This is a genomic window from Exiguobacterium sp. GL_137 (genome assembly GCF_057834585.1).
In genome coordinates this window covers 37,501-265,564 of record NZ_CM174406.1, presented here as the reverse complement: position 1 = coordinate 265,564, position 228,064 = coordinate 37,501, and the positions used below count along the sequence as shown (strand labels likewise).

Sequence of the window (228,064 nt, the reverse complement as noted above, 5' to 3'; positions counted from 1 at the left end):
TTAAACCGCAAGTTTCCAATCAATAACGCCAAGAGGTTTTTCCCGTTATCGGGAAGAACCTCTTGTTGTTTGCTTTGAATCGTTTTCCTGGAACAATCATCGCGCCGCTTCGCTTCGCTGCAGGGTCGCTCCTGCTTGTTTTTTTCCTAGGAAGCGATTTCGAGCAAACGAACACTTTTTCTTTGATGATTAGGCGACGGACACCAAATCCGTTGCCTTTTTCATTTGGTTTTTTTGAAAATCAATCTTTATACTAGTACCCCCTATACCTATATGATATACTCAATGTATCAACTAACCAAGAAAGAGGTGTTCCCCATGACGCACGATCATCCTCTTGTTCCCCGTTCCGCGGAAGAACAAGACGCCTTATTGAAACGTTTAAAACGAATTGAAGGCCAAGTCCGCGGCATTGCCAACATGGTCGCAGAAGACCGGTATTGTATCGATATCCTGACCCAGACCGCATCGATTCAAGCGGCGCTCCGCCAAGTCGAGTTGCAGGTCATCGAACGCCACGTCAAAATGTGTATGCACGATGCGGCGACCGGCAAACAGGATACAGATGTCTACGTTGATGAACTGATGGCCGTTATTGCCCGTCTTAAGAAGTAAGGAGGGATTTCAATGTCGAAAACGATGGAACTGAATATCGAAGGCATGACGTGTGCGGCCTGTTCGGCCCGGATAGAAAAGGTCTTGAACCGGATGGACGGAGTCGAAGCCACCGTCAACCTGCCGCTCGAAACAGCACGGATTGATGTTCCAGAAGAGATGGATGAACAACTGATTTTAGATAAGATTAAAAAAATCGGATATGGTGCCACGATTAAAACGACGCCACACGAACAGGTGCAAAACCGCCGGATGCTCTACCGTTTTTGGATTGCCGCTTTCTTGTCCCTGCCGTTACTGCTCAGTATGGTCTCCCACATTCCGAACAGTCCGATCCATCTGCTTTGGCTCATGAACCCCTGGCTGCAGTTCGCCCTGGCGACGCCGGTCCAGTTCATCATCGGTGCCCCCTTCTATGTCGGTGCCTATAAAAGTCTTCGGAGCGGGAGTGCCAACATGGACGTCCTGGTCGTACTTGGAACGTCCGCAGCCTATTTCTATTCCGTTGCCGAAATGATCATTCACCCGGTGATGCCGAATCTCTACTTTGAGACCAGTGCTGTTCTGATTACGCTCGTCCTGCTCGGAAAAGTCCTCGAGGATCGTGCCAAACAACAAACAACGGGTGCCATCAAAAGCCTCCTTTCCTTGCAGGCGACAGATGCTATCGTCCTGGAGCAAGGCGTCGAGCGGACGGTTTCACTCGATCAGGTTCAACCCGGCATGCAGTTGATCGTTAAACCCGGTCAAAAAATTCCGGTCGACGGTGTCATCACAGCCGGTGATGCTTATCTCGACGAATCGATGTTGACCGGAGAACCACTTCCGGCTCATAAAGGAATCGAGGATGTTGTAATCGGCGGGACCTTGAACACGAACGGTCACCTGACGATTCAAGCCACGAAAGTCGGTCAGGAGACGATGCTCGCAAGCATCATCCGTGTCGTCGAACAAGCGCAAACGGAAAAAGCCCCTATTCAGCGTCAGGCCGACCGGATTTCCGGTATCTTCGTCCCGATCGTCGTCGCCATAGCACTCGTGACGCTTGCCGTCTGGTGGTGGACGACCGGTTCATTCGCCGAAGCGATTCGTCCGGCAATTGCCGTTCTCGTTATTGCCTGTCCCTGTGCCCTCGGTCTTGCGACTCCGACATCGATCATGGTCGGGACGGGTAAAGGGGCAGAACACGGTGTTTTGTTTAAAGGAGGAGCACAACTCGAGTCGTTACAACACGTGGATGCTGTTGTCTTTGATAAGACCGGAACATTGACGATTGGCCGCCCGGTCGTGATCGAGACGTTCGGACAGGAACAGGCACTCGATTTTGCAGCGGCTCTTGAAAAAAAATCGGAACATCCACTGGCTCATGCCATTACCGAAGAGCGCGATGTCGTCTTTGACATCGAACACTTTACAGTCGATCCGGGACGCGGTGTCCGGGGATCGATTATGAATCAGGACATCATGGTCGGGTCGGCACGGATGATGGAGGAACACGGCTTCTCCCTGCCCGACTGGACATCTGTCGGCGCAACCGTTGTGTATGTCACGGTAAACGGAACGATTGAAGCGGGTTATGCGATCCGGGATGAGCTGAAACCGACTACCAAACAGGTCATTCAGGAGATTCAGCAGACAAAAGCGGTTTACCTGCTGACCGGAGACCGGCGCGAAGTCGCCCTACAACTCGCAACGGAACTTCAGATTCCACAGACCCATGTCTTTTCCGATGTCCTGCCGATTGAAAAAGCTGATCATATCAAAGCCCTTCAATCGAAAGGACAACGGGTCGCGATGGTCGGAGACGGGATCAATGATGCGCCGGCTCTTGCGACGGCAAATGTCGGGATTGCCCTCGGCAGCGGAACAGATGTCGCACTCGAAGCGGCAGATGTCACGTTACTTGGACATGACCTGCAGCAAGTCCTTACAGCCATCCGGCTCAGCGAACAAACGATGAAGAACATTCGGCAGAATCTGTTTTTCGCCCTCGGTTATAATGCAATCGGGATTCCGATTGCCTGCCTCGGCCTGCTTGCCCCTTGGGTCGCAGGTGCCGCGATGGCATTCAGCTCTGTCTCTGTCGTCACAAATGCGTTACGCTTAAAACGTATTCCACTATCCAAAGGAGGAAACCAATCATGAAAGAAACAACTTTAACTGTCGTCGGAATGACGTGCAATCACTGTAAAGCAAGCGTCGAATCGGCGTTAAACGAACTCAATGGTGTAACGAATGCAACCGTCTCACTTGCAGACAACAATGTTACGGTGACACATGAAGACGTCGCAACAGAACGTCTCGTCGAAGCGATTGAAGAAATTGGATACGATGTTCCGACTGCCTAATTTTTTAGTCAAACTGCGCGAAACATGCAGTTTGGCTTTTTTATTTTGAAAAAAACGGGAATGGTTCTACAAGGAGGGGTTCGTATGGTACCGAAAATCGAATTCGTAGAACACTTCGATGACAACAAAGGAAAACGATTTAAAATCGAACTTTGGAATCTCGGAACCTTCACATTCAGTGCTGAATCAGCCAAAGGACCTGTCACCCGGTTTACGTCCATCGACATTCAATTCGTCCAAACTTGTGTGAATCGGATGCGATCGATTGTCGATGCCAAAAAAGCCTTCCAAGAAGATCAACCGGTTTAAATCACCGTTTGACATATATAGCAGGTACCCTTCGTTTCAGAAGCGGTCATTCCACTCATGGTCCTTGATCATGAGTTTTTTGATTTCAGGTCAATACTTTATTCACATCCGACAAATTCTTCAGAAAACGATTATCAGAGTTCTTAAAACAGCCGATAACAAATAAGACATTAAAAATCTTAATTCCAAGAAAATCGGGGGCATATCGTGCGCAATCCATTTAAAGCTAAATCATCGATGTCGACCTATCAGGCGACAATCGGATTCCCAGACAAACGACTAATCACTAAAACCAGTGATCCGACCTTAACCGGACGCCTGGAATACATGGGCTATACGGAAGAACATCTGCAAACTTTGAAAGCCATGGCGCCTATCGTCAACAGCATTTTGGATGAAGTGCTCGAGCAAGTACTTGATCATTTACTTCTTCATCCTGAAATGGTTCAAATCGCTCAAAATTCATCCACACGCGAACGTCTGAAAAAAGTATTTGCCGACTACTTCGGTAGTTTATTGACAGGAAATATGGATGATAAATTTCTTGCGATGCGGACACGAATGGGGAAAACCCATAACCGTAACTTCGTCCCGGTGACCTGGTTCATCGCTTCTTATGCGGCGTTCAATACATTGTTGATTCCAAAAATCGTCGAACATTTCCAACATGATCCGGCACGATTGACGAATGCGATTCTGGCGCTGAATCATGCGATGAATCTTGATGCTCAAATCGTGACAAGCCAGTATGTTGATGCCCGCTTGCATGAAGTGAGTGCAGCCAACGAATCACGGAGCCGTCTGTTGCAGGACGTCGTCCGTGTCAGTCAAGAAGTCGCAAGCACCGTCGAACAGACGGAAGAAGCGATTTCCGAGACGAGCCGCCGGGCGACACAAATCTTATCCGAAACGGATCAAACGGAAAAAACAAGCCGTAATCTGGTCGGATTGACGTCAGAAAATGAGACGAAAATGGATAAAATGGAGCAGCAGTTTGTACAGGCAACAGAACAGGTCAGCACTTCATTGACAAGTATCCAGCAACTGAAAACGACATCAGACGAAATCGTCAAGATGACACAAGGCATCGAAGATATTGCCAATCAGACGAACTTACTTGCCTTGAATGCTTCCATTGAAGCGGCTCGTGCCGGTGAACACGGTAAAGGATTCTCTGTCGTCGCAATCGAAGTCCGTAACTTGGCGGAAAATGCGAAATTACTCAGCAGCAGTATCAATACGTTGATTCAAAAAAATAACGGGAACATCAATGAACTTGTTTCCCAAATGGATGATATCACCCGGTCAAATTCTGCTTCCCGTAACGAACTTCAACAAGTGAAGAGCGGTATCCATACCGTTAAACAGGAAATGGAAAACTATCTGGAGATGTTCGGTCGCAACAAAAACGACTTAAGCCAAATCGTTCAAACGATTCAAGGAATCAGTCAGACGACCCAAGGATTGTCTGCCTTAACGACAGATCTCGTTGCCGCTTCTGAAGTCAATGCTTGAGCAAACGAAACAAACGAAGGGACCTCTCCGTTAGCGGAAAGGTCCCTTCGTTTATTTTTCCTGTTCGGCGGTCACAACCAATCGCTGATCGTATCCTTTTGATTGGGTAAACGTTCCGACACAGGTGATTAACGTTAAACGTTGCGCAAGTGTCGCACCAAAAATTGATCCGACAGGTGCCTGGTCAACGGGATAAGACATTACGTTCGTCACCACGTATGAAACCTGTTCTCCCGTTTTAGAACTTACTTCAATCCGTTGTCCCCGTTTCACTTTTGCCAAGTCATAAAAGACAGCCGGACCATCCGTGTCATCTAAATGTCCTGCCAAAATGACATTGCCGGTCTGATTGGCTTTTGCCCCGTATTGGTACCAACCGACTTGATCCGTCTGCTTCGGAACATCCATCCGTCCCTTATCATCTTTTCCAACGACTTCAATCTTTGCATTCACATCGATCGCCGGGATTTTTAAACGGTTCGGTATGAATGTTTCGACGGCTTCTGCTTTTGAGTCAGACTTTGGTGCCGGTGATTCGACGACAGGTGGTGCCGGTTCCTCAGAGCGCGGCGGAGAAGCCTCTTCTGCTCCTCCACACCCTGCAAGCACCACGGTGAGAAATAATAAGAGATTACGCGTTTTGTTTACGACGGACGACATAAGCTGTCCCAACAAGTGCAGCTCCAGAAAGTGCTACGAGTGCCCAAGTTGTCGCCATCGAAGAATTTTCAGTTGTTCCGCCAAGACCAGTGTCCGGCATTGCTGCCATTTCACCGCCGTCCGGAATCAGGAGGACGTCAAAGGCCGGTTCGCCTTCAAGGAGTCCAATTGCGAGTGCTGTATAGTTTTTGCCACTGTCGAGTTTGATACCGTCGAGTGCTTTAACGACATCCGTTGCACCGGCTGGTCGTACTTCAAGGTCGTACGTACCGGCATCCAGTGTACCGTAGTCAGAGACTTTCGAGAACTCGAGGTCGCTGAAGAGCGGATCTCCACCTTTTGGTGCGACATCAACGGCTGGTGCATCCGGTGCAAAGTGAGCGACACGGACCATTGATTTTCCATCTTCGCCTTTGCCGTTATCTTCCATGACAGCAAGTTTGATATCTGCCAATTTACCGATTGCGGCTACAGAATAGAATTTTCCGGCTTCGATGTTGAGTGTTTGAGAAAGTACAGGATCTTTTGTTGTACCGGCTGCGAAGACTTCTATTTTATGTTCTCCGGCTGGGAGAGTGAGATAATCTGTAACGGCTTTAAATTCTGCTCCTGAGACTGCTTTTTTGCCATCGACGGCGATGTCCACTGCGGGAGCATCAGGTGAAGCGTGAATCACACGAACCATTGCATCGTCTGCTGCACCTACCGGGAGCACAAATAGTGCGAATAGCAGAGCAGCTGTGACGAAAGATAAGAGTTTCTTCATCTTTTTTTCCACCTCTCATGTCATGATGTATTTCGCTCTCAAACCAACATTTCGTTTTACATTCAGAATATTCTGTTTGTGGTGACATCTTAAACTTAAAGCAATTGTTCAAACCTGTAAATGTCTGAGTGTGCTTTCTTGTCAGGAAAAACACATTAAGTTTCCTGACGAAATGAGATGATTTCCGTCCGTATGATCACATTCATTTTACTGTGTACCCGCACTGTTGCTGTTCGGTTTTGGTAACTGCGGTTTGTATGAACTGTCTGTCTGACAACAAAAAGGTCAGATTCCGCAAAAACGGATCTGACCTTTTCTTTTACTTTATAAAACCAATCATCATTTCACGCAAGACTTTAGCAGCCGCAATTGCTGTCATGTCTGACTGATCATACGCCGGGCAAACCTCTACGAGATCAGCTCCGATGACGTCAACATCAGCCCGTGCAATCATATGGACGACTTCAAGTAATTCTTTTGTTGTCACACCGCCGATTTCCTGCGTACCGGTTCCGGGTGCCGCCGAAGGATCAAGGACATCGATATCAATTGTCACGTAGACCTTTTTACCGGCAAGTTTCGGTAAAACTGCTTTCAACGGTTCAACGATTTCGTATTTGAACAGGTTGTAACCGGATGTCTTCGCCCATTCAAACTCTTCTTTCATCCCTGAACGAATGCCGAACGAATAACAGTTTTCCGGTCCAATCAAGTTCGCGATTTTTTTGAGAGGTGTCGAGTGCGACAACGGTTCTCCTTCATACGAATCGCGTAAGTCCGTATGTGCATCAAAGTGCAGGACAACAAAATCTTCGTAATGTTTATCAAAAGCTTTGACGACCGGCCATGTAACGAGGTGTTCGCCGCCCATACCGAGCGGGAACTTACCTGCCGTCAATAACGAGTCTACGTATTCTTCAATCATATCAAGTGATTTTTGCGCATTACCGAATGGAAGCGGGATATCTCCAGCGTCAAACAGTTTCGCATCGGCGATATCGCCGTCAAGATACGGACTGTATTCTTCAAGTCCGAGTGAGACTTCACGGATCCGGGCCGGACCAAACCGTGAACCGGGGCGGAAACTGACCGTCCAGTCCATCGGCATACCGTACAACACACCTTTTGCATCTTCGTGAGACGGTTGACTCGCGATAAATACCTTACCTGAGTAAGCTTCATCAAATCGCATCATTATTCCTCCAGTCATAGAAAGGAGTGCCCCTGAAAACGGAACACTCCTGACGTTTAATTAAATCGTTAAGTCTTTGACGAACTTCGGTAGCGCGAATGCAGCTGTATGAAGTTCCGGTGTATAGTATTTCGTTTCGATATCGTGGAAACGCTCTGGTGCGACAGCGAGGGGATCATGTTTTTTCGATCCAATCGTAAATGTCCACAGACCGCTCGGATACGTCGGAACGTTGGCAATGTAGAGTTTTGTGATCGGGAAGATTTCTTTAACGTCGCGTTGCACATCACGGATTAAGTCCGGTGTGAACCACGGGTTATCCGACTGAGCGACGAAAATACCGTCTTCTTTTAATGCTTTTGAGATTCCTGAGTAGAATCCTTTTGTGAACAGGTTGACGGCCGGACCGACCGGTTCCGTTGAATCCACCATGATGACATCATATTCGTTGACTGCTTCTGCAATATGCATGAATCCGTCTCCGACGATGACTTCAACACGTGCGTCATCAAGACCACCTGCGATGTTTGGTAAATATTTTTTCGAGTATTCGATGACTTTTCCGTCGATTTCGACAAGAACCGCCTTCTCAACAGATGGATGCTTCAAGACTTCACGGATGACTCCGCCGTCTCCTCCACCAACGACCAAAACAGATTTTGGATTCGGGTGTGTGAAGAGTGGAACGTGTGCGACCATTTCGTGATAGACAAACTCATCACGATCTGTCGTCATGACCATTCCGTCAAGTAACAACATTGTACCGAACTCGTCCGTCTCAACCATCTCCAGGCGTTGAAACTCCGTTTGTTCGCTCTCATAAACGTGGTTGACACGGAATGTGATACCGTAATCTTCCGTTTGGTGTTCCGTGAACCATAACTTTAATTTTTGTTCCATTTGCGATAGAACCCCTTTCTTTCATCAAGACAAAAGTTGTTCGTATGCGAGTGGCGTTTACGGCGCTTCTTAATCATACAAATGCGAGTATACCGGACTTTGAAAGAAACTTCTATATAATTCGAAAAGATTCGACTGTTTTTTTAGTCGACGAACGTGACGATTTCATCCAGGCACCGACGCTGCTTCGCCCGTTTCGGTTCATCCGCCCGGTAGCCGAATGCGACCATGACCGGTACGGTGAAAACAGACCGGTCGAGCACACCGTGCCGTTCGAGAATCTGTTCCACTGCCTGCTGATCGAATCCTTCAATCGGACACGAGTCGATGCCGATTTGCGCTGCTGTCGACATCATGTTTCCAAGCGCGATATAAGCTTGTTTCGCCGACCAATCGGCCATCGCCTTTTCATTATCCCCAATCTTGAAATCTTCTTCGAGGAACAGACCGTACCGTTTTGTCCGACCGGCTTTTGCTTCATCCGACAGACCGAGTACATCCATCATATGTTTCACGTGCTCCCCGTCCCGTTGCATCTGTCCACCTGTCCGGGCCATAAAGATGACGTAGTGGCTCGCTGTCGGCAATTGACCTTGTGCTCCCCACGAGACGTCCCGAATCTCATTTCGAACGGCTTCGTTTTGAATGACAAGCAGATTCCATGGTTCGTATCCGAAAGAACTCGGTGAAAGACGCGCTGTCTCCAAAATAAATGAAAAATCTTCTTCTGTTATTTTTTTAGTCGGATCAAATGATTTGGTTGCATGACGGAACTGAAAAGCATCGATAATCTGTTGTTTTGTCTGATTGTGATTCATAACTGATTCCTCCTGATTAATACGATGACTACCTGATACGATATCAAACCCGTTTCACTCCGTCTGTTTTTTTGCTTCATCAATGTATCTGAAATGCATGTTACAAAACATCTGAAGCGGGAAATAATAAATAATTCGATCATTTCAACCTTTTCTATCCCCTTGATTCAGACCCGTCATTTCAGGCTTTATTTGAATTTCGTTAGTTTTTCTACTGTCCGTCCCCTTCCCATCATTACCCATTTCGGTTTGCCAGTCTGCTCCATCTTTGTTACGGTTAGAACTTGCGTGATAAGGTTTTGTTTTCAAATGACACGGGTATTACTAATGTCGTTGTCTAAAAGAGTTACAAAACTACATGTAAAATTCGAAAGAAGGTGTTGATCACGATGGAAAATAAACGAAAAAGTAAAATTACGAATGTCTTTATCATCTCTGTCATTTTCTGTGTGCTCTTTACCATATGGGGAATCTTACCTGAATCACTCATTGGTGCCGCAAATCTTGGCAATGTCACAGGCATCGCTCAAAACTTTGTTTCGAACGGCTTCGGCTGGCTTTATCTTTTTGGTATGAGTGCCTTTTTATTAATTGCCATCTTTTTAATTTTTTCACGTTTTGGTTCAATCCGACTCGGTAAGGACTCCGATCGTCCCGAGTACGGTCTTATCTCATGGTTCGCGATGTTATTCAGTGCCGGGATGGGGATTGGTTTAGTCTTTTGGGGTGTCTCAGAACCACTGACCCATTTTCATACCCCCCCGGTCGCAACAAATGATTTAACAGAAGCTGCTCCACTCGCCATGCGTTATTCCTTTTTCCACTGGGGTCTGCATCCGTGGGCACTCTACGCGGTCGTCGCCCTCGCCATCGCTTACTCGACGTTCCGTAAAGGACGTCCGGCCACAATCGGTGATACCGTTGCTTCCCTGATGAAACCGAAGTACGAAGCGGCCGGTAAAGGAACAGTTGAAGTACTTGCCATTGTAGCTACGGCATTTGGTGTTGCCACGTCACTCGGTCTCGGAGCCCAACAAATTTCAGGTGGACTTCACTTCCTTGTCGACGGCATCCCGAACTCCTTCATGACCCAATTAATCATCATTTTAGTCGTATCCGTCCTCTATATGATGAGTGCCGCTTCCGGTCTTGATAAAGGAATCGTCCGCTTGAGCAACGCCAATATTGTCTTGGCGATCCTCTTGATGGTTGGGGTTCTCTTCCTCGGACCGTTCAGCTTCATCATGGATCTGTTTGTTCAAACGACAGGTGCTTACTTGCAAAACCTACCGACAATGAGCTTCCGGGCGTCAGCCTTCAATCCCGATGAACGGGGATGGATCAATGACTGGACAATCTTCTACTGGGCATGGTGGATTTCCTGGTCGCCGTTCGTCGGAACGTTCATCGCCCGTGTCTCAAAAGGACGGACAATTCGTGAGTTCGTACTTGGCATCATGCTGGTACCGACAATTTTCGGTCTGCTCTGGTTCTCTGTTTTCGGTGGATCTGCGATTTGGAACGAACTGTTCAACAATGTTGATCTCATTTCAACGGTCAACGAAAAAGGAGTCGAAACCGGTATGTTCGCCTTGTTCGAAACATTCGGTGGTCTCGGAACATTCCTCAGTATCATTGCTGTCTTCTTGATCACGACGTTCTTCATCACGTCTGCCGACTCCGCGACGTACGTCCTCGGGATGTTATCTTCCGGCGGTAGTCTGTTGCCGAGTCTCCGCATCAAATTGACATGGGGAATCATCCAGTCGTCAATCGCAGCTGTTCTCTTGTACGCAGGCGGACTCAGCGCCTTGCAGGCCGCAGCTGTCCTTGCCGCCTTCCCGTTCATCTTCGTTGTCGGGATGATGGTGATTGCCCTGTTCATGGATCTGTCCAATGAACCGGATGCTGCGAAATCAGCCGACGAGTTGAAAAAAGAAGCCTAACTGCAGTCAGACCCTGTCTTCCGTCAGGCGGAAGTCAGGGTCTTTTTGGTATGCTGAATACAAGAAAAGGGGTGAGGACTTGCGCGTCAAGAAAAAATGGTTTATTCCCATCGGCATTCTCGCTCTCAGTAGCTGGTTTTTGTACCGGGAAAATAATCAAATCGACACGACGGCAGTAACGGTCCAATCGGATAAACTGCCTGCTGCGTTTAATGACTATAAGATTTTACAGATTGCCGATCTGCATGGTAAATCCTTTGGTTCCCGTCAAAAGGTTCTTTTGAAAAAAGTGAATAAACTGCAGCCGGATGTCATCTTAATGACCGGTGACTTGATTGATTCAAGACGTAATGGAGAAGAAGAAGCACTTCAGCTGATGAAACAGCTGATACCGGACTATCCGGTCTATTTCGTGACAGGCAATCATGAAGTCCGTCTGAATTTGACGATTTTACCGAAGCTTGAACGACTTGGCGTCACCGTCCTTCGAAATACGTCCGTTCCGCTTGAACGAGACGGTCAGTTCATTGAGTTGCTTGGAATTGACGATCCGACGACGACCCGTTGGAGTGAAGGGCTGCAGGAGCCGGATGGCATCCGGCAAAGTCTCGATCAAGCCCAGTCGACTGCTGATCCCCGTGCTTTTCAACTATTGATGGCGCACCGTCCGGAATATTTACCGTTGTACGCGGAACGGAAAGTCGATTTGGTGTTATCGGGTCATGCCCATGGCGGACAAATCCGGTTACCGTTCACGGACGGCATGTATGCTCCCGGTCAAGGCTTTTTCCCTGAACTGACAGCTGGACAGCATACGATGGAGAACACACGGTTGATCATCAGCCGTGGGCTCGGCAACAGCTTATTTCCGTTCCGAATCTTTAATCACCCTGAGTTAATTGTCGTGACGTTACGCAGATAATCAATCAAAAAAGTGCCAACTCTTTCACAGAGTCGGCACTTTTATTTTTAAGTGAGCGCTTCATGCAACTCAGGTTCAGCATTTTCCCACATCTCCGGTTTATGTGTTTGCAGGAAGTCACGCAACAAGTGTTTCGATGTATCGTCCATATGATCGACGACAATCCGTCCTTTTAACGATTTATCCATCTTATTGACATGATCTGCTAAAATCTTAAAGCCGCGTCGTGCTTCGACATCAACTAACAGGTCACACGCTGCGACGCCACCGTAATAAAATCCTTCCGGTTTCCGGCCAACCGTCACCCAAACGATCCAGTACAGCTTTCCGTTTGGTGAATCCGCCTTGTCCGTCGTGAATTTAATCCGTTTCTCGATAGCTGCTTTCGCATGCATCGCACCCATATCAATATAGGCTTCACCGTCTTCCGGCGAGATGATGACCGGTGACATGCTGTTCAGACTGAGTGTTCCGACACCAAATCCACCATGCCCGTCCGTTGAGTTATCTGAAATGATATTGAAGTTAATTTTCTTTTCCATCGTTTACTTGTCCCCTTTTACTACTGTTGCTTCTATCATACCGCATCCAACAGTCGGTGCAAGCCTTCGTTTACCGCTTGAGTGTCTCAAGCTGCTCCCGGGTGACACGACGGATCGTTGGTAACCGCAGACATTCGAGGGACGTGAGTTCTTCATGAGCAGGTGGATTCAACTCTTCCAGTTGCACCAATGCCCGGTCATACAACGTTTGCGAGGCACGACCGAACAGAACAATCCGCTCCAGTGATGAACATTTCGAACGAATCGCCCGTAATTGCTTGGCCAGTTCCCGAATCCGCTCTGCCAACTCGTCTTCAATATCAGGTGTCGGTTTACGATTTTGAAAAATCGGCTTGAAGCGGTCCTCATCCCGAAGCAACGTCAACATCCCGTAGCGTTTTGCTTCTTCATTTCCGACAAGCGCTGCCAATTCCTTATCCGTCACGAGCCGTCCAAACGGAATATTTTGATCAAATAAGACATCTGCGACTTCGAGACCTTTTGCGCCTGATAACGGGTATGTGTTGTCTTCTGGTAAAGCGCGGTCAAAAATCAGTAGCGTATGGATTTTTTTACGAATCACCGGTTCCATCTCCATGCCTTCACCTCATCCTCATCATTTATTAAGTACTACTTCTTGCTTCCGACAGACTATTCCTGTTCTATACCCATCTTTTTCAATTTCAATGTGCGGTTTGACGGAACCCGGGTGGCGTACGGTATACTGAGGGCGTATTGTACTTATGCTAAGAGGAGGAATCTGACATGCCTTACGTTACTGTTAAAATGTTATCCGGACGCACAGTGGAACAAAAACGTGCTTTGATCGAAAAAGTCACAGCAGCCGTTTCTGAATCCGTCGATGCGCCAAAAGAAAATATTACGGTTTTCATCGAAGAGATGGAGAAAACCGATTACGGTCAAGCCGGCGTCATGTTCGCCGACAAATAAACACTTTTCAGGAGGAACGATTTAACCCGTCGTTCCTCCTGTTCCATATACTTATCACAGGAAGGATGAATCATCATGGCAAAAGTCAGCTTACTTGGGGCAACCGGACGTACAGGACGGCCTTTACTGGATTTACTATTGGAGAAAGGACATGACGTCCGGGTCCTTGTCCGATCGGAGCAGCATGGACTACCTGACCATCCCCACTTGACGGTTATAAAAGGAGATGCGACGGATGCAGACGATCTCGAAAGGGTCATCGCTGGGACGACTGCCGTCTTCAGCTGTTTAGGAACCGATCAAAAACAAATTCTTTCTGTTGCGGTTCCCCACCTCATCATTAAAATGAAAGAACAGCAAATCGAACGAATCGTGTTCGTCGGAACGGCCGGCATCCTTGATGCTTCGGAAGAACCGGGAAAATATCGTTTCCAATCCAGTGAATCCCGTCGTCGCTCGACGATTGCAGCTGAAGATCATCTCAAAGCCTACTTGACGTTAAAAGACGCAGATGTCGACTATACCATCATTTGTCCGACACAACTCGTCGAAGAAGATGCGATCGAGGACGTCTTGATTGAATCCAATCGATTCACCCACGAAACCGGTCCAATCCCCCGCATCAATGTCGCCCGCTTCGCTTATGACGTTTACGATGAAGGGCTGTTCCATCGCGAACGGGTCGGAATTGCTTCACGCGGCTAAAAATAGTAGAAACCAAAAGCAGGACCCGATTTTCTAGTCGGGTCCTGCTTTGTTTTAAGAAATGACAGATCTGCCATTCGTATGCGATTTAGAGTAAGATACTGACGACGATTGCCGTCAAGACACTGACGAGTGTTGCTCCGTAAAGCAATTTCAGACCGAAGCTCGCTGCAACACTTCCTTGGCGGTCGTCCAGTCCTTTAACAGCACCTGCGATGATCCCGATTGACGAGAAGTTAGCGAATGAAATTAAGAAGACCGAAACGATTCCAAGTGTCCGTGCCGAGAATTCTTTTGCGTATTCAGGCAAGCTGAGCATCGCGACGAATTCGTTTGTAATCAACTTCGTTGCCATGATGCTACCGGCACTGACTGCTTCCGCCCATGGAATCCCCATGATGAAAGCGAATGGTGCAAAGATGTAGCCGAGAATATCCTGGAACGAGATGCCGAGAACCATCAAGAAGATATCATTGACCATGCCGATCAAAGCATTGTATCCGATCAACATCGCGCCGACGATGATTGCGACTTTGAATCCATCCATGATGTATTCGCCGAGCATTTCGAAGAACGTTTGTTTTTCTTCCACGATTTCCAAGATGTCTTCTTTTGGATCAACTGTATACGGATTGATGATTGAAACGATCATGAATCCACCAAACAGGTTCAAGACGATTGCTGTGACGACATATTTCGGTTCGACCATCGTCATGTATGCACCGACGATTGACATCGAAACTGTCGACATCGCAGACGCACATAATGTATACAGACGGTGAGGCGGTAATTTACCAATTTGCTTTTTAACCGTGATGAATACTTCTGATTGACCGATCGCTGCTGACGCTACGGCGTTATATGACTCAAGTCGTCCCATTCCGTTAATTTTCGAAAGGACGAACCCGACTCCGCGCATTAAGAGCGGCAGGATTTTCGTGAACTGCAAAATTCCGATTAAAGCCGAGATGAAAACGATTGGCAACAGGACGTTGATGAAGAATGGTTGCGCGCCTTCGTTCGCTAATCCACCGAAGACAAAGTTGATACCGATCGCGGCATAACTGAGCAATTTTTCGAAGACTTGAGCGATCCCTTTAATGACGATATAGCCGAATGACGTGTTCAACAGAATGTATCCCAGGACAAGCTGAAGCACTAGCATGACCGCAAGCGGTTTCAATTTGATGCTTTTACGATTACTGCTGACAAGGTATGCCAAACCAAACACGATGACAAGTCCCAGTATTGCGATTAAATATTTCACGAACTATCCCTCAATCCATAGTTTATTTTATCAGTTGTACATAAGTACGAGGTCTGACGTTCAATCTCTTTCCCAAGTACTACAATAATCAACATTCGGAAGAACTGCAAGGGGTAAAGTTCATTTAGTAACCGCTTTCGTCATTTTCATAAACTTTCAATACAATGTTTTCCATCCGTTCCCGAACATTGCCCTGACTGATGTTCGCCTTCCCATATGCTTTCCAACCGGGATAAACATCGAGGGTGTACGGTTCAAAATCAAAAACAGCGGTTAAATCCCATTTCCGATCGTACGAAAATCCACTGCAGGCAATATATTCAGCTAAAAATTGATCTGCTGCTTCGACCGATTCAAGCAATGCCAGATTTAATCGGCAATGGGCGACATCTGCTTCAATGGGTCCAACACAGGCACTAATCCAATCGACTACGTTATACTTTTCAGCTGATTCGTATAACACATTGACCGGATGAAAATCACGGTGGATGAATCGAACTTGTTGACTCGTTGCCGGCGGTTCTGCCACAGCCCGTTGCCACATCTCCTTTTGAACTGTCCAAAAAGGAACCGTTCGCTTTGTCACGTATGGTGCATACCGGTACAAGGCTTCTGGAACCGGCAGTTGATGAATCGCAACTAACGTTTTTGCCAATTGTTTGAGGTACGCTCGATTTAACGGTTCGAGTCGGACGTCTCCCGGTAAACACGTCATTTGAATCCATGGGGGAATCTCCCCCTCCCACGTCAATTGATAATTTTCGACATCCGGCCCTAATCTACCGGTCGCCCGTAACGCAAAGACCTCGTGCGCGACGAGGTCCGGTTCCTGTTTTAGCCAGGCAGGATTGGTATGAGTTCGAAAAACACTATTCCCCGCTCGAAACACGTACGAGGAAGTCGCTCCTTTTAAGGGGATAACCGCTTTCCCTTCCAAGCCGGCATACTTTAAGATGGTTGCGATGATATTGTTCATATTTCTTCTCCAAGTAACAATTGATCGATTTGCATCTTCTCGTTCGCAAATTCCCGTAAGTCATGCAGGATTTCCTGCGGGAAAAATAGCTTTTCATCCGTCTGACGTGAATTGGCAATCGCCTGAACGAGCGGCGAGACTTGCGAGATCTCTTTCATCTGACCATTTTTCATCTGCAGCATGATCGGTTGTTTACTGATTTCGCCATTATCTCCATATAAGTCGTACGGCAGGCGACTGAGCTTGTCTTCGAGCAGATAATAAGTGGGATCAAGCCCGATTTTTTCAAATAACGTACACAGTTTCTCATGGACACGCGCGCGCTTTTCTGCCGGATAATCCACATATTTAAATAATTTCCGGTCGACGAACCGGCGTGCCAAATCGCTTAATACGGCGTCCTCTTCCTCTGCCCACTGCTGGAAATAGAAGTAGACGATCGTCTCATCCAGTGCCAAATAATTCTTCAGCGACATCTGTTGTGTAAAAAGTGGACTTAAGTGGACCGGATCAATCGTGAAGGCATACCCGCCCGTATACAGTTCTTTTGCCCGCTCAAGAATCGCTTTTAATAAGTAATCGCTCGAACGCGTCACGGGATGGAGATAGACCTGCCAGTACATCTGATAACGCCGCATGATGTAATCTTCGATCGAATGCATCCCGGACTGCTTTACGACCATCTGATTCGGTGCCGGACGCAGGACACGCAACATCCGTTCGAGATCAAACTTTCCGTAACTGACACCGGCGAAATGTGCATCCCGCAACAAGTAATCCATCCGGTCGACATCGAGCTGGGAACTGATCATCGTCACAAGCAATTGATTAGGATGGGTTTTGTTGATGATTGACGCGACTTCTTCTGCAAATCCTTCCCCGACCTGATCGAGGACCTGTTTGATTTCTGTATCCCCAAGGATAATCCGTTCCGTCCATTCTTCATGATCAACACCAAAGACGTTTTCAAAGGCATGGGAAAACGGACCATGACCGACATCGTGCAAGAGTGCGGCGACGAGTGTCAATTCGCGGTACTGATCGTCCCAATCGGCGCGACCATTAAAGACATCAATCAATTGACGGGTAATCTCGTACACGCCAAGCGAGTGATGAAAACGGGTATGCTCGGCTCCATGGAACGTCAAAAATGATGTGCCGAGCTGTTTAATCCGGCGGAGACGTTGAAATTCTTTTGTTCCGATTAATTGCCAAATCAATTGGTCGCTGACATAGATGTAGCGATGAACGGGATCCTTGAATACTTTTGTTTCTTTTAGCTGTCCCAGTGACTGATACATACACTCTCTCCTTTAGTAGCTCGTTCTCGATCGGTATAGTTCATAGTTCGGTTTGAAACGGTCCGTTCCTGTTGCTTCACTGGCTTCTTATTAAAAAGTTTACACTGCCGTATGCTATAATAATGTCGCAAATCTAGAAAAAAAGGAACGAGCCTATGGGAATCGAACTCTTAAAACAAGAACATTATCGTATTTTTGATCAAACGTCACTCGGAAACACCTTTCATGCCACACAATCGTTTGCGATGGACGATACATTGTGCGCCTCCGTCGCTACAGAGGGTGCCGCCATCCGCTCCTGGGTCCACCATGAAACGGTTGTCCTTGGGATTCAAGATGCGCGTCTCCCTCATCTCGATGATGGAATCGACGTCTTACACGCCCATGGTTTTCAACCGGTCATCCGCAATTCCGGCGGGCTGGCCGTCGTGCTCGATGCCGGTGTCCTGAACATCTCGCTTGTCCTCCCGGAACGCGGTGGAATCGATATCGACAGCGGCTATGAAGCAATGCTCGCCCTTGTCCGGCAGATGTTCGCCGAAGAAACCGATGCCATCGTCGCCGGTGAGGTCGTCGGATCATATTGCCCCGGATCCTATGATTTATCGATTGCCGGCAAAAAGTTCGCCGGTATTTCACAGCGGCGTGTCCGCGGAGGCGTCGCGGTTCAAATTTACCTCTGCGTGAACGGCAGTGGCAGTGCCCGGGCGCAACTTGTCCGTGATTTTTATGCTGCCGCCCTACAAGGAGAAGCGACCAAGTTCGTGTATCCGACAGTCGTTCCCGAAACAATGGCCTCTTTGGAAGAGCTGTTGCAACTCCCCTTCACGGTCGAAGACTGCTTGGTACGTGTTTACCGCTCCTTGATGGAACTTGGCGCGACACTCACACCGTCCGTCTTGAGCGAGGTCGAGAACGAACGCTTCGGTGTAAACCTGGGTCGGATGTTGGATCGAAATGAAAAAGTCCTAGGTTGATAAAGGAGAGAACGAACATGGTACGTTTTATTACTGACAGCGGTGCTGATGCACCTAAAGAATTACTAGACGCTTACGGCTTCACCGTCATGCCGTTCGGCGTGTTGATTGACGAAGAGACATTTTTCGACGGCGAATCGATTTCACCGGTCGAATTATATGAAAAAATGCGGAACGGGGCGGCACCAAAGACGTTTCAAGTAGAAGTGTCACGGATGGTCGAAGTCTTTACAGAACACTTTAAACAAGGTGAATCGTTCATCTATCTGGCTTTCTCAAGCGAACTATCCGGTACGTATCAAACCGCAACGATGCTCGCAGCAGAACTTGCTGAAACGTATCCGGATGTCCCCTATGCCATCATCAACACGAAAACAGCCTCGACCGGTCAAGGACTGTTCGTGTTAGATGTCGCTGAATTTGCGAAAACCCATTCGTTTGAGGAAACAAAAGCGTATGCCGAACAAAAAATCAATACCGTCCGTCATTTGTTTACGGTCGAATCGCTCGAATACCTGATGCGGGGCGGCCGTGTTTCGCGGGCCAGTGCTTTCATCGGTGGTTTACTGTCGATTCTTCCACTTTTGACGGTCGAAGACGGGAAACTGATTCCAAAAGAAAAGATCCGCGGTCAGAAAAAAGTCATGAACCGGATTGTCGAATGGATGGAAGAAGCACGTCCGTCGATCGATGGACACCGCATCATCATCGGGCACGGCGACTCGATCGAACGCGCGGAACAACTGAAACAGTTGATTGAAACCCAGTTCGCACCAAGCGAAGTTTTAATTACGATTGCCGGCGCGGCGATCGGCTCGCACACCGGTCCCGGATTAATCGTCATCGGCTATGATTTACCGGCCTGATTCGTCATTTAAAAAATCCGAATGTCTCCACCTCTTCTTATGGATAGAGGGATGGGAGCATTCGGATTTTTTTAGTTATTTTATTAAAAATAACCTTTTACGAAGTCATTAAATTCGAGTTCGGTTTCATTCAGATTTGCCGGACACAACTGGTTCCCCTTGATTCAAGTTGACCGTCAATGGTTTCGCCGTTCCTTTACCCGAGAAGTTTTCAATCAAGTCTTTGACATCGATGCCGGATGACGCTTTCAGTGTCTCCTGCAATGACGCCATCAAGTCGGTTGCGTATCCGGTCACCCGGTTTGCTCCGCCGCCTTCGCCGCTCCCTGTATCGACGACTGTAATCTTGTCGATGTTGCCGAGTGGTGCTGCGACCTGTTTCGCATATTCCGGCATCATCCGGACGACCATGTCGAGAATCGCCGCTTGTCCGAACTGTTCGAATGCTTGCGCGATCTTTTCTTTCGCTTCCGCTTCCGCGAGACCTTTCAGACGGATGATATCCGCTTCCGTCTCCCCTTGCGCCCGTTCGGCTTCCGCTTTCGCCAGACCATCGAGACGAATCCGTTCGGCGTCGGCTTTCGCAGAGGCTTCAATCCGGTATTTCGTCGCATCGGCTTCCGCATATTGTTTCGCCCGGTCGGCCTGGGCCGCCTGCTCGATGGAGTAACGATCGGCGTCGGCCCGTTTTTTGACTTCCGCATCGTATTGTTTCTCGCGGCGGAGAATTTCACGTTCTTCGAGCTCGATTTGTTTCTGACGTTCGATGATTTTGATCTGCATTTGTTGTTCCGTGACTTCCTGCTGAGCGCGGGCATTTTCAAGGTCATACGCTTGGTCGGCTTTTGCTTTTGCGATATCCTGCTCGCGGCGGTAATCGGCCATCTTCAGTTGATTTTCTTTTTCCGCTTCCGCAATTTCCGTTGCCCGTTCAAGTTCCGCTTTTTTCGCATCTTTTGAAGCTTCCGCCCGCTTGATCCGTGTTTCTTTTTCTGCGTCGGCTGTTGCGATATCGGCATCGCGGCGGACCTGGGCAATCCGCGGTTTCCCGAGTGATTCCAAATAACCGTTTTTATCGCGGACGTCTTTGATCGTGAACGAGACGATGATCAGTCCCATTTTCGCTAAATCCTGTGACGCGACACGTTGCACTTCCTGTGAGAATTTATCACGGTTTTTGTAAATTTCTTCGACTGTCATCGAACCGAGGATTGACCGTAAGTGCCCTTCAAGGACTTCCCGTGCTTCGCCTTCCCGGTCTTCTTTTGATTTACCGAGGAATTGTTCGGCTGCCGTCGCGATTTCAGAAATCGAGCTGCCGATTTTGATGATTGCTGTCCCGTCTGCCATGACCGGAACACCCTGCTCTGTATAGACTTCCGGTGTCGTCACTTCGAGCTTGCTCGACAGCAGACTGAGCGGGGATGCTTGTTGAAAGACAGGTAAGATAAACGCTCCGCCGCCACGGATGATTTTGACCCGGTTGCCGGATTCATCAGTGTTGACGGTCGGACTGTTCCCGAGATAACTCCCGGACACGATCAACGCTTCTTCCGGTCCGACTGTGCGGTACTTTGTGACGAATAAGGCGATCAGCGCTAAAATCAGTGCGCCGGCTATGATTGCTACAATAATAATCGGATTCATGAAAACATCTCCTCTTTCCACTGCGTAGGATAGGTCATGACATGCGCCACACCTTGTTTAATTTCAATGATGATGACTTTTGTTCCTTGTGCCAGAGCCGGACCTTCAAAAAGAACGGCGGATTTGGCAATCCGTCCTGACACATCATCGACGAGAATTTCACCGTAGCCGTCCTCCGGAATCGGGAGGATGACGATGGCACTGCGTCCTTCAAGCGTCTGTTCCGAAAAACTGATGGATTGCTCCGCTTTCGCAAGCGGTACAAAAATGAATAAATGCAACAAAGACGTCAAGATGAGACTGATACCGGCACTGATCAGCAAAATAACGAGCGAACCAAGTGACGTCAGATGCTCGAGTCCAAATCCAAAAGCAGATGTCAAAATGACAAAGGACAGGATTAACGTCGGATGAAAAATTTGATCGATGCCCGGAATCAAATCGGAAAAGACGACAGACAATAAAACGCCGCAGGCAGCAGCGGCAAGGGCATACAGATAAAGCGTACTAACGTCCATCTTCGGTCACCTCGATAAACGGATTTGATCCGTACAGTTGCCGATAGGTTTGAAGATACGCATGTCGATTTTCTTCATATAACAATTCGGCTAATTCTTTTTCCCGTGGACTGTCTGCTTCCTGACATCTGCGGGCATACTTTTTTTGTGCCGCGTAATGCCGTGCGAGCAAACTTTCGAGTGTCCGGGAATTGTTTGATTCAGATACCGGCCGTGTATCTGAAAAAGATCGTTTTTTCATCCGCCTGCTCCTCTCTTCTGTGCTGAGCTCTTCTTTATTTACGGTTTATTTTTGGAAATAGTTTCAAAATGACTGGTTTTTTTACATTTTTCCTTCTGCGTCTGCGTTCCTCCACTGAAAAAGCCGATCCCTCAAAAAGGAATCGGCTTCATTGAATGCATCTTTTTATTGATTTCTTCGGACAATCAGTAAGGTATACACGAGCAATGCCAGACAATCAAGTGTCATGATGATCAAGCCCATCGGCAACGCCGACTCTTCCCCCATCACGCCAACGAGTGGCGAGACGAGTGAGCCGACAAGCATCGGCAACAGACCAAGCAAGGCCGAAGCACTTCCGGCCGTCGAACCGTAGTTTTGCATCGCCAAGGTAAAACCGAGCGTCGAAATCATCCCGACACTCGAAACGACGAAGAACAACGGAATCATAACGAGAATCAAGGAGTCGGATAACGTCAGCGCAAGAAACAGACAGATCCCGGCTAAGGCGACGACCGTCAAGGCGATCCGCATCATTTTCTCACTGTCGACGCGCCCGGCCAACCGTCCGGCCGTTTGGGCAGCCAGAATGATTCCGATCCCGTTCAGACCGAACAGAAAACTGAATTGTTGCGGACTCGCCCCGTAGATGTTTTGTAAAACGAACGGGGAACCGGAGATATACGCAAACATCGCACCCATCGCAAACGCTTGGGCAAAGGCATACCCGATGAAGGTCCGGTCTGACAGCAAGCGTCCAAACGTCCCGAAGGTCGTCTTCAAATTCCCTTCGACCCGGTGATGAACCGGCAGGGTTTCCGGCAACCGGAACGCGACTGCAATCAGCATCAACGTACTTAAGATGGCAAGCAGATAAAATACGACGCGCCAGTCGCCGAACCGCAAAATTTGGCCCCCGATGATCGGCGCCAAAATCGGTGCCGTTCCGTTGACCAGTGATAACGCCGCAAAAAACTTCGTCAATTCTGGCCCTTCGAACAAATCCCGGACGATCGCCCGCGAGATGACGATTCCGGATGCACCGGCTGCTCCTTGAACGAAACGTAAAGCAATCAAAATTTCAATCGTCGGCGCAAAGGCACAGGCGAGCGATGCCAGTAAATAGGCAAATAAGGCCAATATCAACGGACGTTTTCGTCCCCGGACATCACTGAGCGGACCGACGATGATCTGCCCGATTGCCATCCCGAGCATACAGGCGGTCAAGCTTAGTTGAATCGAGGAAGCACTGGCGCCAAATGAACGCGACATGTCCGGAAATGCCGGTAAATACATGTCAATCGAAAGTGGACCGAGTGCGGCGAGTGATCCTAAAATCAGGATTAGGGTCAATCGTTTGGTTTGAATCGGTGAAGTGTTCATCATGATTTTCCTCCTTCCTATTAAGATGTCACGTAGTCTAAATCGTGTAAGACATAAGCTAAAAAGAAGACGACGGATGGATTTTCATAGGCCGTTTGGACTTTCTTCAACTGGGCCCGGTAACCGGTCTCATATTCCACACCATTCAATTTTCGTTCCATGTTCATCTTGATCAACGCATCGAGCTTATCGACGACATCAACCATCTGTCCTTCGTACGTATCATCTTTTGCTTCGACGACGAACCGGTGAAATTCCTTTCGCATCGAGGACGGCAACAAATTGATCAACGCTTCGCCTTCCGTCCGTTCATACGCTTCAAAAGCTGCTGCCGTGACCGGGGTCGCATGTTTGACAGGTCCGAGGACATCGCCTGTTGTCCCTTCGACCAGGTCATGACACAACAGACGCGAAACGACTTCTGCCGTATTGATCTTCACACCGTATTTTTTGGACTCAATCAATCCGTTGAACAAACCGAGTGATGCCGCACGGAACGCATGTGTCGCATCATTGTCGTCAATCGTATTGAATCGTCCTTTCCAGCGCCGAATCGTATCCATCATCAAGACGTTGTCAATGAAACGTGACATGTCATCCTCTGCCCAAACTGACTCCGTCAACGTCCGAATTGAAAACAACGGATGAACCGATAGTGCCTCTTTGAGTTCATTCGCCTTGTCGAGGAAAAACGTCGATCCCGTCACTTCTGCTTCCCGTTTCGCAAACAGCATCGCATCAAACGTGTCGATTGCTTCGACCAGCTTTCCTTCTGTTGAGTCATCTTCTGCAAACACCAGATAATTCGTGAAATCCGGTTGAAGGGACTTCGACAGCAACGCAACGAGTTTTTCACTCGCCTGGCGCTCCATCGCCTGGATGTGGGCATGCAACGTCGGTTCTTTTTTTGTCCGGTGTTTAATCGGTCCCGTGATGACCTCGTTCATATCGTGGAACAAGGATTTTCCAAGCAACGTCAATCGATCGTATTTAGTATCTGCTACCTCTTCTTCAATATAACTCGCCATCAAACTGAATAAAGCGACACGAAAGCTGTGACTCGCCGCATTATCCGGAAAGCGAGGGGCATATTCGTCCCAACGCGGGACATTCTGCATCCGTGTCAACATGCGAATAAAATTACCGTTTTGCATCGTCATCTCTCCTCATAAAAAACGGACAGAGGAATGATGACCCTGTCCGTTTCTAATTATTATTCGTCTGTTTTCGTACCACTTCTAAACCAACCTAACACTAAAATCAAGACGAGTACAATCCAGAAAATCGATTGCCAAAGCGTGCTTTCCGGGAATTCATGCGGTAAGACATGAATCGACGGATGCGCCAGTGTCATGACGACAAGCTTGACCCCGACCCACGCAACAAGCCAAAAGGCAGCTTCTTCGATTCCCGGCCGTTTTTGTAATAAGACGACAAACCAGCTGGCGAAGTAACGCATGATGACAAGTCCAATGATTCCGCTGAAGAAGACAACCCAGAATTGTCCTGTGTTCAAGCCGCCGATTGTTCCGCCGATCATTGGTAACGTCGTCGCCATCGCAACAGCTGCGAGCGTCGAGTCGACCGCGAACGCTAAATCCGAGAACTCGACTTTGACAACCGTCCACCAAAAGTTCGGCGACGCTTTTTGTGACGCCATTGCATCGGGAACCTGATGTTTGTTTGAACGTGCTTCGATAATCCCTTTGAAGGCAACATAGAACAAATAAATGGCGCCGAGTGCCTGAAGCTCCCAAATCGTCGCTAGGTAAGACGCGAAGAAAATCGCAACGAAGCGTAAAACAAGTGCTCCGATCAATCCATAAAACAATGCCTTTTTTCGTTGATCGTCCGGCAACGGACGTACGAGAACAGCCATGACCATGGCGTTATCAGCTGACAGCAGACCTTGTAAAATGATTAAAACAAGCCCAACCGTCGCATACTGTGTAATTAATCCAATATCCATAAAAACGAATCCCCTTTTTGTTCAGTAAGTTTATTATAAGGCCGCTTACCTAAAAGCAAAAGACTCAAGACTTAAATCTGACGGTTCTTTTTATCTGCTCTTCCGGATTAGTAGACAAAAAAAGACTCCCCTTGAAGGAGAGCCTAATTGAAATTACAGATTTTTTTCGACTTTCTTTTCAGCATCCGGATTTGATTTCGTCTTCGGAGAAGAGAACCAACCCCAGAGTGCGAGACCGATCATGACTGTCCAGAAGAAGATTTGCCACGGTGTGCTGTGGGCGAATCCTTCCGGAAGTTTCCATGCTTCGAAAATCGTACCTTCGATTGATGCATGGTATTTAGGGTGTTCGAGTGCGAGGACCGCAAGTTTTACACCGACCCAGGCAACGATGGCGAATGCTGCTGTTTCAAGACCCGGACGTTCCCCCAGTAACTTAACGAAGACGCGGGCTGCAAAACGCATCAGGACGACACCCATCAGTCCACCTGTCAAAATGACGACGAAGTGACCGGTGTTCAAGCCACCAATTTCACCTGTTCCCCAGTTCGGGAGCGCAACGGCAAGTGCGACGGCTGCCAAAATTGAATCGACGGCAAACGCGAGGTCGGCGAATTCAATCTTCGCGACTGTTTTCCAGAACTCGGCTTTAGAAACCGGCTCATCTGATTTCGGTTCTGCGTCGAGTTCATTTTCCGCCCCATGATTCTCACCGATTCGCCGGGCTTTGATCGTCTTATAAATATGCCGGAGTCCCATGATTAACAGGTAGGCGGCACCAAGTGCTTGGATCTGCCAAATATCGACGAGGAATGAGATTGCGAACAATGCTGCAAATCGAAGAACGAATGCTCCTGCTAATCCATAAAATAAAGCCTTTTTCTGCTGCTCGCCCGGTAAATGTTTTACCATGACGGCCAAGACAAGTGCGTTATCTGCCGAAAGGAGTCCTTCTAACGCGATTAAGACGAGGACAACCCAGGCATATTGAAGTACTAACTGCCAATCCATCTACTTCATTCCTTCCTAAGTTATGATTTTAAATTGAAAATCAAGTTTTCATTAGACACATCGTTTATGCGTTCATATGAACATATACTATAGGATAATATACCCGATTGCAAGCAAGTTATACCTGAAAATAAGCAAACTGTTTCTTCCGAGCCTTGTAAGTTTTGTTTTTAGGAAGGTTCGTGATAAAATTCATAGCAACGATACGTCGCGACAACACATTCACGGAATCATCAGACTTGCTCGTCTCTAGCATTCCTGTCATGTTATTACTACTTGCATTACTACAAAAGGACAAAGGGGCCGATATGAATGTCTACCTACCCGGTTACACTGCCAACCAAAGAAGAGCGCCACAAGCTGTTTGGTTCTGTTCCTCCTATTAAAGGGACAAAGCCGACTGAAAAAGATAAAATGATCGACTTGCAAAATACACCGAAGAATTTCCTATTCGCACTCGATGCTGTAGGAATTTCAAACGTCAAACATCCTGTCGTCATCCAAGACGGCGAATCGACACAAGCAACTGTCGCGACATTCGAACTGTCTACTTCGCTTGTTCAAGACCGTAAAGGGATCAACATGAGCCGTTTGACGGAACAACTTGATCAGTACCATAACGAGGGGTGGGTCATCACGAATGAATCCCTCATCCAATTCGCACGTGAACTTGCTGAGCGGATGGAACAGACCGAAGGACAATTGACCATCCGTTACCCATGGTTCTTCACACGTAAAGCGCCTGCAACAGGACTCGGCGGATTGATGAATGCCGAAGTCTGGCAAACAGTCAGCGTCGACACAGAAACAAACGAAGCGACCTTGTCTGTCGGTCTGACGATTAACGTCACGACACTTTGCCCATGTTCAAAGGAAATCAGCGAATACAGCGCGCATAACCAACGTGGTTATGTGACAATGGAAGCTTCATTACGCGATGAAGCGGATGATTTTAACTGGAAACAAGAACTTCTTGATGCAGCAGAATCAAATGCATCGGCACCTCTGCACCCGGTCCTGAAACGTCCGGATGAAAAACGTGTCACAGAGATGGCCTATGAAAACCCACGTTTTGTCGAAGATATGGTGCGCCTAATCGCCGCTGATCTTTACGAAATGGATGCCATCGCGTCGTTCTTCGTTGAATGCCGCAACGAAGAAACGATTCACCAGCATGATGCGATTGCACGCATCACCTTTGATAAAGATGCACAGTAATCTATAAGGAAACTCCAACCAATCCTCGGATCGGTTGGAGTTTTTTTTCGTTGTCCTCCTTTTCGGTAACGTTTACACTTAGGACGAATGGAGGGATGTCATGTTTGAACTCATACCCTTTTTACTGGAACGACTCGGAATCATGATCATTTTAGCGTTCATCCTCGCCCAGTGGGGACCGACAAGGCGTTTACTGAAACAGCCTGAAGCCGGCTGGCAGTTCGGGTTGTTGATTCTGTTTTTCGCCACATACGGGATTTTGAGTAACTACACCGGTGTCAAAGTCGATTTGGCCAAGTTTTTACCGCACACCTGGCTCGAACAGGTCGATGGTACATCGGCTATTGCGAATACACGGACGATGATTGTCGTCATCAGTGGATTGCTCGCCGGTCCACTCGGCGGCACGATCACCGGTCTGCTCGTCGGTGTTCATCGTTATACACTCGGTGGTTTTACCGCCTTTGCTTGTGCTTTATCGACTGTCGTCGCAGGAGGTGTCAGTGGCTTACTCCGTCCTTACTGGCGCGATCGTCTCGGCAGCCAAGCGTTATTACCGATTTGTCTGACCGGCTTTTTAATGGTTTTCGAAATGTCTTTAATTCTTCTGTTGTCCGATCCGTTTCCAGCTGCCCTCGAACTGGTCCAGTTCATCTTTCTTCCGATGACCGTCGTCAATGTCCTTGGAGTATGGCTGTTCTTATCAATCATCCGTCTCGCAGCGCGGGAAGAAGAGCATGTCCGGGCCCGTGAAGCGGAACGCTCCCTGCATATTGCAGATTTGACCTTACCGTATTTGACACGCGGCTTAAATATCCAAACGGCTGAAGCCGTTGCCGATATCTTGTTACAACAAACACGCGCCGATGCCGTCTCCTTGACCGATCAATCGGTTATTTTGGCACATATCGGCGTCGGCAGTGACCACCATCGATCCGGCGGGCACTGGACGACCCGTCCGACGGAACATGTCCTGACAGACGGACAACTCCGCCTCGTCACTGATCAGGATGAGATTGGCTGTCCGAAAGCCGACTGCCCGTTACAAGCCGGAATCATCGCGCCGTTGACGATCGGTGAAACGACGATCGGGACATTGAATGTTTATTATCCTCACCCTGAATTACTCGATGCGGTCGAAGTCGAATTGATCGAAGGACTGGCGAAGCTCTTTTCGACCCAACTCGCTCTCGGCAAAGCGGAACGGCAAGCCGGTTTATTAAAGGATGCCGAAATCCGCGCACTCGAAGCGCAAATTCATCCGCACTTTTTGTTTAATGCCATCAATACGATTTATGCGTCGTGCCGGACAGATGTTGAACAGGCCCGGACATTACTGCTGGAACTGTCGACCTTTTTCCGCAGCAATCTGCAAGGCGCCCGCTCGACGAAAATTCCATTGCAAAAGGAACTGGAACATATCGAAGCCTACATCTCGCTTGAAGCTGCCCGTTTTCCCAGCCGTCCGTTCGTTGATATTGATTTAGAGGAAGGCACAGAACAACTACTCGTTCCTCCGTTTATTCTCCAACCGTTAATCGAAAACGCCTTCCAACATGCGTTCAGTCCCGGACAAACCGGATATGTCGGTGTCACTGCCTGGTTGACCGCCGATCAATTGGTATTGGAAGTCGTCGATAATGGACGCGGGATTGAAGCGGAGCAACTCACACGCCTCGGCCGGGAAGTCATCGAATCGCGTGGCACCGGGACCGCCCTGTTCAATACTGCGGAACGAATCAAAAGCCTGTATGCCGAAAACGGTTCTTTCCGATTGACCAGTCAACCTGGAGAAGGTACGACCATTACCATCCATCTGCCGATCGAAACAGGAAAGGAGGCGCCGCATGCGCACGATCTTAATTGAAGATGAACCACTTGCCCGCGATGAACTACGGTATCATGTCGTCCGGGCCGGACTCGAAGTCATCGCCGAGACAGGACACGTCGGTGAGGCTGAACAACTCGTTCGGACGTTGCAACCGGATCTCGTGTTTTTAGATATCGAACTGATTGACGGGAGCGGGCTTGACGTCGCCAAACGTTTGCAATCGATGCCGCATCCGCCGGCGATTTTATTTGTGACGGCTTATGATGCCCATGCCCTCGAAGCGTTCGAACTGAACGCTTACGATTACATCTTAAAACCGTATGATCCGTCACGGATTATTCGGGCGATTGAAAAAATCATGCGAAAACCGGCGCTGAAAACACCGCGGATCGAACGATTGGCCGTCGAATCCGGAGAGCAGTTAAAATTGCTTTCCCCGCAGGATGTCGACTATATCGTCGCTGAAAGCGGAAAAACAAAAATCGTGACCCGTTCCGAATCCTATCCGTCAAATGATACGTTACAGGAACTTGAACGAAAATTATCGGATCACCGTTTTCTGCGGGTCCACCGCTCCTATCTCGTCAACCTGGCTGCCATCGAAGCGATCGAACCCTGGTTCAATGGTGCCTATACGATCAAGATCCAACAGATTGATGTACCTGTCAGTCGGACGTATGTCAAAGTCTTGAAGGAAGCTCTCGGTATCTGAGGGTTTTCTTTTTTCCGTTCATCCTTCTTTTTCGACATGTCATCGGTCAAAACGAACGGTTCATCCGCTTAACGAAAGAAAGCGCTTCCAAATCAAGTACACTTTTCTCATACCAGTTTATGAGGAGGTTCATACATGAGTGCTACACCAATTGTTATTGCCGTCATTTGTATTTTATTGATCGTTTATCGTCTTTATGGCACATTCATGGCTGTCAAAGTCTTAAAAATCAAAGAGGACCGGGAAACACCGGCCCATAAGTTTGCGGATGGAAAAGATTATGTCCCGACCAACAAATGGGTGTCGTTCGGTCACCACTTCGCAGCAATCGCCGCTGCCGGTCCGCTCGTCGGTCCTGTACTTGCTGCCCAGTTCGGCTACTTACCGGGACTGTTATGGCTCTTGATTGGTGCCGTCATCGGTGGCGCCGTCCACGATATGGTCGTCTTGTTCGCTTCGATGCGTCAAGATGGACAGTCGTTATCGGAAGTCGCTAAAAAAGAGCTTGGACCTGTCGCCGGTTTTTGTGCCGGTCTTGCGATGCTATTCATCATCACAATCACGATGGCCGGCTTATCAATGGTCGTCCTGCATGCCCTTGAGCACAATCCATGGGGAACATTCGCTGTCTTCTCGACCATTCCGATTGCAATGGGTGTCGGCATCTACTTACGAAAAGGCGGCAACCTCGCCTTGGCTTCAGTCGTCGGTTTCCTATTAATTCTTGCTGCGATTGGTTTCGGTCCCCAGTTGACTGACACGTTCATCGGAACATGGTTCGACCTGTCGTCACGTCAACTCGCGATTGCGTTACCGATTTATGCCTTCTTCGCTGCAGCACTGCCGGTCTGGTTGTTGCTTGCACCGCGTGATTACTTATCCAGTTTTATGAAAATCGGTGTCTTCCTGGCCTTGATCGTCGGTGTCTTCATCATCAACCCGGACATCCGCTTCCCGGCTTTCACGAAATTTGTCAACGGTGGCGGTCCCATCATTGCCGGTCCGGTCTGGCCGTTCATCTCCATCACGATTGCCTGTGGTGCGATTTCCGGCTTCCACGCCTTCGTCGGTTCCGGAACGACACCAAAGATGATCAATCGGTGGAGCGATATCAAACCGGTCGCCTTCGGTGCGATGCTTGTTGAGTGTCTCGTCGCTGTCATGGCTTTGATTGCCGCGACTTCCCTTGAAGTCGGTGATTACTTCGCCATCAACTCAACACCGGAAGTCTTTGCAACACTCGGGATGAGTACGGTCTATCTCGATGAATTGTCACGGGAAATCGGTCTCGATCTCGCCGGGCGGACTGGTGGAGCTGTTTCGCTGGCCGTCGGTATGACGTTTATCTTCCGGGCCATTCCCTGGTTCCGTGAAATTGCCGGCTTCTTCTTCCAATTCGTCATTCTCTTCGAAGCAGTCTTCATCCTGACAGCGATCGATGCCGGAACACGTGTAGCCCGCTACCTGATTCAAGATTTCTTCGGTGAATTCTACAAACCATTGAAACGTGTTGACTGGATTCCGGGTGCCATTTTTGCCAGTGCGCTTGGAACGTTCTTCTGGGGGTACCTGCTCTTCTCCGGCGACATCGGTTCGATTTGGGCCTTATTCGGTGTCTCGAATCAGTTGATGGCTTCCATCGGCTTGATCATCGGAACAACGATTATCCTGAAAATTGCCGATAAAAAAGTCTATGCGTTAACGACATTCATTCCACTTGTCTACCTGCTCGTAACGGTCACGTTCGCTGACATCTGGATGGTCGCCAATGTCTATGCAAACCCGGCCTCTGCCGGCTTCAGTATTCTGAATACGATCCTGTCGGTCACGATGGGCGTTTTAGCGATCGTCATCACGATTTCAGCTGTGCGGAAATGGATTGAATTGCTCAATTCACCGCGTTGGGAAAAAGTGAAAAAATCAGCTTAATCAAAACCGCTTGGATTGTACACGGATTTCGTGTATCCATCCAAGCGGTTTTTTTATTTACGAACACCCAAATCAGTTGCCCGAAGCGTACCCCATGGCGAGACATCGGCTTTGACCACTAATTTTTTTTCATCTTCGTATCCTTTTCCTGTTCCCTGCTCCACATAATACTGGTTCAATTGGGGAATCGTGACGTATTTGTCATAATAATCTCCGGCAACTGAACCAAAAAAGCGTTCATTCGAGATACGGTCAATCTTGGCATAACCATCAGAATCCGTCGTAAACGTAACGTAGACCAATCCTTTTTTAACGGAATCCGCCGGCTTCAAGTCAGGATACTGCAACATGACATATTCACCGTAGACCGGGCTAAACGGATCATACGGTTCGGCCCGAAAACGATAGCTGTCACCGAACCAGGAAATGGAATAAAAACTGAGGATCACACCGAGGACAACGATAATTTGCAGGACTGGAAACAGATACCGTTTCATGACGGAACCCCTCCTTCATGACGTTTTCGAATCCACCACAAGACACCGGCAATCAGGAAGACGAGCAATGCACCGACAAGGAAGAATAACGACATATCGAGGCGATCCCAGGCATAGATGAAATAAATCGTCAGTTGGACGGCGATGAAGTAAACGAATGGAATCGTCAGGCGACGACCTTGGCGCTCCTGCACAATCAAATAGACAAAGGCAATGATTTCGACGAGCGCAGCAATCAAGATGGCTTGTTCGTCAAACCAAAGGAATCCGAACAAACCGAGCGGCAAAATCCAAAGAAGCGGACGGAATCTTTGATAAATCAAATAACCGACTGCGAGACCAAAAACGGCAAGTGCGATGGCTTCTCCTAAAGGAATGACAGAGTCCGTTGTTTCCGCACGGACTGTTAAATAGATCAGTGAATTGATTGCGGCGACGATTAAATAGAGGTTGTATAAAAAATGACGGTCCTCTTCCTGTTTGACGACGAGTAACAGCGGGACAAGCGCGAACAAGGTCCAAATCGGCCAAAGGACACCGTCGTAAGAGACAAGGGCAAACAACTCAAGTCCCGATACATAAAGAAATAACCAACTAAGAATGAGCGACGGGAAGGACTGGCTGAAATAAAACCAGGCAAGCGAAACGATCACGACGAAGACAATCGATGTCCAGTCGAGGAACGTGGCGTGCTCACTTCCGAATCCGCCAACTCCGGTAAATATATTCAAACCCGAGATGAATGCGAGAATGGCATAGGCCGGATGACGCCACGTAAAGAAATGAGCCAGTGCAGCGAGAAAGACGGCCCAACCAATAAAGGAACCTTGCATGGACATATGGAAGCTCTGAACGGTTACGATGAGTGCTCCGGCAAAGGCAATTAATCCAAGAATTCGAAAAGCGACCGGATTCCAAATGGTACGCCGTTCCGATACATCTGCCAGAACATAACAACTGACCATGATGATCAAAACTAAACCGATTTTAATGAGGACAGGAATCACTTGCCAGTTGGCGGCTAAAAAACTGAGTAGTGCTAAACCGACAAATGTCAATCCGACAATCAACAACAGCGGAACACGTTTCTTTTTTTGGCGGTGGGCTTCATACTCTTTAATCCGTTGAATCGTCTCTGCGTCAATCAAACCAGCCTGTTGCCATTCCATTAATTTCGTCTGTCGTGCCATCACCAACACCTCCCGATTACAAGCTGCCAGGCTATATAAGTATTTTCCCGTTTCTTATTCTATTCAAGCAACATTCATCAGTAATCAGGTCGAAGATAACGTCTTTTTCAAAAAAAACGACCGTTCCTGAAAGAGGACGGTCGTCTGCTGAATTAGACTTTGAATCGTGATACGAGGACTTGCAATTCTTCCGCCATATCGGACAAGGTTTTTGCCGATTGCGAAATATCTTCCATCGAGCCGAGCTGTTCTTCCGTCGTCGCTGCGACGCGCTCTGATGCTGCAGAATTTTCATCTGCGATATGGGCGATTTCCGTTGCCGATGCCGAGACTTCCTGGACGTTGGCAGCAATCTCTTCGACCGTTGCCGTGACATCTTCGATCCGCGGTGTCATTTCTTGGGTCCGCAACATGATTTGTTTGAATCGAACGGCTGAATCTTCTGTCGTTTCGAGTCCTGCTTTCGTATGATGCGACACTTCTTTCATCAGGAAGACCGAACGTTCCGTTTCCTGTTTGATGTTTTGAATCAGGTGGGAAATTTGTTTCGTCGATTCCTGCGATTGTTCCGCAAGTTTCCGGACTTCACTGGCAACGACAGCAAATCCTTTGCCGTTTTCCCCTGCCCGTGCCGCTTCAATTGCAGCATTTAAGGCCAGTAAATTCGTTTGGGTCGCAATGCCGTTGATGACATCAACAATCTTCCCAATTTCGTTCGAGCGATGGGCCAGCGACTGGATAACCTCACCAAAGTTCTCGACCGATGCATCGATTGCTTTCATCTGTTCGACGTTCTTCGTGACAGCTGCTGTCCCGTCTTCTGCTTCTGAAGCGGTTGCGCGCGACAGTTCCGAGACATTCGTTGAGCTCTCCGCAATCCGCATGACACCTGATGTGATAGCTTGCAGAGAAACGGCATTACCGTCGAGTTGACGTTTCGATTGACCTGCCCCTGCGGCCATTTCTTGAATCGAACCGGCAATTTGTTCTGAGGCTGCCGTCGTTTGCGCCGCATTCGCCATCAGTTCTTCGGAAGAAGCCGCGACTTGGCCGATGGATTGATCAAGATTTGAGATGATACCACGCAGTGACAGAATCATCGTATTAAAGCTCTTGGCGACTTGGCCGATCTCATCATCCGACTCGACGACGACTTCCTCCGTCAAATCTCCTTCCTGGATTCGTTCCGCACTTTTCGTCAATCGGTTCAAGGGGCTGATGATCGAACGTAGGATAAAGAATAACAGGAGTGCAGCCAGGATGAACGTACCGGCAATGACACCTAATGTCGTCCATAAAATACCTGCTGTTTCATCCGTGATTTCATGATCGTATAACGTACCGGCGACTTTCCAGCCGGTCAGACCGTTTGTCATGAAGTCCATCTGTTTGTCTTCATCTTCAAATAAGTAAGAGAAGCGTCCTTCTTTTCCGGCGTAAAGGGGTCCGACCCAACTGCCGGACGCTGTTTCACCCGGTTTCAGTGTCGGATGGGTGACAAACTTTTTATCACGATCTAGAATCGTAACGTATCCTTCCTTTCCAATTTTGATTTTCTTGGCGATTTCGGCAATCCGGTCAACATCGACGTCGATTGCGATGACACCACGTCCGTTTCCACCTGTTTGTGAAAGTGTCACCATCATCTTGCCCGACGCAGCATCGACGTATGGATCCGTGATGACGACTTTTCCGCTGGCGCCTTCTGCTGCTTTGTACCAGGGGCGTTCCCGCGGGTCATAATCTTCCGGCATCGACTGCTCCGGATAAATCGTCATCTCGCCGGATGTCGTCGCATAATAAATATTAGCGGCTTGCGGATGCGTATCTAAGTATTCGGTCATTTTTTCTTCTAAGTCGAGGTTCTGTTTGCCTGATTGATACAACGTCCCGTCAATCCGGTCCGCAAAAAAGGCGACATCACGTCGCATCGGATCGATGATATTCATGATTTCATCATTCATCCGGTCGACGCCGGCATGCGCCGACTGCAGAATTTCATTCGTGATTTTTTGTTTGGCCTGGCTGTAAGAAACAAAACCGATCAATAAAGAAGGAATCAATAATAAGAGCATCGATGTCAGGATCAACTTCTGTTTAATACTCAACGTGCGTTTTTTCTTCTGTTCCATATCCAACTCCCCTTCTCGCGCTACATAATCGCTGTTCTAGTTTCTTTATCGGTTAAAATGTATACTTTTTCACAGAAAATAAAAAAAAAGAAGCGGATCCGTTTAGGAATCCGCTTCCAATTTTCATGACTTACGCTTCTTGATCGCCTTTCCAGTTCATCATGCCGCCTTCGACGTTGACGATGTCATATCCGTACTGTTCGAGGAAGCGTCCGACGTTTTCACTTCGTCCGCCTGCTTTACAAATCAGATAGTACGTTTCGCCTTCCTGCAACTCTGTATACCGTTCACCGATTTCAGACATCGGCAGAAAACGGACATTCGGAATATGACCGGCATCGTATTCGTCCTGTTCCCGGACATCTACGACGTGTAAAGATTCACCCGCTTCAAGCTTTTCTTGCAGTTCATCGACATGAATCGTTTTCATGATTATTCCTCCTTTGACGTATCTGTGTCCAGTGTAGCAAAACTGACGTCGAAACAGAACAAAAGAGACCAGCCAAAGCTGATCTCCAGTTCTTATTCTCCGGATGCCTGATCCAGTGGTTGACGCTTTTGCTTATGCATTCCCCGTGCATAATACACAGCAATCAAAATCACGTACCAGAGCGGTCCGACAATCAGTGCAATCCGTGTTCCGGCATCAAATGCCATCAGGACGATGACACCCGCGAGTGCGGCTAACGCAAGATAGTTCGCAATCGGGAAGAACGGAACTGCGAATTCAGCTGATCCGTGCACTTTACGTGCCCGCATCTGAGCAATCAAAATCATCGCCCATGTCCAGACAGCTCCGAATGTCGCAATGCTTGTGACGATCGCAAAGACATCGTCCGGCAAGAAGTAATTGAGTGCGACACCGACTAGCAACGCAACGCCAGAAAGGATCGTTGCAAGTGCCGGCACACCGTTTTTAGAAATCTTCGCAAAACGCTTCGGTGCTTCCTGATTTTGTGACAAGTTCATCATCATCCGTGCTGTTGAGAAAATCCCTGAGTTACATGAGGATAAAGCCGCCGTCAGGACCACGAAGTTAATGATTCCGGCAGCGGCCGGAATGCCTAGTGAATCAAATAATAAAACGAATGGACTGCTGTTATTCTGTCCGACTTGATCCCATGGATAAATCGAAAGAATGACGAACAGAGCACCGATATAGAAGACTAAAATTCGTAAGAAGACATTGTTGACCGCTTTACGGATCGTTTTCTTCGGATTTTTTGCTTCTCCTGCTGTGACCCCGATCACTTCAATCCCTAAGAAGGCAAACATGACCATTTGCATCGCAAGTAGAACACCGCCGAACCCGTTCGGCAGGAATCCGCCATGCGACCAAAGATTTGAAATCCCGACCGGCGTACCGCCGTTCCCGAACCCGATGACGATCGTCAGCGTTCCGAGGATGATCATTGCGACGATGGCAACAATTTTGATCAATGCAAACCAGAATTCGAATTCCCCGTAAAACTTAACGGCAATGAAGTTGATGCTCGTCATCAAAATCAGTGCACCAAGCGCCCACATCCAAGTGGGCGAATTCGGGAACCATTCCTGCATATAAATCCCGACGGCCGTAATTTCGGCCATACATGTGAAAATCCAGAGCAACCAATAATTCCATCCTGTCAGGAAACCGGCGAGCGGGCTGACATATTTTCGGGCATACTCGGCAAAGCTGCCTGATACCGGTTCACGGACTGCGAGTTCCCCAAGAGCCCGCATGATAATGAAGATAATAAGACCACCGATTAAGTACCCGATCAGTATTCCTGGTCCAGCTAATTGAATCGCTTTTGCGGATCCCAAGAACAATCCGACACCGATTGCCGCCCCCAGCGACATCAGTGTAATGTGACGTTCCTCTAATCCCCGATTCAGTTCTGTCTGTTGTTTCATCTGTACGACGTCCTTCCCGTCTGTGTTTGATTCTTAGCAGTTCCCCTAACCGCTACGTTGTCAGTATAAAGAAATTGTGTCCGTTTTGTAAACGTTTTCAAGAGATATTTTCTCCGAATCCCACATACTCGAAATATTCTGATTTATGTAACGGTACATAAAAGGAGCAACCACCTATACCGAATAGTATACATGACTGCTCCTTTCATAAGGGTTACAAAACTTATTCAACCTTTGCCAAAGATGATTTTGTCATTGTGGTTTTCTTTTCCGTCAATCGGAATAAACCGTTTAAGAGCAACGCGGTTACTGATCCGGCAACGATCGGGCTGTCCGTCAAGACACGGACTTGATCCGGAAGTGACGCGACAATCGCCGGATTCATGCTGATACCGAGTCCGACACCAAGCGCAAGAGCCACCGTGATGACATGATCATTTTTGGAAAAATCGACGCGGGATAAAATCCGGATTCCGCTCGCTGCGACCGTTCCGAACATGACGAGCATCGCCCCGCCGAGAACCGGCTTTGGAATCAGCGTCGTGAAGGTTGCGACTTTCGGCAGGAAACCGAGCACAATCAAAAAGAATCCGGCAAAGATGATGACTTTTCGTGTTTTCACACCTGTCAATTGAACAAGACCGACATTCTGACTGTATGTCGTATACGGGAAACTGTTGAAAATTCCGCCGATGATGGTCGCTGCCCCTTCCGCGCGGTAGCCGCGGGCTAAATCCTGATCCGTCAACTTCTTGTCGGTGATTTCTCCAAGCGTCAAGAAGACTCCGGTCGACTCGACCATCGAAACGAGTCCGACCAGTGTCATCGTCAAAATCGCTGTTGCATTAAAGGTCGGGACACCAAAATAAAACGGTGTCACCATTTGGAACCACGACGCCTCGGCAACCGGGCTGAAATCAATCATCCCCATACCGAATGCAACGAGCGTTCCGATCAGGACGGCAATCAAGACCGCTGCCGCTTTCGAAAAGACCGTTCCGTAACGGTTAAAGACTAAAATCAAAACGATGGTCAGTCCGGCAAGTGCCAAGTACCGCATGTCACCAAAATCCTTTGCTCCTTGTCCGCCGCCGATATCGTTAATGGCAGCCGGAATCAACGAGATCCCGATGATCGTCACGACAGAACCGAGCACGACCGGTGGAAATAAAATCGCAATCCGGCTGAACCAACCGGAAATGACTAAGATGATTAATCCACTGGCGATCAGCGCTCCATAAATCGCGGTAATGCCTTGCAGACTGCCAATCGCAATCATTGGACCAACAGCTGTGAACGTACAGCCGAGGACGACAGGTAAACCGACACCCGTATACTTCGTCACGAAAACTTGCAGCAACGTCGCTACACCACACATGAACAAATCAATTGCAACGAGATAAGCCAGTTCTTCCCCTGATAAACCGATTGCGCTGCCGACAATCAACGGGACAATCGCGGCTCCCGTATACATGGCGAGGACATGTTGCAGACCAAGGCTCGCCGCTTTGGCGTTGGATAACGTCTTCATACCGTCACCGGGTCAACGAACGTCGCCTCTCCGGCTTCTAACTTTTTAATCCGGGCAAGCGATTCGACACGGAATCCGGCATCCAGCAGCTTTTGACGTCCCGGTTGGAATGATTTTTCAATGACGATGCCGAAACCTGCAACTTCTGCTCCTGCCTGTTCGACGAGTTTCGCTAAACCAAATGCCGCTTCCCCGTTCGCGAGGAAATCATCGATGATCAGAACGCGTTCTCCTGCCTGCAGATACTTTTCCGCGACCGTAATCGTACTCGTCTGCTGTTTCGTAAACGAGTAGACTTCTGCTGAAATCGTACCTTCGTTTAACGTCAACGACTTGGTTTTCCGGGCATAGACCATCGGAACCCCTAATCGGAGAGCGGTCATCATCGCCGGGGCGATTCCGCCCGCTTCAATCGTCAAGATCCGTGTGATTCCGGCATCCTTGAACCGATCCATGAATTCATAAGCAATTTCCCACATTAAGGTCGGATCGACCTGGTGGTTTAAAAAGGAATCGACTTTTAATACCTGATCCGATAAGACTAACCCTTCTTGTTGAATCATTTCTTCCAAACGTTTCATAACTGATTTCTCCTTTTTGAACGAAAAAAACGTACAGCCGCTACCCGGGGGCAGCCACTGTACGCTAAAAAGAGAGCAGTAACTCACCACCCGTAGTCGGATCGTTACGGCGATCCGGTAGAGACTCGTGGGCCAATTCCCACTATTATACGAGCGTTGCTATACGTTTATTCGTTGATGCGTGATGTGTTCCATTTTACGGAGTTCACTGAAAAAGTAAAGTCTTTTTCGAAAATGGATTACGCTTGGCGTTCTTCAACCGCTTGCGCTGCCGTGATGATCGCCAATTTGTAGACGTCTTCTTCGTTACATCCGCGTGACAGATCGTTGACCGGTTTGTTGAGTCCTTGCAGGATCGGTCCGATTGCTTCAAAACCACCAAGACGTTGTGCGATTTTGTAGCCGATGTTTCCAGACTCAAGGCTTGGGAAGATGAAGACGTTCGCTTGACCGGCAACGTCTGATTCTGGTGCTTTTGATTTCGCGACACTCGGGACGAACGCTGCATCAAATTGTAATTCTCCGTCGATTGCGAGTTCCGGTGCACGTTCTTTTGCAAGACGTGTTGCTTCGACGACACGCTCTGTTTCCGGTGATTTTGCAGAACCTTTTGTCGAGAAGCTGAGCAACGCAACTTTCGGCTCGATGCCGAATGTTTTTGCCGTTTTCGCAGAAGCAATCGCGTTTTCCGCTAAATCGTTTGCGTCCGGTGCAATGTTGATTGCACAGTCGGCGAATACGTACTGCTCATCGTCACGGACCATGATGAAGACACCTGATGTCTTTTTATAGCCTTCCTGCATTTTGATGATTTGCAGCGCCGGACGAACCGTGTCACCTGTTGCGTGCATCGCACCCGAAACAAGACCTTCTGCTTTTCCTGTGTGAACGAGCATCGTTCCGAACGTGTTGACGTCTTTCAGGATAAGCGCACGTGCCTGCTCTTCCGTCGCTTTTCCTTTACGGCGCTCAACGAATGACGCGACGAGTTCTTCGATTCCTTCATATGAAGCAGGATCAATCGTTTCGAGATCTGCAACGTCGATGTTGTTCGCTGCTGCCGTCTCTTCGATTTGACCGCGTGGTCCGATGACGATCGGTGTGACTAAACCGTCTTTTTTCAAACGTACAGCTGCACCAAGAACACGGGCATCGATTCCTTCAGGGAAAACAATCGTTGGTTGATGGGCTTTGACTTTTGTCTCAAGCATTTCGAATAATTGCATGATATTAGCTCCTTTTGTGGCGAATAAGTGTCGGTTTCTGTTGTTATTCCATTCCATTGTTCATTATACACAGTTCTGTTTCGTTGTTAAAACAATTTGCAAAAAAGTGTGTTTTTCATTCTGACGCCTGACTTTTCGAATACTATTACAGTATCTTTTTTAATATAGTACAGAAAAAAAGAGAGACTGTTTCTCACACCCTTTTACTTCATACCCTGCTTTCTGTTTTTCTATGTCGGTGACGCCTGAAGATCGAACCCGTTTTCTTACGGGAAAAACAAAAAGATATGGTAAGATTGAACATGGATTAACACGTTACTACTACAGATTCAGGAGGTTTTCTCATGCAACATCAATCATCCGAACCAACCGTTACACAACAAGCCGCCGAAACACTCGACGGCTGGTATACATTTCATGATTTCCGCCGGATTGACTGGGCCCGTCTAAAGCAGGTCGACGCTTCTGTCCGGATGAAGATGGTACAGGAGTTTCAGGCATTCCTAGGCGAACTCGCACAAGTCGAAGAACAAAAAGAAGGCAGTCACGCCCTCTATACGATCATCGGTCAAAAAGCGGATCTCGTTCTGATGGTCCTTCGTCCGACAATGGAAGACATTCAAGACGTCGAAGTGAAGATGCAAAAACTTGATTTATATGACTACCTGATTCCGACGTATTCGTACGTCTCTGTTGTCGAACTCGGCACATACCGCGGATCCGGAGAAGGTAACCCGTACGAAAATCCATACGTCCGCGACCGTCTCTATCCAATCCTGCCAAAATCGAAGCATATCTGTTTCTATCCGATGAGCAAGTCACGCCGCGACGGGGACAACTGGTATACGCTTTCGATGGAGAAACGAAAAGAACTGATGTACCGCCACGGGATGATCGGTCGGAGCTACGCCGGGAAGATCCAGCAAATCATCGGCGGATCAACCGGATTCGACGACTGGGAATGGGGCGTCACGCTGTTCGCAAACGATATTCTGCAGTTCAAGAAAATCGTCTACGAAATGCGTTTTGACGAAGTCAGTGCCAAATACGGTGAGTTCGGTGAGTTCTTTATCGGTAACCGCCTCGAAACAGCGGATATTGAAGCACATTTCGCACTTTAATCTGCTAAATCACGTTTCATAGGAAAACCCTGCGGGAATATACTCTTTGCGGCCACAAAAACTGTCAGATTTGTACCTGAAGGAGGAATTACCATGGGGAATGCTATGAACCGATCAACACGATCGCGTGAATTGCAATTCGCTGTGCTTTCAAAAGAGCTAAAGCCAGTCGCAGAACGCGTACTGGACCGCTATGAGCAAGCATTATCGAAGCTAAACAAAACACAACCTGCCAAGCGCTAAAGCATTTGCTTTTGTCGCTCTATCGTACCGGTGAACAGACAATTACTGTCTGTTCACCGGTTTTTTGTAGACATTCACATATCAAAAAAAGACCTATTCGCTTCATACGTTTCTCTGTGTGAGTCACGTGAAGCGAGTAGATCCTTATTGTCTTTACAATCCTTTATACGCCCCGATGGCAACGAAAATCCATGCTGCGATGAACAGGACTCCGCCGATCGGCGTCACAGCACCGAGTTTCGTCACACCTGTCAGCGCCATCACATACAGGCTTCCTGAGAAGAAAACGATTCCGGCAAGCATCAACCAACCGGCTAATGAGAACTGGGAAATTGATACTTTCAATAACATCCCGCCAAGTGCGAGGATTCCAAGCGAGTGAACCATTTGATATAACACACCCGTCTGCCAGTTCGCGAGCATCCGCTCCGATAACATATCTTTTAAGGCATGGGCACCGAACGCACCAAGTGCTACGGCGAGCATCATCGATAATGCTCCAATCATGATGAAAATCTTCATTCTTTGTCTCCCCCTAAACGTCGTGCTGGTAAATTCCATTCATAATAATAGGATAGCATACGTAAAATCGTAATCAGTCCGAGTAATGTGAACAAATGGAGTGGATTCGTCAGTTCGAACCGATCGATGACGAGTGCTGCCATGACGGCCCACATCGCATAGATTTCTTTATGCAGGACAAGCGGTTTACGTCCGGCGAGTAAATCGCGGATGACACCACCACCGACACCTGTCAAAACTGCTGCGGAGATGGTTGCCGATAACGGCAGACCTTTCGCAGAAGCCATCAAAGCTCCTTGAATCGCAAAGGCGGATAAACCGAGGGCATCAGCAAGCACGCCCCATCGCGTCCAGTGCGGTAAAAATAATTGCGGCAAAATGAAAATCAACAAAGCGACTAAAATCGCGATTAAAAACAATCCACCTTGCGACCAGAGCGCAGAAACCGGGACACCAATCAACAGGTTACGGATGGCACCACCACCGAAGGCCGTGATTAAAGCGAGCAGCCAAACACCAAACAAATCATACTTTTCTTCCATCGCGACAATCGCGCCACTCATCGCAAACGCAACCGTTCCAATGATATTTAATAAGTCCCAGGACATACGCACATTTCACCTTTCCCATTAGAAATTCCAATACTTACTATACGCTCTTTTTTGATTCCGGCAAGCTTATTTTTTCTGTCACCGATTCAACCGTTTGTAAGTGACGTTTTTAGGTAAAGTAACCTATACTGAAACAAACTGTACAGGAAGCTAGGTGAAGGCATGAAACGTTGGGCGCTTTATCGGATTTTCATCATCGTAACGATGTTCGCTCGTTACATTTGGACGATTTATCGATTCACCCGGAAGAACCGACCCGGTACGAATAATGAAGAATTTGAGCGCATCATGATTACGATTGCGCGTGACTATAAGAAAAAAGCCCTTCGTCTCGAAGGACTCCTCATTAAACTGGGGCAGTTCCTGTCGATTCGGGCCGACCTGTTTCCCCCGTCCGTCTTGATGGAGCTGACGGAACTCGTCGACAAAGTTCCATCCAGTAAACTCGGCGAATCCCGGAAAATCATCGAAGAAGACTGGGGAACGACGATCGAAGACATCGTCGATAACATCTCCCCCCGGCCGATTGCCTCTGCTTCAATCGGTGAAGTCTACAGCGCAACTCTTAAATCAAACGGCCGGAAAGTAGCGATCAAAGTTCAACGGCCGAACATTGATCAAATCATCAAAACCGATTTCCGGGCGATGCGGCTCGTCATTGCGATGCTCCGCCGGACGTCACTCAATAAATCAACCGATTTACAAAGTCTGTACCGTCAGATGGTGTTCGTCATCGGAGATGAGCTGAACTACCGGACTGAGCTGAAAAACGGTTTGTACTTCAAGAAAATGTACGAAACGAATCCTGTCATCTATATTCCCGATTATTTTGAAGAACACTGTACCAACCGCGTTCTTGTCATGGAATGGATCGAAGGCACACGCATCACGGATCTTGATTACTTAGCGGAACATAACATCGACCGCGATGAACTGGCCCAAAACCTGTTCCTGAATGCCGGAGAACAGTTATTGTTCGGAGGTAAATTCCATGCCGATCCCCATCCGGGTAATGTCCTTGTCCAAAGTGACGGTCGGATCGTCTTACTCGATTTCGGGATGATCGGTGCGACGACAGCCGACGATATGCGGGCCATTCAACGTATTCTCCAGTCCTTCGTGACGCTCGATTACGATGCCATTGTCGACGGACTCGAAGACTTACGCTTTTTATTACCAAACGCCAACAAACAAAACATCCGTCAAGCGATCGAAAAAGCCGTTACCTTCTATCTTGAGAGTGACATGGAGAACGTTGATACGAAGTTGATTGAAAAAGTATTATCCGATATTGAATTACTGGTCCGAAACGAACCAATCCAACTTCCGGCAGAATTTGCCTTTTTCGGTCGTGCGGCCTCGACGATTCTCGGTATCTTACAAATCTTATCACCGAAAATCAATTTACTCGATCTTGCTAAGCCGATGGTCCGGAGATGGCTCGACGAAGAAGGGAAAAACCAAAACCGTTACTTGCAAATCGCCGCTTCCTACGGCGCACGATTACTTGCCTTCCCTCGTCTCGTCAACGATGCCTTAAGTGAACCGACAAGATGGCGTCTGTTTGAACAACAGAAGTTTTCCCGTGTCGCTAACATGGAGTCGTTGAAAATCCGTCAGTGGACCAGTTCTCTTGTCGGAATCGTCAGCCTGCCGGTCAGCTACACCGGCTATTTTCTCGCCCACTACGATTTGATGGGAATTTCACTGACCATTGCCATCATTGCTTTATGGAACGGTCGACGCATCGGACGACAAATCGTCCGGATTGCTGATGAACCGTTTAAATAATCACCAAAACGTCCTTGTAAGAGGACGTTTTTTTATTTTAAAATAATGTTTCTTCATTCTTCTATGTTTTTCAGATCTGTTCCCGGGGTACATCTTCAAGTAGATAGAAAGAAATTTAGAAGAGGTGAAACACTTGATTGATATCTTAATCGCGCTCGTACCTGCCTTGATGTGGGGGACACTTCCATTAGTCGTCTCTAAAATCGGCGGTTCGACGGAACAACAAATTATCGGAACAACACTTGGGGCGTTAGCGTTTGCCATCATTACGTTCTTTTTCGTCAGTCCTGAACTTTCGACGACTGCCTGGGTGGCTGGATTCTTCTCCGGTGCTTTTTGGGCACTTGGTCAAATGAATCAGTTTGCTGCCTTTAAACAGATGGGTGTCTCAAAAACGATGCCGATTTCAACCGGGATGCAACTCGTCGGGACGTCATTGTTCGGTGTCCTCGCTTTTGGCGAATGGTCAAACCGAACCGCCTTGATCCTCGGTATCAGTGCACTCGTTTTGATCGTTGCCGGTGCCGCTTTCACTTCTTATAAAGAAGATAAAAGCAAACAGGATGAACATATCGGAAAAGGTTTACTGTTACTCCTGATCTCAACTGTCGGTTACGTCGGCTATGTCGTCATCGCCCGTTGGTTCAACATCAACGGTTGGGAAGCGGTCTTGCCGCAGGCCATCGGTATGGTCATCAGTGCCATCCTTTTATCTTTAAGAAAAGGAAACTTGTTTACGAAAAAAACAGCCGGTAATACAATTGGTGGTCTCATGTGGGCAGTCGGTAACATCGCCCTGTTGTTTGCAACTGCCAAGGTCGGTGTCGCCACCAGCTTTTCACTGTCACAAACCGGTGTCGTCATCTCGACAATCGGTGGTGTCGTCCTGCTAAAAGAAGCAAAAACAAAAAAAGAAATGACCTTCGTCGTTATCGGCTGTATCTTAGTCGTCGTCGGTGGGATCATGATTGGATTTACGAAGCAATAATAAGGAGGAATTCATGTTATGTATAACAGTCTAAAAGGTAAAGTCGCTATCGTCACAGGTGGATCAATGGGAATCGGTGAAGCCATCATTCGCCGTTATGCGGAAGAAGGCATGCGTGTCGTCATCAACTACCGGAGTCATCCGGAAGAAGCCAAGAAAATTGCCGATGACATCATCCAAGCCGGCGGTGAAGCCATCACCGTTCAAGGGGATGTATCAAAAGAGGAGGACATGATCAACCTCGTCAAAGAAACGGTCGATCACTTCGGACAGCTCGATGTTTTCGTCAACAATGCCGGTGTTGAAATGCCGTCACCCTCGCATGAAATGTCACTTGAAGACTGGCAAAAAGTCATCGATGTCAATTTAACCGGTGCCTTCCTCGGTGCCCGCGAAGCACTCAAATACTTTGTTGAGCATAACGTCAAAGGAAACATCATCAATATGTCGAGCGTCCACGAAATCATTCCATGGCCGACGTTCGTCCATTATGCAGCAAGTAAAGGTGGCGTCAAACTGATGACTCAGACGCTTGCAATGGAATATGCACCAAAAGGTATCCGCATCAATGCAATCGGACCGGGTGCAATCAATACACCCATCAATGCCGAGAAATTCGAGGATCCGAAACAACGTGCTGACGTCGAAAGCATGATTCCGATGGGTAATATCGGGAAGCCGGAAGAAATTTCTGCAGTCGCAGCATGGCTTGCTTCGGACGAAGCGAGTTATGTAACGGGGATTACTCTGTTTGCTGACGGCGGTATGACACTTTATCCATCATTCCAAGCTGGACGCGGGTAATTCCCGCGTTTCCGCTCTTTAAAGGGAGGAACCCTCATGTCGAATTTTTTTACTCTGCTCAGGCGCGGAAATAAATCCGCTCTCGCTGCTGCAATCGTCAATACCATTATCGCCATTATAAAATTCGTTGCTTACATCTTGACGGGTAATATCGCCATGTTTGCAGAAATGATGCATACCATCGGTGACGCAGCCAATCAGTTTTTTGTTTATATCGGATCAGCATTAAGTAAAAAAGCACCGACCAAACGGTTCCCGAACGGATTCGGTCGACTCGTCAACCTTGTTTTACTTGCCGCCATTCTTGTTGTCGCCATTCTTGCCTACGAAACGATTCGTGAAGGTATCCTGCACATCCTGCATGCACCGGGTGAGAAAACAAGCGGTCTTTGGATCATCCTGACTGCGCTTGGAATCGGTGTCGTACTTGAAATCGGTGTCTTTTACAAAGCAATGATTGAGATTGCCCATGAGACCGGATTAAAATCCCGTGGCCTGACGCTGGTCGGTCAAAGTTTTGCTAACTTATCGCAGGCAAAACCGGCGACACGGCTTGTCTTCATGGAAGATTTGGTCGCAACGCTCGGTGGTGTCATCGCCATTATCGCTGTCTTGATTTCACATTATACGTCGTTTTATCAGGCAGAAGGAATCGCTTCGATATTGATCGGTTTAATGATGTTCTATGTCGTCTATAATGTCTTCATTCAAAATGCTGCCGGTGCGCTCGGTGAGATTGATGAAGTCTTAACCGCAAAAATCGGGGAAATCCTGATGCGTGATCCGGACGTACGTGATATCGAAAAACTTGAAGTCATCAAAGAAGGAGATCACTTCCACGTCGAAATTGAGATTGAAGTGGATCCTGAACTGACGATTGCTCAAGCAGACGATATTAAAGACCGCCTTGAATTGCAGATTCGGATTCTAAAAGGGATCACGGATGTTACAATTTCTTTTGATGAAGATGATAAGATTCAACACTATCAGCCACCGACACAGCCCTAACACAAAAAAAGCAGGAACGTCCTTTTGTGGATGTTCCTGCTTTTTTAGTCAATTCGCCGCCCGGACGAATCCGGCCTCTTTTGCTTCCTGTTCACTGCAAAACATCTCTTCCGGGTTCACCTCATCATATGAACGTCCCCCTTGGATGTGGTAGATTTTTTTCCCTTGGCGGTTAATGTTGCCTTTGATGTCGGCACAGTCCGCTGACTCTTCCGATGTCCCATTCATGACCGAGGTATCAAATCCCCGATCAGTGGCATACCCTTTTGTCTGCCAGATGCCTGCCTGTTGCCCTTTTGTTTCCTGTTCAATTTCTTGAAAAGTCTCGACATACCGGGTATCCGGCTCATAGATATACGCGACCCGGGCCAAGCCTTTTCGCAACAGTTCCTGATTGATCATCTTGCCGTCTGACCAGACATAAGCGAGCAATCGCCCATAGCGGTCTGTCTTTGACTGATCCCGTTCAAGCAGGATGTCGCTCCCTACCGGTAATGCCTCTTTCGTAAAACGGGAGGCTTCCGGACCATACGGCTGAACCGGCTTTTCCGGATTTACGGTTTCCGGTGTATCGACCAATAAAAAACGGACATCTTCCGTTTGACCGTTTTGTAGCCGGACTTTCACCGTATCCCCGTCGATGACACGCTCGACGGTGGCTTCCGTCACTTTTGTTTCATCCGGTTGCTTGATGCCAATCTGTTCATCTGTCTCTGAATCCAGCGCACATCCGGTCAAACTGATGATGCTGACGATGAGAAGCAGTTGGGTGAACCATCGTTTCATATTCTCGTCCCCCTCGTTCATTCGATTCAAAAAAGCGTCGACATCAGCGTCGACGCTTGCCCATTCCCATCTTGCCTGAAGTTCATTTCATCCTATGCCGTTCTGCCGAGGCTGACGGCTGATCAGTCTGCTTCGAGCACTTTTTCGACATCGTTGCGATTCGTGTACAGCGTATAGAAGGCTTCGGCAACGTTTTTCGGATCAAGTGCCGTTCCACGTTTGACTTCTCCGGCAATCGTCACGGTTCCGACGTAGACATTGTCGTCTTTTAGCGTGTCGTGCAACATATGCGTCAGTTGACGGACACCGGCCTTCCCAATCGATAAACCCGGTAAGGATTTAATCGCATTCAGTGCTGCTCCGCCGCCGGTAATCAAGATGGCTCCGTCTTTTCGTGCCACCATATCCGGTGCAACGACTTGCGCGGCATGCAACGCTCCAAGGACATCAATTTCAAATTCTTTTGTAATCTGTTCAGCCGATACCTCGAGTACGGACGCTTGATGCAGGATTGAGGCATTATAGACAAGGACATCAATTTGTCCGTATTGGTCTTTTGTCCATTCGACGAGTGATTCGAGATCTGTGCGGCGTGAGGCATCACATTCAACCCCAACGGCTTCGATGCCTTGTTCTTTCAGTTCCGTGATGACGGCTGCCAATGTTTCCTGTGTCCGTGCGGCACAAACGACTTGAAAGCCTTCTTTACCGAACCGCTTGCTGATTTCGGCTCCGTTTCCTGGGCCGGCGCCAATGACGATGACTGTTTTCATGATCTGTTCCCCCTTATTTTTTCCTTTTACCCTATTCCCACAATTGATTTGATTTACTCAAAAATCGAGTAAGGAAGGTCCTTTTTCTTCTTTTTCCTGGGCAACTCCCATAAAACGGGCCAGCATCGGATCGACTTCCGGGTTTTGCTGTTCGGTTGCCGGAGTCATGACCGGGCGGATCGTCTGTTCTGTCGCCGGTTGTTCGAGCAGCAACTCACAATAGGCTTTCATGGCCGCGACGTATTCGATTTGCAACGAACCGTTCGATTGCTCAATTTTTGACATCATCTGTCGCATTTTTTCAATGACTTGTTGTTCTGTAATCATCTTGCTCACCTCATATGATAGATTGAATGTATTAACCGAAAAGGAAGTGTCCTCCATGATTCGTACTGCTTTAATTGGTTTTGGACTTGCCGGCGAACACCTGCATGCCCCATATCTTACACCACCTGATTATCAACTTGTTGCAGTTCAGTCCAGTCGTCCGGAAGCAGTCGCCGCCCGTTATCCGGATGTGCCGGTGTATTCTTCGCTTGAAGCGTTGTTAGCTGCTGAAACGATTGAACTGGTCGTCATCGCGACACCGAATGCTGAACATTATCCCCTCGCCAAGACAGCGTTACTTGCCGGCTGTCATGTCCTTGTCGAGAAGCCGTTTACCGTCACCTTGACGGAAGCCGAACAGCTGACGGATCTTGCGCGTCAGCAAAATCGATTACTGACAGTTTACCATAACCGCCGTTATACAAAAGACTTCCAAACGTTGCTCGGACTGGTGCAAGCCGACGAACTGGGCGTCGTTCAGACCTTCGAAGCCCACTATGACCGCTATCGTCCGACCGTCCGGGCACGCTGGCGGGAACAGGACGTCCCGGGTGCCGGTCTGCTTTATGATTTAGGCTCTCATTTAATTGATCAAGCCCTGATATTATTTGGCGAACGACCGGATCGTGTCTTTTGTGATCAGACGATTCAGCGGCCGGATGGTCCGGTCGAAGACTATACGCACCTGATTCTGGCTTTCGGAACACGACGCGCTGTTTTGCATATCGGCTCACTTGTTCCGGCTCCCGGTCCTTCGCTTGCCGTCCACGGGACGAAAGCGAGTTATTTCGTCGACAGTGTGGATACGAAACGCTCGACGTACACATGGGGAAGACCTGAACAGCCTCTCGAGGAACGTCCTTTCGTCGCTTCTGGTTTTGCCGACTACTATCATGATTTAGCGCAGGCCTTACGTCATGAGGCCCCTCTTGCCGTCACGACGGAACAAGCTCTGCTCGTCATGAAAATTATTGATTGTGCTCAAAAAAGTGTAAAAGAGGGTACATGGATAGAAGTAGAATAAAATAATCCACTTCAGACGAACAGGGGGAAAATGCATGTTTTCAAGTACGGAACGAACCGCATGGTTAGAAGAGATGGGACAGGAATTGCTCGATGTATTGGTCATTGGTGGCGGCATTACAGGTGCAGGGATTTTACTCGATGCTCAAAGCCGGGGTATGCGGACCGGATTGATTGAGATGCAGGATTTCGCAGAAGGCACATCAAGCCGCTCGACGAAACTTGTTCACGGAGGCTTACGTTATTTAAAGCAATTTGAAATCAAGTTAGTCGCAGAAGTCGGGAAAGAACGGGCGATTGTTTATGAAAATGCACCGCACGTCACGACACCTGAGTGGATGATGTTACCGCTTGTCGAAGGTGGGACATTCGGCAATTTTTCGACGTCGATCGGTCTGCGGGTTTACGATCAACTGGCAGGCGTCCGACGCCATGAACGACGGACGATGTTATCTAAAGAAGAAACGCTTCGCTACGAACCGCTTTTACGATCGGAACACCTTGTCGGAGGCGGACGTTATGTCGAATACAAAACGGATGACGCCCGCTTGACGGTCGAAGTATTAAAAGCGGCGGTCGGATACGGTGGACGTGCCGTCAACTATACGAAGGCTGAGTCACTGGTCTACCACAACGGAAAAGTCGTCGGTGTTGAAGTACAGGACGTCTTAACCGGCAAGACTTATACGATTCGTGCGAAAAAAATCATCAATGCGACCGGTCCGTGGGTTGATGAATTACGCGAAAAGGACGGCTCGAAATCAGGGAAGTCGCTTCATCTGACGAAAGGCATTCATCTCGTCATCGACCAAGCTCACTTCCCGTTGCAACAAGCCGTCTACTTTGATGTGGCGGACGGACGGATGATTTTCGCGATTCCGCGCGAAGGAAAAACTTATGTTGGCACGACGGACACGAATTATCAGGGTGACATTCTCGAACCTGGTGTGACAGAAGAAGACCGGGACTATATCTTGGATGCGACAAATCAGATGTTCAACGTTGATTTGCACCCTGACCACGTCGAATCGACATGGTCCGGCTTACGTCCGTTGATTCACGAAGACGGCAAAGATCCGAGTGAACTGTCGCGTAAAGATGAAATCTTCGTCTCGAAATCCGGCTTGATGTCGATTGCCGGCGGAAAATTGACGGGGTACCGGAAGATGGCAGAACGAATCATCGATATGGTCGCCGATCAGTTCAAGGAGGAGGAGAACCGGATTTATCTCGCGTCCCGGACACACGATATTTTACTCGGCGGCGGTCATCCTGACGGCAGTAAAGGATTTGCCCGTTACTTGAAAGAACAGCAACCTAAAGGTGAAGCCCTCGGATTGTCTCCGAAGGAAGCGACATGGCTGATTCAACGTTACGGAACGGATGTCGAACGTGTCTTTGAATTAATTCGCTCGCGCGGCAGTGAAGCGGAGCGTTATCAGCTTCCCCTTCACTGGTTCGGAGGACTGTTATACGGAATGGAAGCAGAACTCGTCATGCAACCGGGTGATTTCTTGAATCGACGCGCCTCTGCCGTCTTCTTCGATTTCCCAAATGCAGAAAAATATGCCGACGGTGTTCTCGCTTTAATGCGAAGCGAACTTGGATGGTCGGCAGAAGAAGAAGCTAAAGCCAATGCCAGCATCCAACGTGAGTTCGATGCGGTTCGGATCAAGACCTCTCTGCCTTCTTAATTCACTATACTTCTGACTTACAACAAAAAAATGCGACCCCTTCACGGGATCGCATTTTTTTATTTTTCGTCTGCAGCTGCGATTTCAGTAGCCGGCATGTTTCCTGGTTCCAGATTCGAGTTCTTCCGGGCAAAGGCGAAGTACAGGACAAGTCCAATCGCCAGCCAGATGAAGAAAGCAATCCATGTTTCGAGTTTCAAGTTGAACATTAAGAAGAGACAAGAAGCGATCGCTGCGATCGGCACATAAGGCATTCCCGGGCATTTGAATGCACGAGGAAGATCCGGTTGTGTTTTACGAAGGATCAAGACCGCAACAGAGATTAAGACGAATGCTGCGAGTGTCCCCATGTTAACGAGGTTTGCGATGACATCGAGTGGAACGAGTCCTGCGACTGTCGCACTACCAAGACCAATCATCCATGTTGCTTTGAACGGTGTTTTGTATTTTGGATGTACTTCCGAGAATACTTTCGGGAACATTCCGTCACGTGAGATGGCGAACGCTAAACGTACCATTCCGTATGTCATGACGAGGATAACGGTTGTGATCCCGAGGATGGCACCTAAATCGATGAAACCGGCGACCCAGTTTTGTCCTGCCATTTGAATGGCGAGTGAAACCGGGTGATCGACGCCCGCAAATTTTTGGTACGGGACGATTCCTGTCATGATAGCCGCTACGATGACGTAAAGGACTGTACAGACCGCAAGAGAACCGATGATACCACGTGGTAAGTTCTTTTGTGGCTCACGTACTTCTTCTGCTGCCGATGTGACGGCATCAAAACCGATGTAAGCAAAGAAGACGATGGCTGCTCCAGAGAAGACGCCGCCCCATCCGAAAGGTGTAAATGGTGCCCAGTTCGTTGGTTCAACATAGCCGACACCGACGACGATGAACAAGACAACAACTGCCAGTTTAATGACAACCATGATGTTGTTGACACGTTTTGTTTCTTTAATCCCCATCGATAACAGGGCTGTAATGGCAAGTAAAATCAGGAAAGCCGGTAAGTTGAAGAACGTTTTTGCGCCTTCTACCGCCCCGGGAGCTGCTGAGAGTGCTGTCGGGATATGAATGCCAAATCCACCGAGTAAGGACTGGAAGTAACCTGACCACCCTGCCGCAACGGCACTGGAGGCGAGTCCATATTCCAAAATCAAGTTCCACCCGATGATCCAGGCAAAGATTTCTCCCATCGTTGCATACGTGTACGTGTAGACGGAACCACTGACCGGAATCGTCGAAGCGAATTCCGCATAAGCGAGTGCCGCTAACCCACAGGCAATGGCAGATAAAATGAATGAGACGATAAGACCAGGTCCTGCTGTCAATGCTCCTGTTCCGGTTAGGACGAAAATTCCCGTACCAATGATGGCGCCAATTCCTAAAAACGTTAAATCCATTGCGCCAAGATTTCGAGCAAGTCCATTGTTACGCTGACTCGCAGCAATCATAGCGGAAACATCTTTTTTCCGCGTCAAACTCATGATGATACTCCCCCTGTTGTGTGTTTAGTTCGAATTACAAAAAATGTTTTGCAATTACTTAATCCAAAATTTACGAAGTTTTCAGATAAATTGATATAGGTCATTAGACCCATTTGTAAATTGTGTTTCGCTTACATGTTTTTAAATGCATGAAAAAATCCCTTCTCAGCCCAGTATGAACTGGTATTCAGAAGGAATCTTTGTCTAAAAAAAAGCTCTTCGAAAATAGTGTTTAACGAGTAGCTAACCAACTTAAAAACACTTGGAAATCAAGCGTTGTCCGTGCTGCATAGGCACTCGACCACCGTTGAATTTGACGGGTGAATTCTGTATCCGATACCCCAATCGATTCGATGATGACGACGTCCGCATGATGGTTTAAGACATCAATCTCAATTCCTGCATCCATGTCGGCCCGTGCATGGATTTTGGCGGTAATTTGACCTTGAATCGAAAGGACGTTTTCGAGGTCATCCTGGCTTTTAATGTGTTTTGCTTTCAACTTTTTTTTGTATGGAGAGCGTTCCCTTACATAATATTCTTTCTCTTGCATCGTCACATAACCGAGATACGGATCCTCATGTGCCTGCATGGCCTTTTGTGACGTGATAATCCGGCGACCTTGGTGAACCGTCTCAACCTCCTGCAAATACACCGGGACAAACAAGGACGGCACAGAAGACTGGGCTTGCTTCATCTCAAGAATCAAGTCTTCATGCTCTCCCCCTTTTCCTTCGACCAAAATATAATACCGCTCAAGACCGATCGAAGCCGTTCCGCTGTCGAGTTTATAGACGATATCCTTAATGTCATAGAATCCGTCCTCTTGCCGATCTTCAGGATCAATCGTTGCGATATATTCCGGCCAAACGGCTTCAATTGCTGCATAAGTCGAGGCATCCAGCCGCTTCATATCCGGTAAATCAGTGAACTGACGTTGTCCATCGACGACAGTCGTCCGTTCTCCCAGTAATTCCGCCTTCTTTTTCTCTGCTTTTTTAATCAGTTTACGGATCGGACCTTTCGTGTTGTCGATCGTAAAGCAGACCTTGCTTGGATTTTTCCCTTTGGCATATTGGCGTAAGTCATCTAAGTAATGTTGAATGTAGGCTGCAATGGCCGGCTCTGCATCATACCCCGCTTCTTCCGCAAACAATTGGACGGAGACCGCCATCCGAATCAAATCGTACAGATAAGAACCGAGATACCCTTCGTCAAAGTCATTGACGTCATAAATGATTTCACCCTTGGCATTACCATGAACCCCGAAGTTTTCAAAATGGAGATCACCTTGAATCCAGGTCGGTGTCTCAGGGGGCGTATCAAATCCGAGCGGAATCCGTGTCACATCATAATAAAACAAATGTGAACTGCCGCGGAAAAAGAGAAACGGGCTGGTACTCATCTTTTGATACTTCGTTTGCCGTGCTGCTTCATCCAGTCCACGGACTTCATGATCGTAAAAATCCAGTACTTTCGCGATGGTCAGCTGTCGAATTTCTTCATAGACTTGTGTAAACATACAAAACCCTCCTTTTTCTAGAAAAAAGACAGCAAAACGAATCCGCTTTGCTGCCTGCCTGTTGACTTCATTCGAAGTGTTTTTTATATTCCCCATATCCTGCCGAATCAAGCTCTTCTACCGGAATAAACCGGAGTGCTGCCGAATTGATGCAGTAGCGGAGACCACCAAGCTCGGTCGGACCGTCATCAAAGATGTGACCAAGATGACTGTCTGCATTCGCGGAACGGACTTCTGTCCGTGTCATGCCGTGTGTCGTATCGAGTTCCACTTCCATCTTGTCCTCGGAAATCGGTTTGGCGAAGCTCGGCCATCCGCAGTTCGAGTTAAACTTATCTTTTGACGTAAAGAGCGGTGTCCCGTCGACGATATCAACATAAAGTCCCGGTCGTTCCTCATCCCAATATTCATTACGGAAAGCCGGTTCCGTCCCGTTTTCCTGCGTAACTTTATACTGAATCGGCGTCAGACGTTGTTTCAGTTCCTGTTCTTTGCCCTGATCCTTCCAGGCTTCCTTCACGAACTTGGCACGTCCCGATCCGACACTGTACATCTGATAACGGAACGGATTTTTTTTGTAATAATCCTGATGGTATTCTTCTGCCGGCCAAAACGGGTTTGCCGGACGGATGTCGACTGCTACAGGACGTGAAAAACGTCTAGAGGCGTCCAGCGCCGCTTTCGAACGTTCTGCGGCTTGCTTTTGTTCTTCATCGACATAAAAAATTGCCGGTTCGTACGATTGACCACGGTCATTGAACTGTCCGCCGCCGTCCGTCGGATCGATTTGCCGCCAAAAAATTTCAAGTAACTCATCGTATGAAATGACAGACGGATCATACGTCACTTCCACCGCTTCTAAATGTCCTGTCGTTTCAGAACAGACCTCTTTATAAGTCGGGTTTTCTGTATGACCACCTGTATAACCGGAAATGACTTGTTCGACGCCATCATATTTATGAAATGGCTTGACCATGCACCAAAAACAGCCACCTGCGAATATTGCTTTTGCCATCTAGCTTCCCCTCCTCTGTATAGGTCTATTTTAACGCGTTCCGCGCCACTACCCTACTATCTTGCTCAGTCACTCTTCAGGATTCGCTTTTAGACGGCGCATGACAAAATAAATCGCCGCAAATACTAAAATCAATCCACCGAGTGAATACCATATGTTATTCATACGGTACAGCATCTGATAGATGGCTAACGTCACAAGCAAAATCGCAATCGGGATGAATGCCCGTTTAAAGTGATACCAATAGTTCACTGAGGTCGCCTCCATTTTTCTTTTATCTTATACGATTTTTTACTGTTTGATATGCTTTTCTAGATTATTTCTTTTTCAACATCCATCAAAAAAAAGCCGACTCCGTTTGAAACGGAATCGACTTTTACCTTACGAACGCGGATGTTTCGGGAATTCCATTTCTGAATAAGGAACGACCGATGTCCGGTTTTTAAATTTATGACCTAACCAGAAAGCAAGGAATAACGGAATACCGACATATGTCGCGGCGATTCCAACCCAATCAATTTGATCCGCGAGGAATGCGGCATAGTTTTGACCGACGATGACAAGGAAACAAAGTCCGAAGGCAAAGAGCGGTCCAAACGGGAAAGCAGGTGCAACGTACGGCAAGTCACTGAGTGAATGACCTTGCGCAAGGAATCCTTTACGGAAACGGTAATGGCTGATCGCGATACCGAGCCATGCGATGAAACCGGTCATCCCGGAAGCATTCAACAACCAGAGGTAGACCTGTCCGCCAAACATCGATGTCAGGAAGCAAAGTGCGCCGATTGCCCCAGTTGCGAGCAAGGCATTACGGGGAACACCGTTTTTCGAGACTTGTGCGAACATTTTCGGCGCGTCACCTTGGCGTGCCAATGTGTACAGCATCCGTGTCGATGCGTACATCCCGGAGTTCCCGGCTGATAAAACAGACGTCAGGATGACGGCGTTCATCAATGCTGCCGAGAACGCGAGACCGGCTTTTTCAAAAACAAGTGTGAACGGACTGACTGCTACATCGGTAATATCGTTTGAAACCAGGTTCGGACTTGTATACGGAATCAACATGCCGATGACAAAAATCGCAAATACATAAAAGAGAAGAATCCGCCAAAAGACTTGTTTAACAGCTTTCGGGACGTTTTTTTCCGGATCTTCGGATTCGCCTGCCGCGATTCCGACAAGTTCGGTTCCCTGGAAGCTGAAACCGGCGACCAAGATGATACCGATAACGGCTGGAATGCCTCCGACGAACGGTGCATCACCTAATGCAAAGTTTTTAAAGCCGACCGGCGCTTCTGATGTGAAGACACCAAAAATCATCGCGACTCCGACAATCAAGAAGATGATGACTGTGACGACCTTGATCATCGCGAACCAGTATTCGGCTTCACCGAATCCTTTAACGGAGAAGTAATTTAAACCAATCATCAGTAACAAGAAGATGGCACTGAAATAAAAACCTGGAACATCCGGGAACCAGTATGTCATGACGATTTGGGCCGCAACGAGTTCAACGGCAATCGTGACTGCCCAGTTGTACCAGTAGTTCCAACCGAGTGCAAAACCAAACGATGGATCAACGAACTTCGCACCGTAGGTCGAGAAGGAACCGGCGACCGGCATGTAAGCGGCCATCTCACCAAGGCTCGTCATTAAAAAGTACACCATCAATCCGACGACCGCATACGATAACAGGGCACCGCCCGGACCGGCAGCTGCAACGGACGCACCGGAGGCAATGAATAAACCGGTTCCGATGGCTCCGCCAATCGCAATCATCGACATGTGACGGGCTTGCAGACCGCGTTTTAATCCTTCTTCAGTTGAATCGAGTTTTCTTTGGGGTTGTAAAGTATTCATCTTATTCGCTTCTCTCTTTTTTAAATTTTTGAGAGGACACTTTTTGAATCGAAAAAAAACAAAAAGCGCCCTCACCTTCCAGAAGGAAGATGAGAACGCAACATAGTAAAAAGGATGCGCCCCATTCTACCGTCGTGAAAGATAGCTCCCCACAAGTCAGATCTGACCTGTGACAGTATTAGACCTGTTCGATCTAATCCCAATCGATCATCTTCAAAGCGATGATTGATTTCGGCAATTCTTCCTTTTCAGTCACCTCATCTGCCGCTTGACGACATCCGTGACTGTACTTATAAGAACTGCAACCTCCATCCCACTGGTTGAGTGAGAACTAATTAAGTTAGTTATAATTTCGTTATTACTTCGTCATGTTACACAAAACGTCTTCAAATTGTCAATTCTTTTTTTGAAATTTCCGCTATCCGTGGTAAGATTCCGTAATTTTTAGTACACTAAATTATAGAAGTTAACCGAGAGAAAGGATGTTGCTTGAATGCCACAAGAACGTGATCAACTGACCTATCGATTAGAGGAACAAATGCGGGTCATTCTCCGGACATTACGCCGCGAACTCAACCGACTGTTTGAAGGAACCGCGACGCGGAGTGAATTTTTCATTTTGCGCAGCCTGTCCGAAAATGGTCCCCAACGTCCGACTCTACTCGCAGAACAGTTTGAGCTTGCGACAAGTCAGGTAACGGCTTTGACTGATCGTCTGTATAAAGCCGGATTCGTTACGCGGACGCGTTCGACGGACGACAGAAGATCGATTGTTTTAGCATTGACGGCCGAAGGTGAAGCCGCTTTCCACGAACTTGAAATCGTCCGCCGGAAATATCTCCAAGACCGTTTTGGTACACTCACCGAAGAAGAGCTTCATGCGATGGTCCAGGTCTTCGATAAGATCCTTTTAACGATGGATGAAGAGGCTGTTTCTTCCTAAAAATTGTTTTAAAAAAATATTTATTTTTTTCGCTGACAAAGTTCACTTGACTGTGTACTTTGTCTTTTTTGTCGACTTGCCATGTTTCCCTAAACATTTTTCCATTTCTTGCCGTTATTAAAATGGGTATACTAGAACTATCTTATTGGAAATGCGTTTACGAGGAGCTGGGAGGATTTGTTGTCCATCATGAATAATTTCATCATCAATTTTTGTCTACTGTTTACAACGATCACTCTTTTGTTTCTACCTTTTCGAAATCACCCGCGGATTACACCGAACACGAATCTGAACATCCGACTCGTGTTAGGCTTCATCGCCGGATTGATTTCTGTACTCTTGATGTTCAACAGCATCCAAATCGATGTCGCCCGGATTGATTTACGAATTGTCCCCATCGTCATTGCCATGATGTTCGGCGGCTTACCTAGTGCACTCGTCACCGGCACCATGATTATCGCAACACGTTTTGCCCTGACGCCTGTCGCACAAATCGATGCTGCCATCCTGTCAACAATCGTCATCGCACTGTTCATCCTGACGATTGCCATCGTCCGGCGCTACATCCGGATGACCTTCTGGAACTTCGAACTGATGATCGGGATCGGTATTCTCTATTCGTTGCCGGCTATCTATCTATTGACGAGCAGTTGGACGACCTTCATCGAAATATCACTGGCTTACATATTTTTTAACCTGATTGCCGGTTTTGTGACCTATCACCTGTTGACAGAGTTGCGACGCCACTTTGAAAACATCCAGTATCAACAAAAGCTCGCCATGACGGATGCCTTGACGGGCCTCGCTAACCGGCGCCGGCTGGATGATTCCTTGTCCCTTGTCGGTTCAGCAGAAGACGGGTATTCGCTTGTCTTGATTGATATTGATTTCTTTAAGCACGTCAACGATACGTACGGTCATGATGCCGGAGACGATGTTTTACGGCAACTCGGTACGACATTAGCATCACTGGCACGGCCGGATGATTTAGTCGGGCGTTACGGGGGCGAAGAATTTTTAATCATTCTCCCGAATACATCACTCGTCGATGCGAAAAACATTGCTGAGCTTGCCCGGACGACGGTCGCACGAAATCTGTTCCCGACGACGGCGGTCCCTGACTTACAGATTACGATTTCGCTGGGTATTGCACATTCCAGCAGGCGGATAAGGCATTGTATCATTCGAAAGACAGCGGACGGAATCGGAGTACGAATTACACCAAAAAACTGGAACTCGAACAAGCCTGATCACTGCCCTTTCCCGTCACTCGGTGAAAGGGCAGTCTTTTTTAGGTATTCTTTTCTACTGTTCCAGCCGATTGTTCCGGAAAACCGATACTTTTGACTGTTCCGAAAACAATCATCCGGCTGAGCTGGTCCGCCATATAGGCCGCTGAATAAGGACGACCGTTTCGTAACCAGGAAATCAATAGTCCGAGCTGTCCACCGATCACGTAGTTCAATAATAAATCACGATCAACCAATTGGGTTTCATTGACGGCATGTGCTTCAAACACACGTTGATAGTTTTCTTTTAACGTATCCAAAAAGCGCGAAATGAACGTTTTTACCGGACCATTCAACAACATCGTCCGGTAAAATTGTTCATGTTGCTCAATATGGATGAAAAGCCGTTCGAAATAGCGGCTGACCCGTTCGAGCGATGGATAGTCCGGTGATGTGATTCCTTGAATCCGGATCGCTTCCACAAGAAGCCGCATATGATCGTCTACAATCTGATTCATCAAATCATATTTATCTGTAAAGTGTGCATAGAACGTCGATCGATTGACAGCCGCCCCATCCGTCAACATCTTGACTGTGATCGTTGAAAAAGGATGATGGTCAAGCAAACGAAACAATTCTTTTGTAATACGGTCACGTGACCGCTTTGGTCGTGGATCTTGCCCTGGATTCATCTACTGGAACCACCTTTTTTTTGATATTGTATCCGTTCTCATCGACTTTTCCAACACTTTGTCGGAAATTGTCGGTTGTATGTTGATTCCTTCTCCATATAATTAACTATATTAACTACTCCTCCCCCAGAGGAGTAGTTTTTATGTTACGACTGGGGAACTCAGAGTACACGAAAGAAAGGATGCATTTCATATCATGAACATGAAAAAAGTATTATTGATTAACATTTTGACACTGGTTGTTTTAATCGGTGGAGGCGCGATCGGCTATTACTACTACGATCAGGCGACAAGTTATGTGAAAACAGACAATGCCAAGATCGACGGAAAAATGATTACAATCGCAAGTCCCGGTGCCGGTAAACTGACGGACTGGACAGCAAAAACAGGTCAAACGCTCGACAGTGACACAACGTTAGGTCACGTCATGATGGCACAAGCTGGTCAAAAACCGGTCAGCACGGCTGTCTCTATGCCAACTAAAGCAACGGTCGTTCAGTCGATGGCGACAGAAAACGGCGTCGTTGGTGCAGGAACACCACTTGCTTATGGTTTTAACTTAAATGAGCTTTGGGTAACAGCAAACGTCGAAGAAACAGAGATCGATGAAGTTAAAGTCGGACAAACCGTCGATGTTTACGTGGACAGCTATCCAGACACGACGTTATCCGGTGAAGTCGAACAAATCGGTATGACGACGGCTGGAACATTTTCGATGATGCCGTCTTCAAACGGAACGGCCAACTATACAAAAGTTGCGCAAGTCATTCCTGTAAAAGTTTCGCTTTCACAAGAAAAATCACTCGACATTCGACCTGGTATGAATGTGACCGTCCGCATTCATAAGGATTAAGGAGGGACGTCTATGTCTACGACCTTCCTCTTTGGATACATTGCCTTTATGGTTGTCACGATCATCGGTGTCAACCTGATTGTCCGGCGTGCACGTCCAGCCGTGGCCGGTGATGTTCCTCTTGACGACGTGCCCGACCATCTCGATAACGTTCCTGTAACGCCTGCACCGAAAGTGCAAGAGCGGACGCCGTTAGCGACCGCAGATATCAGTATTCCAAAAGTCTTGACGGTTCTCTTGATCGGGATGTTCATCGCGATTTTGAATCAAACGTTGATCAATGTCGCTTTACCTGTCTTAATCAATGATTTTAACGTCTCGACCTCGACGGCACAATGGTTGACGACCGGATTCATGCTCGTCAATGGTATCTTGATTCCAATCAGTGCCTTTTTGATGCGAAGTTATACGTTTCGTCAACTGTTCCTCGTTTCGATGACATTGTTCTTCTTCGGCTCCATCATTTGTTCGATGGCGATGAACTTTCCGGTCATGATGATCGGACGAGTCGTACAAGCAGCCGGTGCCGGTATTTTGATGCCACTCGGCTCAAACGTCTTCATGACGCTGTTTCCGCCGCATAAACGTGGAGCAGCGATGGGCATGCTCGGAATCGCGATGATTCTTGCTCCCGCAATCGGTCCGACGATTACCGGCTATGTCATTCAGAATTACGATTGGCATGTCATGTTTTACGGAATGGCCTTTTTCGGTCTTCTGACACTCTTACTGGGTGTCGCTTGGTTTAAACTCGTTCAGCCTTTATCCAAACCGAAATTCGATGCACTTGGTGTTGTCTTCAGCACGATTGGTTTTGGAAGTCTATTGTACGGCTTCAGTGAAGCCGGTAATGACGGGTGGGACAGCCCGCTTGTCATCAGCACGATTCTGATCGGTATCTTAGGAATCGCAGCGTTCGCCCTTCGCGAACTTTCAATGGATGATCCGATGTTGAATATCCGTGTGTTGAAAGTACCGGAGTTTTCGTTCACGCTATTCATCAATATCATCGTCACGATGGCGTTGTTCGGCGGGATGCTTCTGCTTCCGATTTACTTGCAAAGTATTCGCGGTTTCTCACCGGTTGATTCCGGTCTCCTGTTATTACCCGGATCATTGATCATGGGAATCACGGGTCCGATTGCCGGTCGACTATTTGACCGGTTCGGCATCCGACCGCTCGCTATTTTCGGATTGACGTTAATGACCTACGGAACGTGGGAATTGACACAACTCGATATGAATACCTCTTACAATTCGATCATGGGCATTTATATGCTTAGGTCGTTCGGAATGGCTTTCATCATGATGCCGATCATGACCGCCGGTATGAACGCCTTGCCGATGAAGATGATTCCACATGGGAATGCAACACAAAATACGTTGCGCCAGGTTGCCGGGTCAATCGGGACAGCGATTCTCGTCACAGTCATGACGCGGCAAACAACGGCTCATCTCGCAGATGATGCCAATCAGTTTACGACACTTGATCCAACTCTTTCACAGCATTTGAATGAGCTTGGACAACAGCTCGGTAGTCCGCAAGCAGCATCTGTCAGCTGGATGACGCAGTTGACGAAACAAGCCACAATCAGTGGAATCACGGATGCCTTTTGGGTGGCTACCGTCTTATCTGCTGTTGCCCTGATTTTGTCGCTTTTCATGCATGGAAAAAAAGAACCGAATCTCGATTAAGACTTTTCCAGGACCCGTTGACGGCACATCGTCAACGGGTTTTTAGTTGTTTGCCTTTGCACTTCTTTCCTAAAATCGCTACACTAGTGTCATTGAGTTTCATATCTAAAAGGAGATGCTGTATGGTTGCCTTTCTGCAATTTTATGCGTTCATCTTTGCCTGCTGTTTTGCCTGGCAAGTCGGACGCCCTTCATCCTGGTCTCAAAAGGTCACACGTGCCTTTTTAATCAGTATCAATAGTCTATTTATCTTTTTCCGGGCGTCCGTGTCCATCTTCCTGTTAATTGGACCGTTATTGCTTGTTTCTTACGTCTTATTTCCGAACTTATTATACTTCGCCGGACCTTTGTCCATCATCATCAGCATACTTGTCATCGGTCTGCTCGATCGGCTCGTCAGCTTCGTCATCCTGCCGATTATCCGTTCGTTCTTCCTGAAAAAAAACCGGATGATGCCGCAATTACTGGAAGCCGCCCTTTATACATGCTCGATGGGTGTGCTCCTGTACGTGAATTTGACAGTCGTACCCGGCGTACAGATTAACGTGATGATGGCCGTTTTCTTCGGCTTCACACTCTATTTTGCACATTACTTGTTTGCTTTATTCCGGATTCGCCAACTCAAGAAAAAAATAGCTTCTTCATCTGAAAAACGCTGATTCAAACCAGCGTTTTTTTAATTAACCGTTGACAATGATAATCGTTATCAATTATATTCTAAGAGTACTTACGTCAGGAGATGATCAATATGAACGCTCGACAACTGATTTTAGAACGACGGTCCGTCCGTGCTTATACCGATCAACCGATTCCAAATGAAATGATTGAAGAAATTCTCGAGGCTGCCATCTACGCCCCGACTCATAAATTGCGTGAACCTTGGCGATTTGTCCTTGCGAATGAAGAAAGCCAAGTCCGGTATGTCGATCAATTGATGCGTTTGCTTGCCCAGCGGGGGCAATTGGATCAAAAAACAGATGAACAGCGTCAGATGATGCGTCAAAAATTTGCTGAGGTCCCCGTTTACTTGACTGTTTTGTATGAAGTAAAAGGAACAGAAGATCAGCAGATGGAAGATTTGCTCGCGACCGCCGCCATGATTCAAAACGTTCAACTCCTCGCGACTGAACTGGGTTTAGGCTGTTGTTGGAAAAGCGGAAAACATTGGTTCACGGAGGAATATGCTGAAATGATCGGTGCTTCAGAAAGCGAACGTGTCGCAGGAGTCATTCAATTCGGCTGGCCTGCCTTGATTCCACCACTGAAAAAACGAACGGCTGCACGTGACAAGTTAACGCACTTCTAAATCGGTGCGCATTCTGCGAGCTACCCCTGCTCGCGCCAATCAAGCCCCATCATAATAGTTAAAGCGTTCATCTTTTCATTCCCTCCCCAAACGGAATCGTGAAAGATGGACGCTTTTTTTGATGTCTGATTCTGAACGACAAATAAAGGTGGCGGATTTAGTATCCACCACCTCTGTTCTGTTTCATCTGTTTCGATTCAATAAATCAAACGGTCTTCAGTTCTTCCGGACGCATCGATGCATCCGGGAGCGCTCCCGTCAAAATATGATTGACGATCCGTTTCGTCGCCTGTCCATCTTGATATGTGAAGAACCGGCCCGCGAACTTTTCAATCTGTTCGGGTTCAAACTGATTCGCCTTGATCCAGGAAATGACGTCATTGAATGACGAGACAATCGGTCCCGGTACAAATGATTCGTACGGAAAGTAAAAATCACGTTCTTCCTTATACGAGTTCAAATCGTTCACGAGGAAGATGATTGGTTTTTTCAGTAAAGCAAATTCAAAAATAACGGAAGAATAATCGGTCACTAAAATATCCGCCACCTGCATCAAGTCATTGATGTCCGGATAATCCGTCATATCGATGATTTGATTCGAAAACTCTGTCGGCACGACCGGTCGGTTCAAGACAAACGGATGCATCCGTAACAATAGAATATGATCCGGTCCCAGTTGTTCACGAAATTGCTGGAAATCGAGTTCCTGATCGTAATGCGCAGTTGTTTGTCCATTTCCACGGAACGTCGGCGCCAGTAAAATCAGCTTTTTCGACCGCCATTCGGGATACTGATCATACAGTTTATGCTCAATCTGCACTTGCCGCTCCCGGTTTAACAACTGATCCGTCCGGGGAACGCCAAACGGATGAATTCGGGTTGAATCCATACCAAAAGCTTCAGCAAACGGTGCGATGCAAGCCTCTCCCGAAACATAGACTTTCGAATAGTTCCGGTGTATATCCACCATTTTCAAATAATCGTCATCCGGCGAATAGGACTTATCGAGGACACTGTAACCAAATTTCTTGAATGCCCCACAGGCGTGCCACAGCTGGATGACTTCTGTTCCTTTACGTAACGTCGAGACATAGACGGGATAATAATAGTCATCAATAATGAAGTAGCGGGCCGTCGCCAGTTCGTATGTCGCACGCATCATGTGGAAGACGTACTTGGTTTGTCCCACTACATTTTGCGGGAAACGTTTCAATAAAAACACATACTGAAATCCGAGTTCACGACTTTCAAGTTCATCATAAACAGCGCGGAAGTTATCGACGAGCTTATCCGAACGATACGTCGCGAAGACGACTTTTTTTGTCTGTACCGGAAAGAACTTCGAGATCCAATACGTCACCACAAGCAAATAATGGACCGTTCGTCGCTGAATCAAACGCAGTTTCTGTTTCATAAGATCCCTTCTCTTTCCACTTTCATTCTTACATGCACCATTCCATGACGGTTTTACCGAAACGGTTCGTCAAATCACTTTCAAATGCTTGATGGATATCTTCGATTTGTCGAATCTGGAATACACCGGAAACCAGGTTGGACAAATAAGCTGGAATATCTGGATACTGCTGATACAATTCCATCGTCCGTGCGAAATCAGCCGGTGTACTCCGACTTGATCCATAGACACGTAATCCCTTTTCAAGAATCATCCGCGTGTTGACGGCGACCGGTTCTTCCGAAACGCCAAGCAATGCCATCGTTCCTTCAGGAATAATGTAATCAATCATCTGATTGATCGCATATTGACTGCCGATTCCACCCACACATTCGAATCCGTGATTAAACGAGACATCATCCGGAATTTGATCGATATGATACGTTTCATCCGCAAACGAGAAATAATCCAACTTCGATTGTGTTTTTCCGAAAACGAGCAATTTTGCTTTCGGATACAATTTACGTAACATCAAGGCTGTGATGAATCCGAGATTTCCGTCTCCCCAGACGCCAAATGTTTCACGGCGGCTGTGAGCAATCTGATCGAAGCGTGTCATGGCATGGACGGAGACACTGACAAGCTCCGTGAAAGCCGCGACTTCCGGATCGAGATCAGCCGGCACTTCGACGAGACGATCCGGTTTGATGAAGACATAATCCTGCATGTAGCCGTCATAACCGCTCGAGCGGAAACGGCTTGTCCGCAAGTAGTTTTCTCCGATAATGTCATCCGTTTCCGACGGTGTGTTCGGAACCATCGCGACCAACGTACCGATCTTAAACGTGCCTGACGGATCATGCACTACTTTACCGATACCTTCATGAATCATCGCCATCGGTAACTTTTTCGCTAACACTTCAGCACTGCGGCTACCCGTGAAGTAACGTTGATCCGCGTGACAAATCGATAGGAAAGTCGGACGAACGACGACCCGGTCTGAATTGAGTGACCGTTCGTCATACGTCACCTCGATTTGGCGTGGTGCCACGAGTTGATAGACTTGGTTAATCATTGGTGAATCCGCTCCTTCAGAATAGCATTGGCGATGCGGAGATCGTACGGTGTCGTTACTTTAATGTTGAACAATTCACCTGTGACGAGAGCGACCGCTTCACCTTTCAGCAAGAGAATCTTACATGCGTCTGTCAAAATTGCCCGCTCATCGGTTGATAATGCTTCGTAATGATTTTTCAGTTTCGTAATTTGGAAACTTTGCGGCGTTTGTCCCTGATACATTTGATCACGGACCGGAATATCGGAAATCGTTTTTCCGTCCGTCGAAGCGACAATCGTATCAATGGCTGAGATGACGGTGTCACACGCTCCGTATTCGAGTGCTGTCGAAATGTTTTCTTTAATGATCCGGTGTGTCAAGAACGGACGGACTGCATCATGTGTGACGATGACATCCTCGTCTGACAAACCGTTTTTATTTTCAATCCAGTTGATAGCTGCCATGATGGACTCGTTGCGGTCACTTCCGCCTGCCGTGATGACGATCCGCTCATCGGTCCCAATGTATTTCTCCAAGATATCGCGTGTATAGTTGATCCACGCCGTTGGAGTCACAATGATGATTTGATCAAAATCTTCGTGTAACAGAAATTTTTCCACGGTATGCACGAGGATCGGACGTTCTCCGATTGACAGGAATTGTTTAGGACGATCGACATTCCCCATTCTTGTTCCTTTTCCGCCAGCTAAGATTGCTGCATAAATCATCTTGTATCGCAAAGGACCCACCCAATAGACAATGGCGCTGCCATGGGTCACTTCGCTTCCCTCCCTTGTAAAAAAAGTTTTTTGTTGTTTCCACTTACCAGCGATGTGGGTATGTCTCACAATATGTCTTCTTTCGACGATTCTATCCACCTAAAGCAAAAAAAATAGATAAAGTTCTATTTTTTTTGCTTCATCACGATATAATGATGGGTGATTTCTAATATCACTATACTATGTTCGTGATGATTTTAAAAATCTGTCATTGTTGTGTAAATGCATTGTAATCATTTAAGCGAGGAGAGATTGTTTTGACAGAAGAAACACAGATGCCGATATTACAGGCACACGTTAACTATCTAGAACTGGCGGGAACAAAATTCCGCTTCGAGGCTCGTCTTTTCGGATTAACTGATTTCCTTCAGGCCGAACAGCTGCTTTTTGAGAATCCTGCTGTCCCTGAAGTCACAGAAGAAACACAACCGGAAGATGAATACATCCAGTCCGAGGCGCCGGCGGAACCGATCCCTTTAGAACGGGCTATCATTTTCCGTAACAAACGAAATAAACGGACATTCATTCTTCGTTTCCCGTTTGAAGGTGACTGGACAGAAGAAACATTCAGCGGAGAGCTTGATCTCAATCACCTGACCCCGACCGGGCGCCCGTTGCCGATGGGTTATTTCGATGCGTTCTTCGGAATCGTCCAAGGAAAATCAATTTTACATGAAGCTCCATTCGGTGATACACGTTCCTTGATTCCGATCATTTACCGTGTTGAAACAAAACATAGTAATGTCTTGCTCAAACTCGAATATGAACTGGTCGTCCAGTATTCAGAATACAGCAATACCCTAGGTTTTCATTCCCTTAAGCAAGGAGAGACGAAACGTTTTATCCGCTTGATTGAAAAATTCAACAAAGCGAAGAAGAATTGGCGGAAACGCGCGTTTAAATTCCGTCGCTTTACATTCAAGAGTATTTACAATGTCACGAAATGGACGCAACCGATCCAAGACAACAAAGTGGTATTTGCTTCGGATTCCCGAAGTGATGTCAGCGGGAATTTTGCCTATATCTTAAACGAAATCGAACGCCGGGATTTGAACCTTGACGTTAAAACGTTCTTCAAACCTAATTTGCAGTCCCGTCGCGATTGGCGTGACAAATTTACATTGCCGTATCATCTCGCGACGGCCAAAACGATTTTAGTTGATGATTTTTATCCGATGATTTATCCGCTCAGCATCCGGAAAGGAAGCGACCTTGTTCAAGTCTGGCACGCAGTCGGAGCCTTCAAGACATTCGGATACAGCCGTCTTGGCAAGCCGGGTGGTCCAAGTGCCAACTCGCTCAGCCACCGGAACTACACGAAAGCCATCGTCAGTTCGCATAACGTCGCCCGTCACTATGCGGAAGGATTCGGATTACGGGAGGATCAGGTCATCGCAACCGGAATTCCCCGGACAGATATGTTCTTTGACCAAACCTACATCGCCGATGCAAAAGAACGGATTTACGAAGAATATCCTGTCTTTAAAACAAAAAAAGTCATCATGTTCGCACCGACTTTCCGTGGGAACGGCGCGAAAAGTGCCCATTATGATTTCAGTCAACTCGATTTGGATGCTTTGTATGAAGCTTTCCATGAAGACTATGTCTTCGTTTTGAAGATGCATCCATTTGTCCGCCGCCGGATGGAGATTCCGGAAGTCTATGCTGACTTCTTCCTCGACTTGACGGATCATCGGGAAATCAACGAATTACTGTTCGTCTCTGATATTTTGATTACCGATTATTCATCGACGTGTTTTGAATTTTCACTGCTCGACCGCCCGATGTTATTCTTCGCCTATGATTTGGAAGATTACATCTCAAAACGTGACTTCTATTATGACTTTGAAGAATTCGTTCCGGGACCAATCGTCCGTACCTCGGAAGAGTTGATTGAACGGATTAAGAACGAAGATTTCGAGATGCAAAACGTCAAAGCCTTCGCGGAATACTTCTTCGAGCATCAGGACGGAAAGTCGAGCCAGCGTTTCGTCGATCAAATCATCCTTGGAGAAAACAAATGAATCCAACACCAAAACCAATGACCTTTTCCTATGATCATTGGCTCGGGAACTACAAAGTGCTACTGATTTTCATGGTCGTGTTCGGACACCTGATTGAAACGTTCCGTAATCTTGATGGAAACGATCCGGTCCAAATCGTCTACAACATCATTTATTTACTGCACATGCCGGCCTTCATCTTCATGAGCGGATATTTTTTCAAGGAAGTCAGACCAAAACGAATCTTTTCGTTTGTCGTCCTTTATTTCATCTGGCAATCGATTCATGAAGTCTATCTCGCTTATGTTAATGAAAAGACAGTCGATGGATTAGTGGATGGTCTCCTGCATCCGCTCGTTCCGAGCTGGACACTCTGGTACCTGCTCGGAATCATTATTTGGCAAATCGTGACACCGGGATTCCTGACCTTACGTTATCCGTTGTTGATCAGCATTGCGTTTGCTCTGCTGATTAATGCTAATCCGGGTTCGATCACGAACTTCCTGTCCTTACAAAAGGTCATCAGTTTTTATCCGTTCTTCTTGATGGGATATCTCGTCAAAGAACGGGGATGGCTCGCGGACGGACGGATTCGTGACCGGATGACGTCCCCCATCGGTCGTTTGACCGGATTACTCGTTTCTGTTTCCATCGCCATCGCTATGGCCATTTGGACAAAAAACGGATTCGATACGGTCTGGTTGTTCTACCGGGACACGTACGGTGAATTTGATGTCCCGGTACTCAAAGGCGCATTAATTCAGCTCTTTTTGTACGCGGTCAGTACCGTAATGATTTTTTCTGTATTAATGATGATTCCACACCGTTCCTTCGGTGGTCGGTTTGATCAAATCGGGATTCAGACGTTGGCGATCTATCTGTTACACTCGTTCATCGTCCGGCTGTTTCGGGATTCGGTTCCACCATGGATTGCCGAGTCGCCGGTGCTCCTGATCGGTTCATCCTTCTTGCTCGCCCTGTTCTTCGTTTGGATTTTATCGAGTCGTCCGGTTGTTCGACTGTTTCGACCGTTATTGTCACCAAATGTCAACTGGCTGTTCAAGAAAACATCGTAAACTTTTCTTCAAAAAAAGCACCTGATGCCAGGACCAGATCTCGCTTCTTGAGATTTGGTCCTTTTTGTATCGGTACGATAAAATTGACAGGATCTTTGCCTTGAAACTAAGATAGTAGAGGTTGCTATAATAAACGCTTACACAAGCGTGCAGAAAGAAGGGATCCCCTTGCAAGCGGATCAACGTAAAAAATTAACGGTCCTGATGATCAACATGTTCATCGCCGTCGGGAGCTTCGGGATCATCATTCCGATTCTGCCCGCTTACTTAGCTTCAATCGGTCAAGGCGGTACAGCTGCCGGTCTGATGATCGCGATTTTTGCCGGCGCCCAGCTCGTCATGTCACCGGTTGCCGGAAAATGGGCTGACCAGTACGGTCGCCGCAAGATGATCATTTACGGTTTGATCGGATTGACGTTATCGATGTTCGTCTTTTATTTCTCGAACTCGGTTACGATTCTTTACATCTCACGGGCCATCGGCGGTGTCGGTGCGGCGCTTCTGATTCCTGCAATCTTTGCCTATGTTGCGGATATCACGACGATGGATCAGCGCGCGAAAGGCAACAGCTTCGTCTCTGCTGCGATGTCACTCGGGATCGTCATCGGTCCCGGGATTGGCGGATTCCTCGCCGAGTTCGATCTGAAGTTGCCGTTACTTGTTTCGGCACTCGTCTCACTTCTAGCCGTCTTATTCAGTGTCATTCTTCTTCAAGAAAGTGACGTCCATGACGCGACGGCGATGGCGCCCGACGAAGGCTCCATGTGGAAAAAGCTTGGCGCATCGTTCCATAAGCCGTACTTCGTTCCGCTCGTCATCACACTCGTCATGAGTTTCGGATTGATGGCCTATGAATCAGTCCTCGGCCTGTTCGTCGACAACCAGTTTGGCGCCTCTCCAAAAGACATCGCCATCATGGTGACGTCGACCGGCATCATCAGCGTCATCGCTCAGATTTTCGTCGTCGATAAGTTATCACGCAGTCTCGGGGAAGGCAAAGTCCTGAACATCTTCCTGTTGATCGCGACGCTTGGCTTCTTGTTGTCACTCCTGACAGCAAGTTACGGCGGCTTCTTCGCCGTCACACTCGTCATCTTCCTTGCGACGTCGATCCTGCGTCCTGTTTTGAACACGATGATTTCAAAACTGGCCGGAAACGAACAAGGATTTGCGATGGGGATGAACAACGCCTACATGAGCATCGGAAACGTCCTCGGTCCGACACTGGCCGGACTGTTATATGATGTCAACATTCTTTACCCGTTCATGCTTGGACTTGTCTTCCTGGCCGTGACACTGATCGGATCTGTCATTTGGCAACGCCGTCAGTCCCGTTTGATTAAAAAGATTGAACAGACATCTTGATTCAGATGTCATAACAAAAGCAGGAGGTCGTCCGATTGGATTGTCGGAGAACCTCCTGCTTTTTTCATATGGTATGGAAACATCAGCCATGCAACGTCGTCCGGTCCCACCAAAGCGCCTGCAGGAAGCGGAGGGTTTTGACAAACGTTTCGACGACGAGCAATACAAGTAAAAATGCCGTGAATCGTAAATCAAGGACATGATTCAGGACTAGTCCTAACAGGAGCGTCGTCACGAAGACACGTCGTGTCAGCTCAATTGAAGATACCTCGAACGTCGTGACGATACTGAGTCCGATACTGTATACCAACAGGCCGACCAAGATGCTGACAGGGACGGTTTCCGTTGTATAATCGACTAGCAGATACATACTTATAATCAATCCGATCAAAGCTACCCAGTACGTGTATCGCATAGATGTTCCTCCCTTTTGATCACATCATAGCAAATTCTGAACCCTCGATTTTCAGTACCTCGAAACAGGCGAACGGAAAACTGAAAATCCTTTTATCCGTACTGTTTTTGATGAGCTTTCTTTAATTTTAAGTACTCTTCATCCGCCCGGATCAAATCCCATTTTTCTTGAAAGATTTCCGCGGATTTTGCTTTTTCCGGATCAATTTCCCGTTCGTTTAATTCACCGGTCTCTTTATTTTTGTATTTGCGTCCGCCTTTGTAATTCGTATAACGGCGTGCCCGCGTATGCCCCATTTGGATGAACTTTCGTGCCATGTCCATTCCGACGAAATCTCCGGCCTCTTTATAGTCGAGGTACATCTGATAAATCTTTTCGGAAGATTCTTTGGCAATTTCCGGCGTCTTGAACCGCCAGTGTGGTAGGATTTCCCCTTTATACGGTTCGACGAGCAACACACCCTGTTCGCCCCGGCCGACCCGGTATTTTTCCGGTTCCTTCCGAAAATCCGTCGTCTTGAAGTCCAAATCGTAATCAAATGCCATCTTCACCGCCTCCTTCTATTGAAAGATTCCCGGGAATGTCCGGCTTTAATCGTGTGGATACAGTCCGGTCGTATACACAGCGGTTAAGGTTTTAGCGATTTCCGCAATCGATGCCGTCGTCTCTTCCCGGACGACTTCGAACAAATACATTTCATTGGCGAAAAACCAGCCGCGTGCGACGAGTGTCGGATTCAAGTCCGGACGCGCCAGTCCCGCCGCTTGCGCATAGTGAATATCACGACTGATCCGTTCAATGAAGCGCTCGCGAATCTGTTTCCACTTCGTCCGGATGACATAGGATACCCCGATTGCCTGCTCGACGACCCGGAGCATCTCCCGTTCCTGTTCAGCAAGCTGTAAAAACGCCGTTGCCTGCTGCTCGATTTGCTTTTTGGCCTCTTCAGCTGTTCCGGGCTCAAACGGCTGTTCCGCTACTTGATGGAAACGATCCATGACGTCTTCCATCAGGACAATCAGCAGTTCATCTTTTCCTTCAAAATGGACATATGCCGTTCCATAGCCGACACCCGCCCGTTTGATGATTTGTGAAATCGTCGTTGTCTGAAAGTCATTTTCAAGAAAGACAGCCCGGGCTGCGACAAGCAGTTTTTCCCGGGTCCGGACTGTCCGCAAATGCCGTTTGTCCATTTTGGATTCATTTGATTTCACCATAATCAACCACCTCTCCTGATTCTCTATCCGATAATATTGACACAGTGTCAATTTGTTTGCTACGCTTTTGTCAAAATTGATTACTGATTCATTTAAGGAGGAACGGACATGGCATTGACCGCTAAGCGTGAAGAAGCAATCGAACGAGACGAACAGGATCGACTGGCCCCTTACCGGAACGAATTTTATCTGCAGGAAGGTTCGATTTATATGGATGGCAACTCGCTTGGCCTGTTGTCGAAACGGGCGGAAGCCACGTTACTCGAATCGCTCGCCGATTGGCGGGAACTCGGGATTGACGGATGGATGAAAGGTCGGCACCCCTGGTTTGACTTGTCGGAAAAACTGGCTGCCTTGAACGCACCGCTTGTCGGTGGACGTGCGGATGAAGTCATGGTGACCGGTTCGACGACGGTCAATCTGCACCAGCTGGTCGCGACCTTCTTTGCTCCGTCCGGACGACGGACGAAAGTTTTAGCCGACAGTTTGACGTTCCCGTCTGATATTTATGCGCTGCAAAGCCAGCTCCGGTTGCGCGGACTCGATCCGGCGGAACACCTCGTTCAGGTCGAAAGCCGCGACGGACGGTTTCTTGATGAAGCGGACATCATCGCCGCAATGACTGATGACATTGCCTTGATCGTTCTGCCGACCGTTCTTTACCGGAGCGGACAAATTTTAGATATGGAACGGCTGACCCGCGAAGCCCATGCCCGCGGGATCCTGATCGGCTTTGACGGCTGTCATTCCGTCGGCGCGATTCCCCATGCCTTTCATGACTGGGGCGTCGACTTTGCGTACTGGTGCAACTACAAACATTTGAATGGCGGTCCCGGTACGGTCGGTGGATTATTCGTCCATGAACGTCATTTCGGAACATTGCCCGGTCTGACCGGTTGGTTCGGTTCCCGTAAAGACAAACAATTTGATATGAATCATACGATGACACCTGCCGAAAACGCCGCTGCCTTCCAAATCGGCACACCACACGTTTTAAGCCTCGCCCCGCAAATCGGTGCGCTCGAGTTGTTTGCAGAAGTCGGCATCGATGCCGTTCGGACAAAATCACTGGCACTGACCGACTACATGATGGCGCTCGTCGATCAGGAATTGACGCCGTACGGCTTTGTAATCGGAAATCCGCGTGACGACACACGACGCGGCGCTCACCTGAGTCTCGAACATCCGGAAGCGGCACGGATTTGTAAAGCGCTGAAAGCCCATCAGGTCATTCCTGATTTCCGGGCACCGAATATTGTCCGCCTGGCCCCTGTTGCCTTGTATAATAGTTTTGAAGACGTCTATGAGGTCGTTTCGATTTTGAAAACGATCATGGACGAAAAACAGTACGAACAATTTAAGAACGAACGCGAAGTCGTCGCGTAAGGAGGCTTTATGAAAGAACATCCTACTGAATTACGGCGTGACTTAAAAACACGCCAACTGACGATGATTGCGATGGGCTGTGCGATCGGAACCGGTCTTTTCCTCGGAAGCGGTCTCGCGATCAGTCTTGCCGGACCGAGTGTTCTCGTCAGCTATGCAATCGGCGCTTTCATCGTCCTGCTGTTGATGGGCTGTCTTGCGGAAATGACCGTCGCCCATCCGACCTCCGGCTCATTCGGCACGATTGCTGAAATGTACATCAGTCCCTATGCCGGTTTCCTTGTCCGATATTCTTACTGGGTCGCCAATGTCTTGGCCATCGGCGTCGAAGTCAGTGCCATCGCCATCTACATGAAATATTGGTTCCCGGACGTCCCCGGTTACATCTGGATTTTCGTCTTCGCAGCGGCGTTGATTTATATCAATGCCACGACTGTCAATACGTTTGCGACGTTCGAATACTGGTTTTCTGTCATTAAAATCAGTGCCATCCTGATGTTCATGATTCTCGGTGCGTACCTGGTCTTCGGAAGCAATTCACCTGAGATTGGTCCCCAAAACTTCACGAATGACGGCGGCTTCATGCCGTTCGGTTTTTCCGGTCTTTGGATTGCCGTCTTCATCTCGCTGTTCAGTTTCCTCGGAACAGAATTAATCGCCGTCACAGCCGGCGAAGCAAAGGATCCGGATGTTGCCGTGCCGAAAGCACTGAAGGCAACGGTCTTCCGGCTGTCGACGTTTTACGTCATCACGATTGCTTTGATGCTCATGATCGTTCCGTGGCAACAGGCCGGCGGTGTCGATGAAAGTCCGTTCGTTAAGGTCATGGAAATGTTGTCGATTCCCGGTGCGGCCGGCATCATGAACTTCATCATCCTGACAGCTGCGTTATCGGCGATGAACAGTCAGTTGTACGCTTCAACGCGAATGATGTATTCATTGTCGAAAGCAACTTACGCCCCCCGGATCTTCAGTCGTCTGAATGCGAAAGGTGTGCCGCTCTTTGCACTCGCTGTGTCGACACTCGGCATATTCCTTGCTGCCGTCATCAGCAGTCAATCGAGTGTCTCCTATCCGTTCATGATGGGAATTTCGATGTTCGGGGCCATCTTCACCTGGTTCATGATTTTCATCTCCCATCTCTATTTCCGGAAAGCCTGGGAACGGGACGGTGGACGGAAACTGCCGGTCCGGATGATGGGCTATCCGTATTTGACGGCGCTCGGTGCCCTCTTGTTATTTGCACTGGTCATCACGACCTGGTTTACCGATTTCCAGATCGTCTTGAAGTTTGGTATTCCGTGGTTGATTTTCCTGACGATTGCCTATGTGTTCTGGAAACGCAACAACCCGCCGCAAGCGGATCAGACAAAACGTTCACAATCACTTTAACGTAAAGGGGAACGATTGGAATGAAACAGACGGATGCGACGAAGATTGAGGAAACGATTCAAACCGACTTTAAAAAAGACATGTCTTACGGAGATTATTTACAGCTCGACTCCCTTTTGACAAGCCAGCAACGGTTGTCGAATCATCATGACGAAATGCTGTTCATCGTCATTCATCAGACAAGCGAACTGTGGATGAAATTGATTTTACATGAGATGACCGCTGCCATTCAGGCAGTCGCCGACGATCAGCTCGAACGGTCGTTCAAGATGCTGGCCCGTATCTCAAAAATCCAACAACAGTTGATTCAGTCATGGAGTGTCCTCTCGACACTGACACCGGCTGAGTATCTTGAATTCCGTGACTCGCTTGGGCATTCGTCCGGATTCCAATCCTACCAAAACCGGCAAATCGAGTTTGCGCTCGGCTTCAAGAACGCCCAAATGCTTCGGGTCTACGAACACGAAACGGCGTTGTACGCTCAATTGAACGATGATTTAAAAACACCGAGTATCTATGACGAGACTGTCCGGGCGATGCATCGACGTGGCTTACAGATTGATGAGACCATTCTCAACCGGGACGTCACCCAGGACTGGGAAGCGAACGCGAGTGTCGAAGCCGCTTGGGCGACTGTCTATCAGGATGTCGAACAGTACTGGGATTTATATGAGCTCGGTGAAAAGTTACTCGATATCGGCAGCCAGCAACAAATGTGGCGCTTTAACCATATGAGCACCGTCGAACGGATCATCGGTCAAAAACCGGGAACGGGCGGTTCGTCCGGTGTCAGTTATCTGCGCCGTGTGCTCGACCACCGGTTCTTCCCGGAACTCTGGTCGGTCCGGACAAAACTTTGAGGGGGAACCTGATATGAACCGTTGGATAGATGTCTCACAACCGTTAACCTCGTCTGTTACGACATGGCCGGGTGATACGAAATTTAACTACACGATCAACTGGAGTAAAGCCGACACCGGCTCCGTCAACGTCGGCCAGGTGACGATGAGTCTGCATACCGGTACTCATATCGATGCTCCGTTTCATTTTGACGATGCCGGTCAAAAAGTCATCGATCTTGATCCGGATCTCTATATCGGTCATGTCCGCGTCATTTATCTGCCCGGCCGGACCGAACTCGTCGCAAGCGACCTTGATGCATTTGATTTAACCGATGTGCGCCGGCTGATCATCAAAACAGACGGTTGGGTCGATAAGTCGATTTTCCCGGAAACGATTCCGGTCCTGACGCCGAGTCTTGCCGAACGCCTTGGAGCACTCGGGATTGAATTAATCGGACTCGATTTACCGTCTGTTGACGCGATCGACAGTAAAGAGATGGCGGCCCATCATGCGCTCGCCGCTCATGGAGTTCACATACTCGAAGGGTTAGTCCTTGATACGATCACTCCGGGTGATTATCATCTCAATGCTGTTCCGCTTCCACTCGTCGACGGTGATGGCAGTCCCGTCCGTGCACTGATGCGACCGTATTAAAAAAAACTGACAGAACGCTCTTCCAAGAGTTTTCTGTCGGTTTTTTTCAGTTTTCCTTAACCGGTACGGGGAACAACACTTCTTCCGTCCGTTGCATGATCTGTCCGAGTACTTGCAGGGACGGACCGACCTCAAAATCAAGATCAAGGGAATGATTAGCCCCTTTTATTTGTTCCAGTACGAGGTTCGAGCTGCCGCACCGTTCCAACGCTTCCGGACTGAACTGACGATCGTGGTCACCGATGACGAGTAATCCATGATGCTGACTGTTCGCAATCGCTTCGACAATCGCCGGATCTTTTAAGAGTGGCGTCAGAAGGACAACACGCGCTTCCGGAAACAGTCCGCGGTGCATCATCGATACAAGCGGTACCGTTCCAAGCGATTTGGCAATAAAGTGAATCGTTTTATATGTACGTGAATGTAACACGTCCTCGATGACCGCTTCAATCCGTCTGCTCACCTCCGCATCTCCCTGTTCGTCCGGCAAGCTGAACAAGTCGTCCGAGACATACTGAATCTCAATCACGTTCACGCCCCGCTTCAATAACATCATCCGACTAAAGTAAAAGTATGGATGGTCATACGCATAACCTGCGCCGGACAACATAAAGCAGACCTCATCTGACTCGGAATAATAGTGATTATAGGCAATCGTTTGATCGTCCAGTTGTACCTGACAACGGCGAATCTCCATCAATGCTCCCCCTTTATTTTTTCCTTACTTTACCATCCGATAACGAAACCGTCCATTAAAATTCCATTTCCTTGTCATCGGAGCTTAAGACCACCGTTTAAAAATTTGTGATTCCTCAAAAAAAGCCACATCCGACACTCTGTTAGCGTGGATGTGGCTTTTGGTTCAGCGGACCAGTTGATCCGGTGCAAAGACCGACTGTTCGACTTGTTTTAAAGCATAAAAAGCACCTTGGTTGGCCATCAAATCAGCATACGTGCCGACTTCGATGATTTGGCCCTGTTCCATGACGACGATTTGGTCCATCGTCTCAAGACCAGCCAGCCGGTGGCTGACAAGCAACAGCGTTGAATCCTCTGCACGGGAAAACAGGTGGCGTAAAATCATCTGTTCCGTCAACGCATCGACCGATGAGGTCGGCTCATCCAGCAGATAGAGTGGTGTCTGACGCAAGAAGATCCGGGCAATCGCAAGCCGTTGTTTTTCACCGCCGGACAGGTTTTCCCCTTTTTCAAGCACCCTGTCGTCGAGTTCAAGTAAAGAAAGACCGACGTGTTTGAGTGCTTCCATCATCTGCTTATCCGTCGCTTCCCCGCTTGCCAGCTTCAGATTGTCACGAATCGTGCCGTAAAAGAAATGATTTTGTTGCAGGACGACATTCGTCTGTCGCCATAATGCTTCCGGATCAATTTCTTGACCGGATGTTCCTTCGATCCGGATCCCGTCGACCGGATACATCCGCAACAACAGTTGCAACAGCGTCGATTTTCCGGAACCGCTCGCTCCGACAATCGCCGTTTTACTGCCGGCAGGGAACGTCACGCTGACGTCCCGTAAGACAGGACGATCCTGACCCGGAAACGTGAAAGTGACGTGTTCCGTGCTCAGTTCCGGAGCCTGCGTCAATTCAAACGGACGGTATTCCGGTGTCGTTGTGGCTTCGACGACGTCATCAAGACGACGTGCCGCATGACGGCTGTCTTCAAAAAATCCGGGTAAAATCGCCATCGGTGCGGCATTTTCAAACACCGTCAACGAGGTCATGACCAGCAATGCGAGGAAAACGCCGTCGAGTTGTCCGTCAGCGACCAGATATGCCCCGAGTCCGAGGACAATCCAGGAAATAACCAACGTCGCCAGTGTATTCAATGCAAGGTTCGAGACCGCATGCAGTCCGTTGCGTTTTTCTTCCGCCACGTACCGTGCGGCAACGGCATTCAGCTCCGCTTCCTTGTTCCCGAGTTGCTGATAGATCTTTAAGTCACGATAACCTTGGAACAGTTCCGTCACTTCCGTCGACAGTTCCCCGCGTCGGGCCCGGACAGACCGGGCAAACCGTTGTTCCCGGTAGGCAAACCAGCCGGGAATGACGAATCCCGTCAAGATCAGACCAAACACGAGGACAAGCGCGACACTGAGTGAAAAGAAACTGACGAAAAAGATTGTACACAGAAAGACGAGCACTAAAATGATCGGTGGATAGACGACGCGCAAAAACGTATTTTGCAGACTTTCGACGTCCCCGACAATCCGGGCGAGCAAATCCCCGCTCCGGTACTTGGCAAAGATACCCGGTGCGAGTGGTTCCAGCCGTTTATAAAACGTCGTCCGCAAGTCACTGAGGATCGTAAACGTCGCCCGGTGTGAGTAATACCGTTCGGCGTACCGGCTGACAGCCCGCGTCAGACTGGAGATTTTCTGTAAGGCAATCAAAACGGCAAGTGTCTGAATCGGCGGCAACAGGGCGGCTTTTGAAATCAAAAAACCGCTTGCTGCGAACAAGCCGACTGCCGTGATTCCGGCCAAAACACCGAAGACGATCGAGAGCACGATGTCCCGTTTCTGGTGCAGCATCAAACGAAAAATTCCCATTAACTCTTTCATCGTGTCTCCTCCCCCCGTTGAACGGCACGCATCATCGCATATTCCGATTCACGTCCAAGTAATTCTTCATGTGTCCCCCGGTCGACAATCCGTCCGGCTTCCAGCACGACGATTTGATCCGACCGTTCAATCGTATGCAGACGGTGGGCGACAGTGATGACGGTCGCTTCACGTCCGAGACCAGTCATTGCTTCCTGCAACAACCGTTCCGTCTTCACGTCAAGACCGGTCGTCGGTTCATCAAACAAGATGACATTCGGTCGTTTCAGGAAGGCACGTGCTAACGCAACGCGCTGCTTTTCGCCGCCGGATAAGCCGCGTCCGCCTTCTCCGATTATCGTGTCGAGTCCGTTCGGCAACTGTCCGATCAATTCGGTCAGACCGGCGTCCGATGCCGCCTGTTCAATCGCAGCCCGCGATGCTTCGCGCAATTCACCGATGGCGATATTATCCGCCAGCGTCCCGGCATAGAGATACGGATGCTGCGAGATGTAGCTGAGCTGGCTGAACCAACTGGATTCCGTGATGGTCTGACGATCTTGACCGTCAAGCAACAGCTGTCCGTCCTGCGGATCGGCAAGGCCAGCCAGCAATTGGAGGACCGTCGATTTTCCGGCACCGCTGCGGCCGATCAAGGCAACCTTTTGATACGGTTCAATCGTCAAATTCAACTGTTCCATCGCAAACCGGGCATCGCGGTACGAAAACGCGACGTCTTTCAGTTCAATTCGCGGCGGACGGGCTGCCGGCAGTTCCGTTCGTCCGAAAGCGACATTCCGGTCGTCGTCCGTCAGTTCGGCCGCAATCTGTTTCGCGGCGGCGACACTGCCCCGTCCGGTATGGAAAGCAGCTCCCATCTCTTTTAACGCCAGATAGTATTCCGGTGCCAGAACCAACATCAAGAAGGCCGGCACAAAGGTGATGCTTTGGAACAAAATCAACCGTAAGCTGACTTCAAGCGCAATCATCCCCATACTGAGCATCGAGATGAATTCGAGCATCAACGACGACAGGAACGCGAGTTTTAAGACGGTTAACGTCGCATCCCGAAATTCGAGACTGCTTCGTTCAATCACGTCCTGCTGAGCTTTCGCCCGCCCGAATAACTTGAGCGTCGTCAATCCTTGTAACGTATCGAGGAACGTACCAGAAAAGGCATTCATCTTCTCAAGCTGCGTATCGGCCCGCTTTTGCGTCATGATCCCGATGACGATGTAAAACAACGGAATGAACGGGGCGGTAATCATCATGACCAGTCCCGTGACCCAGTCATAGCTGAAGGCGGCAATCAAGACCATCAACGGAACAATCGATGTCTGAATGACCTTCGGCAGGTACTGGCTGTAATAGCTGTCCATCTCATCGACGGAATCCATCAGGATACTGACCTTTTGTCCGGATTGTCCTTCAAGCATCGACTCGACAGAGTTTCGTGTGTATTTCGCGACGAGCGCCTGACGCAGATCTTGTTTGACGCGTGCCGCAAGACTCGTTCCGAGGCGCCCGTTCCAGTACGTGACGCCGACGCGCAGGACAAGCATCCCCAATAGGACACCGAGCAACGGAATGACTGCCGCGAACGGATCCCCTTGTAGAAAAATCCGGTCAACGATGATGACAATCAGATAGGATTGTCCGATGACGGCGACTCCCATCAGGACGGCGGCCAGCATCAGTTGTATAAAAATCGTACGCGGAATCGTAATAATTCCTTTGAGTGGATTCATAAGAAAACGTCCTTTCACTAAGTGTGAACGACTTTTAGTGAATATTTTCACATATCGTACATTCAGTATACCGAATCCATTCTGTTGATGCCACGGGTATGCTGTCGAAAAGGTGTGACGGTTTTGTGAGGGACCTTTTGTTGGACAATTGATTTATCCGGATGTATTATAGACAATAGTTATCCACGTTATACAGAAAGGAGAATGTTTCATGCAAATGAAGACAGGTGTTGAACAATCGGTGTATGCGATGCTCTTATTGACGTTTTTACCGGAGAAAGGTGTGTTGCCGGGCGAATTCATCAGTCAGCAACTTGGCGCTTCGCCAACCTACTTTCAAAAGTTGCTCCGGAAGCTCGTGAGTGCGGATCTGCTGATTTCTGTTCCCGGTGCAAAAGGCGGCTTCCGGCTCAAAGCGTCACCGGAGACGATTCGTGTGTTTGATATCTATGAAGCAATCGAGGGCAAACAATCCTTATATGCCTCAAGCGGTGTTTTCGAAGACTTGATCGGTATCCAGGATCAGAACATCTGCTTATTGTCCGACCTGATGGCAGAAGCGGAACAGTCGTGGCAATCGATACTCAAACGCGAGACGATCGACTCGATCCGCCGTGAAATTTATTTGAACTGTCCGCCCGATCATCTGACAAAACTGCAGAGTTTAATTGAAGAAAAAATGATTCGTAACTAAAAGGAGAATATATGATGAACACCACTACACTTGACCGCTATTTTGATTTATTTGATGCTTCCCGGACCGATGAAAAAGCTTTTGATGACTTGATTTCCCTGTTCTCGGACGAAATCACATTCGTCCTGAACGGACAGGAACAGCACGGTATCGATGCCTGGAAACAGTTCGTCCGGATGGTCTTTACGGCGAATCAGGATATTAAACACATGTATGCCGGATGGGTTCCATCAGAAACAGGAGATACGATGGAAACACGCTGGGCTGTTTGCGGGAAACGCGCGGACGGCTCTGTCTTCACCCAGGATGGAACCGACATCGCCCGGCTCAATGCGGATGGAAAGATTGTCTATCTCGCCAACGTTCCCGATGATACGGCGATGTTTAACCAATACAACGATTAATCGAAAACAGGCATCACTTCGTTATGAAGTGGTGCCTGTTAATTATGCTTATAAATTCTTCACTTTGAAGGTATCGCCGCCTTCAATCGTTCCGTTATCAAATCCTTTTTGGAACCATCGTTCGCGTTGAGCCGATGTACCGTGTGTAAAGCTTTCCGGTACGACATATCCTTGCCCTTTTTTCTGCAATGTATCATCTCCGACAGCATTCGCCGCTCCAAGTGCCTCTTCCAAATCGCCTTCTTCAAGCAGATTTTGTCCTTGTGCATGGTTGGCCCAGACACCCGCATAGTAATCCGCCTGCAATTCAAAGCGGACCAGGTATTTGTTGAACTTCTCTTCGCTCATCTTTTGACGAAGCGGCATGATTTCGTCTGATGTCCCAAGCAACGTCTGAACATGGTGCCCAACTTCGTGGGCAATGACATACGCCATCGCGAAGTCTCCCGGTGCCCCGTATTTATTTTGTAACTCATCATAAAAACTTAGATCAATGTATAATTTCTGATCCCCCGGACAATAAAACGGTCCGACTGACTTTCCGGCTTGTCCACACGCTGAACTGACCTGATCGGTATATAAAACGAGCGTCGGTTCTTTATATGTCATACCGTCCTGTTTAAATTCCTTTGTCCAGACTTTTTCCGTATCCGCTAAGACAACGGATACAAAATCAGCCGCTTCTTTTTCTTTGGCCGTTTCCTGGTACTCGCCTTGACTGTCGCCTTGTGAATCGGACAATCCTCCGAGGATGTCGGCCGGATTCCCGCCCATCAACGTGACGACGATTAAAATGATGATCCCGAGTCCGCCTCCGATCCCGGCGACTCCTTTTCCACCCATGCCCCGTCGATCTTCGACGTTCGAACTTCTTTCTCTGCCCTTCCATTTCATACACGGTTCCTCCTACAAGTCTCAATGCCCTTCTATACCCCATATCTTGTCTGTTTAGGCATGAATTTCTATTTTAAAATTTAATTTTGTTTTAAGTATCTTGAAGCTAAACAATCTTATTTTCCCGACCGATAGTCGTATACGTTTAACATGTTTACTCGTGATTTGTTTCACTTTCTATTAGAAAATGGGGGAATTTTATTTTATGAAACGTCGGAATCAACTTATGCTTTGGATCAGTTTTCTTGTCGTCACTTTATCGTTCATTGTCCATGGTTTACACCGGTTCACCGACTTTGCGGAAGGTTATCAACTCATCCGGGGAAACGTAACAGCCGCTTCACCCACGACACTTGCCTGGATTGCTTTGTTACCGTTTGTCTGTTGGATTGCTTCTGCCGTTCTCTACCGGATTCGACCAGACAGTATAATCGTTGCGCTTCTCTTGACATTGACACTGACGTTTTCCAGTATGTCGATCGTCGCCGGCGGCAATGGACTGGTCGAGTATCATTTTTCAATTTTCATGGTCCTGGCGTTGATTGCTTATTTCCGCCGGATTAACTTGATTCTCGTCAGCACCATCCTTTTCGCCTTGCAACATTTCGCCGGCTTCTTTTTTGCCCCGTCCCTGATTTGCGGAACGACCGGTTACCCGTTCAGCATTCTGATGATTCATGCCGTCTTCTTGATTTTGACGAGTGTGGCTCTGATTATCCAGATTGCCGTACAAAATCAGGAACGATCCGTCTCCTTGAAACGAGAAACGGAAGCCACGACGCTGATTACGAATGTCAGTCACCAAATCGAAGCACTTGTCGGTAATTTAAAAACGAATACGAAACACTTACAACAGGCAGCTGTCCAGTCCGTCGAAGCAACGAACCAGATCGCGACAGCGATTGCACCGATTGTTCAGTCCGCTGACGGTCAGCATCAATCGATGCAACAAGGAACGGATCAGTTGCATCAGGTCAATACGTCCATCGCATCGATCCAATCGAAAATGGCACAAACCGTCACGACGACGGAACATATGACGAAACGCGCGTTGACTGGAAACGAGGAGATGAACCTGATGGACCGCCGCGTCGAAGAGATGGTCGAATCAACGAACGGTCTGCACACTTCCGTCACGGCAATGGCCAGCCGGTCGGATAAGATTCAAAAAATCCTCGCCAGTCTGGAAGCCATTGCCGGCCAGACGAATCTATTGGCATTAAACGCTGCGATCGAAGCGGCACGTGCCGGGGATGCCGGACGGGGGTTTGCCGTCGTTGCAACGGAAGTCGGGCATCTCGCTGTTCAGTCCCGCAGCTATGCAAACGAAGTAACGGAAGTCCTGCAGGCCCTGATTGCCGATACCGATCAAATCAAAACGACCGCCGCCGGTTATACGAAAACACTGGCTGAAAATCAGGAAATGACGAGCCGTGTCCGTCAGACATTTTCTGATATCACGCAACTCGTACAGGAAGTCGAACAAAGTATCAGCTCCATTCAAACCGCCCGTCACGGGGTCGGTGTCCAGATGCTCGACATCGAACAGCGGATGGAGACGACGCGAACCGCTTCCCTCGAAGTCCGCCACGGTATCGAATCGACTGCCGTTTCACTCGAACAACAAACGACCGTCCAGCATGAATTTGAAACGATGACGGAATCGCTCAGTACAATGACCGTTTCCCTTGAGCAGCTTGTTGATGAATTAACTCAACATGTGGACCGCTAAAACATAAGTTCCTCCCTTAATCGGCAGGAACTTTTTTTGATTCTTCCGAGGAGTTCTTTACCCCCGTCTCGAATAGACATACAAAAGAAATTCAGTAAAGGAGACGAGTCATATGCGTAAATCTTTACTGTTTCTGACTTCATCTGATATTCAGCATCCTGACGCTAACTTTTCACATCACCTCTTACACGAACTTTTTAAACGAATCACGGATGAATACAACGTGACATGCTTGGCTCCTGCATTTTTTGGCGGACGTGACATCGAATCAATCGACGGTGTAACGTACATCCGGCGTGGTAATGCGCTCAGCTTCTCTTGGCATGCCTTGCACTATATCAAGTCCCATCCCATTGCGTTGATTCTCCTGTTCAATGTTCCATTCCTTGAATTTATGTGCCGACGCAGCACAATCCCATCTGCCCGAATCCTTGTCAATATGCCGACTTGTCAGGCAAAATCGTCATTTTCTGATCCATGTCTTGTTTTCCATCCGTCCGTCCTGATGACGTTAACCAAACAAGGGTACCATCAAGTAGTTCGTCTTCCGGAAGGACTCGATTTGCTTTCCCCTGAGTCGACTTGGCTCGAAAAAGAAAAACGACCGACGTTTGTTTACGTCAGCCGTCCCTCTCAATCAAAAGAATTATTTGATGTCTGCCAAGCCTTCATCGCCTCGAAACAAGAATTTCAAGCGGTTCAACTCTGGATTATCGGACATTGTCCAATCCGATTCGATGCGTCGATTCCAGCAGCCATACAACAAAGCATTCACTACCTCGGCGATATCGAACCTGTCGAGCGCAACCGTCATATCAGCCGGGCCACAGCCTTACTCGTTCCATCCCATGAAGATAACTGGGGAATGATTGTCTATGAAGCAGCACGCGTCGGAACACCGGCGATTGTCTATGACACCCCCGGTCTGTGTGACGCTGTCCAGTATGGCATGACCGGTTATTTGGCTAAAGCCAATCATCCCGGTGCTTTGGCCGCAGAAATGCGCTCCTGTATGCTCGACGAGACCACCTATCATATGTTGCGCTATGCCGCTCAGCAATTCTCGACCACAAAACATCTCCATGATCTTGAACCGACTTTTCGTGACTGGTTGCGTACCAACACATCTGATGTTACAGCAGATCGATGACAGCCAAAGGGTCCGTCCGTTTCGTATAGTCGTCCGGTACGTCCGCAAAAGTAATCTGTCCGGACGGCTGAATGATGAACGTCGCCGGTTTCGGCAACTGCCAGTCTTCATTGCCGTTATGTCCGGCAACATCGAGTCCGGATGCTTTGTACACGTCAATTAAATAATCGGGCATATCGAACACCAAATCGAACTGACGGGCGACGACGTTATCGACATCACTCAACACCTGAAATGCCAGGTCGTTTTTTTCCTGCGTCGAGAGCGAGTGATCCGGTGTTTCCGGACTGATGGCCACAAGCGTCGCTCCTTTTGCCTCAATTTTTTCTAATTCCCGTTGGTAGGCCCGGAGCTCCAAATTACAATACGGGCACCAGCCGCCGCGATAAAACGTCACGATGACGGGACCGTCCTGCAACAGTTTTTCAAGAGACACGGATTGACCAGATGCGTTCGGTAACGTAAAACGGGGTGCTTCGTCTCCGACGGTCAATCCTTTGGCGCCGTCTGATGCGGCTAACTCGTTTGTCGCTTGTGCCATCAACCGTTGTTTTTCCTGCGGTGCCTTTTGACGAAACTGTTCTTGATACGCTTTTATTTCTTCAAGCAATGTAGACATGACGTGTCCCTCCTTATGTTTGTCTTACAGCATAGCAGGGACTTCATAATCTGTCCGTCATTTTGCTCCGTCCGGCTTCTTGCGGAATTTCTTAAGAAAGCCCATCAGACTTTCCGGTGTCAGTTCCAATTTGTTCTCATAAGCATATTTCGTCCCGTATCCGAGTGCGAGTGTTGCCGTTGAAGCGACACCGGCTCCGATGACCGCTCCGTATCCCGGAACCATCTTCGCCAGTTGGCGGAACGCTGTTTTGCCGGAGTTCCCGACAATCGTCACGACCAGCAACTCCTTCGCACTTTCCTTCGACAGATTCCGTTCGTACAAATTCGACAGTTTCAGCATCAGTCCGATTTGAATCGATGTCAACGGAATGATGTCAGCTCCCGGAAATGGTACCGCTCCAATTGCCCCGGCGGCCGTTCCGGCTCCGACAATCCAGTTGTTCGCGATTTTCCCCCGCAACGCCGGATCGATCTCGCGAACAAACAGATTATCCTTGTTGAACTTTTTTAGGATGTCGAGCACCTCACGACGCAGACGGTCAATGTTCGTCCCGTCCATCGCTGAGACCGGAACGACTTTTGGTCCCGGTAACTTCGACTCGATATGCGACAGGATCGTCGCGAGGTCGTTCGTCGCATCGATTTTCGTGACGACGATGACGATATTTTTATTATGGGCATAAATCTTCTTGAAGTTTTTGGTCTCCGTTTCCGATAAGACGGTCCCGGCGGCGTTTAAGAAATAAAGAATAACATCGGCACTTTGATAAAACTTCCACGTCGTGTCCGAGTTCAGGCTGTTTGCATCGTTCAGTCCCGGCGTATCGACGAAGACGACCTTGTCTTCCGGATGTTGCCGAATTTGATCAATGCGTGTCGTCTCCCCCGGCTTTGCTCCGACGGTCGCGACTTCCCGACCAAGGATCGCATTCAATGTCGAGGACTTGCCCGCGTTGACGTCCCCGATCAGCGCAACGGTCACTTCCTGTTCGAGTGACTGGTTAAAGTCGCGACGTTCCGACTCAAACGATTGGTCAAACACTTCCTCCAGTTTTCGTTTTCGTTTCTGCTCATTGGTCTCAAGACCTTCTCCAAAAAAATCATCCATCTTTATCCCTCCTGAAAATACCTGCTGTCGGTCTTTTCCCGTTCTCCATTGAAATCATCCACCAAAAGCGATACGATTAATTATGGATAATGTTACCAAAAAAAAGATGAAATGAGGCGTTTTTCATGAAGAAATGGCTTTACATACCACTTGCGGCGCTTGTCTTGACCGGATGTAATCAAGAACAGGCACAAGAATCCGTTCCCAAAAAATCAGCATCGGCTGACTACACATCGAGTCTGACGATTTCTCCCGTCTCCATCACCGAGGGCGAAGAAAAATTTGCGGCGCTTGGCAATCAACAGATCGGCAGCGTCCAGTTAAAAGGAAAGTTGACGAAGACACACTGGCTCAAAGGGGTCGAATACCTGCCGAATAAAAAAGAACGGTCTCTCTTTACACTCGAGCTCGAACCCAAAAGCTATGACAAACAAGTCCGCTTTGCCCAGTCTTTCTTCGACGATAAGATTCACCTTGGCATCGACGTGGATGACACGACAGTCCAAGGGGACCATACTTTTAAACAGCTTGATGATTACATGGTGCGTGGTGCTGATTTCCGCTCCGGTCCTTCTGCCGCTACCCCGTATAATCTGTTGATGGTCTATCACATGACGAAAAAGAACGGGATTCGCGGCTTTAATTTAAACGAGGTCACCCGTCCGGCTGATGTGCCGCTTAAAAAGGGTGAACGGATTTTCGGGATCGTCTTATCGAATCACAAGTAAATGAACATCTATCGGTGATTCGCTTACAAGCCGCTCTTAACGTCAACCACTTCTTAAAATAAAAAAGGGACAGCGGATATTAAAATCTGCCGTCCCTTTTCAGATGCTTCTTTTTCTAAATCTGACTTCTCCGCTCCAGTAAAATCGTATCCCGCCAGACGCCCGCCAATTGTCCGATCCGTTCCCTCCGGCCGACTTCCCGGAAACCAAACCGTTGGTGAAGCTTTAAACTCGCAGCGTTTTCCGGGAAGATTTGTGAGTGCAACGTCCAAATGCCCGCCGCTTCACTCGCTTCAATGACAGCATGCATCAATGCGGTGCCGATGCCTTTGCCGCGAGCGTCTTCGTCAATATAAAGACTGACTTCCGCCACTCCCTGATAGGCGGGGATCGACGAAAAGGGACTAATGGCGACCCATCCGAGCACCTTCCCGTCTTCTTCCGCCACAATCCGGCTGTGTATATGATGATGGGCGTCCCAGTAGTCAAACGACGGTACTTCCGTTCGAAACGTCGCATTTTGCGTCTTTATCCCCTGTTTGTAAATCCGGCCAACTTCGGGATAATCGGCTGCGGTCATTACTCGTAAATTCATCATCTCCAACTCCTTGTTAAATCGATATCCGTTTGGAGTTCGACGTCCGGTCTGGTTTTCCTCTTATTTAACTGTAAACGGGATCGGTTGCAAGGCCAGTGATGTATTGATCACGGTATTGCTGTAGCCGGTTTCGAGATAATATTCTTCCCGCGTGTGTTCGGATGGTTCCGGTAGCTGGAACGTCGCTCGGAACGTCTGTTTATCCGCATCGAGAATGGTGACTTTAGGTTTAATTTCCCGGCCGTCCGGCGGTTCTGTTCCTTTCAACAAATACATGGAATCTCGGATTTTGGGTTTCACATAGACTTGTAATGAGCGGGAATTTCTCGAAAATTCGACTACGACTTGCTCGGGTGTTGTCTCAATTGACGTGATGATCATTTCGAGCGGATGCGTTTCCGACTGTTGCCGGTACGGCAACGGCTCGGTTAACGGAATCGGTTGTGTCTCTAAATCAATACGTAAAGAAGGCTGCAACAGATAGTTCCCTTTTGGGATGACATAGTTCCCGAGGATTAACCGCGACTGCTCGATGGCTTCCGTTTCGGTTCTCGTCCGCTTGACGGACTGAGTCGACCATGTCCAGTTGTGAATGATTTCCTTGCCGGATGAATCAAGCAATGTCATCTCGACACGGGCCCATTCTTTTTTCGGTGAACGTGTTGTGTAGTCGAACGACGTGCTCCCTTTGCCCTGAATCAACTTATCCAATGTGACTTCCGTTTGATAGATTGGATTTTTGATCGTTGTCCCGTAGACTTGTTCGACGGCCGGAAGCCGTTTGACCGGGACGTTAAACGCCCAGTTTCCTTTGACGCCGAATACGTCCGTCAACACGATCGGAATCCTGATTGCATCTTGCAGTTTGGTTTCGCCGAGTGTATATTCAATCCGCCCTTGCCAGACACCTTTGACCTGCTTGAACTGAACCAGTTCCATGGTCTCCGTCCCAGCAAACCGTTTATCCCCTTTGAACAGTTCATATAATCCTGACCGCGCTTCCGGCTTCACATCCGGGACGCCGGTCGCCATCAAATTCAGGCCGATTGTTGCCCCGTCGTAGTAGGCATCGATGACTTGGATGTCGATTCCGTTGTCACTTGCGACTTGATCGATTTTCGTTGCGAGTTGTTTCTGACTAATGGCGGTGCCGGTGTTTTCCTGTTCGAGGAACGGTCGATACATCTGACCGAGTAATGGAACTTTTGCCATCGCCGTCGCAAAGGACGGGATGACGAATGTCGATGTGATCAACAGTGACGCCGCCAGTCCCGTCGAAACAACCAGGCGTCGCAGACGTTTCGGCCGTTTGATTTGCTGTTCCCGCTTTCCCTGCTCCATTCCTTGACGAATCCGCTCCTGTAAGGCGGCCTGCGGTACAGGAATCTGGTTATAGTCATTTTGAAGATCGTGCTTCGACATAATCAAGTCCTCCCAACTGTTTCTTCAATTCTGCCCGTCCCCGTTTGAGATATGTCTTGACCGTATTCAAGGTGATGCCGATAAAAGAAGCAATCTCCTTCATCGGGACATCGTGAAAATAAAAGAGTACCAAAACATCCCGGTATTCTTTTCGCAGGTGCGACAAGGCGTCAATCAAGTCCAAATGTTCTTCCCGCGAAGATTCCTTCACCGGAATCTGTTCAATGAGATCCGCTACCACGGTCTGTTGGTTCAAGACACGGTAACAGTTCCGAATCAGAATTTTCGTCAACCAGGTTACGAAATATTTGGGTTCTTTGACCTGTCCGATGGAAATGAAGGCTTTGTAGACCGTTTCCTGGACGACGTCGAGCGCATCCTGCTCGTTTTTCACATAGACGTAGGCCGTCCGGTAGAGCTGTTCACTATGTAGAAGAATCAATTGTTCAAATGCTTCCTCGTCCTGTTTGATGGCACGCCGGACAAGCTCCGTGTGCTCCGTTCGTAAGTCCAATTCCGTTCCCTCCTTTTACTGATTAGAGCACTCGGTCGTCCAAAAAGTTTCAAGAAATATCCATTCCATCAAAAAAGACCTTAGCGAGGCTAAGGTCTTACTCCTTAAAACGTGTACCGGACTGCCATCTCTTTTCCGAACCGGTCACCGTGATCGATAAATCCGAGTCGTGCATACAGACGGTGTGCTGCTTGATTGTCCGGACGGTAACCGACGACGATGCACGTCGCTTCCGGAAGCTGTTGCATCTCTCCGAGCAACAACCGCATCGCTTCCCGGCCGACTCCTGCCCCTTGGTGGCGTTGGTCGACCATCAGTCGGTAAATCCAGTAGCCGTCCAGTTCTTCCCGTTCCGAATTGTACATCAAAAATCCGACCAACTCATCCGCTGCATAAATCGCCCGCATGACGAGCGTCGGCTCAAAACCAGCCTGCGCAATCGAGTAGACGTTCGGTTCTAAAAATCCCTGTTGTTCCGCCGTCAATTCAAGCGCACAGCAGGCTTCCCAGTTCTCGTTCGTGACTGGGCGCAATTCAATCTGCATATCCATTCCCCCGTTTTTTTAAGAAAAGCGGGTTACGCGTCGCGCCCCGTTTCCTGTTTTGTTTGCGTCATGTTCACCATGATCGCCCCCTTTCGTGATCTTTTACCTATTATCGGACGGTATCGAGAATATCTTGAATCAATCGCATCGTTTTGACGTTGTCCCGAAAATCGGAGTGGGATACGACATCGCCTTGAACCGCTGCTTGAAAATGTTTCATCTCGCCGACGAATCCGCGCAAATACAAATCTTTCATCCCACCGGACATCGTCGACATCGGGGACCGGTAATACATCTGCCGTTCTTCGAGCTCCTGCCAGGATGTCGGTGCTTGTTTTTCCTCGATGATCAAATGCTCCATTTCCTCGACTTGGCACACGGCCCGTTCAAAGCGCAGCGTCAGCTCCTCGACTTCTCTTGTATAGAGCGGAGAGTTAATCAAGGTCACCTGTCCGACTGCGCCGCTTGTCATCCGAAGTGACAGCTGCAGGTGCAACTCACCGTCTGCTTCAAGCGACACACCGGTGATTTGCTCGACCTCGCCCGCCAAGAAGCGGATCAAATCGAGTTGATGAATCGCGGCGAGGGATAGAAAGTCGGCTCGGTCGTGACAGAAGCCGGACGCATCACATGCAAACCGTAATTCGAACGAACGAAGATCACCGTATGTGTTTTGGACCAGCACTTGCTTCAGTTTCGTATAAACCGGTGCATACCGTTTCATGAAGCCGACGCTTGTCACCTGATCCGTGACGAGTTCAGCCAGCTCTTCCGCCTGTCCAACCGATAAGCCGAGCGGTTTTTCGACGTGGACGGCACAGCCTGTTGCCAGACACGACCGGACGACCTCGACTTGATCCGCCGGTTGAAGACAAATGAGGACTGCATCCATCTGTTCCTCTGCAAGCATCTGCGTGTAGTCTATATAGGCGCGGCCGGTACTGCCGATGTCACGTAACGCCCGTTCAGCACTTTCAAGACGGCGTGTCGTCACCGCAACAATCTCAAAATCGGCTTCCTTCATTGCCGGGAATAAGTTCGTCCGGGCATGGAACCCGGCACCGATCAACGCTACTCTCATCGGACTTCCTCCTTTGTTTCAAGTACGGTCACAAGCTGATCAAGTCGCTCAATCGTATAGGTCGGCGTCAGTTCTGCCGATGCCGCGATATGACCGGGATTAAACCAACATGTCGCAATTCCTGCCGAGATGCCGCCCTGTATGTCTGCCGTCAACGAGTCGCCGATGATCAACGTCTGATCGCGCGTCGCGTCCGGGATCCGGTCAAACACGTAATCAAAAAAGGCCGGCATCGGTTTTTGATAGCCGGTTTCTTCCGAGACAAAAATTCCGTCAAAATAAGGCGCCAGACCAGATCCTTTAAGTCGTGCATGTTGCGTCGCCGCGACACCGTTCGTCACGACATACAGCTGATACTTCCCTTTGAGCGCGTCGAGCAACTCGATCGCTCCTGCAATCAATTCCGTCCCTTGACTCAAGTACGTACGGTAACGCGTATCCATTCGACTGCCGTCGACCGTCCGGCCCTGCTCGGCAAAAAACGCCACAAAACGTGACGTAATCACTTCCTGCCGTGTTACCTCTCCCCGTTCAAGTGCCTGCCATAAGGAACGGTTGATTGTCCGGTAACGGGCTTCCCGTTCGGACGTCCATTCGAGCTGTTCCTCTTCAAACAGTTGCCGCAAGGCCGCGCGTTCCGTCGCATCAAAATCAAGTAATGTATGATCGATATCAAATAACAATGTCGTGTAGTTCATCTGTCAGGCTCCTTTTCGTAACATCCGTCGTTCGGTTAACTTGCCGCCGAGTTGGAATAATAAAACACCGCCGCCAATTAGGACAACGCCGACGGCTTTCGTCCACGTAAATGCCACTTGATCGAGACCAAACCACCCGAGCGTATCCCACAGCAAGGCAAACAGGATTTGCGAGACCATGACGATTGAAATCGCATAACTCGGTCCGAGCTGTTGCACCCCTTGCGTTACGCACAAAACGACGCCGACTCCGATGATGCCGCTGAACCAAAACCATGGTTCCATCCCGCTCATGGAAAAGAGATCGCTGCCTTCAACAATCAATCCGATGGTCAAGGATGCCAGGAATCCGAGTCCGAGGACAAGCGTCGTCGTCGCCCATGCGCCGACGCGTTCCTTGACCTTGGCATTAAACGTATTCTGAATACAGACCATCATTCCGCCGAATAAAGCCAGAACTATTCCAAGTGTCATCTGCTTTCCTCCTCACTCATAGATACTTTCGCCGACCCGTTCCGTCAAGCCCTCCCGGTCCACAATCGTAATCGTCCGGTTCGTCCGCTCAATCAAGCCATCCTGACTGAACTGTCGCAGGACACGGTTCAGGTGACGGTAACTCGTACCGATTAAATCCGCCGCATCGACGAGATCACTGACCGGTAACATCGGTGTTTCCGGTGTCATCGACAAGAGGTAACTGGCCAGTCGGACTTCGACCGGATACAGCAGGTTAAAGCTCATCGAATGCGACTTCAGCTCAAACTTCATCGTAATCGTCTCGAGTAAAAAGCGGAGCAGTGCCGGATTATCGGCTCCATTTTGTTCCAGTGCCGCATAGGAAATACTGACCGCTTTGACCGGTGTGACCGCTTCGACCGTATTCATCAATGGTGTCCGACGAACGTATTCGATGTCGCCGACCAGATCAAACGGATGCTTAAACGATAAGACGAGCCGTTTTCCCGTTGCCGACATATGGGTAATCTTCAGTTTCCCCTCGAGCAACAAGTACATCCGGTCCGCCGCGTCGCCTTGACGACACAGCCAGTCCCCGGCTTGAAAAGCGACCGGTTGTAAATGCTCCCGCAACCCGCCGGCAAAGACGTCCGTCAATTGAAACCGCGCCAAGTACTCATCCAGTTGTGCTTGTTCCACGTTCTTTCCCCCTTACCATTTTAAGATCAGCACGCCGCCAATCATCATTAAAATGCCAATCACTTGCGGTAGCTGTAACCGCCGTTTGATCATTCCGAACCATCCGTTCCAATCAATCACCAGTGCCAAGCCGAGCTGGGCAATCAGGAATAACGAAATCGTCAACGTCACACCCATCAAATGAACAGCTGTCATGTTACTGAACAGAACGGCAGCGGCCAATGCTCCTCCGGATAAGTAGAGCAGCTTAACCTCTTTCATCTGCCGGAACGTCCGGTCACGCAGGATCAACGTAATCAATAAGGCGACGACAAAACCGGTCATCTGAGTCAAGGTCGCTGCTTGCCACGTCCCGATGCTGTTGCTGATTCGGGCATTGGCGACACTTTGGAGTGTCAGAAAAAAACCGCCGCTGATTGCAAAAAGAATGCCACGCATACTAGTTCCTCCCATCCTGATTTTTCATACTTTCATTTAAACGAAGCCTCCCTGAATGATAAAGGACATTTGTCCTGAAAGGAAACTTATATCTTTTCCCATGAAAAAACCGCCTCGTCGTCAGACAGGCGGTACAGGTTAAATTTTTTTCACGAACTCCGACTTCAACTTCATCGCACCGAGTCCATCAATCTTGCAATCGATGTCATGATCACCATCGACGAGACGGATTCCTTTGACGCGTGTCCCTTGTTTGACGACAAGCGACGTTCCCTTCACTTTTAAGTCCTTGATGACCGTGATCGTATCACCGTCGCTCAGTACATTACCGTTCGCATCTCGGATGACGTTGGCTTCTTCTGCCGCTGCTGCATCGGCGGCCGTCCATTCATGGGCACATTCCGGGCACACCAATACATTGCCGTCTTCATATGTATATGCTGAGCCGCAGTTCGGACAGTTCGGATATTCATTCATGCTGATTCCTCCAGTACTTGATCGATTCTTCCCTTTGATTATAACAGCGATCCTGCAAAAGAAAGCCGTTTTTCCGCACAACAAAGGAGACAGATGTTAAAGTCTGTCTCCCGTTGTCATCTGAAAACTGACTGCTGCGTCAGTTCACACACTTATTCATTTTCTAACTTTTTAATCGCTTCATCGAGTTTTTCCTGATCCTCGTCCGTCAGCTTCGGATACTGCGGATCGATTTCACGCAGGACGTCATTCATGACTTCCGTCACGATGTAACGGGTGAACCATTCGTCATCGGCCGGCAGGACATGCCACGGCGCGTATTCCGTTGACGTGTGCGAAACGAGCTCGGCAAAGATATCCTGATACTCATCCCAATGCTCCCGTTCTTCGACATCACTGAACGAAAATTCAAAGTTTTTCTTCGGATCTTTGATCCGTTCAAGCAATCGTTTTTTCTGCTCGTCTTTTGAGACGTTAAACAGAAACTTGACGACGCGGAAACCGTTCTCGACGAGATACCGTTCAAAATCATTGATTTGGCGGTAACGCATCTTCCAAACATCTTGATCGTCCGGTACTTCCTCTTCTTCGAGCAGGTCATGAATCCGTGGTGCGATGACTTCCTCGTAATACGACCGGTTCAAAATACCGACTTCGCCTTTTTCCGGCAAACCTTCGTGAATCCGCCAGAGATAGTCATGCTTTTGCTCCGTGTCGGAAGGTTTTTTGACGGAAAGCGTCCGTAACCCTTGGGCGTTGAGATTCGAGAAGATGTAACTGATGGCTTCATCTTTTCCGCCGGCATCAATCGCCTGTAAAATCACGAGAACTCCGTTTTTTTCTTGGGCATGCAGACGCCAATGCAATTCTTTTAATTCCTCGACACTTTTCGGAATGTGCTGATCCAGTAACTCGTCTTCTGCAATCCGGTTTTCATCCGACGTCGGATAGTCTGATAGCTGAATTGATTCACCCGGTGTCACACGGTATTTTTTGATGTCCATGATAATCCCCCTCGACTTAAGTACATAAGGGATATTTACCCAAAGTACCTCAGAAAGAAACGTTCAGGTGAACTTATCTTTGAACAAGTTGTCGTAAGCCGTCTTCCAATGAAACCGGTGGCCGACCGAGAATGTGTTCAAAATCCTGACTCTCAACCGCCAGCGTTCCAGCCGCAATCCCTTCTTGAATCGCCTGTAACATCGGCAGTAAAAATTCCGGAACTCCTGCTTGCTGCATGATTGCCGTATAAGTCGCGCTGTCGACTTGCTTCACCTGTACCGGGCGCCCGAGGACCTGCCCGAGTGCTTCTGCAATCTCTTGTTGCGTGTGCAGAGGACCTGACAGTTCGTAAATGGATTGTTCCGGTTTCGGATCGACCAGCACTGTCGCGATCGCTTCCGCATAGTCTTCCTGCAATGCCCAGCCGACTTTGCCGTCCCCGGCACTCGTCAACCAATCCTGACCGGCACGAATGGCATCAATCGTCGACTGTTCGTTTTCCAGATACCAGTTATTCCGGAAGAACAAAAACGGAATCCCTGTTTCGCGAATTAACTGTTCCGTCACCTGATGCGTCCGGGCCAGGAAATTTTGACTCGCTTCCGCGTTGGCGATACTCGTATAGGCAATCAAGCCGACTCCGGCTGCTTCAGCTGCCCGGACGGCTGCCGTATGTTGACGGATCCGCGTCGTTTCTTCGCCGTCGGTCGAGATGAGCAAGATCCGGTCGACACCCGCAAACGTTTCTTGCAGCGTATCCGGTTTATCAAAATCACCATGACGCACTTCAACACCGCGCGATGCTAAATCCGATGCTTTTTTCGGATCGCGGACGCTGATTATTACATTCTCCGCTTCGATTTTCGTTAAGAGGTGCTCTACAATTTTGGTTCCTAATTTTCCAGTTGCCCCGGTTACCATTAATTTCATAGACGTAAGCTCCTTTTTTAATAAGTTTCTACCTGTATCCAATTGTATTACAGGTGGTACACTGTGAGGAGTAGGCACTTTTTCGATACTAGGTCATACAAACCGAACTATAGGAGGAATTCCCGATGAATCCAGCTTCGACAACTGACTCCCCTCTTTCCCAGCGGACGGCGTGCCCCGTTACCCGAGCCCAGACCATCATCGCCGGCAAGTGGAAAATCGTCCTGCTTTGGCATCTCAGTACCGGAACAAAACGGTTTCACGAACTGGAACACCTGTTGCCGGGGATTTCAAAAGGCATTTTGACACGACAATTACGGGAACTGGAAGCGGACGAAATGATCGACCGAAAAGTCTATCGGGAAGTCCCGCAGAAAGTCGAATACTCGTTAACGGATATCGGACACAGTTTTCTGCCGATCCTCGATCAAATGGCGGCTTGGAGCAACCGCCATTTTCCACCCGAATCCGAATCGTGATACTAAAAAGGGCGACTTTCGTTGTTGGAAATCACCCTTTTTCACGGCTTATTGTTCTGTTACGACCGCTTTGAAGTGCGCATCCATTGCCGCTGCAACACGCAGACCGGAAATGACGGCACTCTCGACCCGTGTCCGTCCGGACGTATCTTTCGGATCGAGGAAGGCATCTCCCGCAAGCCAGAGCGGATGTTGATCAAGCTTCAAGTAAGGCGTACGGAAGACGTCGCGCGCCTGCGCATACCGCCAACGTTTGAGTTGGCGGGAGATAATCGTGACCGGTCCGAGCTGCTCCTGCAGCAACCGTTCGATTTCCGCAAGCGTCGCGTCTTCCCCTTTGTCATACCACGATTCACTCCAGTCCCCAGCCATATAGACACTCAGAAGCGGGGTCGCCGACACTTTTTTTTGCGCATTGTTGACGATTTTCAACATCCCGGTTGCGAGACCTTCGTCAAGTAGACCGACCTCACCAATTTCGAGTGTTTCCTGAATCTCGAACAAACCGACGAACGTCGGCTCAAACGTCACTTTCCCGAGACGGGCGTGATCGGATTCAACTAACGTCAACGGAGATGCTTCCAGTAAGTCATAGGCTTGTGGCACCGGTGCCGTCAGCAGGATGGCATCATACGTCCGTGTTTCTTCAGAGGCGATGGTTTGAAGTCCGGGTGCATCCGACACAATCCGTTCGACCTGTTCATTTAGATGCACCGGAATCCCGCGAGCTATCGATTGAACCAGCTGATTCATCCCGTTGACCGCAATATAGCGGGGAAAGTCATCCCCGAACCATTTTCGGATCAGTCCCTGTTCCAGCCATTCGTCGACTTCTTGCGCCAACTCGTCCGTCCGGACTGTAAAGAAGACAGCCCCATGATCCGCTGTTCCCTGGTCGATCCGTCTCGTCGCCATCCGTCCCCCGACACTTTGGCTTTTTTCGATGACCTCGACCGCATAACCTTCCGTCACCAATTGACGTGCCGCAAAAATTCCGGCGAGCCCGCCACCAATAATCCCAATCCGTTTTTGTTGTTCCATCCAATTTCCCCCTCTACTTGCTTCATTTCCACAAGTATAGCGGTTCGCTCGTCAAACCACGCCTTTTAACGTTCTTCGAATATGCTCGTCCGTTCCAGTTCCACCAACAAACGGGCATGGTTGTGATTGAAAAACTGTTGGTGATGCTCCAGTCCGCGCTGCACACACCAGCCGATTCCCGTCAGCGCTTCAAACAGACGATAATACGGCAAGTAGACTTCAATCGGCTCCGGTGTCCTGACTTGTCCGTACCCTTGTTGATAGGCGTCAAGTAACCCGGATTCGCTCTGGAACACGTCGCGGTCAAGTTTCGTAAAATCAATTTCCGTCGCCCCGAAACGTGAGGTCTCAAAGTCAATCAGTCCGGTCAGTCTTCCATCGTCCGCGAGCAGGTTGCCGAGCCGGAAATCGAGGTGGACCGCGACAGGTCGAGAGGGCTCCGGTAACTCACGTTCACGCCGCTTCAATTCCGTAAAGGCAGCTTGATACAACACGGGTGACAAGGCTTTACGAATCGCCGGCTCGAATGAGGTCATCTTCGCATTTCGGAAGACACGCCAGTCCTGTGAGCTAAAGGCAGTGAAGCCGTTCTCCTCAAAATCGCCGTACGCGTCGCGTGTACAGTTGTGGAGTGTTGCATGCAATTGTCCGATTTGCGAGGCGAGCGCCGATGTGACCGTCTCAATCGTCGAACCGGTAAGTGCTTCGAGCACAAATGCACCCGTCGTCTGTTTGGTTGGTCGCGCCTCCATAAGAATCTTCGGCACGGCGACACGATCGGCTAAATACGTCAACCATCCGTGTTCCCGATACCACTTGTCAGCGGTATAAGGCCGTTTCAAAAAGACGGTCCGACCGTCGCTCAGTACTAACCGGTCGACATCTGAACTGTATGAATCGGTGACGGAAAAGATATCCGCGACGTCGAGATCAAACGATTGAATCCACTCTTCCCGCGTCATGAGGATTCCCCCAATCGTTTTTCGAGAATTTCACCAGGCAGCCCGTCAATCGGTCCAACATACGTCGAGTGAAATCCAAGATTCGTCAAAATCTTTCGCGACGCGAGATGATTCGGATCAATCGTTGCCGTGATGACGGTCAATTCGTGTTCCGTTGCCAGTTCGAGCAACCGTTTGGCGAGCAATGATCCGTAACCGTGACCCCACTGTTCCGGCAATAACATGTAGCCGAGTTCCGCTTCAAACGGTTGCCGTGTATCCCGCGTGACATGACCGATGCCAATCCATGTTCCGTCCTGATAGACGAGGTATGATCCGAGACGGTCATGCCGCTGTTGCTCGATGATCGACGCGAACCGTCGTTTGGCTTCTGTTTCGATTAAGGGATGTTCTGTGATATAGCGCATGACCCGCTCATCGGTGACGAGTGTCGCGTAGGCGGGATAATCCGTTTCTTCCATTTTTCGTAGTTCAATCATGAGGTCGCTCCTTTTACGTTCTATAGTGATCGTGGATAGGTTCAAACAACTTCTCCGTCGAGAGACGGACAACCGCAAAATGTTCGACATTGTAGTGTCCGTGCAAGACTTGATTGTGATGGGCAATCATCTGCTCTGCCGATAAGACATCGGAACCGTTCGTCGTATGTCCGTCAGCAACGAGTGTCACATCAAATCCGTTGACGGTTGCACTGCGGACAGCCGTATCGATACAGTGCTCCGTCTTACAGCCGAGGATGACGACATGTCCGACCTGTTGCTCTTTCAAATGACTGAGCAATGGCGTGCCATGAAACGAATTGGTTGCGGCTTTGTCGAACGTGACCGCCTGATCCGGAATCTGAATCGAGGAGTGCACCGCAAAGCCGGCTCCTTCTCCATTCGCGACATCAAGATCCCGGATGAAGACAATCGTATGATCATGATCGCGCGCTTCTTGCACCACTTGATTGATGACTCCGATGACAGATTCCTTCGCATAAACACCGGACTCTTCGGGTGTCCCTTCGACAAGATCCTGTTGAAAATCGATGACGAGTACCGCTTGTCGCATCTGAATGTACCTCCTTTTGGTTTCTTTACTTTCTTCTTTCCCTTCCCTACTGGAAAATCCTGTTTTTCATAAGAAATTTCAAGTCTTTACGAAACTTTTGATCGGCTTGATGCGTTGAATAAGACGACGGAAAGGATGTGATGTATGGAATTGTTATCGCTCTTTTTTCTGACATTCATCATCGTCTTGGCTGTGAATCTGTTTCTCGACAAGATGATCATGAACCGTGAGATGACACGACATGTCTTTTTTAATAATCTCTTTATCTGCTTCTTGATTTCACTGGTCCTGATAAATATTTTTTATTTGCAATCTTTGATGAGCTGAAAAACAAGACCGTCCACTTGATTCAAGTGAACGGTCTTGTTTCATTCAATAGACTTCGTAGTTTTGCCCGGTCTGTGACCCTTCGATGCTTTTCTCAAATGCTGTCGCGACACGCGATGCCGGAACCGCTTCGAAACCACGGAAAAATGGTCCATACTTCTCGAGTGACTCAATCAACACGTTTGGACTGACACTGTTGATTCGAATCCTCCGTGGCATCTCAATCGCCGCGGCATGAACAAACGCTTTGACCCCGCCGTTCGCAAGAGCAGCGGACGCGCCTTGCCGAATCGGATCGTCCATCATGATACCGGTCGTCAACGTAAAGCTGCCCCCGTCCCGAACCGTCTCCAAACCAAGCAGGACGAGATTGACCTGCCCCTTCAACTTACTGTCGATTCCGATCTGGTTTAACGCCGGTGTCAAATCCGTCAATGGTCCAAAGTGTGCCCCGCCGGTCGCACTGACGACGGCATCGACCGGACCGACCGCTTCGTACATTGAACGTATGCTGGCTTCCGACGTGATGTCGACTTGAACATCCAAACCTGTTCGTCCGGCCTGAATAATCTCATGCCGCTCCCCTAATTGCGTGACGACCGCTTGACCGATTGTTCCACTTGCCCCAACTACTAAAATTCTCATCTGTTTATCCCCCTTCTGATCTGGATTACGTGTTCAGCCTACCGCAAACCGGAAGTTTTTTTCAAGAATTAGCACGATACGTGCGGTAGAACTGAGCAATCCGAAAGCCGACATAGGTCGAATCCCATAACACCGGATAGGTCGTCCTTTGATATATATCCCAATAGCTGATGATGCGTCGTTCAATTCGTTGCAGATAACGGTCGTTTGCTGCGGCAAAAGTTTTCAGCTGTTCTTCGGACCAAGTCTGTAACATCGGTTCAATCCGTTCGAGAATCTCGTAGACATATTCTCCCGTCAGTTCAATTAAATAAAGCAGTACCCAGTCCGTTTTTGCTTGTTCCTGTTCCAGCCGACGAACATACTTTTCACGGATGTATCCGTCATGGTGACGGGTGTACATGCAGTACAGTATCCACCGTTGACGATCAGTTAGGTTTTGAATTTTTTCTTCTTTTACTTCATTTAAGTACAGTCGGGACGGAAGAATCAATGGTTCCTCGAAAAACGTGACATCAATCGTCCCCCAGCTTACCGGCTTGGAAAACCTTAGCGGTAGAAGCCGTATTACGGTCTCAACGTCTTTCGCATAGGACTCGGGAAAAGCCTGAACCCATACTGATTTCTTAGTATGTAGACAGAAATTAAACATTATTCATCTTCTCCTTCGTTAAAAAAATGTTCCATATAAAAAATACCCTTTCAGATATTCGGATCTGAAAGGGTTAAAAATTATTTAATTACTCGACCGTTACCGATTTCGCCAAGTTACGTGGCTTGTCGACGTCGCAATCACGGCCAAGTGCCGCATAGTACGAGATCAACTGAAGCGGTAAGACAGACAAGAGTGGTGACAGGAGCGGCTCGACTGCCGGGATGACGAATGCATCCGTCGGCAATTCGAGACCTTCTGCTGCGATGACACACGCGTTCGCGCCACGTGCGACGACTTCCTTGACGTTGCCTCGGTTGTTGAGGTGAACGTGTGGTTGTGTCACGAGGGCGATGACCGGTGTGTTGTCTTCGATCAAAGCGATTGGACCGTGTTTCAATTCGCCGCCGGCATAACCTTCTGCTTGGATGTACGAAATTTCTTTGAGCTTGAGAGCCCCTTCCATTCCGACATACGCATCTTGACCACGACCGATGAAGAACGCATTGCGTGATTCAGACAAGTATTCTGAAGCGATTTCCTGGAACCGTTCTTTTTGTGACATGACGGACTCCATTGCGCTTGAGATTTTTCCGAGTTCTTTCATGAGATCGAAGTTCACGTCGACACCTTTTGCTTGAGCAAGGTCAAACGCAAGGACTGCGAGAACAGCGATTTGTGCTGTATACGCTTTTGTTGACGCCACGGCGATTTCAGGACCTGCATTCAACAAGAGCGTTGCGTTTGCTTCACGCGATAACGTTGATCCTGCAACGTTCGTAATTGTCAGTGCCGGGTGACCGAGTTTTTTCGCTTCGACGAGAACTGCACGGCTGTCCGCTGTTTCACCTGATTGTGAAAGGAAGAGGAACAGTGGTTTCTCAGTCAAGAGCGGCATGTTGTAGCCGAACTCAGACGAAATGTGGACTTCTGTCGGGATACCCGCGATTTGTTCGATCAATTGTTTTCCGATCAATCCTGCATGGTAGCTTGTTCCGCAACCGATGATGTAGACACGGTCACGTCCGAGGACTAAATCACGGACTGACTGATCGAGTGTGATTTCACCTGACTCGTTTTGGTATTTCTGAACGATATTCCGGATAACAGCCGGCTGCTCGTCCATTTCTTTGAGCATATAGTGCGCGTACGTGCCTTTTTCGATATCTGATGCATCGATTTCCGCTGTATACGCGTCACGCTCTTTGACGTTTCCGTCTAAATCTTGGATTGTGACACTGTCACGCGTCAAGATGATCATTTCGCCGTCATGCAACTCAACGAATTGATCCGTTACTTGAAGCATAGCCATTGCGTCAGACGCAACAACGTTGAACGTACCGTCACCGAGACCTACAAGAAGTGGTGATTTATTTTTTGCGACGTACAAGACATCCGGGTTCTCGGCATCGATTAAAGCGAGTGCATACGAACCGTGAAGCACACGAAGTGTTTGACGGAATGCTTCTGTCACGTCACCTGTTGCGGCAAAGTTCTTTTCGATCATCTGCACGATAACTTCTGTATCCGTGTCGCTGAGTAAATCAACATTGAGTTCTGCTTTTAACTGCTCATCGTTTTCGATGACACCGTTATGCACGAGTGTGAAACGTGATGAAGCACTTTGGTGTGGGTGGGCATTCGGTACACTTGGGACACCGTGTGTCGCCCAACGTGTGTGACCAATTCCAACAAGACCGTCTGCTTCTGCAGGAACAACTTCGCGTAGCGCAGCAATCCGGCCGACTTCTTTATGGACTTGAACGCCGTCGTTGACGAACGCAAGACCAGCCGAATCATAACCGCGGTACTCGAGTTTTTCGAGTCCCTTTAATAAAATTTCCTTTGTGTTAACCTGTCCGATCATACCTACGATACCGCACATAATACATTCTCTCCCATTTACAAGTATTTCCCTGAAGAGGAAACGGCTCTTGTCGAGAGTTGTCATGACGCATCTGTTTGTCCGTCTAATCACTTAAACGATTTCAGATGGGTTTTCGGTACTGACATGGTACCGGGAGGCATCCGCCGAATGATTCGATAAACCTCCACCTCGTCAGCTGCCTATCACATAGTCAGCCCTGGCGCTTTCATTTCTGTCCGACCCCGTTTCTGTCCGACTTTACAATCATACGAACTTTATTTAGAAAAAGCAAGAAAGGTAACGTATTTGTAACTATTCCCGATATTTTTCTAAACGATACCTCTAATACCTAGATTCTGTAAAAAACGTTCGTTTTTTTACTTTGCTTTTTGGATTATCGATGATTCTGTCACAACAGAAGTGCTGTATCACGCGACTTCTACAGGAAAAGGAAGCTACGCTTCCGTCAGGAACAGGCAAGACCCGGTGAAAGCCAGCTTGCGTTCCGCCTGAAAAAAGCGTGTGAAAACAGCACTTCGTCACCTTTTCCTGAAAATCATCCCAACAAAAAAAGGAACGGATTCTCATCCGCTCCTTCCGTTTACTCAGTTTTCCTGTAACGCGTAGTTTTCACGGACGACGTTTGCAATCCGCTCGACATACATGTCGCATGCTTCTTGCGTCGGTGCTTCCGCCATGACACGGACAAGTGGTTCTGTTCCCGATGCCCGAACAAGAATTCGACCGTTGCCGGCCATTTCCGCTTCCACTTCGGCAATGATTGCTTGAACGGCCGGACCGTTCATCGCGCCGTTTTTATCCGACACACGGATATTGACGAGACGTTGTGGGAAGACCGGCATTTCGGCTGCAAGTTCCGACAACTTTTTGCCTGTCGCCTTCATGATTTGCAGAAGTTGAACGCCTGAAAGCATTCCGTCTCCTGTTGTGGAGTAATCCATGAAGATGATATGACCCGACTGTTCCCCGCCGAGTGTATAGTTGTTTTTACGCATTTCTTCAACGACATAGCGGTCACCGACTGCTGTCTGTAATGCTGTCATGCCGTGTTCTGCGACCGTCTTGTGGAAGCCGAGGTTACTCATGACTGTTGCAACGATCGTATTGTCTTTTAAGCGGCCGATTTCATTGAGGTATTTTCCGCAGATGAACATGATTTTATCGCCGTCGACGATTTTACCGTTCTCATCGATTGCAATCAAGCGGTCGCCGTCACCGTCAAATGACAGACCGACATGTGCGCCCTTTTCAAGGACGAATGCCGCGAGGTGTTCCGGGTGTGTTGATCCGACACCTTCGTTGATGTTCAAACCGTTTGGTGTCGTTCCGATTGTCGAGACTTCCGCTTCCAGGTCACCGAACAGTCGTGGTGCGAGGCTTGAGGTTGCACCGTGTGCACCGTCGATGGCGACATGGATGCCTGAGAAATCTTCATCTGATGTCTGGCGTAACATGTGAAGGTACTTTTGTGCACCTTCATAGTAATCGTGGACGAATCCGAGTTCTTTGCCGGACGGACGTGGTAACGTATCTTCCGCTTCGTCCAGTAACCCTTCGATTTCAAGTTCTGTCGCATCATCGAGCTTAAAGCCGTCTGAACCGAAGAACTTGATTCCGTTGTCTTCAACCGGGTTGTGTGACGCGGAAATCATGACACCCGCTGTCGCATCCATTGTTTTCGTCAAGTACGCGACACCCGGTGTCGAGATGACACCAAGACGCATGACTTCCGCTCCGATTGACAGGAGTCCGGCAATCAAGGCATTCTCAAGCATTTGTCCGGAGACACGTGTATCACGGCCGATTAATACTTTCGGACGTGTACTTTCGTGTTTCGTTAAGACATAACCGCCTGTACGGCCAAGACGATATGCCAATTCAGGTGTCAATTCTACGTTTGCGACGCCGCGGACGCCGTCAGTTCCAAAATACTTACCCATGTTTTATTTCCTCATTTCAAAAAGTTGATTTAATTGGCTTGAACCGATGTCCGGGGAATCGCTTTGAGCGTGATATCCATATGATCCGGACGAAGAACGTCGAACGCTTTTGACGTCTGATATGAAATCGGTAAGCCGTGTGTACCTTCTTTTAAGCCGGTCACATCAATGACCGCTTTAATATCTGTTGCATCAATCGATTCAAGATCCGCTTCACTTCCACGGACGACGAGATCAATCGTCTGTTCGTAATCAATCGTATACTTCGACTCATCGAATCCGTTTAATGTCACCATCACACCGGAAATTGTTTTTTCTGCCCGATCCTCGACAGTTTCTGTCGTCGCTTTGGCATTTTCCTTCTCGACGACGATGCTGACTGTAATCGAAGTTGGTTCCATTGCTGTCACGTTGTCAGGCTCAATCAGTTTGATCGTCCGATCGACCGTCTTCGTTAATCCTTTTAAGGAAACGGGTTCCGTCGAAACGGAACCGATCCGCGACAACTCTTCTTTTGTTCCATACAATCGGGCTTCTGTCGTAACGGGAACAATCTTGACGACTTTGTAGCCTTTCTTGACAGTATTTTTGGTTTCGACGTTAATCGGAACGGTTTTACTTTCTTTATAGACTGGAACTGTGACTTCCAGTTGTTCCGGATCATAAGTAGCACTGATGGCATTTCCGTTCGCATCCGTTGCCTTGACGTTAAAGGACTCCGTAAACGTCTCAGCCCGGCCCGTCACATCGATCGGAACTTGGATTGCTGTGATCGCCTGAAGTTTTTCTGCCCCGCCGGTCACAGAGACCGTTTGACGGGTCGGCTGTGCTTCACCGACAACATATCCTTCTGCGATTTTATTTTTGTTCAGCAACGCCACTTGAACAGGAACTTCTTTCGTGACTTTTTTATCAAGGAACACTTCAATCGTTTCCTGTTTTGGTGTCACTTCGACATCTTTACCAAACCCGTCGGCAGATAGTCGTACGCGGTGATACCCTGGATCCAGCCCCGTCAAGTCAATCGACAGACCAAAGTCTTTAACGAGCCGAAGCATCGTCAAACTGCTCGATGGTCCTTTAACCGTCGTCTCGATGGTTTTTGGAATATTATAGGCGACCCACTGCGTTTCATCATAATTGACTGATACCGGTACGTCAAACTTTGCTGAGCCTTGACCGGCAATCGGCAACAGGCTCGCCGCATCACTTTTGACGGTCGAATTGGTTCCTGCCACCATCAGGTAGAGCATGACGGCAAGCAAAACCGCAACGATGCGGAGAAACCAGCGTTCATTGAACCATTTTTCGAACATTATTTTTTCGCCCCCATCCAATTCAAGAAGGAAGTATTCGTCGGTTCGGCTTTGACAATCGTCTCCAGTAACTTCGTCCGGAGTGATGCTTCATCAAGCTCCCGGTACAAACGACCATTGATGGCAAGGGAAACACCACCTGTTTCTTCCGATACAACCAGTGTGACGCTGTCCGTCACTTCGCTGACACCGATTGCTGCCCGGTGACGCGTCCCGAGATCCTTTGAGATATGTGCACTCTCAGAAAGCGGCAGGTAACAAGCAGCAGCTGCCAGTTTCCCTTGTTGGACGATGACCGCTCCATCATGCAGTGGTGTATTCGGAATAAAAAGATTGATCAATAACTGGCTCGTAATTTGTGATCCGAGCGGAATGCCCGTCTCAACATATTCACTGAGACCCGTTTCCCGCTCAATCGTAACGAGTGCTCCAATCCGGCGTTTGGACATGTATTGAGCAGATGTCACGAGCGCATCGACGATCCGGACTTGTTCATCTTCGTCACTGATGGCGCTCCGCGAAAAGAATTTACTCGTTCGACCGAGATGTTCCAGCCCCCGGCGTAATTCTGGCTGGAAAATGATGATAATCCCGAGCAGACCGTACGTGATGATTTGGTTCAGCAGAAATTGTAACGTCTTCAGTCCGAAGAATCCGCTTAAGAACCAGCTGATCAAAATGACCGAAATCCCTTTGATCAATTGAACTGCTTTTGTGCCTTTGACAATGATCATCAGACGGTAAATGACGAATGTCACGACCGCGATATCAATCACATCATTAATATAATCGTACCAATGTACGTTTTCTCCCAGTTTCAACAATTGAAATTGAAGTGGTTGCCAGTTGAAGTAATTCACCAACCGTGCCCCCTATCTCATCTGATTTAAACAGCTTTCATTATAGCACAAAGGGACGAGTTAGACTCGTCCCACTTGACTCATTCAAAGATTCGTTTAATTCCGTACCAGACACGTTCAAAGAGTTGATCAATTTGTTTGATTTCGCCTGTGACGTTCCCGGCACTCGCGGTATATGCTTTTCCGTCGACGGTCATCACGTCTCCGTTGACCTTGCCTTCAATCCGGACATTTCCGCCTTCGACATAAAGATCCTGGTTGACGGTAACGCCTTCCGGTACAACGACTTCGCCGTTCTCTGCCACGATTCCCGGTACATTCGTATACGATAAGTCATGTTCTTCCTGTGTCAGGTAGCCGCCAAGACTGCCGACAGACAGTAACATGAAAATCGAAGCTGCAGCAAGCAACGGGTACTGCTTCATTTTCCCGCCAAAACGGGATGTTTTCCTAAGCGGAGTCACATTCGGTTGGTCCACCTGTTCGGGCAATTGTGCCAGCACGCGGGATGTAAAATCCGCCGAAAGCTTGGGTGCTGAAAGCGCGCGTAACTCTGCATCGAGGAGCCGATACTCTTCGAACTCGTCCATCGCATTCGCTTCCCGTAACTCCGCTTCAAGTCGTTTGAAGTCTTCTGGAGGTTGGTTTTGGTCTAAATAATCCTGTATCCGTTCATACACTTTTTCTCGTGTCATGGTGAGTGCCTCCTTCTCATCTCATCGTTTGCCGAAATGCTTTTTCAGCGCTTCGCGTCCCCGATGAATTCTGGTTTTAACTGTAGCGACGGGTAAATCGATCATCTCACTGATTTCTTTGAGTGAAAGATCTTCAATGTATTTCAAAACAAGTGGAACCCGGTATTTTTCCGGCAAGCCGGCGATCGCCTCTCCCACATCTTGTCGTTGTTCCGAATCAATGACTTGATCCTCCGGCAACTGATCCTTGCTTTCGAGCTGGGAATACAACGTTAGTCCTTCAGTCCCTGACATCTCAGCGTCAAGGGAATAATCCGGACGTTTCTTACGGAGCCGGTCAATCGAAACATTCGTCACGATCCGATATAACCAAGTCCGGAACTTCCACTGGGCATTATACGATTCAATTTTTGTAAAGACGCGGATGAAGGCTTCTTGTGTAGCATCTTCTGCTTCCATTCGATCCCGTAAGACACGGAAGGCGACTAAAAAAGCCCCTTCTTTATATAGATCAACAAGTGCCGCGAATGCATCACGGTCTCCCTGCTTCACTCGCTCAATCAAGCGTAGTGTTGTTTCTTCCACTTTAAATACCCCCCGCTCTATGCGGTCAATCTCTTATACGGAGTCGACCAACAAATGTTTCATCTCAATTTGAATTGTAACAAAAAAAACTTGAACCCTGACGAAAAGAGTTCAAGTTCTATCCATTATTTTACTAAACGATGGGTCCGCATATACTGGAGCAAGTTTCCAATCAACTCATTTGCAAGAATCGCTGTCCCGTTTCCTTCTTCGAGCAATGGATTCACTTCTACGAATTCTGCCGCGATGAACTCGTCCTGCTCTGCACAATGACGTAGGACCGTCTGCGCATCGTCGAGCATAATTCCGTCTGCGACCCGTGTCCCGGTTCCTTCGACAAGGCTTGGATCGAGCCCGTCCATGTCGAAACTGAGATAAAACGCATCCGTGGTTTCTTTTAAATAGGCAACTGCTTCTTCCATGATGGCATCCATCCCGCGTGTCCGAATCGCTTCCATATCATAGACACGAATACCAAGACGGTCAATCAGTTCCTGTTCTCCTGCATCCACATCGCGTAAACCGATAAAGACGAGGTGTTCCGGTTGCAGTTTGACCTCACTGCCGCCGATCTCCGTTAACCGCTGATGTCCTTCCCCTAACGCGACAGCAAGCGGCATTCCATGAATGTTACCAGATGGAGAAGTCTCAGGTGTATTCAAGTCCCCGTGTGCATCAAACCAGATGACACCGAGACGCGGTACGACTTGCCGCAGACCGGCGATCGTTCCGATTGCCATGCTGTGATCCCCTCCGACGAGTAACGGAAAACGTTGCTCTGTCAGCGCCTCATGTACAAGTAAGTGCAAATCGTTTGTCGTATGGACAACGCCTTCCAGACGTTTCAGCTGCGGATCTTCTTCCCGGACAGCATCTTCAGACAAAACAGCCGCTTCCCCATAGCGAACTGCTTCTTGTCCGTGTACTGCCAATGTTTCGAGTAGTCCTGCTTGTTCAACAGCAGCTGGTCCTTGCTCTGTCCCCGGTTTTCCTTGACCATAACGATACGGTACGCTGATATATGCAATGTTCATCGACGTGTTCCCCTTTACTTAGTAAGTTGCCTTAATTGTAAGCGGTAACAATACGGTGGTTCAACTCAACACGATGACGCATGATTATACAAGATCAGACGACAAAAAAGCACTGTGAGAGTTTCTCACAGTGCTTTCGCGTACGTACATGAATTGCAGGCATTTCAAGTATAAAAAAACTTAAGACGAACGAAACTCGCTTAAGATCTTTAAGCAAAATTTGGTGGAGCCTAGCGGGATCGAACCGCTGACCTCCTGCGTGCAAGGCAGGCGCTCTCCCAGCTGAGCTAAGGCCCCAAAAACATAAAAAGCGGAAGACGGGATTCGAACCCGCGACCCCGACCTTGGCAAGGTCGTATTCTACCACTGAACTACTTCCGCAAAATATGAGCCATGCAGGATTCGAACCTGCGACCCTCTGATTAAAAGTCAGATGCTCTACCAACTGAGCTAATGGCTCGACATGGTGGGGGGGGGCGGATTCGAACCGCCGAACCCGAGGGAGCGGATTTACAGTCCGCCGCGTTTAGCCACTTCGCTACCCCCCCAGTTTGTCTAGGAACTATACAATTAAAAAAACAGTGCCGGCAACAGGAGTCGAACCCGCGACCTACTGATTACAAGTCAGTTGCTCTACCAGCTGAGCTACACCGGCAAAAAATTAAAAATGGTGACCCGTACGGGAATCGAACCCGTGATACCGCCGTGAAAGGGCGGTGTCTTAACCGCTTGACCAACGGGCCATTGGCTCCGCAAGTAGGATTTGAACCTACGACCTACCGGTTAACAGCCGGTTGCTCTACCACTGAGCTATTGCGGAATAAATAAAAAGAATTGCCTGGCAACGTCCTATCCTCACAGGGGGAAGCCCCCAACTACTTTCGGCGTTCAAGTGCTTAACTTCCGTGTTCGGCATGGGAACGGGTGTGACCACTTGGCTATCGTCACCAGACGACGGGCTCGCGCCCTCAAAACTGAAGTCATCAACAATGCATCTGCTAGAACAAGGCCTCGACCGATTAGTATCACTCAGCTCCGCATGTCGCCATGCTTCCACCCGTGACCTATCTACCTCATCGTCTCTGAGGGGTCTTTCTTGATTACTCAAAGGGAAATCTCATCTTGGAGGGGGCTTCATGCTTAGATGCTTTCAGCATTTATCCCGTCCGCACGTAGCTACCCAGCGATGCTCCTGGCGGAACAACTGGTACACCAGCGGTGCGTCCATCCCGGTCCTCTCGTACTAAGGACAGCTCTCCTCAAATTTCCTGCGCCCACGACGGATAGGGACCGAACTGTCTCACGACGTTCTGAACCCAGCTCGCGTACCGCTTTAATGGGCGAACAGCCCAACCCTTGGGACCTACTCCAGCCCCAGGATGCGATGAGCCGACATCGAGGTGCCAAACCTCCCCGTCGATGTGGACTCTTGGGGGAGATCAGCCTGTTATCCCCAGGGTAGCTTTTATCCGTTGAGCGATGGCCCTTCCATGCGGAACCACCGGATCACTAAGCCCGACTTTCGTCCCTGCTCGACTTGTAGGTCTCGCAGTCAAGCTCCCTTCTGCCTTTGCGCTCTACGAATGATTTCCAACCATTCTGAGGGAACCTTTGGGCGCCTCCGTTACTGTTTAGGAGGCGACCGCCCCAGTCAAACTACCCGCCTGACACGGTCCTCCAGCCGGATGACGGCTGCGAGTTAGAGACTCTATGCATGAAGGGCGGTATCCCAAGGGTGACTCCTCCGAAGCTGGCGCTCCGGTCTCGACGTCTCCCGCCTATCCTGTACATCATGCACAAAGCCTCAATATCAGGCTGTAGTAAAGCTCCATGGGGTCTTTCCGTCCTGTCGCGGGTAACCTGCATCTTCACAGGTACTATGATTTCACCGGGTCTCTCGTTGAGACAGTGCCCAAATCGTTACGCCTTTCGTGCGGGTCGGAACTTACCCGACAAGGAATTTCGCTACCTTAGGACCGTTATAGTTACGGCCGCCGTTTACTGGGGCTTCGGTTCAAAGCTTCGCTTGCGCTAACCCATCCCCTTAACCTTCCAGCACCGGGCAGGCGTCAGCCCCTATACGTCATCTTGCGATTTAGCAGAGACCTGTGTTTTTGCTAAACAGTCGTTTGGGCCTATTCACTGCGGCTCTACTCAATGTAGAGCGTCCCTTCTCCCGAAGTTACGGGACCATTTTGCCGAGTTCCTTAACGAGAGTTATCCCGCGCGTCTTAGAATTCTCATCCCGCCTACCTGTGTCGGTTTACGGTACTGGCACCTTCCACCTCACTAGAGGCTTTTCTTGGCAGTGTGAAATCGTGACCTTCGTCCCTACGGGACTCCGCATCGTTCCTCGACTTTGGTGCCTGACGGATTTGCCAATCAGACGGTCTCGAAACTTACACATGCACTTCCATCCGCATGCGTCACTATCCTCCTGCGTCCCCCCATTGTTCAAACGGTGGATCGGTGGTACAGGAATATCAACCTGTTATCCATCGCCTACGCCTTTCGGCCTCGGCTTAGGTCCAGACTAACCCTGAGCGGACGAGCCTTCCTCAGGAAACCTTGGGCTTTCGACGGAGGGGATTCTCACCCCTCTTTTCGCTACTCACACCGGCATTCTCACTTCCAAACGCTCCACTGCTCCTTACGGTACAGCTTCACAGCGGTTTGGAACGCTCCCCTACCATTCCTTACGGAATCCGCAGCTTCGGTGGTATGTTTAGCCCCGTTACATTTTCGGCGCGGCGCCACTCGACTAGTGAGCTATTACGCACTCTTTGAATGGTGGCTGCTTCTAAGCCAACATCCTAGCTGTCTAGGCAGCGCCACATCCTTTTCCACTTAACATACACTTTGGGACCTTAGCTGGCGGTCTGGGCTGTTTCCCTCTTGACTACGGATCTTATCACTCGCAGTCTGACTCCCGAGTATAAGTTGCCGGCATTCGGAGTTTAACTGAATTCGGTAACCCTGTGGGGGCCCCTAGTCCAATCAGTGCTCTACCTCCGGAACTCTCAACCTCGAGGCTAGCCCTAAAGCTATTTCGGGGAGAACCAGCTATCTCCAGGTTCGATTGGCATTTCACCGCTACCCACACCTCATCCCCGCACTTTTCAACGTGCGTGGGTTCGGACCTCCAGTCAGTGTTACCTGACCTTCATCCTGGACATGGGTAGATCACCTGGTTTCGGGTCTACGACAACGCACTATGGCGCCCTATTCAGACTCGCTTTCGCTACGGCTCCGCCTCATCAGCTTAACCTCGCGCGCTATCGTAACTCGCCGGTTCATTCTACAAAAGGCACGCCATCACCCATTAACGGGCTCTGACTACTTGTAGGCATACGGTTTCAGGATCTATTTCACTCCCCTTCCGGGGTGCTTTTCACCTTTCCCTCACGGTACTGGTTCACTATCGGTCACTAGGGAGTATTTAGCCTTGGGAGATGGTCCTCCCGGATTCCGACGGGGTTTCACGTGTCCCGCCGTACTCAGGATCCACTCTGGAGGGAAAACAGTTTCAGCTACAGGGCTGTCACCTTCTTCGGCCGACCTTTCCAGGTCGTTCGCCTACTGTCTTCCTTTTTGACTCCGTATAGAGTGTCCTACAACCCCGGAGAGCATGCTCTCCGGTTTGGGCTGTTCCCGTTTCGCTCGCCGCTACTCAGGGAATCGCATTTGCTTTCTCTTCCTCCGGGTACTTAGATGTTTCAGTTCCCCGGGTCTGCCTCACGCTACACTATGTATTCATGTAACATGTCCCATCCCATTACGGATGGTGGGTTCCCCCATTCGGAAATCCTCGGATCAAAGCATACTTACTGCTCCCCGAAGCATATCGCTGTTCGTCGCGTCCTTCATCGGCTCCTAGTGCCAAGGCATCCACCGTACGCCCTTCATACCTTGATCTAGCATTTTGGTATTCTAAGAACACACGTCTAATGACATGGTTATAAAAATTTGATGTCTTGTTGATGTCTTCAGTTTTCAAGGTGCGAGTGCCTTCTCCGTCAGGAAAAGACAAATGGAGCCTAGCGGGATCGAACCGCTGACCTCCTGCGTGCAAGGCAGGCGCTCTCCCAGCTGAGCTAAGGCCCCATGAGATTATAAAATTGAATGGTGGGCCTAAGTGGACTCGAACCACCGACCTCACGCTTATCAGGCGTGCGCTCTAACCAGCTGAGCTATAGGCCCATTCAAAATGGGTTGTTCAATTGAGAGATCGGACTCTCAAAACTGAACGATGGGCATGTCCCGTAAGGGACGTTTTCCTTAGAAAGGAGGTGATCCAGCCGCACCTTCCGATACGGCTACCTTGTTACGACTTCACCCCAATCATCTACCCCACCTTCGACGGCTGGCTCCTTGCGGTTACCTCACCGGCTTCGGGTGTTGCAAACTCTCGTGGTGTGACGGGCGGTGTGTACAAGACCCGGGAACGTATTCACCGCAGTATGCTGACCTGCGATTACTAGCGATTCCGACTTCATGCAGGCGAGTTGCAGCCTGCAATCCGAACTGGGAACGGCTTTCTGGGATTGGCTCCACCTCGCGGTCTCGCTGCCCTTTGTACCGTCCATTGTAGCACGTGTGTAGCCCAACTCATAAGGGGCATGATGATTTGACGTCATCCCCACCTTCCTCCGGTTTGTCACCGGCAGTCTCCCTAGAGTGCCCAACTGAATGCTGGCAACTAAGGATAGGGGTTGCGCTCGTTGCGGGACTTAACCCAACATCTCACGACACGAGCTGACGACAACCATGCACCACCTGTCACCCTTGTCCCCGAAGGGAAAACTTGATCTCTCAAGCGGTCAAGGGGATGTCAAGAGTTGGTAAGGTTCTTCGCGTTGCTTCGAATTAAACCACATGCTCCACCGCTTGTGCGGGTCCCCGTCAATTCCTTTGAGTTTCAGCCTTGCGGCCGTACTCCCCAGGCGGAGTGCTTAATGCGTTAGCTTCAGCACTGAGGGGCGGAAACCCCCCAACACCTAGCACTCATCGTTTACGGCGTGGACTACCAGGGTATCTAATCCTGTTTGCTCCCCACGCTTTCGCGCCTCAGCGTCAGTTACAGACCAAAGAGTCGCCTTCGCCACTGGTGTTCCTCCACATCTCTACGCATTTCACCGCTACACATGGAATTCCACTCTTCTCTTCTGTACTCAAGCCTTCCAGTTTCCAATGACCCTCCCCGGTTGAGCCGGGGGCTTTCACATCAGACTTAAAAGGCCGCCTGCGCGCGCTTTACGCCCAATAATTCCGGACAACGCTTGCCACCTACGTATTACCGCGGCTGCTGGCACGTAGTTAGCCGTGGCTTTCTCGCAAGGTACCGTCAAGGTACGAGCATTACCTCTCGTACTTGTTCTTCCCTTACAACAGAGTTTTACGATCCGAAAACCTTCATCACTCACGCGGCGTTGCTCCATCAGACTTTCGTCCATTGTGGAAGATTCCCTACTGCTGCCTCCCGTAGGAGTCTGGGCCGTGTCTCAGTCCCAGTGTGGCCGATCACCCTCTCAGGTCGGCTATGCATCGTCGCCTTGGTGGGCCATTACCCCACCAACTAGCTAATGCACCGCAAGGCCATCCCAAGGTGACGCCGGAGCGCCTTTCATCATCAGACCATGCGGTCTGAAGAACTATTCGGTATTAGCTCCGATTTCTCGGAGTTATCCCAATCCTTGGGGCAGGTTCCTTACGTGTTACTCACCCGTCCGCCGCTCATTCCCTTCACTTCCCTCCGAAGAGTTCCGTGAGCTTCCTGCGCTCGACTTGCATGTATTAGGCACGCCGCCAGCGTTCGTCCTGAGCCAGGATCAAACTCTCCATAAAGTGTTTGACTTGCTCGTTGTGTGACCGGAGTCACGTTGACGAAGCTTGCGCTTCATTCATTGTTTGTATCCGAAGATACGTTTTTTGCCTCATCGTTCAGTTTTCAAAGTCCGATATGTCGTTTGACGACTTTTAAATCTTACAGTAAAGTATTAACTGGTGTCAATAACTTTTTTCGTAAGTTTTTTTCGTTTTCGACGTGTCCGTGTGGCGTGTGCCTCAGCGACATGTATTAATATATCAACTCTTGTTTTTTTCGTCAACTGTTTTTCTAAAAAAATATTAAAAAAAGACGGACGCCGCTCTGACCGGATCAAACGGTAGAACGGCGCCCTTTCTTTTACGTTCTTTTGCCAGACGCAGCATTAGCTGAATTTGGTTTTTCTTGCAGTCGATGCAACATCAGAATTTGATAGGCGTTACAAACGAGTAATGTGGCAAGCGCTGCCCACAACATTCGCTTGTCTTGTGTCGCCTGGAGAGCTGGCACCCATTCAATCAACGTGATGACTGTCATCAAAAAGAGTGTCGGCACGAATGCCGTGAAGTTTGTCTCGCGTGCTTTCGTCCGAGCGACAAAAAATGCGATGAGCAATAAGACAACCATCTCTCCAATATAGAGGTTCGTTTTTTCAAATCCGAAAGCAAGTCCCCGAAGATAGATCCCGTCGAATAACGCAAAGGCGATTAAGACGATTTGGACCCGGTCCCATAGCTTAGCTCCCCGGAAAATATCAAGTCCGACCCGGTGGAGGATCAGATACGAAAAGAATCCCATCAAACTGATGGCTGTCCATGTACTGCTGTAGGCCAAGGCCGTGACATATCCGCTGATCGATTGGTTACGGACATATCCTGGTTCAGCGACCAGGTTAAACACGAAGCCGGCGAGCGTTCCGATCAGGAGCGTCATCCAAAACAGCTTCAAAAATCCTCTAGTCTTCATTCATTATCCCTCTACTTTTTCGATGACACGCGCTGCGAGTTCATTATAGTGTGTTTCAAATGGATGGTCGTCACGATAAATCGACGGTGCAAAGTCCGTGTCATTTGCATACGGCTGTCCAAGTGGAATCTTAGCTAGAATATCTGTTTTTAACGCTTCTGACAACTTCTCTCCGCCGCCTGAACCAAACACATACTCTTTTTCGCCGGTTACCTTGCTCTCGAAATAGGCCATATTCTCAATGATTCCGAGCAAACGATGATTTGTTTTGATTGCCATTGCCCCTGCACGTGCAGCAACGAATGCCGCAGTTGCATGCGGTGTCGTGACGATCAGTTCCTGACAGCTCGGTAACATCGAATGAATATCGAGTGCTACGTCGCCTGTGCCCGGCGGTAAATCAAGCAGTAAATAATCCAGTTCGCCCCACTCGACGTCAGAGAAGAAGTTGTTTAACATCTTTCCGAGCATCGGACCACGCCAGATGACAGGTGCATTGTCTTCGACGAAGAAGCCCATCGAGATGACTTTCACACCGAATCGTTCAGGTGGAACAATCCGGTCGTTGACGACAGTCGGACGGGTTTCGATCCCCATCATGTCAGGTACACTGAATCCGTAGATATCCGCGTCAATCAATCCGACTTTTTTTCCTGCCCGGGCGAGCGCAACTGCCAAGTTGACGGAAACCGTCGATTTTCCGACGCCGCCTTTACCGGAAGCAATCGCGATGAATGTCGTGCCCGACTCCGGTTTAAGAATCGATGGTGTCGTCGCAGCCTGGATCCCGTGGTCACCGAGCGCCTCGAAACGTAAGCCGACCGTCTTGAATCCTTTTTCTTTCAACTCTTTGACGATCTGTTGCTGTAAGGCAAGCTGTTCGCCGGATCCTGCCTGCGCCAGTGCGATTTTGAGACTGACATAGTCTCCTTTGATTCGGACATCACGAATCCCGTTCGTATCTGTAAGCGAGCGTTCAATCGTCGGATCGATCAATTGCCCGACCACCTCGCGAATTTCTTGTTCATTCAACATAGTGCCTTCCCCCTGAGAACGTTCGATTTAATCCATTTCAGTATAACAAAAATAAGATAGCGCTTGCACATTTCGACTCGGAAAGCATGACATTTCCTTGAAGACTCGTAAGGAAGCTACCCGAAAGATGAAAAAAGAGATCCTCCTCTTCACAACTGCAAAAAGGGAACCTCTACACGGTTAAAACATCCGATTCCATGTTGCGGGTCCGACGACACCATCCACCGCTAATCCTTGACGTGCTTGATAGGCACGTACTTTATCGACGGTCTCCGCATCAAAACGTTTCGTGACAGTTGCCTTGACTGCCCGCTGAATCCGTTCGATGTCCCGACTGTTCATATTGACCGCTCCTTTATAGAGCGGTTGTCCCGGATAAGGTACTAAGACATCCGTTGTCGTTTTGTTCAGCTCAAAGTGCGGGTAGTCTTTAAATCCACTCCAGTCTCCGCCCCAGGAGAAACCTTGCCGCTTCATCGCCTGGACGATTTGCTGAAAGTTGGCATCGGTATTAAAGATGGCTTCCGTCCCGTCCATGGAGTATTGAAACAGATCAACGGCAATCCCCCGGTTATGATTCGATTGTCCCCCACGGGCGTTCGTCACAATCGCGCCCGGAGTTGTCCGTCCTTGTGCATACAACTTCTCCTGCTCGGCGTAGGACCGGAATCCTTGCGCCACCCCGACATAAATGCCTTTGACATGAAGTTCACGGATGACTTGTCGTGTCTTTCGGGCAACTTCCGGTGAAAGTCCCGGAACATTCAGTTTCTGGTTGGCCCGTTCTATTAACCAACTGACTGATACAGTCATCGTTCACCACACTCCTTTGTAGACTGTTCCCGAAAACGGATTGCAGTATACTTGACGAAGGCTTGTTTCACTCATTATTCGGAAAAAGGAGTTTTTTGATGAAAAAAAATTTCGTCTTCGCGGGCGGCTTGACCGTTCTCTTACATATCGGTTATGCGATCTACTTTTATACAGTGCATGAAGCGAACGCGACTTATCAGCCCACCCTTCCTAAAAATAGCACCGTGCTAAGTCAGGATACGTCCTTCGTCGGGAAAGTCGGTTCACAAACAGAGTCCGATCCCAGCTCTTTTTTTCAGGACCTGTTCTTGTGGAGCATCCCGCTGACCTTCATTAGTTTGATGGTACTTCTATTCTTCATTCAAAACATACAACGTCGTACATCTTGAACAATAGACCGCTTTTTGACCATTTCCGGTCGAGAAGCGGTTTTTTAACAAAAAAAATCTCCCACCCGTAAGGATGAGAGATAAAACGATTAACGTTTTGAGAACTGAGGTGCACGACGTGCTGCTTTAAGACCGTATTTTTTACGTTCTTTCATACGAGCATCGCGTGTGAGGAAACCTTTAGCTTTAAGTGTGCCACGGAAGTCTGGATCCGCTTGAAGAAGAGCACGTGAGATACCGTGACGGATTGCGCCTGCTTGACCAGTGAAGCCGCCGCCTTTAACCGTTACCATGATATCGTATTTGCCTTCTGTTTCTGTGAGTACAAGTGGTTCTTTTGCAGTCATGATTAATGTTTCATAACCGAAGTATTCGCTGATATCGCGCCCGTTAACTGTGACTTTACCGTCTCCAGCAACGAGGAAAACGCGAGCTGCCGCGTGTTTACGGCGACCAGTGCCGTAGTAACGTACATCTGCCATCGTGTAGTTCCTCCTAAATTCGTATTAACCGCGAAGTTCGTAAACTTCTGGTTGTTGTGCTTCTTGCTTATGAGTATCTCCAGCGTAAACGTGGAGTTTGTTGAACATTTGACGACCGAGGCTACCTTTTGGAAGCATCCCTTTGATCGCGAGTTCAAGCATACGCTCAGGTTTGTTAGCGAGTAAGTCGCGTGCGACAGTCTGCTTCAAGCCGCCTGGATGACCAGAGTGACGGTAGTAGACCTTTTTGTCGAGTTTGTTACCAGTTAAAACGATTTTCTCAACGTTGATGAGGATAACGTGATCCCCACAGTCAACGTGTGGTGTGAACGTAGGTTTGTGCTTACCGCGGAGAAGTGAAGCCACTTCGCTCGAAAGACGACCGAGTGTTTTGCCTTCTGCGTCGATAAGGAGCCATTTGCGTTCTACATCAGTAGCTTTCGCCATGAAAGTTGTGCGCATGTAAAATACCTCCTAAGGAATTTAAAAATTTCTTTTTTGATTTTTCATTTATTCACTGTTTGAATCTATCAGAATCTTAGGTGTACGGGGCTAAGATTGTGGTTTCATAATAAATGAAATGCCAATAAACATTGTATGTTTTTTAGCGGCTAATGTCAAATGCCTTTTTTAGACTCTGGGTAGAAAACTTCCCAAAGGTATAACCCGTGCGGTGGTGCCGTCACACCAGCGACGTTTCGATCCTTCGCTTCGAGCATTCGTTTGATGTCTTCCGGAGTAAATCGACCGCGTCCGACATCAAGCAACGTGCCGACCATGATCCGAATCTGATTGTAGAGAAAACCGCTTCCCTGAAAACGGAAAATCAACTCTGCTCCTTGTTCAATCAGTTCCGCTTCATAAATCGTCCGAACACGATTGTCCGTCTCTGTCTTCGCGACACAGAACGAACTGAAGTCATGAGTCCCGACTAAATGCGCTAATCCCAGACGAATTTGCGCAACATCGAGTGAATACGGAATCAAGACGGATTGATGACGTCGAAACGCATCTTCCGTCCGGCGCACGAAGTACCGATACTCTTTCCCTACTACATCATACCTTGCTTCGAAGTCAGAAGCGACCTCTTTACAGTCACGAACGCGAATATCGTCCGGTAATAACGTATTTAGGGCCTTCACCATGCTTGCAGGGGCAATCGCCAGCTCCGTATCAAAATGAATGACCTGCCCCTGCGCGTGTACACGCGCATCCGTCCGTCCAGAACCGATGACCTTGACCGGGTGCTTATGCATCCGCCCAAGCGTCTTCTCGAGGACTTCCTGAATCGTCAGACCGTTCGGTTGTACCTGATACCCGGAATAGTCCGTCCCGTCATACTGAATCGTACATTTAAAGCGTCGCATCAAAAGCCTCCCCGTAAATAGACCAGAAGCAGTCCGAGGACGATCAGAAGGACGATCAGTCCCGTATCGCGACCTGTCCATTTGGACTCACGGAGTCTCGTCCGTCCTTCGCCGCCCCGGTATCCCCGGGCTTCCATTGCCGTCGCAAGATCTTCTGCCCGTTTAAACGCCGAGATGAAGAGTGGAATCAGCAAAGGAATGATGGCCCGCAGGCGTTCTTTGATCGGACCCGCCGATAAATCGACACCGCGTGCCTGCTGCGCCTTCATGATTTTTTCCGTCTCTTCTGCCAAGGTCGGCAGGAAACGAAGGGAAATCGACAACATCAAGGCAATCTCGTGCGTCGGGACACGGACGATTTTAAATGGTTTTAGTAACAACTCAATCGCATCCGTCAGTTCGATCGGGGACGTCGTCAACGTGACGAGTGTCGTAATCGATACGAGATAAAAGAACCGGAGCGAAACGATGATGGCAAGACGCAATCCTTCTTCATAAATCTTGAACCAGCCAAATTCAAACAGAATGGCCCCTTCACGCGTAAACAACAGTTGAATGATAAACGTAAAGACGATTAAGAATAAGATCGGTCGCAGCCCCTTTAAGACGTAACGGATCGGTAATTTACTACTCGCTAACGCAAAAAACGTAAACAGCAGTAAAAAAATATTCGTTGCCGCATTATTGGCTAAAAAGACAAGGGGAATGAAACAAAAGGCAAAAATGATTTTCGCGACGGCCGACGAACGATGTAAATACGACGTCCCTGGTATATGTTGTCCTACGATCATCGTCCGTCCCCCCGTACACGTAAAATCCATTCAATCAATTCCGCTTCCGTCTGAAGCGACGGGCGCGGCTGTTTCAATTGATCGGCCATCTTCCAGGCAAACGCCAGAACATGGGGTAAATCGAGATGGAATTGACGCAGTAACGTTTCTTGACGGAATAGACCCATTGGTTCTCCGTCATACGCGACTTGTCCCTCTTCCATGACGACGACCCGGTTCGTATACTCAAGCACCTGGTCCATATCATGCGTAATCAACAACAAGGTCATCCCGGATTGTGCATGCAACTCAGCAAAGAGAGAAAGCATCTGCTTTCGTCCTTGCGGATCAAGTCCCGCTGTTGGTTCATCGACGATCAACACGTCTGGTTGACTAGCGAGTACGCCAGCAATCGCAACACGCCTCATTTGCCCACCAGACAGGTCAAACGGAGAACGTGACCAAAAGACTTCATCGAGTCCGACGGTACGTAAGGCGTCTTTCGCTAACCGTTCTGCCTCTGCCGGTGCGTGACCAAAGTTCATCGGACCAAACATGACATCCTTCAGGACGGTTTCTTCGAACAATTGATATTCCGGATACTGAAAGACAAGACCAACCCGTTTACGGAGCGCTTTTAAATCTTGTTTTCGTTTTGGTTCGATGATGATGTCATCGACCTGTACCTTACCGGCAGTTGGTTTCAACAAGCCGTTGATATGTTGGACGAGCGTGGATTTCCCGGAACCGGTATGCCCCACAAACGCAACAAGCGCCCCTGACGGAATCTCAAGATTCACATCACGCAGCGCGACTCGTTCAAACGGACTATTGAGTTGGTACGTATAGTTCAATTCCTGGATTAAGATTGGCATAAGCGGTTCACCAAGTCTCTTTCATCTAGTATCGTGTCCTCATAAGTAAGACCACGTGCCGAAAGTTGTTCCTGCACCCGGACGACAAATGGAACATCTAGTCCAATCTGCTCAAGAAACGCGGATTGTGCAAACACCTCTTGCGGTGTGCCTTCTAAAACGATTTGCCCCGCATCCATGACAATGACACGACTGGCCCGTAAGACTTCATCGAGTTCATGTGTAATGGCAACGACGGCCATCGGGTGTTGCTCATATAATTCCTGGACGGTCGACATAACCTCAGTTCGTGCAATCGGATCAAGCATCGATGTCGCTTCATCGAGCACGAGAACATCAGGGCGCATCGCAAGCGCCGAGGCGATTGCGACACGCTGCTTCTGTCCGCCGGATAGTTGATGGGGTTCCCGATCAACAAAATCCGTAAGGCCAACGCGCGCTAGACTGTCGTCGATACGACGAACCATTTCCTCGCGTGGCACACCCCAGTTTTCAAGGGCAAATGCCACGTCGTCGCGCACGGTCGTGCCAACGAATTGATTATCCGGATTTTGAAAGACGATACCGATTGCGCGGCGCATCTCCCATAGTTGCTCCGGTACTGCACTCGAGAATGTCTCGTTGACAGTGACCGTTCCTTCTTCAGGAAGCAACAATCCGTTAAACAGCTTCGTCAGCGTTGATTTTCCAGAGCCGTTGTGTCCAACGATCGCGACCCATTCCTGCGAATGAATCGAAAGAGAGACATTCCGTAAGGCTGGTTGTTCTTGTTCCGGGTAACGGTATGTCACCTGTTCCAACTCAATCAGCTTTGTCATGTCTGCTCCTCCTTCATCAAATCAAAATAATTTCATTTGTAACAAAAGGGCAGAAGCGAGTTACGCACTGCCCTTTTATTCGAATCATTTAAAAATTAAACGAGTTCGATGATGACCATTTCTGCGCCGTCACCACGACGTGGTCCCATTTTCATGATGCGTGTGTAACCACCTTGACGCTCAGCAAAACGTGGAGCAACATCAGCAAACAATTTTTGGATTGCATCTTGTGTTTTACCAGCTTCGTTTTGACCAGCAGCTTCGCGACGAACGAACGATGCAACTTGACGACGAGCGTGGAGATCACCGCGTTTACCTAAAGTGATGAGTTTCTCAACGACTGGACGAAGTTCCTTCGCTTTTTGTTCTGTAGTTTGGATACGCTCATTGATGATGAGATCAGTCGCAAGGTCACGCAAAAGTGCCTTACGTTGTGAGCTTGTACGGCCTAATTTCGAGTATGCCATGGATGGATTCCCTCCTTCGTGCAATTAATAGTTTTAGTCTTCTTTACGTAGGCCCAGTCCGAGTTCATCGAGTTTCGCTTGAACTTCTTCGAGTGATTTACGTCCGAGGTTACGAACTTTCATCATCTCGTCTTCGCTCTTGTTCGCGAGTTCTTGAACCGTATTGATGCCGGCACGTTTCAAACAGTTGTACGAACGAACTGAAAGATCGAGTTCTTCGATCGTCATTTCAAGTACTTTTTCTTTCTGATCCTCTTCCTTTTCGACCATGATTTCGGCATGGAGCGCTTCGTCCGTAAGACCAACAAAGATGTTTAAGTGTTCTGTCATGATTTTTGCACCGAGTGACACTGCTTCTTCAGGGCGGATTGAACCGTCCGTCCAAACATCAAGCGTCAACTTATCGAAGCTCGCATCTTGACCAACACGTGTTTTTTCAACTTGATAGTTTACACGTTGAATTGGCGTGTAAATCGAATCAATTGGAATGACGCCGATTGGCATATCGTCCCGTTTGTTATCTTCAGCCTGAACGTAACCACGGCCACGACGAGCTGTCAGACGCATATGAAGTGATGCACCTTCTGCAAGTGTTGCGATGTGGAGTTCCGGGTTGAGGATTTCGACGTCGCTGTCATGCGTAATGTTCGCAGCAGTAACAACGCCGGCGCCTTGAATATCGATCTCAAGTGTTTTCTCTTCTTCCGAGTAAACTTTGAGGGCGAGTTTTTTAAGGTTCAAGATGATTTGGGTAACGTCTTCTACAACGCCATCAATCGTCGAGAACTCATGAAGAACGCCATCGATTTGGACTGCAGTGACTGCAGCACCCGGAAGTGAAGATAATAGGATACGACGCAATGAGTTACCAAGCGTTGTACCGAATCCACGTTCAAGCGGTTCTACCACGAATTTACCAAACGTAGCGTTATCGCTTAATTCGACCGTTTCAATCTTCGGCTTTTCGATTTCGATCATCTGAACCCCTCCTTGAATATCGTCATGTTGGCCATCGCGTTCAATCGCCAACCGTCTTGTGTACGTTTCTACTGCCTTGCTTGGTCAAACGATCAACGAAAGTCTACTCGAATTCCCGCTTTGCAGTACAAGACGGGTTACACGCGACGACGTTTTGGAGGGCGGCAACCGTTGTGTGGAACTGGAGTTACGTCACGGATCGCTGTTACTTCAAGACCGATTGCTTGGAGCGCACGGATTGCAGCTTCACGACCTGCACCAGGACCTTTAACGTTAACTTCTACAGTACGCATACCGTTATCCATTGCTGTTTTCGCAGCAGTTTCAGAAGCGAGTTGCGCAGCAAATGGAGTTGATTTACGTGAGCCTTTGAAGCCCATGTTACCTGCAGTTGCCCAAGAGATTGCATTCCCTTGCATGTCAGTGATCGTAACGATTGTGTTGTTGAATGTTGAACGGATATGCACGATACCAGATTCAATATTCTTTTTGACTTTACGTTTACTACGAACATTCTGTTTACGTTTTGCCATCTTAGTTTACCCTCCCTTACTTCTTCTTGTTCGCTACTGTACGGCGTGGGCCTTTACGAGTACGCGAGTTGTTTTTAGTGTTTTGACCACGAACTGGAAGACCACGACGGTGACGAACACCACGGTAGCAACCGATTTCGATCAAACGTTTGATGTTGAGTGAGATTTCACGACGAAGGTCACCCTCAACTTTTACTTTATCTAATCCATCACGGAGTTGGTTGAGTTGTTCTTCAGTCAATTCACGAGTACGAGTATCTTCAGAGATACCAGCTTCTTTCAAGACTTTCTGAGCAGTCGTTTTACCAACACCATAGATGTAAGTGAGTGAGATAACGATGCGTTTCTCACGTGGAATATCTACACCAGCAATACGTGCCATGTGTGCACCTCCTTGTTTATTACCCTTGTTTTTGTTTATGCTTAGGGTTTTCGCAAATAACCATTACTTTGCCTTTACGGCGGATAACTTTACATTTTTCACAGATCGGTTTAACCGAAGGTCTTACTTTCATTGTGAATACCTCCTCCTGAAAAAATCGGAGTTTTTATTTGAAACGGTATGTGATCCGTCCGCGAGTCAAGTCGTATGGTGACAACTCAACCGTTACTTTATCTCCTGGTAGGATCCGAATGAAGTGCATCCGAATTTTTCCTGAGACGTGCGCGAGGACCGTGTGGCCGTTTTCTAACTCCACCTTAAACATCGCGTTTGGAAGCGGTTCGATAACCGTACCTTCCACTTCGATTACATCTTGTTTCGCCATCAATTATACCCCTTTCTCTATAAAGTTGATTGGGAGCCCAGACGATTTGTAGCGCTTAGGGGCTTTCTACAGTAGCCGTGAGAGAATCATCGGTCACAAACACGAGTGGATAGCGGCTTATAGAAAGGTGACACCAATAACGCGCACAGCTCACTCTGCATCGACCGTTAAGATCTCGTAGCCTTCGTCTGTGATGGCGATGGTGTGCTCAAAGTGGGCGCACATGCTACCGTCCACTGTCACTACCGTCCAATTGTCGGATAGCGTGCGAACATAGCGTTTTCCAACATTGACCATTGGCTCAATCGCCAAAGTCATGCCGGTTTTCAGGCGCGGCCCTTTCCCCGGTGGTCCATAATGTGGAATTTGCGGATCTTCATGCAAATTTTGTCCCACGCCGTGGCCCACATATTCGCGGACTACAGAAAAATTCGCTGCTTCAACATGTGACTGAATCGCATGCGAAATATCTGTCAGGTGCACGCCAGCTTTGGCGCGCTCCAATCCTTTATACAGAGATTCTTCAGTTACGTCAAGTAACCGCTTCGTCTCTTCAGAGATTGTACCTACCGGATATGTCCAGGCTGAATCTCCGTGATATCCGTTATACTCCGCCCCGATATCAATCGAGATGATGTCTCCATCGTGGAGTACGCGGTCACCCGGAATACCATGGACAAGTTCTTCATTTACTGAAGCACAGATGCTGCCAGTAAACCCATTATAACCTTTAAACGATGGTGTTGCCCCTTGATTTCGAATATAACGTTCAGCAATCGCATCGAGTTGCCCCGTTGTGATCCCTGGACGAATATGAGCTTGCAGCTCCTTATGCGTCCGGGCGACGATTTGTCCTGCCTGACGCATGATGTCGATTTCACGCGGCGCTTTCGTAATGATCATTACTGATCACCAAGAAGTGCTTGAACATCGGAATAAACTTCATTAATCGGACGATCACCGTCCAAATTACGAAGATACCCTTTTTCAGCGTAAAAGTCAATCAAAGGTTGCGCTTGAGCGACGTTGACTTCAAGACGACGGCGAACCGTTTCTTCTTGATCATCTTCACGTTGAACAAGTGCTGATCCGTCGATATCACAGACACCCTCCACTTTTGGCGGGTTATAGATGACGTGATATGTTGCTCCACATGTCGGGCAAATCCGGCGGCCTGTCAAACGAGGGACAAGTTTCTCCGGGTTCACACCGATGTGAACGACATGATCAATTTGTTTATTTAGATCCGCAAGCAATACTTCAAGAGCATCCGCTTGTTTCACTGTGCGTGGGAAACCGTCAAGAAGAAAACCATTTGCACAGTCTTCTTTGGCGAGACGTTCACGTACGATGCCGATTGTGACTTCATCCGGAACGAGTTCCCCTTTATCCATGTACGATTTCGCTTCCTGCCCGAGCGGTGTTTGATCTTTGATCGCCGCGCGGAACATGTCGCCTGTCGAGATGTGTGGAATGGCGTAGTCTTCGATAATTTTCGCAGCCTGCGTCCCTTTTCCAGCACCCGGCAAGCCCATCAATACAAGATTCATGTCGGTAGCCTCCACTTCTATAGACTCTATAGACACAACAGAAAGGAAAGGGATGGTCCCCTTCCTCCCGCCTTATCGGATAAAGCCTTTGTAGTGTCGTTTAACCAGTTGACTTTCAATCTGTTTCATCGTCTCAAGACCTACACCGATGACAATCAACAAACTTGTTCCACCAATCTGCACCGAGTTCGGTAAACCAGCGAACTTAATAAAGAACGTTGGCGTCACCGCGATGACAGCGAGGAAGAGTGAGCCGAAGAATGTCAGACGGTACAGGATCTTCGTGATGTACTGTTCCGTTTGCTTACCAGGACGAATACCAGGAATGTATCCGCCTTGTTTTTGAAGGTTCTCTGCCATTTGTTCCGGATTAACCTGAACAAATGTATAGAAGTAAGAAAACGCGATAATCAGTGCCACATAGATCGACATACCGATTGGACTCGTATAGTCGAAAATGTCACGGATTTTCGTCGCATTTTCCGGACTTGCAAAGAAACTTGCAACCGTTGGTGGCGTCACCATGAACGATACAGCGAAGATAACTGGGATAACACCAGCAGCATTCAGTTTAATCGGCAAGTGTGTCGATTGACCGCCTACTGGTGCACGGTTCACCGTACGCTTAGCGTACTGAATCGGAATCTTACGGGCAGCTTGCTGCACATAGATGACTCCGACGATGACCGCGATGATGATTAAAAGCAACAGTACGATATAAAGCACATTGACAAACAAAGCATCCCCTGCATTTTGGAGCTTTGTTTCATAGATCTGACGGAACGCGTTCGGGAAGCCTGCGACAATCCCAGCGAAGATGATCATTGATATCCCGTTACCAATGCCCTTCTCCGTGATGAGTTCACCGAGGAACATCAAGAATGCGGTACCCGCCGTCAAAACAAGTGCAATCATAACGTACGTCCAGGTGCCGTATTGCTCATCGACAAGACCTGGGTAGATACGGTTAAATCCAAGCGCGATTCCAAACGCTTGGACTAAGCCGAGTACGATCGTTCCATAGCGCGTTACCGTTGCTAACTTCTTACGGCCCGCCTCTCCTTGTTTTGCCCATTCGGCAAACTTTGGAACAACGTCCATCTGTAAGAGTTGGACAACGATCGAGGCCGTGATATACGGCATGATTCCCATCGCAAAGAGTGAGAAATTCTGCAAAGCATTCCCGCCGAAGGAATTCAAGAAACCAAGAATACCATTCTGGTCAATCTTGAATACTTCAGTGTTTACCATTGGGACCGGGATATGTGCTCCGATACGGAACACGATAATCAGAGCCAGGGTAAAGAGAATGCGCCGACGAATGTCGGCTACGCGCCACATATTGGAGATCGCTTGAAACATTAGATCACCTCAACCGTACCGCCGGCAGCTTCGATCGCTTGCTTCGCAGCTTCGGAGAACTTGTGAGCTTTTACTGTCAGTTTCTTTTCAATCTTACCGTTAGAAAGGATCTTCACGCCATCCTTCATACCTTTGACTGCGCGAGTCTCGATAAGAAGTTCTGGTGTTACTTCCGTTCCATCTTCAAAACGGTTAAGTGTGTCAAGGTTGATAACCGCGAACTCTTTACGAGTCGGGTTGTTGAAGCCGCGTTTTGGTAAACGACGGAAAAGTGGGTTTTGTCCACCTTCGAAACCTGGACGAACACCACCGCCTGAACGAGCTTTTTGACCTTTGTGACCACGGCCAGAAGTCTTACCGTTACCAGAAGACATACCGCGACCTACACGGTTGCGTTCTGAACGTGAACCAGCAGCTGGTTTCAATTCATGGAGTTTCATAGTGGGGCACCTCCTCATAAAATTATATCAAACGTATTACTCTTGAATTTCTTTAACTGTCAATAAGTGTGACACGTGGTTAATCATCCCACGCATAGCAGCGTTGTCAGGTACGACAACAGTTTGGTGCATCTTACGGAGACCAAGCGTACGAGTAGTAACGCGTTGGTTCTCCGGACGACCGATCATGCTGCGTGTGAGGGTAACTGCGAGTTTCGCCATCTGTATTCCCTCCCTTTCTTAACCGCGAAGTTCTTCGACGGTTTTACCGCGGAGTTTCGCAACGTCTTCAGCACGTTTAAGTGAAGTGAGACCTTTAACAGTCGCACGAACCATGTTGATTGGAGTGCTTGATCCAAGTGATTTCGAAAGAATGTCGTTGATTCCCGCTAATTCGAGAACCGCACGAACTGGGCCACCAGCGATGACTCCAGTACCTTCAGAAGCAGGTTTCAAGAAGACGTGACCTGCACCGAAAATTCCGTTGATTTCGTGTGGAATTGTAGTGTTAACGATTGGAACGTTAACCATGTTTTTCTTTGCATCTTCGATTGCTTTACGGATCGCTTCAGGCACTTCCTGAGCTTTACCCGTACCGAAACCTACGTGACCATTCTTGTCACCTACGACGACGAGTGCAGCAAAACGGAAGCGACGGCCACCTTTTACTACTTTCGCGACGCGGTTTACAGTAACAACGCGTTCTTCGAGTTGATCCATGTTAATTTCTAACTGGCGCATGTAGAGGTTCCCTCCTTTTCTTTTAGAATTTGAGACCAGCTTCACGAGCTGCTTCAGCTACTGCTTTGATACGTCCATGATAGAGATATCCTCCACGGTCGAAAACGACTGTTTCAATACCTTTTTCAAGAGCGCGTTCAGCTGCAAGCTTACCAACTGCTGATGCAGCGTCAGTCGTGTTGCCTTTTTCAAGGTCGAGTGATGATGCAGATGCGAGTGTTGCATGTGTTGCATCGTCAATGACTTGTACGTAAATGTTCTTGTTCGAACGGAATACATTCAAGCGTGGACGAGCTGCAGTCCCGATGATTGTACGACGTACACGACCATGACGCTTTTTACGCGTAGCATTTTTGTTTGCCTTTGAGATCATTTATGCCACTCCTTTCCGGTCAATTCGTATCAACGAATTACTTACCTGTTTTACCTTCTTTACGACGAACGACTTCATCACTGTAACGAATCCCTTTACCTTTGTACGGCTCAGGCTGACGGTACGAACGGATCAATGCAGCAACGTGTCCAACACGCTCTTTGTTGATTCCGCGGACGATGATTTGCGTATTCGTAGGAACTTCGACTTCAATGCCTTGTTCCGGAGTGTACTCGATTGGGTGTGAATAACCGAGGTTGAGTACGATTTTGTTACCTTGTTTTTGAGCACGGTAACCAACACCTTGGATATCGAGTGTCTTAGCGAAACCGTTGTTTACACCTTCGACCATGTTCGCGATAAGCGCACGAGTCGTTCCGTGGATTGTACGGTTAGCTTTCTCGTCGTTTGGACGAGTGACAGTCAATTCATTACCTTCTACGTTGATAGCCATAGTCGGGTTGAACTCACGTGTGAGTTCACCTTTAGGACCTTTTACCGTAACTGTGCTGTTTTCAACTGTTACTGTAACGCCTGCTGGGATAACGACCGGCTTTTTACCAATACGTGACATTTAAGACACCTCCGTTCTTTTTATGCGTGAATTACCAGATGTATGCGATCACTTCGCCGCCGACTTTTTGTTGGCGAGCTTCTTTGTCTGTCATAACACCTTTAGATGTTGAAACGATAGCGATTCCGAGACCACCGAGTACTTTCGGGATTTCATCAGCTTTCGCGTAAACGCGAAGACCTGGTTTCGAGATACGTTTGAGTCCAGTGATGACGCGTTCGTTGCTTGCGCCGTACTTAAGGAATACGCGGAGCGTACCTTGTTTGCTGTCCTCGAGATATTCAACATCGCGGATGAAACCTTCACGTTTGAGGATTTCAGCGACTTCACGTTTGATTGTAGAAGCTGGCATTTCCAACTTCTCATGGCGAACCATGTTTGCATTACGAATGCGTGTAAGCATATCTGCAATCGGATCTGTCATAACCATGCGATGTACCTCCTTTCACAACTTTAATGAATTACCAGCTTGCTTTTTTAACACCAGGGATTTGACCTTTATGAGCAAGATCACGGAACTTAATACGGCTGATACCGAATTTACCAATGTAACCGTGTGGACGGCCAGTGATACTGCAACGGTTGTGTAAACGAACCGCTGAAGAGTTACGTGGGAGTTTGCTCAAGCCGATGTAGTCGCCTTGTGCTTTCAATTCTGCGCGTTGTTCAGCGTAGCGCTCTACGAGTGCTTGGCGTTTTACTTCACGTGCGATCATTGATTTCTTAGCCATGTGTGCGGCCTCCCTTATTTTTGGAATGGCATGCCGAGTGCTGTGAGAAGCTCACGTGACTCTTCATCCGTATTAGCAGTTGTAACGATAACGATGTCCATACCACGGACTTTAGATACGCGATCGTAGTCGATCTCTGGGAAGATCAATTGTTCCTTCACGCCTAGCGTGTAGTTACCACGGCCATCGAATGATTTCTTCGATACACCACGGAAGTCACGTACACGTGGAAGTGACACGTTGATCAACTTGTCGAGGAACTCATACATGCGCTCTCCACGAAGTGTTACCTTCGCGCCGATTGGCATACCTTCACGAAGTTTGAAACCAGCGATTGATTTCTTAGCTTTCGTGATGAGTGGCTTCTGACCAGTGAGGAGCTGAAGCTCTTCGACTGCCATGTCAAGTGCTTTCGTGTTCGTAACAGCGTCACCAACACCCATGTTGATTACGATCTTATCGACTTTCGGCGCTTGCATTACAGAAGTATAGTTGAATTTCTCCATCATTACTTTGACGATTTCGTCTTGGTATTTAGCTTTTAAACGGTTCATCAGAAAGTGGACCTCCTTTCTTTAAATCTTCTTATTTATCTAAAGCTTCGCCCGATTTTTTAGCGATACGTACTTTCTTGCCGTCAACCACAGTGAAACCAACGCGTGTTGGGTTTCCTGTCTTAGGGTCGATGAGCATAACGTTCGATACGTGAATCGGTGCTTCTTTCTCGACAATTCCGCCTTGCGGGTTGAGTTGAGAAGGTTTTGAGTGTTTTTTGATCATGTTAACGCCTTCGACGATAATGCGATCTTTTTTAGGCATAGCAGTAAGGACAACACCTTGTTTGCCTTTATCTTTACCAGTCATAACCTGAACTTTATCACCTTTTTTGACATGCATCGTTAGAGCACCTCCTTGTAGGAATTCTTTGGAATTAAAGTACTTCCGGTGCCAACGAGACGATCTTCATGAAGTCTTTTTCACGAAGTTCGCGTGCGACTGGTCCGAAGATACGTGTGCCACGTGGGCTTTTATCATCTTTGATGATGACTGCTGCATTTTCGTCAAAACGGATGTACGAACCGTCTTTACGACGAACGCCACGTTTAGTACGAACGACTACTGCGCGTACAACTTCACCTTTTTTGACAACGCCACCTGGTGTTGCTTGTTTAACTGTGCAAACAATTACGTCACCGATGTTAGCAGTTTTGCGACCAGATCCACCGAGGACTTTGATCGTCAAGACTTCACGAGCTCCTGAGTTGTCTGCTACTTTCAAGCGAGATTCTTGTTGAATCATACGATTGTACCTCCCTCCGGATGTTTATTCATCCGAACTAATTAGAGTTTAGATGATTACTGCTTTTTCGACGACTTCTACGAGACGGAAACGTTTGTCTTTAGAAAGTGGACGTGTTTCTTGAATGCGTACGACGTCACCGACTTTAGCTGTGTTGTTTTCATCATGCGTTTTGTACTTCTTAGAGTAGTTTACGCGTTTGCCGTAGAGCTTATGCTTTACTTTAGTCTCAACTGTAACTACGATCGTTTTATCCATTTTGTCAGATACGACGCGTCCAGTTAACACTTTGCGGTTGTTTGTGCGTTCCATTGAGTGTTCCTCCTCTCAGAATCCGAGTGAATTATGCGTTGTTGATGCCGAGTTCGCGTTCACGAAGAACGGTTTTCGCGCGTGCAATCGACTTGCGCACTTCACGGATACGAGCAGGGTTCTCAAGCTGACCAGTCGCAAGTTGGAAACGAAGGTTGAACAACTCTTCTTTCCACGAACCGACTTTACCGTTGAGCTCTTCTGTAGTTTGCTGACGGAGATCAGTTGCTTTCATTCGTATCACCACCATTTTCTTCACGTTTTACGAACTTACATTTTACTGGAAGTTTGTGTGATGCAAGACGGAGAGCTTCGCGTGCGATCTCTTCCGATACTCCTGCGATTTCGAACATTACTTTCCCCGGTTTGACGACTGCAACCCAGCCCTCCGGAGCACCTTTACCTGAACCCATTCGGACTTCAAGAGGTTTTTTAGTGTATGGTTTATGTGGGAAAATCTTGATCCACACTTTACCACCACGTTTCATATAACGAGTCATCGCGATACGCGCTGATTCGATTTGACGGCTAGTGATCCAGCTAGCTTCTTGAGCTTGGATACCGAATTCGCCGAAGTGTACTGTAGTACCACGTTTCGCTTTACCACGCATGTTGCCGCGGTGAACACGACGATATTTTACACGTTTTGGTAACAACATGTTGTGTTGCCTCCTTCCCTAGACGGATGTGGATTATTGTTCGTTAGATGCTGCTTTTTTCGTAGGAAGCACTTCACCGTGGTGGAGCCATACTTTTACGCCAATTTTACCGTAAGTTGTATCAGCTTCAGCAGTACCGTAATCGATGTCTGCACGGAGTGTATGAAGTGGAACTGTTCCTTCTGAATACTTCTCTGAACGAGCGATATCAGCGCCGCCAAGACGACCAGAAACTTCAGTCTTGATTCCTTTGATACCTGAACGCATCGAGCGTTGGATTGATTGCTTCATTGCACGACGGAACGATACACGGCCTTCAAGTTGGCGTGCGATGTTCTCAGCGACAAGTTTAGCAACTGCATCCGGGTTTTTCACTTCAACGACGTTAACGTGAACGCGTTTGCCTTTTGCAAGGTTAGTGATGTCTGTACGAAGTGTTTCGATTTCAGAACCGCCTTTACCGATAACCATACCCGGCTTAGCAGTGTGAAGTGAGATGTTCAAGCGGTTTGCTGCGCGCTCGATTTCAACTTTAGAGACACTAGCGTCTTTAAGACGTTTTTCGATATATTCACGAACTACGTAGTCTTCATGAAGGAGATCAGCATAGTCTTTATCTGCGAACCAACGTGATTCCCAGTCTTTGATGATACCTACGCGAAGACCAGTTGGGTTAATCTTCTGACCCACGGTAATCCCTCCTTATTTTTCAGATACCACGATGTGAACGTGGCTCGTACGTTTGTTGATGCGGCTTGCGCGACCCATTGCACGTGGGCGGAAACGTTTGAGCGTTGGACCTTCGTTGACGTAAGCCTCTGTTACTACGAGGTTTTCGATGTTCATGTCGAAGTTGTGCTCAGCGTTCGCGATTGCCGATTTCAATACTTTCTCAACGATTGGCGTTGCTGCCTTGTTCGTGTAAGCAAGAATCGAAAGTGCTTCACCGATTTGCTTCCCGCGGATTAAGTCTACTACTAGACGTGCCTTACGAGGAGCAATGCGAACCATATTAGCCGATGCTTTTGATTGCATAATGAGTACCTCCCCTCAGATTAACGTTTAGTCTTCTTATCGTTTCCAGCATGTCCTTTGTAAGAACGTGTTGGCGCGAATTCACCAAGTTTGTGACCGACCATATCTTCTGTCACGTAAACCGGTACGTGTTTACGACCATCGTAGACAGCGATCGTGTGACCGATGAACTCTGGGAAGATTGTAGAACGGCGTGACCAAGTTTTGATAACATGCTTGTCACCAGCTTCGTTGGCTTTATCAACCTTAGCGAGCAAATGGTGATCTGCAAATGGACCTTTTTTCAAGCTGCGACCCATAGTTGTACCTCCCTTTGGCATGATTCAGGAACGGTTCCTGCGAACCGTTCGAAAATCACGTAATTATTTTTTAGAACGACGGACGATATATTTATCGCTCGCTTTGTTTTTCTTACGAGTTTTGTATCCGAGTGCCGGTTTACCCCAAGGAGTAAGTGGGCCCGAACGACCGATTGGAGCACGTCCTTCACCACCACCGTGTGGGTGATCAACTGGGTTCATTACAGAACCACGAACTGTAGGACGTTTTCCGAGCCAGCGTGAACGACCAGCTTTACCGATATTGACGAGCTCGTGCTCTTCATTACCGACAGCGCCGACTGTTGCACGGCAAGTAGCAAGGATCATACGTGTTTCGCCTGATTGGAGACGAACGATCGCGTATTTACCATCTTTACCGAGAAGCTGAGCAGAAGTACCAGCTGAACGAACGAGCTGACCACCTTTACCTGGCTTAAGTTCGATGTTGTGGATCAATGTACCAACTGGGATGTTTGAAAGTGGAAGAGCGTTACCGACTTTAATGTCAGCCTCAACTCCTGACATGACTTGCATGTCAACTTTCAATCCTTTAGGTGCGAGGATGTAGCGTTTTTCACCATCGATGTAGTGGACAAGAGCGATGTTTGCAGAGCGGTTCGGATCGTACTCGATTGTAGCGATACGGCCAGCGATGCCATCCTTGTTCCGTTTGAAGTCGATGATACGGTATTTACGTTTGTGTCCGCCACCTTGGTGACGTACTGTCAAGCGACCTTGGTTGTTACGTCCGCCCTTTTTCGAAAGCTTTTCAGTTAACGATTTTTCAGGACGTGAAGCCGTAATCTCAGCAAAGTCAAGCGCAGTCATATTACGACGACCGTTAGTGGTCGGTTTAAACTTTTTAATTCCCATCGAGAGTTCCCTCCTTTTCTACAGAGTACCGATTAACCGAGGTAATCGAGTTCTTTGCTATCTGCAGTAAGCGTGACGACCGCTTTTTTGCGGCGTGCTGTGTAACCAGCGTGACGACCTACGCGTTTTGCTTTTGGTTTTGAGATAAGTGTGTTGATTTTTTCAACTTTAACGCCGAAGATCGCTTCAACTGCATCTTTGATTTGTGGCTTAGATGCCTTTACGTCTACTTCGAACGTGTACTTTTTCTCAGCCATTTGGTTCACTGAGCGTTCAGTAATTACAGGACGTTTGATAATGTCGTGTGCGTTTGCCATTATGCAAGCACCTCCTCTACTCTCGCAACAGCATCCTTCGTGAAGATGACTTTGTCGTGTGCGACAAGATCAAGGACGTTTACTCCAGCAGCGTCAACGACTGTGACACCAGGAATGTTGCGTGTTGAAAGAACGACTGTCTCGTTGTAATCAGCAGTAACGACGAGGACTTTACGTTCGATTGAAAGAGCAGCGAAGACCGAAATCATATCTTTCGTTTTCGGAGCATCGATTGTCAATCCTTCAAGAACGATGAACTCGTTGTTAGCGACTTTCGAAGAAAGTGCTGAACGTAATGCGAGACGACGAACCTTTTTAGGAAGTTTATAAGCGTACGAACGTGGTGTTGGACCGAAGACTGTTCCACCGCCAACCCATTGTGGCGAACGGATCGAACCTTGGCGTGCACGACCAGTACCTTTTTGTTTCCATGGTTTACGGCCGCCACCGCGAACTTCCGAGCGACCTTTTGTATCATGTGTACCTTGGCGACGTGAAGCTTGTTGCATGACGATTGCATCGTATACGACTGCTTCGTTTGGCTCGATTCCGAAAACGGCATCTGCCAACTCGATGTCTCCAACTTGTGTACCTGTTTGGTTAAGCAAAGCTACTTTAGGCATTCGTTATTCCTCCTTTCCTTGCAAACAAATTAGTTGCCTTTTACCGCAGTTTTGACGACAACTTGGCTCTTACGTGCGCCTGGGATAGCACCCTTGACGAGGAGTAAGCCGCGTTCTACATCAACTTTTACGATTTCAAGGTTTTGAACAGTGACTTGCTCTCCACCCATGCGTCCTGGGAGCAATTTCCCTTTGAATACACGGTTTGGAGCGACAGGACCCATTGAACCTGGGCGACGGTGGTAACGCGAACCGTGAGCCATTGGACCACGTGATTGGTTGTGACGCTTGATTGCTCCAGCGAAACCTTTACCTTTCGACGTACCTGTTACATCAACCATTTCGCCTGCAGCGAAAGTATCTGCTTTAATCTCTTGACCGATTTCGAAATCTGTTACAGATGTACGGATTTCTTTAATGAAGCGCTTAGGTGTCGCACTAGCTTTCGCTGCGTGACCTTTTTGCGGTTTGTTTTGACGACCTTCTTTGATATCACCAAAGCCGAGTTGGACTGCTTCGTAACCGTCCACTTCCATTGTCTTCAATTGAAGAACAACGTTACCCTCTACTGAAACAACAGTAACTGGTACTACTTCGCCTGACTCGTTGAAGATTTGTGTCATACCGAGTTTAGTTCCTAAGATTCCTTTAGCCATGAGATACACCTCCTAATATTGAATGATTTTGATCTTCTGGCTAGTATCAACTATTTATAGAAGAAAAATTAAAGTTTGATTTCGATGTCAACGCCCGATGGAAGTTCAAGACGCATAAGCGCATCAACTGTTTTCGGTGTTGGGTTAACGATGTCGATCAAACGTTTGTGTGTACGCATTTCGAACTGCTCACGAGCATCTTTGTACTTGTGAACGGCACGAAGTACTGTGTAGATCGCTTTCTCCGTTGGGAGTGGGATCGGACCAGATACAGTAGCACCAGAACGTTTTGCTGTTTCGACAATTTTCTCAGCCGATTGATCAAGCACGCGGTGATCGTATGCTTTCAAACGGATCCGAATTTTTTCATTTGCCATGTTGTTTCCCTCCTTTTCGCCTATTTTGTAAATAGACATTCTCCGCGGAAATTTCCACACTAGCCATGGCAATGCCGCCTGGTGTGTCATAACCTCCCGCTTCATCGCGTTGTGTTTGTGACCAACATATACTAGTTTACTTAATTCCAAGCTAGAAAGCAAGTAAAATAAAATAGAATTTGTTTTCAAGTCTCTCACCACTCGCACAAACACTTTCCTCAGTATATAAGATGTCTGACCATGTTGCAAGACTGTTTTGAAAGAAATGAAAAAAGGCCTTCCGTCACGGGAGACGGAAGACCTTTTTGTCTTAAAAATTACTCAACGATTTCTGTTACTGATCCAGCGCCTACTGTACGGCCACCTTCACGGATTGAGAAACGAGTTTCTTTTTCAAGAGCGATTGGCGCGATGAGTTCAACAGTCAATTCGATGTTGTCCCCAGGCATTACCATTTCAGTTCCTTCAGGAAGTTGGCACATACCAGTTACGTCAGTTGTACGGAAGTAGAACTGTGGACGGTAGTTACCGAAGAATGGCGTGTGACGGCCACCCTCTTCTTTTGAAAGGATGTAAACTTGCGCTTTGAAAGTTTTGTGCGGTGTGATTGTGTTTGGTTTCGCGAGAACTTGTCCACGCTCGATGTCATCACGTGATACACCACGGAGAAGTGCTCCGATGTTGTCGCCAGCTTCAGCATAGTCAAGAAGCTTACGGAACATCTCTACACCAGTACATACTGATTTTTTAGTTTCTTCGTGAAGACCAACGATTTCAACTTCGTCGTTGACTTTAAGAACTCCACGCTCAACGCGGCCAGTAGCTACTGTACCACGACCAGTGATTGAGAAAACATCCTCAACTGGCATCATGAAGTCTTTTTCAGTGTCACGAGTTGGCTCAGGGATGTACTCATCAACAGCTGTCATGAGTTCCATGATTTTTTCTTCCCATTTAGCTTCGCCGTTAAGCGCGCCGAGAGCAGATCCTTGGATAACTGGGAGGTCATCGCCTGGGAAGTCGTACTCAGAAAGAAGTTCGCGGATTTCCATTTCAACGAGTTCAAGAAGCTCTTCGTCGTCAACCATGTCGACTTTGTTCATGAATACTACGATGAAAGGAACACCTACTTGACGTGAAAGCAGGATGTGCTCACGTGTTTGTGGCATTGGACCATCAGTTGCAGAAACAACGAGGATCGCGCCGTCCATTTGTGCAGCACCAGTGATCATGTTTTTAACATAGTCAGCGTGACCTGGGCAGTCAACGTGTGCATAGTGGCGTTTTTCTGTTTCGTACTCGATGTGAGCTGTTGCGATAGTGATACCGCGCTCGCGCTCTTCTGGAGCACCATCGATTTGGTCAAACTTAGTTGCAGCTTTACCTTGTGCTTTTGCAAGTACAGCTGAGATAGCTGCTGTTAAAGTTGTTTTACCGTGGTCGACGTGGCCAATTGTACCAACGTTAACGTGCGGTTTAGAACGGTCGAATTTTTCTTTACCCATTCTGAATTCCTCCTCTATGTGTCTAATAATATTTTATAACTAGGAAGGTGAATCGTCGAATAACGTACACCTTCCTTAGCTTACACTAATCATAAAAGCGTGACAACCTGTGAAGGATTAGCCGTTTGCTTTTTTGATGATTTCTTCAGCAACTGATTTCGGTACTTCTTCATAGTGATCGAAGTGCATCGAGTACGTTCCGCGACCTTGTGTGCGTGAACGAAGACCAGTAGCGTAACCGAACATCTCTGAAAGTGGAATCATCGAACGAACGACTTGAGCGTTCCCGCGAGCTTCCATACCTTCAACGCGTCCACGGCGTGATGTAACATCACCCATGATGTCTCCCATGTATTCATCTGGGATAACGATTTCAACTTTCATCATTGGCTCAAGGATAACAGCGCCGCTCTTATCTTTAAGTTGTTTGACGGCCATTGAAGCCGCGATTTTAAATGCCATCTCGTTTGAGTCGACATCGTGGTACGATCCGAAAACGAGTGCCGCTTTAACGTCAACTACTGGATAACCAGCAAGGATACCGTTTTGAAGCGCTTCTTCGATTCCGTGTTCAACCGCTGGGATGTATTCACGTGGAACAACACCACCGACGATTTTGTTGTTGAACTCAAAGCCAGCACCTTCTTCGTTTGGCTCGAATTCTACGACGACGTGACCATACTGACCACGACCACCTGATTGACGAGCAAACTTAGAATCGATTTTCGCCGCTTGGCGAATCGTTTCACGGTAAGCTACTTGTGGAGCACCAACATTTGCTTCGACTTTAAATTCGCGACGCATACGGTCAACGATGATGTCGAGGTGAAGCTCACCCATACCTGAGATGATCGTTTGACCAGTCTCTGGGTTTGTTTCCGTGCGGAATGTTGGATCCTCTTCAGCAAGCTTAGCGAGTGCTTGACCCATTTTATCTTGGTCAGCTTTCGTTTTTGGTTCGATTGCGACCGAGATAACTGGTTCTGGGAATGTCATTGATTCGAGAACGACGTTGTCTTTCTCTGCACAAAGCGTATCTCCAGTAGTAGTATCTTTAAGACCTACAGCTGCTGCGATGTCACCAGCGAAGACCATTGGGATCTCCTCACGGCTGTTCGCGTGCATTTGAAGGATACGTCCAAGACGCTCACGTTTCCCTTTTGTTGAGTTCTTGACGTAAGATCCTGCCGAAGCTGTACCAGAGTACACACGGAAGAACGTCAATTTACCAACATACGGGTCAGTCATAACTTTGAATGCAAGTGCAGAGAATGGCGCTTCGTCAGTTGACTCACGAATGATCTCTTCTTCTGTATCCATGTTAATCCCTGTGATTGCTTTTACGTCGACTGGTGATGGGAGGTAATCAAGAACTGCGTCAAGCATAAGCTGAACACCTTTGTTCTTGAATGCCGAACCAACGAGAACTGGGTAGAAATCTACTGTAAGAGTCGCTTTACGGATACCCGCTTTAAGCTCTTCAATTGTGATTTCCTCGCCCTCGAGGTATTTCATCATCATTTCTTCTTCGTAATCTGCAACTGCTTCGATTAATGATGCACGAAGTTCTTCAGCTTCTTCTGCGAATTCTGCAGGGAAACCGTCAGTTTCTTCGATATCAGTACCGAGGTCGTTACCGTACATGTATGTTTTCTTTTCAACGAGGTCGATGATTCCTTTGAATTCATCTTCTGCGCCGATCGGGATTTGGATTGCGTGTGCGTTAGCTTGAAGGCGGTCGCGAAGCGTTCCAACCGAGTACAGGAAGTCTGCACCGATTTTATCCATTTTGTTAACGAAAACGATACGTGGTACGCCGTAAGTTGTAGCTTGGCGCCATACTGTCTCAGTTTGTGGCTCAACACCAGACTGAGCATCAAGTACTGCTACCGCACCATCAAGTACACGGAGTGAACGTTCAACTTCAACAGTGAAGTCTACGTGTCCAGGTGTATCGATGATGTTTACGCGGTTACCTTTCCATTGTGCAGTTGTTGCTGCAGATGTAATCGTGATTCCACGTTCTTGCTCTTGCTCCATCCAGTCCATCTGTGAAGCACCTTCGTGCGTTTCACCAATCTTGTGGATACGACCCGTATAATAGAGGATACGCTCAGTCGTTGTTGTTTTACCAGCATCGATGTGGGCCATGATTCCGATATTACGGGTGTTCTTAAGGGAGAATTCTCTTGCCATCTTTAAACATTCTCCTTTCGCATTTTAGTTTAGTGTCCGTGTGTTGCCACACGTCATGACTATACCCGAAAGCCACCTCATATTTCCATACAAAATGGCATAGATGAGGTGGTTGATTCCGGATTTACCAGCGGTAGTGAGCAAACGCTTTGTTCGCTTCCGCCATTTTGTGCATATCTTCGCGCTTCTTAACTGAAGCACCAGTGTTGTTTGCAGCGTCCATGATTTCGTTAGCAAGACGAGCATCCATTGTTTTTTCGTTACGGAGACGTGAGTAGTTCACGAGGTAACGAAGTGCAAGTGTCGTACGGCGCTCAGGGCGGACTTCGACAGGAACTTGATAGTTAGCTCCACCTACACGGCGTGCTTTAACTTCAAGAACTGGCATGATGTTGTTCATCGCCTCTTCAAAAACTTCCATTGCATCGCGACCTGAACGTTCAGCGATAGCTTCAAAAGCTTTGTATAAGATTTGTTGAGCAGTACCTTTTTTACCATCTAACATAAGACGGTTGATAAGGCGGGTAACGAGTTTAGAGTTGTAGATCGGATCAGCCATTACATCACGGCGTTCTACTTGACCTTTACGTGGCATTCCGAGTCCCTCCTTTCATATAGTGAGGTGATATCTTCTGATATCTAGATTATTTTTTTGCTGCTTTTGGACGTTTAGTACCATATTTCGAACGACCTTGCATACGGCCGTCAACTCCAGCTGTATCGAGTGCACCACGAACGATGTGGTAACGTACCCCTGGTAAGTCTTTTACACGACCGCCGCGAATAAGAACAACACTGTGTTCTTGCAAGTTGTGGCCGATACCTGGGATGTAAGCTGTTACTTCCATTGTGTTCGTTAAACGTACACGTGCGTACTTACGAAGAGCCGAGTTCGGTTTCTTCGGAGTCATTGTACCTACACGAGTACAAACACCACGTTTTTGTGGTGAGCTGATGTCAGTACGAGCTTTGATAAAGCTGTTGTACCCTTTGTTCAGCGCTGGCGAATCTGATTTCACAACTTTTGATTGACGTCCTTTACGGACTAATTGGTTGATAGTAGGCATCTTTGAGATCCTCCCTTCCTGAATTCATGACAAGTTTCAAAACCACCGAGCCGGGTGGTTCATCGAAAGTCATAATGAAACGTTTTGCGTGGCTCAGGCATTCCATCGCCACACAAAACGTATTATCAAACTTTCTTAATAGCAACAGCAGTTGCTGCAACGTCGATTCCACAAGCCTTACCAAGCTCAAGCTTAGAAGGAACGTTCACGACTGGAACGTTTGCTTGTTTCGCCGCATCGAGCAATGCTTGCTTTACGTGTTCATCTGCGTCATCTGCGATGATCACTTCCGACGCCTTGCCAGATCGCAATGCTTTGAGCGTTTGCTTTTGACCGACAAACTTCAAATCTGCGCCGACTACTTTTTTGTAAGACATGAAGATATCCTCCAAAATAACACAGCCGGTTGGCAACACTATATCATAGTAGCACCGCCATACCGGCGTGTCAAGGCGTTTTATTCTACAGGAGAATCTGCTTCTACAGGTGCTTCGCCTGCAATCTCGAGACCGATTTGACGGTAACGTGTCATTCCTGTACCAGCTGGAACAAGTTTACCGATAATAACGTTCTCTTTCAAGCCGCGAAGGTAGTCGCTCTTCCCTTTAATTGCCGCATCCGTAAGGACACGAGTAGTTTCCTGGAACGAAGCAGCTGATAGGAACGAATCCGTCTCAAGCGACGCTTTAGTGATACCGAGGAGAACTGGTTTAGCCGAAGCGAGTGCTTTACCGGCACGGAGCGCTTCTTTACATGCTTCTTTAAATGTGCTGATATCGACTAGCGAACCTGGTAAGAGTGATGTCTCACCAGACTCGATGACGCGAACGCGACGGATCATCTGACGTACCATGACCTCGACGTGCTTGTCACCGATCTCAACCCCTTGCATCCGGTATACTTTTTGAACTTCTTGAAGAAGATAGTTCTGTACGCCTGATACACCTTTGACGTTCAAGAGTTCTTTCGGGTCGATTGAACCCTCTGTGAACACTTGTCCGGCTACAACTTCTTCACCGAGTTGAACACGAAGACGTGATCCGAAAGGAATCGTGTATGTCCGTGTTTCGCTCAGACCTTGAATCGTCAACTCACGCTTATCACGCGACTCCGTAAAGTCGATGACTTGTCCGTCGATTTCCGAGATGACCGCTTGACCTTTCGGGTTACGGGCCTCGAACAATTCCTGGATACGCGGGAGACCTTGTGTGATATCGTCTCCGGCAACCCCACCTGTGTGGAAGGTACGCATTGTAAGCTGCGTTCCTGGCTCACCGATTGATTGTGCCGCGATGATTCCGACTGCTTCGCCGACTTCGACGTCGTTACCAGTCGCAAGGTTACGTCCGTAACATTTCTTACAGACACCATGACTTGTATTACAAGTGAAGGCTGTACGAATCTCAACATTGTCGATGCCTGCGTCCGTGATGGCACGCGCGATATCTTCGTCGATGAGTTCGTTTGTTGAAACGAGGACTGCTCCTGTTTCCGGGTGAACAACTTTTTCGAACGCCGTACGGCCAACGAGTCGGTCGTAGAGGTTTTCGATTTCTTCCGTTCCTTCGCGGAGTGCTGTAACACGGATACCACGATCCGTTCCACAATCATCTTCGCGAATGATAACATCTTGCGCGACGTCAACGAGACGACGAGTCAGGTAACCTGAATCGGCAGTCTTCAAGGCTGTATCGGCAAGACCTTTACGGGCACCGTGCGTCGAGATGAAGTATTCCTGAACCGTCAGACCCTCACGGAACGAAGATTTGATCGGGAGCTCGATGATCCGTCCACTTGGAGCGGCCATGAGTCCACGCATCCCTGCAAGCTGCGTAAAGTTTGATGCGTTACCACGGGCACCAGAGTCACTCATCATGAAGATCGGGTTCAAACGGTTGAGGGATTTCATCAGACGAGACTGAATTTCATCCTTCGCGTCATTCCACGATTTAACGACACGCTCATAGCGCTCTTCTTCTGTGATGAGACCACGGCGATACGATTTCATAACGCGGTCAACATTATCTTGTGCCTCGACCAGGATTTCCTGTTTATCCGGAAGTACGATGATATCAGCGATACCAACCGTAATACCCGCACGTGTCGAGTGTTTGAAACCAAGGTTTTTCATTCGGTCAAGCATGCGGCTCGTCTCAGTCGTTTCAAAACGCTTGAAGACTTCTGCGATGACATTTCCGAGGAATCCTTTTTTGAATGGTTCGATGATCGGACGGCTCTTAATTTCAGCCGTGATATCCGTTCCTTTTTCAAGGAAGTACTGATCAGGCGTTGCTTCCTGCAGATTGTTCATCGATGGTTCATTCAAGTATGGGAACGTCGTTGGGAGGATCTCGTTGAAGATCAACTTACCGACCGTCGTAACCAGTAACTTCTCGTTTTGCGCTTCAGTGAATGTCGGGTTCTTCAGAACGCCGGCCGGAATCGCAACACGTGTGTGGAAGTGGACATACCCGTTTTGGTAGGCAATCAATGCTTCGTTCACCGTCGAGAATGTTTTCCCTTCGCCGATCGCGTTTTCACGCTCAAGCGTCAGGTAGTAGTTACCGAGGACCATATCCTGCGATGGTGTAACAACAGGCTTACCGTCTTTCGGGTTCAAGATGTTTTGTGCAGCGAGCATGAGAAGACGGGCTTCTGCTTGGGCTTCTGCTGAAAGTGGTACGTGAACCGCCATTTGGTCACCATCGAAATCGGCGTTGTAAGCCGTACATACGAGTGGGTGCAGACGAATCGCGCGACCTTCGACGAGTGTCGGTTCGAACGCCTGGATACCGAGACGGTGAAGTGTCGGGGCACGGTTCAAGAGAACCGGATGCTCACGGATGACTTCTTCTAAGACGTCCCAAATTTCAGGTTGAACACGTTCGATTTTCCGTTTTGCACTCTTGATGTTTGGTGCGATGCCACGTGAGACAAGCTCTTTCATGACAAACGGTTTGAAGAGTTCAAGGGCCATTTCTTTCGGAAGGCCACATTGATACATCTTCAGGTTTGGACCAACGACGATAACCGAACGACCAGAATAGTCGACTCGTTTACCGAGTAAGTTTTGACGGAAACGTCCTTGTTTCCCTTTCAGCATGTGTGAAAGAGATTTTAATGGACGGTTACCCGGTCCAGTAACCGGACGACCGCGACGACCGTTATCGATCAAGGCATCGACCGCTTCTTGCAACATCCGTTTTTCATTCTGAACGATGATGTTCGGAGCGCCAAGGTCAAGAAGACGCTTGAGACGGTTGTTACGGTTGATGACACGACGGTATAAGTCGTTTAAGTCAGATGTCGCGAAACGTCCACCATCAAGCTGGACCATCGGACGGAGTTCCGGCGGGATGACCGGTAATACTTCAAGAACCATCCACTCCGGATTGTTGCCTGAGTTGCGGAAAGCATCGAGGACTTCAAGACGTTTAATCGCACGTGTACGACGTTGTCCTTGAATCATTCGAAGATCTTCACGTAAGCCGGCTACTTCTTTTTCGAGTTCAACGTCACGGAGCAATTTACGAACTGCTTCCGCACCCATTTCAGCGGTAAACGAACTACCGAATTTCTCGCGATAGGCGCGGTACTCTTTTTCTGAAAGAAGTTGTTTCTTCTCGAGTGTCGATTCGCCCGGATCCGTTACGACGTACGACGCGAAGTAAATGATCTCTTCGAGTGCACGCGGTGACATATCAAGGACGAGACCCATACGACTTGGGATTCCTTTAAAGTACCAGATGTGCGAAACCGGTGCTGCAAGTTCAATGTGACCCATGCGCTCACGACGGACTTTCGACTTGGTTACTTCAACACCACAACGGTCACAAATGATTCCTTTATAACGAATCCGTTTGTATTTCCCGCAGTAACATTCCCAGTCTTTTGTTGGACCAAAAATCCGTTCACAGAACAAGCCGTCTTTCTCTGGCTTGAGCGTACGATAGTTGATCGTTTCCGGCTTCTTCACTTCCCCGAAAGACCACGAACGGATCTTTTCAGGGGAAGCGAGGCCGATTTTCATATATTCAAATCTATTAACATCTACCAAGGGGTGGACCTCCCTTTCGCTTATTCCTCTTCAGTAACAACTGGTGCGACAGGCGCTTGAACTTCTTCGAGTGCTGGAGTCGCGTTCGGGATGTTGTCGTCGTCGTCGTCTTTCATTTCGATCTCTTCATCTTCGGCAGACATCATCTTAACATCCATACCAAGGGATTGAAGCTCTTTAATGAGGACTCGGAACGATTCCGGCACGCCCGGTTGTGGTACATTTTCGCCTTTAACGATCGCTTCATATGCTTTAACACGACCGATTGTATCATCGGACTTGATTGTCAGGATCTCTTGGAGCGTATAAGCGGCACCGTATGCTTCCAGTGCCCATACTTCCATCTCACCGAAACGCTGTCCACCGAACTGGGCTTTACCACCGAGCGGCTGCTGCGTAACGAGCGAGTAAGGACCCGTCGAACGTGCGTGAAGTTTATCATCGACCATGTGGGCGAGTTTGATCATATACATGACACCAACCGAGATGCGGTTATCGAAGGCTTCACCAGAACGTCCATCATAAAGGATCGTTTTAGCGTCGCGGTCCATACCGGCCTCTTCAATCGTTGCCCAAACATCTTCCTCACGTGCACCATCGAATACCGGCGATGCAACTTTGATTCCGAGTTGGCGTGCAGCCATACCAAGGTGAAGTTCGAGCAACTGCCCGATGTTCATCCGTGATGGTACACCAAGTGGATTCAACATGATGTCGATTGGTGTGCCGTCTGGCATGTACGGCATGTCTTCTTCAGGCAGGATACGTGAGATAACACCTTTGTTACCGTGACGTCCCGCCATTTTATCTCCTTCGTGAATCTTACGCTTCTGAACGATGTACGCACGGATCAACTGGTTGACACCAGGTGACAGTTCGTCGCCGTTATCACGATCGAAGATTTTCACGTCAAGGATGATTCCGTCTCCGCCGTGTGGAACACGAAGTGACGTATCACGAACTTCACGTGCTTTTTCACCGAAGATTGCATGAAGCAGGCGTTCTTCAGCTGTCAATTCCGTTACGCCCTTAGGTGTAACTTTACCGACCAGGATATCCCCGTCTTTAACTTCAGCACCGACACGGATGATTCCGCGGTCGTCGAGGTTTTTCAGGGCGTCGTCACCGACGTTTGGAATATCACGCGTGATCTCTTCCGGTCCGAGTTTTGTATCACGTGATTCACACTCATATTCTTCAATGTGGATCGACGTGTAGACGTCGTCTTTCACGAGACGTTCGCTCATGATGACAGCATCCTCGTAGTTGTAACCATCCCATGTCATGAAACCGACGAGTACGTTACGACCAAGCGCAAGTTCCCCACCGTCCATCGATGGACCATCTGCAAGGATCTCGCCTTTATCGACAGGATCGCCTACTTTGATGATTGGTTTTTGGTTATAGCACGTTCCTTGGTTAGAACGGATGAATTTCTGGATTTTGTAACGGTCAAGTTCTCCCTGAACGATGTTACCATCGACTTCCGTCGTACGACGGACAAGGATTTCACGGGCCGTTACACGCTCAGCGATACCTGAATGTTTTGCAACAACAGCAGCACCTGAGTCTTTTGCAGACACGTACTCCATTCCGGTACCGACAATCGGTGATTCCGGATCAAGAAGAGGTACGGCCTGACGTTGCATGTTCGCTCCCATGAGGGCACGGTTCGAGTCATCGTTCTCTAAGAACGGGATACATGCCGTCGCTGCCGAAACAACCTGTTTCGGTGAAACGTCCATGTAGTCGACACGAGCTGGTTCGACAGACAAGTTTTGTCCGCGGAAACGTGACAAGACGTGTGTATCTTGGAACGTCTTCTCTTCCGTCAACAACATGTTTGCCTGTGCGACAACGTAGAGATCCTCTTCGTCGGCCGTCATGTAGTGAATTTCATTCGTGACGACACCCGTTTCCGGATCGACACGACGGTATGGCGCTTCGATGAAACCATACTCATTGACTTTCGCGAACGAAGACAGTGAGTTGATCAGCCCGATGTTTGGACCCTCAGGCGTTTCAATCGGACACATACGGGAATAATGCGAGTAGTGAACATCTCGGACTTCAAAGCCGGCACGCTCACGTGTGAGACCACCGGGTCCAAGTGCAGATAGACGACGTTTGTGCGTCAATTCCGCAAGCGGGTTCGTTTGGTCCATGAACTGTGATAACTGCGAGCTACCGAAGAACTCTTTAATCGATGCGATAACAGGACGAATGTTGATCAATGCCTGTGGCGTGATCGCATTCTGGTCTTGAATCGACATCCGCTCCTTGACGACACGTTCCATACGGGAAAGCCCGATCCGGAACTGGTTTTGGAGCAATTCACCGACTGAACGGAGACGACGGTTACCGAGGTGGTCGATATCGTCTGTCGTTCCTACTTCATGCAACAAGTTGAAGAAATAGTTGATGGCAGCAATCATGTCAGCAGGCGTGATGTGCTTGATGTCACGATCGATGTTACCGTTACCGATGATATTGATGATGCGTTCACCTTCAGCATCGTCCGGTGCGAACACCTTGATCGACTGTAAGTTGAAGGCTTCGCCTTGCGTTACGCCGCCAGTTGGCGTCGCTTCGATGTAACCGACAGATCCTTCAAGGAATGGCAAGACTTTGTCGAGCATGCGACGGTCAAGAACCGTTCCTTCTTCTGCGATCACTTCCCCTGTTTCCGGATCGACAAGCGTTTCCGCAAGTTTCTGCCCGAACAGACGATTCTTCAGATGAAGTTTTTTGTTGATTTTATAACGACCAACGTTTGCCAAATCATAACGTTTCGGGTCAAAGAACCGTGACACGAGAAGTGCTTTCGCATTTTCGACAGTCGGTGGCTCTCCCGGACGCAGACGCTCATAAATTTCAATGAGGGCTTTTTCCGTTGTTTCTGTATTATCTTTTTCAAGGGAGTTACGGAGGTACTCATCATCTCCAAGGAGATCGATGATTTCCTGATCCGTACCGAAACCAAGAGCACGTAAAAGAACCGTTACTGGAATCTTACGCGTGCGGTCGATTCGGACGTATACGATATCCTTCGCATCTGTCTCAAGTTCGAGCCATGCTCCACGGTTCGGGATGACCGTTGCCGAAAATCCACGTTTACCGTTTTTATCTAACTTATTGTTGTAATACACACTTGGCGAACGAACAAGCTGGGAAACGATAACTCGTTCCGCACCATTAATAATGAATGTTCCCGACTCCGTCATAAGCGGGAAGTCACCCATAAAGACTTCTTGTTCCTTCAATTCACCCGTCTCTTTGTTTTGAAGACGGACTTTTACGCGTAGTGGTGCCGAATAGGTCACATCGCGCTCTTTTGATTCATCAATCGAATACTTCGGCTCTCCGAGCGAGTAGTCGATGAATTCTAATACGAGATTTCCTGTGAAGTCGGAAATCGGCGAGATATCATGAAACATCTCACGAAGACCTTCCCGTAGGAACCATTCGTATGAATTCGTTTGAATCTCAATAAGGTTTGGAAGTTCTAAAACTTCGCTGATACGTGCATAGCTTCTTCTCTGACGGTGACGACCGTACTGAACAAGTTGACCAGTCAACTGATTCACCTCTCAGACCCAGTTCTTCTTCTTGAGAAGGACGGGTGTAATATCGAACATTGAAGCCATTTTTTGACCGATAAGCGCAAAAAAGCGACGTCTTGTCTACTCAATCATCTGTAGTCGAGAACGCCAGCTGCTTCAAACTGCTTATCCAAAAATCACTCCAATGGCATTTTATAATACTATCATAGACATTAGACAAGGTCAACGACAAATCACTCGATTTGTCAAGACCGAATTGATTTAAATATCGAATACCCTTTATCGCGGGTAACCGTCTCACATGAACCAAACACTTCTTCCATCAACTTCTTCGCTGATGGACCACCTTGTTTCTTTTGAATGACGACCCATAAGGCACCGCCCACTTCAAGATGATCATACGCTTCCCGCAAAATCCGGTGAACAACCGGCTTCCCCGCCCGAATCGGTGGATTCGTCACGATCGCTGCAAACGTCTGTTCAGCCACGCCAGCATATCCGTCACTTACACCGGTCGTCACGGAAACACCATTCGCACGTGCATTGTCAGCCGCAAGCTCAAGAGCCCGCTCGTTTACATCTACTAAAACGGCTTCTCGTCCGGTTGTTTTCGCAAGCGAAATGCCCATCGGACCATATCCGCACCCGACATCCAAAATTGCTCCCGGTACATCCGGCTCCACAAAGGCTTCAATCAGTAAACGCGAACCGAAATCCACGCCGCCTTTTGAAAACACTCCATGATCCGAAGTGAAGCGGAACGTTTCACCACGTAAGACGAATTCCCACGACTTTGGATCCCGTTTCGAGGAGGGATCATTTGTGTAATAATGATCTGCCATGTTTCCTTCCCCTCTCTATATTAAAGTTGAAAACAAAAGAAGCCCGCAAAGCGAGCTTCTTTTGTTTTAAGTGAAGAAGAAAATTACTTAACTTCTACGCTTGCGCCAGCTTCTTCAAGCTTAGCTTTGATTGCGTCAGCGTCTTCTTTCGAAACGCCTTCTTTAACTGGAGCCGGAGTTCCGTCAACGAGTGCTTTCGCTTCTTTAAGACCGAGGCCTGTCAATTCGCGAACTGCTTTGATGACGTTGATTTTACCAGAACCTGCGCTAGTAAGGATTACGTCGAATTCAGTTTGCTCTTCAGCTGCTGCTGCGCCTGCACCTGCTGCTGCTACTGGAGCTGCTGCTGATACGCCGAATTCTTCTTCGATTGTTTTTACGAGTTCGTTAAGTTCAAGAACAGTCATGCCCTTGAGGTCTTCGATAAATTGCTCTTTGTTGAAAGCCATTATGGTTTTCCTCCTTTGATTTAACCCACGTTGGGGTGTGAAAAATTGTGTGTTTGCCTATCCCGCTAAGCGGACATTAAGCAGATTGTTCTTCTTTTTGCTCTGCAATTGCGTTCGTTGCCACCGCAAGACCACGGATTGGCGCTTGAAGCACGCTGAGAAGCATCGAAAGGAGACCTTCGCGTGATGGAAGTTCCGCAAGGGCTTTGACATCTTCTACTGAAGTGACTTTGCCTTCGATGATACCACCTTTAAGCTCAAGAGCTTTGTGGTCTTTCGAGAAGTTGTTTAAGATCTTAGCTGGAGCGATAACGTCTTCATTGCTGAAGGCGATCGCAGTAGGACCTGTAAAGACTTCGTCAAGACCCTCAAGATTGCTTTGAACTGCAGCACGGCGGAGGAGACCGTTTTTGTAAACTTTGAATTCAACACCCGCTTCGCGGAGTTGTTTACGAAGTTCTGTTACTTCGTCTACTGTGAGACCACGGTAGTCGACGACGATTGTTCCAGCGCTCGCTTGCATTTTCTCAGCGATCTCAGTTACGAGATCCGCTTTGACAGCGATAACTTTTTCGTTTGCCATTTCTGTTGCACCTCCTGGTAAATGGAATGTACCGGCGCGAGGGGCTGCTCGATTTCAAATAAAAAGCCTCCGTCTGCAAGGCAGAGGAGGCGTAATCGTCAAAAAGGATACCTGAACAAACAGGCTCTCTGAGCAAGAACACCTCGGAAGGGTTTATGCTCAATCGATGAGCACCTTCTGTCTACGGTATGTCGAATATATCAACGTTTTATACTGTAACAGCGTTCTTAGAACGTTGTCAAGTTCGTTTTAGACGAAATTATTTCGCAAAGTCAGCTGAAGATACTTTTACACCAGGACCCATTGTTGAAGCGATCGCGATGTTTTTAAGGTAGATACCTTTAGCAGTAGCAGGCTTAACTTTAACGAGAGTTTCGATGACTGTGTTGATGTTCTCAACCAATTTAGCGTCATCAAATGATTTTTTACCGACTGGAACGTGGATGTTACCAGATTTGTCGACACGGTACTCAACTTTACCAGCTTTGATATCGTTGATTGCTTTCGTGACGTCAAATGTAACTGTTCCTGTTTTCGGGTTAGGCATGAGGCCTTTAGGTCCGAGAACACGGCCGAGTTTACCAACTTCACCCATCATGTCAGGTGTCGCAACGATAACATCGAAGTCGAACCATCCTTGTTGGATTTTAGTGATGTACTCAGAATCACCAGCGAAGTCTGCTCCAGCAGCTTCCGCTTCTTTTAATTTCTCACCTTTAGCAAAGACGAGAACTTTTTGTGTTTTACCAGTACCGTGTGGCAATACGACTGCTCCACGGATTTGTTGATCTGCTTTCTTCGGATCGACTCCGAGACGAACAGCAAGTTCGATTGTTTCATCGAATTTCGCAGTTGCAGACTTTTTAGTTAAGTCTACCGCTTCAGCGAGTTCGTATGAAACCGTACGATCGATAAGTTTAGCAGCTTCTTTATACTTCTTACCCATTTTAGGTTCCTCCTTTGTGGTTGTGCGGAAAATCCTCCCACATAATGAAAGGGTAGCAAGGCTTCAAGTAACTATCCGCCTGCGACCCTCATCGTTGTTCATTGCAATCAAAAGACTCAGTCTTCGATTACGATACCCATAGAACGTGCAGTACCTTCAACCATCAACATCGCTGTTTCAACAGATGCTGCGTTGAGGTCTGGCATTTTCGTTTCAGCGATTTCGCGAACTTTGTCACGTTTGACAGTCGCTACTTTCTTACGGTTAGGCTCGCCTGAACCGCTCTCGATTCCAGCTGCTTTCTTCAAGAGAACTGCTGCTGGTGGAGTTTTAGTAATAAACGTAAATGAACGATCTTCAAAAACCGTGATGACTACAGGAATAATCAAGCCGGCTTGGTCTTGTGTACGAGCGTTGAACTCTTTACAGAAGCCCATGATGTTCACACCTGCTTGACCGAGTGCCGGTCCAACTGGTGGAGCTGGGTTTGCTTTGCCCGCAGGAATTTGAAGTTTAACTAGTTTCATAACCTTCTTCGCCACGAGACACACCTCCTTAATTCTTTAATGTGGTTTAATTGGACGTTGCGCGTCCTCCCACTCATTCTATTCGACGAGTAATTTATCGAAATAAGCACAACATCAAACAGGAAAAATTGTACCATTAAAATAAAAGTTTCGCAATAGGAAACTTAATCTATTTTCTCAACTTGTGAGAAATCGAGCTCTACTTTCGTTTCACGACCGAACATATCGACAGAAACCTTCATTTTCTCTGTTTCTGTTTCAAGTTCTTCGATCGTACCTTCCAGGTTCGCAAAGACACCTTCTTTGATCCGTACGATTTGTCCCATTGTAAAGTCATAACGACTCTTCATGTCAACAAGTCCCATTGATCCGAGAATGTTTTCCGCTTCTTCTGGAAGAAGTGGTGTCGGTTTTGAACCGCCGCCGACCGAACCGAGGAATCCCGTGACGTTCGGTGTGTTACGGACGACATACCAAGAATCATCCGTCATGACCATCTCCACGAGGACATACCCCGGGAAAATCTTGATTTCACGTTCCTTGATTTTCGTTTCACCTTTTTTGTTTGTTACTTCTTCCTGTACCGTTTCGATTGGAACGAGTACACGGAAGATTTTCTCGTCCATGTTCATGGATTCAATCCGACGCTCAAGATTTGCCTTGACGTTATTTTCGAATCCAGAGTACGTTTGGACAACAAACCACTGCTTATCCATGGTACGTCACCTCTTCTTTTTACTTAATCAACCAACTCATGAATGCGCTGAGCCCTGAATCGATACCGAAGATGAAGACACCCATAAAAATGACCATACCGATTACAGTCAGTGTATACTTCGTCAGTTCTTTTCGTTTCGGCCAGCTCGTCTTTTTCAGTTCATTCCATACGTCACGCAAAAATTTCATCGTACTTTCCCTCCAGGATGTAGTAAATGGGGATAGATGAAGCCTTATTTCGCTTCTTTATGAATCGTATGCGCGTTACAACGGCGACAGAACTTCTTCAGTTCCAAGCGGATGCTGACATCCTCTTTTTTCATCGTCGTGTAGTCGCGGGCACCGCAAATATCACAAGCAAGGCCTACTTTCTTCGCCATCTCAAACGACCTCCTTCTTTGCCACTCCTTCTCTTCAAGAAGAGAATCCTCTCTAAAAAAGAGCGTAAAAAAAAACGCCTATGAGCGGCGTCTCGCTAGTAAGGCGCTATTTATACAGTAGCACACCCGGTTAACGGGGTCAATCCACCTCTCGGTCAGACAGTCAGTTTTCGTGCTTCAAGATACCGTTCCAGCTTTTTCTTCACACGTTGAAGGGCATTATCGATTGACTTGACATGACGATCGAGATCATCTGAGATTTCCTGATAGGTTCTTCCGTCGAGATAGAGCGCCAGTACTTTTCGCTCCAGATCACTAAGGATCTCATCCATCTTACTTTCAATATCCGCATACTCTTCCCGGTTCACAATCAACACTTGCGGATCTGACGGGGCTGTCGATGTGATGATATCGAGTAAAGTCCGTTCCGATTCGTCATCGTAAATCGGTTTATCGAGCGAAATGTAGGAATTCAACGGAATATGTTTTTGACGCGTTGCGGTTTTGATTGCTGTAATCATTTGCCGGGTAATACACAGCTCAGCAAAGCCTTTGAACGAAGCCAGCTTATCCGTACGGTAATCCCGGACTGCCTTATACAGACCGATCATACCTTCCTGGATGATGTCTTCCCGGTCCGCTCCGATTAAAAAGTAAGACCGTGCCTTGGCGCGCACGAAGTTCCGATACCGCTCGATCAGAAATTCGAGCGCATCACTGTTGTCAAATACCTTCGCTTGTTCCACAAGCGCCTCATCGGTCATGCACTCAAACTGGTCGAACGAAACCAAACTCATCCGTCATCCCTCCAAGCTTCTCTAACAAACTAATCGATTGTTTCTAATTATACAATAATTTCCTGTCTTACGACAATGAAAATTGGCATGACCTCTTTTTTTACTCTGTTGATCGTGCGAAGACGTGACACCTGAGGAATTAAAAAAAGCGAATTTCACGACTTTATCGTGAATCCGCTTTTTCATTTTCTTCATGAATCTGAATTTTTACGCCGCCGGATCTCTTCAAGCCGTTCAATGACATCAGCCGGCATATCGATTGTCGAACGTGGTTTCTTGCTCGTCTTCGACGCAATCGTCTGTCCACGGATGACGGCAACCGCCGCCTTCCAGTCCCGTCGTAATTCCTGCGCCGAGATCCGAAGGGCACCGAGCGTGAAGATGACCCACTGTTCGGTGAAATCGTTTGTCGCAACCGTCAGCTTGACCCGGATATCCTGTAACCATTCCGCCGCTGTTTTCTCAATCCATTCATCCGCCGTTTCGTTTTCCCGTGTATAGATGACTTCGATACCGCTTTTCCTGATCCGGGATTCTCTCCCCGGTTGGAGATAGGCATCGAAGACAATCGTCACACTGATTCCTGTCACGGCCTGGTACTCGGCCATCGCATCGACCAATCGTTCCCGTGCTAATTCAAAATCCTGCTCCCGCAATGTCCGGAATTCCGGCCATGCGCCAATGATATTGTAGCCATCAACGATCAGACGGTCGTATTTCATCGCGAATACGGCTTTCTTGTCCGGTAGACCTCATATAACAACAACGAGGCAGCAACCGATGCGTTGAGTGACGTGACATGTCCTGCCATCGGGAGATGTACAAGGAAATCGCATTTTTCGCGGACAAGCCGGCTCATGCCTTTTCCTTCGCTGCCGATGACGATTCCAAGTGGCATTGTTCCGTCGAGCGTCCGGTAGTCATCACTCTCACGGGCATCCGTCCCGACAAACCAGATCCCTTTTTTCTTTAAATCTTCCATTGTCCGCGTCAAGTTCGTCACACGAACGACCGGGATATGTTCGATCGCCCCCGTTGAAGCTTTCGCGACAACCTGTGTCAATCCGACAGACCGGCGTTTCGGAATAATGATCCCGTGGGCACCGACGGCATCTGCCGTCCGGAGAATCGATCCGAGATTATGCGGATCTTCGAGTTCATCGAGTAAAATCATCAATGGCGTCTCGTCTTTCTTTTCTGCCAGTGCAAAGATATCGTCGAGTTCTGCATACTCATAGGCAGCGACGGCAGCAACGACACCCTGGTGATTGTCGCTTCCCGTCAAACCGTGTAATTTCGAGCGTGGAACGATTTGTGTCTGGACACCTGCCTCTTTCGCCATCGCATGGATGACGGCAAGCGGTCCTTTCTGTTGCCCTTCTTGGATGAAGAGCTTGTTCATCTCACGACCCGTCCGTAACGCTTCGAGAACCGGATTCCGTCCGTATAAGAAATCCTGTCCTTCCTCGAGCGGTTCGATCACGATGGTCTCTTCTTGTTTGGGCTCAACTTTCTTCTGTTTCGTTTTTTCGCCATGCGGCTTGTCTTTTTGTTTACGCGCCGATTGGAACGATTTATTTTCCGTCCGTTGCTTCGGCTTCGAGTAATTCGAGCGCTTGTCCGATGAGTTCTTCAAGACGATCCCCTCCTTCTGCAAGATAGACATATCCGAGCAATGCCTCAAACGCCGTTGCGTACCGGTACGTATGGACGTCCGTACTTTTCGGAACGGAACCTGATTTAGCGTTCTTCCCGCGCCGGACGACAGCCTGCTCTTCTTCTGTCAACGTATTTTCATTTAACCAGTGTGTCACGACGAAGGCTTGCGCCTGAGCACGGACATAGCGGATGGCCGCTTGATGCAGTTCACCCGGTTTGACATATCCTTTTTCAAGCAACCGTTCCCGGACATGCATTTCATAGACAACATCGCCCATGTAGGCGAGTGCCAGCGCATTTAATTGTTTGTAGTTCTTCATCCGCGCTTCCACCGCATCCCTTGCGCTGTATCCTCAAGCAGGATGCCTTGGTCACGCAGTTGATCACGGATCGCGTCCGCACGGGCGAAGTCCCGTTCTTTCCGTGCCGTATCCCGATCACGAATCAGCTGTTCGACTTCTTCATCGAGTAACCCTTTTTCGATTGTCAACGTGACTCCGAGGACTGTCGATAGTTCATCAAAGACTGCCAGGAATCGTTCCAGCACTTCTGTTGCGACCTGGTCTTCCCCAAGATAGAGGTTGGCTTCCTTCGACAGATCAAACAAATCGGTCACAGCGTTCGCTGTATTGAAATCATCATCCATCGATGTGATGAAATGCTGTTTGATTTCTTCGATCCGGTTCAGCCATTTGTCCGTTGCCGTTCCAAGATTAGCCGTCATCGTCAAACGGTGTTCGACGTTTGCGACCGATTCACGGATCCGTGCCAACCCGTTTGCTGCCTGATCGATCAGATCACGGCTGTAGTTGATCGGATGACGGTACTGGACTGACAGCATGAAGAAACGTAAGACCATCGGATCGACGGCTTGAATCGCTTCGTGGACCGTCAGGAAGTTGCCCAGTGATTTTGACATCTTTTCATTTTCGATGTTAAGGAACCCGTTATGCATCCAGTAGTTTGCAAACTTCTGTGAGTTGCACGCTTCCGATTGGGCAATCTCATTTTCATGGTGCGGGAATTTAAGGTCTTGTCCGCCTGCATGAATATCAATCGTATCCCCGAGATACTTTTTCGCCATCGCTGAGCACTCGATGTGCCAGCCGGGACGGCCTTCTCCCCATGGACTCCTCCATGCCGGTTCACCCGGTTTCGCTGCTTTCCATAGGACGAAATCGAGCGGATCTTCTTTTTTCTCGCCGACTTCGATCCGCGCACCCGAGCGGAGTTCATCAATCGACTGTTGACTTAGCTGACCGTAATCTTTAAAGCTGCGTGTCCGGAAGTAGACATCTCCGCTTGACGCATAGGCATTCCCTTTTTCGACGAGCACTTCGATGAAAGCGATGATATCGTCCATCGTTTCCGTGACGAGCGGATGAATATCCGCTTTTTGGACATTCAACGCACCTGTATCCGCGTGATAGGCTTCGATGAATCGTTTCGTCAGTGCATGGTAATCTTCTCCGAGCTCATTCGCTGTCCGGATGATTTTATCGTCGACATCCGTGAAGTTCGAGACATATTTAACGTCATAGCCCCGGTACGTAAAGTAGCGGCGGACCGTATCAAAGACGATGGCCGGACGGGCATTCCCGATATGGATGTAGTTATAGACGGTTGGTCCACAAACATACATCTTGACCTTTCCTTCTTCGAGCGGTTTAAACGGTTCCTTTTTTCCGGTCATGCTGTTGTAAAGTTGTATCATGGCGGTGTCCTCCTTTTATTCGTTCAATCTCACGTTTTAATTGTTCAAGTTCCAGTTCAACCCGTTCCTGGCATTCACGAACCGGATCGGGTAATTGATGATCAAGCGGTGCATCGACTTTTATTCCGTCTTGTATCACGACACGTCCGGGAATTCCGACAACTGTCGCATTTGACGGTACATTTTTTAGAACAACGGAGCTTGCGCCAATCTTCGATGAATCACCAATCGTGATATCACCGAGTACGCGTGCTCCGGCTGATACGAGGACACCATTTCCGAGTGTCGGATGCCGTTTGCCCGTTTCTTTCCCTGTTCCCCCCAGTGTCACACCTTGGAACAGGGTGACATCGTCGCCGATAATCGCCGTTTCCCCAATGACGACTCCCATACCATGGTCGATGAAGAGACGCCGGCCGATTGTCGCACCGGGATGAATCTCAATTCCCGTCAGGAACCGGCTGAATTGCGACAACAGCCGTGCGGCAAGATGCAAATTCATCTTCCACATACGATGAGCCAACCGGTGCATCCAGACGGCATGTAATCCCGGATAGGTCAAGACGACTTCCATCGTACTCCGGGCTGCCGGATCCTGTTTAAATACATTGCGGATATCTTCACGAATCCGTGTCATGTTCGTTCTCCTCTCCATAAGAAAAAGCGCCCCCGTGCATCGCTGCACAGAGACGCCAATCAGCGCGGTCCCACTCTGTTTGGATGAACTGAATCATCCCTCTCCGGTCCGTTAACGCCGGAGATACGTCTACGCCTACTCTCACTGATTTCGGGCAGCACTCAGAGGGGCATTTCGAAAGCGCGTCCGTTCAAGCTTTCTCACCACTCAAGCTTGTCTCTGTACAACGGACATCGTTCCTACTTTCCTCATCTACGCTTTATTTTATGCGTCCAGACGCGCAAGTACGCGGTCTTTTCCTAATAATTGAATCGTGTTCGGAAGCTCCGGTCCGTGTGTTTGTCCGGTCGTTGCGACACGGATTGGCATGAACAGATTTTTCCCTTTTTGTCCGGTTGCTTTTTGGGTTGCTTTGATTGCCCCTTTAATGGCTTCCGGTGTCCATTCTTCAAGTGTCCGCAACTGGTTCGCGAATTCACTCAAGACTGCAGGAACGGTTTCTCCTGCCAAGACAGTGTTTGCCTCTTCATCATACACCAGTTCATCCTCAAAAAACATCTCTGAAAGCTCGACGATTTCTGCGCCGTGTGTCATCTGTTCCCGGTATAATCCGACCAGATTTTGTGCCCAGACAAGCTCTTCTTCCGTCGGTTCGCTTGCAACACGTCCCGCGTCCTGCAGGAATGGCAGACTCGCTTCGAATACTTCTTCGAACGATTGGTGTTTCATGTATTGACCGTTGATCCAAGCCAATTTTTGCTGATCAAAGACAGCCGGACTCTTCGACAAACGAGATGCATCAAAAATCTCGATGAACTCTTCTTTCGTGAAGATTTCCTGTTCACCGACCGGCGACCATCCGAGTAACGTCACGAAGTTCAGTAACGCTTCCGGCAAGTAACCGAGATCTTTATACTGCTCGATGTATTGGATGATCGACTGATCACGTTTCGAGAGTTTTTTGTGTTCTTCGTTGACAATCAATGTCATGTGACCGAATGTCGGATAGTCCCAACCGAACGCATCATAAATCATCATCTGCTTCGGTGTGTTCGAAATATGGTCGTCTCCACGCAGGACGTGGCTGATTTCCATCAAGTGATCATCAACGACGACAGCAAAGTTGTACGTCGGAATCCCGTCTTTTTTAACGATGACCCAATCACCGAAGTCTTTTGATTCGAACGAGACGTCTTCTTTGACGATATCGTTCCATGTGTAGGTGACGCTTTCCGGAACACGGATCCGAATCGACGGTGTCCGGCCTTCTGCAACGAACGCCTCTTCTTGTTCTTGCGTCAGGTTGCGGTGTGCACCTGAATAACGTGGTGCTTCCCCACGGGCGATTTGCGCTTCCCGTTCTGCTTCGAGCTCTTCCGATGTCATATAACAGCGGTAAGCCAGTCCTTTTTCAAGTAACTCGTCTGTGTATTTTTTGTACAGATCGAGCCGTTCCATTTGGAAGTAAGGACCATAGTCACCGCCGCGACCCGGACCTTCATCCCAGTCGATGCCGAGCCATTCGAGGTACTTCATCTGACTTTCCACACCACCATCGATGTTTCGTTTCTGATCCGTATCCTCAATCCGTAAAATCATCTTACCGCCTGCGTGTCGTGCAAACAGGTAGTTAAACAATGCTGTTCGTGCGTTTCCAATATGAAGGTGTCCCGTTGGACTTGGTGCATAACGTACACGTACTTCTGCCATTACCGATCCACTCCTTTAGTCTAAAATTCGCTTACCTAGTATACCTTATTCTTCGATTCGTTTCAGCAAAATCACAGCCTGACATGCGATTCCTTCTTCACGTCCCGTAAAGCCTAGCCATTCCGTCGTCGTTGCCTTGACGTTGATCTGTTCGATATCCGCTTCAAGAAGTTCCGCGATCCGTGCCCGCATCGTATCGATGTATGGACGTAACTTCGGCGCTTGTGCAATGACGGTCGCGTCTAAATTGCCCAGTTCATAGCCTTGTGCTTTGACGAGCGCATACACGTGCTGCAGCAATTTTGCTGAGTCGGCGTCTTTAAATTCCGGATCCGTATCCGGGAAGTGTTTCCCGATATCCCCCGCCGCAATCGCACCAAGCGCTGCGTCAGCAATCGTATGTAACAGGACGTCAGCATCCGAGTGACCGAGCAACCCTTTCGTATGCGGAATCTCAATCCCGCCTAAAATCAGTTTGCGGTCCTCTGCAAAAGCATGTACATCAAATCCTTGTCCAATTCGGATCATCTTCATTTCCCCCGTTTCGTTAGAATGGCTTCTCCAAACAATAAATCGTCCGGCGTCGTCACTTTAATGTTCTCGTATTGTCCGGTGACCCAAGTCACCGTTCCTCCGTCCCATTCTATCAAACTTGCGTCATCCGTACCTAAAAATTCCGTCGCCGCCTTCGCATGAACAGTTCGAATCCGCTCCAACTCAAAGGCTTGCGGTGTTTGGGCTGCCATCAGCTGATCCCGGGGAACCGTCTCGACAATCGCGTCGCCGTCAATCCGTTTGACGGTATCCTTAATCGGCACACCTAAAATCGCAGCTCCGGTCTCTTCAGCTGCTTGGACGACCTGCTGAATCGATTCGATCGTCACGAATGGTCGGGCTCCGTCATGAATCAGGACGATACCGGGTGCTGTCACCGCTTCTAGTCCACGCTGCACACTTTCCTGACGCTCACGTCCACCCGGGACGAGACGGATCGACGTCTTGTATGGTGCCGTGATACGTTCGAACCACGATTGCTCCGCCGGATTAATTGCCAAAATGATTTCAAGACAAGCCGGATCCTGCTCAAAGACATCCAGTGTCCATTCGATGATGGACCGGTTTCGTAACGTCAGCATTAATTTGTTTCGATCTGCTCCCATCCGTTTCCCTGCTCCGGCGGCCGGAATGACAATCCGGTATGTGTGCTCTTTCATTTAGTTCCCTCTTTTCCCATAAGTAAAGACTGCCAAAAGAGATTTGGCAGTCTGCTGTTTATTTTTCCTGGGGTTTCGCGAAAATCATCCGTCCGGCAGATGTCTGCAGCACACTGGTCACGACAACACCAATCGTTTTCGAAATCAAATGTTTTCCTTCTTCAACGACGACCATCGTTCCATCCTCGAGGTAGGCAATTCCCTGTTTTTGCTCTTTTCCTTCTTTGATGACGAGGACCGTCATCTCTTCACCGGGGATGACCACTTGCTTGACGGCATTCGCCAAATCGTTGATGTTCAAGACCGGTACGTTCCGTACTTCACAGACCTTATTTAAGTTGTAGTCGTTCGTGACGACGATTCCTTTAATCAGTTCTGCCAGCTTAATCAACTTGATGTCGACTTCAGGAACATCCTCAAAGTCCCCGTCATAAATCTCGACTTCCATGCCGGGAATCGATTGCAATTCCTTCAGCACATCGAGCCCGCGACGTCCGCGGTTTCGCTTCAGTGTATCTGATGAATCCGCAATATACTGCAACTCGCCGATGACGAATTGCGGAACAATCAGTTTGCCTTCGACAAATCCTGTTTTTGCGATATCCGTAATCCGACCATCGATGATGACACTCGTATCGAGGACTTTACTGTTTGATTTTGCGACAACAACAGGCTCAGCCGCTTTTTTCTCCGTCTGATTGTTACTGTTGCGCAAGAAGACTTTCGTCAGTTCGTGACGCTTCCGGTAGCCGACCGTAAATCCGAGGTAACCGAACAGTACTGCGACTATCATGGTTAACACATTACTGAGTAAAGGAATACCGACAAGTTCAATCAGCATGCTGACAAGAAAAGCCATGACGAGACCAACCAATAAGCCGAATGTGCCGAAAAATAGATCGGCGACAGGTGCTTTCACTAACTTTTCTTCTAAAAACCGGAGAAGCCGAATCACAGAATCCGTAATGAATAATCCAATTAATAAAAATATGAGTGCACCAATCGTTCCTGTTACGTATGTGGTCATCAACCATTCCGGGAAAGCCATCTTCGTCGCCGCTTCAATCAGCTGAAACAATTGAGGAAGCAACAAGATACCAAGCGCAAGACCTAGTAACGCAAAAAAGATCCTGATGACGATTTTCAATCTTCCCACCTCCTTTTATTATTTTAAGTTCATTGTAACATGTATTTATTTGAATCACCTACGCCTTAGGATGGGGAAACTGTTTACAGGTCTGTTACACCTTCCCCATCTTTTGCCGTAGTTGAAACCGCTTAAAACGGAATCGTTTCCCGTAATGCTTCATCCACACTCTCGACTCCGATTACCGTGATACCGGGTGGATATGTCCAGCCCCCCAGATTGTTTTTCGGAATGATGGCACGGGTGAAACCAAGCTTCGCCGCTTCCGCGACCCGTTGTTCGATCCGTGAGACGCGTCTGACTTCGCCCGTCAGGCCGACTTCGCCGATGACGACATCTGTTGGTCGGGTCGGCTTATCGCGGAAACTGGATGCGACCGCGACACAAATTGCTAAATCGATGGCCGGTTCATCAAGTTTGACTCCACCCGCCGCCTTAAGATACGCATCTTGCGTCTGGAGCAACAAGCCCGACCGTTTTTCTAAAACAGCCATCAGCAAAGCGACTTTATTCTGATCAATCCCGGTCGCCATACGACGCGGGTTACCAAACGATGTCGGAGAAATCAATGCTTGCAGTTCCACAAGAACTGTCCGAGTTCCCTCCATCGAGGCGACGATGGTCGAACCGGATACACCGGATGTCCGTTCTTCGAGGAAAATCTCCGATGGATTCAAGACTTCTTCAAGACCGGATTCACGCATTTCAAAAATACCGATTTCATTCGTCGAACCGAACCGGTTTTTGACCGCCCGTAAAATCCGGAACGTGTGGTGGCGTTCTCCTTCAAAGTACAGAACGGCATCTACCATATGCTCAAGTAAACGCGGTCCGGCAATCGATCCTTGTTTGGTTACGTGACCGACGATGAAGATTGCAATACCACGACTCTTCGCGATTTTCATCAGCATCGCTGTACATTCCCGGACTTGCGTGACACTGCCCGGAGCCGACTGAATCTCATCGATATACACGGTTTGAATGGAGTCAATGATCAAAAAGCCCGGGTTTTCTTCATCGACGACCCGTTCGATCATGTTCATGTCTGTCTCACTCAAGACAAACAGGTCCTGTGTCGGTAATCCGAGGCGTTCCGCCCGCAGTTTCGTTTGTTTCAGCGATTCTTCCCCTGAAATGTACAGGACTTTTTCTCCACGCGCCGCAAGACGGGCACTGGTTTGAAGCAAGATCGTCGACTTCCCGATTCCGGGATCGCCGCCGACAAGAACCATCGAGCCCGGTACGATTCCACCACCGAGGACCCGGTCAAATTCACCGCTGCCTGTAAAGACACGGCTTTCTTCCTGTGACAAGATATTCGATAAGCGTTCCGGTTTTAATTGTTTGGTTGTCGTATGCACGAAGGCAGAACCGCGCCGTGCTTTTTTCTCTTCAACGACTTCTTCGACCATCGTGTTCCATTCGCCACAGCCGGAACAGCGTCCCATCCATTTGGGAGATTCCGTACCACAACTCTGGCAGACAAATTTCGTCTTTATTTTAGCCACGCGATTCATCCTTTCTTTTTATCAAGAAAAAAATCCAGCTTTCGCCACATACTTGCGAAAGCTGGACCCTGTTGATCAATTATTCGGTCGTTGCTGGTTCAGCCTGATGACGGCGGACGATGAATTCACCATCTTCGACATCAAGTGCCACCCGCTCACCTTTTTGAATATCACCTGCAAGCAAGGCTTCTGACAAACGATCCTCTGCTTCCCGTTGAAGAGCACGACGGATCGGACGGGCTCCGTATTCCGGATCGTATCCGATATCCGCGATTTTCGAAAGCGCGGCTGGCGTCAACTCGAAATGCACTTGTTGTTCCGCAAGACGTTTTTCAAGCGTTTTCGCCATTAATTTCACGATTTCTTCGATGTGTTTTTTCTCGAGTGAGTGGAAGACGATTGTTTCGTCAATCCGGTTCAAGAATTCAGGGCGGAAGGCTTTTTTCAGCTCATCCATGACTTTCCCCTTCATGTCTTTGTACTCGCGGTCCGTATCATCGGAGACTGCGAAACCAACGTATTTGTTACGTTTGAGTGCACTTGCTCCGACGTTTGACGTCATGACGATGATCGTATTTCGGAAGTCGACTGTCCGGCCTTTTGAATCCGTCAAGCGACCGTCGTCAAGCACTTGAAGCAAGATGTTGAAGACTTCAGGGTGTGCTTTTTCGATTTCATCAAGCAAGATGACAGAGTATGGTTTCCGGCGTACTTTTTCTGTTAACTGACCGCCTTCTTCATACCCGACGTATCCCGGAGGAGAACCGACAAGACGACTTGTCGCATGTTTCTCCATGTATTCGGACATATCAATCCGGATGATGGCATCTTCGTCACCGAACATCGCTTCCGCGACAGCCCGGGCCAGTTCCGTTTTACCGACACCGGTTGGTCCGAGGAAGATAAATGAACCAATTGGACGTTTTGGATCTTTTAAACCGGCGCGTGCACGACGGATTGCTTTGGAAATCGATTTAACGGCTTCATTTTGACCGATGACACGTCCATGAAGGATTTCTTCAAGACGCAATAAGCGGTCGGTTTCTTCTTCTGCAATCTTCGTGACCGGAACACCTGTCCAGTTGGCGACGACTTGTGCGATATCCTCTTTCGTCACTTCTAATTTTTCGTTGCCTTGCTTGTTCTGCCATTCTTCTTTCAAACGTTCCAATTCATCACGCAATTTTTGTTCTGTATCACGGAGACTGGCTGCTTTTTCGAATTCTTGACTTTGAACGGCTTCATCTTTGTCTTTACGAATACCTTCAAGCTTCGCTTCGACTTCTTTTAGGTTCGGTGGTGCTGTATAGGAGCGCAAACGAACTTTTGAAGCGGCTTCATCAATCAAGTCAATCGCTTTATCCGGTAGGAAACGATCCGAGATGTAGCGGTCCGAGAGTGTTACCGCTTCTTGGATTGCTTCATCCGTGATCGTCACCCGGTGATGTGCTTCATAACGGTCACGAAGACCAAACAAGATTTGTGTCGCTTCATCTGTTGTAGGTTCAGCCACTTGAATCGGTTGGAAACGACGTTCGAGTGCCGCATCTTTTTCGATGTATTTCCGGTACTCATCGAGTGTCGTTGCTCCGATACACTGGAGTTCACCACGGGCGAGTGACGGCTTGAGGATGTTCGAGGCATCAATTGCCCCTTCTGCTCCGCCGGCACCGATCAATGTGTGCAATTCGTCGATGAAGAGAATGATATTACCGGCCTGACGAATCTCATCCATGACTTTTTTCAAACGGTCTTCGAACTCACCACGGTATTTTGTACCGGCGACGAGTGTTCCCATATCGAGAACCATGACGCGTTTATTCCGTAACGTCTCCGGCACTTCATTGTTAATGATTTGTTGGGCAAGACCTTCGACGACGGCTGTTTTACCAACACCCGGCTCTCCGATCAAGACCGGATTGTTTTTTGTCCGACGGCTTAAGACTTCAATGACACGTTGGATTTCTTTCGCACGGCCGATCACTGGATCAAGACGTGTTTCCCGTGCCTGTTGTGTCAAGTCGCGTGCGAGACCGTCAAGCGTCGGTGTCGCGACACCAGATCCTGCTTGCGACGCATTGGCTGTCGTTTCACTGTTACCAAGCAGTTGAAGCACCTGCTGACGGGCTTTAGAGAGGCTGATGCCAAGGTTGTTTAAGACACGTGCTGCGACGCCTTCTCCTTCACGGATCAGACCGAGTAAGAGATGCTCTGTACCGACATACGAATGACCGAGTTTACGGGCCTCATCCATCGACAGCTCGATGACTTTTTTCGCGCGTGGTGTATAGTGAATCGTCGTCGCACCGTCTTGGCCGCGACCGATTAAAGCTTCAACTTCCATTTGAATCTTATCTGAACTGAGTCCGAGTGCTGTTAAGGCTTTCGCCGCAATCCCGTCTCCTTCACGTACAAGTCCGAGTAAAATGTGTTCTGTCCCGATATTATGGTGACCAAGACGTACCGCTTCTTCTTGAGCAAGTGCGAGTACGCGTTGAGCACGTTCTGTGAATCGTCCAAACATCATTACGCAAAACCTCCTTGTGTGTGATCCCTGTTTGTCTGTTCGGTTAACATCTGACGAATGATACTCGCTCGTTCGATGTCCCGTTCTCTTGATGTTAATTGTTTCCCGAAATGCTTTTGTAGAAAACCTGTTTGTAGCGATACAAGTAAATGATGGAATAAGTTTGGCGGAAGTTCCACGGCCAAACCGAGGCTATCGGCTAACCGGACATCGGATAAACGCTCCGTTGCTTCCCGTGCCGTAATTAATCGGGCCGATCGCAAAATTCCGGATGACCGGTAAAGCCGGTCTTCTAGTTCTTCTTGATACGTCTCCAATAATCCTTTTCTTGCCGCTTGTTCGGCCTCAATTAATGCTTCAACAGCAAATTGATAATCCGTAATCAGCATATCCTCACTCGCACCAAGTGTCCGTTGATTCGATAATTGGAACATTCGACCGGAAGCATCGCTTCCTTCGCCGTAACGCCCGCGAATCGCAAACCCGAGCTGCCGCAGGTGTTTAATATACCCTTGGATTTGATTGGTCAGGACGAGTCCCGGTAAATGCAACATCACCGAAGCCCGTAGGCCTGTGCCGACGTTACTCGGACAAGTCGTCAAATAACCGAGCGTATCATCAAAAGCTATCTTGAAGCGTTCACTGATTAAACGATCGACCTGCTTTGCCACCCGAAAAGCTTCTTCTAACTGCAAACCCGGTAACAGGGTTTGAATACGAAAATGATCTTCTTCATTCACCATGACACTGATCTGTTCATCTTCACTGATAAAAAGTCCGGTTCGTGGGTGTGTCGCAAGGGCAGGACTGATCAAATGTTTTTCTACTAAAGCAGTTCGCGTTAAGGCATCAACTTGATCGACCCGCCCGAATTGAAATCCTTTTAGTCCGGACAATTGACGTTCTGTTTCGTTGATTAACGCATTTGCCTGTTCTTCTGTCATTCTTGTCGAAAAAGGATAATGGGCTACATTACGCGCTAAGCGAATTCGTGTCGAAACGACGATATCATCGTAAGGTGCCTGTTGATCCATCTTTTGACTAAGAGGTTGCGTCAATAGTTCTTCAAACATGGCGCAAATCCTCCTCCACATTTACAATCTGCTGTTTAATGAGTTCTGCTTCTTCATAGTCTTCCGATAAAATCTTACGGTTCAACTGTTCTTTGAGTCGACTCAACTGTTGTGCCAATCTTTTTTCGACCGACTCTTCTTCAGGACGTGAACCATAATGTTTCGTATGACCGTGTTGAAACTGACGAATCATCCCATCTACTTCTTCTTTGAAAAACGAATAGCATGTTGCACAACCAACTTTTCGCAAATGTAACAGTTGTTGGCGTGTCATCCCACATGAAGGACAAGCGGTTTCTTGATAGGCTTTTGCCAGTTCTTTTACACAAACTGAACAAAGAACTTGTTCTGTTCCCTCTTGATCTTGTGGGAGTTTGACACGGACGACAGCTTCTCGTTCACCACACCGCTGACAACGCATACACATTCCTCCCGTGTCACAGTCGCTTAATGGTTTGCAGGACGGTCTGCATCAAATGAGCCCGCATCCGGCGTTGATCCTCAAGTGCCATTGGTAGACTTTCCTTTTGCAACAACGATTGAATCAAAATCGCTTCTCGCCGTGTCAATAGCTGCTCGTTTACTAAACGAATCAGATAATCTTCTGCAGCTTGTTCGGTTAAATCGTTTCCAACCCATTGGCTGACTTCATCTAACAGATCATGACTATCTAAAATGACAATCTTTTGAATGCGGATATACCCACCGCCACCACGTTTACTTTCAACAAAATAACCCTTTTCAACCGTAAAACGGGTGTTGATGACATAATTGATTTGTGAGGGTACACAATCAAAACGTTCTGCAATTTCCTGGCGTTTGATTTCAATTTTTTTCTCATCATGTAAAATCTGCTTTAAATAGGCTTCGATGATATCTGTGATGTTTTGCATGGGCACCACCTCTCTGACCATCTTTGACTATTGTTTGATTTAATAGTAATCATCTTAAAAGTGAAATGCAACCATTTAGGCTTTTCATTTGGCATACACAAAAAGACCGACCTGCAAAATGCAGATCGGTCCTTTATTGGCCTGGCAACGTCCTATCCTCACAGGGGGAAGCCCCCAACTACTTTCGGCGTTCAAGTGCTTAACTTCCGTGTTCGGCATGGGAACGGGTGTGACCACTTGGCTATCGTCACCAGACGACGGGCTCACGCCCTCAAAACTGAAGTCATCAACAATGCATCTGCTAGAACAAGGCCTCGACCGATTAGTATCACTCAGCTCCGCATGTCGCCATGCTTCCACCCGTGACCTATCTACCTCATCGTCTCTGAGGGGTCTTTCTTGATTACTCAAAGGGAAATCTCATCTTGGAGGGGGCTTCATGCTTAGATGCTTTCAGCATTTATCCCGTCCGCACGTAGCTACCCAGCGATGCTCCTGGCGGAACAACTGGTACACCAGCGGTGCGTCCATCCCGGTCCTCTCGTACTAAGGACAGCTCTCCTCAAATTTCCTGCGCCCACGACGGATAGGGACCGAACTGTCTCACGACGTTCTGAACCCAGCTCGCGTACCGCTTTAATGGGCGAACAGCCCAACCCTTGGGACCTACTCCAGCCCCAGGATGCGATGAGCCGACATCGAGGTGCCAAACCTCCCCGTCGATGTGGACTCTTGGGGGAGATCAGCCTGTTATCCCCAGGGTAGCTTTTATCCGTTGAGCGATGGCCCTTCCATGCGGAACCACCGGATCACTAAGCCCGACTTTCGTCCCTGCTCGACTTGTAGGTCTCGCAGTCAAGCTCCCTTCTGCCTTTGCGCTCTACGAATGATTTCCAACCATTCTGAGGGAACCTTTGGGCGCCTCCGTTACTGTTTAGGAGGCGACCGCCCCAGTCAAACTACCCGCCTGACACGGTCCTCCAGCCGGATGACGGCTGCGAGTTAGAGACTCTATGCATGAAGGGCGGTATCCCAAGGGTGACTCCTCCGAAGCTGGCGCTCCGGTCTCGACGTCTCCCGCCTATCCTGTACATCATGCACAAAGCCTCAATATCAGGCTGTAGTAAAGCTCCATGGGGTCTTTCCGTCCTGTCGCGGGTAACCTGCATCTTCACAGGTACTATGATTTCACCGGGTCTCTCGTTGAGACAGTGCCCAAATCGTTACGCCTTTCGTGCGGGTCGGAACTTACCCGACAAGGAATTTCGCTACCTTAGGACCGTTATAGTTACGGCCGCCGTTTACTGGGGCTTCGGTTCAAAGCTTCGCTTGCGCTAACCCATCCCCTTAACCTTCCAGCACCGGGCAGGCGTCAGCCCCTATACGTCATCTTGCGATTTAGCAGAGACCTGTGTTTTTGCTAAACAGTCGTTTGGGCCTATTCACTGCGGCTCTACTCATGTAGAGCGTCCCTTCTCCCGAAGTTACGGGACCATTTTGCCGAGTTCCTTAACGAGAGTTATCCCGCGCGTCTTAGAATTCTCATCCCGCCTACCTGTGTCGGTTTACGGTACTGGCACCTTCCACCTCACTAGAGGCTTTTCTTGGCAGTGTGAAATCGTGACCTTCGTCCCTACGGGACTCCGCATCGTTCCTCGACTTTGATGCCTGACGGATTTGCCAATCAGACGGTCTCGAAACTTACACATGCACTTCCATCCGCATGCGTCACTATCCTCCTGCGTCCCCCCATTGTTCAAACGGTGGATCGGTGGTACAGGAATATCAACCTGTTATCCATCGCCTACGCCTTTCGGCCTCGGCTTAGGTCCAGACTAACCCTGAGCGGACGAGCCTTCCTCAGGAAACCTTGGGCTTTCGACGGAGGGGATTCTCACCCCTCTTTTCGCTACTCACACCGGCATTCTCACTTCCAAACGCTCCACTGCTCCTTACGGTACAGCTTCACAGCGGTTTGGAACGCTCCCCTACCATTCCTTACGGAATCCGCAGCTTCGGTGGTATGTTTAGCCCCGTTACATTTTCGGCGCGGCGCCACTCGACTAGTGAGCTATTACGCACTCTTTGAATGGTGGCTGCTTCTAAGCCAACATCCTAGCTGTCTAGGCAGCGCCACATCCTTTTCCACTTAACATACACTTTGGGACCTTAGCTGGCGGTCTGGGCTGTTTCCCTCTTGACTACGGATCTTATCACTCGCAGTCTGACTCCCGAGTATAAGTTGCCGGCATTCGGAGTTTAACTGAATTCGGTAACCCTGTGGGGGCCCCTAGTCCAATCAGTGCTCTACCTCCGGAACTCTCAACCTCGAGGCTAGCCCTAAAGCTATTTCGGGGAGAACCAGCTATCTCCAGGTTCGATTGGCATTTCACCGCTACCCACACCTCATCCCCGCACTTTTCAACGTGCGTGGGTTCGGACCTCCAGTCAGTGTTACCTGACCTTCATCCTGGACATGGGTAGATCACCTGGTTTCGGGTCTACGACAACGCACTATGGCGCCCTATTCAGACTCGCTTTCGCTACGGCTCCGCCTCATCAGCTTAACCTCGCGCGCTATCGTAACTCGCCGGTTCATTCTACAAAAGGCACGCCATCACCCATTAACGGGCTCTGACTACTTGTAGGCATACGGTTTCAGGATCTATTTCACTCCCCTTCCGGGGTGCTTTTCACCTTTCCCTCACGGTACTGGTTCACTATCGGTCACTAGGGAGTATTTAGCCTTGGGAGATGGTCCTCCCGGATTCCGACGGGGTTTCACGTGTCCCGCCGTACTCAGGATCCACTCTGGAGGGAAAACAGTTTCAGCTACAGGGCTGTCACCTTCTTCGGCCGGCCTTTCCAGGTCGTTCGCCTACTGTCTTCCTTTTTGACTCCGTATAGAGTGTCCTACAACCCCGGAGAGCATGCTCTCCGGTTTGGGCTGTTCCCGTTTCGCTCGCCGCTACTCAGGGAATCGCATTTGCTTTCTCTTCCTCCGGGTACTTAGATGTTTCAGTTCCCCGGGTCTGCCTCACGCTACACTATGTATTCATGTAACATGTCCCATCCCATTACGGATGGTGGGTTCCCCCATTCGGAAATCCTCGGATCAAAGCATACTTACTGCTCCCCGAAGCATATCGCTGTTCGTCGCGTCCTTCATCGGCTCCTAGTGCCAAGGCATCCACCGTACGCCCTTCATACCTTGATCTAGCATTTTGGTATTCTAAGAACACACGTCTAATGACATGGTTATAAAAAATTTGATGTCTTGTTGATGTCTTCAGTTTTCAAGGTGCGAGTGTCTCTATCGAGACTGAGAGACGAGCTCTCAAAACTGAACGATGGGCATGTCCCGTAAGGGACGTTTTCCTTAGAAAGGAGGTGATCCAGCCGCACCTTCCGATACGGCTACCTTGTTACGACTTCACCCCAATCATCTACCCCACCTTCGACGGCTGGCTCCTTGCGGTTACCTCACCGGCTTCGGGTGTTGCAAACTCTCGTGGTGTGACGGGCGGTGTGTACAAGACCCGGGAACGTATTCACCGCAGTATGCTGACCTGCGATTACTAGCGATTCCGACTTCATGCAGGCGAGTTGCAGCCTGCAATCCGAACTGGGAACGGCTTTTTGGGATTGGCTCCACCTCGCGGTCTCGCTGCCCTTTGTACCGTCCATTGTAGCACGTGTGTAGCCCAACTCATAAGGGGCATGATGATTTGACGTCATCCCCACCTTCCTCCGGTTTGTCACCGGCAGTCTCCCTAGAGTGCCCAACTAAATGCTGGCAACTAAGGATAGGGGTTGCGCTCGTTGCGGGACTTAACCCAACATCTCACGACACGAGCTGACGACAACCATGCACCACCTGTCACCCTTGCCCCCGAAGGGGAAACTTGATCTCTCAAGCGGTCAAGGGGATGTCAAGAGTTGGTAAGGTTCTTCGCGTTGCTTCGAATTAAACCACATGCTCCACCGCTTGTGCGGGTCCCCGTCAATTCCTTTGAGTTTCAGCCTTGCGGCCGTACTCCCCAGGCGGAGTGCTTAATGCGTTAGCTTCAGCACTGAGGGGCGGAAACCCCCCAACACCTAGCACTCATCGTTTACGGCGTGGACTACCAGGGTATCTAATCCTGTTTGCTCCCCACGCTTTCGCGCCTCAGCGTCAGTTACAGACCAAAGAGTCGCCTTCGCCACTGGTGTTCCTCCACATCTCTACGCATTTCACCGCTACACATGGAATTCCACTCTTCTCTTCTGTACTCAAGCCTTCCAGTTTCCAATGACCCTCCCCGGTTGAGCCGGGGGCTTTCACATCAGACTTAAAAGGCCGCCTGCGCGCGCTTTACGCCCAATAATTCCGGACAACGCTTGCCACCTACGTATTACCGCGGCTGCTGGCACGTAGTTAGCCGTGGCTTTCTCGCAAGGTACCGTCAAGGTACGAGCATTACCTCTCGTACTTGTTCTTCCCTTACAACAGAGTTTTACGATCCGAAAACCTTCATCACTCACGCGGCGTTGCTCCATCAGACTTTCGTCCATTGTGGAAGATTCCCTACTGCTGCCTCCCGTAGGAGTCTGGGCCGTGTCTCAGTCCCAGTGTGGCCGATCACCCTCTCAGGTCGGCTATGCATCGTCGCCTTGGTGGGCCATTACCCCACCAACTAGCTAATGCACCGCAAGGCCATCCCAAGGTGACGCCGGAGCGCCTTTCATCATCAGACCATGCGGTCTGAAGAACTATTCGGTATTAGCTCCGATTTCTCGGAGTTATCCCAATCCTTGGGGCAGGTTCCTTACGTGTTACTCACCCGTCCGCCGCTCATTCCCTTCACTTCCCTCCGAAGAGTTCCGTGAGCTTCCTGCGCTCGACTTGCATGTATTAGGCACGCCGCCAGCGTTCGTCCTGAGCCAGGATCAAACTCTCCATAAAGTGTTTGACTTGCTCGTTGTGTGACCGAAGTCACGTTGACGAAGCTTGCGCTTCATTCATTGTTTGTATCCGAAGATACGTTTTTTTGCCTCATCGTTCAGTTTTCAAAGTTCGTCATAAAAATGGTGGAGCCTAGCGGGATCGAACCGCTGACCTCCTGCGTGCAAGGCAGGCGCTCTCCCAGCTGAGCTAAGGCCCCATTAAGGGATTAAATTGAAGATGGTCGGGAAGACAGGATTCGAACCTGCGACCCCTTGGTCCCAAACCAAGTGCTCTACCAAGCTGAGCTACTTCCCGAAAAGTGCACCCTGAGAGATTCGAACTCCCGACCCCTTGATTCGTAGTCAAGTACTCTATCCAGCTGAGCTAAGGGTGCGGGGTAATTAATCAAACAGTGAAATTTAAATGGTACCGAGGGCCGGAATCGAACCGGCACGGGGAAACCCCCGCAGGATTTTAAGTCCTGTGCGTCTACCAGTTCCGCCACCCCGGCAGGGTGTTAAAAGGTAGCATCTACACTTTTTCAAGGTCGATGATGATATTTAAGGTGAAAATGGTGCCGGCAACAGGAGTCGAACCCGCGACCTACTGATTACAAGTCAGTTGCTCTACCAGCTGAGCTACACCGGCAAGTGTAATAAAAAATGGTGGAGGATGACGGGATCGAACCGCCGACCCTCTGCTTGTAAGGCAGATGCTCTCCCAGCTGAGCTAATCCTCCATATGTATCGCCTGGCAGCGTCCTATCCTCACAGGGGGAAGCCCCCAACTACTTTCGGCGTTCAAGTGCTTAACTTCCGTGTTCGGCATGGGAACGGGTGTGACCACTTGGCTATCGCCACCAGACATCTATCATCTTAACATTATGTTTCCATAACGTCAAGCACTTTTTTTGAAAGGCTCGCGCCCTCAAAACTGAAGTCATCAACAATGCATCTGCTAGAACAAGGCCTCGACCGATTAGTATCACTCAGCTCCGCATGTCGCCATGCTTCCACCCGTGACCTATCTACCTCATCGTCTCTGAGGGGTCTTTCTTGATTACTCAAAGGGAAATCTCATCTTGGAGGGGGCTTCATGCTTAGATGCTTTCAGCATTTATCCCGTCCACACGTAGCTACCCAGCGATGCTCCTGGCGGAACAACTGGTACACCAGCGGTGCGTCCATCCCGGTCCTCTCGTACTAAGGACAGCTCTCCTCAAATTTCCTGCGCCCACGACGGATAGGGACCGAACTGTCTCACGACGTTCTGAACCCAGCTCGCGTACCGCTTTAATGGGCGAACAGCCCAACCCTTGGGACCTACTCCAGCCCCAGGATGCGATGAGCCGACATCGAGGTGCCAAACCTCCCCGTCGATGTGGACTCTTGGGGGAGATCAGCCTGTTATCCCCAGGGTAGCTTTTATCCGTTGAGCGATGGCCCTTCCATGCGGAACCACCGGATCACTAAGCCCGACTTTCGTCCCTGCTCGACTTGTAGGTCTCGCAGTCAAGCTCCCTTCTGCCTTTGCGCTCTACGAATGATTTCCAACCATTCTGAGGGAACCTTTGGGCGCCTCCGTTACTGTTTAGGAGGCGACCGCCCCAGTCAAACTACCCGCCTGACACGGTCCTCCAGCCGGATGACGGCTGCGAGTTAGAGACTCTATGCATGAAGGGCGGTATCCCAAGGGTGACTCCTCCGAAGCTGGCGCTCCGGTCTCGACGTCTCCCGCCTATCCTGTACATCATGCACAAAGCCTCAATATCAGGCTGTAGTAAAGCTCCATGGGGTCTTTCCGTCCTGTCGCGGGTAACCTGCATCTTCACAGGTACTATGATTTCACCGGGTCTCTCGTTGAGACAGTGCCCAAATCGTTACGCCTTTCGTGCGGGTCGGAACTTACCCGACAAGGAATTTCGCTACCTTAGGACCGTTATAGTTACGGCCGCCGTTTACTGGGGCTTCGGTTCAAAGCTTCGCTTGCGCTAACCCATCCCCTTAACCTTCCAGCACCGGGCAGGCGTCAGCCCCTATACGTCATCTTGCGATTTAGCAGAGACCTGTGTTTTTGCTAAACAGTCGTTTGGGCCTATTCACTGCGGCTCTACTCATGTAGAGCGTCCCTTCTCCCGAAGTTACGGGACCATTTTGCCGAGTTCCTTAACGAGAGTTATCCCGCGCGTCTTAGAATTCTCATCCCGCCTACCTGTGTCGGTTTACGGTACTGGCACCTTCCACCTCACTAGAGGCTTTTCTTGGCAGTGTGAAATCGTGACCTTCGTCCCTACGGGACTCCGCATCGTTCCTCGACTTTGATGCCTGACGGATTTGCCAATCAGACGGTCTCGAAACTTACACATGCACTTCCATCCGCATGCGTCACTATCCTCCTGCGTCCCCCCATTGTTCAAACGGTGGATCGGTGGTACAGGAATATCAACCTGTTATCCATCGCCTACGCCTTTCGGCCTCGGCTTAGGTCCAGACTAACCCTGAGCGGACGAGCCTTCCTCAGGAAACCTTGGGCTTTCGACGGAGGGGATTCTCACCCCTCTTTTCGCTACTCACACCGGCATTCTCACTTCCAAACGCTCCACTGCTCCTTACGGTACAGCTTCACAGCGGTTTGGAACGCTCCCCTACCATTCCTTACGGAATCCGCAGCTTCGGTGGTATGTTTAGCCCCGTTACATTTTCGGCGCGGCGCCACTCGACTAGTGAGCTATTACGCACTCTTTGAATGGTGGCTGCTTCTAAGCCAACATCCTAGCTGTCTAGGCAGCGCCACATCCTTTTCCACTTAACATACACTTTGGGACCTTAGCTGGCGGTCTGGGCTGTTTCCCTCTTGACTACGGATCTTATCACTCGCAGTCTGACTCCCGAGTATAAGTTGCCGGCATTCGGAGTTTAACTGAATTCGGTAACCCTGTGGGGGCCCCTAGTCCAATCAGTGCTCTACCTCCGGAACTCTCAACCTCGAGGCTAGCCCTAAAGCTATTTCGGGGAGAACCAGCTATCTCCAGGTTCGATTGGCATTTCACCGCTACCCACACCTCATCCCCGCACTTTTCAACGTGCGTGGGTTCGGACCTCCAGTCAGTGTTACCTGACCTTCATCCTGGACATGGGTAGATCACCTGGTTTCGGGTCTACGACAACGCACTATGGCGCCCTATTCAGACTCGCTTTCGCTACGGCTCCGCCTCATCAGCTTAACCTCGCGCGCTATCGTAACTCGCCGGTTCATTCTACAAAAGGCACGCCATCACCCATTAACGGGCTCTGACTACTTGTAGGCATACGGTTTCAGGATCTATTTCACTCCCCTTCCGGGGTGCTTTTCACCTTTCCCTCACGGTACTGGTTCACTATCGGTCACTAGGGAGTATTTAGCCTTGGGAGATGGTCCTCCCGGATTCCGACGGGGTTTCACGTGTCCCGCCGTACTCAGGATCCACTCTGGAGGGAAAACAGTTTCAGCTACAGGGCTGTCACCTTCTTCGGCCGGCCTTTCCAGGTCGTTCGCCTACTGTCTTCCTTTTTGACTCCGTATAGAGTGTCCTACAACCCCGGAGAGCATGCTCTCCGGTTTGGGCTGTTCCCGTTTCGCTCGCCGCTACTCAGGGAATCGCATTTGCTTTCTCTTCCTCCGGGTACTTAGATGTTTCAGTTCCCCGGGTCTGCCTCACGCTACACTATGTATTCATGTAACATGTCCCATCCCATTACGGATGGTGGGTTCCCCCATTCGGAAATCCTCGGATCAAAGCATACTTACTGCTCCCCGAAGCATATCGCTGTTCGTCGCGTCCTTCATCGGCTCCTAGTGCCAAGGCATCCACCGTACGCCCTTCATACCTTGATCTAGCATTTTGGTATTCTAAGAACACACGTCTAATGACATGGTTATAAAAATTTGATGTCTTGTTGATGTCTTCAGTTTTCAAGGTGCGAGTGTCTCTTTCGAGACGGAGAGACGAGCTCTCAAAACTGAACGATGGGCATGTCCCGTAAGGGACGTTTTCCTTAGAAAGGAGGTGATCCAGCCGCACCTTCCGATACGGCTACCTTGTTACGACTTCACCCCAATCATCTACCCCACCTTCGACGGCTGGCTCCTTGCGGTTACCTCACCGGCTTCGGGTGTTGCAAACTCTCGTGGTGTGACGGGCGGTGTGTACAAGACCCGGGAACGTATTCACCGCAGTATGCTGACCTGCGATTACTAGCGATTCCGACTTCATGCAGGCGAGTTGCAGCCTGCAATCCGAACTGGGAACGGCTTTCTGGGATTGGCTCCACCTCGCGGTCTCGCTGCCCTTTGTACCGTCCATTGTAGCACGTGTGTAGCCCAACTCATAAGGGGCATGATGATTTGACGTCATCCCCACCTTCCTCCGGTTTGTCACCGGCAGTCTCCCTAGAGTGCCCAACTAAATGCTGGCAACTAAGGATAGGGGTTGCGCTCGTTGCGGGACTTAACCCAACATCTCACGACACGAGCTGACGACAACCATGCACCACCTGTCACCCTTGTCCCCGAAGGGAAAACTTGATCTCTCAAGCGGTCAAGGGGATGTCAAGAGTTGGTAAGGTTCTTCGCGTTGCTTCGAATTAAACCACATGCTCCACCGCTTGTGCGGGTCCCCGTCAATTCCTTTGAGTTTCAGCCTTGCGGCCGTACTCCCCAGGCGGAGTGCTTAATGCGTTAGCTTCAGCACTGAGGGGCGGAAACCCCCCAACACCTAGCACTCATCGTTTACGGCGTGGACTACCAGGGTATCTAATCCTGTTTGCTCCCCACGCTTTCGCGCCTCAGCGTCAGTTACAGACCAAAGAGTCGCCTTCGCCACTGGTGTTCCTCCACATCTCTACGCATTTCACCGCTACACATGGAATTCCACTCTTCTCTTCTGTACTCAAGCCTTCCAGTTTCCAATGACCCTCCCCGGTTGAGCCGGGGGCTTTCACATCAGACTTAAAAGGCCGCCTGCGCGCGCTTTACGCCCAATAATTCCGGACAACGCTTGCCACCTACGTATTACCGCGGCTGCTGGCACGTAGTTAGCCGTGGCTTTCTCGCAAGGTACCGTCAAGGTACGAGCATTACCTCTCGTACTTGTTCTTCCCTTACAACAGAGTTTTACGATCCGAAAACCTTCATCACTCACGCGGCGTTGCTCCATCAGACTTTCGTCCATTGTGGAAGATTCCCTACTGCTGCCTCCCGTAGGAGTCTGGGCCGTGTCTCAGTCCCAGTGTGGCCGATCACCCTCTCAGGTCGGCTATGCATCGTCGCCTTGGTGGGCCATTACCCCACCAACTAGCTAATGCACCGCAAGGCCATCCCAAGGTGACGCCGGAGCGCCTTTCATCATCAGACCATGCGGTCTGAAGAACTATTCGGTATTAGCTCCGATTTCTCGGAGTTATCCCAATCCTTGGGGCAGGTTCCTTACGTGTTACTCACCCGTCCGCCGCTCATTCCCTTCACTTCCCTCCGAAGAGTTCCGTGAGCTTCCTGCGCTCGACTTGCATGTATTAGGCACGCCGCCAGCGTTCGTCCTGAGCCAGGATCAAACTCTCCATAAAGTGTTTGACTTGCTCGTTGTGTGACCGAAGTCACGCTGACGAAGCTTGCGCTTCATTCATTGTTTGTATCCGAAGATACGTTTTTTGCCTCATCGTTCAGTTTTCAAAGTTCGTCGTGTCGTTTTCAGCGACTTTAATATCTTACCAAGTCACCGACACGATTGTCAATAACTTTTCTGATATTTTTTTCGGTGTGTCACAACCATTTGCGGCACAAGAAGTAATATACCATGGAGTTTTTATTTGTACAAGTGTTTTATTAGAAAAACATTCAAAAAATTATTATTCCCGTTTCGACATCAGAATATGCTTACTTTTACTTTGAAATGTTCCGTATTAACAAATAAGAAAACCCCCCACTTTCTTCTATAAAGAAGCGGAGAGTCCGATTTTGGTTAGTTTTGTTGGTGACGCATTGTCGGGAAGAGCAAGACATCACGAATCGAAGGAGCGTTTGTCAACAACATGACGAGTCGATCGATCCCGATACCAAGTCCTCCTGTTGGTGGCATACCGTACTCAAGGGCTTCAATGAAGTCATTATCCATTTCATGCGCTTCGTCGTTCCCGGCTTCTTTTTCAACAAGCTGTGCTTCAAAACGTTCACGTTGATCGATTGGATCATTCAATTCCGTAAAGGCATTGGCATGTTCCCGACGAACGATGAACAATTCGAAACGATCCGTGAAACGAGGGTCTTCCGGATTTTTCTTCGCAAGTGGTGAAATTTCAACCGGATGACCGTAGACGAATGTCGGCTGAACCAATGATTCTTCAATTTTCTGTTCGAAGAATTCATTAAGGATGTGTCCTGTCGTCATATGGGCTTGGACTTCCACACCATGCTCGTGTGCGAGTTCATGGGCACGCTCTTTTGAAATCTCTTCAAAGAAATCAACACCTGTTGCTTCTTTAACCAGATCCGCCATATGGGCACGTTTCCATCCGACAGACAAGTCGATTACATCTTCACCGTAAGTCACTTGTGTTGTTCCAAGGACTTCATGTGCCACATGGGCAATCAGGTTTTCCGTCAAATTCATGATGTCGTTGTAATCCGCGTAGGCTTCATATAACTCAATCATCGTAAACTCAGGGTTATGGCGTGTCGAGATTCCTTCATTCCGGAAGACGCGACCGATTTCATAGACTTTTTCAAGTCCGCCGACAATCAAACGCTTGAGATGCAACTCAATCGCAATCCGCATGTATAGTGTCATATCAAGTGCATTGTGATGCGTAATGAACGGACGAGCTGACGCACCACCCGCAATCGTATGCAACATCGGTGTTTCAACTTCCAAGTATCCGAGGCTGTCGAGATACTGACGAATCCCGCGAATGACTTTACTGCGTGCGATGAACGTCTCACGCGATTCTGTATTCGTGATTAAATCGAGGTAACGCTGACGATAGCGCTGTTCAACATCTTTTAGTCCGTGATATTTATCCGGAAGCGGACGTAGTGCTTTTGTCAGTAACGTAAACGACGTGACGTGAACCGATAGTTCGCCGACATTCGTTTTGAACACGTATCCGCTGATTCCAACGATGTCACCTAAATCACATGTTTTATAGATTTCGTACGCTTCTTCGCCAACATCGTCCTTACGTACATACAATTGGATTTGACCGTTTACGTCCTGGACGTTCGTAAAACCGACTTTCCCTTTACGGCGTGTCGTCATGACGCGACCCGCGATCGAGACGTCCGGCTTCAGTTCTGACAATTCTTCTTTTTCGTGTTCGCCGTAAGCGGCACGAATACTTGTCGTATCTGTCGTACGTTCGAAACGGGCACCAAACGGATCGAGTCCTTGTTCACGCATGGCGTTCATCTTACCGAGACGCACCTGCATTTGATCGTTCATTTCCATGTCCTGACTCACTGTCTTCACTCCTTTTATAATGGTTCACGATGGTTTTTACTTCTTCGATGAAAAAGCTGCCGGTATGACCGACAGCTCTTAGAAAAACCGATTCGCTCATCTTCAATGGCATTAGCGTACCATAAAACGGGCAATCCCGACCATACTTTACGTGTCACGCGTGTACTGCGGTCGTTTCCAATGTTTCGACATACTGACGCAACAACTCTTGCAGACCCGCATGAGTATCAATATCGAATAACGCTTTGCGGACTTGTCCGTTTCCACTTAATCCTTTGAGATACCACGCAACATGGGTCCGCATTTCCCGTACGGCAAGTTTTTCCCCTTTTAGTGCGACGAGACGCGCGGCATGCAACAGACAAATATCAATCTTCTCACGTGGTGTCGGCTCCGCCGGTAACGTTCCGGATTCAAGATACTGGATCGTCTGATACAGCATCCACGGATTCCCGAGTGCAGCCCGACCGATCATGACACCGTCTACTCCGATCTCATCAATCATCCGTTGGGCGTCTTGCGGCGTCTGGACATCTCCGTTACCGATAATCGGAATGTTGACTGCCCGCTTCGCTTCACCGATGATATTCCAGTCGGCGACACCTTCATATTTTTGTGAACGGGTCCGGCCATGGATCGCGACCGCTTTCGCCCCTCCGGCTTCCGCAGCCCGGACATTGTCGACACAATAAATATGATGGCTGTCCCATCCCGTCCGCATCTTAACCGTGACAGGTTTATCAACCGCTTGGGAGACGGCATGAACCATCTCGTAGACTTTATCCGGATCAAGCAGCCACTTGGCACCAGCGTCACACTTCGTCACTTTTGGTACAGGACATCCCATGTTGATGTCAATGATGTCCGCATTCGTATTGGCATCGACATACTGAGCCGCTTGGACCAACGTTTCCTTCGATCCGCCGTAAATCTGTAAACTGAGCGGTTTTTCCCGATCGTCCACGTATAACATCTGCATCGTCCGTTCATTTTCATAAAGGATTCCTTTATCACTGACCATTTCTGCACAGACGAGGCCTGCCCCGAATTCTTTTGCGATCAAACGAAACGCAGGATTACAGACACCCGCCATCGGTGCTAAAATGACACGGTTATTCAATTTGACTTCTCCAATTTTAAATCCTGTCATTCTTTTTTTCCCTTCTTCCTTCAATCGATCCCGACTCAATCCGTCTGACATCTGTTCGTTCTGTTTCCGGTAAATCCTGATAGAGTTCAGCAACCGTCCGATTTAAACCGGGAACAATATAAGAGGATACGAGTTCGTCCAGCGGAGCCAATACGAATGCCCGATCCTGCATACGTGGATGCGGTACTGTCAGTCCATCCATATGAATCATCTCACTGTTATATAAAAGGATATCGAGATCTAGTGTCCGCGGCCCATTTTTAAACAGACGTTTTCTTCCTTCCTGCTGTTCAATCTGTTGGAGAACGTCCAACAGTTGTTCCGCCGGCAAATCTGTCTCCAGTTCAATCACCATATTATAAAACAGATCTTGATCAGTATAGCCGACAGGAGCCGTCTCATAAACGGATGAAGGACGGATTGCCTGTGTCGTCGGAAGATGACGCAGAGCGTCAATCGCAGCTGCCAAATGTCCCGCTTTATCACCGATATTCGATCCCAGTGCGACGTAGGCACGATTCATGCATAATCGCCCCGCTTCCGGTGGATTTCAACGGCAACATGTTCATAATGTCCCGCAATCGGCGGATCCGGTTTAATGACCTTGATCGTCGTCTCAAGAATTCGGGAATCGAGTAACAGCACCTGCTCTGCAATCCGGTCTGCGAGCGCTTCGACGAGTTGCAACGGCTTCCCCTCGACGACCTGCTTCGTGACTTCGTACAACTCCGCATAATTGACACTTTCGCGTAAATCATCCGTCTTACCGGCAATTGATAAATCAAGACCAATCGTCAGGTCGACGTTAAAGCGTTGACCCAACTTCGTTTCTTCTGCAAACACACCATGGTATCCGTAAAAACGCATACCGGTCACCTGTATCCGATCCATCATCATTCTCCTCCCGGTAATTCCGCAGCCAACATCGTATCCATCATGACGGCTGCCCGTTTGACCGCCTGCACATCATGCACCCGCATCCATTCACATCCTTGTTGAATACCGTAGCAGACTGTCGCAATCGTCCCTTCGACACGCTGATCCGCTGGCAAGCCAAGCGTCAGACCAATCATTGACTTCCGGGATGTCCCAAGCAGGACCGGATAACCAAAGTCCGTCGTAATCGACAGATGACGCATTAAAAATAGGTTTTCTTGATGCGTCTTCATGAAGCCGATCCCGGGATCCAACCAAATGTGGTTTTCTGACACTCCGGCTTGTTTCGCCAATCGAATCGAATCTTCCAAATCGGCCCGTACTTCAGCCAGCATATCCGGTCCATGAGGTTCTGAGCGGTTGTGCATTAAAATAATCGGGACGTCATGCCGGGCTGCCACCTCGACCATCGAGCCGTCCCCCCACTTCGATCCCCAGACGTCGTTGATGATGTCTGCCCCGGCACGAACAGCGGCTTCGGCGACTTCCGGTTTATACGTATCAATCGACACCAATATATCCAGTTCACGTTTCAAGCGTCGAATGATCGGGACAACACGGTCGATTTCGTCTTCAGCCGAGACAAATGAAGCGCCCGGTCTCGTCGATTCACCGCCGACATCAATCGCGTCCGCTCCATCCGCGACGAGTTGTTTCGCATGCCGGACTGCTTGTTCGATATCCACATAGTTTCCACCATCAGAAAAGGAATCCGGTGTCACGTTGAGAATCCCCATGATTTTAGTCATCCTTTTTCCCTCCTTGACCACTTCGACTGGACGGCATCATCAAACAATCTCCGGACTGCTTGATATCCGTGTCCTTCGAGACCCGGGAATGTTCGACCATCCAAGGAAGAGACCGCGACCGCTTCTTGAACCGAGTTCGTATAAAGAATTTCATCCGCTTCCGTCAATTGCGGCAACAATGCCAGTCGTTCCTCGACAGGCAACTCTTCCATCAGGAATTGACGGGTGATACCATTGAGGGCACCTGTCTCAAGTGGTGGCGTATACCATCTTTCTCCGTAACGCCAAAAGATATTGGACGTGATGCCTTCACAGATGAAACCGTCTTTTGTCAAAAAGAGACCTTCCGCCTCTTGATTAAACAACTGACGTTTGGCGACCAGATTGTTCATGTAGTGATGTGATTTCAACCGATAACTTGTTTCCGGTGTACTCCGGGGCAAACGAACGGTTTCAAGCGCCCGTTCCGCCATCTGTCTGGAACCGATCGATTTCGCATACAACAGAACGGTCGGCTGCTCATACGGTTCAATCGAAAGACCGATTTCACGGGCACCGGCAGAGACGTTTAAGCGAAAGTACAGATCTCCCGTTCCATTCATACGACACAACGCTTCAACAGCCGCCAATAAGTCATCACGTACGTAAGGTAATTTGATACCGATTGCCGCGCAACTCATCTGGAGACGCTCGATGTGATCATCAAAGAGAAACGGATGACCCGCGTACGTCCGAAATGTCTCGAAGACCCCCATCCCGTACAAATACCCATGATCGAGCGGCGAGATGCGTACGTCTTCTTCTTGTTTTATCTGTCCATCATGCCAAAGATACATAGTGTGTCAACTCCAAAAAGTTTTTTAACATCTGTTTCCCGTCACGTGTCAAAATCGCTTCCGGATGGAACTGGACGCCGACGATCGGCAACTCCTTATGACGAAGGGCCATGATTTCCCCGTCTGCTTCTGCCGTCATCGTCAAGGCGTCCGGGAAACTTTCCCGTTCGACGACAAGCGAATGATAGCGCGTCACCGGTGTCTCCTGTTCAATTCCGGCAAACATGCCGGAACCGTCATGGGTAAGCAAAGACACTTTCCCGTGCATCAATGTCTTTGCCCGGACCACCTTTCCATCAAACACTTGACCGATTGCCTGATGCCCAAGGCAGACACCGAGGATCGGCAGACGACCGGCAAAGTAGCGGATGGCTTCCAAACTGATTCCGGCTTCGTTCGGAGTGCATGGTCCTGGGGAAATAACCAAATGATCCGGAGCGAGTGCTTCAATTTCTTCAATCGTAATTGCGTCATTTCGAAAAACACGGATCTCTTGTCCAAGCTCTCCAAAGTACTGTACTAAGTTATACGTAAATGAATCATAATTATCGATCAGTACAATCATGTCGTTCCCTCCGCTAATTCTTTGGCGACCCAAAGCGCCTTCGCCTTACTGAGTGATTCTTCATATTCGCTTTCCGAGTCGGAATCTGTCACGATTCCGGCTCCCGCCTGAATATACGCCATCCCGTCTTTTGCGACAAGCGTCCGAATCAAGATGTTGAAAATCGCATCATCCGCCCAGCTGATAAAACCGAGTGAGCCGGTATAAATTCCCCGGCGGACCGGTTCAAGCTCTTCAATGATTTCCATCGTCCGGATTTTAGGCGCTCCCGTGATCGTCCCGCCTGGAAACATCGCAGCAAGGACACTGCTTCCGGTTTCACCTTCCGCAATCTCTCCCCGGACGTTTGAGACGATATGCTGGACGTGGGAATATTTTTCGATGACCATCAGTTCGTCAACATGGACGGAACCGTACTCGCTGACGCGCCCTAAATCGTTCCGCTCGAGATCGACGAGCATCACGTGTTCCGCCCGTTCTTTTTCGTTATCGAGTAACGTTTTGGCTAGCGCCAAATCTTCTGCCTCGTCTTTCCCGCGCGGCCGTGTTCCGGCAATCGGGCGGGTCGCGAGCGATGAACCGATCTTTTCGACCAATAATTCCGGAGACGCTGAAACGAGTACCAACTCTTCGTCCGCAAAGTAACCCATGTAGGGCGACGGATTGACCATTCGTAACACATCATAGATATGCGCCGGTGTCGTCCGCAATGGTTCCTGCTGACGGACAGCAAGGTTCACCTGAAAGACATCGCCCGCTTCGATGTAACGTTTGATCCGGTCTGCTGCCTCTATAAAAGCGGACCGTTCAAACGAACGTCCACGGTCTACCTGATTTTCGTACGGTGCCGCGAACACCGGGACCGGACACGGCTGACGCCATGACACGACTTCCGTTGCCAAAGCAAGTGTTGCTTCCGCTTCCGTATCCCGTGTGACGGCTACAAATAACCGTTCCACCTGATGATCGAAAACGGCGACCTCATCATACCAGTAAAGCGAGAGATCGGCTGTTGTCAAATCATCCTCCGCCTGTTCCGGCAACCGTTCGAGATAGCGGACGGCATCGTAACTGACATATCCGGCCAATCCTCCGAAAAACGGCGGCATTCCTGCCGGACGAGCCGATGCGTAACGAGCGCGTATTTCTTCCAACAGTATAAACGGCGCCTCTGTTCGTTGCTTTTGCTCCCCGGCTTCTTGAATCGTTGTCACTCCGTTTTTCGTACGGATATGTCCGACAGGTCGGACTCCCGCCATCGTATAAGATCCGATACGGCCACTTTCGAGCCAGACATGTCCCGTCTGTCCTGCCGTCAATTCCACATACCGGTTATAAAATTGTTCCTTTGTCCATGTAAATGATTCGTATACTGTCTGTCGCACGAGCGTTCCCCCACTTCCGAACTATTCTGCTCTCATTATACGCAAAAAATCGGACAGGCGGAGGACTCAAACATAAGTCGCTTGCCCCGCCCAAATAAAAAGAGGTCCATTCCTTTACATCGGAATGAACCTCTCGGTTAAAAAAATTAAAGTTTTGAACTGTCCGCCTCTTCTTCCACTTGATACAGTGGTGTGCTGAGGTAACGTTCTCCGTTCGACGGGATGATGGCGAGAACCGTTTTCCCTTTGCCTAGACGCTTCGCTGTTTTTAAGGCAGCCGCAATCGCAGCTCCGGAAGAAATACCACCAAGAACGCCGTTCGACTTCGCTGCACGACGGGCATGATCAAACGCTTCTTCCGTCGTCACCTGCTCGACACTGTCATAAATCTGAGTATCCAGAATCGACGGAACGAATCCGGCTCCGATTCCCTGCAATTTATGGGGACCCGGTTTTCCGCCTGAAAGAACAGGAGAATCCGTCGGTTCGACAGCAATGATTTCGATACCCGGGAATGCCTGCCGTAAAACTTTCCCGGCTCCTGTGATCGTACCGCCCGTTCCGATTCCGGCGATGAAAGCATCGAGCGTCAATCCTTCGAACGCTTCAACGATTTCCGGTCCGGTCGTCTTCTCGTGAACAACAGGATTCGATTCATTGTTGAATTGTTGCGGCATGAAATAACCATGCTCTTCCGCCTCTGCCGTTGCCCGAGCAATCGCACCCTTCATTCCTTCTGGACCAGGTGTTAAAATCAACTCCGCACCGTACGCACGAAGAAGAGTTCGACGTTCCATGCTCATCGTTTCCGGCATGACGAGAATCGAACGGTATCCTTTAGCAGCAGCGACCATTGCCAGTCCGATTCCCGTGTTGCCACTTGTCGGTTCAATGATCGTATCGCCTGCTTTTAAGTGACCCGCTGACTCTGCTGATTCGATCATCGCTAGAGCGATCCGGTCTTTGACGCTTGACCCCGGATTCATATATTCCAATTTCAGGTACACGTCCGCATCTTCCGGTCCTGTTAAATGATTTAATTTAACAATCGGCGTGCGGCCGACTAAATCTAATACTGAATTCGCAATGCGCATGACCATTCCTCCTCATAATGAAAAGCTTTAATTCCAAGTAATCCGATAGATCAATTATCCACGGACTGGATGAAAATTGTCAATCAAAGCGCTTTACTGTCGGCTTCGATCCGTTTTCCGACTGTTTTTCGACTGCTTCCTGAATCAGACGGTCGAGGGTTTCTTTTTCATGCCCCTTACGCATCTCTTGATACAGGTCGGCACGCGTAATCTCTTCATCTCCGACCGACGCGACGACATCCTCAAGCGGTCCGCCGATACTATCCTGGACAATCTTCGGTGAATCGACTTTCGGCAATTCGCCCATGAATGCATACGCACCCGTCATAAAATTCGTCAGCAACAAAATGAAAATCAACATCCACAAGTACTTAGAGTTTACAGTTCCCATTTTCAGACCCTCTTATGCTCTTTCGAGTGATTTTTCGCGAAGTGATTGTAATTCTTCGACATCGTATTGGTAATGTTCCGAACAGAAGTGGCAAACGGCTTCCGCGCCACCATCTTCGTCAATCATCGCTTGAATCTCATCAGGTCCTAGTGCGACGATTGCAGTTGCTAACTTTTCACGTTCGCACGTACAGTTGAACGCAACCGGAATCGTATCCAGCACTTCAAACGTTTCACCCAGTACAAGACTCAACATCTCTTCCGGTGTTTTTTCTTCACCGACAAGAATCGAGATCGGTTTTAACGCCGCAACACGTTGTTCAAGTGCCGCAATCGTTTCTTCCGATGCACCCGGCATCAATTGAACAATCAAGCCGCCCGCTGCGATGACCGACTCATCTTCCGGATAAACAAGAACACCCGCTCCAACGACAGACGGACTTTGCTCCGACACGGCGAAGTAATACGTAAAGTCTTCACTGATTTCACCTGTCTGAATCGGAGACTGACCACCGACGAAATCACGTAGACCTAAATCTTTGATGACGGAAATATTTCCGCGGCCGACCGCATCGCCAACCTTTAATTTTGTCAAACCATCACTGTTGACGTACGTATCCATCTCGACACGCGGGTGGCTGACATATCCCCGCACTTGTCCTTTTGCATCGGCATCGACGATGATTTTTCCGATTGGACCATCACCTTCGACTTTTAATGTGACACGGGTATCGCCTTTTTGCATCGTTCCCATCATGGCACCGATCGTCAATGTCCGACCGAGTGCTGCCGTGACGACCGGTGTCGTCTGATGACGGAGTTGTGCTTCGTACACCGTTTTTGTTGAACGGATTGCAAAGGCACGGACTTCTCCGTTAAACCCTAATGCTCTTACCAAATAATCATCTTTTAATTGTGCTAATAATTCTTCACGTTTCATTCGTTTTCCCTCACTTATTTCGTTCGTAGATAATCCGCAACCCGTCAAGCGTCAAAAATGGATCGACGATTTTAATCGTTGCAGATTCCTCACTGATTAGTCGGGCGAGTCCACCTGTCGCAATGACAGTTGCCTCTCCCATTTCTTCTTTCATCCGATGGACGAGTCCATCGACTTGCGCGACGTATCCGAAATACGTTCCGGACTGCATCGCATGTACGGTATTGCGGCCAATCGTTGACTGCGGTTTGGCAATTTCAATCCGCGGTAATTTAGCCGCCTTATTATAAAGTGCTTCTGTCGACACCATGACACCCGGTGAAATGATTCCACCGTAATAGCGTTTTTTTGCATCGATATAACAATAGGTCGTTGCCGTTCCAAAATCAACGATGATCAAAGGACCATCATATTTGACCGTCGCTGCGACGGCATTGACGATCCGGTCGGCTCCCACTTCTCTTGGATTGTCGACTTTCAGGTCAAGTCCTGTCTTGATTCCAGGCCCGATTACGAATGGGCGCCGGTTGAAATAACGGACGCACATGTTTTCAAGCGGAAACACGACAGGGGGTACGACAGATGATAACACGATTCCCTCAATATCTTCCACGTTTAACTCTGCATCTCGAAACAGGGCTTTCACCAACATCCCATATTCATCGGTCGTCCGCGTCCGGTCCGTCGCAATCCGCCAATGCTCGACAAGTGTTTGTTCGTCATATACTCCAAGTACGATATTCGTATTTCCTACATCGATTACTAAAATCATCTGATTCCCCACTTTTCTCTGACGATAACTGATTCTATACGTTGTGATTATACCACGCAGTTTAGGCATCACCTATCGAAGTGCGCACTGCGGCTTGGTACTTCCACAAAAAAAGGTCAGCACCCCGGTTGGGAATGCTGACCTCTCGCTCGAACGAATCATCCGTCTTATTCCTATCGTCACCCCGGTCGATTAGACCGGGAAGATAGAAAATCAGATTTGATCATCCCGACGTGGTTGACCTGATTTTTCCGTATCGACATTTTGTCCTTCGTCGATGACAGAGCCGCGTTGCGTTGGAGATTCTGTCGGTTGATCGATGACAGGTGTCGTCGATTCCGGCGTTTTCTCGTCTGCTTTCGGTTCTGTAATGGCCGCAGGCTCATGTTTTTTATATTCGCCTGTCTCTAAGAGATGGTGAATTTGTTTTTGATCCAGTGTTTCGACTTCAAGTAACGTCGTCGCAATCAAATCAAGCTGATCGCGTTTCTCCGTCAAGATCGTCTTCGCCTTTTGGTAACAACGGTTGATGATCGCTTGAATTTCCATGTCGATTTCATGGGCAATCGCATCTGAGTAGTTCTGTTCGTTTTGGAAGTCACGTCCTAAGAAGACATTTCCACCTTGACCGGAACCAAACTGAAGCGGTCCGAGTTTTTCACTCATCCCAAACTCCATGACCATCTTACGGGCAAGTCCTGTCGCACGTTGGAAGTCATTGCTTGCGCCAGTGGAAGCTTCACCAAAGACGACATCTTCCGCGACACGACCACCAAGTAATCCGGTGATTTTGTCTTCAAGTTCCGGTTTCGTCATGAAGTAACGATCCTCTTTTGGAAGCATGATGACGTAACCGCCTGCATTACCACGAGGAACGATCGTTACCTTATGCACTTCATCCGCATCATCGAGTGTGACACCGATGATGGTATGACCCGCTTCGTGCCATGCCACAATTTTTTTCTCTTTCGGTGAAATGATCCGACTCTTCTTCGCAGGACCTGCGATGACGCGGTCGATCGCTTCTTCCAAATCAACGATTGAAATCTTATCACGGTCTGTACGGGCTGCGATAAGTGCCGCTTCGTTCAACAGGTTTTCAAGATCTGCACCTGAGAAACCTGGTGTACGTTGCGCGATGGCTTTCAAATCAACTGTCGTATCGAGTGGCTTGTTGCGTGCGTGTACTTTAAGAACTGCTTCACGTCCGACGACATCTGGACGCTCAACCGTGATTTGACGGTCAAAACGACCTGGACGGAGTAAAGCTGGGTCCAAGATATCCGCACGGTTTGTTGCTGCGATCATGATGATACCTTCGTTTTCACTGAATCCATCCATCTCGACGAGAAGTTGGTTCAATGTTTGTTCGCGCTCATCATGTCCGCCGCCAAGACCGGCTCCACGTTGACGACCAACCGCATCGATCTCATCGATGAAGATGATACATGGGGCGTTTTTCTTCGCATTTTCAAACAAGTCACGTACACGTGATGCACCGACACCGACAAACATCTCAACGAAGTCAGAACCTGAAATCGAGAAGAACGGTACGCCGGCTTCACCAGCTGCTGCACGGGCAAGCAATGTTTTACCTGTACCTGGAGGACCTACAAGGAGGACACCTTTAGGAATACGGGCACCGAGACGGGCAAACTTGCGTGGATCTTTCAAGAATTCAACAACCTCAACGAGTTCTTGTTTCTCCTCATCCGCTCCGGCGACATCGTCAAACGTAATCTTTTTCTTTTCTGTATCATACAGGCGCGCCTTCGATTTCCCGAAGTTCATGACACGGCCACCGCCGCCGCCACCTTGTGCTTGATTAATCAAGAAGAAGAACAGGATGAAGATGATGATAAACGGAATGATTGTCGTGAACAGTGCAATCCAACCACCGTTTGTTTCCGCCGCCTTAAATTCCATCTTGACGTTTTGGCTGCGCAATTGCGTATACAAATCCGTCAGTTCTGTATCAACAGCTGGTACGACCGTTTCATATGTCGTATCTTTTTCACGTAATTCACCTGTGACATTGTACGTCTGTCCCTCATACTGGAACGTCGCCGTCTTCACATCACCTTTTTCAACAGACTCGACAAACTGTGTGTAATTGATTTCTTTGCTTTTGTTCACTGGACTCTGCAAGTATTGCAGAAACAAGATCAAAGCTAGAAAAATGACCCCAAACACGAGGGTATTCTTCACTGCTCGGTTCATCGTAGGCCTCCTCTCCGCACCAACTGATTAAATTTACTCAATCGATACGAATCCTAACGCGGCAAAGCGCGCTTTGTAATTGGTTTCATCTTATCATGTGACAGTCAAGATTAAAAATAATTAGCCGCCGTAGACTGCTGGCTTCAATACTCCAACATAAGGAAGGTTCCGATACTTTTCTTCATAGTCAAGACCGTAACCGACAACGAACTCATGTGGAATGACGAAACCGCTGTAGTCGGCGTGTAAATCGTTTTTACGACCACTCGGCTTATCCAGCAACGTCACGATTTTAACCGACTTTGCTTTCCGGTATTTGAAGAGGTCCACGAGATACCCTAATGTTAATCCGCTGTCGATGATATCTTCGACAATCAGGATGTCACGTCCTTCTACTGATGTGTTTAAATCCTTCTCGATCTTGACTTCCCCTGTCGATGTCGTCCCACCGTGGTAAGTCGACACATCCATGAAGTCCATTTCAAGATGCATGTCCATCTTTTTGACGAGATCAGACATGAACGGCATTGCGCCTTTTAATACACAGACAAGCAGTGGGAAACGATCTCCATAATCCGCTGTCAGTTCACCCGCGAGTTCACCGACTTTATGTTGGATCTCTTCTTCCGAAATCAGTACTTTTTCCATATCATTCATTAAGGTCATGCTAGGTATTCCTCCTCCATTTTAAACACTACATTACCATTCTATCATTAAACCTGATTCTGCGAGGAGTTCAAATGACCCGAATATTGCAATTCGATGTCCGATGACTGCCAGAACTTGCCCTGTTGCATCCACGACGACCGGGATTTGTGTTCGAAGTGTCCGTGGAACTTTAGCGTCCATCAAAATTCGGCTGACTTTTTTAGTGCCGACCGCCAGTTGAATCCGATCCCCGGGTAACGGTGGTCGAACCGTTAACGGGAATCTGATGGCCGAAAACGGAATGCCGGTGGTCGCACGGGAAAACCTAACCATTTGTTCACCATAATAATAGGTACCCAAACGCTCCCCCACTTCAAACGGTTCAGGTACAGAGTGTCTCACAGGACAGGGAACACATGTCAAGTAGCCATATGTACGCTGTATCCTCCAGTTTCCATAATACACTTCACCGGACGGCATATCTACTCGTAGCAGTGTCAAAAATCGATTGTAATCGTTCGGTGTGAGTTCTGCGTCCGGCACGAGCACACGCAGGACCAGACGTCTGAAGTCGGAAGGGAGTTGAAGAACGTTCTTCAGCGGAAGTCCCTGTTCCGTCGCCCAGTCTTTGACGAGCGCCGCGACATAGGCAAGATGTTCTTGTTTTTGTTCATGTCGCAGCATCGCAGCGCGAACGGTCGCGGCTTCATAACCGGGACGTAAGGCAGCGAGCACGGGCATTACTTGATGCCGAATCTGATTGCGAAGGTACTTCGTTTCCGCATTCGTCGCATCTTCGTGCCACGCGACTTGATGTTCCGCCGCATAGTCATACAGCTGCTGCTTCGTATACGTCAATAACGGACGGTGGATCTGCCCGTGTGCAAACGGTCGGACTACTGGAATCCCGTCGATATGCGCTTCCCCGCGGAGCAATTGAATCAATAACGTCTCCAGTTGATCGTCCCGGTGATGGGCGAGGACCAGCTGATCGCGTCCAGTCTCCCGCATCACCTCTTGAAAAAAAGCATACCGTCTGCTGCGGCATTTCTCTTGAGTCGCCGTCTCGTCTGTCCATTCAAGACGCGTCATCCGAAAATCGAGTTGGCGTGCCTGCGACCAGGCTTGAATCGATTGTGCTTCTGCATCGGATTCGGCACGAAGTCCATGGTGCACATGAACGATGATGATATCGTGACCTGCTTCATACAACAGATGGGCTAACACCATTGAATCACAGCCGCCGGAAACAGCAACCAACAACGGTTCCTTTGGAAGATTAATCTCGAATCCCATGCCTGGTCCCCCTTGATCCATAAATGACTTAAACGAAAAAAGCTACCTCTATATAATAGAGATAGCTTTTTTACAGAATGACCCGTACGGGAATCGAACCCGTGTTACCGCCGTGAAAGGGCGGTGTCTTAACCGCTTGACCAACGGGCCAAAAAAATATGGTAGCGGCGGAGGGAGTCGAACCCACGACCTCACGGGTATGAACCGTACGCTCTAGCCAGCTGAGCTACACCGCCATATTTTGAACGCGTGCGTCTTAAGCACATTTTCTATAATACGGTGGAGTCAAATAATTGTCAACGCTTTTCATAAAAATAATTTCAAAAAAATAAAAGATGGAATGAACAGCGTCATTCCATCTCTATTCTTATAAAGAACAGGTCAGCAAGTTATTGACGTTTAGCACCGCGTCCGCCACGTTTTGAATCGGTTTGTCGTTTCAATGTCGCAAGACGATCTTCACTATCTTTGAGGAAACTAGTCATCAACGTATCGAACGTTTGCTCTTTACGTGGAGCTGGTGCGCCACGGCCACCTTTGTTAAAGCCGCCACGGTTTCCACCGCCGCCGCTTCCACCACGCGGTCCTTTGTTATCGAACGGACGTGGTCCACGGTCTTGACCTGCCGGACGTGGTCCGCGATCAAATTGACGAGCTGGAGGACGAGGACGTTCGCCTTCTGGACGATCGACTGCTTTCTTAATCGAAAGACCAATCTTCCCGTCGTTCTCTACACTCAACACTTTAACCGTGATTTCTTGTCCGACTGTCAAGACATCATTGATATCTTTGACGTAAGAATCTGCTACTTCACTGATGTGAACAAGACCTGTCTTACCCGTCGGTAATTCTACGAACGCGCCGAAATTGGTGATGCCTGTAACTTTTCCTTGTACTTTGCTGCCTACTTCAATCGACATAAATTGTATTGCTCCTTTTTAGTTGATTCTTTCTTATTATACGAGTGATTCTACATTTTTTCAATCAATCGACAACCTTCGTTTAATCTTCCGGTGAAAAATAGAAAATCGTTTCGCCTTTTTTCGAGTACAGCAGTTCACTTCTCGCTAAGTTCGCAACATATTTCTTATCATTCAATCGTTCAATCTCTTCTTTCAGACGAACTGTTTCTTTTTCTGCTTTCGCCTGTTCTTGGTTCGCAACCTGAAACGACTGCTTCTGTTCAGCGATCAGTTGTTGTTTTTCGATATATGACCACCCCATCAGGGACAGGACAATAAGAAAAATCGACATACAGACTAAGAAGCGCCTCTTCAGACGTAAACGGTTTTCGATTGCATTTTGACTCAACTGTTTTTTCCGGTCATTAAGCGGTTTGATCTTGGGCGGCGTATCGCGCCCTGATTCCAACGGTGCTGGCATATCATCCCTCCTTATCCGAGTGGTCATCTCTGACACTCTCTAGTATACTTCCTTTTTCAACCAAATTACATCGATTCTTCGGAATTCACTTTTTCTTCACGAATGATTTGATACATCTCCGACGCATCTTCTTTTTTGGCGTGTTCCTTAATGCCGTCGATTTGGACGGTGACGATCTTGTTTCCGAACCGGATTGTCATTTCGTCTCCGACCGCCACGTTGCTGCTCGCTTTGGCGACAAGTCCGTTAATCGTAATCCGACCTTGATCGGCAACTTCTTTTGCCAGTGTCCGGCGTTTGATTAAACGAGATACCTTTAAAAATTTATCGAGTCTCATGACTGTTCCTCCTGCTTTGATTGATTCCATAATGCATCTTGTTCGGCGAGCGACAAGTCTGTCAACGGCCGGTCCGTCAATTGTTCCATGCGTGTAAAACGACGGATGAATTTGTCATTGGTCTGCTGTAACGCATCTTCTGCCGACAACTCCATATATTTTCCGACGAGCGCTAACGAAAACAGGATATCTCCAAATTCCCCTAACTGCTCTTCCGCCGGTGCCTCTTGCAGTTCTTGAATCTCTTCCCGGACTTTATCAAGTGCCCCGGCGACGGTTTCCCATTCAAAGCCGACCTTCGCGACTTTCTTTTGAATCTGTTCTGCCCGCATCAAGGCAGGAGCCCCCTTCGTGACACCATCCAAGAGAGAGGTTCGTTCCGGTTTTTCCTGTGCTTTGATGTCCTGCCAGTTATTGACGACGTCGGTTGCCGAGTCGACTTTCACATCTCCAAAGACGTGAGGATGCCGGCGGATCATCTTCTCGCTGACACTGCCGATGACATCCCGCACATCAAAATAGCCTTCATCCAAACCGATTTGGGCATGAAGCATGACTTGCAGCAAGACGTCGCCTAATTCTTCAATCATTAAGTTATCGTCCTGAAGGTCGATTGCTTCCAGTAATTCGTACGATTCTTCAATTAAATGTTTTTTCAGCGACTCGTGTGTCTGTTCTTGATCCCACGGACAGCCGCCTTCACCACGCAATCTGGCGATGATTTGTTTGAGCGTCGTAAAATCTCGATTTAAAATCGTTTGATCCGTGACGGGTGGTACATACACCGTTGTCAAGTTGCTGAGCGTCGTCACATGATCCAACTCATACAACGGGACGGTCACGACATGTTCGCGGCTGGTGCCGGCCGCCGTGACGAGTGTCACGTCATGTTCGTCGGGATAACGTTCCATCAGCATGACTTTCAGATCACCCGCGACCAACTGATCGTAGACTTGTCCGATCAACAGATGTTGCCGGATTTGGGCTTCATCGATGTCGAACGCCGTCGCATCCAGCAATTGAAAACCTTCGATCGGATCGACGCCCACTGCGGCAAACATTGGATCCAGAAAACTTTGTCCTCCGACGATCTTGATGTTGTCCGATTGGTTCAACAGTTGCTGAACCGTACTTTCCGCGACCAGCGGATGACCGGGCACAGCGTAAATGACAGATTCCGTCCGGGCCTGTTCAAACAGGCTGGCGACGATTTCACTGTAGACCGACTCAAAGCGGTCGTGTTTCTCATAAATAAAATCAAACGATGTAAATTCTATTCCCTCTGCCATCAGTTCTGAAACGACAGGATGATCCGCTGTCCGCAAATAAACGGGTAATGTCGTTTCCTTGAGTAACTTGTAGATGCCAAACGGTAATTGTTCCAGTTCGCCGACGCCTAAGCCGACGACCGTGATTTGATGTGTCATATAATCCCCCTACGTTGATGAATACGATATAATTTCTCTCCAAAAGGCAACAGCGCCCACTCGCGTTCGGTCAAAACACCGATCCGTAACGCGAAGATACAAAAGACGACGGCTCCACCTAGGACCAACAATCCAACCTCAATCGTCGCTCCGATCCGACTCTCCCAACCGGACAACTGAAAGAGTTGTTCGATCACATATAAGAAAATCGCCATCGGGAGGACCGCTTTCATCAACTTGATGTAAAACGCCCGACCAGCCGTCACGCGACCAAACTTCCGGTTCAATAAGATCAATTGTGCTGCCGCCATGACAGCAAATCCACCGAACGTCGCCATCCCGGCACCGATCATGCCATATGCCGGAATCAACCAGATGTTCAGCCCGAATTTAACCGACAGACCAACGATGACACCTGCAAAAGCATACTTTTCCGCATCCACCGATTGGAGACAGGAGACGATGATCATCGACAGGGACGCCGTGAATCCGGTTGCCGCAAGCCAACTGAGCGCCATCGTCCCATTGTCATCCTGATAGAGTGCGATATTTAACGGTCGCATCACACCGACGAGTCCGACCGTCGCTGCGGCCGCAATCAGCAGACCGGAACGCAACAACGTCTCCAAATGATGTTTCGTCGCGGTGTCATTGCGCTTCCGATATTCTAACAGTAATGTCGGTACACTCGCGAGACTGATTGACGTCGCAAACAAAATCGCAAACTGCAGCAACGGATAACCTCGGTCGAATATCCCTTTTTCAATTTTTGTTTCGATGGAATCGCCTAACAGATTCACAAAGGTCAAGCCATCAATCAACTGCATCAATAACAATGCGAGCGAGGCAATGCTGACCGCCATCCCGCTCGTCAACAGGACCCGTCCGACACGACGGATATGCTGTTTCGATACGACCGGGCGACCAATCCGCCCTTTCGCGAACCGTAACAGTAAGATGAGCGACGCAACGCTGCCGCCGAGTGCCGTCATATGGGCCGATGCTCCGATCTGATACGGATTCGCCCCGACTTGGACACCGTAGTAGGTCACAAGTAACAGCAGGCAGACACGAACAGCATTTTCCGTGATTTGTGAAAACGCCGTCGGCCGCATTTCAAGATCCGCCTGAAACATCCCCCGTAAGACGGCGATGACCGGCAACAGGTAAAACGTAAACGTAACTGCCCGGAGCGGTTCTACCAGTTGTGCGTCCCCAAATAACCGGGCCACTTCAGGAGCAATCCACCAACCGAGCGTCCCGAGGATTAACGACATGCCGGACAAGACGAAAAAGATTGCCCATAACACTTCCCGTTTCTCTTCCGGATGATGTAACGTCAACTTCGCGACAACGACCGGCAACGCATAAATACCAAGTGCTGCTGCAATCGCAAATAACGGATAGACGGTCTGATAGACATACAGACCGACGTCTCCCGCCATATTTTGATACGGGATGCGATAGAAAAAGCTCAACAGTTTGGAGACGTAACTCGAAATCGCCAGGAGTGCTGCGCCCTGAGCAATGGTCATTCGTTTACTCATTGCAGGATCCGGCGATCAATCTCAGCGAGCAACCGTTCCGCTTGCTCCGTCGTCTGCTGCAACGTTTGTTTGCCGCGATTCAGTGTCAACACCAATTTCCCGTCCTCTTGTCCCATCCCGAGACCACGCCCGATCGGAACCGTCCATTTGACGAAGTCAGCGACATCAAGCGACTGAGTCGTTTGTGCCGAAAGGACGATTTCGATTTTCGGATCCGTCTGTTTGACGCGTTCGATCCGTGCCCGCTCTGCAAAAATCCGCATCCGTGTCAACTGAATCAACCGGGCGACTTCGACCGGGAATTCCCCGAACCGTTCCAACATCTCGGACTCGAGCGACTCGAGACTTTCCGGTGTGTCCACATACTTCAATCGTTTATAGAATTCAATTTTCAATTCGGAGTCGGCCATATAATGGCTTGGGATGTAGGCATCCAGGCTGAACGTAAAGTCCGGTACGAATTTTTGGACTCTCCGTTTTCCTTTCATCCGCTCTTTGCGTTCTTCGACCGCTTCCGACAGCATTTGCGAATACAAATCAAATCCGACGGAATCGATGAAGCCTGATTGTTGCGATCCGAGCAAGTTCCCTGCCCCGCGAATCGATAAGTCGCGCATCGCGATTTTAAAACCACTGCCGAGTTCCGTAAACTCTTTGATCGCCTGCAGACGGCTTTCCGCAACCTCGGTCAACCGTTTTTGCGGACGGTATGTGAAGTAGGAATAGGCGACCCGGCTTGACCGACCGACACGTCCCCGCAGTTGATACAACTGGGAGAGCCCCATTTGATCCGCATCGTTGACAATCAACGTATTGACGTTCGGAATATCGATGCCGGTCTCGATGATCGTCGTACTGACCAAGACGTCGGCGTCCCCTTCAAAGAAGGTAATGAGCTGACTTTCGAGTTCACTTTCCGTCATGCGGCCATGAGCCGTCACGACACGTGCTTCCGGAACGAGTGCCCGGATTTCCTCTGCCTTGCGTTCGATCCCTTCGACCCGGTTGTAGAGGAAAAAGGCTTGTCCGCCGCGACCAAGTTCACGCTCCAACGCTTCCCGCATGACGATTCCGTCATATTCCATCACATACGTTTGAACCGGATAGCGGTTTTCCGGTGGTGTCTCAAGCACCGACAAATCCCGAATACCGATCATCGACATATGCAGTGTCCGTGGAATCGGTGTCGCCGTTAAGGTCAGGACATCGACATTCGTTTTCAGCTGTTTCAGTCGTTCTTTATGCTTCACTCCGAAGCGTTGTTCTTCATCGATGATCAGCAAGCCGATATCGGCAAACTGTACATCTTTGGATAAGACACGGTGTGTGCCGACGACGACATCAACCGTTCCTTCCTTCAATCCTTTTTTCGTCGCTTTTAGCTCTGCCGCCGAGCGGAAACGGCTCATGACGGACACGTTGATCGGCCAGTCGCTGAACCGTTCGAGCATCGTTTCGTAATGCTGTTGCGCAAGGACGGTAGTCGGGACAAGCAAGGCGACTTGTTTGCCGGCCATGACGGCTTTGAAGGCCGCCCGAATCGCGACTTCTGTTTTTCCGTAACCGACATCGCCGCACAACAGGCGGTCCATCGGACGGGAACGTTCCATGTCTTTTTTGATTTCTTCGATCGACCGCAACTGGTCGACCGTCTCTTCGTATGGGAATGAGGCTTCGAATGCCTGCGTGCTGTCATCATCTTCCGGAAAAGCAAATCCGACCGCTGCTTCGCGTGCCGCATACAATTTGATCAGCTCATCCGCGATGTCTTCGACGGATTTCTGGACTTTGGCTTTGACCTTTTTCCATTCCATTCCGCCCAGCTTGTAGATTTTCGGTTCTTTGCCTTCAGCCCCGACATATTTTTGGATCAAATCAATCTGGTCGACCGGGACGTACAACGAGTCCTCTCCGGCATAGATCAGATGCAGGTAATCTTGATGGTTCCCCGCGACATCAATCGTCTTAATCCCGTGGTACCGTCCAATCCCGTGATGAATGTGGACGACATAGTCACCGGTTTTCAATTCCTGATAACTTTTGATCCGTTCGGCATTCGTCAGTTTGGTCGTTTGTTTGCGTCGCCGTGCCGGTTGTTTAAAGACTTCTTCTTCTGTGATGACGACGAGGCGTGCGTTCGTCATCTCGAATCCGCCGTGGATGCCGCCGATCAGAATCGATGGATGCCCGCGGCGAATATCGTCTTCTGTCGTATGCAACGACGCTTCGACCCCATAATCGGATAATGTCTGCCGCATCCGTTCGGCCCGTTCGCGGTTACTCGCTAAAAAGACCATCCACATATCCGCGCGACCGTACCGATCGACCTCTTGCTTCAGACGCTCCATTTGACCATGGAACGGGGCAATCGGTTTGATGCTGAAATGAATGGCGGCACTCTCCGGAACACCGCTCCGGCGTGTCGGGAGTAAGGACAGATACAACAGTTGCCGTTGCTGAAACACCTTCATCATCGGAACGGCTAACGTGTACTCACTGACACTCTGTCCCCGTTCGATCAAGGAAGCCATCCATTCCGCTTCTTCCGTATCCTGGACTTCCGCCGCTTCTTCGATCCGGGCAATTTCATCGACGATCAAGACGGCATCTTTAATGTCGTCAAGTAACGTCGTTTGATAAAGCATTGGTGCGTATTTCGCAAGCTGTTTTGGTCGCTCGCCGCTTTCAAGCACTTCGACATCGTAGGCGATGCCTTCTTCGAGCGCCGCCAAGACTTCCGTACTTTGGACCCGCTCCTTTGTCACGTCATACAACCGGCGCAACTGTTCCCCGGCGGTCCGCAACCCTTCACCGGTCGCAAAATGTTCGGCGGCAGGCGGTACTAACGCTTCCGCGATGACACCAAGCGAACGCTGTGTTTCCGCGTCGAACGTATAGATCGAATCCACTTCTTCATCAAACAAGTCCAACCGATACGGACGTTCCACCGTCAACGGATACAAATCAATGATGCTTCCGCGCACCGCAAATTCGCCCGGCGTCGTGACCGTAGCGGTCCGTTCGTATCCGGCATCAACCAATTCTTGAATAAAATCCGGAATCGACAAGATGTCGCCGGGTTTAATCCGTTTCGTATGCCCTAAAAAGTCGGACGCTGTCGGGACATACCGTCTCAGACCGACGAGCGGAATGATCAGTATTCCGTCATCCGTCGTCAGGAGACGGTGCCTCGTCTCGATGCGTGTCGCCCGGAGTTCCGGGCTCGCGCCGTAAGACAGTTCGGCCGCGAGTGTCTCGTCGACCGGATATAACATCACGTCTTGTTCCGGGACCAATTCAATCAGATCATCGTACAATTTTTGGGATTGGAACATATTGTGCGTCACGATGACGAACCGTTTTTTTGTTTCCTGATAAATACTCGCGACGAACAAAGCTTTCCCGCTGTTCATCAGTCCTGTGATCAGTTGGGCATTAACGCCGTCACGGAACCGTTCCCGGACGGTTTTAATCTCCGGAATACCGAGTAACAGATTTTGTAGTTGTTTCATACTTTCCCTCCTAGGACGACAGCAAAAACGCTTTGGATGTCCAAAGCGTTTTGTTCAGTTATAACGATTCATCAACGCCAAAAACGGCGTATCGATAAAATCGGTTGCGATATGAACCGAATCAGATAACACATGTTGCAACGTCACCTGTTCTGATTTTGCGAACGGCATCAAGACCCAGTCGATGACTTGGATCGGTGCCGGTGGCCGGCCGACGCCTAATTTTAAACGTTTAATGTCTTGTGTACCGAGATGTTGGATCAACGATTTGACTCCGTTATGTCCTCCGGCACTCCCTTTTGAACGCAAACGCATTTTCTCGAGTGGTAAATCCAGATCATCATAGATGACAAGGACGTCTTCGACCGCAATTTTATAAAAATCGAGTAACGGACGGACCGCTTCACCCGACAAGTTCATATACGTCAATGGTTTAACGAGGACCACGCGCTCCCCTTTAATCATTCCCGTTCCGAAGACCGCTTTAAACTTCGACTCGGTTAATTTTATTCCGTGTTCCTTGGCCAGTGCATCGATTGCCAAAAAACCGATATTATGGCGTGTATTGGCGTACTTGGCGCCTGGATTGCCTAAACCGACGATACATTTCATACCGTCACCTCCTCTGCTTTCTCCTGCCGGATCCTTCAATCCGTCAGATGATGGAAAAACAACAACGCACAAGGGTCCGATTTCTAAAAACCGGACCTTGGCGTTCATATCTGTTTGAAATCAGCTGAAGAGCGGGCTGATTGATTTTTGCTCATGGACACGGATGATTGCTTCTGCAAGCAAACGTGCGACAGAGATTTGTTTGATTTTGCTTGCACATTCACGTTTCGTCAAATCAATTGTGTTCAAGACGACGAGTTCTTCAATCGCCGAGTTTTCGATCCGTTCCATCGCAGGACCCGACAGAACCGGGTGTGTACAGCAGGCATACACTTGCTTCGCCCCGTTTTCAATCAAAGCGTTGGCAGCGAGTGTGATCGTTCCTGCTGTATCGATGATGTCATCGATGATGATCGCGATTTTTCCGTCGACTTGGCCAACGATGTTCATGACTTCCGCCACGTTTGGTTTTGGACGACGCTTATCGATGATCGCGATTGGTGCTTTTAATTGTTCCGCTAATTTACGTGCCCGTGTCACACCGCCATGGTCTGGAGAAACGATGACGAGTTCGTTCGGGTCGATGTTCTTCTTCTCGAAGTAAGAAGCAAGCAGGGGAACACCCATTAATTGATCTACTGGAATATCGAAGAAACCTTGGATTTGAGCTGCATGGAGATCCATCGTCACGACGCGTGTCGCACCGGCAACTTCAAGCAAGTTCGCAACAAGCTTCGCTGTGATCGGCTCACGTGAACGTGCTTTACGGTCTTGACGCGCATAGCCGTAATACGGAATAACGACGTTGATCGTCCGTGCGGAAGCTCGTTTTAACGCATCGATCATGATGAGCAACTCCATCAGGTTTTCGTTGACCGGTTGGCTTGTCGATTGAATGATGTAGATATCATCCCCACGGACGCTTTCTTCGATGTTCATTGAAATTTCGCCGTCACTGAAGTGTTTGACTGAACTTTCGCTGACAGGGATTCCGATGACTTTAGCGATTTCCTCTGCCAGTGGTTTGTTCGAGTTAAGTGCGAAAATACGAATTTCATGTTCTAAGACAGTAGACATGGTTAGGTGGCCTCCATTTGTTTGGGTTTAGACGAGTAGAGCGACAGATAATGAACGAATAAAATTAACGGTAATCTGGTTTAGTTGTTTGACGTTCCCGTGCGATGGCAAGACCGTTTTCCGGAACATCATCCGTAACGGTTGATCCTGCTGCGACAAGCGCATTTTTACCGACCGTGACCGGTGCAATCAAATTGACATTACAACCGATGAACGCATCGTCTTCAATGACAGTTTGGAATTTATTTGTTCCATCATAATTCACTGTGATCGATCCGCAACCTAAGTTAACGTTCGTGCCGATTGTTGCATCACCGACGTAACTTAAGTGAGCAGATTTGCTGCCTTCACCAAAAGTGGATTTCTTCACTTCGACGAAGTTACCGATGCGCGTGTTCGCTCCGAGAACTGCCTGTTGGCGTAAGTGCGCAAATGGACCGACTTGTGCAGCTGCTCCAATTTGGCTGTCGGTTACGACTGATTGACGCACCACGGCTTGATCAGCCACTTCACTGTCACGGATATCCGAATTTGGTCCGATGATACATTCTGAGCCAATCGTCGTTTTACCAAGCAATTGTGTTCCCGGGTACAGGACCGTATCCGAACCAATCACGACATCCGGTCCGATATACGTAGACGCCGGATCGATGAACGTAACGCCTTGACGCATCCAATGCTCATTCGTCCGCTTCCGCATTGACGTTTCCGCCTGCGCCAGGGCAACCCGGTCATTGACACCAATCGTTTCTTCAAACGTCGCTGCCGCATAGGCCGCAATCGTTTCACCGTCTGCTTTTGCGATTTCGATGATATCCGGTAAGTAGTACTCACCTTGGACATTATCATTCTTAACTTCTTTTAAAGCCGCGAATAACATCTCATTGTCAAATACGTACGTTCCGGTATTGATTTCTTTAATGAGAAGTTCTTCTGCGTTCGCATCTTTGTGCTCGACGATTTTCGAGACGTTGCCGTCTTCCCCACGAACGATTCGTCCATACCCCGTCGCATCATCCGCATGCGCTGTTAAAACAGTTACTTTCGCGCCTGTTTCTGCATGATGTTGCAAGAGAGATTGTAACGTCTCACTTGTCAAAAGGGGAGTGTCTCCGCAGACGACGAGTGTCGAGCCTTTCTCCTGTCCAAGGACAGGTTCTGCCATTTGAACAGCATGACCCGTGCCAAGCTGCTCGCTTTGAAGTGCATATTCCACCGATGTGCCGAGCACTTCTTTAACAGACTCTGCACCGTGACCGACGATGACGACTTGACGCGTGACACCGAGTGTCGTCAATTGATCAACGACATGTTGTACCATAGGTTTCCCAGCTACTGGGTGAAGTACTTTATATAGCTTTGATTTCATCCGAGTGCCTTTACCCGCTGCTAGAATTACCGCGAAATGATTCATCCTTGTCGCTCCTCCATGTAAATTAGTGTTGATTTCGTTCTGAAATAGTCCACTCGTTCCCACTATAACGAAAATGGCGCAACGAATCAATGACAGGACAGACCGGAAATCAACAAAACACGCAAAAAAAGACAGGTTCTCCCATTGATGGAGACCTGTCAATCGCGTTAGGAAGGATCGGTTGCTTCGAGCGCCGTCAGTTCAAATTCTGACGCCTCACCGTTTTCTTCACGAATCGCGTATGCTTCTAGTACTGAATCTTCGACTTTTTTTCGCATTAATGCATTGATTGGATGGGCGACATCACGAAAGATGCCTTCCTGTGTCCGCTTGCTTGGCATCGCGACGAAAAGACCGCTGTTCCCTTCAATCACGCGTAAATCATGTACCACAAATTCGTGGTCAAGCGTAATCGAAGCCAGTGCTTTCATTCGACCCTCTGCTACGACGCGACGAATCTTGACGTCGGTGACATTCATTTTGTCCGCACCCCTTTTTATAACCGTTGTCACAACTCTTCGTTGTCTACTTCTACTTACGGCTTAAAACATTCAAAGGTTTAGCTTTTGCCAATCATTTCACGCATAATTTCCAAAAGTTTGATAATTACAGTATAGTTACAAAAAAATCGTGTGTCAAATTCAGGTATTTTCTACGTCTGTGAAATACTGGTCGACGTTTCCCCGTTTCACTTGAATCTGTCCAAGATCCACATCAACATCCGAAAGCTTCATCAGACTGACGTACTCACTGACCATCTTCTTCTCGGCACCCTCTGCTTCGATCAACACACCGACACCTGCTACGTTCGCTTCAAACTCACTCAGCAGACTCATCATCCCCCGGATCGTTCCGCCGGCTTTCATGAAATCGTCAATCAGCAGGACGTTCGCACCGCGCGGTAAACTGCGTCTCGCAAGAGCCATCGTCCGGATTGCTTTCGATGAGCCGGAAACATAGTTGATGCTGACGGTCGAACCTTCCGTCACCCGGCTGTCCGAGCGGACGATGACGAACGGTACACCCAACTGTTCGGCGACGGCATAAGCAAGCGGGATTCCTTTTGTCGCAATCGTCATGACGACGTCGACTTTTTTTTGGCTGAAGACAGAAGCAAACACTTGTCCCATCTGTTTCACCATCCGCGGATCTCCGAGCAAGTCCGTCAAATACAAGTAGCCTCCCGGTAACAGACGATCCGGTCGTGCGACACGTTCACATAACTCATCGATAAACGGCAACGCCTTTGCGCTGCTCCATGTAGGGATGAACATGACGCCTCCCGCGGCTCCCGGAACCGTGACGAGTCGTCCTGTTCCTTCATGCTCCAACATTTCGCTGACAATATCTAAATCTTCACTGATCGAAGATTTCGCAGAGCTGTACCGTTCTGCGAAGATCGTCAATGAGACTAGATGATGCGGATGATCCAGCAGGTAACGTGTCATGTCTACCAACCGACCACTTCTCCGAATTTTCATCTAAATCGTTCCACCTCTCCGTAATTCCGAATATTCAATAGTGAATATATCATTTTCATACGGAAACTATCAATGGTTTTCCCCTAAAAGACGAACGACGTAGACTTCATTACAAAATCCTCGTAATCCGTTATAGAGACGTTGAGCCCGGTTTTCATGTTCCGTCAAGGCAAATACAGTCGGACCGCTACCGCTCATCAGGACACCTTCCGCCCCGCAACTCGTCATGAAAGCCTTGATTTGTTCGACCTCCGGATGCATCGGTAACGTCACTGATTCAAGGACATTGCCAAGGGCATCACAAATTGCCGTGAAATCTTGGTTCTTGACCGCATCAATCATCGCTTCGACATCCGGACGTTCCGCTGTTTCTAAATCCAGTGCTCCGTAAACATCGGCTGTTGAGACACCGATCGTCGGTTTCGCCAGTACGACCCAACAAGGTGGAGGGGATACTAGTTTCTCGAGCTTCTCTCCGCGTCCCGTTGCAATCGCGGTTCCGCCCATGACACAAAACGGGACATCCGATCCCACTTCTGCTCCGATTTCCGCCAACTGTTCAAGTGTCAAATCGAGCTTCCACAATTCGTTCAGCCCGCGCAACGTGGCTGCCGCGTCACTCGAGCCGCCCGCAAGACCTGCTGCGACCGGGATTTGTTTTTCTAAGTAGATTTCAACCCCGCTCTTGATGTCGAACCGTTCCTTTAAAACTGCTGCTGCTTTATACGCTAAGTTGCGTTCATCATTCGGCACATATGCATGTTGGGCATTCATCCGAATCTCGCCGGACGCTAGTTCCGTCAACTCGAGACGATCTGCCAAATCCACCGTCGTCATTACCATATGTACATCATGATAACCATCCGGACGTTTCGCCGTCGCATCCAATACTAAATTGATTTTCGCTGGAGCTTTTACAATAATCGTCATCCTGCCGTTCCTCCTCTAGTACGTTTCCTGTACGAATTGTATCAACCTTTGCACAAAAAAAGAAGCGAACATTTCTGTCCGCTTCGGAAGGTAAGTTTACGAATTCGCGAATTCGATTTGTACGGAGTCGGTTAACACGTCGGCGTAGCTATAAGAAACTCGCTCGACATTATGGCGCTCTGCGTCTAGCTTGACTACAAACACCGATGGATACGTCTCAACGAGCGTTCCGATTCGGGTTACGACCTTTTTACGACCGCCGCTTGCTTTTAGCGTCAGTCTTTCACCTACATGTGTTTCAAATACATGTCTGATTTCGTTCAACGTCTTTGGCATACGCTTCACCTCACTAATATTTATTATAGCATATGAACTAAATATTAGAAAGGGGAAATATTATATCCGTTCTTTTGTCTACCGTCAACGTTTTTTAATCGGCAAAAGTGCATCGGCCAGCTGTGCAAATTCCTGCAGGCTGAGCGTCTCGCCACGGCGGCGTGGATCAATACCCGCTTCATGTAAGGCCGCTTCGACCGCCTCTTTTTCCGCTTTACCGAAATGGCTGGATAAGTTATTCAAAATCGTTTTCCGGCGTTGGGCGAAACTGGCACGTGTCACTTCGAAGAAGAGTTTCTCATCCAGCGTCTTGACTGCCGGCTCCTTGCGAATATTTAAACGGATGACTGCTGAATCGACGTTCGGTGCCGGAATGAAGACGTGTTTCGGTACCGTGAAACAGACTTCTGCCTCCGCATAATACTGAATGGCGATCGACAATGAACCGTACGCCTTCGTTCCCGGTTTTGCCCCGATTCGTTCCGCCACTTCTTTTTGAATCATCATGATGAGTGTCCGGAACGGAGTACGGGCTTCTAAAATACGCATAATGATTGGTGTTGTCACGTAGTAAGGAAGGTTCGCCACGACGGCGAGATCCGTAATCCCTTGTTGCGTGAATTCTTCGTCAACGATCGTTTCAAGATCCAGTTCCAGTGCATCCCCATGAATGACTTTCACGTGGGGGTACGGAGCAAGTGAGTCTTCAAGAATCGGTAAGAGCCGTTGATCGATTTCGAGCGCCACAACTTTTTTCGCCTGTTTTGCTGATTGTTCCGTTAATGAGCCGATACCGGGACCAATCTCAAGCACACCGCTTTCCGGTGTCAGATTAGCGGCACCGACGATGTTTCCGAGTACATTTAAATCGATTAAAAAGTTTTGTCCCAAGGACTTTTTAAATGAAAATCCGTGTTTGGCCAAGATTTCCTTCGTCCGGTGCAATGTAGCGATGTCTTTCAATCCTGTTCCTCCTCTATCTGTTTCAAAGCGTCTTCCCATTCCTGTTTCGTGATTCGGATCGACGCGACACGTTTGACGAGTTGTTTGGCATTCGGTTCACCAATGGCAAGCACTTGCCCCAACCGTTTCCGACGTTTCGAGGCTGCCGGTCCCCCGATCAGATCGGCGGCGAGAATCATATCCCGTGTCACTTCGGCATCATGCTGCTCTTCTGTCTCATATACCGCACCAAGTGCCCGTTCGATTGCTTCCGGTGATGCATGTTCGACACCGATTTTCCCGCGTTTATCTTTTGCGTCTGCCCGTGGCAGGTAGGCTTGTTTACATCCCGGTACCCGTTCATTGATCCGTGCCCGAATCCGGTCACCCGGGAAGTCGGGATCGGTAAACACGATGACACCACGGCGTTCAAGCGCTTTGGCAATGCGTTGTAATGTCTGTTCGTTGACGGCCGAACCGTTTGTTTCAATTGTATCGACATCGAATACTTCCTGTAAGCGTGTCGTATCATCGCGTCCTTCAACGACGATGACTTCTTTTAAGCGTTTCCGCATCATATCTTCTCCACCTTTTTCAAACACTTCCGTAATTGTACCTGTTTCCGCAAAAAAAACAAGGAAGCGTCAAGTACCCGCTTCCGTCGTATCGTTCGGGATGACCCAGACTTGGATCGTCTTCCGGCCAAACTGTTTGGCGGTCGACTCCCCTTCAACGAGTACATCGATTTTATTGCCTTTGATGGCACCGCCTGTGTCGAGGGCGATCGCCAGTCCGACCCCTTCGACGTACACCTTGGTTCCGAGCGGAATGACTTTCGGATCAACGGCGATAATCGGCAGTCCTTGATACGTGATCGTATCCGTTACATCATAGCCGGTTGCTGTCAAAGCCCGTCCGTCATACAGCTGGCTGCCATTGGAAGCGGGATTATTCGTATAAGCTGTTGCTTCGACCATCAGCGTTTTCGCTTTGCTAAAATCCAAATCGGCTGCCGCTTTAGGCACTTCTGCTAACGGTACCGTCGCTTTTTCCGTATCAAACGCCGGTGTTGGTGTCGGTGTCGTCACGGCCTCAACCGGTTCGACCGGTTTTGTTCCGACCTTGACGACTTGTTTGACCGGTTCACTCGTAACTTCATTAGCAATCAGTTTCTTTTCCTTGCTTAAACCGTCCGCGAGGGTCAATTGATATTTTTGTGTCCGGATGCCCGGCCGGCCGGATTTCGTCACCAACTGTTCACCCGCCGGCAACGTGTCGTCTTCGATGGTCTCGACTTCAAATGGTAACAGCTGTTGTTCCGTCAGCACGGCACGACGCGTCGTATTGACCGTGACCAGCATATCCTTTGCGACGACTGTCTCTAGACCAGGCATGACCTTATCTTCCGTCTGGAGCTTAACCCCCTGCATCGACAGCAGTTCCCGCACCGTCGTTTGGTACGTATAGACTTCGCGGGCTTTTCCTTCGACAATCAGCTCGACCGGGAATGCCTCCCGGTACCGGACGGTCATTCCGCTTGTCAAAACGGCTTCTTTTGAAGGATACACGTCATCTGTCTCTAACATTTGACTGATTCCCTGTTCTTTTAACAGATCGTCGACGCGGCGGGCTTGCGTCCGGATCGTCCGCGCTTCACCATACCCCATGATTAGTGTAATTTCTTTGGCCGGTTGAATGACGATCAAATCGTTTTTCGGAAGATCAGCACTCAGTGCCGGTTCGATGACATCTTGTGGTCGAACTGAAATACCGGCTTCCTGCAAGACACCGAAAACGGATGTCTCAAGCGTCTCGACTTTTGTTTGTCGACCATCCACCATGATCGTGACATCACGCGGATGGTCCATCATTACATAAAGCAGGCTCGCAACCAACAATAGGGTACAGCCGATTGTCATATACGTAATCGATCGAATCATGGAAGGCGGAAGACGCGTTTCGCGTTCTCAGTCGTCGCCTGTTCGACATCAGCGTACATCATCCCGCGCAACTGTGCGATTTCTTCCGCAACGAATCGGACATACGCCGGTTCATTTCGTTTTCCGCGATATGGCGTTGGTGTCAGATACGGACAGTCGGTCTCGACCAATAACCGGTCAAGCGGCACTTCTTGTGCGACGCGTTTAGGCATCTTCGCATTTTTGAACGTCACCGGTCCTCCGAGGGAAATGTAGAAATTCATTGCCAGGCAACGTGGTAACAGTTCTGCACTCATGCTATAGCTGTGTAAAATGCCACCGACTTCTTTTGCGTTTTCTTCTTCCAAGATGCGGAGCGTATCTTCTGTCGCCTCCCGGTTATGGATGACGATCGGTTTATTTTTTTGTTTCGCCAAGCGAATCTGCTTTCGAAACGCTGCGTCCTGAATATCCTTCGGAGAAGTATCCCAGTGGTAATCCAGTCCGATTTCTCCAAGGGCAACGACTTTCGGATGGTCCATTAAACGTTCCACCTTTTCATAGGCAGCATCGTCGAAATCAATCGAATCGACCGGATGCCATCCGATGACGGCGTAGAGATCATCATACTGTTCAACGAGTTCCATTGCCCGGTCAATCGTCTTATGATCAAAACCAACGACGATCATCGGAGATACACCGTTTGCGCGTGCCCGCTCAATCGTCTCATCGACATCTCCGTCAAACTGATCCGAGTTTAAATGTGTGTGTGTGTCAATCAACATACTATTCGACTCCTTCTTTCAAAAAAATGCCTGTGACATCGAGTCCACAGGCATCTGGATTATTTTACGCTTGCCCCGTTCGCCATCGTTGATGGTACGGTAGCTAATTCAAGTTTACCTGATTTCTCGGCAGCGAGCACCATTCCTTGCGACAATTCTCCCCGTAATGTGACCGGTTTTAAATTGGCGACGACGATGACTTTCCGACCGACTAAATCTTCCGGCTCATACCATTCAGCGATTCCTGAAACGATTTGTCGTGTTTCTTTCCCCATGTCGACCGTCAGCTTCAGCAATTTTTTTGCTTTTTTGATTTTTTCAGCTGTAACGACTTCTCCGACGCGTAACTCGATTTGGTCAAACACATCAATCGTCGTTTCCGGACGAACATCCGTGTCTGCCTCTTCGACTTCCGTCTCTTCTTCGACGCGCGCAGCAGAAGCTTGTTTCATCATCTCAACGATGGCTTCGACCTCTTCTTTCATATCGCGACGCGGGAAGATTGGTTCTGCCGTACCGACCTTCGTCCCCTCTTCAACAGTTGCGAACTGTTCAAGTGCTGTCCAGTCCATCGGTTGTCCTTCAAGACCGAGTTGACGGAAGATTTCTTTTGGCGAACGTGTCATAAACGGTTGTAACATGATTGCGACGTGGCGCAACGCACCAACCAGGTGGACCATCGATGAAGCGAGTTCTTTTGTTTTCGTTTCATCTTTTGCGAGTACCCACGGTTGTGTCTCATCGATGTATTTATTGGCACGGCTGATCAATTGCCAAATGTGCGATAAAGCAACCGAGAACTCCATGTGTTCCATCGAAGCTTCGACCTTCTCGACCGTTTCTTTGGCCAGTGTCGACAACGTTTCGTCAAACGGTGTCACGTTTCCGGCATACGTCGGAATGACGCCGTCGAAATACTTCGTGATCATCGCAATCGTCCGGTTGAGTAAGTTCCCCAGGTCATTCGCTAAATCAAAGTTCATCCGTTCGACGAATGCTTCCGGTGTGAACATCCCGTCTGAACCGAACGGTACTTCCCGAAGCAGGTAATAACGTAACGCATCGAGTCCGTACCGATCAATCATCGGAACCGGATCAACGACATTTCCTTTTGATTTCGACATCTTGCCGTCTTTCATCAACAACCAACCATGTGCAAACACTTGTTTTGGAAGTGGTAAGTCGAGTGCCATCAAGAGAGCAGGCCAGACGATTGTGTGGAAACGAACGATTTCTTTTCCGACGAGGTGGACATCAGCCGGCCAGTACTTATCAAAGTTTCCTTGGTCGTCTGTTCCGTATCCAAGTGACGAGATGTAGTTCGTTAACGCATCAACCCATACGTACACGACGTGTTTCGGATTGGACGGGACTTTGACACCCCAATCGAATGTCGTCCGGGAAACAGCAAGATCTTGTAAACCCGGTTTGATGAAGTTATTAATCATCTCATGTTTCCGTGATTCCGGTAAAATGAACGATGGATTTGCTTCATAATACTCTACTAAACGATCCGCATATTGACTGATTCGGAAGAAGTAACACTCTTCCCGGACGAGTTCGACCGGATGACCGCTGTCCGGACTTTTACCGTCGACGAGCTGTGATTCCGTATAATACGTCTCATCCGGAACAGAATACCAGCCTTCGTATTCTCCAAGATAAATATCACCTTTTTCGAGTAATGTCTCGAAAACGCGTTCAACGACTTCTTTATGACGTGGTTCTGTCGTCCGGATATAATCATCATAGGAAATATCAAGACGGTCCCATAAGACTTTGATTTGTTCAACGACACCATCGACGAACTCCTGCTCGGAAACGCCGGCTTCCTTCGCTTTTTCTTGAATTTTTTGTCCGTGCTCATCCGTTCCGGTTAAGTAACGGACATCAAATCCCTGAAGTCGTTTGTAACGCGCCATCGCGTCCCCTGCGACTGTCGTATAGGCGTGACCGATATGTAGCTTAGCGCTAGGATAGTAAATCGGTGTAGTGATATAAAATGTTTTTGCCATGATATTCCTCCGTTCTGTATTTCATTTCATTATTATACGCTGTTCTGCCGTCTGTGTCGAAACTCGTTTTTTGTCGAATCCAAACATTTTTTGACATCAGACATCGAATACCAAAAAAACACACTAAATAGTTTGATTTCCTTTAAAAAGGGAAAATCTATTAGTAAATCGTTTCATTTGTGGCTTTTTTGAGAAAAAAATGACATTTTGATTTCAAGCTATTCAGATTGGTTGACTACTTTTGGAAAGTTTAGTATTCTACATTCTATAGAAGTGATGTCGAATTTTGACGATTTTCCAAAAATAAAGAGAACCTAGACATCAGAGGAGGAACAACAAAATGAAATCAACAGGTATTGTACGTAAAGTAGATGAACTCGGACGGGTCGTTATTCCAATCGAACTTCGTCGTACTCTTCAAATTGCAGAGAAGGATGCTCTTGAGATTTATGTCGACAACGAGCAAATCATCCTTAAAAAATACAAACCAAACATGACTTGCCAAGTAACAGGCGAAGTATCAGACGATAACTTCAAATTAGCAGATGGTAAATTGATTCTCTCTCCAGATGGCGCACAACGTGTCCTCGTTGAGTTAAAAGATTTCCTCGACCGTCATTACGCTGGAAACGAATAAGTAAAAAGAAGCGATTCCAAATGGAGTCGCTTCTTTTTTTAGGATTCATGATAACGCAAATACAATTCCTGACGATCGAGTCCCCGTTCCTTCGCCACACGTTTTAAGGCAGCATTCGGCTTTTCACCTTGTTCGATATACCGCTCAATTTGTTGCAACGGATCCGCTTCCTGTTCCTCTTCCGCCGGCCGCTCCTCCGTCGAACCTTCGACGATGACAACGAACTCTCCCCGGACTTCTTCTCCGGCCCATTCAAGAGCTTCTGTCACAGAACCCCGTATATACTCTTCATACCGTTTTGTCAGTTCGCGGGCTAACGTCAGTTGACGATCCCCAAGTACATCCCGTAAGGCGCCTAACATCTCTTTAAGGCGATGCGGTGCTTCGTAGAAGATGAGGCTGCCTCTTTCATAACGGACGGTCTCAAGCGCCTCACGACGCTCTTTTTTCTTACGCGGTAAAAAACCATAGTATAAAAATCGTTCTGTCGCAAGACCTGAGGCGACGAGTGCCGTTAACGCGGCATTAGCTCCCGGTAAGACGACGACCGGAATGTCCTCGGCAATCGCTTCCCGAATCAAATCACCGCCCGGATCTGAGATTCCCGGCATCCCGGCATCCGATACCAGAGCAACCTGTTTTCCCGCATGCAGGTCGCCCAACAGCCGTGCCCCGCTGACCTGTTTGTTATGTTCATGATAGCTGACGAGTTTCGTGTCGATTTTAAAATGATTAAATAATTTCATCGTTTGCCGTGTATCCTCAGCCGCGACGAGATCGGACTCTTGTAAGATACGAACCGCGCGATAAGTCATGTCTTCGAGATTACCGATTGGTGTCGGTACGATGTACAAACCGGTTGTTTGTCCTTTAAAACTACTGGTTGCTTTCATGAGATGACCTCCCTCCTTGAATAAGTCGTTCTTTTTTAAGACGTGTCAATTGTTTAATGGCATACTCACGCTTTAAGGCTTCCGACTTTGTCGAAAATGTTTCTGTATATTCGAGTACGACCGGCAACCGGGCCCGGGTATACTTTGCACCTTGTCCATTGTTGTGTATCGCAATCCGCTTTTCGACATCAACTGCATATCCTGTGTAGAGACTGCCGTCCCGGCAACGGACGATGTAGATGGCATGTTCAGACATCAAACTGAGTCCGCATCTGCAATGTGTACGTATCGTCCGGTTCGTATACGATGAAGGGAGGCAATACTTTCAGACCCGGTTTGGCATCTTTGATCCCTTCAATCAACAGCATGTTGGCTTCTTTTCCTTCTTTTGGGTAAACGAGTTGCATCCGCTTCGGTTCAAGCCGGTACTGACGCATCAAGGTGACGATATCGAGAAGACGCTCCGGTCGATGGACGAATGCTGTTTTTCCGCCTTGTTTCAAAAGATCTGCCGCTGACCGGATACAATCTTCAAGTGTACATAATACTTCATGCCGGGCGATTGTATAATGTTCACTTATGTTCCGGTTCGATGACTCATTTGCCAGGAAGTAAGGGGGATTACACGTGACGGCATCATACAGACCATACCCCAGTCGTTTCCCGGCTTCCTTGACGTCACCTTCGATCATCTGCAGTTGGTCCTGTTTTTCATTCAGTTGAATACTGCGCTCGGCCATATCGACAAGACGGGGTTGAATTTCAAGCCCTGTGATCATCCCTTTCGTCCGATAAGACAAAAATAATGGAATCGCTCCATTACCGGCACATAAATCGACCAACTTCCCTTGTTGGATCGGTACCCAGGCGAACTGCGCCAGTAAGGCGGCATCCAAGGAGTAGGAAAATACGGTGGGGCTTTGAATGATTCGTCCTTCTTTTCCAAGCAGATGATCCAGTCGCTCATCTGATAATAGTTCAGGCATATCGTTCTTCCTTTCTGAAAAAAAGACTGACTCCTAGGAAGTCAGCCTCTCAATGTTTCGTTAACATGGACAAGCAGAACAGACAATCTCCGTCTTTACGGACTTGACCATAATGCAGGTTACAAATATGGAATCCTTCTTGATATAGTCGTCCTAGATTATCATAGCCAGCACCTGTACCGGCTTCCGCCTGCGCTTCTTCTGTAATCGGTTGTTGCTCATCGCGCTCTACCTTCTCACGGAGGTGATGATTCTCAAGATACAGATGTTGATTCTCCTCCATCATGTAAGCAAGCTGATCTTTCAAAACGCTCAGATGCTCAGTCAGCAAGTGAATCTGTTGCTCGATCGCATCAACACGCGTAATGATTTCTTTTTTATCGACTCTCTCCACGCGTATGCACCCCGTCATTCTTTTGGTCGTTTTTGTTTTACGGCACCGACAGACAGTAGTTCCTCCATCGAGTATGTCAGAACCCGCGAACGGTCTTTCAACTCAATTTGGACGATTTGATCGAGAATGTTCAGACCCACCACGCGTCCTTCACCTTCCGGAACAGTCAATCGTTTTCCGTAATCCGGTAAATCCCGTCGCATTTCTTCGTATGTGTCATTTTCATATTTTAAACAACACATCAAACGACCGCAGACACCAGAAATCTTCGTCGGATTCAAGGACAGATTTTGATCTTTCGCCATCTTGATTGAGACCGGTTCAAATTCACCTAAAAACGAAGAGCAACAAAGAACACGACCACACGGACCGATTCCCCCGAGTAACTTCGCTTCATCACGAACACCGATTTGTCGTAACTCAATGCGTGTCCGGAAAACAGCTGCCAAATCTTTGACGAGTTCCCGGAAATCGACACGACCTTCTGCCGTGAAGTAGAAAATGACTTTATTGCGATCAAATGTATATTCGACATCGACTAATTTCATATCGAGTTTGTGCTCACGAATTTTTTCCACACAAACAGCATGCGCATCAAGCGCTGCCATTTTATTTTCACGGACGATCATCGCATCTTTATCATCTGCGACCCGAAGAATGGATTTTAGTGGCAAGACCACATCTTCTTCGTCCATTTGTTTATCGGCAATGACCACTTCGCCATATTCAATGCCCCGTACTGTCTCAACGATGACGGACTGTCCTCGTGATAATGACTCTTGTCCAGGTGCAAAATAATAAATTTTGCCCGCTTCTTTAAAGCGAACGCCTACTACTTCTAGCATATCGCTCTACCCCTTCTGTAAGTCAAACATGAGACGCTCAACTGTTAATTGAGGATTAACATTTGCTTCGATCCGCTTAACGGCTGCGAGTACTGCCTGCAACCACCGCGTGATCGTCGTCTGACTTTTTCCACCCATTTGTTCCAGTAATGGCCGGCTGTTTGCATATGTGATCGTTTCCCATGACGGATTCAATTTGAGATGAAGAACATCTTCAAAGAAACAGGTCACGAGTTCCAGACCAATTCGTGCATCTTGCCGATTTTTAAATTGACTCATCCATTTTTCCTGGACAAACAACGGTAAATCCGCCGGACGATTCGCTAATTCCTCCATCAATTGTACCACTGACACTCGCGCATTTACAAACCAGTCTTCGACTAATGCCTGTTCCGCATCCTCTATTTTCGGATAGACCCGGGCAGCCAGTTGCGTTAATTCGTTATCCCGTCCCGTTTTTTCGGATAAGACTTGTCCGATTAACAAACGATCTGCCGGACGAAAACTTAATAATTGCCCCCGTGAACGAATCGTCGGCAACAATAACTGCGGCTGATTCGTAATTAAAATCGCTACTTTTCCGGCACCCGGCTCTTCAAAGAACTTCAACAGACTGTTGGCTGCCTGGGGTGTCATTTTATGCGACTGTGTCACGACATAGATTTGCCGGTCGCCTTCAAGACCCCGTAACGATAGATCATGCATCAACTGCTGAATCTGTTCTTTCTTAATGGTGGCTCCGTCCGGTTCGATTTGATAGTAGTCGACCAGGTTGCCGCTATCCATACGGCGGCAACTCCGGCAAGTTTGACATGGTTCAATTTGATTACGCCGTTCGCAAAACAGGCTCTTGGCGAACAACTGAGCCGCCTCTAAAAGAAGCGGCTCATAGTCCCCCGTAAAGATATAAGCGTGGTTAATACGATTCGTCTGTAACGAGTTACGCAAAATCGTCGCGATGACCGATTGAGTTTGTTCTAGTTCATGAAATGTCTGCATTAGAATTGATAAAACCCTTCGATTGGTAAGACGAATACTGTCGCCCCGCCTACCTGTACTTCGACTGGGTATGGGATGTATGAATCGGCATGACCGCCCATCGGTGAAATAGGTGAGACCATTTGTTCCCGGCTCGAACAATTCTTTTTAATCAAACGCATTAAATCATCCAATCGTTCGCTTTGGACACCAATCATGAACGTCGTATTTCCTTCTTTGAGAAAACCGCCTGTCGTCGCAAGTTTCGTTGCCCGAAAATCGTGTTCGACCAATGCTTCTGCTAAACGTAGGCTATCTTTATCTTGAACAATCGTAATGACCATTTTCATGATAATCTCTCCCTTTTTTTTAAATACGCCAGAGCATCCTGACATAATGTCGTTTGTAATGCTTCAATCGATTGAGTTGCATCAACCAGCTGAATTCGTTCTGGTTCCTGTTCCGCTAACGTCAGGAACCCTCCATACACCCGTTGGCGGAATGCGTCATCACGTTGTTCGATTCGATCCAGTGTCCCACGGTCCATCATCCGTTGCTTTGAATCTGCGACTGACAAGTTGAACAGATACGTGCGATCCGGTGTGAGATGGTTGGTGGCCTGTTGATTAATGGAACGAACCTGTTCAATCGAATATCCGAGTCCATATCCTTGATACGCAATCGATGCATCGATGAATCGATCGCATAAAACGACTTTTCCGGCAGCAAGAGCGGGGCGAATCAGTTCATTGACATGTTGTGCCCGAGACGCCGCATACAGGAGAATTTCCGTCATCTCATCCATCTCTTGAAAGTCGGGATTTAAGATCAGTGATCGAATCTCATTTCCGATTCGTGTACCACCGGGCTCACGTGTCATCACGATATCATATCCTTCAGCCGTTAAACGATCTGCAAGTAACTGCAACTGGGTCGTTTTCCCGGCACCATCTGGTCCTTCGACCGTAATAAATGTTCCTGTCATTCTATAATTCCTTCCTGTATCACACGCAATTTCCCCTGTTGGAGAAACTCACCGCCTTGCAGATGAATCGATGTGTTTGTATAGTATTCAATCATTTTAATATGTTCTGCTATAATCCGTTCTCCCCGCAATAGTAAAGGTATACCAGGTGGATAGGGGATGATGGTTTCAAGTGAAACCAATCCGACTGCTTTTTCAAAAGTCTGCTCGACTGCCTGGGCGTATTCCAATTGGTCAAGTGGATAAGCCAGGGACGATACCTTTATTTTACCCATAATCGGTTGTTCCATATACCTTTTATCTGGAATTCCTTCTGCTTTCAGGAACTCGACGGTTAATTGGATCTGATGGATCCAGGCATCCCGTTCAAATGGTTCGATGATTCGTAGCGGTAAAATGCACACGACGTGTGCTCCCAGAGCAAATTCAGCATCAAGTCCTTGATCTGCTAGTGCCTCCAACAACTGACTTCCGGAATACGGTTCACAGGAAAGCACCATCCGTGACCAATCATCAAACGTAAATGCCGTCATACCTGTCCGTTGGTTGATTTGCTGATGAAGGAATTCGTGACTAGTCCGAACAGATTTCATGTATGAAACCGTCCAACGTTCGCGATAATCACGGGCAAAGTCCAGTGAAGCCATCAACAGATAAGACGGACTAGATGTTTGAAATGCCTGAAGGGCCCGCATCAATCGTCTTCGTTCATCCTCCGTAAATCGTTCATGAATCCACGCCCCCATTGTCAGAGCAGGTAATGTCTTATGTGCTGATTGAACCACGGCGGTTGCACCAAGTTCAAATGCCGAACGGACACCAAACGCTTCACCGAAATGAGCGCCATGGGCTTCATCAATCAGTAACGGTATATTGGATGATTTTGTGATCCGAACCAACTCTTCGATTCGAGCAGTTTCACCATAATAAGTCGGTGATGTTAAAAATACGGCTGTACCTCCAGGAAAAACAGTTAAGGACTCCTTTAATGTTTCACGTGAAACATTCCCACTGATACCCGTTACCGGATCCCTTTCTGGTTCGAGTAAAATTGGTGATAAGCCCAACCATTCCATCGCATTAAAGACCGATTTATGTGAATTACGCTGAACATATATCCGGTCTCCCCTTTGTGAGACAGCAGCCAACATCGCCCAATTCCCGACCGTCGATCCGTTGATCAAAAAATGACTATCTGATGCCCCATAAATTCGGCGCAATAAAAGCTTGGCTTCATAAATGGCTTCTTCCGGATGATGAAAATCATCCAGACCACGCAACTCCGTTTTATCCCATTCAAAAAAAGAAGGTAATCCCTCAACTAATGTTCCATTCTTATGCCCCGGAACATGCCAGGAAGTAGCTTTTCTCTCTACATGAGCACCAAGTGCTTCAATAATTGGCATACGACCTTCCATATTTTACAGTCCTTTCTTAATCCAAACTACAAAAAGACCGACCTGCAAAATGCAGATCGGTCCTTCACTTGCCTGGCAACGTCCTATCCTCACAGGGGGAAGCCCCCAACTACTTTCGGCGTTCAAGTGCTTAACTTCCGTGTTCGGCATGGGAACGGGTGTGACCACTTGGCTATCGTCACCAGACGACGGGCTCGCGCCCTCAAAACTGAAGTCATCAACAATGCATCTGCTAGAACAAGGCCTCGACCGATTAGTATCACTCAGCTCCGCATGTCGCCATGCTTCCACCCGTGACCTATCTACCTCATCGTCTCTGAGGGGTCTTTCTTGATTACTCAAAGGGAAATCTCATCTTGGAGGGGGCTTCATGCTTAGATGCTTTCAGCATTTATCCCGTCCGCACGTAGCTACCCAGCGATGCTCCTGGCGGAACAACTGGTACACCAGCGGTGCGTCCATCCCGGTCCTCTCGTACTAAGGACAGCTCTCCTCAAATTTCCTGCGCCCACGACGGATAGGGACCGAACTGTCTCACGACGTTCTGAACCCAGCTCGCGTACCGCTTTAATGGGCGAACAGCCCAACCCTTGGGACCTACTCCAGCCCCAGGATGCGATGAGCCGACATCGAGGTGCCAAACCTCCCCGTCGATGTGGACTCTTGGGGGAGATCAGCCTGTTATCCCCAGGGTAGCTTTTATCCGTTGAGCGATGGCCCTTCCATGCGGAACCACCGGATCACTAAGCCCGACTTTCGTCCCTGCTCGACTTGTAGGTCTCGCAGTCAAGCTCCCTTCTGCCTTTGCGCTCTACGAATGATTTCCAACCATTCTGAGGGAACCTTTGGGCGCCTCCGTTACTGTTTAGGAGGCGACCGCCCCAGTCAAACTACCCGCCTGACACGGTCCTCCAGCCGGATGACGGCTGCGAGTTAGAGACTCTATGCATGAAGGGCGGTATCCCAAGGGTGACTCCTCCGAAGCTGGCGCTCCGGTCTCGACGTCTCCCGCCTATCCTGTACATCATGCACAAAGCCTCAATATCAGGCTGTAGTAAAGCTCCATGGGGTCTTTCCGTCCTGTCGCGGGTAACCTGCATCTTCACAGGTACTATGATTTCACCGGGTCTCTCGTTGAGACAGTGCCCAAATCGTTACGCCTTTCGTGCGGGTCGGAACTTACCCGACAAGGAATTTCGCTACCTTAGGACCGTTATAGTTACGGCCGCCGTTTACTGGGGCTTCGGTTCAAAGCTTCGCTTGCGCTAACCCATCCCCTTAACCTTCCAGCACCGGGCAGGCGTCAGCCCCTATACGTCATCTTGCGATTTAGCAGAGACCTGTGTTTTTGCTAAACAGTCGTTTGGGCCTATTCACTGCGGCTCTACTCAATGTAGAGCGTCCCTTCTCCCGAAGTTACGGGACCATTTTGCCGAGTTCCTTAACGAGAGTTATCCCGCGCGTCTTAGAATTCTCATCCCGCCTACCTGTGTCGGTTTACGGTACTGGCACCTTCCACCTCACTAGAGGCTTTTCTTGGCAGTGTGAAATCGTGACCTTCGTCCCTACGGGACTCCGCATCGTTCCTCGACTTTGATGCCTGACGGATTTGCCAATCAGACGGTCTCGAAACTTACACATGCACTTCCATCCGCATGCGTCACTATCCTCCTGCGTCCCCCCATTGTTCAAACGGTGGATCGGTGGTACAGGAATATCAACCTGTTATCCATCGCCTACGCCTTTCGGCCTCGGCTTAGGTCCAGACTAACCCTGAGCGGACGAGCCTTCCTCAGGAAACCTTGGGCTTTCGACGGAGGGGATTCTCACCCCTCTTTTCGCTACTCACACCGGCATTCTCACTTCCAAACGCTCCACTGCTCCTTACGGTACAGCTTCACAGCGGTTTGGAACGCTCCCCTACCATTCCTTACGGAATCCGCAGCTTCGGTGGTATGTTTAGCCCCGTTACATTTTCGGCGCGGCGCCACTCGACTAGTGAGCTATTACGCACTCTTTGAATGGTGGCTGCTTCTAAGCCAACATCCTAGCTGTCTAGGCAGCGCCACATCCTTTTCCACTTAACATACACTTTGGGACCTTAGCTGGCGGTCTGGGCTGTTTCCCTCTTGACTACGGATCTTATCACTCGCAGTCTGACTCCCGAGTATAAGTTGCCGGCATTCGGAGTTTAACTGAATTCGGTAACCCTGTGGGGGCCCCTAGTCCAATCAGTGCTCTACCTCCGGAACTCTCAACCTCGAGGCTAGCCCTAAAGCTATTTCGGGGAGAACCAGCTATCTCCAGGTTCGATTGGCATTTCACCGCTACCCACACCTCATCCCCGCACTTTTCAACGTGCGTGGGTTCGGACCTCCAGTCAGTGTTACCTGACCTTCATCCTGGACATGGGTAGATCACCTGGTTTCGGGTCTACGACAACGCACTATGGCGCCCTATTCAGACTCGCTTTCGCTACGGCTCCGCCTCATCAGCTTAACCTCGCGCGCTATCGTAACTCGCCGGTTCATTCTACAAAAGGCACGCCATCACCCATTAACGGGCTCTGACTACTTGTAGGCATACGGTTTCAGGATCTATTTCACTCCCCTTCCGGGGTGCTTTTCACCTTTCCCTCACGGTACTGGTTCACTATCGGTCACTAGGGAGTATTTAGCCTTGGGAGATGGTCCTCCCGGATTCCGACGGGGTTTCACGTGTCCCGCCGTACTCAGGATCCACTCTGGAGGGAAAACAGTTTCAGCTACAGGGCTGTCACCTTCTTCGGCCGGCCTTTCCAGGTCGTTCGCCTACTGTCTTCCTTTTTGACTCCGTATAGAGTGTCCT

Annotated in this window: 230 protein-coding genes, 17 tRNA genes, 11 rRNA genes, 2 riboswitches and 2 other annotated features (2 of these 262 running past the window's edge); of the genes, 46 read left to right on the top strand and 212 right to left on the bottom strand. The window is 48.7% G+C overall.

Going from position 1 to position 228,064, the window contains the following annotated elements; all coding sequences use genetic code 11:
• From AC3IRK_RS01510 to AC3IRK_RS01485, 6 genes are all read left to right on the top strand, one after another.
• A protein-coding gene (locus AC3IRK_RS01510) for a DHA2 family efflux MFS transporter permease subunit (protein ID WP_214855786.1) crosses the window boundary here: on the top strand, positions 1-26 show its 3' portion. The gene continues 1,507 nt to the left of window position 1, outside the view; 26 of the gene's 1,533 nt are visible here — the last part of the coding sequence; its start codon lies off the left edge, out of view; the stop codon is at positions 24-26.
• A 292-nt stretch (positions 27-318) separates the two neighbouring features.
• The gene (locus AC3IRK_RS01505; protein ID WP_131503279.1) at positions 319-615 is read left to right on the top strand and encodes a metal-sensitive transcriptional regulator; all 297 of its coding nucleotides are present in this window, start codon (positions 319-321) and stop codon (positions 613-615) included.
• 12 nt (positions 616-627) lie between these two features.
• Positions 628-2,760, top strand: coding sequence for a heavy metal translocating P-type ATPase (locus AC3IRK_RS01500; RefSeq protein WP_489170291.1), 2,133 nt, complete (start codon positions 628-630; stop codon positions 2,758-2,760).
• Positions 2,757-2,963 carry a cation transporter gene (locus AC3IRK_RS01495; RefSeq protein WP_114597139.1) on the top strand — a complete coding sequence of 69 codons (207 nt, stop codon included), beginning with the start codon at positions 2,757-2,759 and terminating at the stop codon, positions 2,961-2,963. The genes AC3IRK_RS01500 and AC3IRK_RS01495 overlap by 4 nt, the downstream gene beginning before the upstream one ends.
• Positions 2,964-3,047: 84 nt before the next feature.
• On the top strand, positions 3,048-3,272 hold the full coding sequence (locus tag AC3IRK_RS01490) for a hypothetical protein (protein ID WP_131503277.1): 225 nt from the start codon (positions 3,048-3,050) through the stop codon (positions 3,270-3,272).
• A 207-nt stretch (positions 3,273-3,479) separates the two neighbouring features.
• A complete protein-coding gene (locus AC3IRK_RS01485; RefSeq protein ID WP_214855778.1) occupies positions 3,480-4,787 on the top strand; it encodes a protoglobin domain-containing protein in 1,308 nt (435 codons plus the stop codon).
• Positions 4,788-4,838: 51 nt separating this feature from the next.
• On the opposite strand, the gene AC3IRK_RS01480 is transcribed toward AC3IRK_RS01485, so the two are convergent.
• From AC3IRK_RS01480 to AC3IRK_RS01460, 5 genes are all read right to left on the bottom strand, one after another.
• Positions 4,839-5,459 carry a class F sortase gene (locus AC3IRK_RS01480; RefSeq protein ID WP_251138828.1) on the bottom strand — a complete coding sequence of 207 codons (621 nt, stop codon included), beginning with the start codon at positions 5,457-5,459 and terminating at the stop codon, positions 4,839-4,841.
• Complete coding sequence (locus AC3IRK_RS01475; protein WP_489170290.1) at positions 5,419-6,213, bottom strand: DUF4397 domain-containing protein; 795 nt, start codon at positions 6,211-6,213, stop codon at positions 5,419-5,421. The genes AC3IRK_RS01480 and AC3IRK_RS01475 overlap by 41 nt, the downstream gene beginning before the upstream one ends.
• A gap of 319 nt (positions 6,214-6,532) precedes the next feature.
• Complete coding sequence (speB, locus tag AC3IRK_RS01470) at positions 6,533-7,405, bottom strand: agmatinase (RefSeq protein WP_489170289.1); 873 nt, start codon at positions 7,403-7,405, stop codon at positions 6,533-6,535.
• A gap of 60 nt (positions 7,406-7,465) precedes the next feature.
• Positions 7,466-8,305, bottom strand: a complete 840-nt coding sequence (gene speE, locus AC3IRK_RS01465) for a polyamine aminopropyltransferase (protein WP_026829494.1) — start codon at positions 8,303-8,305, stop codon at positions 7,466-7,468.
• A gap of 143 nt (positions 8,306-8,448) precedes the next feature.
• Positions 8,449-9,123, bottom strand: coding sequence for an NAD(P)H-dependent oxidoreductase (locus tag AC3IRK_RS01460; RefSeq protein ID WP_489170288.1), 675 nt, complete (start codon positions 9,121-9,123; stop codon positions 8,449-8,451).
• Positions 9,124-9,512: 389 nt separating this feature from the next.
• On the opposite strand from AC3IRK_RS01460, the gene AC3IRK_RS01455 reads away from it, so the two are divergent.
• Entirely contained in the window at positions 9,513-11,069 is a 1,557-nt protein-coding gene (locus tag AC3IRK_RS01455; RefSeq protein ID WP_131503273.1) for a BCCT family transporter, read from the top strand.
• Positions 11,070-11,148: 79 nt separating this feature from the next.
• Complete coding sequence (locus AC3IRK_RS01450; RefSeq protein WP_131503272.1) at positions 11,149-11,991, top strand: metallophosphoesterase; 843 nt, start codon at positions 11,149-11,151, stop codon at positions 11,989-11,991.
• 47 nt (positions 11,992-12,038) lie between these two features.
• Here the strand turns inward: AC3IRK_RS01450 and AC3IRK_RS01445 are convergent, their stop codons facing one another.
• Entirely contained in the window at positions 12,039-12,533 is a 495-nt protein-coding gene (locus AC3IRK_RS01445) for a YwhD family protein (protein ID WP_131503271.1), read from the bottom strand.
• Positions 12,534-12,603: 70 nt separating this feature from the next.
• Positions 12,604-13,131 (bottom strand): hypothetical protein, encoded by a 528-nt coding sequence (locus AC3IRK_RS01440; RefSeq protein WP_114597146.1) that lies wholly within the window; start codon positions 13,129-13,131, stop codon positions 12,604-12,606.
• 167 nt (positions 13,132-13,298) lie between these two features.
• Between AC3IRK_RS01440 and thmT the strand changes: the two genes are divergently transcribed.
• Positions 13,299-13,484, top strand: coding sequence for a 2-hydroxymuconate tautomerase (gene thmT / locus AC3IRK_RS01435; RefSeq protein ID WP_114597147.1), 186 nt, complete (start codon positions 13,299-13,301; stop codon positions 13,482-13,484).
• A 75-nt stretch (positions 13,485-13,559) separates the two neighbouring features.
• The gene (locus AC3IRK_RS01430; protein ID WP_489170287.1) at positions 13,560-14,189 is read left to right on the top strand and encodes an NAD(P)-dependent oxidoreductase; all 630 of its coding nucleotides are present in this window, start codon (positions 13,560-13,562) and stop codon (positions 14,187-14,189) included.
• Between the two features lie 88 nt (positions 14,190-14,277).
• Here the strand turns inward: AC3IRK_RS01430 and AC3IRK_RS01425 are convergent, their stop codons facing one another.
• From AC3IRK_RS01425 to AC3IRK_RS01415, 3 genes are all read right to left on the bottom strand, one after another.
• Complete coding sequence (locus tag AC3IRK_RS01425; protein WP_114597149.1) at positions 14,278-15,456, bottom strand: NupC/NupG family nucleoside CNT transporter; 1,179 nt, start codon at positions 15,454-15,456, stop codon at positions 14,278-14,280.
• A gap of 124 nt (positions 15,457-15,580) precedes the next feature.
• Positions 15,581-16,432 (bottom strand): phosphotransferase family protein, encoded by an 852-nt coding sequence (locus AC3IRK_RS01420; protein WP_489170286.1) that lies wholly within the window; start codon positions 16,430-16,432, stop codon positions 15,581-15,583.
• Complete coding sequence (locus AC3IRK_RS01415; protein WP_214855771.1) at positions 16,429-17,733, bottom strand: HD domain-containing protein; 1,305 nt, start codon at positions 17,731-17,733, stop codon at positions 16,429-16,431. Before AC3IRK_RS01415 ends, AC3IRK_RS01420 begins: the two co-directional genes overlap by 4 nt.
• 155 nt (positions 17,734-17,888) lie before the next feature.
• Here AC3IRK_RS01415 and lipL point away from each other — a divergent pair, with 155 nt between their 5' ends.
• Both lipL and AC3IRK_RS01405 read left to right on the top strand, forming a co-directional pair.
• Positions 17,889-18,710: an octanoyl-[GcvH]:protein N-octanoyltransferase gene (gene lipL, locus AC3IRK_RS01410; protein WP_131503267.1), complete on the top strand. Its 822-nt coding sequence runs from the start codon at positions 17,889-17,891 to the stop codon at positions 18,708-18,710.
• A 17-nt stretch (positions 18,711-18,727) separates the two neighbouring features.
• Entirely contained in the window at positions 18,728-19,576 is an 849-nt protein-coding gene (locus AC3IRK_RS01405) for a DegV family protein (protein WP_188005019.1), read from the top strand.
• A 126-nt stretch (positions 19,577-19,702) separates the two neighbouring features.
• Here AC3IRK_RS01405 and floT read toward each other — a convergent pair whose 3' ends face one another.
• The 7 genes from floT to AC3IRK_RS01370 form a co-directional block, all read right to left on the bottom strand.
• The gene (gene floT / locus AC3IRK_RS01400) at positions 19,703-21,223 is read right to left on the bottom strand and encodes a flotillin lipid rafts scaffold protein FloT (protein ID WP_131503265.1); all 1,521 of its coding nucleotides are present in this window, start codon (positions 21,221-21,223) and stop codon (positions 19,703-19,705) included.
• Complete coding sequence (locus AC3IRK_RS01395; RefSeq protein WP_131503264.1) at positions 21,220-21,741, bottom strand: NfeD family protein; 522 nt, start codon at positions 21,739-21,741, stop codon at positions 21,220-21,222. The genes floT and AC3IRK_RS01395 overlap by 4 nt, the downstream gene beginning before the upstream one ends.
• On the bottom strand, positions 21,731-21,982 hold the full coding sequence (locus tag AC3IRK_RS01390) for a hypothetical protein (RefSeq protein WP_131973406.1): 252 nt from the start codon (positions 21,980-21,982) through the stop codon (positions 21,731-21,733). Before AC3IRK_RS01390 ends, AC3IRK_RS01395 begins: the two co-directional genes overlap by 11 nt.
• Positions 21,983-22,147: 165 nt before the next feature.
• Entirely contained in the window at positions 22,148-23,347 is a 1,200-nt protein-coding gene (locus AC3IRK_RS01385) for a Bcr/CflA family multidrug efflux MFS transporter (protein WP_489170285.1), read from the bottom strand.
• 17 nt (positions 23,348-23,364) lie between these two features.
• Positions 23,365-24,498 (bottom strand): YfbR-like 5'-deoxynucleotidase, encoded by a 1,134-nt coding sequence (locus tag AC3IRK_RS01380; protein ID WP_131503261.1) that lies wholly within the window; start codon positions 24,496-24,498, stop codon positions 23,365-23,367.
• 59 nt (positions 24,499-24,557) lie between these two features.
• Complete coding sequence (locus AC3IRK_RS01375; protein ID WP_131503260.1) at positions 24,558-25,313, bottom strand: TerC family protein; 756 nt, start codon at positions 25,311-25,313, stop codon at positions 24,558-24,560.
• A gap of 153 nt (positions 25,314-25,466) precedes the next feature.
• The gene (locus AC3IRK_RS01370; protein ID WP_489170284.1) at positions 25,467-26,324 is read right to left on the bottom strand and encodes a TerC family protein; all 858 of its coding nucleotides are present in this window, start codon (positions 26,322-26,324) and stop codon (positions 25,467-25,469) included.
• A 312-nt stretch (positions 26,325-26,636) separates the two neighbouring features.
• Between AC3IRK_RS01370 and folE2 the strand changes: the two genes are divergently transcribed.
• The 4 genes from folE2 (at position 26,637) to AC3IRK_RS01350 (ending at position 32,014) form a co-directional block, all read left to right on the top strand.
• A complete protein-coding gene (gene folE2 / locus AC3IRK_RS01365) occupies positions 26,637-27,542 on the top strand; it encodes a GTP cyclohydrolase FolE2 (protein WP_131503258.1) in 906 nt (301 codons plus the stop codon).
• A gap of 100 nt (positions 27,543-27,642) precedes the next feature.
• Positions 27,643-29,409, top strand: coding sequence for a LytS/YhcK type 5TM receptor domain-containing protein (locus AC3IRK_RS01360; protein ID WP_489170283.1), 1,767 nt, complete (start codon positions 27,643-27,645; stop codon positions 29,407-29,409).
• Entirely contained in the window at positions 29,390-30,085 is a 696-nt protein-coding gene (locus AC3IRK_RS01355) for a LytR/AlgR family response regulator transcription factor (protein WP_131973409.1), read from the top strand. The genes AC3IRK_RS01360 and AC3IRK_RS01355 overlap by 20 nt, the downstream gene beginning before the upstream one ends.
• Positions 30,086-30,220: 135 nt before the next feature.
• The gene (locus AC3IRK_RS01350) at positions 30,221-32,014 is read left to right on the top strand and encodes a carbon starvation CstA family protein (protein ID WP_131973410.1); all 1,794 of its coding nucleotides are present in this window, start codon (positions 30,221-30,223) and stop codon (positions 32,012-32,014) included.
• 53 nt (positions 32,015-32,067) lie between these two features.
• On the opposite strand, the gene AC3IRK_RS01345 is transcribed toward AC3IRK_RS01350, so the two are convergent.
• From AC3IRK_RS01345 to pta, 8 genes are all read right to left on the bottom strand, one after another.
• A complete protein-coding gene (locus AC3IRK_RS01345) occupies positions 32,068-32,511 on the bottom strand; it encodes a GDYXXLXY domain-containing protein (protein ID WP_426354513.1) in 444 nt (147 codons plus the stop codon).
• Positions 32,508-33,701, bottom strand: a complete 1,194-nt coding sequence (locus AC3IRK_RS01340) for a DUF2157 domain-containing protein (protein ID WP_131973412.1) — start codon at positions 33,699-33,701, stop codon at positions 32,508-32,510. The genes AC3IRK_RS01345 and AC3IRK_RS01340 overlap by 4 nt, the downstream gene beginning before the upstream one ends.
• Before the next feature lie 152 nt (positions 33,702-33,853).
• Positions 33,854-35,833, bottom strand: coding sequence for a methyl-accepting chemotaxis protein (locus tag AC3IRK_RS01335; RefSeq protein WP_489170282.1), 1,980 nt, complete (start codon positions 35,831-35,833; stop codon positions 33,854-33,856).
• A 130-nt stretch (positions 35,834-35,963) separates the two neighbouring features.
• Positions 35,964-36,263 (bottom strand): rhodanese-like domain-containing protein, encoded by a 300-nt coding sequence (locus tag AC3IRK_RS01330; RefSeq protein ID WP_131973414.1) that lies wholly within the window; start codon positions 36,261-36,263, stop codon positions 35,964-35,966.
• A gap of 92 nt (positions 36,264-36,355) precedes the next feature.
• On the bottom strand, positions 36,356-37,732 hold the full coding sequence (locus AC3IRK_RS01325) for an amino acid permease (protein ID WP_131973415.1): 1,377 nt from the start codon (positions 37,730-37,732) through the stop codon (positions 36,356-36,358).
• 223 nt (positions 37,733-37,955) lie between these two features.
• On the bottom strand, positions 37,956-39,263 hold the full coding sequence (locus AC3IRK_RS01320) for a nucleobase:cation symporter-2 family protein (RefSeq protein WP_489170281.1): 1,308 nt from the start codon (positions 39,261-39,263) through the stop codon (positions 37,956-37,958).
• Positions 39,260-39,844, bottom strand: coding sequence for a xanthine phosphoribosyltransferase (locus tag AC3IRK_RS01315; RefSeq protein WP_131973417.1), 585 nt, complete (start codon positions 39,842-39,844; stop codon positions 39,260-39,262). The genes AC3IRK_RS01320 and AC3IRK_RS01315 overlap by 4 nt, the downstream gene beginning before the upstream one ends.
• A gap of 73 nt (positions 39,845-39,917) precedes the next feature.
• A riboswitch (purine riboswitch) is annotated at positions 39,918-40,017 on the bottom strand.
• A 66-nt stretch (positions 40,018-40,083) separates the two neighbouring features.
• Positions 40,084-41,070, bottom strand: a complete 987-nt coding sequence (pta, locus tag AC3IRK_RS01310; protein WP_114597171.1) for a phosphate acetyltransferase — start codon at positions 41,068-41,070, stop codon at positions 40,084-40,086.
• Positions 41,071-41,414: 344 nt separating this feature from the next.
• Between pta and hemQ the strand changes: the two genes are divergently transcribed.
• A complete protein-coding gene (gene hemQ, locus AC3IRK_RS01305; protein ID WP_131503248.1) occupies positions 41,415-42,191 on the top strand; it encodes a hydrogen peroxide-dependent heme synthase in 777 nt (258 codons plus the stop codon).
• 93 nt (positions 42,192-42,284) lie between these two features.
• A complete protein-coding gene (locus AC3IRK_RS01300; RefSeq protein ID WP_012369127.1) occupies positions 42,285-42,434 on the top strand; it encodes a hypothetical protein in 150 nt (49 codons plus the stop codon).
• Between the two features lie 153 nt (positions 42,435-42,587).
• Here AC3IRK_RS01300 and AC3IRK_RS01295 read toward each other — a convergent pair whose 3' ends face one another.
• Together AC3IRK_RS01295 and AC3IRK_RS01290 are read right to left on the bottom strand one after the other, a co-directional pair.
• Positions 42,588-42,956, bottom strand: a complete 369-nt coding sequence (locus AC3IRK_RS01295; RefSeq protein WP_012369126.1) for a DUF423 domain-containing protein — start codon at positions 42,954-42,956, stop codon at positions 42,588-42,590.
• Positions 42,953-43,564, bottom strand: coding sequence for a trimeric intracellular cation channel family protein (locus tag AC3IRK_RS01290; RefSeq protein WP_012369125.1), 612 nt, complete (start codon positions 43,562-43,564; stop codon positions 42,953-42,955). The genes AC3IRK_RS01295 and AC3IRK_RS01290 overlap by 4 nt, the downstream gene beginning before the upstream one ends.
• A 165-nt stretch (positions 43,565-43,729) precedes the next feature.
• Between AC3IRK_RS01290 and AC3IRK_RS01285 the strand changes: the two genes are divergently transcribed.
• From AC3IRK_RS01285 to AC3IRK_RS01270, 4 genes are all read left to right on the top strand, one after another.
• Positions 43,730-45,358 (top strand): ABC1 kinase family protein, encoded by a 1,629-nt coding sequence (locus AC3IRK_RS01285; RefSeq protein WP_131503247.1) that lies wholly within the window; start codon positions 43,730-43,732, stop codon positions 45,356-45,358.
• A gap of 136 nt (positions 45,359-45,494) precedes the next feature.
• Positions 45,495-46,346: a GRP family sugar transporter gene (locus AC3IRK_RS01280; RefSeq protein WP_188005401.1), complete on the top strand. Its 852-nt coding sequence runs from the start codon at positions 45,495-45,497 to the stop codon at positions 46,344-46,346.
• Positions 46,347-46,364: 18 nt separating this feature from the next.
• Entirely contained in the window at positions 46,365-47,150 is a 786-nt protein-coding gene (locus AC3IRK_RS01275) for a glucose 1-dehydrogenase (protein WP_131503245.1), read from the top strand.
• Between the two features lie 36 nt (positions 47,151-47,186).
• A complete protein-coding gene (locus AC3IRK_RS01270) occupies positions 47,187-48,158 on the top strand; it encodes a cation diffusion facilitator family transporter (protein ID WP_131503244.1) in 972 nt (323 codons plus the stop codon).
• A gap of 48 nt (positions 48,159-48,206) precedes the next feature.
• Here AC3IRK_RS01270 and AC3IRK_RS01265 read toward each other — a convergent pair whose 3' ends face one another.
• From AC3IRK_RS01265 to AC3IRK_RS01255, 3 genes are all read right to left on the bottom strand, one after another.
• Complete coding sequence (locus AC3IRK_RS01265) at positions 48,207-48,944, bottom strand: thermonuclease family protein (RefSeq protein WP_426354505.1); 738 nt, start codon at positions 48,942-48,944, stop codon at positions 48,207-48,209.
• 122 nt (positions 48,945-49,066) lie between these two features.
• A complete protein-coding gene (locus AC3IRK_RS01260; RefSeq protein ID WP_489170280.1) occupies positions 49,067-49,717 on the bottom strand; it encodes an SDR family NAD(P)-dependent oxidoreductase in 651 nt (216 codons plus the stop codon).
• A 57-nt stretch (positions 49,718-49,774) separates the two neighbouring features.
• Positions 49,775-50,044, bottom strand: coding sequence for a DUF5327 family protein (locus AC3IRK_RS01255; protein WP_188005010.1), 270 nt, complete (start codon positions 50,042-50,044; stop codon positions 49,775-49,777).
• 55 nt (positions 50,045-50,099) lie between these two features.
• Between AC3IRK_RS01255 and AC3IRK_RS01250 the strand changes: the two genes are divergently transcribed.
• Positions 50,100-51,068 carry a Gfo/Idh/MocA family oxidoreductase gene (locus AC3IRK_RS01250; RefSeq protein WP_131503240.1) on the top strand — a complete coding sequence of 323 codons (969 nt, stop codon included), beginning with the start codon at positions 50,100-50,102 and terminating at the stop codon, positions 51,066-51,068.
• Positions 51,069-51,102: 34 nt separating this feature from the next.
• Entirely contained in the window at positions 51,103-52,761 is a 1,659-nt protein-coding gene (locus AC3IRK_RS01245) for a glycerol-3-phosphate dehydrogenase/oxidase (protein WP_131503239.1), read from the top strand.
• A 59-nt stretch (positions 52,762-52,820) separates the two neighbouring features.
• On the opposite strand, the gene bcaP is transcribed toward AC3IRK_RS01245, so the two are convergent.
• The 5 genes from bcaP to AC3IRK_RS01220 form a co-directional block, all read right to left on the bottom strand.
• Positions 52,821-54,254, bottom strand: coding sequence for a branched-chain amino acid transporter BcaP (bcaP, locus tag AC3IRK_RS01240; RefSeq protein WP_131503238.1), 1,434 nt, complete (start codon positions 54,252-54,254; stop codon positions 52,821-52,823).
• A 232-nt stretch (positions 54,255-54,486) separates the two neighbouring features.
• Positions 54,487-55,776 carry a DUF2252 domain-containing protein gene (locus AC3IRK_RS01235; protein ID WP_131503237.1) on the bottom strand — a complete coding sequence of 430 codons (1,290 nt, stop codon included), beginning with the start codon at positions 55,774-55,776 and terminating at the stop codon, positions 54,487-54,489.
• Positions 55,777-55,843: 67 nt separating this feature from the next.
• Entirely contained in the window at positions 55,844-56,791 is a 948-nt protein-coding gene (gene msrA, locus AC3IRK_RS01230; protein ID WP_489170279.1) for a peptide-methionine (S)-S-oxide reductase MsrA, read from the bottom strand.
• Between the two features lie 69 nt (positions 56,792-56,860).
• Positions 56,861-57,043: a hypothetical protein gene (locus AC3IRK_RS01225; RefSeq protein WP_131503235.1), complete on the bottom strand. Its 183-nt coding sequence runs from the start codon at positions 57,041-57,043 to the stop codon at positions 56,861-56,863.
• Between the two features lie 129 nt (positions 57,044-57,172).
• Positions 57,173-58,651, bottom strand: coding sequence for an amino acid permease (locus AC3IRK_RS01220; RefSeq protein ID WP_131503234.1), 1,479 nt, complete (start codon positions 58,649-58,651; stop codon positions 57,173-57,175).
• A gap of 134 nt (positions 58,652-58,785) precedes the next feature.
• Positions 58,786-58,970: riboswitch (Lysine riboswitch) on the bottom strand.
• 174 nt (positions 58,971-59,144) lie between these two features.
• On the opposite strand from AC3IRK_RS01220, the gene AC3IRK_RS01215 reads away from it, so the two are divergent.
• Together AC3IRK_RS01215 and AC3IRK_RS01210 are read left to right on the top strand one after the other, a co-directional pair.
• The gene (locus tag AC3IRK_RS01215; protein WP_131973423.1) at positions 59,145-59,594 is read left to right on the top strand and encodes a MarR family winged helix-turn-helix transcriptional regulator; all 450 of its coding nucleotides are present in this window, start codon (positions 59,145-59,147) and stop codon (positions 59,592-59,594) included.
• 189 nt (positions 59,595-59,783) lie between these two features.
• On the top strand, positions 59,784-60,941 hold the full coding sequence (locus AC3IRK_RS01210; protein WP_489170278.1) for a GGDEF domain-containing protein: 1,158 nt from the start codon (positions 59,784-59,786) through the stop codon (positions 60,939-60,941).
• Here AC3IRK_RS01210 and AC3IRK_RS01205 read toward each other — a convergent pair.
• Positions 60,886-61,515: a TetR/AcrR family transcriptional regulator gene (locus AC3IRK_RS01205; RefSeq protein WP_131503231.1), complete on the bottom strand. Its 630-nt coding sequence runs from the start codon at positions 61,513-61,515 to the stop codon at positions 60,886-60,888. The two genes, AC3IRK_RS01210 and AC3IRK_RS01205, sit on opposite strands and share 56 nt — an antisense overlap.
• A gap of 196 nt (positions 61,516-61,711) precedes the next feature.
• Here AC3IRK_RS01205 and AC3IRK_RS01200 point away from each other — a divergent pair, with 196 nt between their 5' ends.
• The 4 genes from AC3IRK_RS01200 to AC3IRK_RS01185 all read left to right on the top strand — a co-directional run bounded on the left by AC3IRK_RS01200 (position 61,712) and on the right by AC3IRK_RS01185 (position 65,369).
• The gene (locus AC3IRK_RS01200) at positions 61,712-62,368 is read left to right on the top strand and encodes an HlyD family secretion protein (RefSeq protein WP_131503230.1); all 657 of its coding nucleotides are present in this window, start codon (positions 61,712-61,714) and stop codon (positions 62,366-62,368) included.
• Positions 62,369-62,380: 12 nt separating this feature from the next.
• A complete protein-coding gene (locus AC3IRK_RS01195) occupies positions 62,381-64,063 on the top strand; it encodes a DHA2 family efflux MFS transporter permease subunit (RefSeq protein ID WP_489170277.1) in 1,683 nt (560 codons plus the stop codon).
• A gap of 122 nt (positions 64,064-64,185) precedes the next feature.
• Positions 64,186-64,722, top strand: coding sequence for a hypothetical protein (locus AC3IRK_RS01190; RefSeq protein ID WP_131503228.1), 537 nt, complete (start codon positions 64,186-64,188; stop codon positions 64,720-64,722).
• 89 nt (positions 64,723-64,811) lie between these two features.
• Positions 64,812-65,369 (top strand): nitroreductase family protein, encoded by a 558-nt coding sequence (locus tag AC3IRK_RS01185; RefSeq protein WP_131503227.1) that lies wholly within the window; start codon positions 64,812-64,814, stop codon positions 65,367-65,369.
• 205 nt (positions 65,370-65,574) lie between these two features.
• Here AC3IRK_RS01185 and AC3IRK_RS01180 read toward each other — a convergent pair whose 3' ends face one another.
• Genes AC3IRK_RS01180 through AC3IRK_RS01170 form a run of 3 tightly spaced genes read right to left on the bottom strand, consistent with a single transcriptional unit; the run spans position 65,575 to position 68,547 of the window.
• Positions 65,575-66,783: a CDP-glycerol glycerophosphotransferase family protein gene (locus AC3IRK_RS01180; RefSeq protein ID WP_131973425.1), complete on the bottom strand. Its 1,209-nt coding sequence runs from the start codon at positions 66,781-66,783 to the stop codon at positions 65,575-65,577.
• Between the two features lie 28 nt (positions 66,784-66,811).
• Positions 66,812-67,837 carry a ribitol-5-phosphate dehydrogenase gene (locus tag AC3IRK_RS01175; RefSeq protein ID WP_489170276.1) on the bottom strand — a complete coding sequence of 342 codons (1,026 nt, stop codon included), beginning with the start codon at positions 67,835-67,837 and terminating at the stop codon, positions 66,812-66,814.
• Positions 67,834-68,547, bottom strand: coding sequence for an IspD/TarI family cytidylyltransferase (locus AC3IRK_RS01170; protein WP_026829555.1), 714 nt, complete (start codon positions 68,545-68,547; stop codon positions 67,834-67,836). Before AC3IRK_RS01170 ends, AC3IRK_RS01175 begins: the two co-directional genes overlap by 4 nt.
• A 326-nt stretch (positions 68,548-68,873) precedes the next feature.
• Between AC3IRK_RS01170 and AC3IRK_RS01165 the strand changes: the two genes are divergently transcribed.
• From AC3IRK_RS01165 to AC3IRK_RS01155, 3 genes are all read left to right on the top strand, one after another.
• The gene (locus AC3IRK_RS01165) at positions 68,874-70,622 is read left to right on the top strand and encodes a CDP-glycerol glycerophosphotransferase family protein (protein ID WP_131503435.1); all 1,749 of its coding nucleotides are present in this window, start codon (positions 68,874-68,876) and stop codon (positions 70,620-70,622) included.
• Positions 70,619-71,677 carry an acyltransferase family protein gene (locus tag AC3IRK_RS01160; protein ID WP_188005008.1) on the top strand — a complete coding sequence of 353 codons (1,059 nt, stop codon included), beginning with the start codon at positions 70,619-70,621 and terminating at the stop codon, positions 71,675-71,677. The genes AC3IRK_RS01165 and AC3IRK_RS01160 overlap by 4 nt, the downstream gene beginning before the upstream one ends.
• Before the next feature lie 168 nt (positions 71,678-71,845).
• Positions 71,846-73,042 (top strand): MFS transporter, encoded by a 1,197-nt coding sequence (locus tag AC3IRK_RS01155; RefSeq protein WP_131973428.1) that lies wholly within the window; start codon positions 71,846-71,848, stop codon positions 73,040-73,042.
• Between the two features lie 82 nt (positions 73,043-73,124).
• On the opposite strand, the gene AC3IRK_RS01150 is transcribed toward AC3IRK_RS01155, so the two are convergent.
• From AC3IRK_RS01150 to AC3IRK_RS01140, 3 genes are all read right to left on the bottom strand, one after another.
• Complete coding sequence (locus tag AC3IRK_RS01150) at positions 73,125-73,457, bottom strand: hypothetical protein (protein ID WP_131503222.1); 333 nt, start codon at positions 73,455-73,457, stop codon at positions 73,125-73,127.
• 92 nt (positions 73,458-73,549) lie between these two features.
• Positions 73,550-74,002 (bottom strand): DUF4385 domain-containing protein, encoded by a 453-nt coding sequence (locus AC3IRK_RS01145; protein WP_131503221.1) that lies wholly within the window; start codon positions 74,000-74,002, stop codon positions 73,550-73,552.
• A 45-nt stretch (positions 74,003-74,047) separates the two neighbouring features.
• Positions 74,048-74,674 (bottom strand): TetR/AcrR family transcriptional regulator, encoded by a 627-nt coding sequence (locus AC3IRK_RS01140; RefSeq protein ID WP_131973429.1) that lies wholly within the window; start codon positions 74,672-74,674, stop codon positions 74,048-74,050.
• Between the two features lie 108 nt (positions 74,675-74,782).
• Between AC3IRK_RS01140 and kynU the strand changes: the two genes are divergently transcribed.
• From kynU to kynB, 4 genes are read left to right on the top strand one after another with little or no spacing between them, the layout of a single operon-like run.
• Positions 74,783-76,060, top strand: coding sequence for a kynureninase (kynU, locus tag AC3IRK_RS01135; protein ID WP_131503220.1), 1,278 nt, complete (start codon positions 74,783-74,785; stop codon positions 76,058-76,060).
• Between the two features lie 9 nt (positions 76,061-76,069).
• Positions 76,070-77,452, top strand: coding sequence for an amino acid permease (locus tag AC3IRK_RS01130; protein WP_131503219.1), 1,383 nt, complete (start codon positions 76,070-76,072; stop codon positions 77,450-77,452).
• Between the two features lie 20 nt (positions 77,453-77,472).
• Positions 77,473-78,312: a tryptophan 2,3-dioxygenase gene (gene kynA, locus AC3IRK_RS01125; protein ID WP_188005005.1), complete on the top strand. Its 840-nt coding sequence runs from the start codon at positions 77,473-77,475 to the stop codon at positions 78,310-78,312.
• Between the two features lie 13 nt (positions 78,313-78,325).
• Entirely contained in the window at positions 78,326-78,949 is a 624-nt protein-coding gene (gene kynB / locus AC3IRK_RS01120; protein ID WP_131503217.1) for an arylformamidase, read from the top strand.
• A 46-nt stretch (positions 78,950-78,995) separates the two neighbouring features.
• Here kynB and AC3IRK_RS01115 read toward each other — a convergent pair whose 3' ends face one another.
• The 3 genes from AC3IRK_RS01115 to cydD all read right to left on the bottom strand — a co-directional run bounded on the left by AC3IRK_RS01115 (position 78,996) and on the right by cydD (position 83,257).
• Positions 78,996-79,646, bottom strand: a complete 651-nt coding sequence (locus AC3IRK_RS01115; protein ID WP_131973431.1) for a cyclase — start codon at positions 79,644-79,646, stop codon at positions 78,996-78,998.
• Between the two features lie 165 nt (positions 79,647-79,811).
• Entirely contained in the window at positions 79,812-81,530 is a 1,719-nt protein-coding gene (gene cydC / locus AC3IRK_RS01110; RefSeq protein ID WP_131503215.1) for a thiol reductant ABC exporter subunit CydC, read from the bottom strand.
• Positions 81,527-83,257: a thiol reductant ABC exporter subunit CydD gene (gene cydD / locus AC3IRK_RS01105; RefSeq protein WP_489170275.1), complete on the bottom strand. Its 1,731-nt coding sequence runs from the start codon at positions 83,255-83,257 to the stop codon at positions 81,527-81,529. Before cydD ends, cydC begins: the two co-directional genes overlap by 4 nt.
• A 211-nt stretch (positions 83,258-83,468) precedes the next feature.
• Between cydD and AC3IRK_RS01100 the strand changes: the two genes are divergently transcribed.
• Complete coding sequence (locus AC3IRK_RS01100; protein ID WP_489170274.1) at positions 83,469-83,951, top strand: RrF2 family transcriptional regulator; 483 nt, start codon at positions 83,469-83,471, stop codon at positions 83,949-83,951.
• 11 nt (positions 83,952-83,962) lie between these two features.
• A complete protein-coding gene (locus AC3IRK_RS01095) occupies positions 83,963-84,355 on the top strand; it encodes a nuclear transport factor 2 family protein (protein ID WP_131503213.1) in 393 nt (130 codons plus the stop codon).
• 48 nt (positions 84,356-84,403) lie between these two features.
• On the opposite strand, the gene ypfJ is transcribed toward AC3IRK_RS01095, so the two are convergent.
• Positions 84,404-85,249 (bottom strand): KPN_02809 family neutral zinc metallopeptidase, encoded by an 846-nt coding sequence (gene ypfJ, locus AC3IRK_RS01090; protein WP_489170273.1) that lies wholly within the window; start codon positions 85,247-85,249, stop codon positions 84,404-84,406.
• Positions 85,250-85,454: 205 nt separating this feature from the next.
• Between ypfJ and AC3IRK_RS01085 the strand changes: the two genes are divergently transcribed.
• Positions 85,455-86,981, top strand: coding sequence for a methyl-accepting chemotaxis protein (locus AC3IRK_RS01085; protein WP_165871675.1), 1,527 nt, complete (start codon positions 85,455-85,457; stop codon positions 86,979-86,981).
• A gap of 112 nt (positions 86,982-87,093) precedes the next feature.
• Positions 87,094-88,131: a glycosyltransferase family 4 protein gene (locus tag AC3IRK_RS01080; protein WP_131503211.1), complete on the top strand. Its 1,038-nt coding sequence runs from the start codon at positions 87,094-87,096 to the stop codon at positions 88,129-88,131.
• On the opposite strand, the gene AC3IRK_RS01075 is transcribed toward AC3IRK_RS01080, so the two are convergent.
• Together AC3IRK_RS01075 and AC3IRK_RS01070 are read right to left on the bottom strand one after the other, a co-directional pair.
• On the bottom strand, positions 88,115-88,750 hold the full coding sequence (locus tag AC3IRK_RS01075; RefSeq protein WP_489170272.1) for a peroxiredoxin-like family protein: 636 nt from the start codon (positions 88,748-88,750) through the stop codon (positions 88,115-88,117). The genes AC3IRK_RS01080 and AC3IRK_RS01075 overlap by 17 nt on opposite strands.
• Before the next feature lie 57 nt (positions 88,751-88,807).
• Positions 88,808-89,860, bottom strand: a complete 1,053-nt coding sequence (locus tag AC3IRK_RS01070; protein ID WP_131503209.1) for a YcjF family protein — start codon at positions 89,858-89,860, stop codon at positions 88,808-88,810.
• 125 nt (positions 89,861-89,985) lie between these two features.
• Here AC3IRK_RS01070 and AC3IRK_RS01065 point away from each other — a divergent pair, with 125 nt between their 5' ends.
• Positions 89,986-90,588 carry a hypothetical protein gene (locus tag AC3IRK_RS01065; protein ID WP_489170270.1) on the top strand — a complete coding sequence of 201 codons (603 nt, stop codon included), beginning with the start codon at positions 89,986-89,988 and terminating at the stop codon, positions 90,586-90,588.
• 115 nt (positions 90,589-90,703) lie between these two features.
• Here the strand turns inward: AC3IRK_RS01065 and AC3IRK_RS01060 are convergent, their stop codons facing one another.
• From AC3IRK_RS01060 to AC3IRK_RS01005, 12 genes are all read right to left on the bottom strand, one after another.
• Positions 90,704-91,183, bottom strand: coding sequence for a GNAT family N-acetyltransferase (locus AC3IRK_RS01060; RefSeq protein WP_426354470.1), 480 nt, complete (start codon positions 91,181-91,183; stop codon positions 90,704-90,706).
• Positions 91,184-91,246: 63 nt separating this feature from the next.
• Positions 91,247-92,608 (bottom strand): DUF4179 domain-containing protein, encoded by a 1,362-nt coding sequence (locus tag AC3IRK_RS01055; protein ID WP_489170269.1) that lies wholly within the window; start codon positions 92,606-92,608, stop codon positions 91,247-91,249.
• A complete protein-coding gene (locus tag AC3IRK_RS01050) occupies positions 92,583-93,122 on the bottom strand; it encodes a sigma-70 family RNA polymerase sigma factor (protein WP_489170267.1) in 540 nt (179 codons plus the stop codon). The genes AC3IRK_RS01055 and AC3IRK_RS01050 overlap by 26 nt, the downstream gene beginning before the upstream one ends.
• A gap of 104 nt (positions 93,123-93,226) precedes the next feature.
• On the bottom strand, positions 93,227-93,667 hold the full coding sequence (locus AC3IRK_RS01045; protein ID WP_131503204.1) for a GNAT family N-acetyltransferase: 441 nt from the start codon (positions 93,665-93,667) through the stop codon (positions 93,227-93,229).
• A gap of 109 nt (positions 93,668-93,776) precedes the next feature.
• Positions 93,777-94,748, bottom strand: coding sequence for a Gfo/Idh/MocA family protein (locus tag AC3IRK_RS01040; protein WP_426354465.1), 972 nt, complete (start codon positions 94,746-94,748; stop codon positions 93,777-93,779).
• Complete coding sequence (locus tag AC3IRK_RS01035; RefSeq protein WP_489170266.1) at positions 94,745-95,446, bottom strand: YjjG family noncanonical pyrimidine nucleotidase; 702 nt, start codon at positions 95,444-95,446, stop codon at positions 94,745-94,747. Before AC3IRK_RS01035 ends, AC3IRK_RS01040 begins: the two co-directional genes overlap by 4 nt.
• 3 nt (positions 95,447-95,449) lie before the next feature.
• Positions 95,450-95,920, bottom strand: a complete 471-nt coding sequence (locus AC3IRK_RS01030; protein WP_489170265.1) for a DMT family transporter — start codon at positions 95,918-95,920, stop codon at positions 95,450-95,452.
• Between the two features lie 12 nt (positions 95,921-95,932).
• A complete protein-coding gene (locus tag AC3IRK_RS01025) occupies positions 95,933-96,601 on the bottom strand; it encodes a Crp/Fnr family transcriptional regulator (RefSeq protein ID WP_489170264.1) in 669 nt (222 codons plus the stop codon).
• Positions 96,602-96,613: 12 nt separating this feature from the next.
• A complete protein-coding gene (locus AC3IRK_RS01020) occupies positions 96,614-97,039 on the bottom strand; it encodes a DMT family transporter (RefSeq protein ID WP_026829591.1) in 426 nt (141 codons plus the stop codon).
• 138 nt (positions 97,040-97,177) lie between these two features.
• Positions 97,178-97,516 (bottom strand): zinc ribbon domain-containing protein YjdM, encoded by a 339-nt coding sequence (locus AC3IRK_RS01015; RefSeq protein ID WP_427375241.1) that lies wholly within the window; start codon positions 97,514-97,516, stop codon positions 97,178-97,180.
• Between the two features lie 152 nt (positions 97,517-97,668).
• A complete protein-coding gene (locus AC3IRK_RS01010; protein ID WP_489170263.1) occupies positions 97,669-98,520 on the bottom strand; it encodes a PPK2 family polyphosphate kinase in 852 nt (283 codons plus the stop codon).
• A gap of 73 nt (positions 98,521-98,593) precedes the next feature.
• Positions 98,594-99,451 carry an SDR family oxidoreductase gene (locus AC3IRK_RS01005; protein ID WP_489170262.1) on the bottom strand — a complete coding sequence of 286 codons (858 nt, stop codon included), beginning with the start codon at positions 99,449-99,451 and terminating at the stop codon, positions 98,594-98,596.
• 125 nt (positions 99,452-99,576) lie between these two features.
• Between AC3IRK_RS01005 and AC3IRK_RS01000 the strand changes: the two genes are divergently transcribed.
• A complete protein-coding gene (locus tag AC3IRK_RS01000) occupies positions 99,577-99,930 on the top strand; it encodes a winged helix-turn-helix transcriptional regulator (RefSeq protein WP_489170261.1) in 354 nt (117 codons plus the stop codon).
• Between the two features lie 48 nt (positions 99,931-99,978).
• On the opposite strand, the gene AC3IRK_RS00995 is transcribed toward AC3IRK_RS01000, so the two are convergent.
• From AC3IRK_RS00995 to AC3IRK_RS00980, 4 genes are all read right to left on the bottom strand, one after another.
• Positions 99,979-100,971: an NAD(P)/FAD-dependent oxidoreductase gene (locus AC3IRK_RS00995; protein ID WP_489170260.1), complete on the bottom strand. Its 993-nt coding sequence runs from the start codon at positions 100,969-100,971 to the stop codon at positions 99,979-99,981.
• A gap of 65 nt (positions 100,972-101,036) precedes the next feature.
• On the bottom strand, positions 101,037-101,933 hold the full coding sequence (locus tag AC3IRK_RS00990; protein ID WP_489170259.1) for a phosphotransferase enzyme family protein: 897 nt from the start codon (positions 101,931-101,933) through the stop codon (positions 101,037-101,039).
• On the bottom strand, positions 101,930-102,412 hold the full coding sequence (locus AC3IRK_RS00985) for a GNAT family N-acetyltransferase (protein WP_251138824.1): 483 nt from the start codon (positions 102,410-102,412) through the stop codon (positions 101,930-101,932). Before AC3IRK_RS00985 ends, AC3IRK_RS00990 begins: the two co-directional genes overlap by 4 nt.
• A 13-nt stretch (positions 102,413-102,425) precedes the next feature.
• On the bottom strand, positions 102,426-102,986 hold the full coding sequence (locus AC3IRK_RS00980) for an isochorismatase family protein (protein ID WP_214855690.1): 561 nt from the start codon (positions 102,984-102,986) through the stop codon (positions 102,426-102,428).
• 144 nt (positions 102,987-103,130) lie between these two features.
• Between AC3IRK_RS00980 and AC3IRK_RS00975 the strand changes: the two genes are divergently transcribed.
• Positions 103,131-103,313: a hypothetical protein gene (locus tag AC3IRK_RS00975; protein ID WP_214855688.1), complete on the top strand. Its 183-nt coding sequence runs from the start codon at positions 103,131-103,133 to the stop codon at positions 103,311-103,313.
• A gap of 45 nt (positions 103,314-103,358) precedes the next feature.
• Here AC3IRK_RS00975 and AC3IRK_RS00970 read toward each other — a convergent pair whose 3' ends face one another.
• The 24 genes from AC3IRK_RS00970 to AC3IRK_RS00855 form a co-directional block, all read right to left on the bottom strand.
• The gene (locus AC3IRK_RS00970) at positions 103,359-103,958 is read right to left on the bottom strand and encodes a short chain dehydrogenase (RefSeq protein ID WP_214855687.1); all 600 of its coding nucleotides are present in this window, start codon (positions 103,956-103,958) and stop codon (positions 103,359-103,361) included.
• Between the two features lie 61 nt (positions 103,959-104,019).
• On the bottom strand, positions 104,020-104,361 hold the full coding sequence (locus AC3IRK_RS00965) for a hypothetical protein (protein WP_235188900.1): 342 nt from the start codon (positions 104,359-104,361) through the stop codon (positions 104,020-104,022).
• Between the two features lie 337 nt (positions 104,362-104,698).
• Positions 104,699-106,495 carry a glutamine--fructose-6-phosphate transaminase (isomerizing) gene (gene glmS, locus AC3IRK_RS00960; RefSeq protein WP_489170258.1) on the bottom strand — a complete coding sequence of 599 codons (1,797 nt, stop codon included), beginning with the start codon at positions 106,493-106,495 and terminating at the stop codon, positions 104,699-104,701.
• A gap of 587 nt (positions 106,496-107,082) precedes the next feature.
• Entirely contained in the window at positions 107,083-108,438 is a 1,356-nt protein-coding gene (gene glmM / locus AC3IRK_RS00955; protein WP_489170257.1) for a phosphoglucosamine mutase, read from the bottom strand.
• Positions 108,439-108,467: 29 nt separating this feature from the next.
• Positions 108,468-109,754 carry a CdaR family protein gene (locus AC3IRK_RS00950; RefSeq protein ID WP_489170256.1) on the bottom strand — a complete coding sequence of 429 codons (1,287 nt, stop codon included), beginning with the start codon at positions 109,752-109,754 and terminating at the stop codon, positions 108,468-108,470.
• Positions 109,754-110,614: a diadenylate cyclase CdaA gene (cdaA, locus tag AC3IRK_RS00945; RefSeq protein ID WP_119923844.1), complete on the bottom strand. Its 861-nt coding sequence runs from the start codon at positions 110,612-110,614 to the stop codon at positions 109,754-109,756. Before cdaA ends, AC3IRK_RS00950 begins: the two co-directional genes overlap by 1 nt.
• Positions 110,615-110,694: 80 nt before the next feature.
• A complete protein-coding gene (locus AC3IRK_RS00940; RefSeq protein WP_114597232.1) occupies positions 110,695-111,309 on the bottom strand; it encodes an anti-sigma factor in 615 nt (204 codons plus the stop codon).
• A 21-nt stretch (positions 111,310-111,330) separates the two neighbouring features.
• The gene (sigW, locus tag AC3IRK_RS00935; RefSeq protein ID WP_026829608.1) at positions 111,331-111,894 is read right to left on the bottom strand and encodes an RNA polymerase sigma factor SigW; all 564 of its coding nucleotides are present in this window, start codon (positions 111,892-111,894) and stop codon (positions 111,331-111,333) included.
• A 125-nt stretch (positions 111,895-112,019) separates the two neighbouring features.
• The gene (gene rocF / locus AC3IRK_RS00930; protein WP_489170254.1) at positions 112,020-112,928 is read right to left on the bottom strand and encodes an arginase; all 909 of its coding nucleotides are present in this window, start codon (positions 112,926-112,928) and stop codon (positions 112,020-112,022) included.
• Positions 112,929-113,149: 221 nt separating this feature from the next.
• Positions 113,150-113,225 (bottom strand) — tRNA-Ala (locus tag AC3IRK_RS00925).
• A gap of 12 nt (positions 113,226-113,237) precedes the next feature.
• Positions 113,238-113,309: transfer RNA gene (locus AC3IRK_RS00920), tRNA-Gly, on the bottom strand.
• Positions 113,310-113,315: 6 nt separating this feature from the next.
• A tRNA-Lys gene (locus tag AC3IRK_RS00915) sits at positions 113,316-113,388 on the bottom strand.
• Between the two features lie 4 nt (positions 113,389-113,392).
• Positions 113,393-113,476 (bottom strand) — tRNA-Tyr (locus AC3IRK_RS00910).
• A 34-nt stretch (positions 113,477-113,510) separates the two neighbouring features.
• A tRNA-Thr gene (locus AC3IRK_RS00905) sits at positions 113,511-113,583 on the bottom strand.
• A 13-nt stretch (positions 113,584-113,596) separates the two neighbouring features.
• Positions 113,597-113,671 (bottom strand) — tRNA-Glu (locus AC3IRK_RS00900).
• Positions 113,672-113,673: 2 nt separating this feature from the next.
• A tRNA-Asn gene (locus AC3IRK_RS00895) sits at positions 113,674-113,748 on the bottom strand.
• Between the two features lie 16 nt (positions 113,749-113,764).
• Positions 113,765-113,880, bottom strand: a 5S ribosomal RNA gene (gene rrf / locus AC3IRK_RS00890).
• Positions 113,881-113,927: 47 nt separating this feature from the next.
• Positions 113,928-116,843, bottom strand: a 23S ribosomal RNA gene (locus AC3IRK_RS00885).
• Positions 116,844-116,959: 116 nt separating this feature from the next.
• Positions 116,960-117,032, bottom strand: a tRNA-Ala gene (locus AC3IRK_RS00880).
• A 19-nt stretch (positions 117,033-117,051) separates the two neighbouring features.
• Positions 117,052-117,128, bottom strand: a tRNA-Ile gene (locus AC3IRK_RS00875).
• Positions 117,129-117,210: 82 nt separating this feature from the next.
• Positions 117,211-118,772, bottom strand: a 16S ribosomal RNA gene (locus AC3IRK_RS00870).
• The 16S, 23S and 5S rRNA genes sit together here with 9 tRNA genes alongside, the layout of an rRNA operon.
• 340 nt (positions 118,773-119,112) lie before the next feature.
• Positions 119,113-119,718, bottom strand: a complete 606-nt coding sequence (locus tag AC3IRK_RS00865) for a KinB-signaling pathway activation protein (protein WP_489170253.1) — start codon at positions 119,716-119,718, stop codon at positions 119,113-119,115.
• A gap of 3 nt (positions 119,719-119,721) precedes the next feature.
• Positions 119,722-120,753: a P-loop NTPase gene (locus AC3IRK_RS00860; protein WP_131504442.1), complete on the bottom strand. Its 1,032-nt coding sequence runs from the start codon at positions 120,751-120,753 to the stop codon at positions 119,722-119,724.
• A gap of 180 nt (positions 120,754-120,933) precedes the next feature.
• Positions 120,934-121,566, bottom strand: coding sequence for a M15 family metallopeptidase (locus tag AC3IRK_RS00855; RefSeq protein WP_131504441.1), 633 nt, complete (start codon positions 121,564-121,566; stop codon positions 120,934-120,936).
• 98 nt (positions 121,567-121,664) lie between these two features.
• Between AC3IRK_RS00855 and AC3IRK_RS00850 the strand changes: the two genes are divergently transcribed.
• On the top strand, positions 121,665-121,955 hold the full coding sequence (locus AC3IRK_RS00850) for a hypothetical protein (RefSeq protein ID WP_131973664.1): 291 nt from the start codon (positions 121,665-121,667) through the stop codon (positions 121,953-121,955).
• Between the two features lie 89 nt (positions 121,956-122,044).
• Here the strand turns inward: AC3IRK_RS00850 and rpsI are convergent, their stop codons facing one another.
• From rpsI to metG, 113 genes are all read right to left on the bottom strand, one after another.
• Positions 122,045-122,437: a 30S ribosomal protein S9 gene (gene rpsI / locus AC3IRK_RS00845; RefSeq protein WP_012369042.1), complete on the bottom strand. Its 393-nt coding sequence runs from the start codon at positions 122,435-122,437 to the stop codon at positions 122,045-122,047.
• Between the two features lie 24 nt (positions 122,438-122,461).
• Positions 122,462-122,899, bottom strand: a complete 438-nt coding sequence (rplM, locus tag AC3IRK_RS00840; RefSeq protein WP_012369041.1) for a 50S ribosomal protein L13 — start codon at positions 122,897-122,899, stop codon at positions 122,462-122,464.
• 155 nt (positions 122,900-123,054) lie between these two features.
• A complete protein-coding gene (gene truA / locus AC3IRK_RS00835; RefSeq protein WP_131504439.1) occupies positions 123,055-123,804 on the bottom strand; it encodes a tRNA pseudouridine(38-40) synthase TruA in 750 nt (249 codons plus the stop codon).
• Positions 123,804-124,595, bottom strand: coding sequence for an energy-coupling factor transporter transmembrane component T family protein (locus tag AC3IRK_RS00830; RefSeq protein WP_489170252.1), 792 nt, complete (start codon positions 124,593-124,595; stop codon positions 123,804-123,806). The genes truA and AC3IRK_RS00830 overlap by 1 nt, the downstream gene beginning before the upstream one ends.
• Positions 124,592-125,449: an energy-coupling factor transporter ATPase gene (locus tag AC3IRK_RS00825; protein ID WP_214855941.1), complete on the bottom strand. Its 858-nt coding sequence runs from the start codon at positions 125,447-125,449 to the stop codon at positions 124,592-124,594. Before AC3IRK_RS00825 ends, AC3IRK_RS00830 begins: the two co-directional genes overlap by 4 nt.
• Positions 125,437-126,267, bottom strand: coding sequence for an energy-coupling factor ABC transporter ATP-binding protein (locus AC3IRK_RS00820; RefSeq protein WP_026826922.1), 831 nt, complete (start codon positions 126,265-126,267; stop codon positions 125,437-125,439). Before AC3IRK_RS00820 ends, AC3IRK_RS00825 begins: the two co-directional genes overlap by 13 nt.
• A 95-nt stretch (positions 126,268-126,362) precedes the next feature.
• Complete coding sequence (rplQ, locus tag AC3IRK_RS00815) at positions 126,363-126,734, bottom strand: 50S ribosomal protein L17 (protein ID WP_012369036.1); 372 nt, start codon at positions 126,732-126,734, stop codon at positions 126,363-126,365.
• A gap of 33 nt (positions 126,735-126,767) precedes the next feature.
• Positions 126,768-127,712, bottom strand: a complete 945-nt coding sequence (locus AC3IRK_RS00810; RefSeq protein WP_012369035.1) for a DNA-directed RNA polymerase subunit alpha — start codon at positions 127,710-127,712, stop codon at positions 126,768-126,770.
• Between the two features lie 137 nt (positions 127,713-127,849).
• The gene (gene rpsK, locus AC3IRK_RS00805; RefSeq protein ID WP_012369034.1) at positions 127,850-128,245 is read right to left on the bottom strand and encodes a 30S ribosomal protein S11; all 396 of its coding nucleotides are present in this window, start codon (positions 128,243-128,245) and stop codon (positions 127,850-127,852) included.
• Positions 128,246-128,261: 16 nt separating this feature from the next.
• Positions 128,262-128,627, bottom strand: coding sequence for a 30S ribosomal protein S13 (rpsM, locus tag AC3IRK_RS00800; protein ID WP_012369033.1), 366 nt, complete (start codon positions 128,625-128,627; stop codon positions 128,262-128,264).
• 19 nt (positions 128,628-128,646) lie between these two features.
• Positions 128,647-128,760, bottom strand: coding sequence for a 50S ribosomal protein L36 (gene rpmJ / locus AC3IRK_RS00795; RefSeq protein ID WP_003156543.1), 114 nt, complete (start codon positions 128,758-128,760; stop codon positions 128,647-128,649).
• Positions 128,761-128,793: 33 nt separating this feature from the next.
• Complete coding sequence (gene infA, locus AC3IRK_RS00790) at positions 128,794-129,012, bottom strand: translation initiation factor IF-1 (RefSeq protein ID WP_012369032.1); 219 nt, start codon at positions 129,010-129,012, stop codon at positions 128,794-128,796.
• 150 nt (positions 129,013-129,162) lie between these two features.
• On the bottom strand, positions 129,163-129,915 hold the full coding sequence (map, locus tag AC3IRK_RS00785) for a type I methionyl aminopeptidase (RefSeq protein WP_489170251.1): 753 nt from the start codon (positions 129,913-129,915) through the stop codon (positions 129,163-129,165).
• Positions 129,915-130,562, bottom strand: coding sequence for an adenylate kinase (locus AC3IRK_RS00780; protein ID WP_026826920.1), 648 nt, complete (start codon positions 130,560-130,562; stop codon positions 129,915-129,917). Before AC3IRK_RS00780 ends, map begins: the two co-directional genes overlap by 1 nt.
• Before the next feature lie 72 nt (positions 130,563-130,634).
• Complete coding sequence (secY, locus tag AC3IRK_RS00775; RefSeq protein WP_012369029.1) at positions 130,635-131,924, bottom strand: preprotein translocase subunit SecY; 1,290 nt, start codon at positions 131,922-131,924, stop codon at positions 130,635-130,637.
• The gene (rplO, locus tag AC3IRK_RS00770; protein WP_012369028.1) at positions 131,924-132,364 is read right to left on the bottom strand and encodes a 50S ribosomal protein L15; all 441 of its coding nucleotides are present in this window, start codon (positions 132,362-132,364) and stop codon (positions 131,924-131,926) included. Before rplO ends, secY begins: the two co-directional genes overlap by 1 nt.
• A gap of 36 nt (positions 132,365-132,400) precedes the next feature.
• Complete coding sequence (gene rpmD, locus AC3IRK_RS00765) at positions 132,401-132,586, bottom strand: 50S ribosomal protein L30 (protein WP_012369027.1); 186 nt, start codon at positions 132,584-132,586, stop codon at positions 132,401-132,403.
• A gap of 18 nt (positions 132,587-132,604) precedes the next feature.
• Positions 132,605-133,105, bottom strand: a complete 501-nt coding sequence (rpsE, locus tag AC3IRK_RS00760; protein WP_012369026.1) for a 30S ribosomal protein S5 — start codon at positions 133,103-133,105, stop codon at positions 132,605-132,607.
• A 22-nt stretch (positions 133,106-133,127) separates the two neighbouring features.
• Positions 133,128-133,478 carry a 50S ribosomal protein L18 gene (gene rplR / locus AC3IRK_RS00755; RefSeq protein ID WP_012369025.1) on the bottom strand — a complete coding sequence of 117 codons (351 nt, stop codon included), beginning with the start codon at positions 133,476-133,478 and terminating at the stop codon, positions 133,128-133,130.
• Positions 133,479-133,515: 37 nt separating this feature from the next.
• Positions 133,516-134,052, bottom strand: coding sequence for a 50S ribosomal protein L6 (rplF, locus tag AC3IRK_RS00750; RefSeq protein ID WP_026826919.1), 537 nt, complete (start codon positions 134,050-134,052; stop codon positions 133,516-133,518).
• 31 nt (positions 134,053-134,083) lie between these two features.
• Positions 134,084-134,482, bottom strand: a complete 399-nt coding sequence (rpsH, locus tag AC3IRK_RS00745) for a 30S ribosomal protein S8 (RefSeq protein WP_012369023.1) — start codon at positions 134,480-134,482, stop codon at positions 134,084-134,086.
• Positions 134,483-134,513: 31 nt separating this feature from the next.
• Positions 134,514-134,783: a 30S ribosomal protein S14 gene (rpsN, locus tag AC3IRK_RS00740; protein WP_012369022.1), complete on the bottom strand. Its 270-nt coding sequence runs from the start codon at positions 134,781-134,783 to the stop codon at positions 134,514-134,516.
• Positions 134,784-134,797: 14 nt separating this feature from the next.
• Positions 134,798-135,337 (bottom strand): 50S ribosomal protein L5, encoded by a 540-nt coding sequence (gene rplE / locus AC3IRK_RS00735; protein ID WP_012369021.1) that lies wholly within the window; start codon positions 135,335-135,337, stop codon positions 134,798-134,800.
• Between the two features lie 31 nt (positions 135,338-135,368).
• Positions 135,369-135,680, bottom strand: a complete 312-nt coding sequence (gene rplX / locus AC3IRK_RS00730) for a 50S ribosomal protein L24 (protein ID WP_014969156.1) — start codon at positions 135,678-135,680, stop codon at positions 135,369-135,371.
• 34 nt (positions 135,681-135,714) lie between these two features.
• Entirely contained in the window at positions 135,715-136,083 is a 369-nt protein-coding gene (rplN, locus tag AC3IRK_RS00725; RefSeq protein WP_012369019.1) for a 50S ribosomal protein L14, read from the bottom strand.
• A 48-nt stretch (positions 136,084-136,131) separates the two neighbouring features.
• Positions 136,132-136,395 (bottom strand): 30S ribosomal protein S17, encoded by a 264-nt coding sequence (rpsQ, locus tag AC3IRK_RS00720; protein ID WP_026826917.1) that lies wholly within the window; start codon positions 136,393-136,395, stop codon positions 136,132-136,134.
• A gap of 31 nt (positions 136,396-136,426) precedes the next feature.
• Positions 136,427-136,630, bottom strand: coding sequence for a 50S ribosomal protein L29 (gene rpmC / locus AC3IRK_RS00715; RefSeq protein WP_012369017.1), 204 nt, complete (start codon positions 136,628-136,630; stop codon positions 136,427-136,429).
• A complete protein-coding gene (gene rplP / locus AC3IRK_RS00710) occupies positions 136,617-137,054 on the bottom strand; it encodes a 50S ribosomal protein L16 (protein WP_012369016.1) in 438 nt (145 codons plus the stop codon). Before rplP ends, rpmC begins: the two co-directional genes overlap by 14 nt.
• Before the next feature lie 33 nt (positions 137,055-137,087).
• Positions 137,088-137,744: a 30S ribosomal protein S3 gene (gene rpsC / locus AC3IRK_RS00705; protein WP_012369015.1), complete on the bottom strand. Its 657-nt coding sequence runs from the start codon at positions 137,742-137,744 to the stop codon at positions 137,088-137,090.
• A gap of 12 nt (positions 137,745-137,756) precedes the next feature.
• Positions 137,757-138,089, bottom strand: coding sequence for a 50S ribosomal protein L22 (gene rplV / locus AC3IRK_RS00700; RefSeq protein WP_012369014.1), 333 nt, complete (start codon positions 138,087-138,089; stop codon positions 137,757-137,759).
• Between the two features lie 20 nt (positions 138,090-138,109).
• Complete coding sequence (gene rpsS / locus AC3IRK_RS00695; protein WP_012369013.1) at positions 138,110-138,388, bottom strand: 30S ribosomal protein S19; 279 nt, start codon at positions 138,386-138,388, stop codon at positions 138,110-138,112.
• 63 nt (positions 138,389-138,451) lie between these two features.
• Positions 138,452-139,282, bottom strand: a complete 831-nt coding sequence (rplB, locus tag AC3IRK_RS00690) for a 50S ribosomal protein L2 (RefSeq protein WP_012369012.1) — start codon at positions 139,280-139,282, stop codon at positions 138,452-138,454.
• 32 nt (positions 139,283-139,314) lie between these two features.
• Positions 139,315-139,599, bottom strand: coding sequence for a 50S ribosomal protein L23 (rplW, locus tag AC3IRK_RS00685; RefSeq protein WP_014969151.1), 285 nt, complete (start codon positions 139,597-139,599; stop codon positions 139,315-139,317).
• Entirely contained in the window at positions 139,599-140,222 is a 624-nt protein-coding gene (rplD, locus tag AC3IRK_RS00680; protein ID WP_012369010.1) for a 50S ribosomal protein L4, read from the bottom strand. The genes rplW and rplD overlap by 1 nt, the downstream gene beginning before the upstream one ends.
• Before the next feature lie 29 nt (positions 140,223-140,251).
• The gene (gene rplC / locus AC3IRK_RS00675; RefSeq protein WP_012369009.1) at positions 140,252-140,878 is read right to left on the bottom strand and encodes a 50S ribosomal protein L3; all 627 of its coding nucleotides are present in this window, start codon (positions 140,876-140,878) and stop codon (positions 140,252-140,254) included.
• A 68-nt stretch (positions 140,879-140,946) separates the two neighbouring features.
• Positions 140,947-141,255 (bottom strand): 30S ribosomal protein S10, encoded by a 309-nt coding sequence (gene rpsJ / locus AC3IRK_RS00670; protein ID WP_012369008.1) that lies wholly within the window; start codon positions 141,253-141,255, stop codon positions 140,947-140,949.
• 317 nt (positions 141,256-141,572) lie between these two features.
• Positions 141,573-142,760, bottom strand: a complete 1,188-nt coding sequence (tuf, locus tag AC3IRK_RS00665) for an elongation factor Tu (RefSeq protein ID WP_026834301.1) — start codon at positions 142,758-142,760, stop codon at positions 141,573-141,575.
• Positions 142,761-142,877: 117 nt separating this feature from the next.
• Positions 142,878-144,956, bottom strand: a complete 2,079-nt coding sequence (gene fusA / locus AC3IRK_RS00660) for an elongation factor G (RefSeq protein WP_114597366.1) — start codon at positions 144,954-144,956, stop codon at positions 142,878-142,880.
• Between the two features lie 124 nt (positions 144,957-145,080).
• Positions 145,081-145,551 (bottom strand): 30S ribosomal protein S7, encoded by a 471-nt coding sequence (rpsG, locus tag AC3IRK_RS00655; RefSeq protein WP_012369005.1) that lies wholly within the window; start codon positions 145,549-145,551, stop codon positions 145,081-145,083.
• A 49-nt stretch (positions 145,552-145,600) separates the two neighbouring features.
• Entirely contained in the window at positions 145,601-146,023 is a 423-nt protein-coding gene (rpsL, locus tag AC3IRK_RS00650) for a 30S ribosomal protein S12 (RefSeq protein WP_012369004.1), read from the bottom strand.
• A 125-nt stretch (positions 146,024-146,148) separates the two neighbouring features.
• Positions 146,149-146,400: a ribosomal L7Ae/L30e/S12e/Gadd45 family protein gene (locus AC3IRK_RS00645; RefSeq protein ID WP_012369003.1), complete on the bottom strand. Its 252-nt coding sequence runs from the start codon at positions 146,398-146,400 to the stop codon at positions 146,149-146,151.
• A gap of 80 nt (positions 146,401-146,480) precedes the next feature.
• Positions 146,481-150,080, bottom strand: coding sequence for a DNA-directed RNA polymerase subunit beta' (gene rpoC / locus AC3IRK_RS00640; RefSeq protein ID WP_489170250.1), 3,600 nt, complete (start codon positions 150,078-150,080; stop codon positions 146,481-146,483).
• Positions 150,081-150,100: 20 nt separating this feature from the next.
• On the bottom strand, positions 150,101-153,658 hold the full coding sequence (gene rpoB / locus AC3IRK_RS00635; protein ID WP_131504436.1) for a DNA-directed RNA polymerase subunit beta: 3,558 nt from the start codon (positions 153,656-153,658) through the stop codon (positions 150,101-150,103).
• Positions 153,659-153,888: 230 nt separating this feature from the next.
• Positions 153,889-154,485: a class I SAM-dependent methyltransferase gene (locus AC3IRK_RS00630; protein WP_131504435.1), complete on the bottom strand. Its 597-nt coding sequence runs from the start codon at positions 154,483-154,485 to the stop codon at positions 153,889-153,891.
• 83 nt (positions 154,486-154,568) lie between these two features.
• Positions 154,569-154,934, bottom strand: coding sequence for a 50S ribosomal protein L7/L12 (gene rplL, locus AC3IRK_RS00625; RefSeq protein WP_012368999.1), 366 nt, complete (start codon positions 154,932-154,934; stop codon positions 154,569-154,571).
• Between the two features lie 76 nt (positions 154,935-155,010).
• Positions 155,011-155,517, bottom strand: a complete 507-nt coding sequence (rplJ, locus tag AC3IRK_RS00620) for a 50S ribosomal protein L10 (protein ID WP_131504434.1) — start codon at positions 155,515-155,517, stop codon at positions 155,011-155,013.
• A 50-nt stretch (positions 155,518-155,567) separates the two neighbouring features.
• Positions 155,568-155,722, bottom strand: a sequence feature (ribosomal protein L10 leader region).
• A gap of 54 nt (positions 155,723-155,776) precedes the next feature.
• Positions 155,777-156,463 (bottom strand): 50S ribosomal protein L1, encoded by a 687-nt coding sequence (gene rplA / locus AC3IRK_RS00615; RefSeq protein WP_034769418.1) that lies wholly within the window; start codon positions 156,461-156,463, stop codon positions 155,777-155,779.
• A 116-nt stretch (positions 156,464-156,579) separates the two neighbouring features.
• Positions 156,580-157,005 (bottom strand): 50S ribosomal protein L11, encoded by a 426-nt coding sequence (gene rplK / locus AC3IRK_RS00610; RefSeq protein WP_012368996.1) that lies wholly within the window; start codon positions 157,003-157,005, stop codon positions 156,580-156,582.
• A gap of 149 nt (positions 157,006-157,154) precedes the next feature.
• Positions 157,155-157,706 (bottom strand): transcription termination/antitermination protein NusG, encoded by a 552-nt coding sequence (gene nusG / locus AC3IRK_RS00605; protein ID WP_026826909.1) that lies wholly within the window; start codon positions 157,704-157,706, stop codon positions 157,155-157,157.
• A 19-nt stretch (positions 157,707-157,725) separates the two neighbouring features.
• On the bottom strand, positions 157,726-157,896 hold the full coding sequence (gene secE / locus AC3IRK_RS00600; RefSeq protein WP_014969138.1) for a preprotein translocase subunit SecE: 171 nt from the start codon (positions 157,894-157,896) through the stop codon (positions 157,726-157,728).
• Between the two features lie 44 nt (positions 157,897-157,940).
• Positions 157,941-158,087, bottom strand: coding sequence for a 50S ribosomal protein L33 (gene rpmG, locus AC3IRK_RS00595; RefSeq protein WP_012368993.1), 147 nt, complete (start codon positions 158,085-158,087; stop codon positions 157,941-157,943).
• Positions 158,088-158,242: 155 nt separating this feature from the next.
• Positions 158,243-158,884, bottom strand: coding sequence for an RNA polymerase sporulation sigma factor SigH (sigH, locus tag AC3IRK_RS00590; protein WP_012368992.1), 642 nt, complete (start codon positions 158,882-158,884; stop codon positions 158,243-158,245).
• Between the two features lie 191 nt (positions 158,885-159,075).
• Positions 159,076-159,606 (bottom strand): NYN domain-containing protein, encoded by a 531-nt coding sequence (locus AC3IRK_RS00585; protein WP_114597363.1) that lies wholly within the window; start codon positions 159,604-159,606, stop codon positions 159,076-159,078.
• Positions 159,603-160,367, bottom strand: coding sequence for a 23S rRNA (guanosine(2251)-2'-O)-methyltransferase RlmB (gene rlmB / locus AC3IRK_RS00580; protein ID WP_026826906.1), 765 nt, complete (start codon positions 160,365-160,367; stop codon positions 159,603-159,605). The genes AC3IRK_RS00585 and rlmB overlap by 4 nt, the downstream gene beginning before the upstream one ends.
• A gap of 91 nt (positions 160,368-160,458) precedes the next feature.
• Positions 160,459-160,863 carry a Mini-ribonuclease 3 gene (locus tag AC3IRK_RS00575; RefSeq protein ID WP_131504431.1) on the bottom strand — a complete coding sequence of 135 codons (405 nt, stop codon included), beginning with the start codon at positions 160,861-160,863 and terminating at the stop codon, positions 160,459-160,461.
• Positions 160,860-162,257: a cysteine--tRNA ligase gene (gene cysS, locus AC3IRK_RS00570; RefSeq protein ID WP_214855937.1), complete on the bottom strand. Its 1,398-nt coding sequence runs from the start codon at positions 162,255-162,257 to the stop codon at positions 160,860-160,862. Before cysS ends, AC3IRK_RS00575 begins: the two co-directional genes overlap by 4 nt.
• A complete protein-coding gene (gene cysE / locus AC3IRK_RS00565; protein ID WP_489170249.1) occupies positions 162,211-162,894 on the bottom strand; it encodes a serine O-acetyltransferase in 684 nt (227 codons plus the stop codon). The genes cysS and cysE overlap by 47 nt, the downstream gene beginning before the upstream one ends.
• 45 nt (positions 162,895-162,939) lie before the next feature.
• Positions 162,940-163,158 (bottom strand) — a binding site (T-box leader).
• Complete coding sequence (gene gltX / locus AC3IRK_RS00560) at positions 163,159-164,604, bottom strand: glutamate--tRNA ligase (RefSeq protein ID WP_489170248.1); 1,446 nt, start codon at positions 164,602-164,604, stop codon at positions 163,159-163,161.
• A gap of 45 nt (positions 164,605-164,649) precedes the next feature.
• A complete protein-coding gene (ispF, locus tag AC3IRK_RS00555) occupies positions 164,650-165,132 on the bottom strand; it encodes a 2-C-methyl-D-erythritol 2,4-cyclodiphosphate synthase (RefSeq protein ID WP_041261398.1) in 483 nt (160 codons plus the stop codon).
• 2 nt (positions 165,133-165,134) lie between these two features.
• Positions 165,135-165,818 (bottom strand): 2-C-methyl-D-erythritol 4-phosphate cytidylyltransferase, encoded by a 684-nt coding sequence (ispD, locus tag AC3IRK_RS00550; protein ID WP_214855931.1) that lies wholly within the window; start codon positions 165,816-165,818, stop codon positions 165,135-165,137.
• Positions 165,819-165,876: 58 nt separating this feature from the next.
• Positions 165,877-166,965: a PIN/TRAM domain-containing protein gene (locus AC3IRK_RS00545; RefSeq protein WP_114597357.1), complete on the bottom strand. Its 1,089-nt coding sequence runs from the start codon at positions 166,963-166,965 to the stop codon at positions 165,877-165,879.
• Positions 166,966-167,096: 131 nt separating this feature from the next.
• Positions 167,097-168,473 carry a DNA repair protein RadA gene (gene radA, locus AC3IRK_RS00540; protein WP_255508409.1) on the bottom strand — a complete coding sequence of 459 codons (1,377 nt, stop codon included), beginning with the start codon at positions 168,471-168,473 and terminating at the stop codon, positions 167,097-167,099.
• 79 nt (positions 168,474-168,552) lie between these two features.
• A complete protein-coding gene (gene clpC, locus AC3IRK_RS00535) occupies positions 168,553-171,000 on the bottom strand; it encodes an ATP-dependent protease ATP-binding subunit ClpC (protein WP_131504426.1) in 2,448 nt (815 codons plus the stop codon).
• On the bottom strand, positions 171,000-172,073 hold the full coding sequence (locus AC3IRK_RS00530; RefSeq protein WP_114597354.1) for a protein arginine kinase: 1,074 nt from the start codon (positions 172,071-172,073) through the stop codon (positions 171,000-171,002). Before AC3IRK_RS00530 ends, clpC begins: the two co-directional genes overlap by 1 nt.
• Positions 172,066-172,494 (bottom strand): hypothetical protein, encoded by a 429-nt coding sequence (locus tag AC3IRK_RS00525; protein WP_114597353.1) that lies wholly within the window; start codon positions 172,492-172,494, stop codon positions 172,066-172,068. Before AC3IRK_RS00525 ends, AC3IRK_RS00530 begins: the two co-directional genes overlap by 8 nt.
• Positions 172,495-172,510: 16 nt before the next feature.
• On the bottom strand, positions 172,511-172,966 hold the full coding sequence (locus AC3IRK_RS00520) for a CtsR family transcriptional regulator (RefSeq protein WP_114597352.1): 456 nt from the start codon (positions 172,964-172,966) through the stop codon (positions 172,511-172,513).
• Between the two features lie 139 nt (positions 172,967-173,105).
• A 5S ribosomal RNA gene (gene rrf, locus AC3IRK_RS00515) occupies positions 173,106-173,221 on the bottom strand.
• Between the two features lie 47 nt (positions 173,222-173,268).
• A 23S ribosomal RNA gene (locus AC3IRK_RS00510) occupies positions 173,269-176,183 on the bottom strand.
• A 166-nt stretch (positions 176,184-176,349) separates the two neighbouring features.
• A 16S ribosomal RNA gene (locus AC3IRK_RS00505) occupies positions 176,350-177,911 on the bottom strand.
• Positions 177,912-178,034: 123 nt separating this feature from the next.
• A tRNA-Ala gene (locus AC3IRK_RS00500) sits at positions 178,035-178,110 on the bottom strand.
• A 21-nt stretch (positions 178,111-178,131) separates the two neighbouring features.
• A tRNA-Pro gene (locus AC3IRK_RS00495) sits at positions 178,132-178,208 on the bottom strand.
• A gap of 5 nt (positions 178,209-178,213) precedes the next feature.
• Positions 178,214-178,287, bottom strand: a tRNA-Arg gene (locus AC3IRK_RS00490).
• Positions 178,288-178,317: 30 nt separating this feature from the next.
• Positions 178,318-178,404: transfer RNA gene (locus AC3IRK_RS00485), tRNA-Leu, on the bottom strand.
• A gap of 61 nt (positions 178,405-178,465) precedes the next feature.
• A tRNA-Thr gene (locus AC3IRK_RS00480) sits at positions 178,466-178,541 on the bottom strand.
• Positions 178,542-178,556: 15 nt separating this feature from the next.
• Positions 178,557-178,632 (bottom strand) — tRNA-Val (locus tag AC3IRK_RS00475).
• A gap of 9 nt (positions 178,633-178,641) precedes the next feature.
• Positions 178,642-178,757 (bottom strand): 5S ribosomal RNA (gene rrf / locus AC3IRK_RS00470).
• Positions 178,758-178,851: 94 nt separating this feature from the next.
• Positions 178,852-181,766 (bottom strand): 23S ribosomal RNA (locus tag AC3IRK_RS00465).
• Positions 181,767-181,931: 165 nt separating this feature from the next.
• Positions 181,932-183,493 (bottom strand): 16S ribosomal RNA (locus tag AC3IRK_RS00460).
• A gap of 395 nt (positions 183,494-183,888) precedes the next feature.
• Positions 183,889-185,370 carry a lysine--tRNA ligase gene (lysS, locus tag AC3IRK_RS00455; protein WP_489170717.1) on the bottom strand — a complete coding sequence of 494 codons (1,482 nt, stop codon included), beginning with the start codon at positions 185,368-185,370 and terminating at the stop codon, positions 183,889-183,891.
• Between the two features lie 166 nt (positions 185,371-185,536).
• Positions 185,537-186,532: a tRNA dihydrouridine synthase DusB gene (gene dusB, locus AC3IRK_RS00450; RefSeq protein ID WP_489170247.1), complete on the bottom strand. Its 996-nt coding sequence runs from the start codon at positions 186,530-186,532 to the stop codon at positions 185,537-185,539.
• Entirely contained in the window at positions 186,519-187,055 is a 537-nt protein-coding gene (gene folK / locus AC3IRK_RS00445) for a 2-amino-4-hydroxy-6-hydroxymethyldihydropteridine diphosphokinase (RefSeq protein ID WP_026826979.1), read from the bottom strand. Before folK ends, dusB begins: the two co-directional genes overlap by 14 nt.
• Positions 187,052-187,423: a dihydroneopterin aldolase gene (gene folB, locus AC3IRK_RS00440; RefSeq protein WP_131973702.1), complete on the bottom strand. Its 372-nt coding sequence runs from the start codon at positions 187,421-187,423 to the stop codon at positions 187,052-187,054. Before folB ends, folK begins: the two co-directional genes overlap by 4 nt.
• Positions 187,424-187,425: 2 nt before the next feature.
• On the bottom strand, positions 187,426-188,217 hold the full coding sequence (gene folP, locus AC3IRK_RS00435; RefSeq protein WP_489170246.1) for a dihydropteroate synthase: 792 nt from the start codon (positions 188,215-188,217) through the stop codon (positions 187,426-187,428).
• Complete coding sequence (locus AC3IRK_RS00430; protein ID WP_026826982.1) at positions 188,214-189,053, bottom strand: aminotransferase class IV; 840 nt, start codon at positions 189,051-189,053, stop codon at positions 188,214-188,216. Before AC3IRK_RS00430 ends, folP begins: the two co-directional genes overlap by 4 nt.
• On the bottom strand, positions 189,037-189,618 hold the full coding sequence (locus AC3IRK_RS00425) for an anthranilate synthase component II (protein WP_489170245.1): 582 nt from the start codon (positions 189,616-189,618) through the stop codon (positions 189,037-189,039). The genes AC3IRK_RS00430 and AC3IRK_RS00425 overlap by 17 nt, the downstream gene beginning before the upstream one ends.
• Complete coding sequence (locus AC3IRK_RS00420) at positions 189,615-191,003, bottom strand: anthranilate synthase component I family protein (protein ID WP_489170244.1); 1,389 nt, start codon at positions 191,001-191,003, stop codon at positions 189,615-189,617. The genes AC3IRK_RS00425 and AC3IRK_RS00420 overlap by 4 nt, the downstream gene beginning before the upstream one ends.
• A gap of 146 nt (positions 191,004-191,149) precedes the next feature.
• Complete coding sequence (gene cysK / locus AC3IRK_RS00415) at positions 191,150-192,097, bottom strand: cysteine synthase A (RefSeq protein WP_131973688.1); 948 nt, start codon at positions 192,095-192,097, stop codon at positions 191,150-191,152.
• A 79-nt stretch (positions 192,098-192,176) separates the two neighbouring features.
• Entirely contained in the window at positions 192,177-192,488 is a 312-nt protein-coding gene (locus tag AC3IRK_RS00410) for a SurA N-terminal domain-containing protein (protein ID WP_131504483.1), read from the bottom strand.
• A gap of 12 nt (positions 192,489-192,500) precedes the next feature.
• Positions 192,501-193,427 carry an Hsp33 family molecular chaperone HslO gene (hslO, locus tag AC3IRK_RS00405; RefSeq protein WP_114597445.1) on the bottom strand — a complete coding sequence of 309 codons (927 nt, stop codon included), beginning with the start codon at positions 193,425-193,427 and terminating at the stop codon, positions 192,501-192,503.
• 10 nt (positions 193,428-193,437) lie between these two features.
• On the bottom strand, positions 193,438-194,199 hold the full coding sequence (locus AC3IRK_RS00400; protein WP_131504484.1) for a type III pantothenate kinase: 762 nt from the start codon (positions 194,197-194,199) through the stop codon (positions 193,438-193,440).
• 213 nt (positions 194,200-194,412) lie between these two features.
• Positions 194,413-196,419: an ATP-dependent zinc metalloprotease FtsH gene (gene ftsH / locus AC3IRK_RS00395; RefSeq protein ID WP_489170243.1), complete on the bottom strand. Its 2,007-nt coding sequence runs from the start codon at positions 196,417-196,419 to the stop codon at positions 194,413-194,415.
• A gap of 120 nt (positions 196,420-196,539) precedes the next feature.
• Positions 196,540-197,085: a hypoxanthine phosphoribosyltransferase gene (gene hpt, locus AC3IRK_RS00390; RefSeq protein WP_012368964.1), complete on the bottom strand. Its 546-nt coding sequence runs from the start codon at positions 197,083-197,085 to the stop codon at positions 196,540-196,542.
• A gap of 33 nt (positions 197,086-197,118) precedes the next feature.
• Complete coding sequence (gene tilS / locus AC3IRK_RS00385) at positions 197,119-198,363, bottom strand: tRNA lysidine(34) synthetase TilS (protein WP_489170242.1); 1,245 nt, start codon at positions 198,361-198,363, stop codon at positions 197,119-197,121.
• Positions 198,364-198,441: 78 nt separating this feature from the next.
• Positions 198,442-198,513, bottom strand: a tRNA-Glu gene (locus tag AC3IRK_RS00380).
• A gap of 9 nt (positions 198,514-198,522) precedes the next feature.
• A tRNA-Met gene (locus tag AC3IRK_RS00375) sits at positions 198,523-198,599 on the bottom strand.
• Between the two features lie 153 nt (positions 198,600-198,752).
• Positions 198,753-199,283 (bottom strand): S1 domain-containing RNA-binding protein, encoded by a 531-nt coding sequence (locus tag AC3IRK_RS00370; protein ID WP_014969107.1) that lies wholly within the window; start codon positions 199,281-199,283, stop codon positions 198,753-198,755.
• 82 nt (positions 199,284-199,365) lie between these two features.
• Entirely contained in the window at positions 199,366-199,746 is a 381-nt protein-coding gene (locus AC3IRK_RS00365) for an FtsB family cell division protein (protein WP_114597442.1), read from the bottom strand.
• 65 nt (positions 199,747-199,811) lie between these two features.
• Positions 199,812-200,084, bottom strand: coding sequence for an RNA-binding S4 domain-containing protein (locus AC3IRK_RS00360; RefSeq protein ID WP_028105324.1), 273 nt, complete (start codon positions 200,082-200,084; stop codon positions 199,812-199,814).
• Positions 200,081-201,511 carry a bifunctional methyltransferase/pyrophosphohydrolase YabN gene (gene yabN / locus AC3IRK_RS00355; RefSeq protein WP_489170241.1) on the bottom strand — a complete coding sequence of 477 codons (1,431 nt, stop codon included), beginning with the start codon at positions 201,509-201,511 and terminating at the stop codon, positions 200,081-200,083. Before yabN ends, AC3IRK_RS00360 begins: the two co-directional genes overlap by 4 nt.
• Positions 201,508-203,046 (bottom strand): polysaccharide biosynthesis protein, encoded by a 1,539-nt coding sequence (locus tag AC3IRK_RS00350; protein WP_489170240.1) that lies wholly within the window; start codon positions 203,044-203,046, stop codon positions 201,508-201,510. The genes yabN and AC3IRK_RS00350 overlap by 4 nt, the downstream gene beginning before the upstream one ends.
• An 8-nt stretch (positions 203,047-203,054) precedes the next feature.
• The gene (mfd, locus tag AC3IRK_RS00345) at positions 203,055-206,570 is read right to left on the bottom strand and encodes a transcription-repair coupling factor (protein ID WP_489170239.1); all 3,516 of its coding nucleotides are present in this window, start codon (positions 206,568-206,570) and stop codon (positions 203,055-203,057) included.
• A 54-nt stretch (positions 206,571-206,624) separates the two neighbouring features.
• Positions 206,625-207,182 carry an aminoacyl-tRNA hydrolase gene (pth, locus tag AC3IRK_RS00340; RefSeq protein ID WP_026831550.1) on the bottom strand — a complete coding sequence of 186 codons (558 nt, stop codon included), beginning with the start codon at positions 207,180-207,182 and terminating at the stop codon, positions 206,625-206,627.
• Positions 207,183-207,302: 120 nt separating this feature from the next.
• Positions 207,303-208,259, bottom strand: a complete 957-nt coding sequence (locus AC3IRK_RS00335) for a ribose-phosphate diphosphokinase (RefSeq protein WP_014969100.1) — start codon at positions 208,257-208,259, stop codon at positions 207,303-207,305.
• 64 nt (positions 208,260-208,323) lie between these two features.
• Positions 208,324-209,673 (bottom strand): bifunctional UDP-N-acetylglucosamine diphosphorylase/glucosamine-1-phosphate N-acetyltransferase GlmU, encoded by a 1,350-nt coding sequence (gene glmU / locus AC3IRK_RS00330; protein ID WP_489170238.1) that lies wholly within the window; start codon positions 209,671-209,673, stop codon positions 208,324-208,326.
• Positions 209,674-209,840: 167 nt separating this feature from the next.
• On the bottom strand, positions 209,841-210,152 hold the full coding sequence (gene spoVG / locus AC3IRK_RS00325; protein ID WP_131504491.1) for a septation regulator SpoVG: 312 nt from the start codon (positions 210,150-210,152) through the stop codon (positions 209,841-209,843).
• A gap of 162 nt (positions 210,153-210,314) precedes the next feature.
• Positions 210,315-211,154, bottom strand: a complete 840-nt coding sequence (gene purR, locus AC3IRK_RS00320) for a pur operon repressor (RefSeq protein WP_114597435.1) — start codon at positions 211,152-211,154, stop codon at positions 210,315-210,317.
• A gap of 69 nt (positions 211,155-211,223) precedes the next feature.
• Positions 211,224-212,084, bottom strand: coding sequence for a 4-(cytidine 5'-diphospho)-2-C-methyl-D-erythritol kinase (gene ispE, locus AC3IRK_RS00315; RefSeq protein WP_114597434.1), 861 nt, complete (start codon positions 212,082-212,084; stop codon positions 211,224-211,226).
• Between the two features lie 96 nt (positions 212,085-212,180).
• On the bottom strand, positions 212,181-212,420 hold the full coding sequence (locus tag AC3IRK_RS00310; RefSeq protein ID WP_012368950.1) for a Veg family protein: 240 nt from the start codon (positions 212,418-212,420) through the stop codon (positions 212,181-212,183).
• Between the two features lie 84 nt (positions 212,421-212,504).
• The gene (rsmA, locus tag AC3IRK_RS00305; protein ID WP_026827000.1) at positions 212,505-213,383 is read right to left on the bottom strand and encodes a 16S rRNA (adenine(1518)-N(6)/adenine(1519)-N(6))-dimethyltransferase RsmA; all 879 of its coding nucleotides are present in this window, start codon (positions 213,381-213,383) and stop codon (positions 212,505-212,507) included.
• Positions 213,380-213,940, bottom strand: coding sequence for a ribonuclease M5 (gene rnmV, locus AC3IRK_RS00300; protein ID WP_081776591.1), 561 nt, complete (start codon positions 213,938-213,940; stop codon positions 213,380-213,382). The genes rsmA and rnmV overlap by 4 nt, the downstream gene beginning before the upstream one ends.
• A 66-nt stretch (positions 213,941-214,006) precedes the next feature.
• Complete coding sequence (locus AC3IRK_RS00295; RefSeq protein ID WP_131973695.1) at positions 214,007-215,302, bottom strand: 3D domain-containing protein; 1,296 nt, start codon at positions 215,300-215,302, stop codon at positions 214,007-214,009.
• Positions 215,299-216,066: a TatD family hydrolase gene (locus AC3IRK_RS00290; protein WP_131504493.1), complete on the bottom strand. Its 768-nt coding sequence runs from the start codon at positions 216,064-216,066 to the stop codon at positions 215,299-215,301. The genes AC3IRK_RS00295 and AC3IRK_RS00290 overlap by 4 nt, the downstream gene beginning before the upstream one ends.
• Before the next feature lie 59 nt (positions 216,067-216,125).
• A complete protein-coding gene (gene metG / locus AC3IRK_RS00285; protein ID WP_131504494.1) occupies positions 216,126-218,081 on the bottom strand; it encodes a methionine--tRNA ligase in 1,956 nt (651 codons plus the stop codon).
• A gap of 340 nt (positions 218,082-218,421) precedes the next feature.
• On the opposite strand from metG, the gene abrB reads away from it, so the two are divergent.
• Positions 218,422-218,718 carry a transition state genes transcriptional regulator AbrB gene (gene abrB / locus AC3IRK_RS00280; RefSeq protein ID WP_014969089.1) on the top strand — a complete coding sequence of 99 codons (297 nt, stop codon included), beginning with the start codon at positions 218,422-218,424 and terminating at the stop codon, positions 218,716-218,718.
• Between the two features lie 38 nt (positions 218,719-218,756).
• Here abrB and rsmI read toward each other — a convergent pair whose 3' ends face one another.
• From rsmI to AC3IRK_RS00225, 11 genes are all read right to left on the bottom strand, one after another.
• Positions 218,757-219,611 carry a 16S rRNA (cytidine(1402)-2'-O)-methyltransferase gene (rsmI, locus tag AC3IRK_RS00275; protein ID WP_489170237.1) on the bottom strand — a complete coding sequence of 285 codons (855 nt, stop codon included), beginning with the start codon at positions 219,609-219,611 and terminating at the stop codon, positions 218,757-218,759.
• Positions 219,595-219,867: a GIY-YIG nuclease family protein gene (locus AC3IRK_RS00270; protein ID WP_131973698.1), complete on the bottom strand. Its 273-nt coding sequence runs from the start codon at positions 219,865-219,867 to the stop codon at positions 219,595-219,597. Before AC3IRK_RS00270 ends, rsmI begins: the two co-directional genes overlap by 17 nt.
• Positions 219,860-220,597 (bottom strand): tRNA1(Val) (adenine(37)-N6)-methyltransferase, encoded by a 738-nt coding sequence (locus AC3IRK_RS00265; protein WP_131973699.1) that lies wholly within the window; start codon positions 220,595-220,597, stop codon positions 219,860-219,862. The genes AC3IRK_RS00270 and AC3IRK_RS00265 overlap by 8 nt, the downstream gene beginning before the upstream one ends.
• 49 nt (positions 220,598-220,646) lie before the next feature.
• Positions 220,647-221,009 (bottom strand): DNA replication initiation control protein YabA, encoded by a 363-nt coding sequence (yabA, locus tag AC3IRK_RS00260; RefSeq protein WP_026827008.1) that lies wholly within the window; start codon positions 221,007-221,009, stop codon positions 220,647-220,649.
• Entirely contained in the window at positions 221,006-221,836 is an 831-nt protein-coding gene (locus tag AC3IRK_RS00255) for a PSP1 domain-containing protein (protein ID WP_131504498.1), read from the bottom strand. Before AC3IRK_RS00255 ends, yabA begins: the two co-directional genes overlap by 4 nt.
• 6 nt (positions 221,837-221,842) lie before the next feature.
• Positions 221,843-222,835, bottom strand: a complete 993-nt coding sequence (locus tag AC3IRK_RS00250) for a DNA polymerase III subunit delta' (protein ID WP_131504499.1) — start codon at positions 222,833-222,835, stop codon at positions 221,843-221,845.
• Positions 222,835-223,164 carry a cyclic di-AMP receptor DarA gene (locus AC3IRK_RS00245; RefSeq protein ID WP_114597425.1) on the bottom strand — a complete coding sequence of 110 codons (330 nt, stop codon included), beginning with the start codon at positions 223,162-223,164 and terminating at the stop codon, positions 222,835-222,837. The genes AC3IRK_RS00250 and AC3IRK_RS00245 overlap by 1 nt, the downstream gene beginning before the upstream one ends.
• Complete coding sequence (tmk, locus tag AC3IRK_RS00240) at positions 223,161-223,799, bottom strand: dTMP kinase (protein ID WP_131973700.1); 639 nt, start codon at positions 223,797-223,799, stop codon at positions 223,161-223,163. The genes AC3IRK_RS00245 and tmk overlap by 4 nt, the downstream gene beginning before the upstream one ends.
• Positions 223,796-225,205: an aminotransferase class I/II-fold pyridoxal phosphate-dependent enzyme gene (locus AC3IRK_RS00235; RefSeq protein WP_489170235.1), complete on the bottom strand. Its 1,410-nt coding sequence runs from the start codon at positions 225,203-225,205 to the stop codon at positions 223,796-223,798. The genes tmk and AC3IRK_RS00235 overlap by 4 nt, the downstream gene beginning before the upstream one ends.
• An 82-nt stretch (positions 225,206-225,287) precedes the next feature.
• Positions 225,288-225,403 (bottom strand): 5S ribosomal RNA (gene rrf, locus AC3IRK_RS00230).
• Positions 225,404-225,450: 47 nt separating this feature from the next.
• Positions 225,451-228,064: ribosomal RNA gene (locus tag AC3IRK_RS00225) — 23S ribosomal RNA — on the bottom strand (it continues 302 nt past the right edge of the window).

What these genes read in the sequence shown, in the direction of transcription:
- AC3IRK_RS00530 (WP_114597354.1), bottom strand. Translation starts at nt 172,073, where the DNA reads ATGTTTGAAGAACTATTGACGCAACCTCTTAGTCAAAAGATGGATCAA.
- AC3IRK_RS01380 (WP_131503261.1), bottom strand. Translation starts at nt 24,498, where the DNA reads ATGCAAAACGGTAATTTTATTCGCATGTTGACACGGATGCAGAATGTC.
- dusB (WP_489170247.1), bottom strand. Translation starts at nt 186,532, where the DNA reads ATGACAGGATTTAAAATTGGAGAAGTCAAATTGAATAACCGTGTCATT.
- AC3IRK_RS00985 (WP_251138824.1), bottom strand. Translation starts at nt 102,412, where the DNA reads ATGATTGAACTACGAAAAATGGAAGAAACGGATTATCCCGCCTACGCG.
- folP (WP_489170246.1), bottom strand. Translation starts at nt 188,217, where the DNA reads ATGACTAAAATCATGGGGATTCTCAACGTGACACCGGATTCCTTTTCT.
- secY (WP_012369029.1), bottom strand. Translation starts at nt 131,924, where the DNA reads ATGTTTCAAGCGATCTCCAATATGTGGCGCGTAGCCGACATTCGTCGG.
- rplW (WP_014969151.1), bottom strand. Translation starts at nt 139,599, where the DNA reads ATGGCAAACGCACACGACATTATCAAACGTCCTGTAATTACTGAACGC.
- AC3IRK_RS01010 (WP_489170263.1), bottom strand. Translation starts at nt 98,520, where the DNA reads ATGGACATCAAAAAATACCGTGTGACACCGGGTGAATCAATTCAGCTA.
- AC3IRK_RS01460 (WP_489170288.1), bottom strand. Translation starts at nt 9,123, where the DNA reads ATGAATCACAATCAGACAAAACAACAGATTATCGATGCTTTTCAGTTC.
- ispD (WP_214855931.1), bottom strand. Translation starts at nt 165,818, where the DNA reads ATGAAAGAGCACACATACCGGATTGTCATTCCGGCCGCCGGAGCAGGG.
- purR (WP_114597435.1), bottom strand. Translation starts at nt 211,154, where the DNA reads ATGAAAATTCGGAGAAGTGGTCGGTTGGTAGACATGACACGTTACCTG.
- glmM (WP_489170257.1), bottom strand. Translation starts at nt 108,438, where the DNA reads ATGGGTAAGTATTTTGGAACTGACGGCGTCCGCGGCGTCGCAAACGTA.
- AC3IRK_RS00855 (WP_131504441.1), bottom strand. Translation starts at nt 121,566, where the DNA reads ATGACTGTATCAGTCAGTTGGTTAATAGAACGGGCCAACCAGAAACTG.
- AC3IRK_RS00520 (WP_114597352.1), bottom strand. Translation starts at nt 172,966, where the DNA reads ATGCAAAACATCACAGATATCATCGAAGCCTATTTAAAGCAGATTTTA.
- AC3IRK_RS00980 (WP_214855690.1), bottom strand. Translation starts at nt 102,986, where the DNA reads ATGCGACAAGCGGTACTCGTCATCGATTTTCAACAGGATCTTGTCGAA.
- AC3IRK_RS01035 (WP_489170266.1), bottom strand. Translation starts at nt 95,446, where the DNA reads ATGAACTACACGACATTGTTATTTGATATCGATCATACATTACTTGAT.
- kynU (WP_131503220.1), top strand. Translation starts at nt 74,783, where the DNA reads ATGGCATTGACCGCTAAGCGTGAAGAAGCAATCGAACGAGACGAACAG.
- gltX (WP_489170248.1), bottom strand. Translation starts at nt 164,604, where the DNA reads ATGGCAGAAGTACGTGTACGTTATGCACCAAGTCCAACGGGACACCTT.
- AC3IRK_RS01245 (WP_131503239.1), top strand. Translation starts at nt 51,103, where the DNA reads ATGTTTTCAAGTACGGAACGAACCGCATGGTTAGAAGAGATGGGACAG.
- truA (WP_131504439.1), bottom strand. Translation starts at nt 123,804, where the DNA reads ATGCGACGCTTTAAATGTACGATTCAGTATGACGGGACGGACTATTCC.
- AC3IRK_RS01145 (WP_131503221.1), bottom strand. Translation starts at nt 74,002, where the DNA reads ATGGCATTTGATTACGATTTGGACTTCAAGACGACGGATTTTCGGAAG.
- cydD (WP_489170275.1), bottom strand. Translation starts at nt 83,257, where the DNA reads ATGAATCCACTCAAAGGAATTATTACGATTCCGCGTACGATTTTTATA.
- AC3IRK_RS01475 (WP_489170290.1), bottom strand. Translation starts at nt 6,213, where the DNA reads ATGAAGAAACTCTTATCTTTCGTCACAGCTGCTCTGCTATTCGCACTA.
- AC3IRK_RS01000 (WP_489170261.1), top strand. Translation starts at nt 99,577, where the DNA reads ATGAATCCAGCTTCGACAACTGACTCCCCTCTTTCCCAGCGGACGGCG.
- rplB (WP_012369012.1), bottom strand. Translation starts at nt 139,282, where the DNA reads ATGGGAATTAAAAAGTTTAAACCGACCACTAACGGTCGTCGTAATATG.
- AC3IRK_RS01055 (WP_489170269.1), bottom strand. Translation starts at nt 92,608, where the DNA reads ATGTCGAAGCACGATCTTCAAAATGACTATAACCAGATTCCTGTACCG.
- AC3IRK_RS00970 (WP_214855687.1), bottom strand. Translation starts at nt 103,958, where the DNA reads ATGAGAATTTTAGTAGTTGGGGCAAGTGGAACAATCGGTCAAGCGGTC.
- rplC (WP_012369009.1), bottom strand. Translation starts at nt 140,878, where the DNA reads ATGGCTAAAGGAATCTTAGGAACTAAACTCGGTATGACACAAATCTTC.
- AC3IRK_RS01350 (WP_131973410.1), top strand. Translation starts at nt 30,221, where the DNA reads ATGAGTGCTACACCAATTGTTATTGCCGTCATTTGTATTTTATTGATC.
- AC3IRK_RS01255 (WP_188005010.1), bottom strand. Translation starts at nt 50,044, where the DNA reads ATGATTACAGAACAACAAGTCATTGAAAAAATGCGACAGATGATGTCA.
- tuf (WP_026834301.1), bottom strand. Translation starts at nt 142,760, where the DNA reads ATGGGTAAAGAAAAATTCGACCGTTCTAAACCGCACGTTAACGTTGGT.
- AC3IRK_RS00975 (WP_214855688.1), top strand. Translation starts at nt 103,131, where the DNA reads ATGGAATTGTTATCGCTCTTTTTTCTGACATTCATCATCGTCTTGGCT.
- folE2 (WP_131503258.1), top strand. Translation starts at nt 26,637, where the DNA reads ATGTCTACCTACCCGGTTACACTGCCAACCAAAGAAGAGCGCCACAAG.
- AC3IRK_RS01045 (WP_131503204.1), bottom strand. Translation starts at nt 93,667, where the DNA reads ATGCAGATTGAATTGCGCCCAGTCACGAACGAGAACTGGGAAGCCTGC.
- floT (WP_131503265.1), bottom strand. Translation starts at nt 21,223, where the DNA reads ATGAATCCGATTATTATTGTAGCAATCATAGCCGGCGCACTGATTTTA.
- AC3IRK_RS01295 (WP_012369126.1), bottom strand. Translation starts at nt 42,956, where the DNA reads ATGAAGATTTTCATCATGATTGGAGCATTATCGATGATGCTCGCCGTA.
- rpmG (WP_012368993.1), bottom strand. Translation starts at nt 158,087, where the DNA reads ATGGCGAAGAAAGTAGGCCTTGCTTGTGATATTTGCGGTGCCCGCGAC.
- rplF (WP_026826919.1), bottom strand. Translation starts at nt 134,052, where the DNA reads ATGTCACGTATTGGTAAAAAGCCGGTCGTTATCCCAGCAGGCGTTACA.
- AC3IRK_RS01275 (WP_131503245.1), top strand. Translation starts at nt 46,365, where the DNA reads ATGTATAACAGTCTAAAAGGTAAAGTCGCTATCGTCACAGGTGGATCA.
- AC3IRK_RS00265 (WP_131973699.1), bottom strand. Translation starts at nt 220,597, where the DNA reads ATGCCTGAACTATTATCAGATGAGCGACTGGATCATCTGCTTGGAAAA.
- rpsL (WP_012369004.1), bottom strand. Translation starts at nt 146,023, where the DNA reads ATGCCTACTATCAACCAATTAGTCCGTAAAGGACGTCAATCAAAAGTT.
- sigH (WP_012368992.1), bottom strand. Translation starts at nt 158,884, where the DNA reads ATGAGTTTGGTTTCGTTCGACCAGTTTGAGTGCATGACCGATGAGGCG.
- rplM (WP_012369041.1), bottom strand. Translation starts at nt 122,899, where the DNA reads ATGCGCACAACTTTCATGGCGAAAGCTACTGATGTAGAACGCAAATGG.
- AC3IRK_RS00820 (WP_026826922.1), bottom strand. Translation starts at nt 126,267, where the DNA reads ATGACAAAGCTGATTGAGTTGGAACAGGTGACATACCGTTACCCGGAA.
- AC3IRK_RS00940 (WP_114597232.1), bottom strand. Translation starts at nt 111,309, where the DNA reads ATGACACGAGAAAAAGTGTATGAACGGATACAGGATTATTTAGACCAA.
- cysS (WP_214855937.1), bottom strand. Translation starts at nt 162,257, where the DNA reads ATGATACAACTTTACAACAGCATGACCGGAAAAAAGGAACCGTTTAAA.
- AC3IRK_RS01095 (WP_131503213.1), top strand. Translation starts at nt 83,963, where the DNA reads ATGATGAACACCACTACACTTGACCGCTATTTTGATTTATTTGATGCT.
- thmT (WP_114597147.1), top strand. Translation starts at nt 13,299, where the DNA reads ATGCCTTACGTTACTGTTAAAATGTTATCCGGACGCACAGTGGAACAA.
- AC3IRK_RS00585 (WP_114597363.1), bottom strand. Translation starts at nt 159,606, where the DNA reads ATGAAATACGACCGTCTGATCGTTGATGGCTACAATATCATTGGCGCA.
- clpC (WP_131504426.1), bottom strand. Translation starts at nt 171,000, where the DNA reads ATGATGTTTGGACGATTCACAGAACGTGCTCAACGCGTACTCGCACTT.
- glmS (WP_489170258.1), bottom strand. Translation starts at nt 106,495, where the DNA reads ATGTGCGGTATCGTAGGTATGATCGGACAGGTTAACACAAAGGAAATT.
- AC3IRK_RS01150 (WP_131503222.1), bottom strand. Translation starts at nt 73,457, where the DNA reads ATGCGATACACGTACTGGGTAGCTTTGATCGGATTGATTATAAGTATG.
- AC3IRK_RS00850 (WP_131973664.1), top strand. Translation starts at nt 121,665, where the DNA reads ATGAAAAAAAATTTCGTCTTCGCGGGCGGCTTGACCGTTCTCTTACAT.
- rpsE (WP_012369026.1), bottom strand. Translation starts at nt 133,105, where the DNA reads ATGCGCCAGTTAGAAATTAACATGGATCAACTCGAAGAACGCGTTGTT.
- AC3IRK_RS01085 (WP_165871675.1), top strand. Translation starts at nt 85,455, where the DNA reads ATGAAACGTCGGAATCAACTTATGCTTTGGATCAGTTTTCTTGTCGTC.
- cysE (WP_489170249.1), bottom strand. Translation starts at nt 162,894, where the DNA reads ATGACACGGATTCGTGAAGATATCCGCAATGTATTTAAACAGGATCCG.
- rpsJ (WP_012369008.1), bottom strand. Translation starts at nt 141,255, where the DNA reads ATGGCAAATGAAAAAATTCGGATCCGTTTGAAAGCATACGATCACCGC.
- AC3IRK_RS00810 (WP_012369035.1), bottom strand. Translation starts at nt 127,712, where the DNA reads ATGATCGAAATCGAAAAGCCGAAGATTGAAACGGTCGAATTAAGCGAT.
- AC3IRK_RS01235 (WP_131503237.1), bottom strand. Translation starts at nt 55,776, where the DNA reads ATGTTTACACAAGTCTATGAAGAAATTCGACAGCTGACCATCGCGAAA.
- AC3IRK_RS01415 (WP_214855771.1), bottom strand. Translation starts at nt 17,733, where the DNA reads ATGTATCAGTCACTGGGACAGCTAAAAGAAACAAAAGTATTCAAGGAT.
- AC3IRK_RS01360 (WP_489170283.1), top strand. Translation starts at nt 27,643, where the DNA reads ATGTTTGAACTCATACCCTTTTTACTGGAACGACTCGGAATCATGATC.
- AC3IRK_RS00410 (WP_131504483.1), bottom strand. Translation starts at nt 192,488, where the DNA reads ATGGGAACTGTAAACTCTAAGTACTTGTGGATGTTGATTTTCATTTTG.
- cysK (WP_131973688.1), bottom strand. Translation starts at nt 192,097, where the DNA reads ATGCGCATTGCGAATTCAGTATTAGATTTAGTCGGCCGCACGCCGATT.
- rplA (WP_034769418.1), bottom strand. Translation starts at nt 156,463, where the DNA reads ATGGGTAAGAAGTATAAAGAAGCTGCTAAACTTATCGATCGTACGGTT.
- AC3IRK_RS01405 (WP_188005019.1), top strand. Translation starts at nt 18,728, where the DNA reads ATGGTACGTTTTATTACTGACAGCGGTGCTGATGCACCTAAAGAATTA.
- rpsK (WP_012369034.1), bottom strand. Translation starts at nt 128,245, where the DNA reads ATGGCAAAACGTAAACAGAATGTTCGTAGTAAACGTAAAGTCAAAAAG.
- ispF (WP_041261398.1), bottom strand. Translation starts at nt 165,132, where the DNA reads ATGATCCGAATTGGACAAGGATTTGATGTACATGCTTTTGCAGAGGAC.
- AC3IRK_RS01320 (WP_489170281.1), bottom strand. Translation starts at nt 39,263, where the DNA reads ATGAAGACGTTATCCAACGCCAAAGCGGCGAGCCTTGGTCTGCAACAT.
- AC3IRK_RS01190 (WP_131503228.1), top strand. Translation starts at nt 64,186, where the DNA reads ATGGTTGCCTTTCTGCAATTTTATGCGTTCATCTTTGCCTGCTGTTTT.
- tilS (WP_489170242.1), bottom strand. Translation starts at nt 198,363, where the DNA reads ATGGGATTCGAGATTAATCTTCCAAAGGAACCGTTGTTGGTTGCTGTT.
- kynB (WP_131503217.1), top strand. Translation starts at nt 78,326, where the DNA reads ATGAACCGTTGGATAGATGTCTCACAACCGTTAACCTCGTCTGTTACG.
- AC3IRK_RS01140 (WP_131973429.1), bottom strand. Translation starts at nt 74,674, where the DNA reads ATGGTGAAATCAAATGAATCCAAAATGGACAAACGGCATTTGCGGACA.
- rplJ (WP_131504434.1), bottom strand. Translation starts at nt 155,517, where the DNA reads ATGGCAAACGAAAAAGTTATCGCTGTCAAAGCGGATCTCGTAACTGAG.
- AC3IRK_RS01075 (WP_489170272.1), bottom strand. Translation starts at nt 88,750, where the DNA reads ATGTCTACATTGCTTGAAGAAATAAAAGCGTATCAAGAACAGTTTCGT.
- AC3IRK_RS01265 (WP_426354505.1), bottom strand. Translation starts at nt 48,944, where the DNA reads ATGAAACGATGGTTCACCCAACTGCTTCTCATCGTCAGCATCATCAGT.
- AC3IRK_RS00310 (WP_012368950.1), bottom strand. Translation starts at nt 212,420, where the DNA reads ATGCCAAAGACGTTGAACGAAATCAGACATGTATTTGAAACACATGTA.
- AC3IRK_RS01250 (WP_131503240.1), top strand. Translation starts at nt 50,100, where the DNA reads ATGATTCGTACTGCTTTAATTGGTTTTGGACTTGCCGGCGAACACCTG.
- rplL (WP_012368999.1), bottom strand. Translation starts at nt 154,934, where the DNA reads ATGGCTTTCAACAAAGAGCAATTTATCGAAGACCTCAAGGGCATGACT.
- AC3IRK_RS01440 (WP_114597146.1), bottom strand. Translation starts at nt 13,131, where the DNA reads ATGGAGATGGAACCGGTGATTCGTAAAAAAATCCATACGCTACTGATT.
- mfd (WP_489170239.1), bottom strand. Translation starts at nt 206,570, where the DNA reads ATGAAACAACTACAAAATCTGTTACTCGGTATTCCGGAGATTAAAACC.
- AC3IRK_RS00350 (WP_489170240.1), bottom strand. Translation starts at nt 203,046, where the DNA reads ATGACCATTGCTCAGGGCGCAGCACTCCTGGCGATTTCGAGTTACGTC.
- AC3IRK_RS01180 (WP_131973425.1), bottom strand. Translation starts at nt 66,783, where the DNA reads ATGAAACAGAAACTGCGTTTGATTCAGCGACGAACGGTCCATTATTTG.
- rpmC (WP_012369017.1), bottom strand. Translation starts at nt 136,630, where the DNA reads ATGAAAGCAACTGATCTCCGTCAGCAAACTACAGAAGAGCTCAACGGT.
- AC3IRK_RS01065 (WP_489170270.1), top strand. Translation starts at nt 89,986, where the DNA reads ATGAAGAAATGGCTTTACATACCACTTGCGGCGCTTGTCTTGACCGGA.
- pth (WP_026831550.1), bottom strand. Translation starts at nt 207,182, where the DNA reads ATGAAATGTATCGTCGGTTTAGGCAATCCAGGCGCCAAGTACGCCAAT.
- AC3IRK_RS01285 (WP_131503247.1), top strand. Translation starts at nt 43,730, where the DNA reads ATGAAACGTTGGGCGCTTTATCGGATTTTCATCATCGTAACGATGTTC.
- hpt (WP_012368964.1), bottom strand. Translation starts at nt 197,085, where the DNA reads ATGACCTTAATGAATGATATGGAAAAAGTACTGATTTCGGAAGAAGAG.
- AC3IRK_RS00830 (WP_489170252.1), bottom strand. Translation starts at nt 124,595, where the DNA reads ATGATCGTAGGACAACATATACCAGGGACGTCGTATTTACATCGTTCG.
- folK (WP_026826979.1), bottom strand. Translation starts at nt 187,055, where the DNA reads ATGAATCGTGCCTACGTCGCACTGGGATCGAATATCGGTGATAAAGCG.
- hslO (WP_114597445.1), bottom strand. Translation starts at nt 193,427, where the DNA reads ATGAAACGTGAAGAATTATTAGCACAATTAAAAGATGATTATTTGGTA.
- speE (WP_026829494.1), bottom strand. Translation starts at nt 8,305, where the DNA reads ATGGAACAAAAATTAAAGTTATGGTTCACGGAACACCAAACGGAAGAT.
- AC3IRK_RS00825 (WP_214855941.1), bottom strand. Translation starts at nt 125,449, where the DNA reads ATGCCAATCTTAATCCAGGAATTGAACTATACGTACCAACTCAATAGT.
- AC3IRK_RS01375 (WP_131503260.1), bottom strand. Translation starts at nt 25,313, where the DNA reads ATGGATATTGGATTAATTACACAGTATGCGACGGTTGGGCTTGTTTTA.
- AC3IRK_RS00630 (WP_131504435.1), bottom strand. Translation starts at nt 154,485, where the DNA reads ATGGCAGATCATTATTACACAAATGATCCCTCCTCGAAACGGGATCCA.
- metG (WP_131504494.1), bottom strand. Translation starts at nt 218,081, where the DNA reads ATGGCAAAAACATTTTATATCACTACACCGATTTACTATCCTAGCGCT.
- AC3IRK_RS01390 (WP_131973406.1), bottom strand. Translation starts at nt 21,982, where the DNA reads ATGAAAAAACGATCTTTTTCAGATACACGGCCGGTATCTGAATCAAAC.
- nusG (WP_026826909.1), bottom strand. Translation starts at nt 157,706, where the DNA reads ATGGATAAGCAGTGGTTTGTTGTCCAAACGTACTCTGGATTCGAAAAT.
- AC3IRK_RS00525 (WP_114597353.1), bottom strand. Translation starts at nt 172,494, where the DNA reads ATGCGTTGTCAGCGGTGTGGTGAACGAGAAGCTGTCGTCCGTGTCAAA.
- AC3IRK_RS01100 (WP_489170274.1), top strand. Translation starts at nt 83,469, where the DNA reads ATGCAAATGAAGACAGGTGTTGAACAATCGGTGTATGCGATGCTCTTA.
- spoVG (WP_131504491.1), bottom strand. Translation starts at nt 210,152, where the DNA reads ATGAATGTCACCGACGTCAAGATTCGTCGCGTCGTAGCAGAGGGTCGA.
- AC3IRK_RS00865 (WP_489170253.1), bottom strand. Translation starts at nt 119,718, where the DNA reads ATGAAGACTAGAGGATTTTTGAAGCTGTTTTGGATGACGCTCCTGATC.
- AC3IRK_RS01500 (WP_489170291.1), top strand. Translation starts at nt 628, where the DNA reads ATGTCGAAAACGATGGAACTGAATATCGAAGGCATGACGTGTGCGGCC.
- AC3IRK_RS01200 (WP_131503230.1), top strand. Translation starts at nt 61,712, where the DNA reads ATGAACATGAAAAAAGTATTATTGATTAACATTTTGACACTGGTTGTT.
- rnmV (WP_081776591.1), bottom strand. Translation starts at nt 213,940, where the DNA reads ATGATGCGGAAACGCTTAAAAGAAGTCATCGTCGTTGAAGGACGCGAT.
- AC3IRK_RS01270 (WP_131503244.1), top strand. Translation starts at nt 47,187, where the DNA reads ATGTCGAATTTTTTTACTCTGCTCAGGCGCGGAAATAAATCCGCTCTC.
- bcaP (WP_131503238.1), bottom strand. Translation starts at nt 54,254, where the DNA reads ATGAGTTTGACGCGGAAAAAAGATGTTTCCGCTATGATTGCTGCGAGT.
- ypfJ (WP_489170273.1), bottom strand. Translation starts at nt 85,249, where the DNA reads ATGAAATGGAAGGGCAGAGAAAGAAGTTCGAACGTCGAAGATCGACGG.
- AC3IRK_RS01330 (WP_131973414.1), bottom strand. Translation starts at nt 36,263, where the DNA reads ATGAAAACGATTCATGTCGATGAACTGCAAGAAAAGCTTGAAGCGGGT.
- AC3IRK_RS01210 (WP_489170278.1), top strand. Translation starts at nt 59,784, where the DNA reads ATGAATAATTTCATCATCAATTTTTGTCTACTGTTTACAACGATCACT.
- AC3IRK_RS00360 (WP_028105324.1), bottom strand. Translation starts at nt 200,084, where the DNA reads ATGAGACTCGATAAATTTTTAAAGGTATCTCGTTTAATCAAACGCCGG.
- rpsS (WP_012369013.1), bottom strand. Translation starts at nt 138,388, where the DNA reads ATGGGTCGCAGCTTGAAAAAAGGTCCATTTGCAGATCACCATTTGCTC.
- rpsG (WP_012369005.1), bottom strand. Translation starts at nt 145,551, where the DNA reads ATGCCACGTAAAGGTCAAGTAGAACGCCGTGATGTAATGGCTGATCCG.
- AC3IRK_RS00365 (WP_114597442.1), bottom strand. Translation starts at nt 199,746, where the DNA reads ATGCCAGCACCGTTGGAATCAGGGCGCGATACGCCGCCCAAGATCAAA.
- AC3IRK_RS00860 (WP_131504442.1), bottom strand. Translation starts at nt 120,753, where the DNA reads ATGTTGAATGAACAAGAAATTCGCGAGGTGGTCGGGCAATTGATCGAT.
- hemQ (WP_131503248.1), top strand. Translation starts at nt 41,415, where the DNA reads ATGCAACATCAATCATCCGAACCAACCGTTACACAACAAGCCGCCGAA.
- AC3IRK_RS00255 (WP_131504498.1), bottom strand. Translation starts at nt 221,836, where the DNA reads ATGCTAGAAGTAGTAGGCGTTCGCTTTAAAGAAGCGGGCAAAATTTAT.
- AC3IRK_RS00370 (WP_014969107.1), bottom strand. Translation starts at nt 199,283, where the DNA reads ATGTCGATTGAAGTAGGCAGCAAAGTACAAGGAAAAGTTACAGGCATC.
- rplQ (WP_012369036.1), bottom strand. Translation starts at nt 126,734, where the DNA reads ATGGCATACTCGAAATTAGGCCGTACAAGCTCACAACGTAAGGCACTT.
- AC3IRK_RS01340 (WP_131973412.1), bottom strand. Translation starts at nt 33,701, where the DNA reads ATGGCACGACAGACGAAATTAATGGAATGGCAACAGGCTGGTTTGATT.
- AC3IRK_RS01115 (WP_131973431.1), bottom strand. Translation starts at nt 79,646, where the DNA reads ATGGAGATTCGCCGTTGTCAGGTACAACTGGACGATCAAACGATTGCC.
- AC3IRK_RS01205 (WP_131503231.1), bottom strand. Translation starts at nt 61,515, where the DNA reads ATGAATCCAGGGCAAGATCCACGACCAAAGCGGTCACGTGACCGTATT.
- AC3IRK_RS00235 (WP_489170235.1), bottom strand. Translation starts at nt 225,205, where the DNA reads ATGCCAATTATTGAAGCACTTGGTGCTCATGTAGAGAGAAAAGCTACT.
- rplO (WP_012369028.1), bottom strand. Translation starts at nt 132,364, where the DNA reads ATGAAACTCCATGAATTGAAACCAGCTGCTGGTTCACGTTCAGAACGC.
- lysS (WP_489170717.1), bottom strand. Translation starts at nt 185,370, where the DNA reads ATGGAAATGAACGATCAAATGCAGGTGCGTCTCGGTAAGATGAACGCC.
- AC3IRK_RS01175 (WP_489170276.1), bottom strand. Translation starts at nt 67,837, where the DNA reads ATGATTAACCAAGTCTATCAACTCGTGGCACCACGCCAAATCGAGGTG.
- AC3IRK_RS01505 (WP_131503279.1), top strand. Translation starts at nt 319, where the DNA reads ATGACGCACGATCATCCTCTTGTTCCCCGTTCCGCGGAAGAACAAGAC.
- AC3IRK_RS01165 (WP_131503435.1), top strand. Translation starts at nt 68,874, where the DNA reads ATGCCGATATTACAGGCACACGTTAACTATCTAGAACTGGCGGGAACA.
- rpsN (WP_012369022.1), bottom strand. Translation starts at nt 134,783, where the DNA reads ATGGCTAAGAAATCAATGATCGCACGTGAAGTAAAACGCCAAGCACTC.
- AC3IRK_RS01420 (WP_489170286.1), bottom strand. Translation starts at nt 16,432, where the DNA reads ATGAACAATATCATCGCAACCATCTTAAAGTATGCCGGCTTGGAAGGG.
- AC3IRK_RS01495 (WP_114597139.1), top strand. Translation starts at nt 2,757, where the DNA reads ATGAAAGAAACAACTTTAACTGTCGTCGGAATGACGTGCAATCACTGT.
- fusA (WP_114597366.1), bottom strand. Translation starts at nt 144,956, where the DNA reads ATGGCAAGAGAATTCTCCCTTAAGAACACCCGTAATATCGGAATCATG.
- ispE (WP_114597434.1), bottom strand. Translation starts at nt 212,084, where the DNA reads ATGACGATTATTGTAAAAGCTCCAGCGAAAATCAATTTAGTATTGGAT.
- abrB (WP_014969089.1), top strand. Translation starts at nt 218,422, where the DNA reads ATGAAATCAACAGGTATTGTACGTAAAGTAGATGAACTCGGACGGGTC.
- AC3IRK_RS01215 (WP_131973423.1), top strand. Translation starts at nt 59,145, where the DNA reads ATGCCACAAGAACGTGATCAACTGACCTATCGATTAGAGGAACAAATG.
- msrA (WP_489170279.1), bottom strand. Translation starts at nt 56,791, where the DNA reads ATGGCAAAAGCAATATTCGCAGGTGGCTGTTTTTGGTGCATGGTCAAG.
- lipL (WP_131503267.1), top strand. Translation starts at nt 17,889, where the DNA reads ATGGGAATCGAACTCTTAAAACAAGAACATTATCGTATTTTTGATCAA.
- AC3IRK_RS00250 (WP_131504499.1), bottom strand. Translation starts at nt 222,835, where the DNA reads ATGCAGACATTTCATGAACTAGAACAAACTCAATCGGTCATCGCGACG.
- rpsH (WP_012369023.1), bottom strand. Translation starts at nt 134,482, where the DNA reads ATGGTTATGACAGATCCGATTGCAGATATGCTTACACGCATTCGTAAT.
- AC3IRK_RS01385 (WP_489170285.1), bottom strand. Translation starts at nt 23,347, where the DNA reads ATGATGAACACTTCACCGATTCAAACCAAACGATTGACCCTAATCCTG.
- AC3IRK_RS01355 (WP_131973409.1), top strand. Translation starts at nt 29,390, where the DNA reads ATGCGCACGATCTTAATTGAAGATGAACCACTTGCCCGCGATGAACTA.
- AC3IRK_RS01040 (WP_426354465.1), bottom strand. Translation starts at nt 94,748, where the DNA reads ATGAGAGTAGCGTTGATCGGTGCCGGGTTCCATGCCCGGACGAACTTA.
- AC3IRK_RS01070 (WP_131503209.1), bottom strand. Translation starts at nt 89,860, where the DNA reads ATGGATGATTTTTTTGGAGAAGGTCTTGAGACCAATGAGCAGAAACGA.
- AC3IRK_RS01370 (WP_489170284.1), bottom strand. Translation starts at nt 26,324, where the DNA reads ATGGATTGGCAGTTAGTACTTCAATATGCCTGGGTTGTCCTCGTCTTA.
- rplV (WP_012369014.1), bottom strand. Translation starts at nt 138,089, where the DNA reads ATGCAATCAAAAGCATCGGCTAATATGGTTCGCATTGCTCCTCGTAAG.
- AC3IRK_RS01195 (WP_489170277.1), top strand. Translation starts at nt 62,381, where the DNA reads ATGTCTACGACCTTCCTCTTTGGATACATTGCCTTTATGGTTGTCACG.
- yabN (WP_489170241.1), bottom strand. Translation starts at nt 201,511, where the DNA reads ATGACACATCAAATCACGGTCGTCGGCTTAGGCGTCGGCGAACTGGAA.
- cydC (WP_131503215.1), bottom strand. Translation starts at nt 81,530, where the DNA reads ATGAAAGAGTTAATGGGAATTTTTCGTTTGATGCTGCACCAGAAACGG.
- infA (WP_012369032.1), bottom strand. Translation starts at nt 129,012, where the DNA reads ATGGCGAAACAAGATGTAATCGAAGTGGAAGGTACGGTTATCGAACCG.
- AC3IRK_RS01395 (WP_131503264.1), bottom strand. Translation starts at nt 21,741, where the DNA reads ATGGACGTTAGTACGCTTTATCTGTATGCCCTTGCCGCTGCTGCCTGC.
- AC3IRK_RS00245 (WP_114597425.1), bottom strand. Translation starts at nt 223,164, where the DNA reads ATGAAAATGGTCATTACGATTGTTCAAGATAAAGATAGCCTACGTTTA.
- AC3IRK_RS00270 (WP_131973698.1), bottom strand. Translation starts at nt 219,867, where the DNA reads ATGTCTGAACATGCCATCTACATCGTCCGTTGCCGGGACGGCAGTCTC.
- AC3IRK_RS01300 (WP_012369127.1), top strand. Translation starts at nt 42,285, where the DNA reads ATGGGGAATGCTATGAACCGATCAACACGATCGCGTGAATTGCAATTC.
- AC3IRK_RS01315 (WP_131973417.1), bottom strand. Translation starts at nt 39,844, where the DNA reads ATGAAACGTTTGGAAGAAATGATTCAACAAGAAGGGTTAGTCTTATCG.
- glmU (WP_489170238.1), bottom strand. Translation starts at nt 209,673, where the DNA reads ATGAATCATTTCGCGGTAATTCTAGCAGCGGGTAAAGGCACTCGGATG.
- rpmJ (WP_003156543.1), bottom strand. Translation starts at nt 128,760, where the DNA reads ATGAAAGTAAGACCTTCGGTTAAACCGATCTGTGAAAAATGTAAAGTT.
- AC3IRK_RS00575 (WP_131504431.1), bottom strand. Translation starts at nt 160,863, where the DNA reads ATGAAGAACTACAAACAATTAAATGCGCTGGCACTCGCCTACATGGGC.
- AC3IRK_RS01490 (WP_131503277.1), top strand. Translation starts at nt 3,048, where the DNA reads ATGGTACCGAAAATCGAATTCGTAGAACACTTCGATGACAACAAAGGA.
- speB (WP_489170289.1), bottom strand. Translation starts at nt 7,405, where the DNA reads ATGCGATTTGATGAAGCTTACTCAGGTAAGGTATTTATCGCGAGTCAA.
- ftsH (WP_489170243.1), bottom strand. Translation starts at nt 196,419, where the DNA reads ATGAACCGAGCAGTGAAGAATACCCTCGTGTTTGGGGTCATTTTTCTA.
- rplP (WP_012369016.1), bottom strand. Translation starts at nt 137,054, where the DNA reads ATGTTGTTACCAAAACGTGTAAAATATCGTCGTGTTCACCGCGGCAAC.
- rplD (WP_012369010.1), bottom strand. Translation starts at nt 140,222, where the DNA reads ATGCCTAAAGTAGCTTTGCTTAACCAAACAGGTACACAAGTTGGAGAC.
- secE (WP_014969138.1), bottom strand. Translation starts at nt 157,896, where the DNA reads ATGAAATTTTTGCGTGACGTATGGAATGAACTGAAAAAGACGAGCTGG.
- rsmI (WP_489170237.1), bottom strand. Translation starts at nt 219,611, where the DNA reads ATGAAAGCAACCAGTAGTTTTAAAGGACAAACAACCGGTTTGTACATC.
- AC3IRK_RS00425 (WP_489170245.1), bottom strand. Translation starts at nt 189,618, where the DNA reads ATGATTGTACTGATCGATAATTATGATTCATTTACGTATAACTTAGTA.
- rplR (WP_012369025.1), bottom strand. Translation starts at nt 133,478, where the DNA reads ATGATCTCAAAGGCAAACAAAAATGCTACGCGTAAAAAGCGTCATGGT.
- rplX (WP_014969156.1), bottom strand. Translation starts at nt 135,680, where the DNA reads ATGCATGTCAAAAAAGGTGATAAAGTTCAGGTTATGACTGGTAAAGAT.
- kynA (WP_188005005.1), top strand. Translation starts at nt 77,473, where the DNA reads ATGAAACAGACGGATGCGACGAAGATTGAGGAAACGATTCAAACCGAC.
- AC3IRK_RS01030 (WP_489170265.1), bottom strand. Translation starts at nt 95,920, where the DNA reads ATGACACTTGGAATAGTTCTGGCTTTATTCGGCGGAATGATGGTCTGT.
- AC3IRK_RS01260 (WP_489170280.1), bottom strand. Translation starts at nt 49,717, where the DNA reads ATGAAAACAGTCATCGTCATTGGCGCCGGCCCAGGAAACGGAGCCGAA.
- AC3IRK_RS01005 (WP_489170262.1), bottom strand. Translation starts at nt 99,451, where the DNA reads ATGAAATTAATGGTAACCGGGGCAACTGGAAAATTAGGAACCAAAATT.
- AC3IRK_RS01345 (WP_426354513.1), bottom strand. Translation starts at nt 32,511, where the DNA reads ATGAAACGGTATCTGTTTCCAGTCCTGCAAATTATCGTTGTCCTCGGT.
- AC3IRK_RS01015 (WP_427375241.1), bottom strand. Translation starts at nt 97,516, where the DNA reads ATGAATGAATATCCGAACTGTCCGAACTGCGGCTCAGCATATACATAT.
- AC3IRK_RS00995 (WP_489170260.1), bottom strand. Translation starts at nt 100,971, where the DNA reads ATGGAACAACAAAAACGGATTGGGATTATTGGTGGCGGGCTCGCCGGA.
- AC3IRK_RS00645 (WP_012369003.1), bottom strand. Translation starts at nt 146,400, where the DNA reads ATGTCTTACAAAAAAGTAGTCGGCGCAGATTTGAAGTTTGTCGGTCAA.
- AC3IRK_RS00335 (WP_014969100.1), bottom strand. Translation starts at nt 208,259, where the DNA reads ATGTCTACTGTCTTAGAACATGAAATTCGTATTTTCGCACTTAACTCG.
- AC3IRK_RS01080 (WP_131503211.1), top strand. Translation starts at nt 87,094, where the DNA reads ATGCGTAAATCTTTACTGTTTCTGACTTCATCTGATATTCAGCATCCT.
- AC3IRK_RS00990 (WP_489170259.1), bottom strand. Translation starts at nt 101,933, where the DNA reads ATGACGCGGGAAGAGTGGATTCAATCGTTTGATCTCGACGTCGCGGAT.
- rocF (WP_489170254.1), bottom strand. Translation starts at nt 112,928, where the DNA reads ATGAACATTGCATATATCAGCGTACCGTATCGTTATGGTCAAGGAAAA.
- AC3IRK_RS00965 (WP_235188900.1), bottom strand. Translation starts at nt 104,361, where the DNA reads ATGTACACCCGTCACCATGACGGATACATCCGTGAAAAGTATGTTCGT.
- AC3IRK_RS01455 (WP_131503273.1), top strand. Translation starts at nt 9,513, where the DNA reads ATGGAAAATAAACGAAAAAGTAAAATTACGAATGTCTTTATCATCTCT.
- AC3IRK_RS01445 (WP_131503271.1), bottom strand. Translation starts at nt 12,533, where the DNA reads ATGGAAAAGAAAATTAACTTCAATATCATTTCAGATAACTCAACGGAC.
- rpmD (WP_012369027.1), bottom strand. Translation starts at nt 132,586, where the DNA reads ATGGCGAAACTCGCAGTTACCCTCACACGCAGCATGATCGGTCGTCCG.
- AC3IRK_RS01170 (WP_026829555.1), bottom strand. Translation starts at nt 68,547, where the DNA reads ATGATTTATGCAGCAATCTTAGCTGGCGGAAAAGGAACAAGAATGGGG.
- map (WP_489170251.1), bottom strand. Translation starts at nt 129,915, where the DNA reads ATGATCATTACGAAAGCGCCGCGTGAAATCGACATCATGCGTCAGGCA.
- rpsI (WP_012369042.1), bottom strand. Translation starts at nt 122,437, where the DNA reads ATGGCAGATGTACGTTACTACGGCACTGGTCGCCGTAAACACGCGGCA.
- AC3IRK_RS01060 (WP_426354470.1), bottom strand. Translation starts at nt 91,183, where the DNA reads ATGAATTTACGAGTAATGACCGCAGCCGATTATCCCGAAGTTGGCCGG.
- rplE (WP_012369021.1), bottom strand. Translation starts at nt 135,337, where the DNA reads ATGAACCGTTTAAAAGCTAAATACCAAGACGAAATCGTCAAAGTAATG.
- rpsQ (WP_026826917.1), bottom strand. Translation starts at nt 136,395, where the DNA reads ATGGAACGCACAAACAACCGCAAAGTGTTAACTGGACGCGTCGTATCT.
- AC3IRK_RS01290 (WP_012369125.1), bottom strand. Translation starts at nt 43,564, where the DNA reads ATGTCCTGGGACTTATTAAATATCATTGGAACGGTTGCGTTTGCGATG.
- AC3IRK_RS01335 (WP_489170282.1), bottom strand. Translation starts at nt 35,833, where the DNA reads ATGGAACAGAAGAAAAAACGCACGTTGAGTATTAAACAGAAGTTGATC.
- AC3IRK_RS01160 (WP_188005008.1), top strand. Translation starts at nt 70,619, where the DNA reads ATGAATCCAACACCAAAACCAATGACCTTTTCCTATGATCATTGGCTC.
- AC3IRK_RS00400 (WP_131504484.1), bottom strand. Translation starts at nt 194,199, where the DNA reads ATGATTTTAGTAATCGATGTAGGAAATACGAATATCGTACTTGGAGTA.
- AC3IRK_RS00780 (WP_026826920.1), bottom strand. Translation starts at nt 130,562, where the DNA reads ATGAATCTTGTATTGATGGGCTTGCCGGGTGCTGGAAAAGGGACGCAG.
- pta (WP_114597171.1), bottom strand. Translation starts at nt 41,070, where the DNA reads ATGCAATTATTCGAAATGCTTGAGACAAAAGTCAAAGCCCATCAACCA.
- yabA (WP_026827008.1), bottom strand. Translation starts at nt 221,009, where the DNA reads ATGACGGGGTGCATACGCGTGGAGAGAGTCGATAAAAAAGAAATCATT.
- AC3IRK_RS00290 (WP_131504493.1), bottom strand. Translation starts at nt 216,066, where the DNA reads ATGTTGATTGACACACACACACATTTAAACTCGGATCAGTTTGACGGA.
- AC3IRK_RS00430 (WP_026826982.1), bottom strand. Translation starts at nt 189,053, where the DNA reads ATGTATCTTTGGCATGATGGACAGATAAAACAAGAAGAAGACGTACGC.
- AC3IRK_RS01130 (WP_131503219.1), top strand. Translation starts at nt 76,070, where the DNA reads ATGAAAGAACATCCTACTGAATTACGGCGTGACTTAAAAACACGCCAA.
- tmk (WP_131973700.1), bottom strand. Translation starts at nt 223,799, where the DNA reads ATGACAGGAACATTTATTACGGTCGAAGGACCAGATGGTGCCGGGAAA.
- AC3IRK_RS00295 (WP_131973695.1), bottom strand. Translation starts at nt 215,302, where the DNA reads ATGATTCGATCGATTACGTATATGACAATCGGCTGTACCCTATTGTTG.
- AC3IRK_RS01020 (WP_026829591.1), bottom strand. Translation starts at nt 97,039, where the DNA reads ATGCGTGGCATTCTTTTTGCAATCAGCGGCGGTTTTTTTCTGACACTC.
- AC3IRK_RS01325 (WP_131973415.1), bottom strand. Translation starts at nt 37,732, where the DNA reads ATGAAACAACAGACAGAACTGAATCGGGGATTAGAGGAACGTCACATT.
- rpsM (WP_012369033.1), bottom strand. Translation starts at nt 128,627, where the DNA reads ATGGCACGTATTGCTGGTGTAGATATTCCACGTGAGAAACGCATCGTT.
- folB (WP_131973702.1), bottom strand. Translation starts at nt 187,423, where the DNA reads ATGGATCGGATACAGGTGACCGGTATGCGTTTTTACGGATACCATGGT.
- AC3IRK_RS01220 (WP_131503234.1), bottom strand. Translation starts at nt 58,651, where the DNA reads ATGAATACTTTACAACCCCAAAGAAAACTCGATTCAACTGAAGAAGGA.
- AC3IRK_RS01185 (WP_131503227.1), top strand. Translation starts at nt 64,812, where the DNA reads ATGAACGCTCGACAACTGATTTTAGAACGACGGTCCGTCCGTGCTTAT.
- AC3IRK_RS00950 (WP_489170256.1), bottom strand. Translation starts at nt 109,754, where the DNA reads ATGTTCGAAAAATGGTTCAATGAACGCTGGTTTCTCCGCATCGTTGCG.
- AC3IRK_RS01430 (WP_489170287.1), top strand. Translation starts at nt 13,560, where the DNA reads ATGGCAAAAGTCAGCTTACTTGGGGCAACCGGACGTACAGGACGGCCT.
- rplN (WP_012369019.1), bottom strand. Translation starts at nt 136,083, where the DNA reads ATGATTCAACAAGAATCTCGCTTGAAAGTAGCAGACAACTCAGGAGCT.